Source organism: Nitrosopumilaceae archaeon, assembly GCA_035631875.1.
GTDB lineage: Archaea > Thermoproteota > Nitrososphaeria > Nitrososphaerales > Nitrosopumilaceae > TA-20.
Genome location: DASQHX010000010.1, coordinates 56,696 through 287,381, shown reverse-complemented (window position 1 = coordinate 287,381; position 230,686 = coordinate 56,696). Strand labels below are relative to the sequence as shown.

At 34.8% G+C, this 230,686-nt stretch carries 273 protein-coding genes and 2 tRNA genes (2 of these 275 cut by a window edge); 141 read left to right on the top strand and 134 right to left on the bottom strand.

All coding sequences use genetic code 11. The features are described from left to right. Positions 1 to 878, bottom strand: partial view of a sodium:solute symporter gene (locus VEU72_06635; GenBank protein HYL66814.1) — the 5' portion only. Its footprint begins 616 nt before the window's first position; only the first 878 of its 1,494 coding nucleotides appear in the window; it begins with the start codon at positions 876 to 878; its stop codon lies off the left edge, out of view. A 22-nt stretch (positions 879 to 900) separates the two neighbouring features. Between VEU72_06635 and VEU72_06630 the strand changes: the two genes are divergently transcribed. The 3 genes from VEU72_06630 (at position 901) to VEU72_06620 (ending at position 3,090) form a co-directional block, all read left to right on the top strand. Continuing rightward, entirely contained in the window at positions 901 to 1,041 is a 141-nt protein-coding gene (locus VEU72_06630) for a hypothetical protein (GenBank protein HYL66813.1), read from the top strand. A gap of 144 nt (positions 1,042 to 1,185) precedes the next feature. Continuing rightward, entirely contained in the window at positions 1,186 to 1,581 is a 396-nt protein-coding gene (locus VEU72_06625; protein ID HYL66812.1) for a hypothetical protein, read from the top strand. Positions 1,582 to 1,680: 99 nt separating this feature from the next. Continuing rightward, on the top strand, positions 1,681 to 3,090 hold the full coding sequence (locus VEU72_06620; protein ID HYL66811.1) for a hypothetical protein: 1,410 nt from the start codon (positions 1,681 to 1,683) through the stop codon (positions 3,088 to 3,090). A 14-nt stretch (positions 3,091 to 3,104) separates the two neighbouring features. On the opposite strand, the gene VEU72_06615 is transcribed toward VEU72_06620, so the two are convergent. After that, positions 3,105 to 3,512 (bottom strand): VOC family protein, encoded by a 408-nt coding sequence (locus VEU72_06615; GenBank protein HYL66810.1) that lies wholly within the window; start codon positions 3,510 to 3,512, stop codon positions 3,105 to 3,107. A 126-nt stretch (positions 3,513 to 3,638) separates the two neighbouring features. Between VEU72_06615 and VEU72_06610 the strand changes: the two genes are divergently transcribed. Together VEU72_06610 and VEU72_06605 are read left to right on the top strand one after the other, a co-directional pair. Further along, positions 3,639 to 3,872, top strand: a complete 234-nt coding sequence (locus tag VEU72_06610; GenBank protein HYL66809.1) for a hypothetical protein — start codon at positions 3,639 to 3,641, stop codon at positions 3,870 to 3,872. 169 nt (positions 3,873 to 4,041) lie between these two features. Next, entirely contained in the window at positions 4,042 to 5,139 is a 1,098-nt protein-coding gene (locus VEU72_06605) for a radical SAM protein (protein HYL66808.1), read from the top strand. Here the strand turns inward: VEU72_06605 and VEU72_06600 are convergent. Continuing rightward, complete coding sequence (locus VEU72_06600) at positions 5,136 to 5,414, bottom strand: hypothetical protein (protein ID HYL66807.1); 279 nt, start codon at positions 5,412 to 5,414, stop codon at positions 5,136 to 5,138. The genes VEU72_06605 and VEU72_06600 overlap by 4 nt on opposite strands. Positions 5,415 to 5,447: 33 nt before the next feature. Beyond that, the gene (locus tag VEU72_06595) at positions 5,448 to 6,269 is read right to left on the bottom strand and encodes an MqnA/MqnD/SBP family protein (GenBank protein ID HYL66806.1); all 822 of its coding nucleotides are present in this window, start codon (positions 6,267 to 6,269) and stop codon (positions 5,448 to 5,450) included. A 212-nt stretch (positions 6,270 to 6,481) separates the two neighbouring features. Here VEU72_06595 and VEU72_06590 point away from each other — a divergent pair, with 212 nt between their 5' ends. The 6 genes from VEU72_06590 to VEU72_06565 all read left to right on the top strand — a co-directional run bounded on the left by VEU72_06590 (position 6,482) and on the right by VEU72_06565 (position 13,171). After that, positions 6,482 to 8,674 carry an elongation factor EF-2 gene (locus VEU72_06590; GenBank protein ID HYL66805.1) on the top strand — a complete coding sequence of 731 codons (2,193 nt, stop codon included), beginning with the start codon at positions 6,482 to 6,484 and terminating at the stop codon, positions 8,672 to 8,674. 111 nt (positions 8,675 to 8,785) lie between these two features. Beyond that, positions 8,786 to 9,406, top strand: a complete 621-nt coding sequence (locus VEU72_06585; protein ID HYL66804.1) for a methyltransferase domain-containing protein — start codon at positions 8,786 to 8,788, stop codon at positions 9,404 to 9,406. A 233-nt stretch (positions 9,407 to 9,639) separates the two neighbouring features. After that, the gene (locus VEU72_06580; GenBank protein ID HYL66803.1) at positions 9,640 to 10,797 is read left to right on the top strand and encodes a hypothetical protein; all 1,158 of its coding nucleotides are present in this window, start codon (positions 9,640 to 9,642) and stop codon (positions 10,795 to 10,797) included. 159 nt (positions 10,798 to 10,956) lie between these two features. Further along, on the top strand, positions 10,957 to 12,033 hold the full coding sequence (locus tag VEU72_06575) for a hypothetical protein (GenBank protein ID HYL66802.1): 1,077 nt from the start codon (positions 10,957 to 10,959) through the stop codon (positions 12,031 to 12,033). Positions 12,034 to 12,270: 237 nt separating this feature from the next. After that, on the top strand, positions 12,271 to 12,885 hold the full coding sequence (locus VEU72_06570; GenBank protein HYL66801.1) for a matrixin family metalloprotease: 615 nt from the start codon (positions 12,271 to 12,273) through the stop codon (positions 12,883 to 12,885). Between the two features lie 91 nt (positions 12,886 to 12,976). Further along, positions 12,977 to 13,171: a hypothetical protein gene (locus VEU72_06565; protein ID HYL66800.1), complete on the top strand. Its 195-nt coding sequence runs from the start codon at positions 12,977 to 12,979 to the stop codon at positions 13,169 to 13,171. A 292-nt stretch (positions 13,172 to 13,463) separates the two neighbouring features. On the opposite strand, the gene rlmN is transcribed toward VEU72_06565, so the two are convergent. Both rlmN and VEU72_06555 read right to left on the bottom strand, forming a co-directional pair. Beyond that, positions 13,464 to 14,540, bottom strand: a complete 1,077-nt coding sequence (rlmN, locus tag VEU72_06560; protein HYL66799.1) for a 23S rRNA (adenine(2503)-C(2))-methyltransferase RlmN — start codon at positions 14,538 to 14,540, stop codon at positions 13,464 to 13,466. A 245-nt stretch (positions 14,541 to 14,785) separates the two neighbouring features. Further along, positions 14,786 to 15,343, bottom strand: coding sequence for a TATA-box-binding protein (locus tag VEU72_06555; GenBank protein ID HYL66798.1), 558 nt, complete (start codon positions 15,341 to 15,343; stop codon positions 14,786 to 14,788). Positions 15,344 to 15,524: 181 nt separating this feature from the next. Here VEU72_06555 and VEU72_06550 point away from each other — a divergent pair, with 181 nt between their 5' ends. Then, entirely contained in the window at positions 15,525 to 15,686 is a 162-nt protein-coding gene (locus tag VEU72_06550) for a hypothetical protein (protein ID HYL66797.1), read from the top strand. Between the two features lie 8 nt (positions 15,687 to 15,694). Here VEU72_06550 and VEU72_06545 read toward each other — a convergent pair whose 3' ends face one another. Then, on the bottom strand, positions 15,695 to 17,407 hold the full coding sequence (locus tag VEU72_06545) for a DEAD/DEAH box helicase (protein ID HYL66796.1): 1,713 nt from the start codon (positions 17,405 to 17,407) through the stop codon (positions 15,695 to 15,697). Between the two features lie 129 nt (positions 17,408 to 17,536). Here VEU72_06545 and VEU72_06540 point away from each other — a divergent pair, with 129 nt between their 5' ends. Together VEU72_06540 and VEU72_06535 are read left to right on the top strand one after the other, a co-directional pair. Then, a complete protein-coding gene (locus VEU72_06540) occupies positions 17,537 to 17,749 on the top strand; it encodes a hypothetical protein (protein HYL66795.1) in 213 nt (70 codons plus the stop codon). Positions 17,750 to 17,831: 82 nt separating this feature from the next. Then, positions 17,832 to 18,224: a hypothetical protein gene (locus VEU72_06535; protein HYL66794.1), complete on the top strand. Its 393-nt coding sequence runs from the start codon at positions 17,832 to 17,834 to the stop codon at positions 18,222 to 18,224. Positions 18,225 to 18,296: 72 nt separating this feature from the next. On the opposite strand, the gene VEU72_06530 is transcribed toward VEU72_06535, so the two are convergent. Further along, positions 18,297 to 19,349, bottom strand: coding sequence for a CorA family divalent cation transporter (locus tag VEU72_06530; GenBank protein ID HYL66793.1), 1,053 nt, complete (start codon positions 19,347 to 19,349; stop codon positions 18,297 to 18,299). A gap of 240 nt (positions 19,350 to 19,589) precedes the next feature. On the opposite strand from VEU72_06530, the gene VEU72_06525 reads away from it, so the two are divergent. Then, positions 19,590 to 19,871, top strand: a complete 282-nt coding sequence (locus tag VEU72_06525; GenBank protein HYL66792.1) for a DUF5615 family PIN-like protein — start codon at positions 19,590 to 19,592, stop codon at positions 19,869 to 19,871. A gap of 1 nt (position 19,872) precedes the next feature. On the opposite strand, the gene VEU72_06520 is transcribed toward VEU72_06525, so the two are convergent. From VEU72_06520 to VEU72_06505, 4 genes are all read right to left on the bottom strand, one after another. Beyond that, positions 19,873 to 20,499, bottom strand: a complete 627-nt coding sequence (locus VEU72_06520) for a DedA family protein (protein ID HYL66791.1) — start codon at positions 20,497 to 20,499, stop codon at positions 19,873 to 19,875. Positions 20,500 to 20,505: 6 nt separating this feature from the next. Next, on the bottom strand, positions 20,506 to 20,667 hold the full coding sequence (locus tag VEU72_06515) for a hypothetical protein (protein HYL66790.1): 162 nt from the start codon (positions 20,665 to 20,667) through the stop codon (positions 20,506 to 20,508). A gap of 100 nt (positions 20,668 to 20,767) precedes the next feature. Continuing rightward, positions 20,768 to 21,325 (bottom strand): hypothetical protein, encoded by a 558-nt coding sequence (locus VEU72_06510; protein ID HYL66789.1) that lies wholly within the window; start codon positions 21,323 to 21,325, stop codon positions 20,768 to 20,770. A 74-nt stretch (positions 21,326 to 21,399) separates the two neighbouring features. Next, positions 21,400 to 22,251 (bottom strand): methyltransferase domain-containing protein, encoded by an 852-nt coding sequence (locus tag VEU72_06505; protein ID HYL66788.1) that lies wholly within the window; start codon positions 22,249 to 22,251, stop codon positions 21,400 to 21,402. Positions 22,252 to 22,401: 150 nt separating this feature from the next. Here VEU72_06505 and VEU72_06500 point away from each other — a divergent pair, with 150 nt between their 5' ends. Next, the gene (locus VEU72_06500) at positions 22,402 to 22,656 is read left to right on the top strand and encodes a hypothetical protein (protein HYL66787.1); all 255 of its coding nucleotides are present in this window, start codon (positions 22,402 to 22,404) and stop codon (positions 22,654 to 22,656) included. On the opposite strand, the gene VEU72_06495 is transcribed toward VEU72_06500, so the two are convergent. Then, entirely contained in the window at positions 22,646 to 23,485 is an 840-nt protein-coding gene (locus VEU72_06495) for a hypothetical protein (protein ID HYL66786.1), read from the bottom strand. The two genes, VEU72_06500 and VEU72_06495, sit on opposite strands and share 11 nt — an antisense overlap. Positions 23,486 to 23,572: 87 nt before the next feature. Between VEU72_06495 and VEU72_06490 the strand changes: the two genes are divergently transcribed. Next, a complete protein-coding gene (locus VEU72_06490) occupies positions 23,573 to 23,998 on the top strand; it encodes a bifunctional nuclease domain-containing protein (protein ID HYL66785.1) in 426 nt (141 codons plus the stop codon). Here the strand turns inward: VEU72_06490 and VEU72_06485 are convergent. From VEU72_06485 to tatC, 3 genes are read right to left on the bottom strand one after another with little or no spacing between them, the layout of a single operon-like run. Beyond that, positions 23,995 to 25,086 (bottom strand): formate--phosphoribosylaminoimidazolecarboxamide ligase family protein, encoded by a 1,092-nt coding sequence (locus tag VEU72_06485; protein ID HYL66784.1) that lies wholly within the window; start codon positions 25,084 to 25,086, stop codon positions 23,995 to 23,997. The two genes, VEU72_06490 and VEU72_06485, sit on opposite strands and share 4 nt — an antisense overlap. Before the next feature lie 36 nt (positions 25,087 to 25,122). After that, complete coding sequence (locus VEU72_06480; protein HYL66783.1) at positions 25,123 to 25,299, bottom strand: twin-arginine translocase TatA/TatE family subunit; 177 nt, start codon at positions 25,297 to 25,299, stop codon at positions 25,123 to 25,125. Positions 25,300 to 25,319: 20 nt separating this feature from the next. Next, positions 25,320 to 26,117: a twin-arginine translocase subunit TatC gene (gene tatC, locus VEU72_06475; GenBank protein ID HYL66782.1), complete on the bottom strand. Its 798-nt coding sequence runs from the start codon at positions 26,115 to 26,117 to the stop codon at positions 25,320 to 25,322. 120 nt (positions 26,118 to 26,237) lie between these two features. Between tatC and VEU72_06470 the strand changes: the two genes are divergently transcribed. Next, positions 26,238 to 26,426 carry a hypothetical protein gene (locus tag VEU72_06470; GenBank protein ID HYL66781.1) on the top strand — a complete coding sequence of 63 codons (189 nt, stop codon included), beginning with the start codon at positions 26,238 to 26,240 and terminating at the stop codon, positions 26,424 to 26,426. Positions 26,427 to 26,436: 10 nt separating this feature from the next. Here VEU72_06470 and VEU72_06465 read toward each other — a convergent pair whose 3' ends face one another. The 5 genes from VEU72_06465 to VEU72_06445 all read right to left on the bottom strand — a co-directional run bounded on the left by VEU72_06465 (position 26,437) and on the right by VEU72_06445 (position 28,876). Beyond that, complete coding sequence (locus VEU72_06465) at positions 26,437 to 26,895, bottom strand: hypothetical protein (protein HYL66780.1); 459 nt, start codon at positions 26,893 to 26,895, stop codon at positions 26,437 to 26,439. Between the two features lie 137 nt (positions 26,896 to 27,032). After that, on the bottom strand, positions 27,033 to 27,308 hold the full coding sequence (locus tag VEU72_06460; protein ID HYL66779.1) for a winged helix-turn-helix domain-containing protein: 276 nt from the start codon (positions 27,306 to 27,308) through the stop codon (positions 27,033 to 27,035). 164 nt (positions 27,309 to 27,472) lie between these two features. Continuing rightward, positions 27,473 to 27,751 carry a winged helix-turn-helix domain-containing protein gene (locus VEU72_06455; GenBank protein HYL66778.1) on the bottom strand — a complete coding sequence of 93 codons (279 nt, stop codon included), beginning with the start codon at positions 27,749 to 27,751 and terminating at the stop codon, positions 27,473 to 27,475. Between the two features lie 90 nt (positions 27,752 to 27,841). Next, on the bottom strand, positions 27,842 to 28,147 hold the full coding sequence (locus VEU72_06450) for a winged helix-turn-helix domain-containing protein (protein HYL66777.1): 306 nt from the start codon (positions 28,145 to 28,147) through the stop codon (positions 27,842 to 27,844). A gap of 153 nt (positions 28,148 to 28,300) precedes the next feature. Further along, the gene (locus VEU72_06445) at positions 28,301 to 28,876 is read right to left on the bottom strand and encodes a hypothetical protein (GenBank protein ID HYL66776.1); all 576 of its coding nucleotides are present in this window, start codon (positions 28,874 to 28,876) and stop codon (positions 28,301 to 28,303) included. 363 nt (positions 28,877 to 29,239) lie between these two features. Between VEU72_06445 and VEU72_06440 the strand changes: the two genes are divergently transcribed. The 5 genes from VEU72_06440 to VEU72_06420 all read left to right on the top strand — a co-directional run bounded on the left by VEU72_06440 (position 29,240) and on the right by VEU72_06420 (position 33,865). Beyond that, positions 29,240 to 29,464, top strand: a complete 225-nt coding sequence (locus VEU72_06440; protein ID HYL66775.1) for a winged helix-turn-helix domain-containing protein — start codon at positions 29,240 to 29,242, stop codon at positions 29,462 to 29,464. Between the two features lie 133 nt (positions 29,465 to 29,597). Continuing rightward, positions 29,598 to 31,490: an ice-binding family protein gene (locus VEU72_06435; GenBank protein HYL66774.1), complete on the top strand. Its 1,893-nt coding sequence runs from the start codon at positions 29,598 to 29,600 to the stop codon at positions 31,488 to 31,490. 611 nt (positions 31,491 to 32,101) lie between these two features. Further along, on the top strand, positions 32,102 to 32,326 hold the full coding sequence (locus VEU72_06430) for a winged helix-turn-helix domain-containing protein (protein ID HYL66773.1): 225 nt from the start codon (positions 32,102 to 32,104) through the stop codon (positions 32,324 to 32,326). Between the two features lie 116 nt (positions 32,327 to 32,442). Next, entirely contained in the window at positions 32,443 to 33,201 is a 759-nt protein-coding gene (locus VEU72_06425) for a transporter (protein HYL66772.1), read from the top strand. 175 nt (positions 33,202 to 33,376) lie between these two features. Continuing rightward, entirely contained in the window at positions 33,377 to 33,865 is a 489-nt protein-coding gene (locus VEU72_06420) for a HEAT repeat domain-containing protein (protein ID HYL66771.1), read from the top strand. Here the strand turns inward: VEU72_06420 and VEU72_06415 are convergent. From VEU72_06415 to VEU72_06400, 4 genes are read right to left on the bottom strand one after another with little or no spacing between them, the layout of a single operon-like run. Further along, positions 33,862 to 35,940: an AAA family ATPase gene (locus tag VEU72_06415; protein HYL66770.1), complete on the bottom strand. Its 2,079-nt coding sequence runs from the start codon at positions 35,938 to 35,940 to the stop codon at positions 33,862 to 33,864. The genes VEU72_06420 and VEU72_06415 overlap by 4 nt on opposite strands. After that, positions 35,934 to 37,079 carry an exonuclease SbcCD subunit D gene (locus VEU72_06410; protein ID HYL66769.1) on the bottom strand — a complete coding sequence of 382 codons (1,146 nt, stop codon included), beginning with the start codon at positions 37,077 to 37,079 and terminating at the stop codon, positions 35,934 to 35,936. Before VEU72_06410 ends, VEU72_06415 begins: the two co-directional genes overlap by 7 nt. Further along, on the bottom strand, positions 37,079 to 38,599 hold the full coding sequence (locus tag VEU72_06405; GenBank protein HYL66768.1) for an ATP-binding protein: 1,521 nt from the start codon (positions 38,597 to 38,599) through the stop codon (positions 37,079 to 37,081). The genes VEU72_06410 and VEU72_06405 overlap by 1 nt, the downstream gene beginning before the upstream one ends. Continuing rightward, on the bottom strand, positions 38,596 to 39,435 hold the full coding sequence (locus tag VEU72_06400; GenBank protein HYL66767.1) for a DNA double-strand break repair nuclease NurA: 840 nt from the start codon (positions 39,433 to 39,435) through the stop codon (positions 38,596 to 38,598). The genes VEU72_06405 and VEU72_06400 overlap by 4 nt, the downstream gene beginning before the upstream one ends. A gap of 270 nt (positions 39,436 to 39,705) precedes the next feature. Here VEU72_06400 and VEU72_06395 point away from each other — a divergent pair, with 270 nt between their 5' ends. Continuing rightward, positions 39,706 to 41,271 (top strand): aldehyde dehydrogenase family protein, encoded by a 1,566-nt coding sequence (locus VEU72_06395; protein HYL66766.1) that lies wholly within the window; start codon positions 39,706 to 39,708, stop codon positions 41,269 to 41,271. Here the strand turns inward: VEU72_06395 and VEU72_06390 are convergent. Then, a complete protein-coding gene (locus tag VEU72_06390; GenBank protein ID HYL66765.1) occupies positions 41,253 to 42,128 on the bottom strand; it encodes a proline dehydrogenase family protein in 876 nt (291 codons plus the stop codon). The two genes, VEU72_06395 and VEU72_06390, sit on opposite strands and share 19 nt — an antisense overlap. Positions 42,129 to 42,330: 202 nt before the next feature. Here VEU72_06390 and VEU72_06385 point away from each other — a divergent pair, with 202 nt between their 5' ends. The 3 genes from VEU72_06385 to nadA all read left to right on the top strand — a co-directional run bounded on the left by VEU72_06385 (position 42,331) and on the right by nadA (position 44,708). Next, positions 42,331 to 42,738: a hypothetical protein gene (locus VEU72_06385; GenBank protein ID HYL66764.1), complete on the top strand. Its 408-nt coding sequence runs from the start codon at positions 42,331 to 42,333 to the stop codon at positions 42,736 to 42,738. A 118-nt stretch (positions 42,739 to 42,856) separates the two neighbouring features. Next, positions 42,857 to 43,675: an aspartate dehydrogenase gene (locus tag VEU72_06380; protein HYL66763.1), complete on the top strand. Its 819-nt coding sequence runs from the start codon at positions 42,857 to 42,859 to the stop codon at positions 43,673 to 43,675. Positions 43,676 to 43,769: 94 nt separating this feature from the next. Then, positions 43,770 to 44,708, top strand: a complete 939-nt coding sequence (gene nadA / locus VEU72_06375; GenBank protein ID HYL66762.1) for a quinolinate synthase NadA — start codon at positions 43,770 to 43,772, stop codon at positions 44,706 to 44,708. On the opposite strand, the gene nadC is transcribed toward nadA, so the two are convergent. The 3 genes from nadC to VEU72_06360 are packed head-to-tail and all read right to left on the bottom strand — an operon-like array spanning position 44,701 to position 46,346. Further along, complete coding sequence (nadC, locus tag VEU72_06370; GenBank protein ID HYL66761.1) at positions 44,701 to 45,528, bottom strand: carboxylating nicotinate-nucleotide diphosphorylase; 828 nt, start codon at positions 45,526 to 45,528, stop codon at positions 44,701 to 44,703. The genes nadA and nadC overlap by 8 nt on opposite strands. Before the next feature lies 1 nt (position 45,529). Further along, positions 45,530 to 45,718: a transcription elongation factor subunit Spt4 gene (spt4, locus tag VEU72_06365; GenBank protein ID HYL66760.1), complete on the bottom strand. Its 189-nt coding sequence runs from the start codon at positions 45,716 to 45,718 to the stop codon at positions 45,530 to 45,532. 7 nt (positions 45,719 to 45,725) lie between these two features. Then, positions 45,726 to 46,346, bottom strand: a complete 621-nt coding sequence (locus tag VEU72_06360; protein HYL66759.1) for a DNA-directed RNA polymerase — start codon at positions 46,344 to 46,346, stop codon at positions 45,726 to 45,728. A gap of 98 nt (positions 46,347 to 46,444) precedes the next feature. Between VEU72_06360 and VEU72_06355 the strand changes: the two genes are divergently transcribed. From VEU72_06355 to VEU72_06340, 4 genes are all read left to right on the top strand, one after another. Beyond that, positions 46,445 to 47,530 carry an Mrp/NBP35 family ATP-binding protein gene (locus tag VEU72_06355; protein ID HYL66758.1) on the top strand — a complete coding sequence of 362 codons (1,086 nt, stop codon included), beginning with the start codon at positions 46,445 to 46,447 and terminating at the stop codon, positions 47,528 to 47,530. A 19-nt stretch (positions 47,531 to 47,549) separates the two neighbouring features. Next, positions 47,550 to 48,044 carry a GTP-dependent dephospho-CoA kinase family protein gene (locus VEU72_06350; protein ID HYL66757.1) on the top strand — a complete coding sequence of 165 codons (495 nt, stop codon included), beginning with the start codon at positions 47,550 to 47,552 and terminating at the stop codon, positions 48,042 to 48,044. A 154-nt stretch (positions 48,045 to 48,198) separates the two neighbouring features. After that, positions 48,199 to 48,561 carry a hypothetical protein gene (locus VEU72_06345; protein HYL66756.1) on the top strand — a complete coding sequence of 121 codons (363 nt, stop codon included), beginning with the start codon at positions 48,199 to 48,201 and terminating at the stop codon, positions 48,559 to 48,561. A gap of 56 nt (positions 48,562 to 48,617) precedes the next feature. Continuing rightward, entirely contained in the window at positions 48,618 to 50,651 is a 2,034-nt protein-coding gene (locus VEU72_06340) for a sodium-translocating pyrophosphatase (protein ID HYL66755.1), read from the top strand. Between the two features lie 7 nt (positions 50,652 to 50,658). On the opposite strand, the gene VEU72_06335 is transcribed toward VEU72_06340, so the two are convergent. Next, a complete protein-coding gene (locus VEU72_06335; GenBank protein HYL66754.1) occupies positions 50,659 to 50,853 on the bottom strand; it encodes a hypothetical protein in 195 nt (64 codons plus the stop codon). Between the two features lie 65 nt (positions 50,854 to 50,918). Further along, entirely contained in the window at positions 50,919 to 51,176 is a 258-nt protein-coding gene (locus VEU72_06330; GenBank protein ID HYL66753.1) for a DUF2024 family protein, read from the bottom strand. A 53-nt stretch (positions 51,177 to 51,229) separates the two neighbouring features. On the opposite strand from VEU72_06330, the gene VEU72_06325 reads away from it, so the two are divergent. Then, positions 51,230 to 51,616, top strand: a complete 387-nt coding sequence (locus VEU72_06325) for a cyclophilin-like family protein (GenBank protein ID HYL66752.1) — start codon at positions 51,230 to 51,232, stop codon at positions 51,614 to 51,616. A 146-nt stretch (positions 51,617 to 51,762) separates the two neighbouring features. Here the strand turns inward: VEU72_06325 and VEU72_06320 are convergent, their stop codons facing one another. Both VEU72_06320 and VEU72_06315 read right to left on the bottom strand, forming a co-directional pair. Beyond that, entirely contained in the window at positions 51,763 to 52,170 is a 408-nt protein-coding gene (locus VEU72_06320; GenBank protein ID HYL66751.1) for a M67 family metallopeptidase, read from the bottom strand. Between the two features lie 2 nt (positions 52,171 to 52,172). Continuing rightward, positions 52,173 to 53,285 carry a plastocyanin/azurin family copper-binding protein gene (locus tag VEU72_06315; protein HYL66750.1) on the bottom strand — a complete coding sequence of 371 codons (1,113 nt, stop codon included), beginning with the start codon at positions 53,283 to 53,285 and terminating at the stop codon, positions 52,173 to 52,175. 98 nt (positions 53,286 to 53,383) lie between these two features. On the opposite strand from VEU72_06315, the gene cyoE reads away from it, so the two are divergent. Further along, complete coding sequence (cyoE, locus tag VEU72_06310) at positions 53,384 to 54,262, top strand: heme o synthase (GenBank protein HYL66749.1); 879 nt, start codon at positions 53,384 to 53,386, stop codon at positions 54,260 to 54,262. Between the two features lie 32 nt (positions 54,263 to 54,294). On the opposite strand, the gene VEU72_06305 is transcribed toward cyoE, so the two are convergent. The 5 genes from VEU72_06305 to VEU72_06285 all read right to left on the bottom strand — a co-directional run bounded on the left by VEU72_06305 (position 54,295) and on the right by VEU72_06285 (position 58,456). Beyond that, complete coding sequence (locus VEU72_06305) at positions 54,295 to 54,615, bottom strand: hypothetical protein (GenBank protein ID HYL66748.1); 321 nt, start codon at positions 54,613 to 54,615, stop codon at positions 54,295 to 54,297. Between the two features lie 3 nt (positions 54,616 to 54,618). After that, positions 54,619 to 56,790 carry a CDC48 family AAA ATPase gene (locus VEU72_06300; protein HYL66747.1) on the bottom strand — a complete coding sequence of 724 codons (2,172 nt, stop codon included), beginning with the start codon at positions 56,788 to 56,790 and terminating at the stop codon, positions 54,619 to 54,621. Between the two features lie 8 nt (positions 56,791 to 56,798). Continuing rightward, positions 56,799 to 57,080: an elongation factor 1-beta gene (locus VEU72_06295; GenBank protein HYL66746.1), complete on the bottom strand. Its 282-nt coding sequence runs from the start codon at positions 57,078 to 57,080 to the stop codon at positions 56,799 to 56,801. Between the two features lie 4 nt (positions 57,081 to 57,084). Further along, positions 57,085 to 57,213 (bottom strand): zinc finger domain-containing protein, encoded by a 129-nt coding sequence (locus tag VEU72_06290; protein ID HYL66745.1) that lies wholly within the window; start codon positions 57,211 to 57,213, stop codon positions 57,085 to 57,087. A gap of 106 nt (positions 57,214 to 57,319) precedes the next feature. Further along, complete coding sequence (locus tag VEU72_06285; GenBank protein ID HYL66744.1) at positions 57,320 to 58,456, bottom strand: NAD(P)/FAD-dependent oxidoreductase; 1,137 nt, start codon at positions 58,454 to 58,456, stop codon at positions 57,320 to 57,322. Between the two features lie 73 nt (positions 58,457 to 58,529). Between VEU72_06285 and pth2 the strand changes: the two genes are divergently transcribed. After that, positions 58,530 to 58,886, top strand: coding sequence for a peptidyl-tRNA hydrolase Pth2 (gene pth2, locus VEU72_06280; GenBank protein ID HYL66743.1), 357 nt, complete (start codon positions 58,530 to 58,532; stop codon positions 58,884 to 58,886). Between the two features lie 14 nt (positions 58,887 to 58,900). Here pth2 and VEU72_06275 read toward each other — a convergent pair whose 3' ends face one another. Further along, a complete protein-coding gene (locus VEU72_06275) occupies positions 58,901 to 59,167 on the bottom strand; it encodes a hypothetical protein (protein HYL66742.1) in 267 nt (88 codons plus the stop codon). 181 nt (positions 59,168 to 59,348) lie between these two features. On the opposite strand from VEU72_06275, the gene VEU72_06270 reads away from it, so the two are divergent. Next, positions 59,349 to 59,633: an antibiotic biosynthesis monooxygenase gene (locus tag VEU72_06270; GenBank protein ID HYL66741.1), complete on the top strand. Its 285-nt coding sequence runs from the start codon at positions 59,349 to 59,351 to the stop codon at positions 59,631 to 59,633. Positions 59,634 to 59,768: 135 nt separating this feature from the next. Here the strand turns inward: VEU72_06270 and VEU72_06265 are convergent, their stop codons facing one another. Then, on the bottom strand, positions 59,769 to 60,143 hold the full coding sequence (locus VEU72_06265) for a C2H2-type zinc finger protein (protein ID HYL66740.1): 375 nt from the start codon (positions 60,141 to 60,143) through the stop codon (positions 59,769 to 59,771). Positions 60,144 to 60,304: 161 nt separating this feature from the next. Between VEU72_06265 and VEU72_06260 the strand changes: the two genes are divergently transcribed. Continuing rightward, positions 60,305 to 60,688: a DUF6659 family protein gene (locus VEU72_06260; protein HYL66739.1), complete on the top strand. Its 384-nt coding sequence runs from the start codon at positions 60,305 to 60,307 to the stop codon at positions 60,686 to 60,688. A gap of 11 nt (positions 60,689 to 60,699) precedes the next feature. Here VEU72_06260 and VEU72_06255 read toward each other — a convergent pair whose 3' ends face one another. Continuing rightward, the gene (locus VEU72_06255; protein HYL66738.1) at positions 60,700 to 61,797 is read right to left on the bottom strand and encodes a patatin-like phospholipase family protein; all 1,098 of its coding nucleotides are present in this window, start codon (positions 61,795 to 61,797) and stop codon (positions 60,700 to 60,702) included. Between the two features lie 111 nt (positions 61,798 to 61,908). On the opposite strand from VEU72_06255, the gene VEU72_06250 reads away from it, so the two are divergent. Then, positions 61,909 to 63,297: an NAD-dependent succinate-semialdehyde dehydrogenase gene (locus VEU72_06250; GenBank protein HYL66737.1), complete on the top strand. Its 1,389-nt coding sequence runs from the start codon at positions 61,909 to 61,911 to the stop codon at positions 63,295 to 63,297. 11 nt (positions 63,298 to 63,308) lie between these two features. Further along, positions 63,309 to 63,614 (top strand): hypothetical protein, encoded by a 306-nt coding sequence (locus tag VEU72_06245; protein HYL66736.1) that lies wholly within the window; start codon positions 63,309 to 63,311, stop codon positions 63,612 to 63,614. 187 nt (positions 63,615 to 63,801) lie between these two features. On the opposite strand, the gene VEU72_06240 is transcribed toward VEU72_06245, so the two are convergent. From VEU72_06240 to VEU72_06220, 5 genes are all read right to left on the bottom strand, one after another. Next, the gene (locus VEU72_06240; GenBank protein HYL66735.1) at positions 63,802 to 64,023 is read right to left on the bottom strand and encodes a hypothetical protein; all 222 of its coding nucleotides are present in this window, start codon (positions 64,021 to 64,023) and stop codon (positions 63,802 to 63,804) included. Between the two features lie 245 nt (positions 64,024 to 64,268). Beyond that, complete coding sequence (locus VEU72_06235; GenBank protein HYL66734.1) at positions 64,269 to 64,511, bottom strand: hypothetical protein; 243 nt, start codon at positions 64,509 to 64,511, stop codon at positions 64,269 to 64,271. After that, on the bottom strand, positions 64,504 to 64,692 hold the full coding sequence (locus tag VEU72_06230) for a hypothetical protein (GenBank protein ID HYL66733.1): 189 nt from the start codon (positions 64,690 to 64,692) through the stop codon (positions 64,504 to 64,506). Before VEU72_06230 ends, VEU72_06235 begins: the two co-directional genes overlap by 8 nt. A gap of 152 nt (positions 64,693 to 64,844) precedes the next feature. Continuing rightward, entirely contained in the window at positions 64,845 to 66,017 is a 1,173-nt protein-coding gene (locus VEU72_06225; protein HYL66732.1) for a malic enzyme-like NAD(P)-binding protein, read from the bottom strand. Positions 66,018 to 66,060: 43 nt separating this feature from the next. After that, positions 66,061 to 66,216, bottom strand: a complete 156-nt coding sequence (locus VEU72_06220) for a hypothetical protein (GenBank protein HYL66731.1) — start codon at positions 66,214 to 66,216, stop codon at positions 66,061 to 66,063. A 273-nt stretch (positions 66,217 to 66,489) separates the two neighbouring features. Between VEU72_06220 and VEU72_06215 the strand changes: the two genes are divergently transcribed. From VEU72_06215 to VEU72_06190, 6 genes are all read left to right on the top strand, one after another. Further along, the gene (locus VEU72_06215; protein ID HYL66730.1) at positions 66,490 to 67,290 is read left to right on the top strand and encodes a transcriptional regulator; all 801 of its coding nucleotides are present in this window, start codon (positions 66,490 to 66,492) and stop codon (positions 67,288 to 67,290) included. A gap of 24 nt (positions 67,291 to 67,314) precedes the next feature. Beyond that, positions 67,315 to 68,205 carry a methyltransferase domain-containing protein gene (locus VEU72_06210; GenBank protein HYL66729.1) on the top strand — a complete coding sequence of 297 codons (891 nt, stop codon included), beginning with the start codon at positions 67,315 to 67,317 and terminating at the stop codon, positions 68,203 to 68,205. Positions 68,206 to 68,237: 32 nt separating this feature from the next. Beyond that, on the top strand, positions 68,238 to 69,041 hold the full coding sequence (locus VEU72_06205) for a YbhB/YbcL family Raf kinase inhibitor-like protein (protein ID HYL66728.1): 804 nt from the start codon (positions 68,238 to 68,240) through the stop codon (positions 69,039 to 69,041). 87 nt (positions 69,042 to 69,128) lie between these two features. Next, on the top strand, positions 69,129 to 69,437 hold the full coding sequence (locus VEU72_06200; protein HYL66727.1) for an Lrp/AsnC ligand binding domain-containing protein: 309 nt from the start codon (positions 69,129 to 69,131) through the stop codon (positions 69,435 to 69,437). Further along, a complete protein-coding gene (locus VEU72_06195) occupies positions 69,430 to 70,011 on the top strand; it encodes an MEDS domain-containing protein (protein HYL66726.1) in 582 nt (193 codons plus the stop codon). Before VEU72_06200 ends, VEU72_06195 begins: the two co-directional genes overlap by 8 nt. Before the next feature lie 109 nt (positions 70,012 to 70,120). Continuing rightward, positions 70,121 to 71,041: an EF-Tu/IF-2/RF-3 family GTPase gene (locus VEU72_06190; GenBank protein ID HYL66725.1), complete on the top strand. Its 921-nt coding sequence runs from the start codon at positions 70,121 to 70,123 to the stop codon at positions 71,039 to 71,041. A gap of 26 nt (positions 71,042 to 71,067) precedes the next feature. Here the strand turns inward: VEU72_06190 and VEU72_06185 are convergent, their stop codons facing one another. Then, on the bottom strand, positions 71,068 to 71,754 hold the full coding sequence (locus tag VEU72_06185; protein HYL66724.1) for an adenylate/guanylate cyclase domain-containing protein: 687 nt from the start codon (positions 71,752 to 71,754) through the stop codon (positions 71,068 to 71,070). Between the two features lie 281 nt (positions 71,755 to 72,035). Here VEU72_06185 and VEU72_06180 point away from each other — a divergent pair, with 281 nt between their 5' ends. Further along, complete coding sequence (locus VEU72_06180) at positions 72,036 to 72,845, top strand: transcriptional regulator (GenBank protein ID HYL66723.1); 810 nt, start codon at positions 72,036 to 72,038, stop codon at positions 72,843 to 72,845. A gap of 62 nt (positions 72,846 to 72,907) precedes the next feature. Here the strand turns inward: VEU72_06180 and VEU72_06175 are convergent, their stop codons facing one another. After that, positions 72,908 to 74,317 (bottom strand): adenylate/guanylate cyclase domain-containing protein, encoded by a 1,410-nt coding sequence (locus VEU72_06175; protein ID HYL66722.1) that lies wholly within the window; start codon positions 74,315 to 74,317, stop codon positions 72,908 to 72,910. 581 nt (positions 74,318 to 74,898) lie between these two features. Between VEU72_06175 and VEU72_06170 the strand changes: the two genes are divergently transcribed. The 4 genes from VEU72_06170 (at position 74,899) to VEU72_06155 (ending at position 80,320) form a co-directional block, all read left to right on the top strand. Further along, entirely contained in the window at positions 74,899 to 76,575 is a 1,677-nt protein-coding gene (locus tag VEU72_06170) for a hypothetical protein (GenBank protein ID HYL66721.1), read from the top strand. A gap of 252 nt (positions 76,576 to 76,827) precedes the next feature. Beyond that, positions 76,828 to 78,690 carry a hypothetical protein gene (locus tag VEU72_06165; protein ID HYL66720.1) on the top strand — a complete coding sequence of 621 codons (1,863 nt, stop codon included), beginning with the start codon at positions 76,828 to 76,830 and terminating at the stop codon, positions 78,688 to 78,690. Continuing rightward, complete coding sequence (locus VEU72_06160) at positions 78,683 to 79,567, top strand: PEFG-CTERM sorting domain-containing protein (protein ID HYL66719.1); 885 nt, start codon at positions 78,683 to 78,685, stop codon at positions 79,565 to 79,567. The genes VEU72_06165 and VEU72_06160 overlap by 8 nt, the downstream gene beginning before the upstream one ends. 189 nt (positions 79,568 to 79,756) lie before the next feature. Beyond that, on the top strand, positions 79,757 to 80,320 hold the full coding sequence (locus VEU72_06155; GenBank protein ID HYL66718.1) for a DUF99 family protein: 564 nt from the start codon (positions 79,757 to 79,759) through the stop codon (positions 80,318 to 80,320). A gap of 10 nt (positions 80,321 to 80,330) precedes the next feature. Here VEU72_06155 and VEU72_06150 read toward each other — a convergent pair whose 3' ends face one another. Continuing rightward, positions 80,331 to 80,759, bottom strand: a complete 429-nt coding sequence (locus VEU72_06150) for a hypothetical protein (protein HYL66717.1) — start codon at positions 80,757 to 80,759, stop codon at positions 80,331 to 80,333. A gap of 54 nt (positions 80,760 to 80,813) precedes the next feature. Here VEU72_06150 and VEU72_06145 point away from each other — a divergent pair, with 54 nt between their 5' ends. The 3 genes from VEU72_06145 to VEU72_06135 are packed head-to-tail and all read left to right on the top strand — an operon-like array spanning position 80,814 to position 83,419. Next, positions 80,814 to 81,974 carry a hypothetical protein gene (locus VEU72_06145; GenBank protein HYL66716.1) on the top strand — a complete coding sequence of 387 codons (1,161 nt, stop codon included), beginning with the start codon at positions 80,814 to 80,816 and terminating at the stop codon, positions 81,972 to 81,974. A gap of 40 nt (positions 81,975 to 82,014) precedes the next feature. After that, on the top strand, positions 82,015 to 82,959 hold the full coding sequence (artG, locus tag VEU72_06140) for a thaumarchaeosortase (GenBank protein HYL66715.1): 945 nt from the start codon (positions 82,015 to 82,017) through the stop codon (positions 82,957 to 82,959). Then, complete coding sequence (locus VEU72_06135; GenBank protein HYL66714.1) at positions 82,943 to 83,419, top strand: hypothetical protein; 477 nt, start codon at positions 82,943 to 82,945, stop codon at positions 83,417 to 83,419. Before artG ends, VEU72_06135 begins: the two co-directional genes overlap by 17 nt. Here the strand turns inward: VEU72_06135 and dinB are convergent. Next, positions 83,416 to 84,510, bottom strand: coding sequence for a DNA polymerase IV (gene dinB / locus VEU72_06130; GenBank protein ID HYL66713.1), 1,095 nt, complete (start codon positions 84,508 to 84,510; stop codon positions 83,416 to 83,418). The genes VEU72_06135 and dinB overlap by 4 nt on opposite strands. 75 nt (positions 84,511 to 84,585) lie before the next feature. Here dinB and VEU72_06125 point away from each other — a divergent pair, with 75 nt between their 5' ends. The 3 genes from VEU72_06125 to VEU72_06115 are packed head-to-tail and all read left to right on the top strand — an operon-like array spanning position 84,586 to position 85,379. After that, positions 84,586 to 84,834, top strand: coding sequence for a hypothetical protein (locus VEU72_06125; GenBank protein ID HYL66712.1), 249 nt, complete (start codon positions 84,586 to 84,588; stop codon positions 84,832 to 84,834). 25 nt (positions 84,835 to 84,859) lie between these two features. Beyond that, positions 84,860 to 85,138: a DNA-binding protein gene (locus tag VEU72_06120; protein ID HYL66711.1), complete on the top strand. Its 279-nt coding sequence runs from the start codon at positions 84,860 to 84,862 to the stop codon at positions 85,136 to 85,138. A gap of 4 nt (positions 85,139 to 85,142) precedes the next feature. After that, on the top strand, positions 85,143 to 85,379 hold the full coding sequence (locus tag VEU72_06115) for a hypothetical protein (protein ID HYL66710.1): 237 nt from the start codon (positions 85,143 to 85,145) through the stop codon (positions 85,377 to 85,379). Here VEU72_06115 and VEU72_06110 read toward each other — a convergent pair. The 3 genes from VEU72_06110 to VEU72_06100 are packed head-to-tail and all read right to left on the bottom strand — an operon-like array spanning position 85,376 to position 86,984. Beyond that, the gene (locus VEU72_06110) at positions 85,376 to 85,993 is read right to left on the bottom strand and encodes a LysE family transporter (GenBank protein ID HYL66709.1); all 618 of its coding nucleotides are present in this window, start codon (positions 85,991 to 85,993) and stop codon (positions 85,376 to 85,378) included. The two genes, VEU72_06115 and VEU72_06110, sit on opposite strands and share 4 nt — an antisense overlap. Positions 85,994 to 86,025: 32 nt before the next feature. After that, positions 86,026 to 86,274: a hypothetical protein gene (locus VEU72_06105; protein HYL66708.1), complete on the bottom strand. Its 249-nt coding sequence runs from the start codon at positions 86,272 to 86,274 to the stop codon at positions 86,026 to 86,028. Beyond that, positions 86,271 to 86,984, bottom strand: coding sequence for a PAC2 family protein (locus tag VEU72_06100; protein HYL66707.1), 714 nt, complete (start codon positions 86,982 to 86,984; stop codon positions 86,271 to 86,273). Before VEU72_06100 ends, VEU72_06105 begins: the two co-directional genes overlap by 4 nt. Positions 86,985 to 87,514: 530 nt before the next feature. Here VEU72_06100 and VEU72_06095 point away from each other — a divergent pair. Then, positions 87,515 to 87,787 (top strand): winged helix-turn-helix domain-containing protein, encoded by a 273-nt coding sequence (locus VEU72_06095; GenBank protein HYL66706.1) that lies wholly within the window; start codon positions 87,515 to 87,517, stop codon positions 87,785 to 87,787. A 13-nt stretch (positions 87,788 to 87,800) separates the two neighbouring features. Here the strand turns inward: VEU72_06095 and VEU72_06090 are convergent, their stop codons facing one another. Together VEU72_06090 and VEU72_06085 are read right to left on the bottom strand one after the other, a co-directional pair. Continuing rightward, complete coding sequence (locus VEU72_06090; protein HYL66705.1) at positions 87,801 to 88,622, bottom strand: hypothetical protein; 822 nt, start codon at positions 88,620 to 88,622, stop codon at positions 87,801 to 87,803. A 165-nt stretch (positions 88,623 to 88,787) separates the two neighbouring features. Beyond that, the gene (locus VEU72_06085) at positions 88,788 to 89,390 is read right to left on the bottom strand and encodes a tail fiber protein (GenBank protein HYL66704.1); all 603 of its coding nucleotides are present in this window, start codon (positions 89,388 to 89,390) and stop codon (positions 88,788 to 88,790) included. Positions 89,391 to 89,578: 188 nt separating this feature from the next. Between VEU72_06085 and VEU72_06080 the strand changes: the two genes are divergently transcribed. The 4 genes from VEU72_06080 (at position 89,579) to VEU72_06065 (ending at position 92,681) form a co-directional block, all read left to right on the top strand. Further along, positions 89,579 to 90,451, top strand: coding sequence for a hypothetical protein (locus VEU72_06080; protein HYL66703.1), 873 nt, complete (start codon positions 89,579 to 89,581; stop codon positions 90,449 to 90,451). A 111-nt stretch (positions 90,452 to 90,562) separates the two neighbouring features. Next, positions 90,563 to 90,808, top strand: coding sequence for an Lrp/AsnC ligand binding domain-containing protein (locus tag VEU72_06075; GenBank protein ID HYL66702.1), 246 nt, complete (start codon positions 90,563 to 90,565; stop codon positions 90,806 to 90,808). A gap of 8 nt (positions 90,809 to 90,816) precedes the next feature. Continuing rightward, complete coding sequence (locus tag VEU72_06070; GenBank protein ID HYL66701.1) at positions 90,817 to 91,977, top strand: class I tRNA ligase family protein; 1,161 nt, start codon at positions 90,817 to 90,819, stop codon at positions 91,975 to 91,977. Next, entirely contained in the window at positions 91,974 to 92,681 is a 708-nt protein-coding gene (locus tag VEU72_06065) for a GNAT family N-acetyltransferase (protein HYL66700.1), read from the top strand. Before VEU72_06070 ends, VEU72_06065 begins: the two co-directional genes overlap by 4 nt. On the opposite strand, the gene VEU72_06060 is transcribed toward VEU72_06065, so the two are convergent. Then, a complete protein-coding gene (locus VEU72_06060) occupies positions 92,674 to 93,612 on the bottom strand; it encodes a deoxyhypusine synthase (protein ID HYL66699.1) in 939 nt (312 codons plus the stop codon). The two genes, VEU72_06065 and VEU72_06060, sit on opposite strands and share 8 nt — an antisense overlap. 107 nt (positions 93,613 to 93,719) lie before the next feature. Here VEU72_06060 and VEU72_06055 point away from each other — a divergent pair, with 107 nt between their 5' ends. After that, on the top strand, positions 93,720 to 94,787 hold the full coding sequence (locus VEU72_06055; GenBank protein ID HYL66698.1) for an inositol-3-phosphate synthase: 1,068 nt from the start codon (positions 93,720 to 93,722) through the stop codon (positions 94,785 to 94,787). A 137-nt stretch (positions 94,788 to 94,924) separates the two neighbouring features. After that, positions 94,925 to 98,449: a chromosome segregation SMC family protein gene (locus tag VEU72_06050; GenBank protein HYL66697.1), complete on the top strand. Its 3,525-nt coding sequence runs from the start codon at positions 94,925 to 94,927 to the stop codon at positions 98,447 to 98,449. Here VEU72_06050 and VEU72_06045 read toward each other — a convergent pair. After that, positions 98,446 to 99,408 (bottom strand): ABC transporter ATP-binding protein, encoded by a 963-nt coding sequence (locus VEU72_06045; protein HYL66696.1) that lies wholly within the window; start codon positions 99,406 to 99,408, stop codon positions 98,446 to 98,448. The two genes, VEU72_06050 and VEU72_06045, sit on opposite strands and share 4 nt — an antisense overlap. A gap of 95 nt (positions 99,409 to 99,503) precedes the next feature. Between VEU72_06045 and VEU72_06040 the strand changes: the two genes are divergently transcribed. Next, the gene (locus tag VEU72_06040) at positions 99,504 to 100,421 is read left to right on the top strand and encodes a hypothetical protein (GenBank protein HYL66695.1); all 918 of its coding nucleotides are present in this window, start codon (positions 99,504 to 99,506) and stop codon (positions 100,419 to 100,421) included. A gap of 83 nt (positions 100,422 to 100,504) precedes the next feature. Here the strand turns inward: VEU72_06040 and VEU72_06035 are convergent, their stop codons facing one another. Next, the gene (locus VEU72_06035; GenBank protein ID HYL66694.1) at positions 100,505 to 101,440 is read right to left on the bottom strand and encodes an ABC transporter ATP-binding protein; all 936 of its coding nucleotides are present in this window, start codon (positions 101,438 to 101,440) and stop codon (positions 100,505 to 100,507) included. A gap of 85 nt (positions 101,441 to 101,525) precedes the next feature. On the opposite strand from VEU72_06035, the gene VEU72_06030 reads away from it, so the two are divergent. The 3 genes from VEU72_06030 to VEU72_06020 all read left to right on the top strand — a co-directional run bounded on the left by VEU72_06030 (position 101,526) and on the right by VEU72_06020 (position 103,708). Then, a complete protein-coding gene (locus tag VEU72_06030) occupies positions 101,526 to 102,035 on the top strand; it encodes a transcription elongation factor NusA (GenBank protein HYL66693.1) in 510 nt (169 codons plus the stop codon). 10 nt (positions 102,036 to 102,045) lie between these two features. Beyond that, positions 102,046 to 103,335: an aspartate--tRNA(Asn) ligase gene (aspS, locus tag VEU72_06025; protein ID HYL66692.1), complete on the top strand. Its 1,290-nt coding sequence runs from the start codon at positions 102,046 to 102,048 to the stop codon at positions 103,333 to 103,335. Positions 103,336 to 103,447: 112 nt separating this feature from the next. Continuing rightward, positions 103,448 to 103,708 (top strand): hypothetical protein, encoded by a 261-nt coding sequence (locus VEU72_06020; protein HYL66691.1) that lies wholly within the window; start codon positions 103,448 to 103,450, stop codon positions 103,706 to 103,708. Here VEU72_06020 and VEU72_06015 read toward each other — a convergent pair. The 5 genes from VEU72_06015 to ilvB all read right to left on the bottom strand — a co-directional run bounded on the left by VEU72_06015 (position 103,701) and on the right by ilvB (position 109,192). Then, positions 103,701 to 104,717: an isocitrate/isopropylmalate dehydrogenase family protein gene (locus VEU72_06015; GenBank protein ID HYL66690.1), complete on the bottom strand. Its 1,017-nt coding sequence runs from the start codon at positions 104,715 to 104,717 to the stop codon at positions 103,701 to 103,703. The genes VEU72_06020 and VEU72_06015 overlap by 8 nt on opposite strands. A gap of 86 nt (positions 104,718 to 104,803) precedes the next feature. Beyond that, positions 104,804 to 105,418 carry a rhomboid family intramembrane serine protease gene (locus VEU72_06010; GenBank protein HYL66689.1) on the bottom strand — a complete coding sequence of 205 codons (615 nt, stop codon included), beginning with the start codon at positions 105,416 to 105,418 and terminating at the stop codon, positions 104,804 to 104,806. Positions 105,419 to 105,496: 78 nt separating this feature from the next. Beyond that, complete coding sequence (locus VEU72_06005) at positions 105,497 to 107,014, bottom strand: 2-isopropylmalate synthase (GenBank protein HYL66688.1); 1,518 nt, start codon at positions 107,012 to 107,014, stop codon at positions 105,497 to 105,499. Further along, positions 107,004 to 107,495, bottom strand: coding sequence for an acetolactate synthase small subunit (gene ilvN / locus VEU72_06000; GenBank protein ID HYL66687.1), 492 nt, complete (start codon positions 107,493 to 107,495; stop codon positions 107,004 to 107,006). Before ilvN ends, VEU72_06005 begins: the two co-directional genes overlap by 11 nt. A gap of 8 nt (positions 107,496 to 107,503) precedes the next feature. Continuing rightward, positions 107,504 to 109,192, bottom strand: a complete 1,689-nt coding sequence (ilvB, locus tag VEU72_05995) for a biosynthetic-type acetolactate synthase large subunit (protein HYL66686.1) — start codon at positions 109,190 to 109,192, stop codon at positions 107,504 to 107,506. Positions 109,193 to 109,400: 208 nt separating this feature from the next. Here ilvB and VEU72_05990 point away from each other — a divergent pair, with 208 nt between their 5' ends. Next, on the top strand, positions 109,401 to 109,877 hold the full coding sequence (locus VEU72_05990) for a hypothetical protein (protein ID HYL66685.1): 477 nt from the start codon (positions 109,401 to 109,403) through the stop codon (positions 109,875 to 109,877). Here VEU72_05990 and lsrF read toward each other — a convergent pair. Beyond that, the gene (lsrF, locus tag VEU72_05985; protein HYL66684.1) at positions 109,874 to 110,755 is read right to left on the bottom strand and encodes a 3-hydroxy-5-phosphonooxypentane-2,4-dione thiolase; all 882 of its coding nucleotides are present in this window, start codon (positions 110,753 to 110,755) and stop codon (positions 109,874 to 109,876) included. The genes VEU72_05990 and lsrF overlap by 4 nt on opposite strands. Positions 110,756 to 110,777: 22 nt before the next feature. Further along, positions 110,778 to 111,821 carry a zinc-dependent dehydrogenase gene (locus tag VEU72_05980; GenBank protein ID HYL66683.1) on the bottom strand — a complete coding sequence of 348 codons (1,044 nt, stop codon included), beginning with the start codon at positions 111,819 to 111,821 and terminating at the stop codon, positions 110,778 to 110,780. A 150-nt stretch (positions 111,822 to 111,971) separates the two neighbouring features. Here VEU72_05980 and VEU72_05975 point away from each other — a divergent pair, with 150 nt between their 5' ends. Together VEU72_05975 and VEU72_05970 are read left to right on the top strand one after the other, a co-directional pair. Then, the gene (locus VEU72_05975) at positions 111,972 to 112,430 is read left to right on the top strand and encodes a redoxin domain-containing protein (GenBank protein ID HYL66682.1); all 459 of its coding nucleotides are present in this window, start codon (positions 111,972 to 111,974) and stop codon (positions 112,428 to 112,430) included. 52 nt (positions 112,431 to 112,482) lie between these two features. Continuing rightward, entirely contained in the window at positions 112,483 to 113,034 is a 552-nt protein-coding gene (locus tag VEU72_05970; protein HYL66681.1) for a pyruvoyl-dependent arginine decarboxylase, read from the top strand. Here the strand turns inward: VEU72_05970 and VEU72_05965 are convergent, their stop codons facing one another. The 7 genes from VEU72_05965 to VEU72_05935 all read right to left on the bottom strand — a co-directional run bounded on the left by VEU72_05965 (position 113,035) and on the right by VEU72_05935 (position 118,502). Then, positions 113,035 to 114,225 (bottom strand): hypothetical protein, encoded by a 1,191-nt coding sequence (locus VEU72_05965; protein HYL66680.1) that lies wholly within the window; start codon positions 114,223 to 114,225, stop codon positions 113,035 to 113,037. A 32-nt stretch (positions 114,226 to 114,257) separates the two neighbouring features. Beyond that, positions 114,258 to 114,413, bottom strand: a complete 156-nt coding sequence (locus VEU72_05960) for a hypothetical protein (protein HYL66679.1) — start codon at positions 114,411 to 114,413, stop codon at positions 114,258 to 114,260. A 155-nt stretch (positions 114,414 to 114,568) separates the two neighbouring features. Further along, on the bottom strand, positions 114,569 to 116,341 hold the full coding sequence (locus tag VEU72_05955; GenBank protein HYL66678.1) for a M3 family oligoendopeptidase: 1,773 nt from the start codon (positions 116,339 to 116,341) through the stop codon (positions 114,569 to 114,571). Positions 116,342 to 116,423: 82 nt separating this feature from the next. Further along, on the bottom strand, positions 116,424 to 116,870 hold the full coding sequence (locus VEU72_05950) for a hypothetical protein (GenBank protein HYL66677.1): 447 nt from the start codon (positions 116,868 to 116,870) through the stop codon (positions 116,424 to 116,426). A 270-nt stretch (positions 116,871 to 117,140) separates the two neighbouring features. Beyond that, positions 117,141 to 117,761 carry a hypothetical protein gene (locus tag VEU72_05945; GenBank protein HYL66676.1) on the bottom strand — a complete coding sequence of 207 codons (621 nt, stop codon included), beginning with the start codon at positions 117,759 to 117,761 and terminating at the stop codon, positions 117,141 to 117,143. Positions 117,762 to 117,861: 100 nt separating this feature from the next. After that, a complete protein-coding gene (locus tag VEU72_05940; GenBank protein HYL66675.1) occupies positions 117,862 to 118,074 on the bottom strand; it encodes a hypothetical protein in 213 nt (70 codons plus the stop codon). A 68-nt stretch (positions 118,075 to 118,142) separates the two neighbouring features. Next, positions 118,143 to 118,502: a hypothetical protein gene (locus VEU72_05935; GenBank protein HYL66674.1), complete on the bottom strand. Its 360-nt coding sequence runs from the start codon at positions 118,500 to 118,502 to the stop codon at positions 118,143 to 118,145. Positions 118,503 to 118,638: 136 nt separating this feature from the next. Between VEU72_05935 and VEU72_05930 the strand changes: the two genes are divergently transcribed. Beyond that, the gene (locus VEU72_05930) at positions 118,639 to 119,214 is read left to right on the top strand and encodes a CDP-alcohol phosphatidyltransferase family protein (GenBank protein ID HYL66673.1); all 576 of its coding nucleotides are present in this window, start codon (positions 118,639 to 118,641) and stop codon (positions 119,212 to 119,214) included. Here VEU72_05930 and VEU72_05925 read toward each other — a convergent pair whose 3' ends face one another. Continuing rightward, on the bottom strand, positions 119,215 to 119,502 hold the full coding sequence (locus tag VEU72_05925; protein HYL66672.1) for a 30S ribosomal protein S26e: 288 nt from the start codon (positions 119,500 to 119,502) through the stop codon (positions 119,215 to 119,217). A gap of 386 nt (positions 119,503 to 119,888) precedes the next feature. On the opposite strand from VEU72_05925, the gene VEU72_05920 reads away from it, so the two are divergent. After that, positions 119,889 to 120,764 carry a PfkB family carbohydrate kinase gene (locus VEU72_05920; GenBank protein ID HYL66671.1) on the top strand — a complete coding sequence of 292 codons (876 nt, stop codon included), beginning with the start codon at positions 119,889 to 119,891 and terminating at the stop codon, positions 120,762 to 120,764. A 65-nt stretch (positions 120,765 to 120,829) separates the two neighbouring features. On the opposite strand, the gene VEU72_05915 is transcribed toward VEU72_05920, so the two are convergent. Further along, complete coding sequence (locus VEU72_05915; GenBank protein HYL66670.1) at positions 120,830 to 121,033, bottom strand: hypothetical protein; 204 nt, start codon at positions 121,031 to 121,033, stop codon at positions 120,830 to 120,832. A 165-nt stretch (positions 121,034 to 121,198) separates the two neighbouring features. Between VEU72_05915 and VEU72_05910 the strand changes: the two genes are divergently transcribed. After that, positions 121,199 to 122,191, top strand: coding sequence for a winged helix-turn-helix transcriptional regulator (locus VEU72_05910; GenBank protein ID HYL66669.1), 993 nt, complete (start codon positions 121,199 to 121,201; stop codon positions 122,189 to 122,191). Here VEU72_05910 and pyrG read toward each other — a convergent pair whose 3' ends face one another. Genes pyrG through VEU72_05875 form a run of 7 tightly spaced genes read right to left on the bottom strand, consistent with a single transcriptional unit; the run spans position 122,192 to position 129,572 of the window. Then, positions 122,192 to 123,802 carry a CTP synthase (glutamine hydrolyzing) gene (pyrG, locus tag VEU72_05905; protein HYL66668.1) on the bottom strand — a complete coding sequence of 537 codons (1,611 nt, stop codon included), beginning with the start codon at positions 123,800 to 123,802 and terminating at the stop codon, positions 122,192 to 122,194. It abuts the gene before it with no gap. Between the two features lie 31 nt (positions 123,803 to 123,833). Then, on the bottom strand, positions 123,834 to 124,640 hold the full coding sequence (gene trpA / locus VEU72_05900) for a tryptophan synthase subunit alpha (protein ID HYL66667.1): 807 nt from the start codon (positions 124,638 to 124,640) through the stop codon (positions 123,834 to 123,836). Continuing rightward, complete coding sequence (trpB, locus tag VEU72_05895) at positions 124,621 to 125,817, bottom strand: tryptophan synthase subunit beta (GenBank protein HYL66666.1); 1,197 nt, start codon at positions 125,815 to 125,817, stop codon at positions 124,621 to 124,623. The genes trpA and trpB overlap by 20 nt, the downstream gene beginning before the upstream one ends. Before the next feature lie 2 nt (positions 125,818 to 125,819). Beyond that, a complete protein-coding gene (locus VEU72_05890) occupies positions 125,820 to 126,593 on the bottom strand; it encodes an indole-3-glycerol-phosphate synthase (GenBank protein HYL66665.1) in 774 nt (257 codons plus the stop codon). Further along, on the bottom strand, positions 126,590 to 127,636 hold the full coding sequence (trpD, locus tag VEU72_05885) for an anthranilate phosphoribosyltransferase (protein ID HYL66664.1): 1,047 nt from the start codon (positions 127,634 to 127,636) through the stop codon (positions 126,590 to 126,592). Before trpD ends, VEU72_05890 begins: the two co-directional genes overlap by 4 nt. Further along, on the bottom strand, positions 127,633 to 128,220 hold the full coding sequence (locus tag VEU72_05880) for an aminodeoxychorismate/anthranilate synthase component II (GenBank protein ID HYL66663.1): 588 nt from the start codon (positions 128,218 to 128,220) through the stop codon (positions 127,633 to 127,635). The genes trpD and VEU72_05880 overlap by 4 nt, the downstream gene beginning before the upstream one ends. Beyond that, positions 128,217 to 129,572 carry an anthranilate synthase component I family protein gene (locus tag VEU72_05875; GenBank protein ID HYL66662.1) on the bottom strand — a complete coding sequence of 452 codons (1,356 nt, stop codon included), beginning with the start codon at positions 129,570 to 129,572 and terminating at the stop codon, positions 128,217 to 128,219. Before VEU72_05875 ends, VEU72_05880 begins: the two co-directional genes overlap by 4 nt. Positions 129,573 to 129,694: 122 nt before the next feature. On the opposite strand from VEU72_05875, the gene VEU72_05870 reads away from it, so the two are divergent. Beyond that, positions 129,695 to 129,913 (top strand): hypothetical protein, encoded by a 219-nt coding sequence (locus VEU72_05870; protein ID HYL66661.1) that lies wholly within the window; start codon positions 129,695 to 129,697, stop codon positions 129,911 to 129,913. Positions 129,914 to 129,926: 13 nt separating this feature from the next. Here the strand turns inward: VEU72_05870 and ilvD are convergent, their stop codons facing one another. Then, on the bottom strand, positions 129,927 to 131,609 hold the full coding sequence (gene ilvD, locus VEU72_05865; protein ID HYL66660.1) for a dihydroxy-acid dehydratase: 1,683 nt from the start codon (positions 131,607 to 131,609) through the stop codon (positions 129,927 to 129,929). Positions 131,610 to 131,707: 98 nt separating this feature from the next. Between ilvD and VEU72_05860 the strand changes: the two genes are divergently transcribed. Next, positions 131,708 to 132,898 (top strand): fibronectin type III domain-containing protein, encoded by a 1,191-nt coding sequence (locus VEU72_05860; GenBank protein HYL66659.1) that lies wholly within the window; start codon positions 131,708 to 131,710, stop codon positions 132,896 to 132,898. Here the strand turns inward: VEU72_05860 and VEU72_05855 are convergent. After that, positions 132,895 to 133,497, bottom strand: a complete 603-nt coding sequence (locus tag VEU72_05855; GenBank protein ID HYL66658.1) for a protein-disulfide isomerase — start codon at positions 133,495 to 133,497, stop codon at positions 132,895 to 132,897. The genes VEU72_05860 and VEU72_05855 overlap by 4 nt on opposite strands. Before the next feature lie 155 nt (positions 133,498 to 133,652). Between VEU72_05855 and VEU72_05850 the strand changes: the two genes are divergently transcribed. From VEU72_05850 to VEU72_05840, 3 genes are all read left to right on the top strand, one after another. Next, positions 133,653 to 134,225, top strand: a complete 573-nt coding sequence (locus VEU72_05850) for a hypothetical protein (protein ID HYL66657.1) — start codon at positions 133,653 to 133,655, stop codon at positions 134,223 to 134,225. Between the two features lie 110 nt (positions 134,226 to 134,335). Then, entirely contained in the window at positions 134,336 to 135,148 is an 813-nt protein-coding gene (locus tag VEU72_05845; protein ID HYL66656.1) for a hypothetical protein, read from the top strand. A 78-nt stretch (positions 135,149 to 135,226) separates the two neighbouring features. Continuing rightward, on the top strand, positions 135,227 to 135,643 hold the full coding sequence (locus VEU72_05840; protein ID HYL66655.1) for an HIT family protein: 417 nt from the start codon (positions 135,227 to 135,229) through the stop codon (positions 135,641 to 135,643). Positions 135,644 to 135,712: 69 nt separating this feature from the next. Here the strand turns inward: VEU72_05840 and VEU72_05835 are convergent, their stop codons facing one another. The 6 genes from VEU72_05835 to VEU72_05810 all read right to left on the bottom strand — a co-directional run bounded on the left by VEU72_05835 (position 135,713) and on the right by VEU72_05810 (position 139,507). Next, positions 135,713 to 136,090 (bottom strand): hypothetical protein, encoded by a 378-nt coding sequence (locus tag VEU72_05835; GenBank protein ID HYL66654.1) that lies wholly within the window; start codon positions 136,088 to 136,090, stop codon positions 135,713 to 135,715. A gap of 34 nt (positions 136,091 to 136,124) precedes the next feature. Next, on the bottom strand, positions 136,125 to 136,442 hold the full coding sequence (locus VEU72_05830; GenBank protein ID HYL66653.1) for a thioredoxin family protein: 318 nt from the start codon (positions 136,440 to 136,442) through the stop codon (positions 136,125 to 136,127). Positions 136,443 to 136,520: 78 nt separating this feature from the next. Next, positions 136,521 to 137,795, bottom strand: coding sequence for a peptide chain release factor aRF-1 (prf1, locus tag VEU72_05825; GenBank protein ID HYL66652.1), 1,275 nt, complete (start codon positions 137,793 to 137,795; stop codon positions 136,521 to 136,523). A 36-nt stretch (positions 137,796 to 137,831) separates the two neighbouring features. After that, the gene (locus VEU72_05820) at positions 137,832 to 138,470 is read right to left on the bottom strand and encodes a DsbA family protein (protein HYL66651.1); all 639 of its coding nucleotides are present in this window, start codon (positions 138,468 to 138,470) and stop codon (positions 137,832 to 137,834) included. Between the two features lie 150 nt (positions 138,471 to 138,620). After that, positions 138,621 to 139,163 (bottom strand): hypothetical protein, encoded by a 543-nt coding sequence (locus VEU72_05815; GenBank protein HYL66650.1) that lies wholly within the window; start codon positions 139,161 to 139,163, stop codon positions 138,621 to 138,623. Between the two features lie 38 nt (positions 139,164 to 139,201). Then, positions 139,202 to 139,507: a winged helix-turn-helix domain-containing protein gene (locus VEU72_05810; GenBank protein ID HYL66649.1), complete on the bottom strand. Its 306-nt coding sequence runs from the start codon at positions 139,505 to 139,507 to the stop codon at positions 139,202 to 139,204. Positions 139,508 to 139,762: 255 nt separating this feature from the next. On the opposite strand from VEU72_05810, the gene VEU72_05805 reads away from it, so the two are divergent. Genes VEU72_05805 through VEU72_05795 form a run of 3 tightly spaced genes read left to right on the top strand, consistent with a single transcriptional unit; the run spans position 139,763 to position 144,029 of the window. After that, positions 139,763 to 140,578 carry an ABC transporter ATP-binding protein gene (locus tag VEU72_05805; protein ID HYL66648.1) on the top strand — a complete coding sequence of 272 codons (816 nt, stop codon included), beginning with the start codon at positions 139,763 to 139,765 and terminating at the stop codon, positions 140,576 to 140,578. Further along, positions 140,579 to 142,720 (top strand): hypothetical protein, encoded by a 2,142-nt coding sequence (locus tag VEU72_05800; protein HYL66647.1) that lies wholly within the window; start codon positions 140,579 to 140,581, stop codon positions 142,718 to 142,720. 13 nt (positions 142,721 to 142,733) lie between these two features. Continuing rightward, positions 142,734 to 144,029 carry an FtsX-like permease family protein gene (locus VEU72_05795; protein HYL66646.1) on the top strand — a complete coding sequence of 432 codons (1,296 nt, stop codon included), beginning with the start codon at positions 142,734 to 142,736 and terminating at the stop codon, positions 144,027 to 144,029. Positions 144,030 to 144,095: 66 nt separating this feature from the next. Here the strand turns inward: VEU72_05795 and VEU72_05790 are convergent, their stop codons facing one another. Together VEU72_05790 and VEU72_05785 are read right to left on the bottom strand one after the other, a co-directional pair. Beyond that, on the bottom strand, positions 144,096 to 144,818 hold the full coding sequence (locus VEU72_05790; protein ID HYL66645.1) for a CbtA family protein: 723 nt from the start codon (positions 144,816 to 144,818) through the stop codon (positions 144,096 to 144,098). 9 nt (positions 144,819 to 144,827) lie between these two features. After that, positions 144,828 to 145,046, bottom strand: coding sequence for a CbtB domain-containing protein (locus VEU72_05785; GenBank protein ID HYL66644.1), 219 nt, complete (start codon positions 145,044 to 145,046; stop codon positions 144,828 to 144,830). A 111-nt stretch (positions 145,047 to 145,157) separates the two neighbouring features. Between VEU72_05785 and VEU72_05780 the strand changes: the two genes are divergently transcribed. After that, entirely contained in the window at positions 145,158 to 145,796 is a 639-nt protein-coding gene (locus tag VEU72_05780) for a DUF4443 domain-containing protein (protein HYL66643.1), read from the top strand. Positions 145,797 to 145,810: 14 nt separating this feature from the next. On the opposite strand, the gene VEU72_05775 is transcribed toward VEU72_05780, so the two are convergent. Then, complete coding sequence (locus tag VEU72_05775; GenBank protein ID HYL66642.1) at positions 145,811 to 146,149, bottom strand: ArsR family transcriptional regulator; 339 nt, start codon at positions 146,147 to 146,149, stop codon at positions 145,811 to 145,813. A gap of 109 nt (positions 146,150 to 146,258) precedes the next feature. Between VEU72_05775 and VEU72_05770 the strand changes: the two genes are divergently transcribed. Then, positions 146,259 to 147,107: a hypothetical protein gene (locus tag VEU72_05770; GenBank protein ID HYL66641.1), complete on the top strand. Its 849-nt coding sequence runs from the start codon at positions 146,259 to 146,261 to the stop codon at positions 147,105 to 147,107. A 26-nt stretch (positions 147,108 to 147,133) separates the two neighbouring features. On the opposite strand, the gene VEU72_05765 is transcribed toward VEU72_05770, so the two are convergent. Continuing rightward, positions 147,134 to 148,159, bottom strand: coding sequence for a formate--phosphoribosylaminoimidazolecarboxamide ligase (locus VEU72_05765; GenBank protein HYL66640.1), 1,026 nt, complete (start codon positions 148,157 to 148,159; stop codon positions 147,134 to 147,136). A gap of 26 nt (positions 148,160 to 148,185) precedes the next feature. After that, positions 148,186 to 148,401 carry a hypothetical protein gene (locus tag VEU72_05760; GenBank protein HYL66639.1) on the bottom strand — a complete coding sequence of 72 codons (216 nt, stop codon included), beginning with the start codon at positions 148,399 to 148,401 and terminating at the stop codon, positions 148,186 to 148,188. A 129-nt stretch (positions 148,402 to 148,530) separates the two neighbouring features. Here VEU72_05760 and VEU72_05755 point away from each other — a divergent pair, with 129 nt between their 5' ends. The 8 genes from VEU72_05755 to VEU72_05720 all read left to right on the top strand — a co-directional run bounded on the left by VEU72_05755 (position 148,531) and on the right by VEU72_05720 (position 155,007). Continuing rightward, positions 148,531 to 149,043 (top strand): hypothetical protein, encoded by a 513-nt coding sequence (locus VEU72_05755; GenBank protein HYL66638.1) that lies wholly within the window; start codon positions 148,531 to 148,533, stop codon positions 149,041 to 149,043. A gap of 219 nt (positions 149,044 to 149,262) precedes the next feature. Continuing rightward, positions 149,263 to 150,576 carry an aspartate--tRNA(Asn) ligase gene (aspS, locus tag VEU72_05750; protein ID HYL66637.1) on the top strand — a complete coding sequence of 438 codons (1,314 nt, stop codon included), beginning with the start codon at positions 149,263 to 149,265 and terminating at the stop codon, positions 150,574 to 150,576. Positions 150,577 to 150,584: 8 nt separating this feature from the next. After that, positions 150,585 to 150,851 (top strand): hypothetical protein, encoded by a 267-nt coding sequence (locus VEU72_05745; GenBank protein ID HYL66636.1) that lies wholly within the window; start codon positions 150,585 to 150,587, stop codon positions 150,849 to 150,851. Position 150,852: 1 nt separating this feature from the next. Next, positions 150,853 to 152,298, top strand: a complete 1,446-nt coding sequence (gene gatA, locus VEU72_05740; GenBank protein ID HYL66635.1) for an Asp-tRNA(Asn)/Glu-tRNA(Gln) amidotransferase subunit GatA — start codon at positions 150,853 to 150,855, stop codon at positions 152,296 to 152,298. After that, on the top strand, positions 152,295 to 153,704 hold the full coding sequence (gene gatB / locus VEU72_05735; GenBank protein ID HYL66634.1) for an Asp-tRNA(Asn)/Glu-tRNA(Gln) amidotransferase subunit GatB: 1,410 nt from the start codon (positions 152,295 to 152,297) through the stop codon (positions 153,702 to 153,704). Before gatA ends, gatB begins: the two co-directional genes overlap by 4 nt. Positions 153,705 to 153,757: 53 nt before the next feature. Next, positions 153,758 to 154,066 (top strand): hypothetical protein, encoded by a 309-nt coding sequence (locus VEU72_05730; GenBank protein HYL66633.1) that lies wholly within the window; start codon positions 153,758 to 153,760, stop codon positions 154,064 to 154,066. 86 nt (positions 154,067 to 154,152) lie between these two features. Continuing rightward, positions 154,153 to 154,599 carry a universal stress protein gene (locus VEU72_05725; GenBank protein HYL66632.1) on the top strand — a complete coding sequence of 149 codons (447 nt, stop codon included), beginning with the start codon at positions 154,153 to 154,155 and terminating at the stop codon, positions 154,597 to 154,599. A 54-nt stretch (positions 154,600 to 154,653) separates the two neighbouring features. Then, positions 154,654 to 155,007, top strand: a complete 354-nt coding sequence (locus VEU72_05720; GenBank protein ID HYL66631.1) for a hypothetical protein — start codon at positions 154,654 to 154,656, stop codon at positions 155,005 to 155,007. 37 nt (positions 155,008 to 155,044) lie between these two features. Here VEU72_05720 and VEU72_05715 read toward each other — a convergent pair whose 3' ends face one another. Beyond that, on the bottom strand, positions 155,045 to 155,809 hold the full coding sequence (locus tag VEU72_05715; protein ID HYL66630.1) for an SDR family oxidoreductase: 765 nt from the start codon (positions 155,807 to 155,809) through the stop codon (positions 155,045 to 155,047). Between the two features lie 129 nt (positions 155,810 to 155,938). Here VEU72_05715 and VEU72_05710 point away from each other — a divergent pair, with 129 nt between their 5' ends. Next, positions 155,939 to 156,100, top strand: a complete 162-nt coding sequence (locus VEU72_05710; GenBank protein HYL66629.1) for a hypothetical protein — start codon at positions 155,939 to 155,941, stop codon at positions 156,098 to 156,100. Positions 156,101 to 156,151: 51 nt separating this feature from the next. Then, a complete protein-coding gene (locus tag VEU72_05705) occupies positions 156,152 to 156,802 on the top strand; it encodes a phosphoribosyltransferase family protein (protein HYL66628.1) in 651 nt (216 codons plus the stop codon). A 64-nt stretch (positions 156,803 to 156,866) separates the two neighbouring features. Here VEU72_05705 and VEU72_05700 read toward each other — a convergent pair whose 3' ends face one another. After that, on the bottom strand, positions 156,867 to 158,099 hold the full coding sequence (locus VEU72_05700; protein ID HYL66627.1) for a TIGR00300 family protein: 1,233 nt from the start codon (positions 158,097 to 158,099) through the stop codon (positions 156,867 to 156,869). A gap of 97 nt (positions 158,100 to 158,196) precedes the next feature. Here VEU72_05700 and VEU72_05695 point away from each other — a divergent pair, with 97 nt between their 5' ends. Then, positions 158,197 to 159,252, top strand: coding sequence for a M66 family metalloprotease (locus VEU72_05695; GenBank protein HYL66626.1), 1,056 nt, complete (start codon positions 158,197 to 158,199; stop codon positions 159,250 to 159,252). A gap of 62 nt (positions 159,253 to 159,314) precedes the next feature. On the opposite strand, the gene VEU72_05690 is transcribed toward VEU72_05695, so the two are convergent. After that, a complete protein-coding gene (locus VEU72_05690) occupies positions 159,315 to 159,662 on the bottom strand; it encodes a hypothetical protein (GenBank protein ID HYL66625.1) in 348 nt (115 codons plus the stop codon). Between the two features lie 21 nt (positions 159,663 to 159,683). Next, entirely contained in the window at positions 159,684 to 160,214 is a 531-nt protein-coding gene (locus VEU72_05685; protein ID HYL66624.1) for an HD domain-containing protein, read from the bottom strand. Positions 160,215 to 160,401: 187 nt separating this feature from the next. Between VEU72_05685 and VEU72_05680 the strand changes: the two genes are divergently transcribed. The 6 genes from VEU72_05680 (at position 160,402) to VEU72_05655 (ending at position 162,355) form a co-directional block, all read left to right on the top strand. After that, positions 160,402 to 160,941 (top strand): cob(I)yrinic acid a,c-diamide adenosyltransferase, encoded by a 540-nt coding sequence (locus tag VEU72_05680; protein HYL66623.1) that lies wholly within the window; start codon positions 160,402 to 160,404, stop codon positions 160,939 to 160,941. 40 nt (positions 160,942 to 160,981) lie between these two features. Then, positions 160,982 to 161,055 (top strand) — tRNA-Phe (locus tag VEU72_05675). An 86-nt stretch (positions 161,056 to 161,141) separates the two neighbouring features. Further along, positions 161,142 to 161,366: a hypothetical protein gene (locus tag VEU72_05670; protein HYL66622.1), complete on the top strand. Its 225-nt coding sequence runs from the start codon at positions 161,142 to 161,144 to the stop codon at positions 161,364 to 161,366. A gap of 89 nt (positions 161,367 to 161,455) precedes the next feature. Continuing rightward, positions 161,456 to 161,695 carry a hypothetical protein gene (locus VEU72_05665; protein HYL66621.1) on the top strand — a complete coding sequence of 80 codons (240 nt, stop codon included), beginning with the start codon at positions 161,456 to 161,458 and terminating at the stop codon, positions 161,693 to 161,695. Continuing rightward, the gene (locus tag VEU72_05660) at positions 161,689 to 161,907 is read left to right on the top strand and encodes an Lrp/AsnC ligand binding domain-containing protein (protein HYL66620.1); all 219 of its coding nucleotides are present in this window, start codon (positions 161,689 to 161,691) and stop codon (positions 161,905 to 161,907) included. Before VEU72_05665 ends, VEU72_05660 begins: the two co-directional genes overlap by 7 nt. Positions 161,908 to 161,944: 37 nt before the next feature. Next, the gene (locus tag VEU72_05655) at positions 161,945 to 162,355 is read left to right on the top strand and encodes a VOC family protein (GenBank protein ID HYL66619.1); all 411 of its coding nucleotides are present in this window, start codon (positions 161,945 to 161,947) and stop codon (positions 162,353 to 162,355) included. Here the strand turns inward: VEU72_05655 and VEU72_05650 are convergent. The 3 genes from VEU72_05650 to VEU72_05640 all read right to left on the bottom strand — a co-directional run bounded on the left by VEU72_05650 (position 162,352) and on the right by VEU72_05640 (position 164,239). Continuing rightward, positions 162,352 to 162,744: a hypothetical protein gene (locus tag VEU72_05650; GenBank protein HYL66618.1), complete on the bottom strand. Its 393-nt coding sequence runs from the start codon at positions 162,742 to 162,744 to the stop codon at positions 162,352 to 162,354. The genes VEU72_05655 and VEU72_05650 overlap by 4 nt on opposite strands. Before the next feature lie 37 nt (positions 162,745 to 162,781). After that, positions 162,782 to 163,141, bottom strand: coding sequence for a hypothetical protein (locus VEU72_05645; protein HYL66617.1), 360 nt, complete (start codon positions 163,139 to 163,141; stop codon positions 162,782 to 162,784). Positions 163,142 to 163,444: 303 nt separating this feature from the next. Further along, positions 163,445 to 164,239 carry an adenylate/guanylate cyclase domain-containing protein gene (locus VEU72_05640; protein ID HYL66616.1) on the bottom strand — a complete coding sequence of 265 codons (795 nt, stop codon included), beginning with the start codon at positions 164,237 to 164,239 and terminating at the stop codon, positions 163,445 to 163,447. A 313-nt stretch (positions 164,240 to 164,552) separates the two neighbouring features. On the opposite strand from VEU72_05640, the gene VEU72_05635 reads away from it, so the two are divergent. The 3 genes from VEU72_05635 (at position 164,553) to VEU72_05625 (ending at position 167,148) form a co-directional block, all read left to right on the top strand. Continuing rightward, on the top strand, positions 164,553 to 165,314 hold the full coding sequence (locus VEU72_05635) for a hypothetical protein (GenBank protein HYL66615.1): 762 nt from the start codon (positions 164,553 to 164,555) through the stop codon (positions 165,312 to 165,314). Between the two features lie 297 nt (positions 165,315 to 165,611). Next, positions 165,612 to 166,820, top strand: coding sequence for a threonine ammonia-lyase (gene ilvA / locus VEU72_05630; GenBank protein ID HYL66614.1), 1,209 nt, complete (start codon positions 165,612 to 165,614; stop codon positions 166,818 to 166,820). 4 nt (positions 166,821 to 166,824) lie between these two features. Next, entirely contained in the window at positions 166,825 to 167,148 is a 324-nt protein-coding gene (locus VEU72_05625) for a hypothetical protein (protein HYL66613.1), read from the top strand. A 96-nt stretch (positions 167,149 to 167,244) separates the two neighbouring features. On the opposite strand, the gene VEU72_05620 is transcribed toward VEU72_05625, so the two are convergent. Both VEU72_05620 and VEU72_05615 read right to left on the bottom strand, forming a co-directional pair. Continuing rightward, positions 167,245 to 168,495, bottom strand: coding sequence for an Nramp family divalent metal transporter (locus VEU72_05620; protein HYL66612.1), 1,251 nt, complete (start codon positions 168,493 to 168,495; stop codon positions 167,245 to 167,247). A 126-nt stretch (positions 168,496 to 168,621) separates the two neighbouring features. Beyond that, a complete protein-coding gene (locus VEU72_05615) occupies positions 168,622 to 169,023 on the bottom strand; it encodes a hypothetical protein (GenBank protein ID HYL66611.1) in 402 nt (133 codons plus the stop codon). A 47-nt stretch (positions 169,024 to 169,070) separates the two neighbouring features. Here VEU72_05615 and VEU72_05610 point away from each other — a divergent pair, with 47 nt between their 5' ends. The 3 genes from VEU72_05610 (at position 169,071) to VEU72_05600 (ending at position 171,693) form a co-directional block, all read left to right on the top strand. Next, positions 169,071 to 169,649, top strand: coding sequence for an NAD(P)H-dependent oxidoreductase (locus tag VEU72_05610; protein ID HYL66610.1), 579 nt, complete (start codon positions 169,071 to 169,073; stop codon positions 169,647 to 169,649). Positions 169,650 to 169,721: 72 nt separating this feature from the next. Then, positions 169,722 to 169,794, top strand: a tRNA-Val gene (locus tag VEU72_05605). Positions 169,795 to 169,845: 51 nt separating this feature from the next. Then, the gene (locus VEU72_05600) at positions 169,846 to 171,693 is read left to right on the top strand and encodes a threonine--tRNA ligase (protein ID HYL66609.1); all 1,848 of its coding nucleotides are present in this window, start codon (positions 169,846 to 169,848) and stop codon (positions 171,691 to 171,693) included. 35 nt (positions 171,694 to 171,728) lie between these two features. Here the strand turns inward: VEU72_05600 and VEU72_05595 are convergent, their stop codons facing one another. The 5 genes from VEU72_05595 to VEU72_05575 all read right to left on the bottom strand — a co-directional run bounded on the left by VEU72_05595 (position 171,729) and on the right by VEU72_05575 (position 177,663). Beyond that, positions 171,729 to 171,959, bottom strand: a complete 231-nt coding sequence (locus VEU72_05595) for a tetratricopeptide repeat protein (protein ID HYL66608.1) — start codon at positions 171,957 to 171,959, stop codon at positions 171,729 to 171,731. 34 nt (positions 171,960 to 171,993) lie between these two features. Continuing rightward, entirely contained in the window at positions 171,994 to 172,863 is an 870-nt protein-coding gene (gene speB, locus VEU72_05590) for an agmatinase (protein HYL66607.1), read from the bottom strand. A 334-nt stretch (positions 172,864 to 173,197) separates the two neighbouring features. Beyond that, positions 173,198 to 175,762, bottom strand: a complete 2,565-nt coding sequence (locus VEU72_05585; protein HYL66606.1) for a DNA-directed DNA polymerase I — start codon at positions 175,760 to 175,762, stop codon at positions 173,198 to 173,200. A 9-nt stretch (positions 175,763 to 175,771) separates the two neighbouring features. After that, positions 175,772 to 176,311: a dCMP deaminase family protein gene (locus tag VEU72_05580; GenBank protein HYL66605.1), complete on the bottom strand. Its 540-nt coding sequence runs from the start codon at positions 176,309 to 176,311 to the stop codon at positions 175,772 to 175,774. Between the two features lie 26 nt (positions 176,312 to 176,337). After that, positions 176,338 to 177,663: a hypothetical protein gene (locus VEU72_05575; GenBank protein HYL66604.1), complete on the bottom strand. Its 1,326-nt coding sequence runs from the start codon at positions 177,661 to 177,663 to the stop codon at positions 176,338 to 176,340. A gap of 200 nt (positions 177,664 to 177,863) precedes the next feature. On the opposite strand from VEU72_05575, the gene VEU72_05570 reads away from it, so the two are divergent. The 5 genes from VEU72_05570 to VEU72_05550 are packed head-to-tail and all read left to right on the top strand — an operon-like array spanning position 177,864 to position 181,031. Next, on the top strand, positions 177,864 to 179,375 hold the full coding sequence (locus VEU72_05570) for a DEAD/DEAH box helicase (protein HYL66603.1): 1,512 nt from the start codon (positions 177,864 to 177,866) through the stop codon (positions 179,373 to 179,375). Positions 179,376 to 179,429: 54 nt separating this feature from the next. Next, positions 179,430 to 180,212 (top strand): PEFG-CTERM sorting domain-containing protein, encoded by a 783-nt coding sequence (locus tag VEU72_05565; GenBank protein ID HYL66602.1) that lies wholly within the window; start codon positions 179,430 to 179,432, stop codon positions 180,210 to 180,212. A gap of 20 nt (positions 180,213 to 180,232) precedes the next feature. Further along, positions 180,233 to 180,487 carry an Lrp/AsnC ligand binding domain-containing protein gene (locus VEU72_05560; protein HYL66601.1) on the top strand — a complete coding sequence of 85 codons (255 nt, stop codon included), beginning with the start codon at positions 180,233 to 180,235 and terminating at the stop codon, positions 180,485 to 180,487. 36 nt (positions 180,488 to 180,523) lie between these two features. Next, positions 180,524 to 180,865 (top strand): hypothetical protein, encoded by a 342-nt coding sequence (locus tag VEU72_05555; GenBank protein HYL66600.1) that lies wholly within the window; start codon positions 180,524 to 180,526, stop codon positions 180,863 to 180,865. A 37-nt stretch (positions 180,866 to 180,902) separates the two neighbouring features. Further along, positions 180,903 to 181,031, top strand: coding sequence for a hypothetical protein (locus VEU72_05550; GenBank protein ID HYL66599.1), 129 nt, complete (start codon positions 180,903 to 180,905; stop codon positions 181,029 to 181,031). Positions 181,032 to 181,038: 7 nt separating this feature from the next. Here the strand turns inward: VEU72_05550 and VEU72_05545 are convergent, their stop codons facing one another. Continuing rightward, positions 181,039 to 181,698 (bottom strand): hypothetical protein, encoded by a 660-nt coding sequence (locus tag VEU72_05545; GenBank protein ID HYL66598.1) that lies wholly within the window; start codon positions 181,696 to 181,698, stop codon positions 181,039 to 181,041. 98 nt (positions 181,699 to 181,796) lie between these two features. Between VEU72_05545 and VEU72_05540 the strand changes: the two genes are divergently transcribed. Together VEU72_05540 and VEU72_05535 are read left to right on the top strand one after the other, a co-directional pair. After that, positions 181,797 to 182,051, top strand: a complete 255-nt coding sequence (locus VEU72_05540) for a hypothetical protein (protein ID HYL66597.1) — start codon at positions 181,797 to 181,799, stop codon at positions 182,049 to 182,051. 78 nt (positions 182,052 to 182,129) lie between these two features. Continuing rightward, positions 182,130 to 183,272: a 3-hydroxyacyl-CoA dehydrogenase family protein gene (locus VEU72_05535; protein HYL66596.1), complete on the top strand. Its 1,143-nt coding sequence runs from the start codon at positions 182,130 to 182,132 to the stop codon at positions 183,270 to 183,272. A 51-nt stretch (positions 183,273 to 183,323) separates the two neighbouring features. Here VEU72_05535 and VEU72_05530 read toward each other — a convergent pair whose 3' ends face one another. Both VEU72_05530 and fbp read right to left on the bottom strand, forming a co-directional pair. Continuing rightward, the gene (locus VEU72_05530) at positions 183,324 to 183,770 is read right to left on the bottom strand and encodes a TIGR00725 family protein (GenBank protein HYL66595.1); all 447 of its coding nucleotides are present in this window, start codon (positions 183,768 to 183,770) and stop codon (positions 183,324 to 183,326) included. Between the two features lie 76 nt (positions 183,771 to 183,846). Further along, positions 183,847 to 185,175: a fructose-1,6-bisphosphate aldolase/phosphatase gene (gene fbp / locus VEU72_05525; GenBank protein HYL66594.1), complete on the bottom strand. Its 1,329-nt coding sequence runs from the start codon at positions 185,173 to 185,175 to the stop codon at positions 183,847 to 183,849. Positions 185,176 to 185,320: 145 nt separating this feature from the next. Here fbp and tuf point away from each other — a divergent pair, with 145 nt between their 5' ends. Genes tuf through VEU72_05510 form a run of 3 tightly spaced genes read left to right on the top strand, consistent with a single transcriptional unit; the run spans position 185,321 to position 187,194 of the window. Then, on the top strand, positions 185,321 to 186,625 hold the full coding sequence (gene tuf, locus VEU72_05520) for a translation elongation factor EF-1 subunit alpha (GenBank protein ID HYL66593.1): 1,305 nt from the start codon (positions 185,321 to 185,323) through the stop codon (positions 186,623 to 186,625). Positions 186,626 to 186,633: 8 nt separating this feature from the next. Further along, positions 186,634 to 186,942: a 30S ribosomal protein S10 gene (gene rpsJ, locus VEU72_05515; protein ID HYL66592.1), complete on the top strand. Its 309-nt coding sequence runs from the start codon at positions 186,634 to 186,636 to the stop codon at positions 186,940 to 186,942. 42 nt (positions 186,943 to 186,984) lie between these two features. Then, entirely contained in the window at positions 186,985 to 187,194 is a 210-nt protein-coding gene (locus VEU72_05510; GenBank protein HYL66591.1) for an RNA polymerase Rbp10, read from the top strand. Here the strand turns inward: VEU72_05510 and VEU72_05505 are convergent. Continuing rightward, a complete protein-coding gene (locus tag VEU72_05505; GenBank protein HYL66590.1) occupies positions 187,191 to 187,328 on the bottom strand; it encodes a hypothetical protein in 138 nt (45 codons plus the stop codon). The genes VEU72_05510 and VEU72_05505 overlap by 4 nt on opposite strands. A 67-nt stretch (positions 187,329 to 187,395) precedes the next feature. Next, positions 187,396 to 187,806, bottom strand: a complete 411-nt coding sequence (locus VEU72_05500; GenBank protein HYL66589.1) for a hypothetical protein — start codon at positions 187,804 to 187,806, stop codon at positions 187,396 to 187,398. 121 nt (positions 187,807 to 187,927) lie between these two features. Between VEU72_05500 and VEU72_05495 the strand changes: the two genes are divergently transcribed. After that, on the top strand, positions 187,928 to 188,287 hold the full coding sequence (locus VEU72_05495; GenBank protein ID HYL66588.1) for a cupin domain-containing protein: 360 nt from the start codon (positions 187,928 to 187,930) through the stop codon (positions 188,285 to 188,287). Between the two features lie 43 nt (positions 188,288 to 188,330). On the opposite strand, the gene VEU72_05490 is transcribed toward VEU72_05495, so the two are convergent. The 3 genes from VEU72_05490 to VEU72_05480 all read right to left on the bottom strand — a co-directional run bounded on the left by VEU72_05490 (position 188,331) and on the right by VEU72_05480 (position 190,713). Then, a complete protein-coding gene (locus VEU72_05490) occupies positions 188,331 to 188,456 on the bottom strand; it encodes a hypothetical protein (GenBank protein HYL66587.1) in 126 nt (41 codons plus the stop codon). A gap of 62 nt (positions 188,457 to 188,518) precedes the next feature. Then, positions 188,519 to 189,913, bottom strand: coding sequence for a hydroxymethylglutaryl-CoA synthase (locus VEU72_05485; GenBank protein HYL66586.1), 1,395 nt, complete (start codon positions 189,911 to 189,913; stop codon positions 188,519 to 188,521). 104 nt (positions 189,914 to 190,017) lie between these two features. Beyond that, positions 190,018 to 190,713, bottom strand: coding sequence for a thioredoxin domain-containing protein (locus VEU72_05480; GenBank protein ID HYL66585.1), 696 nt, complete (start codon positions 190,711 to 190,713; stop codon positions 190,018 to 190,020). A gap of 77 nt (positions 190,714 to 190,790) precedes the next feature. Between VEU72_05480 and VEU72_05475 the strand changes: the two genes are divergently transcribed. Further along, a complete protein-coding gene (locus VEU72_05475) occupies positions 190,791 to 191,840 on the top strand; it encodes a type II glyceraldehyde-3-phosphate dehydrogenase (protein ID HYL66584.1) in 1,050 nt (349 codons plus the stop codon). A gap of 204 nt (positions 191,841 to 192,044) precedes the next feature. Continuing rightward, on the top strand, positions 192,045 to 193,295 hold the full coding sequence (locus VEU72_05470) for a hemolysin family protein (GenBank protein ID HYL66583.1): 1,251 nt from the start codon (positions 192,045 to 192,047) through the stop codon (positions 193,293 to 193,295). Here the strand turns inward: VEU72_05470 and VEU72_05465 are convergent. Both VEU72_05465 and VEU72_05460 read right to left on the bottom strand, forming a co-directional pair. After that, positions 193,292 to 194,623, bottom strand: a complete 1,332-nt coding sequence (locus tag VEU72_05465; GenBank protein HYL66582.1) for a threonine synthase — start codon at positions 194,621 to 194,623, stop codon at positions 193,292 to 193,294. The two genes, VEU72_05470 and VEU72_05465, sit on opposite strands and share 4 nt — an antisense overlap. Before the next feature lie 329 nt (positions 194,624 to 194,952). Then, entirely contained in the window at positions 194,953 to 195,309 is a 357-nt protein-coding gene (locus VEU72_05460; protein HYL66581.1) for a hypothetical protein, read from the bottom strand. Positions 195,310 to 195,389: 80 nt separating this feature from the next. Here VEU72_05460 and VEU72_05455 point away from each other — a divergent pair, with 80 nt between their 5' ends. Further along, entirely contained in the window at positions 195,390 to 196,289 is a 900-nt protein-coding gene (locus tag VEU72_05455; protein ID HYL66580.1) for a flavin reductase family protein, read from the top strand. Here VEU72_05455 and VEU72_05450 read toward each other — a convergent pair. Beyond that, the gene (locus VEU72_05450) at positions 196,286 to 196,645 is read right to left on the bottom strand and encodes a hypothetical protein (protein HYL66579.1); all 360 of its coding nucleotides are present in this window, start codon (positions 196,643 to 196,645) and stop codon (positions 196,286 to 196,288) included. The two genes, VEU72_05455 and VEU72_05450, sit on opposite strands and share 4 nt — an antisense overlap. A 42-nt stretch (positions 196,646 to 196,687) precedes the next feature. After that, positions 196,688 to 197,245, bottom strand: a complete 558-nt coding sequence (locus tag VEU72_05445) for a resolvase (protein ID HYL66578.1) — start codon at positions 197,243 to 197,245, stop codon at positions 196,688 to 196,690. A 254-nt stretch (positions 197,246 to 197,499) separates the two neighbouring features. Here VEU72_05445 and VEU72_05440 point away from each other — a divergent pair, with 254 nt between their 5' ends. Further along, positions 197,500 to 197,832, top strand: a complete 333-nt coding sequence (locus tag VEU72_05440) for a hypothetical protein (protein ID HYL66577.1) — start codon at positions 197,500 to 197,502, stop codon at positions 197,830 to 197,832. 164 nt (positions 197,833 to 197,996) lie between these two features. On the opposite strand, the gene VEU72_05435 is transcribed toward VEU72_05440, so the two are convergent. Beyond that, a complete protein-coding gene (locus VEU72_05435) occupies positions 197,997 to 198,299 on the bottom strand; it encodes a hypothetical protein (protein ID HYL66576.1) in 303 nt (100 codons plus the stop codon). A 237-nt stretch (positions 198,300 to 198,536) separates the two neighbouring features. Here VEU72_05435 and VEU72_05430 point away from each other — a divergent pair, with 237 nt between their 5' ends. Beyond that, a complete protein-coding gene (locus VEU72_05430) occupies positions 198,537 to 199,520 on the top strand; it encodes a DMT family transporter (protein HYL66575.1) in 984 nt (327 codons plus the stop codon). After that, entirely contained in the window at positions 199,513 to 200,022 is a 510-nt protein-coding gene (locus VEU72_05425; protein ID HYL66574.1) for a YkgJ family cysteine cluster protein, read from the top strand. The genes VEU72_05430 and VEU72_05425 overlap by 8 nt, the downstream gene beginning before the upstream one ends. Before the next feature lie 50 nt (positions 200,023 to 200,072). Here VEU72_05425 and VEU72_05420 read toward each other — a convergent pair whose 3' ends face one another. Beyond that, a complete protein-coding gene (locus VEU72_05420) occupies positions 200,073 to 200,570 on the bottom strand; it encodes a HEAT repeat domain-containing protein (protein HYL66573.1) in 498 nt (165 codons plus the stop codon). 98 nt (positions 200,571 to 200,668) lie between these two features. Between VEU72_05420 and VEU72_05415 the strand changes: the two genes are divergently transcribed. The 6 genes from VEU72_05415 (at position 200,669) to VEU72_05390 (ending at position 204,551) form a co-directional block, all read left to right on the top strand. Then, positions 200,669 to 201,283: a transcriptional regulator gene (locus tag VEU72_05415; protein HYL66572.1), complete on the top strand. Its 615-nt coding sequence runs from the start codon at positions 200,669 to 200,671 to the stop codon at positions 201,281 to 201,283. A 7-nt stretch (positions 201,284 to 201,290) separates the two neighbouring features. Then, positions 201,291 to 202,091 (top strand): histidine kinase, encoded by an 801-nt coding sequence (locus VEU72_05410; protein ID HYL66571.1) that lies wholly within the window; start codon positions 201,291 to 201,293, stop codon positions 202,089 to 202,091. 179 nt (positions 202,092 to 202,270) lie between these two features. Beyond that, on the top strand, positions 202,271 to 202,495 hold the full coding sequence (locus VEU72_05405; protein HYL66570.1) for a hypothetical protein: 225 nt from the start codon (positions 202,271 to 202,273) through the stop codon (positions 202,493 to 202,495). Positions 202,496 to 202,596: 101 nt separating this feature from the next. Continuing rightward, on the top strand, positions 202,597 to 203,445 hold the full coding sequence (locus tag VEU72_05400; protein HYL66569.1) for a helix-turn-helix domain-containing protein: 849 nt from the start codon (positions 202,597 to 202,599) through the stop codon (positions 203,443 to 203,445). 15 nt (positions 203,446 to 203,460) lie between these two features. Then, complete coding sequence (locus tag VEU72_05395) at positions 203,461 to 203,748, top strand: hypothetical protein (protein ID HYL66568.1); 288 nt, start codon at positions 203,461 to 203,463, stop codon at positions 203,746 to 203,748. Between the two features lie 2 nt (positions 203,749 to 203,750). Further along, positions 203,751 to 204,551 (top strand): hypothetical protein, encoded by an 801-nt coding sequence (locus VEU72_05390; GenBank protein HYL66567.1) that lies wholly within the window; start codon positions 203,751 to 203,753, stop codon positions 204,549 to 204,551. A 14-nt stretch (positions 204,552 to 204,565) separates the two neighbouring features. Here the strand turns inward: VEU72_05390 and VEU72_05385 are convergent, their stop codons facing one another. Genes VEU72_05385 through VEU72_05375 form a run of 3 tightly spaced genes read right to left on the bottom strand, consistent with a single transcriptional unit; the run spans position 204,566 to position 206,963 of the window. Next, the gene (locus tag VEU72_05385) at positions 204,566 to 204,889 is read right to left on the bottom strand and encodes a zinc ribbon domain-containing protein (GenBank protein HYL66566.1); all 324 of its coding nucleotides are present in this window, start codon (positions 204,887 to 204,889) and stop codon (positions 204,566 to 204,568) included. Beyond that, positions 204,886 to 205,986, bottom strand: coding sequence for a thiolase family protein (locus tag VEU72_05380; protein HYL66565.1), 1,101 nt, complete (start codon positions 205,984 to 205,986; stop codon positions 204,886 to 204,888). The genes VEU72_05385 and VEU72_05380 overlap by 4 nt, the downstream gene beginning before the upstream one ends. 5 nt (positions 205,987 to 205,991) lie before the next feature. After that, complete coding sequence (locus tag VEU72_05375; protein ID HYL66564.1) at positions 205,992 to 206,963, bottom strand: LLM class flavin-dependent oxidoreductase; 972 nt, start codon at positions 206,961 to 206,963, stop codon at positions 205,992 to 205,994. Between the two features lie 297 nt (positions 206,964 to 207,260). Between VEU72_05375 and VEU72_05370 the strand changes: the two genes are divergently transcribed. The 4 genes from VEU72_05370 to VEU72_05355 all read left to right on the top strand — a co-directional run bounded on the left by VEU72_05370 (position 207,261) and on the right by VEU72_05355 (position 211,134). After that, positions 207,261 to 207,653 carry a hypothetical protein gene (locus tag VEU72_05370; protein HYL66563.1) on the top strand — a complete coding sequence of 131 codons (393 nt, stop codon included), beginning with the start codon at positions 207,261 to 207,263 and terminating at the stop codon, positions 207,651 to 207,653. Between the two features lie 239 nt (positions 207,654 to 207,892). Beyond that, on the top strand, positions 207,893 to 208,369 hold the full coding sequence (locus VEU72_05365) for a hypothetical protein (protein ID HYL66562.1): 477 nt from the start codon (positions 207,893 to 207,895) through the stop codon (positions 208,367 to 208,369). Beyond that, on the top strand, positions 208,366 to 209,919 hold the full coding sequence (locus VEU72_05360) for a fibro-slime domain-containing protein (protein HYL66561.1): 1,554 nt from the start codon (positions 208,366 to 208,368) through the stop codon (positions 209,917 to 209,919). Before VEU72_05365 ends, VEU72_05360 begins: the two co-directional genes overlap by 4 nt. 15 nt (positions 209,920 to 209,934) lie before the next feature. Further along, positions 209,935 to 211,134: a hypothetical protein gene (locus tag VEU72_05355; protein ID HYL66560.1), complete on the top strand. Its 1,200-nt coding sequence runs from the start codon at positions 209,935 to 209,937 to the stop codon at positions 211,132 to 211,134. A gap of 32 nt (positions 211,135 to 211,166) precedes the next feature. On the opposite strand, the gene VEU72_05350 is transcribed toward VEU72_05355, so the two are convergent. Beyond that, on the bottom strand, positions 211,167 to 211,871 hold the full coding sequence (locus tag VEU72_05350; protein HYL66559.1) for an A24 family peptidase C-terminal domain-containing protein: 705 nt from the start codon (positions 211,869 to 211,871) through the stop codon (positions 211,167 to 211,169). 248 nt (positions 211,872 to 212,119) lie between these two features. On the opposite strand from VEU72_05350, the gene VEU72_05345 reads away from it, so the two are divergent. Continuing rightward, positions 212,120 to 212,365, top strand: coding sequence for a hypothetical protein (locus VEU72_05345; GenBank protein HYL66558.1), 246 nt, complete (start codon positions 212,120 to 212,122; stop codon positions 212,363 to 212,365). Position 212,366: 1 nt separating this feature from the next. Here the strand turns inward: VEU72_05345 and VEU72_05340 are convergent, their stop codons facing one another. From VEU72_05340 to VEU72_05310, 7 genes are all read right to left on the bottom strand, one after another. Then, positions 212,367 to 214,784, bottom strand: coding sequence for a hypothetical protein (locus tag VEU72_05340; protein ID HYL66557.1), 2,418 nt, complete (start codon positions 214,782 to 214,784; stop codon positions 212,367 to 212,369). A 61-nt stretch (positions 214,785 to 214,845) separates the two neighbouring features. Then, positions 214,846 to 216,330 carry a type II secretion system F family protein gene (locus VEU72_05335; GenBank protein ID HYL66556.1) on the bottom strand — a complete coding sequence of 495 codons (1,485 nt, stop codon included), beginning with the start codon at positions 216,328 to 216,330 and terminating at the stop codon, positions 214,846 to 214,848. A gap of 4 nt (positions 216,331 to 216,334) precedes the next feature. Continuing rightward, a complete protein-coding gene (locus tag VEU72_05330; protein HYL66555.1) occupies positions 216,335 to 217,879 on the bottom strand; it encodes a type II/IV secretion system ATPase subunit in 1,545 nt (514 codons plus the stop codon). Positions 217,880 to 217,933: 54 nt separating this feature from the next. After that, positions 217,934 to 218,605: a hypothetical protein gene (locus tag VEU72_05325; GenBank protein ID HYL66554.1), complete on the bottom strand. Its 672-nt coding sequence runs from the start codon at positions 218,603 to 218,605 to the stop codon at positions 217,934 to 217,936. 434 nt (positions 218,606 to 219,039) lie between these two features. After that, the gene (locus tag VEU72_05320; GenBank protein HYL66553.1) at positions 219,040 to 219,729 is read right to left on the bottom strand and encodes a hypothetical protein; all 690 of its coding nucleotides are present in this window, start codon (positions 219,727 to 219,729) and stop codon (positions 219,040 to 219,042) included. Positions 219,730 to 219,787: 58 nt separating this feature from the next. Continuing rightward, on the bottom strand, positions 219,788 to 221,374 hold the full coding sequence (locus tag VEU72_05315; GenBank protein ID HYL66552.1) for a vWA domain-containing protein: 1,587 nt from the start codon (positions 221,372 to 221,374) through the stop codon (positions 219,788 to 219,790). Beyond that, positions 221,371 to 222,384, bottom strand: a complete 1,014-nt coding sequence (locus VEU72_05310; GenBank protein ID HYL66551.1) for an AAA family ATPase — start codon at positions 222,382 to 222,384, stop codon at positions 221,371 to 221,373. The genes VEU72_05315 and VEU72_05310 overlap by 4 nt, the downstream gene beginning before the upstream one ends. Positions 222,385 to 222,479: 95 nt before the next feature. Here VEU72_05310 and VEU72_05305 point away from each other — a divergent pair, with 95 nt between their 5' ends. From VEU72_05305 to VEU72_05280, 6 genes are all read left to right on the top strand, one after another. Next, on the top strand, positions 222,480 to 223,010 hold the full coding sequence (locus tag VEU72_05305) for a hypothetical protein (protein ID HYL66550.1): 531 nt from the start codon (positions 222,480 to 222,482) through the stop codon (positions 223,008 to 223,010). Between the two features lie 60 nt (positions 223,011 to 223,070). Then, positions 223,071 to 223,547 carry a hypothetical protein gene (locus VEU72_05300; GenBank protein ID HYL66549.1) on the top strand — a complete coding sequence of 159 codons (477 nt, stop codon included), beginning with the start codon at positions 223,071 to 223,073 and terminating at the stop codon, positions 223,545 to 223,547. After that, positions 223,544 to 224,347, top strand: coding sequence for a hypothetical protein (locus tag VEU72_05295; GenBank protein HYL66548.1), 804 nt, complete (start codon positions 223,544 to 223,546; stop codon positions 224,345 to 224,347). Before VEU72_05300 ends, VEU72_05295 begins: the two co-directional genes overlap by 4 nt. Before the next feature lie 108 nt (positions 224,348 to 224,455). Further along, positions 224,456 to 224,947, top strand: coding sequence for a hypothetical protein (locus tag VEU72_05290; protein HYL66547.1), 492 nt, complete (start codon positions 224,456 to 224,458; stop codon positions 224,945 to 224,947). Between the two features lies 1 nt (position 224,948). Beyond that, positions 224,949 to 225,485: a hypothetical protein gene (locus VEU72_05285; protein HYL66546.1), complete on the top strand. Its 537-nt coding sequence runs from the start codon at positions 224,949 to 224,951 to the stop codon at positions 225,483 to 225,485. 162 nt (positions 225,486 to 225,647) lie between these two features. Continuing rightward, complete coding sequence (locus tag VEU72_05280; protein ID HYL66545.1) at positions 225,648 to 226,502, top strand: helix-turn-helix domain-containing protein; 855 nt, start codon at positions 225,648 to 225,650, stop codon at positions 226,500 to 226,502. Positions 226,503 to 226,537: 35 nt separating this feature from the next. Here the strand turns inward: VEU72_05280 and VEU72_05275 are convergent, their stop codons facing one another. Next, positions 226,538 to 227,275 (bottom strand): ATPase domain-containing protein, encoded by a 738-nt coding sequence (locus tag VEU72_05275; protein ID HYL66544.1) that lies wholly within the window; start codon positions 227,273 to 227,275, stop codon positions 226,538 to 226,540. A 138-nt stretch (positions 227,276 to 227,413) separates the two neighbouring features. Here VEU72_05275 and purK point away from each other — a divergent pair, with 138 nt between their 5' ends. Then, positions 227,414 to 228,586, top strand: coding sequence for a 5-(carboxyamino)imidazole ribonucleotide synthase (gene purK / locus VEU72_05270; protein ID HYL66543.1), 1,173 nt, complete (start codon positions 227,414 to 227,416; stop codon positions 228,584 to 228,586). A 72-nt stretch (positions 228,587 to 228,658) separates the two neighbouring features. Beyond that, positions 228,659 to 230,686, top strand: the 5' portion of a protein-coding gene (locus VEU72_05265) for a DUF2341 domain-containing protein (GenBank protein HYL66542.1). 900 nt of this gene lie beyond the right edge of the window; only the first 2,028 of its 2,928 coding nucleotides appear in the window; its start codon is at positions 228,659 to 228,661; its stop codon lies off the right edge, out of view.

Genomic DNA, 230,686 nt, shown 5'->3' with positions numbered 1-230,686 from the left:
ACCAATACTCCCATCAAGGCCATTATTGCAAGGCCAATTCCATATAGAGGGAGTAATCCTGTGCTGGTTCTAAGTTTTTTTGCACTTTCCGCACTCAAAACACCATTTATCGCATGTGGATAAAGATACAATGCTAACGCACTTCCAAGTACTAGTGTTGCATAAGCTGGTACAAGAGAATCAGAAAGAGTGACATAGTTTGGTTTGATTTCTTTGAAAACATTACCAAATCCGCCTATACTGATTGGTACAACTACAATGACTGCAATCACAGTAATCCAAATCAATACGTCCTTGAATATTGCAGTTAATGTTGCTCCTCGCAGACCACTAGTAAAAGTAAATGCTGCCAAAATTGCAAAAGATAACAATAATGCAATCTCTTCTACTACCTGAGAGTTACTAGTACCTGCAAGCATGACAGTGAGGACAGACTGCATTCCAACTATCTGTAATGCAATGTATGGTAATTCTGCAACAATACCAGTTATTGCTATCATAACAGCTAGTGCCAAACTGCTGAATCTATCCTTGACAAAATCAGACGCAGTGATGTATCCTTTTTCTCGTGAAAGAGACCAGAGTCTTGGCATTGTTACAAGTGCTACGGCAAAAGTCAACATGACATATGGAATTGCAAAAAAGTAAAGTGATCCTTTAGCAAAAACCCCTGAAGGAATTGCAACAAATGTGTATGCAGTGTATAGATCAGCACCAATCAAAAAGAAGACAAGTGTAGTACCAAGCTTCCTTCCAGCTAATGACCACTCGTGCACATTATTGAGATCTCCTCTTCTCCAATATTTCCCATAAAAGCCAAGTGCGATAAATACAACAAAGAGGCATACAAATGGAATTAGACTATCTAGTCCTATCACTTTGTACTCCTATTCATTAAATATGAAAAAGATAGATAAAATCCAGAACAAGCAACAAGCCAAATCATCTGAAACCAGTAAAAGAAAGGCAGCCCAAAAAGCTCAGGAACATCTCTGTTGTATAGAGGTACGTACAGATTTACCGCTGATGGTATTAGGATAAAAAGTGCAAGTACAATGTATCGCACTTTGATTTTCATACCTTTGTTGAATTAGATCGCAAAAATATAAGCATTCATCATATTGATACGATATTGAATATTCAAAAAAGCAACATTTAGAATATTAATCATAACACAAGTTTGACATGGAAGTAGATGAGAAGATTTTATCAAAATTAACTGAAGCCAATGACACAAAATACAGTTTGTATCTTGATGGTAAAGAATATCATTTAGAACAAGTCGATATGGCAAAATCATCTATCCCAGTTAGAAGACCAACTACTAGAGGTGGTGTATATTTTTCTGATACTATGGCATACAAAATCAAAGCTAGTACAAATGATCTGTCCCTTATTCCATTGATATCCAAAGTAATGTTAGGACCAAACACAGATTTTAAACCACTTGAAATCAAAACTAATCTAAATATTGATGGAAAAAAACATAACGTGATCCTCACAACTCATCTTACAAACACAATGAATAGTAGTACAAAATTAGAATTACATCTTATAGTTGACAAAACAAAATTAGAGTAGAAATAATGTAGATAAAATGTACTGGTTATCACATCATTATTTTGTTACAGGTTTTTGATTAACTGAAACTATCTTATAGGTGTAAGTTAGGACTAGAATGTGAAAAAAATCCACATACTAAGTCTGTTTGTGATTTTAACATTTCTAGTTTTATCCGTTAATTTCAGATCAGTTGAGGCTGCCTCTTCAGGATTTAGTACTCCAATAAACATAAGCCCCGATCAAGGTGACTCTATCTTGCCACAAATGGCTGTATCTGGGAATAATGTATACGTGATATGGGATGATAATTCTACAGGAAAATATGGTATACTTTTTACAAAAAGCAATGATGGTGGTACTACCTTTGGTACGCTTGTTGATATTAGTAGAGGTATTGGCACTTCTGGCTCACCACAATTTGCAGTATCAGGAAACGACGTGTATGCTGTGTGGCAAGCAAAAACTACAGGAAATTACCAAATAATATTTGCAAAAAGCACTGACGGTGGAGCTACCTTTAGCATTCCTGGTAATCTTAGCAACAGTACTGGTGATTCAAGCTATCCAAAAATTGCTATATCTGGAAATAATATCTACATCGTATGGTCATATACTGCCACAAACAAAGACTATGATGTACTTTTTACAAAAAGTACTGATGGTGGAGTCACCTTTAGCACCCCTGTTAATATCAGCAATAATTTAGGAGATTCGGGTCTGCCACAAATGGTTGTGTCTGGAAATAATGTCTATGTAACATGGGAGAATAATGGCTTGGGTAATTTTGAAGTATTTGTAGCAAAAAGCACCGACAATGGTAATACGTTTGCTATTCCAGTTAACATTAGTAATAACGCCGCCCCCTCTGGTGCACCTAAAATTGCAGCATCTGGAAACAATGTCTATGTAGTTTGGATGGATAAAACTCCTGAAAATTATGATATATTTGTAGCAAAAAGCAATGACGCAGGTTCTACTTTTGGCACGCCAGTTAATGTCAGTAATACTGCAAAAGACTCTGGCTATCCACAAATCACCATGTCTGGAAATAATGTCTATGTGGTGTGGACTGAAACAATTTTAAATAAAAACTATGATGTATTTTTTGCAAAAAGCAATGACGGCGGTTCTACCTTTGGTACTCCAATTAATATAAGTAATAATATGGGACCATCAGGATGGGCACTAGTAGATGCATCAAACAATATCTATGTTGTATGGGAAGACAGTACTACTGGAAATTATGACATATTGATAGCAAAGAGCAATGACGGCGGTTCTACATTTGGTACTCCTGTTAATGTAAGCAACACTACTGAAGATTCTGCTTTCAAACAAATGGTTGCCACCAATGATAGTGTCTATCTAGTATGGCATGATGGTACCTCAAATCAACATAATGTACTCTTTGCAAAAAGTACAACATTTGTACCAGAATTTGGTGCGCTTGCACCGTTGGTGCTAATAGTGGCACTGATCTCAATAATAATTTACACAAAAACAATGACGAGATTAAAGATAAACTAGAGACAGTGATCAGTTTATTCTCTAGTTTTAGATTCTAAAAGTTCAATCAAACCGCATTTTATATTTTTCATGTTCAAATCTACAAAAGCAATTAATCTATTATCAAATCCAATTACTGGCTTGACAAGAATGGTGGCTCCTTTTTTTTCCATACTTACTAGTTCACTATGAATGTCATTTACCTCAAAACAAAGGTGATGTATTCCTCCTCCATTTTTTGCAAAATCATAGACAGGAGAGTCTTTTTCTACAGGTTCAATCAATTCTAAAAAGGGTTCACCAATTTTTAAGAAACAAATGTTTACTTTTTGACTTTGGACTGGGATTGTAGTACTAATTGTTTCAAATTTGATATAATTTGTAATTTCTCCCATGGATTCTTTGATCTTAGGCACGACAATACCAATGTGGTGTAGTTTCATACGTGATTTTATGAAATAGGCTACAATAATCTAACGAAAATTTGCATTTTTGATTCTTTTATATTGATATGTAATATTTTGTTACACACTGCAATTCATCATCATTTTAGATCTAGGTGCTAATGAATGACTGACAAAATCTCAATTGAAGAAATGAAAAAGGTAATAGAGCGCTATGGGAGTGAGAGAAAAATTTTAAGCCAATCTAAACCCACAGATGAAAAGATCATTGAAATGTATAATTGGATTATGGAAAGGGACAAGAATAGAGATGTGGAAACAGTCAGACGGCTGCATGAATATATTGAAAAAAAGAGAAGAATGGGTGAATTCGCCAAAAATTTACAGGTCAAAAAATAACCACTGATTTAACAGTTCAGATATTCCAATAAATACAGGCGACAAATAGTTTGATTCAAAATACCTCCCTAAAGTTGATGAGTTTTACAGGATTATACAACATAGAATTTTAAAAATTATAACATACGTTTTGTTAGCTTTTATATTGATATCAAATACACAAAGAAACGTGCTGGAAAAATTAATCAAAGACTCCAAAGCTCTTGAGAAAGTAATTGCCGGTGAAGAACTTTCATACAATGACGGCTTGGAATTAATGTCGTATGATAATTTGTATATGATTGGTGCTGCTGCCGATTTAATTCGTCAACAACGTGTTGGTGATACGGTTACTTTTGCAGCTTCCTACTATCTTAATTATACAAATGTATGTGCTGCAAGCTGTCAAATGTGTGCCTTTTACAGGAAGGGAAATGAAAGTGATGCCTATACCCTGTCCACAAAAGACATTGAATCTAGAGTTGGAATAGCAAAAGAACTTGGTGCAACTGAAGTACACATTGTTGGAGGTTTTCATCCAGAACTTCCTCTTGAATATTATGAAGAGATGTTTAGAACTATTAAGAAGAGTCATCCTGAAATGAACATTAAAGCACTAACTGCTGCAGAAATTTTCTTTATTGCAAGATTAACGCATAATTCTGTCAAAGAAGTATTATTGAGATTAAAGTCAGCCGGGCTTGATTCAATGCCTGGTGGAGGAGCTGAGCTATTTCATCCTGACATTAGAAACCAGATAGTTCGCGGAAAGTGTTCTGGACAAGAATGGCTTGATACCATAGAACAGGCTCACAATCTTGGAATCAAAAGCAATGCAACAATGCTCTTTGGCCATATCGAAAAACCAGAGCACATTGTAGATCATTTGATAAAATTAAGAGATGTACAGAAAAGAACTAAAGGATTTATCACTTTGATTCCATTAAAATTTAGTTTAGAGAATACGGAGCTTGAACAAAAGGGATTGATAAATGCGGAAAGTGCTTCAACATATGACCTTAGAGTGATTGCGATTTCAAGACTTATGCTTGCAGGTGCACTTGATAATATTTCTGTATATTGGGTAGCTCTTGGAAAAAAACTTGCTCAGGTAGCGCTAACACATGGCGGAAACGATTTGGTAGGTACTGCTTTTTCTGAAGAAATCTATAAAGCTGCAGGAAAGGGAACAAACTCCTCTCTCTTGGAGCTTGCAAACATGGTAAAAGAAATTGGTAGAAAGCCAGCTCAGAGGGATACTTTCTTCAATATATTGAAAACCTTCTAGGTCTCTGCAGGCTTTTGCGTTATTGGTTTTCCTGTACTGCCCTTTTGTTTTCTCTTCAGACCAATGCTAATTAATAATAAGAAAAACCCTATTCCTGCAACAATTTGAAAGAGCATTGACAAGCTAGTGTGTGTTGCCTCATCTAGGTAAAACTGAGATATTTCAGCATCTGTCATGCCGGGTTTACCAAGTGGTATTGTAGAATTAAGATATAATGAGATTGTAATACCGACAGCAAGAATTGCAATTCCTGAAAAAAATATGCGCTTGTCCATTGTTATGATATGTGATTTAGAAACCTATAATCGTTAAGCTATGCGCAGATCAAACTCAGGAACAAATCCTTTTTCAACGCCAAACTTGAAGAGATCTCTGATTGCGCTTTCTCCCAAGATGCCCATTTCTATAGTGATATCATTTACATACATTCTAACAAATTTTTCAATAAGATCTCGTGGTTGACCCCTGCTGTATTCCATGGCATAATCTAATGCTTCGTTTACCCGCGCCATTCCGTATATGATTGATTCGCGAAAAAACTCGTCAAATTTTTTTATAATATTGCTTTCAAAGTGATTGCTCATCACATTGATACCAAGCGGTACTGGCAAACCGCCTGTAGAATCTCTCCACCACGAACCGACATCAAGAATTTTTGATAAATTTTCCTTATCATAAGTTATCTGGGTTTCATGTATTACTAGTCCAGCACCAACTTCTCCTTTTTCAACAGCGGCAGTAATATCACTAAATTTCATCTCAACATAATCAAATTTGCCAATCATTAATTGTAAAAGCAAAAATGCTGAGGTCATCTTGCCAGGAATGGCAATTCTTGTCTTTTTTAGCTCATCTATTGTCAAGTTTTTCTTTGAGATTACAATGGGGCCATATCCTTTGCCAAAGCTTCCACCGCTACGTAAAATTGTGTAATTTGGAATGTATGCGCATGCATGTACGGAAACGGCAGTAACATCAAGCTCATGCTTTAAAGCTCTTTTGTTGAGTGTTTCAATATCCTCCACAACATGATTGACCTTAAAATGCGGTGATGTTACCTTTCCTGTAAGCATTCCATAAAACATGAAAGCATCATCAGCGTCAGGAGTGTGACCTAGGGTGATTTCCATAATGATGATTTTTTGCGTCTATTATAAAAATCAAGTTGTGAAAAAGACGAGAACAATTTTAGCATTTCAAAAAGAAATCAAAAAGATATCTGTTTTGTAAAAGCAAAAAAGATCAGATATGCAAAGATCATAAATGATCTATTGATCTTGTAAAATCATCAAAAGATGTTCTAAACGTTTAATACCGGCTAGACAAGGATTTTTTTTTAAAGATGAAATTTAAGGCAACAGATCAGATTCTGAAAATAATTGGAAACAAGAAGAACATTAGAAACTTTGGAGTTATAGCTCATGTAGACCACGGAAAAACAACTATGAGTGATAGTCTTTTGGCTTCCAGTGGAATTATCAGCCCATCTGTTGCAGGTCAAGCTCTTGCGTTAGACTCTATGAAACTAGAACAAGACAGACAGATGACAATTGTTCAAGCAAATGTTACTTTACTTTATGAACAAGGAGATCAGGAATATGTAATCAACATGATTGATACTCCCGGACACATTGATTTTACTGGGCGTGTTACCCGTAGCCTTAGGGCAATTGATGGGGCAGTAGTAGTTTCAGACTCTGTTGAAGGAATCATGACTCAGACAGAGACTGTAACAAGACAAGCTCTTGAAGAAAGAGTCAGACCAGTGCTTTACATCAATAAAATAGATCGTCTCATAAAAGAACTCAGACTCCCTCCAGAAAAAATGCAAGAGTGGCTTTTAGATATTATTACAAACTTTAACAGATTAATTGACATCTATGCGGAACCAGAATACAAGGAAAAATGGAAGGTTAGTATTCAAGACGGAAGCGTTTCATTTGGTTCTGCAAAGGACAAATGGGGATTTAATGCAGACGTGATGAAGAAAAAAGGAATCTCATTCAAAGATATCTATACAGCATATTCTGAAGGTGGCGACATCAAAGCGCTTGCAGAAAAAGCACCGCTTTATGATGCAGTACTTGGAATGGTGGTAAAACATCATCCATCACCTGATGTTGCGCAAAAATACAGAATTCCAAAAATTTGGAAAGGTGATCTTGACTCTGATTTAGGTAAGGCACTTTTGAATTGTGATGACAATGGTCCTACCGTAATGATGATTGTAAACATGACAGTGGATCCTGCTGCAGGGCCTGTAGCTATTGGTAGATTATTTTCTGGTAGAATAAAAGACGGTGACAGAATACATCTTATAGATACTAAACGAGAAGGAAGAATACAATCGGTTAACTTTTTCATGGGAAACCAACGTGAAATGGTAGGAGAACTTGCTGCAGGAAATATTCCAGCACTTTTAGGATTAGAACATGCAAGAGCAGGTCAGACACTTTCAAGTGTAGCTGGAATCCATACCTTTGAAGGAATTCAATATGTTTCAGAACCTGTTGTACAAATTGCTGTGGAACCAAAACACCCAAAGGATCTTCCAAAACTTGTTGAAGCTTTACGTCGTATTACAATAGAAGACCCCAACCTTGTGGTGAAAATCAACGAGGAAAGCGGAGAAACCGTAATTGCAGGAATGGGTGTATTGCACCTTGAGATTGCAACCTCGCTTATTGCAGATGCAGGAGTCCAAGTTGTAACTTCACAACCATTGATCAATTATCGTGAAACAATTAGGACTGCAGCTGGTCCTATCATGGCAAAGTCTCCAAACAGACACAACAAGATCTTTTTGAAAGTAGAACCGCTTGACGAAAAAGTTGCTGAACTAATCAGAAATGGAACACTAAACGAGTACAAGGACACAAAGGAAGTTGCAGAAATTTTACGAAATGCTGGCTGGGAAAGGGACGAGGCAAAGCGTGTCATGCGATTTGATCCAAGAGGAAATGTCTTTGTAGATGGTACAAAAGGTGTACAATTTGTTCAGGAATCAACAGACTCTATCTTGTCTGGCTTTGAAGACACCATGAAAGAAGGCCCTCTTGCAAGAGAACAAGTCAGGGGATGTAAATTTACGTTCCATCACTTTGTACCACACGAGGACCCAGCTCATAGAGGTCTATCACAACTTGGTCCTGCTTCTAGACGTGCTTGTATGGGCTCAATGCTTTTGGCAAATCCAGTACTACTAGAACCAACACTTGGAATTGAAGTTAGAGTTCCACAGGAAATGATTGGAAACGTTGCAGGAGTAATTTCTGGTAAAAGAGGCAAGGTACTAAACATGGAACAAAAAGGAGTTGTACATATTTTGACTGGAGAAATGCCGGCATCTGAAACTTTTGATCTTTCTGAAGTAATGCGAGGACAAACTGCAGGAAAGGCAATGTGGAACACTCACTTTAAAGCTTGGACGCCAGTTCCAAACTCTGTATTGCCTACCATACTGGCAGAAATCAGAAAGAGAAAGGGACTAAGTCCAGATCCTCCAACAGCAAACGAGTTTATCGATAACGAGTAAAAAAGGAAAGCCCCCCGCTCACGCACAAAAACGGTGTACTAACTAGCGTTATGATGTAGGTGTGATTTGTTGGAGATTCTTTAAATCATAATTTTCATCATAACGTATGAAATGGGACGTGGTAATCCAAGACTTACAACTAAACGTGAACTAAATCAGATTCTAGATATTGTTAATGCAAAACCAAACGATGTCTTTTGTGATTTAGGATGTGGAGAAGGTATGCTGTGTATATGGGCATCAGAACGATTGAAGTATGCTTACGGTATTGAAAACTACAAGAAAAATTATTCTAAATCCCAAGAAAACAAACGAACAAAACTAAGGTCTAACGTACGCTTTATCTTCAAAAATTATGATGATCTTGAAAAAATTCCTGAATTGAAGAAATGTACTATATTCTTTTGTACAAATGGGTTTTTCCCAGATGAATTTCAAAGACTTGAGGAATTCTTGAAACCAAAAAAGTTTGTTTTTGTATCACAATATTTTGCTACCTACCCAATAATGTCTAAAAAATACGACAATTTCTACATTATAAGAACGCCATTCAAAGTAGCTAAAAATCAAAAAGGGTGGATTCAATATATGCTTGGAAAGAACAAAACGAGAAAAGATTTATTGAAAATAATGCGGGAATTTCCTGATTATAGTAATAAAAAAGAAGAACTAGATGAAATCATTCGCCATTTTAATTGGATTTGTGGAAGATGCTCTAAAACTAATTTATGACTCTAAGAGGAAAGTGTAATCATTACAACATAAAATTTCTCAAAGGGTATGGATTCTCAATCAATGTAAAAAATCAATAGGAATATTCGTAAAGACAATAAATATTAAGAATATGTGAATTTTTTTAATAGAATAATCTTCGCTAAAATTTTTAAACAAAATTAATGCATGCATGTTTTCTAGTATTTTCTACGCAAAGTAAGATAAACATTGAATTGTATGTTTTAATAACAATGAAGAAGCTCAAATCAATTCTAGCGACAACCGTGATTTTATTAGTATTGTTAATACCATCAACTATTGTTCCAGTAAGATCTGATCCCTTAACTGGTCCTCCTCCTATCCCAGGAAATCTTATACCACAGACTGGTACTAATACGCCAGTTATCCCTCTAGTGACACCCAACCTTGGGATAGTTTCTATATCGTCCTTACCTATTTCTCCTTATTCAATTAATCAGGTCAATTCTGGGCTAGTTGTATCAGATTCATTAACTAATGAAACTAGAACGCAACAACAGCTGCAGGCAAATCCAGGCTACTGGAGATATGGTGGTGACGCGCCATTAGAAAATGCACCATATGCAATTTCAAGGGATATGCAGGGTTTCCACATTGGTGCCCAGGCACCAGCTAATGGCACTTGGGCTGGATATTATGCCGTCACACAAGACACCAAAGCAATGTTGTTCCATTCTACAATAACCACCCCAGTTCAAACAATACCGTCAACAAATAACTGGTATGAAAATGGAATGTATGTCCAGAATGGAACTGGAAATGTAACCTATATTGATTGTAGCTCAAACACAAGTATAGTTGGGACCCAGTGGGTAGTAGCAGAAACAAAAGGCAATTCCAATACAATTACCAGTTTTACTCCATTATGGGCGTCGGCTATGACTCTGACTGAACCACGTACCAGAGATTGCACTATAATCACAAATGGTAACAACTATCTAAAAGTAATTCTTGACGGAACCCAAGTATATGAAAATAATACTCTAAATCTGGGGATGACTCATCTACCGGTCACATTCCTAGAACCACAAACCAATTATGCTGGCCAGCTGCTAAGTGGAACATTCAAGAATTTCTTTGTAACATCTGATGTAAACGTCAAAGTAACTAACAATCCTACTCTTGCAGCCAAGGTAGATCTGGTAGAACCAACATCGTCAACTACCGGTCAGGTAGTTGCGTCAGCACCTGTAGATTCATCCGGTACAGCAACTCTTAATATAGAAAATTTTGCGATGCCACTAAGCGCATACATCAAAGTGTATGATTCTAATGGAATTGAGCTTGCATCAACAAAAAGCCCCGTGAGCCTCTTTGGAGGAGATGTTTACTCAATTAATTCCATTTTACATCTGCTACCTGGTCTATAATGTCATAATCTAGTCCTTGAAATAACGAATATGCATAGGAGGAATATAATTAATTTATAATAGGATATATAAAATATTTAAATGGTGTTTTCAAATTTACAAATAGTTGGTATTTTCACATTTAACACATTATTTAATAGATCAAAGATATTCAGTCTCTTGTTATCTATTACAATCTGTCTAGCATGCCTTTCTTTTATTCCATTATCGTATCAAGATTCTGGATCAGCAAACGTAATAGTGCCCACAGTTCAAAACAAGGTTTTTCGTTTTGACGCTGACGTTGGGCATGGTAAGCATTTCATCATAGAGTTACCAATAGATAAATTACTTTTCAAACCAATTGTAAATGTTAACAAAGTTGCAGGTGTTGCAAAATCTGTTTCTATCAATTTTGTAGCAATTCCAGAGAATAGCAATTTGTATCAACAAATTGGAAACGACAATTTGAAAACAGTTTTTGTTTACCCTATATTTACACAGGCAGCATATGGAGAAAATGGATTTTATTATTATTACAATAAGACATGTGGTTCTGAGTGCCTTACCGTTCCTATTCCAGATAAAATACATGCATCATATTCATCAAGTGCCAAGGGTTCAAATGTACTACTATTGTTAAACTATCATTTTATCACTGATATTGATATTGACAAGAATCCAGACATCTTGAAAAACTATGACAGAGTAATTATGATGCATAACGAATATGTCACACAAAAAGAATATGATGCGATAATTAAACATCCTAATGTAGTTTTTTTGTATCCTAATGCACTCTATGCTAAAGTGAGTGTTGATTATGATAAAAATACTATTACCCTTCTGAGAGGACACGGATATCCAGACTTGGGCCTTCGTAACGGTTTTGATTGGAAGTATGATAACTCTAGATTCGAATATAACTTTGATTGCTCCAATTGGAATTTTTCCACTAGGGAAAATTACACATTTCTTAATTGCTATCCAGAGTACAGATTACTTCAAGATGCAGAATTACTAAGAACGTTGAAGAAGGCAGATCCTTCAAACCTGTTAGAAGACATGTCAAACTGGTTAACGTATCCGACACAGTATAATTCAACACATACATTCCTGCAAGATTTAGATATTGATGGAAAGTATATTCCGCTATGGGTTGAAAACCCTGCCTTGTGGACCATAAACGGGCAGATAAGTAGAAACGATCTTGCAGATATCATAATCTATCTTCATGATAAAAACATGTTATCATGATCTGATTTATAAAAACTTCTTATTTTTTACCAGCAAACAAGTTTAACGATAGTGAATAAAAAGGAATACCTCCAGACACAAAAATTCCAGCTATCTAATAATATCATTTATTATGATTTGTTGAAGAAAATAATTCCACTTTTAGAAATTGCGTACATACAAAATATTACATACAGGTAGATTTTAATCTAACAAACTAAAGACTTTGTGCGAATTTCGTGGATACCTGTGGCATTCATGCTATTTATTATTCCAAACATTGCCATCGCTCAAGAATCCCCTTATACATTACAGACCATTTTACCATTATCTCTTAGAAGTACAGAAATAATTCATGTAGGACTAATTTTGGATACAACCATTCCTTCTGCAAAAGTAGAAGCTGTTAAAAGTGCTATCATATCTAACGACTATTTTACTAATGATGGTCAAAGACTTTACAAAGGTTGGCAAGGAGCATTAAGCAATTTAGGAAATCAACCTGGTCTTGTAGTACCACAAAAATTTGATATAAGTGAGTCCGAGGATAAATTTGATAAGATAATCATAAGACTCACAGACAAAATAAATCCCAATGGATACAATGGATATACAATTCCGATAATCAAAACCAACGAAGATGTATTACAATCCAGCATAACCATTTATGATATAAACAATCTAGATAATAATGAGATCTCGCAAATCGTTCGTCATGAATTTGGACATGCCCTGGGCTTGGGACATTCAACTGACCCTCATGATTTGATGAATCCTGATATTAGTATGGGAAATTCTTACATCTCATCATGTGCTCTAGCTGGAATTCGAGCCGTGTACAGTGGGCATATACAAAGCCAGATCTATTGTTAGAATCCAAAACATGTCTAAAAATCAGCTAAGATTCTAAGAACGAATCAAACTAATAGGAATTGCTAAATAATTAGTCTAACCAAGAAAAATAATGAGTTTAGAAGGAATAGACAGTGAGATTGAACGTTGCACAAAGAAAATTAATGAAAAGAATGAACAACTCAAAGATCTGAATCTTAGTCAAGAAGCAAAAAGGATTTTAGAATCTGAAATTATGATTGCAAATAAAGAAAGAACAAAATTGAAAATAAGAAAAAACGATCAATTTACAACAAGACATAGATAAGAAATGGAAATCCGCATCTAAACCAGCATGTGTCTCTACTTTTTTAGTTCTGTATCTTATCAGCTTAAATCCATTAACAAAGCAACTATTGGCGACTAGCTCACTATAATGAACTCTACATATTATAATTCAGGTATGAAAAAGAGATCACACGCATCTTATGTAGCAGCAGGCAAAAAAGGTGCAAGAACTAGAAAAAGAAACGGCAACTAACCTTTCTTAAATAGAAATAGATTAGACTTTGAACATAACCTTAGCAATAGCAATTTCTTGAACAGATTTCTAACTGTTTTTAATCCTTGTTTGAATTTGTAATCTTTTCCATCGCATCTGTCCGCAACTGACCGCAAGCTGCCGAGATCTCTGATCCCTTCTCCACACGCACCGTACAATTTACACCGCCCCTGCGTAAAATTCGCTGGAATTCATGTACGCGTCGTCGTTCTGGTCGCTGAAAACCACCTGCAGTAGAATTCACGGGAATCAAATTTACATGAGCTCCGTTGCCTTTCAAGAGCAGAGCCAATTCAGCTGCAACCTCTGGTGAATCATTGATGCCATCGATAAGTGCATATTCAAAAGTAATGCGACGCCCTGTTTTTTTGAAGTAGCGCTTTGATGCTAAAAACAGTTCCTCTACAGAATGTGGTCCAGCTGTTGGCACTAACCTGCGACGCAGCTCATCATTTGGTGCATGAAGAGAAATAGCTAGTCCAATCTGGAGTTGCTCGTCGGCAAGGCGGTCTATAAACGGAATTACTCCAACTGTGGAAATAGTTATGCTTCGTTGTCCCAAGCCAAAAGCTCGTGCATGTGTTAATAGTCTGACAGCCCGTATAGTTTCGGCATAATTTGCAAGCGGTTCACCCATGCCCATGAAGACAAGATTTGTTACATGCTCATCTCGTTCGCGTAGGACATAAGCAAAGTGTAACACCTGTGCAACAATTTCTTCTGCTTGCAGGTTACGTTTAAAACCCATCTGTCCTGTTGCACAAAATACACAGCCCATGGCACAACCAACTTGAGTAGAAACGCAGACAGTAGACCTAGGATGAATTTTGGTCTTTGATGGATATTGCATAAGCACAGTCTCAATCATAGTTCCATCGCCATACTTGAGGAGCAACTTTGTTGTTTGCATGTCTTCACTTGCAACACGATGAGCTTCGCTTGCAGAGCCAATTGTATATCCTGCTGCAACTAGTGCATCTCGCAAAGCTGCGGGAATCTGACGAAGATCAGACATGCCCTTAGGCGAATCATGATACAATGCATGAAGTAACTGGTCTGCACGATAGCGGGGCTGACCCATTTCTGTAACAAGCTTGTCCATCTCTTCTGGTAACACGCGGTAAAGGTCGGTCATACAAGATTCACTGTTAATTTTATTGGAAATGATAACACTGTATTATCTTTCAATATGGGTTTAATTTTATTTTTAATTTCATAATATGTGGTTTGCATATTTTTTTCGTAGAGTAGAAATGTTCTTACCAATAATTAATCGAATCGTTTTGTTTACAATCAAAATAAGAACAAAATTAGAATTTTTACATGTGTTTTTTGTCTATAAATGTGATGATGCTTTTAGAAATCAAGAATTTTTTTTATCTAATATATCATTAATTCTTTTTCTTCAAGCATAGTGTGCAGATTGTTTACCGATCTGTAAACATCTGATTCTTTTTTTGCACCTGTACAAACAAGCTTTCCTGATGCAAAAATCAGAATAACCGTTTTTGGATCAAGCATTCTGTGTATTAGTCCGGGAAACTGCTCTGGTTCATACATACTTCGCGGCAAACTTCTTGCTGCTCTTTCCAAGTGTACTTTACCATTAAGATTTACAGAAGCTACGATGTTTTGAATTGTTATGACAGGATCATTTTTTACTTTTACTTTGCCTTTTCGAAGCTTTTGTACTACGTTTCTTACTGCACTAATTGACTGTTCTGTAGATTTTGCACCCGTGCAAACCATTTTTCCAGAACTAAAGATGAGTGTTGCAGTCTTTGGCAATTTTATTCTAAATACTAGTCCTGGGAATTGTTCAGGATGATATTCAGTATCAGGGAATTTTTTTGTGATTTCATTGAGATCAAGTCTTTGATCTACAGATGCTGAAGCCACAACATTTTCAATGCTTACCATTGGTTTAGTTTGAGGCATGTCTACTTCTTCGATATATACCCGTTATATATACTCGGAAAGTATTTGTTATACAAATGATCTAATTTTTAGATATAAACTCTGAATTTAGAATTTTCTATGATATGCCATTTATTAGAATATGTCATAAATTAAACAAAAACTACATCTGTTAGGGTATGGTAAAAAACATGTCTCAGACATGAATTATAAAAACTTTAGAGAATCTAAAAAAGATCACTTTGTCACAAAAGATGGCAGATTTACAAAGGCGGAGATCATAAAACAGCTTGAAAACTGGTTAACGCAAAGGCTAGGAGAACCAGAGGATTTCTTTGATAAAAATAAAGTAAAAGAAGACTGAAAACATCTTTACCGCTTTGAGGCTATCTTGTCATGAATTTGTGCCAGGATTAATTCTGCTTTTTCCTTGTTTTCAAACGATTCTATTTTTTCATCCATTATGGCATCTATTTCATAGCTTTTGTCCACCAAGACATTGGCCACATGATCATCAAGTGTTCCATTGCCTATCAAATAATATGCAAAAACTGTATTTTTTTGCCCAATCCTGTGAAGTCTGTCTTCTGCCTGCCTATGAATGGCAGGACTCCAATCCAGTTCTGCAAAAATAACATATCTTGCACGACTCAAATTAATTCCTACATTTCCAGCTCTAAGACCTGCAACCATTAGTTTTGTCTCACCTGCTTGGAACATGTCTATGTGTTTCTGTCTTTCCTTGTCTGTCTGACCTCCAATTATAGATGCAGGAGCATATTCTCCAAGACTCTTGTGAAGAAGCTGGTGAATTGCTCTGTGGTGGCAAAATACTATGACACTCTCTTCAATCTCCATAATGTTTTTTACAAATTCTATTACATGAGGAAGTTTTGCAATTCCAGCTGCCTGTCTTTCACTTTGTATAGCTCTCTTGTATGAAGTGAATTTGTCAAATGCAGTTTCAGCATTTTTTTGATCTTCTTCTAATTTTTTCCATATCTTGTCAAGCTCTTTTTGGTAGTAGTTAATATCGGCATCAATTACTTCCTTGTAACGCACTTTGTCCTTTAGCTCTTTTAGAACATCTGATTTTTTTCTCCTTAACATAACATGCTTTCTTAACTCTTCTCCTAAACTTTCACGTTTATTTTCAAGAACTATGGCTTTTCCTTTTTCGTTTACATAACAAAAGTACTCACAAAACTCCTTAAAGCTACCAAGTAAACCGGGTCTTAGTATGTCAACTATGGGCCAGATCTCAGAACCGCGGTTATAAATTGGAGTACCGGAAAGACCTATTCTATATTTGATAGATTTTAACGCAGTTAATTTTTTAACAGCTGAATATTTTTTTGTAGATTTTGAACGAAGATGCTGAACTTCATCACAGATGATTGTTTTCAAGTTCAGTTTTGATAAATCATCTATTCTTTTGTGTAGTAAATCATAGTTGATGATATAGAGATCAAACTTACCCAAATCTTGGGACTTGCCATTTCGTATCAATGTAGAAGTTGGTACCTGATTTTCTAGCAATCGTCCATTTTTACTCTTTTTTTTCAAGAATTTTCCAACCTCACGTTGCCAGTTATTCAAAGTGACCAGAGGCGCTATTACAAGTGCGGGAAAAGTTTGATTCTCGGTGGCAAGATACGCAAGTGTTTGAACCGTTTTTCCAAGACCCATTTCATCTGCGAGTAATGCGTTTCCTGATGATTTTAATAGAAAGTCTAGTCCCTCTTTTTGGAAATTAAGAAGCTTTCCTTTGAATTGTTTTCCTGGATTTACTTGGCGCAATTTTTCAATTTTTTTTGGCTTTTTCTTTTTTTCACGAAAATGTGCGATCTTTTTATTCCACGTTGACTTTGAAAGAATCTCTAATGGATATCTATCATTAATCCATTTTATCTTTTGTACATTTTGACTAGTATCTGGAATTATTGCTTCATTAGGGCCGTCTCCATACCATGATTGCGGTATTACTCTTGATACCATTATAACTGCACGAGAACCGGCTACTTTCCAGCTCCATTCTCTTGAAAACCTATCAAGAACATATTCTAGGGTACCAAAATTTTTCATACATTTCTCCGTAATTCTTCGTATAGTAGATGATTCTGTTTATGAATCTTGATTTTTGCCAATTTGAGAAGAGATCAGGTTTTTTTGTTGGCAAAAAGTTGATGTAGAAGCATACTGATGCTAGAGCACTTGAAATCTTCTAAATATTTGCCAAAAATAGGCACGTTTGATGGTGCTGGATTCTGGAAGAATGCATATGCACATCAACGTGGTAACTTACTTCGGTTGGTAAAGGTCCCAGATGATCAAATTAAGGTTCTGGTTGACAAGACTTATCCTGAATTGCCACCACCACTTAGGTATGAGATCGAAACAAGTGGAATAAAACAGAAAGATCTGTAGCTCTTTTTCTTTATATATTTGTCAAAATACTCAATCGATATTATAGAAACTCTTTTAATAGTCATATGTGCATCACGCTTTTATGGATAATGCCACTCGATCTTTGTCTTACGTGATTTTGTTTGCAAGTTTATCTGTGGTAACTGCTCTTGGCGTAATTGGTTTTTTGAATAATGCATATGCTGACAATGCGAATATGACTACTAATGTACAGACGAACACAACTGTTGCTGCGAATAAAAATATGACTGGAAATATGACTGGAAATATGACTGGAAATATGACTAATGTTCCACCACCAGTACAAAAAATACTATCTCCGTTGCAGCAATTCAAGTCAGGTACTCCTGCAAAAACGGTGCAATGTGATCAAGGATTTTCTTTAGTTATAAAGATAGAGGATGGTTCACCTGCCTGTGTGACATCTCAGATTGCACAAGCACTAGTTGCACGAGGTTGGGGAACAACGACTTAATACATTAATCTAAATTTGATTAATGTAAAATTTTGATAAATCCGATCCTAAATATAATTATAATTTTTTAACCTAATGGAATCTTACTAGTCTTTTTCTTAGATTTCTTAACTTGTTCATACTAAGAGTCCCCCCAAAGAAGCGTCTCACATACAGATATGCTACAACTGTCGCAAGTCCAGCTGAAATGACTATTGTACTAATTATCCAGGGGAAAAATTGCTCATGACCTGGTAAAAGACCAAAAACAGTTGCAATTGTATTAGGCACCAATTCAGCAGTTCCAGCTACTGTCCACCAAATGATAAGAATGGTTACTTTGTTTGTCACTTCGGTTTGAATTACATTAACTCCAGTAGCAACCATCTGCATGACATTTTCTGACATTTGGATCTGTCTGTCTAACCTTCCAAGAATGACTTCAAACTTGGCAAGAATAGGTTCATCATCTGAAACCATTTCAGCATCACCGTATTTCAAATTGTGAACAGTATCATATGTAGCCCAGACAGCATTAAGGAAAGTTAGAAGCGATGTCTTCATATCTGATAGTTCAAGTGGGATGTCACGAGTTACTTGTCTAGAACCGGCAAGATCAATTTCAAATTGTTCTGCCCTTTCTACTATTAAACGCAAAATAGAAAAATTTGTTTCACTTAGCTCATCAATTATTCTTGCTAAAAGTATTGTCTGTCTATCCGCCCATTGCTCCGGCTCCTTTGGAAGTTTTCTTAATAATGTTCCTGAATAGTTGTATAGTCTTGTTATCTTTCCTCCATAATCGTCATGGATTGTAACAACAAGATCTTTTTTTAAAAAGATCAAGAGAGGCGATGTTTGGGTTTTATTTGCACTAGTTATGACAAACGGAAGCATCAAACCAAGTGTATCTTCTTTGTCTTCATAGCTTGAAACATATCCTGAAAGAAGAACTGAAGGATCCATTGTAATGCCAAGGTTTTGAAGAACAGTAGGAGTATCGCTAACAATACTATCTACGACACATTCAATCCACGTTAAATGACCATGTGATATTTCTCTGATTGCTTCTTCAAGCTGAATGCTTGGTTTTTTAAAAGGAGTACCATCTGTTTGTAAACCTGCTACACTTAGAGCTTTTATCATGTGGCAATAGAAAAAATCTCACTTATATACACTTATTTGTGAACGATATGAGAGTTTTTGTAACTTTCATTTAGCTATATATCATCAATAGTATTATGATGATTTTACACGTTCAACTCAATTATAAAAATTCATTCTCTAAAACTATATTTCTGCTCTTTTTAATTTCTTTATTCTTCTAGGATTGATCATACAAACAAAGCGTACAAATAGTAATTTTCAAATCTATGGTATAAAGAAATGAAAATACTTGTAGATGCAATGTATGATGGATTTGATATCAAATTAAAAGAATTTGGTTATGAAGCATATAGTGTTAAAAAATTAATTGCAGAAGGAAAGAAATTACAAAGTGATTATTCTATTATAAAATATGCAGAAACAAATGGTATGATTGTGGTAACAGAAGATACCGAAGTTGGTAATGGCTGCAAAGAAAATGAAATTCCATATGTGTTGCTTGATAATGATAAAGTTTTGAAAATTATTCTGGAAGAACTAAAGCGATTAAAGGAACGTTAATTCAAGATGTGTCCGTAGGTTTATTTCTTCTACTTCGCAAAAAGATCACAATGGTAATTATTACACCAATTATTACAATTCCATCAAAGTAATTTGAATAGTGTAGAATATTTTTCCATTCCTGGCCAAGTTGCATTCCTATGTATGTTAAAGCTGAATTCCAAATTATAGAGCCAATCAGAGTGTATATGATGAACTTCTTGAGGTTCATCTTTGCTACTCCTGCTGGCAATGAAATGTAAGTTCGAACAGCTGGTAACATCCTGCTTATGAAAGTTGATCTATCTCCATATTTTTTGAAATATGATTCTGTAAGTTCAAGATGGCTTTTTCGAAGTAAAACATATTTTCCATATCTCAAAATAAATTCTCTTCCTAGTCTAAGACCTATGTAGTATGCAATAAGTGAACCAATTAGATTTCCTATAGAGCCTGCAATGATTACACCTGCTACATTGAACTTGCCAGAGACAACAAGATACCCAGAAAATGGCATGACAACCTCACTTGGAATTGGTATTAACGCACTTTCTGCAATCATAAGCAGAAATATACCAATATATCCAGAACCAGAAATTGTTGAAATTATAAATTCTATCAGATTATTTAATATCTCGAGGGTGACCAATTATTTTTACCACATTCCTCCACCACTGCTTGGTTCATCAAAGTTTTTTTGGGAAGGATGGCGATGAGCTTTTTTCATATGCCTTTCTAATCTCTCAGAATCGTTTAACTCCAAACCACATTCTTTACATTTTGTTTCAACAACTTCTTTTTTCTTAAAAAGACCCATCTTTAACACCTGTATTATTGAAAATATTAATTTTTATTCTTTTATGAGTGCATGCTTTTTATATAATAAACAAATTAAACTGAAAAAATCAATGGCATGACTATCTTACTTGAAGGGCATTTACCACTTTGGTGTTTTCAACATATTTGCTTTGATCCCACGCACTTATTATAAGATCAGATTTTTGCATTGATTTTACAAAAACAATGTCATAATTTAGAGTGATATAATTGCCATTGTTTGATGTGGAAATGGTTGTTTCTACAAAATACTTGTGTGGATCAACAATTTGTAGTGGTTTATCAGAATCAAATATGATGTACGTGTCGCTATCTTTGATTTCTCTTGATGCCCCATTTAGATTCATGTATAACGTAACGTGTTTTTTTTGATTAGCACCCAACTTGTCCCACATGTGTAGTTTTATGTTCACTTGTTCAAATGTGGTAACTGTAATTGTTTTAACATTGTTTATTGGCCCAGTCAAAGTATAGTTATTGCCTTGTATTGTTAAACCATTTTGAATTTTTAGATTCTCATACCCTCTAATTGTAAAGATACTCACTCCCTTTGATGTTGCCTCTGAATTTTGGTAGATATATGTTGGAATAAGAAGCATGGATATTGCCAATAACATGTAGATTGTCTTGTCATTCATAGTATTGTGGAACTATCCCGAGTCCTTATACGTTCGTGAGTATTTTATCACACTTACAAGGCATTCTATCAAATCTATTCCTGATTGATGGAGTTTGGTCTACATTTTATCAATACATAATCAATGATTCCATTTTGGGATACTTGTTTCATTTTTAATAATGATTTGTAGAGAATATTTTCAAGATATGGAGAATATTTCTTCAAAATTCTTTCTCTAAGATATTTTCTATTTTTTATATAATAATCAGCCAAGGGTTCATACACGTAATGACCAATTGATTGAATTTCGTCTATATGAAACCCCTCGTTAATTATTGTGGTTTTGACATGATCCAAACTGTAGTGTTCAGATGCCCATGTTAGTGAAAGAATCCCAAGTTTCATAAATGATGCTAGTTTTGATGGAACTTTAGTAACTGGTATTGCAATTATTAGTATGCCATTATTTTTTAGAATTTTTCTAGATTCTCTGATAAATTGACTTAGTGGCCTAAAATGCTGTGCAGACTCTAAGGCAATTACTCTATCTGCATAACTGTTAGAAATAGGCAAGGAGGTAGAAGTTGCATTTACAAATCTAATATCGTTTGTCTGTAAAAGAGCATAAGAGTTCTCTTTCATATCTGAAATATTGTTACCAATTAATTTTGTTGATAACACTAATTGTTGAAAATTGGTGTTTATGCATGTGATGTTGATATTTCCATATTGTGATTTCCAATATGTTGCGGGTGCAGAAAAACCACTTCCTACATCTATGACAATACTTGCAGAAGCCAAATCTGAAATCTCACCAATTAGTTTACACAGTTCATTTTGTGCTCCAAGTGGATCTGCTGGATTGTTTTTCCAATACCCAAAATTAAGCATATTGTTATCGGTAGCAAGTTGCATTAGCGGAGATAATGAATTGTAAAGATTCACAACATCACGCTCTCTGCGTCTGAATGCCCATAAAAAAACTTGTAGCGGATTTATTGAAATCATATTATCTAAACTAATAATTTGTATTGTCTCTAATTATTATTCTATACGTAAAAGATGTTTTTTATTGAACCATGTATAAACAATGACATGGACAGCTGTGACACAAGAACACGTGCATACAAAAATGGAAAGACTTTTGATCAGTGCAAGCAGATTGCTGAAACAGTTTCTTCACAGATTGCAAAAAAAATTAACAAAACAGGAGTTGTTTTATGGACCGAAATTTTGGAAACTGTTGATCACGATGAGCTAGTCTACAAGCTTACTCTAAAATATCTCAGGCGTGATGGTTATAACATTGGAGACTGGAAGACTCCTCAAGTTACAAAGATCACTGTTTAGAATCTATTGCACAATTACCTAAACTGGCTTTTCTGATGTTTCTTGCCATGATAAAAGGAGTGAGAAGCAATATTGGAATTGATATGGAAATAAAAATAGTTTGGAGTTGTGCCTCATAGCTTGTCAAAAATAATGTGACCCCAGTAGCCCCGGCCCCTAGACCAAAAAGCATTGTAAATGCGGTACCTGCGCATGTTGGACACCCTACAAAGAGTCCAGTTATGGCACCAAAAGTTCCAAGACTTTTTCCTTTTCTTGACATGGTAAATGTTTTTGAAGATATGGTAAAATTCAGACCTACGAGAAAAGAAACCACTATTAGCAAAACAAAATTCAAAGGAATTATCTGTAAACCAACATGTTCTGTAAAAAAGGCTAGAATCATTGGCATGTATCCTGGAAGATCACAGCATGATGCAATCTCAGCATGTGGAACTGGAAATCCATAATCGGTAGCGTTTAGTTCTGGTTTGTATAATATTATTCCAGAAGCAAATGCAAAAAAAATTCCATAGCCTATTGCACTTGCAACAAAGATTTGCTTTGCTCGTTTATTATTTATGGTATTTGCAATAATTGAAGAGATAGAGTTGTTACTATCTGCTATTTTGATCTTGTAGAATCTGTACAATCCCCAACCTATTGCGCCAAATGACATGAAAAGAATAACATATGTAGCTATGGCAAGTCTTTCTAGTGAGGGCATTGCCGCAGGTGTGACTGAGATTGCATCATTTCTTGCATAAACTAAAAACGAAACAGCTATTGCTACAAGACCTACAATTATCAAAGTGCGATAAGAGCGATGCAATATGGCCTGTTTTTCCAATATTTCGATGCGACCCTTGCTGACATTAAATTGTATCTGTTTTTTCCAAAGGATTTATCTGCAATGATTGAGTGATAGAAATTAATCGTGAAGATCAATGAGATTCAAGACTCCGATTATGTCGACACGAAAATAACGTATGTAGGGTTTGTTGATCCCTATGGCGTAGAGGGTCTACTGATTCTAAGATCAGACGACGGAAAGGAGTTTCACATGAGAGCCTTTTCGGGTGAAGTAGCTAGACACATAACCAATTTTGTTGAAGGGCAAAGGGATTCAATACCGACAATTTACAACATGATTGAAGAAATTTCTGAATTAAACGAATTGCTCTTGGTTAGAATTAAAGTCTATGAAAGTGGAAACGTATTGCGTGCAAACTTGTACTTTACTGGAAAAAATGAATTTGTTATGAGAAACTATCGTGCTTCTGACGCAATAGCGCTTGCATCATTTTATAATATCCCAATACTAGTAAGAAAAAATCTTCTAAAAGAAAAGACGGAAGCCTAGGTAATTATTTCGTCTAATCTTCCTTCTTGTTGAGCTCGTTTGAGCTCCATTGCAATTCTTCTTCCAACTCCAAATGTAGTTCCGTACTTGTATTTTGTGTATGGACTAGTTGTGGCAAGAATTGGATTTCCAGGAACTCGAAGTGACACATCATACACTACAATTTCCAAATCTCGTGTGATTACACTTTGCAATGAAAATGGACCTATGATTCCAGGTGCATATTCCTTTTTGACGGCATTGACAAATTTATCACCTGCAGCCAAAACTTTTTCCAAAAGTGATTCTCTTATGCTTGCGGGAGTGTGACCCACTTCTATATTTTGTAGTTCTATGTTTGTTTCAAGTTGTTGTCTAGCAGGAAGAGAAGTAAAATCATGTATGTTTGTCTGCAATCTTCTCTCTATGCCTAGAAAGTCAACTTCATCTGAGATTGGCGTGTAAAAGTAATTGAAATTAAAATATGTCCCTATCACATGTTCCTCAATGCTTGCACTTTTTAACGCATCCCTTGAAACAAGTCCGCGTCCAATCTTGATTTCTGCCTTGTCTTTGTATTCCGAATACGATGAAACATTAAAGAAAGCTCTCTCCAGTTTACGAGATTTCTCCTGTACCTTAACAATAACAGGTCTGTCTATGTCCTTTGGGTTTTTGAAAAGTTTGGGATGTTTTATCTTGGCTTTTTCAAGCAGATAGTATTGATTCTTTGGGTGTGAACGTTCTTCTGCTTGAAACAATGATCTATTTCCAAATATTGGTACTTTGAAATTATTTTCAACATTATGATATCCAAGATAAGCAGTAAGTGCTCTGTGTGGTACAATTACGGTGTTTGAAGCACGCAGACGATCTTGAATTTTTGGAGATAGCATCTCCTTGAATTTATTTAGAATTATGATCTCATCTGCAAGTCTGGAAAATCTTTTGTATGGAACCTCACGTCCTTTTTGGCACACAACTACAGTTTGCAAATTTTCGTCTTTTGCACCATCCATTATTTCAAGTGCAGAATGACTACCAAGTGTGCCTATGGTAAGATCAGAATATTCGTTGACAATTTTCTGAATATCTGATCTTTTTATCATATGGTAATCTCTTTTTTGTGGATAAAAAAGCGTTTTTTATTTTAAATCTTCTTTATCTTTAAAGTCCTTTAGTTCTTTTTCAGACTCTAATCTCCCCTTCTCAAACTCACCTTTTGCTTTACCAAATGTGCGAGCAAGCTCTGGGATCTTTTTTGCACCAAAAATTAATGCACCTATAACTATTACTACTATTAGGATTTGTTCATAACCCATATGTGTATTATTTGGACAGCTTAAGATTTAAGTGTTGCAATATGTTTTGCACGACGTTCGGCAAAAAACATACCTATGAGATATAGTGCCATCATTGGGCCTGAAACAAACCACATGGTGACGCCGCTCCCATCTGGAGTTATGGCTGCACCCAGAATCACTATAATTATTACAGCATATCTGATATTTTTTCTCCAGAACTTTTCGCTTACTAGTCCTGATGCCGAAACTACATACATTATCAACGGCAGTTGAAATGAAACACCAAATGATAAAAGAAATTGTAATACAAATGTAATAAAGTCAACAACATTAAGAAAAGTCAATAGCTCCGATGATTGACCATACTTGTAAAGAAATTCTAGAATATAAGGCGTGACAAAAATATATGAAAAAATGCATCCAGCAATGAAAAGACAAACAGCTGGGATTGTCATGGATCTAATTATCTTAACTTCTTTTCTGTCAAACGCTGGAGCTAAAAATCCAATAAATTCTTTTACAATTATTGGCATTCCTATTGCTATGCCAAGTACAACGGCAACATAAAATTGAGCAAAAAATGCCTGACCTGGTGCTGTTTGGATTAATTGTACTGTTGATGGTAACAATTGATGTTTCATTGCTACAGTAACTTGTGCTGCCATGTTGTCAAACGGATTTGGGTTTGGATAATACAATGTTGTTCCATTGTAAACAAAAGGTGTCAGATGAAAACCAAGTATGAAAAACGTGATTATGCCAACCGCAATGACCATTCTAAGTACACGCTTTCTAAGCTCATCCAGATGTTCGCCTATTTGTTTTAGTTCATCCATTGGATATTAGAAAATGCGCAAAACCATATTAATTCTCTTTTATCATGTCAGGCTATATGTTCAGTTTGTTACCAGTTGACAAATCTTATAATGTGTCCCTAGGAGCGAAATATGTAAGAAATGGTTAAAAAAACGCCAAAGAAAGCAAACAAGCTTCTATGGATAGCGATTCCTCTCATGATAATTGGACTAATAATTGTAATTATAGGATTGATTCAAGGATATGACACAAACTCTACATGGGTAATTGGTATAGTAATCATGTCTGGTGGTTGGATATTGTTTAAGATTACTCCTAAAAAGAATTAATTTTCTATATTTATTTTCCTGGGATAGGCAATATTTTATTTGCAGGCAGATTACTTTTTTCCTGTTCTGGTACTGAAAAGTTCTCAAGCTCTACAGTGATCTCAATACTTACTTCAAATGTTTTTTCAAGCTCTGCAGCAAGTTCAGCAATATCTTTTGGTAAGTATATTTCACGAGAACCTTTCAAAAATATACGTTCTCCTTTTTCTGCCTGTTCGCCACCAAATTTGTCCTTTAGGAATTTGGCTAACTTTTCCACTTCATCGCGCTTTATCATGTTATAATGGAATACTATTCCATGAACTGAAGTATATTCCCAAGGTGTTCCATTTCTATAACAAAATACTCCAAAGTGCGTCCCTTTATCGTCCTTTGTACATTTTATTTCCCATACTAGTACTTTTTTTGGATCGTATTGTGCTTGTCTAAACTCATCTGTGGAAAGCTTCCAATATCGTAAGCGTGTCATGTTATCAATGAATAAATATTCGATTATAATAGTGCTTTTCTGAATAGATTTCGAGACTTTATTATTATCACCACGCATAGATCTGAAATTGTCTATACTAGACAGAGCTCGCACTAGAGAATCATACCTTGAGAAGATTAGCGTATTTGTGGGACTGGTTGAGTTTGTGTTCGTGCCAATTTACTCAAATCATTCGACAGGTTCAAGAATTTCAATCCCTTTTTAGTTGATCTGTAAACCAGTGTATCTTTTTCATGTGTTATCAAACCATTTTGCTGTAAATAATACAGATATCCCGTGAGTTGACTGTAAGAGAGACTTGCCTTGTACATTATCCTTGTCTTTCCTGCACCTCTTTTTGCAGCCTCTAGCATCTCATTGAGAATTTCAGTTCTACCACGGTATAGTACCACACATAGAAGAATCTTCTTTATGATTTAAGATGCGCTGACATTGGTGTCAGTATTAGGGACAAATCTGTCTACATGTTGTAGAATTGAAAACTTAAGATTTGTAAAAGATGAAAAAGATGATCTGGATCAGTTGTTTAGAAATTCCATGCATTCAATTTCTAGGTTTAGGATTCTATGTTATAATTCTCTGAATTGGACAAGGGAACAATTTTACCCAGCACATATAAGAGATCCAAGAATTTCAATCCCTTTTCAGTTGGTCTGTAAAGCTCTGTATTGTTCTCGTATGTTAATAGATCGCTTTTTTGTAGAAATTTCACATATTCCTGTACTTGAGTATGAGAGAGATACGCATTATACATCATCTTTGTTTTTGTAGCCCCCGTTCTTGCAGATTCTAAAATCATAGCAGTAATTTCTGGTTTGCTACGGTTTTGCATCATATAAATAAATGAATATTTTATTTGATTTAAGCCGCGCTGACATTGGTGTCAATTTTAGGGACAAATCTGTCAGTATGTGGATGTCTGTTACTAGTCATTTGAAAGCGTTGATGCAAATATTCTGCCTTTCTCGGTCAAACCAACATTAATCTTGGATTTTTCAACTCTTGATTCAACAAGACCTTTTTTCTCCATCCAAACAATATGTTTTGCAAGTCTGCTATATTGTAGATTGGTATCAAGTGATAAAATGGTCTTTCCCTCAGGACCTTTTTCTGTCATGGTTTTGAATATACGCATTAAAGTTTTCATGCTAGGCTCAAAGTTAGGCTCTAATTTTATGTCTTTAATGTCTTTTGATACCATACCATACCATACCATACCATACTCTACCATACTTTGTACCACATTTGTGCGGTACAATCTAATATAAATTATTTTCACTAAAATCTAAGATCCATAACAAAAAGAAGTTGACAATGGTTTTGCACTATTCCTTATTGATAAACTCGTTCGCTTGTCTGTTAAAAATTAAAATAAAAAATTGATTCATTCTCTTAACTTTTCGAATCTTTTGTTGTATTTCTCTTGATTCTCTGTGATTAATCCGTGATTAGTTTTATCATCATATTTTGTTTGTTGGCGTTTGAGTTCCTTTAGTAATTTACTATCGATTTCTTTTCTTATTTTAGTTACTTGTAATATCGCATCTTTTTTTGCCTTGGCATCATTTGCACCTTTTACAATAAAGGCTCTATTCTGAAAACGATTGGTTGTTCTAATTCTAGTTTTTCTAGTGATTTCTTCTGCCAGATCAAAATGCCCTTGTTCGTGTTTTAGAAGCAATGTACTACCTTTCTTACTATTTTTTTTCATTACCCAAGAGAAATCAGGGATAAAAACTGCTTGGAGTTGCATATCTCTAATCTTAAATTTGAATTTGCTTCCAGTCTTAATATGCTCAATAAGTGGCTTTGATTCGAATCCTATTGCTGAGCTAGCTGATGCTTTAGCTTTAGGATCAGATCTTTTTTTGAAATCATTCCATTTTAAGATTTGAGTCTTATTCCAAATAATTACCGGAAGTTCTGGGTTTGTAGATGTGTTATTGACGAAGATTTGCATACATTTATCAACCATAGTTTACGGTCGGTAGAGCTATTAAACCACACTCACATCTTTGTCCGTTTTATGGACTAATCTGTCAACATGATAGAAAAATTGAAAACTCTAAAAATATTCATCATCTCTCATACCAACTAATAAGATGCACTCACTGCAGGAGTAAGTAACATTTCTCACTAGAATTCTTTAATCAGGATAATCAGAATCATTTTATGAAATGATATTTCTTTTTATTAATATTATTTATCGTATTTAGGATCCAGTTATATAGGATTGTCCCGTACATATGCCAGGTTGGTAATTAATTCTCAAATAATCGAGATTGTCAAGAACAAAAAAATAGAGCCTAACTTTGAGCCAAGCATGAAAGTTCTATCTCGTATCATGAAATCCATGACAGAAAACGGTTCTGAAGGCAAGACCCAGCTATCACTTGATACCAATGTAAACTATGCAAGACTTGCAAAACATATTGTTTGGATGGAGAAAAATGATCTTGTTGCATCAACAATTGAAGAAAACAAAATTAAAATTGCTTTGACCGCAAGTGGCAGAAAATTTGCGTCAATGATCTCAACTACCAAATAACAATTCAATTTATAATTACTGACAGATTTGTCAGTAATGCTGACAGAATAATACATCATACTGACAAACTAGTACATGAAACTAACAAAAATGTAAGCGCGGCTTAATAGCATTATCAACAATCAAAATCTTAATGGCAACTACAATGAAAAAAATTCTCATTCTTCCTATAGTGGTCGCCATGATTTCTGTTATATTTTTTTCTATCCAAGGTGTCACTGCAGCAGGTCCACTAGACCTAACAGGTGTCAGCAACTTTGCTCTTCTTGCTAATACATTTACCGCAGGCGCAGGAACTACTATAAACGGAGATCTTGGATATACCGTACCACCAGCAGCTCTTCCAATAGTTCATGGTACAACTTTCATAGCTACCGATCCTACTTATATTAACGCAGAAACAGTTCAAGCCAAGCTCATTGCAAACGCAAACGATCCAACACAAACTGGAGCTTGTACAACAACACTTACTCCAGCAACTGTCTTAGACACTCTCGGCGACATAACACCAGGAGTCTATTGTATTACGGGTGCTGTTTCAATAAACGATGTAGCTACTCTTAACGGTAATGGAGTTTACATTTTCAGACTGGGCGGCGCACTTAATACCGTAGCTGGCTCATCTATTCACTTACACGGAGGTGCACTAGCTGGCAATGTATTTTGGGTACCAGTAGGAGCTACAACACTTGGAGCAAACAGTCATTTCGTAGGAAATGTACTAAGTAATGCAGCTACTTCCGTAGGTACACTAGTCACTATGAATGGAAGAATCTTGTCAAACGGTGCAGTTACTACAGGAGCTTCTGCTATAATCACAGCTCCAGCAGCTATCACACCACCAGATACCACACCACCTGTAATCACTTTGATAGGTGCTAATCCTCAAATTATTGTAGTCGGAGGCGTCTATACCGAGTTGGGTGCTACTGTATCTGATCCAGACAATGTCGGACTAGTTGCAACAATAAACTCAAGTGCAGTTAATACGAGTATAGTAGGTTCATACTTGGTAACCTATAACGCAGTAGACCCTGCAGGAAATCATGCAATTCAAGTAACTAGAACTGTCAACGTAGTTGCCGTGATACCACCACCAACAATTACTCCAGGAATTATTACACTATCTGATCAAACATCATGTCAAACATTAGGCGGAGTTTGGACTGTTGCAACTACAACATGTACAGTCTCTACATTGACAATTAATTCTGGTAACACACTAGTTATTGCATCTAATGTTGTTCTTAGCAACACGGGACTTATCACAGACTTGGGTACAATCACCAACAGCGGACCTATAATCAACACTGGTACCATTACAGTTGGTCCAACTGGCATTTTAACTACAACAAATACATTTAGCAACACTGGAACCATTACATCATCTGGTACTATAACAAATAACGGTCCTGTAACAAACGGTCTAACAGGTACTATTACAAGCAGTGGACTTATCACAAACACTCTTACTGGTACAATAACAAACTTGGGCACAATCACCAACAGCGGACCTGTAACCAACTCTGGCACTATGACAAATAGTGGCACACTCACCAACGGTCCAACAGGTGTCATTACAGACAATGGCATTATAACAAATAACAATGCAGGTATAATCACCACATCTGGTGCCATCACGTTACCAACCTCTGGTAAACTAACCAATGCACTAGGAGGCACAGTTACAAACAGTCTCAATATAATCAACAGTGGTACAATCACCAACTCTGGTGCACTTGTAAGCAGCGGTCCTATTGACAACAGTGCTACAGGTGTCATAGTCAACACAGCAACAGGTCTTGTCACTAATTCTGGTATCTTGACTACCTCTGGTACTGTTACTAACAGCGGTCCTATTACTAACAGCGGTCCTATTACTAACAGCGGAATAATGACCAACTCTGCGCTAGTCATCAACAGCGCTCCGATCACCAATTCTGGTAGCATCACAGATTCATGTGGTGGCTCTATTAGCGGGATAATTGTAGGTAATCCAATAAAAAATACCTGTCCAGTTGTTTAAAAACAATACTTGAATAGTTTCTGTAATGTAGTATTCATTTAACGCAAATCATGCAGACCCAAGATCAAGAAGATAATCAAGGAATTCAGTATTAGTCATGGCAGAATTTTTTTTGCGCGCATCTTTTACAGCTTTGATAAATCTCATAAAAGTTTTCAGTTTTACGCTAATTGTTTTGTATTCTTTTCTAGGCAGGATATAGCGTTGTCCTGTTATGTATTAAGTCCTTGGTATGAATCTTGAAACATTTGTTCCTATTGATATTATTTTTGTCATTTTAGAAATAAATAAATTAATGTGTGATTGTCCCGTACAAAAACAAGGTTCTGTACCATGATGTTCTAAAACAGTAGGAATTAAGTTGAATCAACAATGAAAGAAAACAAAATTAAAATTGCTTTGACTGAAAATGGCAGAAAATTTGCGCCAATGATTTCAAAAATTACCTGATTTAGTACATAACATCGACAAACTTGTCTATGATACTAACACAAATGTTAGCGCGACCTAAATGCCATTTTAATCATTAGATAAAACTGTTGACTAGAAAAATAAAAAAAATAACCAAAATTTTAAAGAATAAAAAATTGGATACTGACTTTAAACCAAGCATGAAAACTTTGTCGCGTATCATGAAAGTCATGACAGAAAACGGCTCTAAAGGCAAGACCCAGCTATCACTTGATACCAATGTAAACTATGCAAGACTTGCAAAACATATTGTTTGGATGGAGAAAATTGGTCTTGTTGAATCAAAAATTAAAGATAACAAAATTAATGTTGTCTTGACTAAAAGTGGCCGAGAATTTGCCTCAATGATTTCAAAAATTATCTGATCTAGTACATTACACTGACAAACTTGTCCATGATACTACACATACGTACATGATACTAACACAAATGTTAGCGCGACCTATTAGCATTATCAACAATTAGACTGATAATGACAAACATGAAAAAAACACTCGTACTTCCTGTATTTGCAGTGATGATTTCTGTTCTAGGAATTTCTGCACAAAATGCAATGGCAGAAACCTTTACAGTATCTGATCTACTATCATGCCAATCTCCATCAGTAGGTGGAGTGTGGAACAACGCAACTTCCACATGTAAAATCACTACTCTTGTAATTGGTCCTGCTGACACACTAGTTATAGCATCAAATGTTGTTTTCAACATAGGAACAGTAACTAGCAGCGGCACCATCACAAATGATGGAACAATTAACATCGCAACCGGCGGCGTCATGACAACCTCTGGTATTGTTACCAATAACGGTATCATTGCTAGCAATGGCGGCACAATAACGAACAGTGGTCCATTCAATAACTTTGGCGTTATCACCTCATCTGGCACAATAACTAACGGTCCAACAGGTGTTATACAAAGTGACGGTAAAATAACTAGCAGCGGTGTAATCACATCATCTGGTACCATACTAGTAAAAGAAACTGGTATGCTAATCAACAATGGTGGCACACTTACCAATACGTTGAATCTGGTTAACCACGGCACGGTCATGACAAGTGGCACCTTTACTAATAGTGGCCCAGTTATGAACAGCGGCGTCATCACAAACCAAGGTCTGCTTACCAACAGCAATACAATTGCCAATGATGGTAGCATTTTCAACCTATGTGGTGGAAAGATAGTTAATTCAGGAACAATAGCGACACATACAGTACAAAACATCTGCGTAGCTTTAACTTAAGCACGCCTTCTTTTTTTTAAAACACAAAAAATCCTTTCTGATTTTAAAAATTAATTTTAATCAAAGATAAGCAATTATGGTTTCTAATCTATTCATTGCAAGCGATCACTTTCGTGCCTAAAATTGCTTATATCTATTCACAAAATGCTAAATATTCGCTTATAAAATTGTGTGCATGGAAGTTATTCCTAACATACGCTTAGAATTATTATCTGAAATGGAAGAAAGGTATGAAAAAAAAGACAAAGAGTATTTTATGCATCTTTTAGATCACAAAGACTTTGTCATAAGAACAAGAGCAGTATGCATTCTAGTAGATTTTGGAGGAGAGGAAATGGTTTCACATGTTGCTACTGTATTAAAAAATGATTCAAACGAGCTTGTAAGACATGAAGCAGCATTTTCGCTCGGTCAAATGTGTTATCGTAGTGGAATAAAGCCGCTTGAAGATGCAGTCAAAAATGACCCTAGTTTCTTTGTAAGACATGAAGCTGCAATTGCACTTGGTGTGATAGGTTCTCAGGAAGCAAAAGAAACACTACAAAAGGCTCTTGAAGATTCAAGCGAGCCAGTACGAGAATCTGCAGTTGTGGCTCTTTCTAATTTGCAATTTATGGAAAAATTAAGTAAAAACGAAAGATTTGCCAAGCTAACTGGCGGTTAGAACGGTATTACTTTTGTTCCTTCAGGAGTAGCTTCAAAATTGTATATTGTATCAACATTAGAGTTTTCAAATATTTCAGAATCATGCGTGATTATAATAAACTGAGATATTGCAGCTAGATTAGCTTCAAACGCATTAGAAAGAATTCCTACTAATGATTTTCTACGCTCTTCATCTAAATGTGTAGTTGGTTCATCAAGTATAATGAAATTAAGATTAGAGGAACCTAGAATGTGTGCCATTCCAAGTCGCAGAGCTAATGCTATGCTAACTTTTTCACCGCCACTTAGAGAATCAAGTTCCAAAACTGTATTTCCAGAATAACATAAAATTCCCACATCTCGTGCCTTTTCCCGCAACAAAACTCTTTGAATCTTCACGTTAAATGCGGACAAATATTCTGATGCTTTTTGCGATATCAGGTTTAATGCCCATGAACGTAAACTAGTTGCAACAGGTCCGTCCCTGTTAAAAATATGACCCCGAATTTCTTCTAATTGCAAAACATATTTTTTTACTAAAACAAGTTCTTCTAATGCTTGGAAAATTTTTTCTTGGTATACTTCTGCAGTCTCTATCTTTTGTGTTAATGCACCGATTTCTTGTTCAGTTGTACTAAGTGATTTACGTTTTTGATCAAAAGAGATTTTTAGATTTTTAAATTCAATTAGATCAAACCCATCTGTTTCTTTTTGAAGTGTTAGTATTGTTTTACATAGTGCTTCGGAATGAGGATCTATTGCTAAATGTATCAGATTTTTGGATGTATTCAACTCTGATGGGATTTTTTGAATGTTATTTTTTAACATAAATATTTCTTCTTTTAGATGTGATAATTCTTGAGGCTGTCTTATTCCATGTATTGAGAGTGTTCTTTCCGCATTGAGAGCCTTTTGCAGATTTTGCTCAAGAACGTGTTTTTTCTCACGATTTTCTTTTTCTAGTTTTGTTAACAAGTCTATTTCATTTCGTATTTTTGTAATCTCACTGCGAAGATGTTCTTCTTCAAAAAGAGGGTTGAGCGTTTCTACTTTGGAGTCGCAGACTGGACATTTCCCATCTTGTAGTTTTAGCTTACCTGCAAGTTCTTCTTGGCCATCAAGTTTGCCTATCTTTTCTACAAATTCTTGAATCTCTTTTCTTGATGATTCTAACTCTGTTTCTATTTTTATTAGTTGCGACTCAGTTTCTTTTTTAGATGATATGTGGTTAAAACATCCATCACAGTCGGAAAATTTTTTCTCTTTTTCCTGTATTTCTTTTTTTAGAGAAGCGATTGCAGTTTTTACATATTGAATGAGTTCAGACTTTCTTGTTTCTAATTCTTTTATCTTAATTTCTTTTGCAGATTCTGAATCTATCTTATTTTGTAATTGAACAAGTTCATTTTCTTGCATTTTCTTCCTTGTGATCATCTCTTCTTTTTGTGGCCTTGCTAGATTGATCTCTTTTGTAAGAAGATCAATCTTAATTTTTAGACTTTCAATATCCCTGTCATCATATTCTAATTTCTCTTTTATAGAAACACGAAAGTTTTCTATAACATATTTCATTATTTCAAATGCTGTATCAAGTTTATCAATTCCGATGATGGCATTCACTAATTCCTTGAATTTTTTTGGGTCTGCATTAATTATGGAATTAAGTTCACCTTGTTGAACAATTGATGCCACCTTAAGCTTATCAAAATCCATTCCTATCAAAGACTCGATTGTCTTTGTCATAGATTCGCCAAACTGTTTTCTTTCCCCTGCTGCAAGCGGTATGAGAGTGCCATTTTTTTTCTCAAAAAACTGGGAGGAAACTGTTCCTTTTGAATCAATTTTGCGTATTGCCTCAAACTGTCTATCTAAAATGGAGAAATTTACCTTAGCATACGCCTGATTTGCACCTCGGCGAACCAGCCCCTTGTTAGAATTTCTAGTATGCTGACCAAACAGTGCAAATGTTATTCCATCTATGATGCTTGATTTGCCTGCCCCATTCTGACCGACAAAGACTGTTACACCCTTGTTAAATCCTAGTTTTGTATTAGAATGGGAAAGAAAATTACCAAGCTCTATTTCGTTTAACATTTTTTCACACCCTTTTTGAATTGGTTAAAGTTTTCAATTACCAAATGATTTGCATCGTCAATCTGGTTTTTTGAAAGAAGTGGAAGTAGATCATTAATTGCAAAATTTGCTAGACTTTCAGAGTTCAGTATATCTTTTGCAAGTTTTAACATTTCATCATCAATTTTTGCAGGCTTGTCAATAAACACTGAACCATTATTTTCTTCTGACATTATTGTTTTCCAAAAACATCGTAGTGTAAGAGGAACTAGTTTCGCAATTTGAGATTGGACAAGGTCAGTCTCTATGTTGTTTCCATGAATTTTTATTTCAACTATTGGTTTTCTTGAAAATGATTGTATTTTTTCTGACAAGTTGTTTACTTCATTTGTCAGGTTTTCAAAACTAGTTCTAACTGAATATTGAGGTCTGGTATCAAGTCTTATCCAATTTGGTTTTGCTTCAGATGACGAGATATCTACTTCGTAAAACCCCTTCTCTGTTTCCTTGATTCCTTCACTTGAAGTAAGTTCTATGGAGCCTGGATATGCTATAGGACCTCCTAAATGATTGAATTTTTTTAATTCCCTCTCGTGAAGATGTCCCATGCCATAATAGGTAAAGTTCTTTGGAAGATCTGTAGAATTTAATTCTCCTGCAAACTTGTTGATCTCTGTAATTCCTTGATGTAATACAAGAATTTTATGACCTGTGTGATTCTTTGCTTCGGCATCAGCCATTACAAAATCTTGTTCAAAGGTATGAATCTCATTTTTTCTTCGTTTATCATATCCTAAAATCATGATGTCTTTGTATTGGAACGGTTTTCCATTTCCAATATATTTAGAAAATTCCAAATTATGATAAACAAATGGGATTGGTGTTGCACGTATCCTACTGATGTCATGATCACCAAGAATGAAAAAAGAATCAATATTATTTTGTTTTAAACGCTTTAATGCATTTGCTAAAACCAATATCGCCTTTCCACTGGGAGTGGGTACATGAAATATATCTCCTGCAAAAATTACAAAATCTACATGATCATTTATTGAAATATCAATTGCTTGATTAAATGCAGAATATACATCGTCTTCTCTTTCCTCTGAATGATATTGTACAAATCCTAAATGTGTGTCTGAGATATGAGAGAAAATCATTAGTCCATCAATAGATCTTTTTGGATTAGTCCCCTTGTTGACTCAATGCCAATTTCTTTGAACTTTATAGATTCTGACCATTCTGATACTGCATTTAAATCGGAACCCGCCGTCTTTCCTTTTACTTCATCTATGTGTACAATTGCTGGTAGATTGACCCATTGTCCTATGAGAACAGCATCACCTATGTTCAAAGACGGTAACTGAGAAAGCAGATCCTTGCTGAGTGATTCTGCAGCTGAGGCAATTTGTTGTTGATCATCATCTTGTACAATTTTCATTATGGCAAGAGAACCCATCTGGCTTAGTACATTTGGATCAATATTTCTAGGTCTTTGAGATACAATACCCAGTCCAATTCCAAACTTTCTTCCTTCTCTTGCAACTTTGGATGCCCAATATTTTGTGTCAGTGTGCTCTCCTTTTGGAATAAAAACATGTGCTTCTTCAATTATTACAAAAATAGGGGCAGAAAATTTATTATTCTTTCTTGAAGATTCCTTTCCTCTTTTTGCCCAGCATGCGTCTTTTCTATCTGTTAGCAACTCTTGCAAATAGTATGCTAGACCTGCATTTGCCTGTCTTTCACTTAGCTCCGCAACACTTAGAATGTTAACTCTTCCATCTTTTATCAAATCAACAGGATCTCCACAATCTGGATCTAAAATATCAGAAAATCTATGTTTTGCATCATCAATCTTGTCAAGAACTCTACTTGCACTATCTGCATATCCTTTTGTTGTATGTCCAAATGATGAAACGCTGTCTTCTAGTGCTGTCCAGAAATCTTTTGCCTGTTTGACCGAATCAGTAAATGCCTCGCGTAATGCTCGTTGTTGCTTGTCTGCATTTTCTCTAATCTCTATTACTTCAGCAAGCTTGTCTGCTTGTAATAATCTTGGATTTATTTTAGCTGTCATTATGTTGATTTTTGGCAGATTGAGATTTTCATAATCATTGTGATAATCAAAAATTATTAGTGTCCCTTGAAGAGTTGCTATCTGTTTTGCGATGAGCGATACTAGGTTACTTTTTCCCATACCCGTCATAGCAAGTATGCCTATGTGTCTTGAGACAATTTTGTTCAGGTTTACTTTGGCTTCAGTTTCCGAATTTCTAAGAAGTGCACCTATTCTAATCCATTCATTTTCCTTTGGGGCAAATATTATTCCCAAATCATTTTCGGTTGCATCAAGTATTGAAGATCCTGGTAATGGAGGAATTGCAGGTAAAACAGCTTGTCCTTTTTGTAACTTGTCTAAAAATCCAAGAATTCCTATTTTTACTTTATAGTTTTTATCGCGAGAATTAAGAGATGCTACCTCTTTGCTTTCTATAGCTTCGTCAAAGTTTCGTACATCTGTGAGTGCATCACTTGAAACAATTGATCTTTCTACTAATCCGAGTAGCTTTCCATTTTGTGAATCAATGATAACATATTCTCCTACTGCAAGTGGTTTAGATGACTGTGCGGTAACCTCAGTTGGCTTTGATTCTCCTATTACAACTCCTATTGTCATCCTAGCACCTCTCTTGATCCAATTTCATTTCCTAGTCCATATAGACTAACAAGTCGTGCAAGATCCGTATATGTTATCTTGCATTTGTTGTGCGCAAGCTTTAAGGCGTATGGATATCCAGAAACGCTATTTTTACATAATTTATCTAAAAGTGATTTTACTTCTGTTTCATCATGATCAGATCCAAATAATTCAATTTTTATCAACGGTGTAGACTCACTTAATCTTGCATATGTTGATGAAATAACTTTGCCTGGTCCTAATTCTTTGTCTACAAAAATTTTACTAAAACCTGCCTTCTTTGTGGCATGATTATAGTAAAAAATATCTCCTGCCAATGAACCAAGTTTTTCAAATTGTTTTCTAGCCGAAGAAGTTTTTGATATGAATACTACATTGTTTCTCTTTTTTATGGCTGCTGTAATCATGGAACTAAGGGAGGATTGTCTAGTTAGAAACTGAGAATATAATGAACCATCTAATATCACCACATCTGCTTTATCTACAGACGCTGTACAGGCATCTATTTCCATTTTACTGGCCTGTGTCTCAAGTTCAGGTGACGGTGTACCTAGACCATGATTATGAAATTCTGAAATCACAGTACTATCTGATTTTATAGCTACCGCCGTAACCACCCAAAGTTCTAATCCTTGAAATTTTGTGCTGTTGTAGCTACTATCTATTCCGGCAATTTCACAATCCTGCTTCTGTGGCATGTAATCTATCCAATTGTGCTTGGCTTCCTCTATGATCTGATCAAATTTTTCTCCTTTTAAAATAGAAAGTGTTTCCTCTCGTTTTTTTAATGCGTCAATATAGACAGTATTTAGCATAAGCACACTTTGTATACAAGCATAAAATGTTTAGCGTTTAAAACAGATTAGTGTACAAGCTAAGATGTAATCCATTTTCGCCTAAATCTTATTCGTAATTGTCTAGTACTTGTAAACAATAATTGCAAACAGGATACCCATTATCATCGTATTCAGTTTTACAGCGCTTGCATATTTTACGCATGTATAGTATTTTACAACATCCTGCTATTTTCATTTATGGCTAAAAAAATTAGGAGCTAATTTATTGCACAGGTACATAAGATTGCCGTGTTTGAAAATGAAAAAACTTGGGCTAGTGCAGTATTAAATAACTCAACTGATGAATTCAACGAGAAATTTGATCAAGCAATTGATGCAGTAAAAAAAGATTTTGGTAAAAAATACCCAATGATAATAGGAGGAAAAGAAATTTACTCTGATAATCAATTTCAAGTACGATCTCCAGCTGATACCAGGATTGTTATTGCAAATTTTCCGCTGGCAACAAAAGAAGATGCGCTTCACGCTATAGACTCAGCAAAGGATGCCTTTTCAAGATGGAGTCAAGTATCTTATCAAAAAAGAGTTGAAATCTTTAGAGAATGTGCTAAAACTTTGTCTTCTGATAAATTCCAGCTTGCTGCTATAATGACATTTGAAAACGGTAAAAATCGCCTTGAAGCTATGGGTGATGTAGATGAAGCAGTTGATTTTCTTAGATTTTATGCGGAACAACTTGAATCAAATCAAGGCTTTTCTAAGGAAACAAAGAGCGCCAATCCAAATGAAAAAACACAAAGCGTACTCAAACCATACGGTCTTTGGGGAATAATATCTCCATTTAATTTTCCATCTGCTATTGCAATCGGAATGACTACGGGCGCTCTCATTACAGGCAATTCTGCAGTTCTCAAACCATCTAGTGATACTCCACTTTCAGCATTCAAATTTGTAGAATCAATCTATCACAAGCTTCCTCCGGCAGCTCTGAATTTTGTTACTGGTGCAGGAAGTGTTGTAGGTAAAACAATACTTGAAAGCCCTCTTGTTGATGGAATTGCTTTTACTGGCTCAAAAGAAGTTGGAATGTCAGGCTTTCAATCTTTTGTCAAGAAACAACCGCGACCATTTATTTCTGAAATGGGAGGAAAGAATCCTACAATAATTACAGAATCAGCAGATCTTGAAAAAGCTTCAGAAGGAGTTTTACGTGCATCATTTGGATATGGAGGACAAAAGTGTAGTGCCTGTTCCAGAGTTTATGTGCAAAAAAATATTGCAAATCAGTTTATGGAAAAACTAGTATCAAAAACAAAATCCATCAAAATAGGTTATCCTTGGCAAAAAGATGTTTTCATGGGACCAGTCATCAATGAAGATGCAATAAACAAATTTCAAAGAGCATCGGAGATTGCAAAAAAAGATGGAAAGGTTGTATTTGGTGGTTCGGTTCTAAAAGATTTAGATTGTCAACACGGATACTTTGTAGAGCCTACGATAGTTACTGACCTTCCACAAGGACATTATCTGATAACAGAAGAATTGTTTTTACCATTTGTCTGTGTTATTCTGTTTGATAGCTTTGACGAAGGGATAAAGATGGTAAATAAAACCAATTATGGTCTTACTGCTGGGATATTTAGCAAAGATCAGAAAGAAATTGAGACATTCTTTGAAAAAATCGAAGCTGGTGTAACTTATGCAAATAGAGCTGCAAGTGCAACCACAGGTGCAATGGTTGGAGCCCAACCATTTGTAGGCTGGAAAGAATCTGGAATTTCAGGTAAAGGGGCTGGAGGGGAATACTATCTTCTTCAATTTATGAGAGAGCAGACTCAAACTCGATGTGAATGAATAAAGGAACTTCCCAACAGCAAAATGTTTCGCTTTCTTTCCTTTAGTCTTCTAATAGAATATGGAAGCCAGTTTGTTCCATATGGAATGTACTCTGATACCAAAAATCCCTTTTTTACAAGAATTGGTTTTATTTCATCTCGTATTCCCTTAAGCATTTGGAACTCAAATTTTCTCTCATGAGTTTTGTACAGTTGTATTGCCTCATCAATTAATTTAGAATCATGTGTTGCAATACCAAATTCATTGCCATTGGCAAAAAGCATTTCCATTAATTTCTTATAATTTTCATCAACCTCTTTTCTTGTCTGAAAAGCAGTTTTCTTATCTTCATGATATGCTCCTTTTACTAGACGGACTTTTGCTCCTTTTTTTAGTAGATCCGCCAAATCTTTTGATGTTCGCTTTAGATTTGCCTGAAGAGCTATACCTAATCTTTCATATTTGTCAAATAATTCATCATAGATTACAATGGTATCATCAGTATGTTCAGATGATTCCATGTCAATCCAGACAAAGGATTGTGATAACGATGCTTTTTCTATTATTTTGCTAAAGTTTTCAGTGCACTCGTTTTTATTTTTTGATAATCCTATCTGGGTGGGTTTGATCGATATACCACCTTCTACTTTGGATTTATGTAAATTAGCAACAAGAACAAGATATTCTGATACGGTGTTCTCGATTTGATTTTTCGAAGTCATATGTTCTCCAAGTTTGTTGATTATTGCATTCATACCGTGCTTGTTTGCAAGGCGTGCTGATTCCAATGCTTGCTCCATGGTATCACCAGCTATCCACTGTTTAGCTATTCTGAAGAGAAATCTCTCCATTAATCCTGATTCTGCTTGTTTCAATTCATTGACCTTCCTTTCACTATATCTAATTAATTTCATAATATTTCTAATTTAGGTTTGTTAATTGAGAAATTTCCCTAACGCGTCTAGAATGGAATCATATGGTATATGGGTCTTACAGGATTTAATCCTCTTATATTATATCTTTCAAGAACTTTGTTGCCTAATACATTATAACCAGTTTTAGAATCTTGTTTTGAATATGAGTAAAACCGTACAATCGGATAGAGCAAAAATTATTCCACTTGTTTATGTTACAGCTGCTACTACTGTTGTTGCAGGAATAATTCACATACTGCTAACGCCTCATTCCCTTTCTGATGAAATAGGGCAGGGAATACTATTTCTTGTAGGTGGAATATTGCAAGTATTCTGGGCGTTACCTGTAATCAAGGGATGGAATAAGACATGGCAATATGTCGGAATTGGGGGAACTGCTGTCTTGGTAGTATTGTGGTTTTCTACACATGTCAACGGTCTGACTCATGGTAGAGGGCTTGGCGGAATGACACTTCTTTTAGAGGTTGCTCAAGTAGTATTCATAGGATTGTGCATAGTGTTACTCAAGATAAGACCAGTAATACAAAAAGATAATACAGTTCCATCATAGATTCAAATTCCAAGAAACGCATAAAGTAAATTCAATTTATGTATTAATCTCGTTTATGCAGGATTATTTTTCCTATTACTAATAGCTTTAACAAGGGTTCATTATAAGATTGATTATCTTGAAAAGAATCGGACTTTTGGGATGTGGTGCAATTGGTACTGAAATTGCCTTGGCAATTGATTCAGGAAAGATTCCAGCCAAACTAACCCATGTTTTTGATTTTTCTAAAGATGCCTCAAAATTACTAGTAACAAAACTAAAGGACAAACCTGAGATCACTGAAAATGTAGGTTTACTTGCTGCTGCACCAACTGATATCATTGTAGAAGCGGCATCCCAAGATGCAGTTAGGGATAATGCACTAAGTATACTACAAAACAGAAAAGATTTGATGATCATGAGCGTTGGTGCACTTTTGGACGAGTCCATTTTAGATATTATAGTTGAAGGTTGTAAGGATTTCAAAAGATCAATCTATCTTCCATCTGGAGCAATTTTGGGTCTAGATGGTATACGCTCTGTAAAAGATGAATTAGAATCAATTACATTAGTTACGACAAAAAGTCCAAGATCATTAAAAGGAGCAAAATTCTTTGAAACTTCGAAACTTGATATTGAAAATATTAAAGAATCTACAACAATTTTTGAAGGTACAGCACAAGAAGCGGTTCGACTCTTTCCTGCCAATATTAACGTGGCAGCTCTTCTTAGCTTGACTGGACTTGGAAGTTTAAACACAAAAGTAAGAATAATTGCAGACCCAAATACTGACAAAAACACTCATGAGATAGTAGCTCAAGGCAAATTTGGCAAGTTCTCAATCAAGGTGGAAAATATGCCCAGTACTAGTAACCCAAAAACAAGTAGGCTTGCAATTTTGTCTGCAATAGAATGCCTAAGAGCGGTATGTCAAGATGATATTAGAATTGGAACATAAATGGCAAATATTGCCATCATATCACAACATGCCCTCAAATATGTCATAGACCTTATCCTTTAAATGATAAAAATCTCCAATTTATTTTGGTCAAATGAATTTAAAATCAGAAATCTTGAAGCTTAAAAAAGAAAAAGATGTTCTTATTTTAGCTCATAACTATCAACTCCCTGAAGTACAGGATATTGCAGATTACGTAGGGGATTCTTTAGGATTATCAAGACAAGCTGCAAAAGCAACACAAAAAACAATTTTATTTTGTGGTGTACACTTTATGGCAGAAACCGCTGCTATAACTTGTCCAGACAAAAAAGTACTCATACCCGATCTGGCTGCTGGTTGTTCATTATCTGATACAATAACTGCAGATCAATTGCGAAAATGGAAAAACGAACATCCAGGGGCAATAACGGTAGGTTATGTGAATACAACTGCCGAAGTAAAATCTGAGCTTGATTATTGCTGTACATCATCTAACGCAGTAAATGTTGTGAAATCAATTCCGGAAAATAAAGAAGTTCTATTTTTGCCAGATATGTTCCTAGGATCATATGTTGCAAAGATGACAAATAGAAATAACATGTTTATCTGGGCAGGAGAATGTCACGTTCATGCAGGTATAAGATCACAGGATGTACAAGAAAAACTAAATCAGTATGCCAATGCTGAATTTCTAATACACCCAGAATGTAGCTGCACTTCATCAGTTATGTATGATGTTGCATCAGGAGACTATGGAAACAGACAGGTTCAAATTCTGTCTACTGAAGGAATGATGAACCACGCAAAGGATTCTTCTTCGAAGAAGTTTGTTGTTGCAACAGAGACAGGAATATTATACAGAATGAGAAAACAAAATCCAGATAAAGAATTCATTCCTATATCAGAAAATGCCGTATGTAAATACATGAAGATGATAACTCTTGACAAGGTATATGCTTCCATAAAAGAAGAAAAATATGAAGTTAAGGTTCCAAAAAATATTGCTCAAAAAGCACAACTTGCAATTGAAAGAATGCTTGCAATCAGTTAACTTCTAAACTCAAATCTAATCCTGGTGCAGAACTAGTAATTTTTCCAACTGATATCATATCAACACCTGTTTTTGCATATGATTGAATGTTAGTAGAATCAATACCTCCTGAAGCTTCAATTCGTATTTTGTCTCTTAGGTGTAATTTTTTTAGAATGTTGATAATTTTTGAAATTTCATTTGGTGAGCGGTTATCTAACATTATTATGGATGCTCCCGCTTTTGCAGCAAGAATTGCATCATTTAGGCCTTCAACTTCAACTTCAACTATTTTGTATTTTTTACGTGCCTTTTGAACCAACTCCCAAACAGAATCAGAAACTGCAAGATGATTATCCTTTATCATAATCATCTGATCAAGTGACATCCTATGTCTATTGCCTCCACCAATTTCTACTGCGTCCTTATCAAACAAACGTAATCCAGGTGCTGTTTTTCTTGTGGAATAAAGTTTTACTTTTGGATTTGTCTTTTTTATTTTGTTTACAAGATGATTGGTTTGAGTTGCAATTCCACTCATTCTGGATAATAGGTTAAGCGCGGTTCTCTCACATGATAATATGGTGTGAGCAAAACCTGATATAATTATTATTTTCTGGTTTGGTTTAATTTTTGAACCATCTTTTTTTAGAATTTTTACTTTACATCCTCTTGAGACAAAGAAGTATTTTACATATTGTACTCCAGCTACTACTCCTTCTTGTCTTGAAATTATACTTGCAGTGATTTTTTTTCTTGGTAAAAGATTACTTGTAATGTCTCCTTTTCCAATATCTTCATCTAAAAAATTATCAAGCGCTTTTCTTGCACGTATGTGCAATCTAGGTTACCTTTAGAGCATACTTGCCCATCACTGTTATTCCCAAAGTTTTTGCAACTACCGATGTAGCTGGATCAACTATAAGAATAGAACCGCGCCAATCTGGCGTCAGGTCTGCTGATTTGCAATTAGGGCATACTTTACCTACTGTTACAAATTTACATTTTCTACATGCCATTTCTTTTACCATATTAATTTCACTTTGCTTCTACAACTTTCTTGGCTTTTTCTGCCGGTGGAGTTTTAGCTTTTTCAGTTTGAGCTGCTGGAGATTTTGCTTTCTTTATCTCTTCTTCTATCCACTCGTCTGCACCAAGGAAAGGCTGTCTGCATGTAATACCTATTTTCATAGCTGCAGTTTTTCCAAGAGAAACTGCAGTTATTCTTGCACGAAGGGTAGTACCAATTCTCATTGTTCTTCCACTTTGATTAGCAAGTATCAAACCAGATTTTACATCGCTTTTTAGATAATCATCCATAATTTGTGAAAGATGTAGCAACGCGTCAGTTGCACCAATTCTTACAAATGCGCCAAAGTCTGTAATCTCAACAATCTCTCCTCTAACAATTTCTTGAAGTTTCGGATAGAATGTCAAAGCTGTAAATTCAACTTTGTGATATGTACCACCATCGCCAGAAACAATCTTTCCCATTTTTTCAACTTTGGTATCTAAAATCATAATTACATAACCAAGTTCAGGATTTATCATACTCTCGTATTTTTCCCTAAGTATGGTAGTTGCTGCTTTTTTGAGAGATTCCCCAAACAATTTAGGCGGAATTCTAACTACGTCAGTAAGTGTAGATATAGAAAACATCTAAGAAATTTAATAAAATTTCAATTTATGAATCTTTGGATGATAAAATTGAGCATTTTTGCCTATGTTTAAATATCGTATTTGGACTTTTTCAATTTATGGTATCAGTAGACGATGTACTTAGAACCCTAAGCACGGTAATTGATCCTGATCTAAAAAAAGACATTGTTTCTATGGGCATGATTAAAGATCTAGAAATCAACACCAACGATCTAAAATTTACTCTTGAACTTACAACTCCAGCATGTCCATTTAATGATCAAATAGAAGAGGATGTTAGAAAAGCAGTAAGTACACTAGGAAATTTAAAACTTGATCTGAAGGTAACTGCCAAAGTAATGGAAGGCCGTGCACTAAGCATGGATGAAATGATGCCAACTGTAAAAAACATCATTGGTGTAGCAAGTGGTAAAGGCGGAGTAGGTAAGACAACGGTTTCAGTTAACCTCGCACTAGCATTGGCACAGTCTGGTGCAAAAGTTGGATTGCTTGATGCAGACATTTACGGACCTAGCGTTCCATTGATGCTTGGAATGGGAAAAGCTGTAATGGAAGTTGAAAACAACAAGCTACAACCAGCTGAATCCAATGGACTCAAAGTAGTTTCGTTTGGATTTTTTGCTGAACAAGATCATCAAGCAGCAATTTACAGAGGACCTATAATTTCAGGAATTGTCAAGCAGTTCCTTGTTGATACTAATTGGAGTGATTTGGATTATCTTATAGTTGATCTTCCTCCAGGTACTGGAGATATCCCACTAACACTGGCTCAAACTATTCCAATTACTGGAATACTTGTGGTTACAACACCGCAAGATGTTGCAAGTAATGTTGCTGTAAAGGCATTTGGCATGTTTCAAAAACTAAACGTTCCAATTATTGGTATTATAGAAAACATGAGTTATTTCAAATGCCCAGATTGTAAAAAAGATCATTACGTTTTTGGAAGGGGAGGGGCAAGAAAAATCAGTGAAAAATATGGTATTCCATTCCTAGGTGAGATTCCACTTAATCCTGGAATCATGGAAGGTTCTGATTCAGGCAGGCCAGTGCTAGTGACAGATCCAAAATCTGCACACGCATCTGCATTTACTAATGTTGCAAAAAATGTTGCAGCAAGATGCAGTATATTGGCATCCCAGTTAAATGAGGAAATAAAAGCCGAAGTAGCTACACAAAAATAGTTTAAAACAAAGATATCTTGTGCATCTTCCAGAAAACCTACGAGACAAACTAAAAAAACCATTAGGAGTCTTGCTTAAAGATTCTGATATAACTAAAGAGAGTATTTTGAAAAATATTCCGCTGGGATCATTTGTAATTTCAGTTGGCGATGCAACAACTGAAAAATTAATCAAGTATGAAATAGTGCCATCGTTGCAAATTGTAGATGGTGTAGAAAAGAGAGTTAAAAGAGAAATGCCATCTGGAAATATAAAAACTACTTTGAATTGTAACAATCCTCCTGCAGAAATTACAATCGAAAGTGTAAAGACAATAAAAAAAGCATTCCAGTCTACAAAACCGGTAAGGATTACTGTTAATGGCGAAGAAGACTTGTTGGTTTTACCTGTAGTGGTGTATGCACCTGAAAACTCGATAGTTTTGTATGGCCAGCCAAATGAAGGACTTGTAATTGTACCAGTAAATGTAGAGATGAGAAATAAAGCTCAATCTATCATGAATTCTATGAGATAGAGGGGAATGATGACACGGTGGCTGTATGATAAATGATTAAGCTACACAAGTTCTGACCCTGATAACTATTTTCGTGGTAAAATAGAAAAAATAAACTAGTTCAAACAGAACAATTGACAACTGAAATTAAACATTCACTAAAACACTACATGTCATGAAGATTGATTCTAATCTGAGATTTAAAATTCTAGAAAAGACTGGAATTTATGCAAACAGGTTTGGAATACAAGAACCAAGAGTACTTTTTACTACTAAAGAGGTACTTGAGGTGCCAAAAGAAATGACTGAAGGAAGACGAACCTCTGCGTACAAATATTATGGCGTTTCCTATATGCAACACAACATGATTTTTGTAAATGTTAGAAAAATGCCAGATGAAAAAACTCTAGAAAATACAATTGTACATGAATTGATCCACATGCGGTTCCCATATCTTAGCCACGGTAAAAGATTCAACAAACTAGTAAGACAAGGACTTGCAGGTAAAACGTTTGCACCATACAAGAAAAGAAAATAGATATTTTGCGTTCTAATATGGTTTATATTTACCGCAAATAGGCAAAAATCTAGTAAATGACGCTCAAAGAAATGATTCCTGTTGGTGCGTCAGTTATCGCTTTTATCATTGCCACAATCCTGGCAGCGTGGGTATCTAAACAAAAACCTGGAACACAGCAGATGCTAGATATTTCAAATGCAGTAGGGGTAGGTGCAATGGCATTTTTGAGAAGAGAGTTTAGAATTGTTATTCCTATAGCTATAGGTCTTGCAGTCTTGATTGGTGCTGCAATTGGATCTACTAACGGTATTGCTTTTGCAGTTGGTGCTGGACTTTCTGCTATTGCGGGATTGATCGCACTTAAAATCACAGTAAAAGCAGCGGTTAGAGCTGCAAACGCATCTGGAAAAGGACTTGGGCATACCTTTGCACTTGCATTTAGAGGCGGAGCAACAGTAGGTCTTGCTGTACCTGCTATGGCTCTTTTGGGCATGAGTTTACTCTATTTTGCATTTCCTAATCCTATCACAATTGCAGGAGTTGGTATAGGCGCTAGTTTGATTGCCTTGTTTATCAGAGTTGGTGGTGGCATTTTCACAAAGGCTGCAGATATGGGCGCAGATCTGGTAGGAAAAGTAGAAGCAAATATTCCAGAAGATGACCCACGAAACCCAGCAACGATTGCTGATAACGTAGGAGACAATGTAGGAGACGCAGCTGGAATGGGTTCTGATATCTATGAATCATATATTGTAACTATGCTTGCATCGTTACTGATTGCAGGATTGATTGGAACTCCACAAAACTTGTTTTATCCAATGTTAATTGGTGCTTCAGGATTATTTGCATCTATAATTGGTATTGCAACTATAACACCTAGAAAAATGACAGATGTAAACAAACCACTTGCCAATGCATTTTATGTTTCTGCTGCAATAGCTATTGCACTTAATTTTGTTTTTACATATCTTTTCCTTGGTCATACACAGATTGCCTATGCACTGTTTGGTAGTACAGTGATAGGAGTTATTCTAGTTCCAGTAATACAGAGAATTACCGACTACTTTACAAGCTACAGATTCAAACCTGTACAAGAAATTGCTGCTTCTGCAAAATGGGGATATGCATCGCTTACACTAATGGGAATAATACAAGGAATGCGCTCAACAGGTCCCTTTATGATTGCCATTGTTGTTGCTCTAGCTACATCATATGTACTGGCATCATCTGCAGCACCAGATCCTACACAATCTACACTTTATGGGATCTTTGGTACTTCACTTACAGCTATGGCAATGCTAAGCCTTGCAGGAATTGTATTGAGTATTGACGCATTTGGTCCTATCAGTGATAACGCCGGTGGAATTGTAGAAATGACAAGTATGGGAGAAGAAAACCGCAAAGTCACAGACGAAATTGATGCAGTAGGAAATACTACAAAGGCAGTGACTAAAGGTTTTGCAATTGCAAGTGCAGGTCTGGCGGCACTGGCTATGATTCAAGCATTTCAATATGAGGCAGGAAAAGTATTTCATCATGTTTTTGATTACAGTCTTTCAAATCCAGCAGTTGTTATTGGATTGCTTGTAGGTGGTCTACTACCATTCTTTATTACAAGTCAGCTTATTTCTGCGGTAGCAAGGGCCGCCTCTAAGATGGTAGAAGAAGTAAGACGACAATTCAAAGAAACTCCGGACATTCTGACAGGCAAAACAAAACCTGATTATGCAAAATGTGTAGATGTTGCAACAGTAGCTTCACTACGTGAGCTTTGGAAATCTGCAACAATAACAATTGCAGCTCCAATAATACTTGGTATTGTTTTGGGACCCTCTGCAGTGGTTGGACTTTTAATGGGTGCAGTAATTACAGGAATTTTCTTGGCCTTCCATTTGGCAAATACTGGTGGTGCGTGGGATAATGCCAAAAAGTATATGGAAATTAACAAACAAAAAGGAACCGAAGAACACAAGATCGCAATAGTTGGTGATATAATTGGAGACCCTTACAAGGATACTGCAGGACCTGCACTAAACACTGTCATTAAATTGTTAAACACTGTGGCGATAGTTTTCGTATCTGCGTTTGTTGGTATTTTTATTCTGTAGATTAATCTTATTTTTTGTCATCAACAACAAGTGTCATGTCAAGCTCATCTATTTGGGCCTCGATTGATTTTCTCATGGCATTGTTGTGATCCGGACAGAATTTGAAGAATCCATCCAATGTCTCAAAGCAACCACATATCCATTGAGTTCGTATCTCTCCTTCTACGGTTAATCTATTGTACGTGACTTTAGGTTTGTCCATGTTTCTCACTTATGTGACTGTTCTAAAAAGACTTTGTCAGAAAAAGTTAAAAAATTAAAAAAGAATTATGGGCAGCCTTCCATCTTTTGGATGAAATATCCATTTTTACGGATTTGTTCTGCTATTGGTTCTGGAGCTCCTTGAGTGTGGCAAAATTGGCATTCTTCTGTTGAAACAGCTGCATCTGACTCTCCAACTGATTTTAGCCATTGCTTTGCATACTCTATGGCCTTTTTGTGGTCTTTGACATCTGTAATAACATCAAAGTGCATGGTGTGGCCGTCCTTGGCCTCTACATATGTATCGTATACGTGAATGTCCATATTTTGACAATTCTGAGAAGGGATATTTAATCTAAATCACACAAGATCGGCTGTTGATCCATAAGGTTACACTGAATATTCCGAAAATAAAGACCATAGATTTAGAAATAGATGACGAACTAGCCCCAGAAACAGTATCTTCTTTTCTTAAATGTCTGCCACTTGATGTGGAAATACAGTCTTGGGGAGAGGAACTCTACACTAATGAAACTCCTATTGTGGTAGGTGCAGAGAATGCAAAACCCTTGGTAGATTTAATGGATGTAGCATATTGGCCCTCAGGAAAAGCAATATGTCTTTTTTTTGGGCCCACCACCATAGGCAAAAAAGACGAGATCAAACCATATTCACCTGTAAATGTAATAGGAAAAATCAAGAATACTGATAAGAAATTTCTAAAAAATGTATCTGATGGTATGATGGTAACTTTTAGACTCTAAACTATTAGGTATCCTTTTACGCAACCTGATCGTATATACTAGTGATTGTGGGGCTTTAAAACTCAACTCAAATGCAAAGAATGCGATGCTACATTTTTCGATAAAGAACACTTGGAAAGGCACAAAAAAATCATTCACAAATAATTCTACTTTATTTCTAATGGTATGGATACAATTTCTGATTCAAAAATATATGCCTTGAACTCCTTATTTTTGTTGGAGAATATGACCCATGGAACCGGATTTATTGCCATGTATCTCTTGTCTGTTAAAGATGGATATGCCATAGAGTCTGGATGAGAATGGAAAATTCCAATTACTTCTAGTTTTCTTTTTTCTGCTTCATTGTAAGCTTCTAGTAATTCATCATTAGATATTGAAAAGTTGACTGGTGAATTTTCTACATTTTTTGTCAAAAAAACATCTTTTACATCAAAGGTTTCATTTTCAATTTTGCCAAATAAAATTGCGCATGATTCATTTGGAATATTTTTTTTTGCATGATTGGTAAGAAGTTCTATATGATTTTGTAAAAGCTCCAAGCTTTTTTGCAAGTTTATCCTGCTGTAACTTTTCCCATCATCCAAGGATGTATTGTGCAGTAATATTCTGTTGTACCTGCAGAACTAAATTTGTATTGAAATGTGTTGCCAGCTTTTATTAATCCAGAGTCAAATGTTCCTGATGGACCTGCACTTGGGGTTCCACTTGTTACAGTGTGTGATGCTGAATCTTTGTTTGTCCAAACTACTGTGGTACCAACCTTTGCTGAAATCTGCGCTGGATCAAAATATTTCTGTCCAGCACTTTGTGTTGATGCACCGGTAGAAATTGTTACATTTGCAATAATTGGTTTTTGTGATGCAGTGATCGTTATCTTGCCAGTCATAAAGGGATGTATGGTGCACATGTAATCATATTCCGTTCCATTTAATTTTGAGGTATCAAGTTGATACGTTCCTCCTCCCTTTGTTATTAAACTTGAATCAAATGTTGCACCTGCATCAGATGCACTTGTTACTGTATGTGGAACATTGTCATTATTTGTCCATTCAATTATGTTTCCTTTTTCCGCTGTAACGATATCAGGTTTATAGTTAGGATTGCCTTTGATTGATGCATTCACAAGTATCTCTACTGGTACTATGGGTACGTTTGAAGCGGGCGCAGCATTTGTTACTGTCTCAGTTTGTACCGTGGTTGGTTGTAATGAAAATTGAGCTCCAGGCCCTATGAATCCTAATGCGCTGTATGAAACAATTCCTACTCCCATGGCCAATAAAAATATCACAGATATTGGTTTAAGGTATTGTGACATCCTCATTGCAGTAAATGCTATGACAACTGTAGGTATGATTATGATAAGTAAAACTCCGACAAATCTTGGTAATGATGTAACATTGGTATTCTGACTTAGGGCAAATGCGCCAACGGAACCAGATATGCCAAAAATAACCAAAGTTGTCGCTTTAGCACGATTGCTTGTTGATACTCCGCCACTTAGGATTCCAGCTGATAAAAATACCAGCCCAATGAACATCGTAAGTCCTGAAAGCGCCTGCATTCCAGTAAGGAATGTGTTTGCGATCCCAAGATAAGACAAGAAAACTCCGGCAAGGCCTATGGCAGTGAGGCCCATGCCAGGCATCATTAGGTCCCAGTCACTCATTTGTGGTACTTCAAATTAGTGAGATAATTAATCCTTTTGAGTATCTATTGACAAACTTCGAAGAAATTAAATTCCCAGCAAAACCGCTAACAGAGACATTGGGATTAAAAGAAGTACTGGAAATATCTAAACCTCGTATCATTATTCTCCTTGTAATTACGGCAATAACATCAATGTATGCTGCTAGTAAATTGATAGGGCCTACACTAAACTATTGGGGTCTTTTGTATATTATTATAGCTGGATCGCTTTCTTCTGCTGGCTCTAGTGCCCTAAATCACTATTATGATAAAGACATTGATCCCTTGATGAAACGAACTAGCACAAGACCGATTCCTTCTGGAAGAATGTCTGCAAAAAATGTCTTGCTGTATGGATTGATAGTTAGTTCAATTTCAGTAATCTTTGCATGGTTTACTCTAAACCCTCTTTCTACATTTTTCATCGCACTTGGAATATTTTTCTATGTGATTGTTTATACTGTATGGCTTAAGAGAAGAAATTCTTCAAATATTGTCATCGGTGGATTTGCGGGAAGTGCAGCATCTATGGCAGGTTGGTCTGCCGCAACTGGTTCTATGGATATGCTAGGAGCTCTTGTGGGAGTTTTGGTATTTGTCTGGACACCGTCCCACTTTTGGTGTCTTGCAATGAAAATAAAAGATGATTATGCCGAAGCCAAGGTTCCAATGCTTCCTGTTTTAATTGGAATGCAAAGAACATCAAAGTATATTTTGGTAAATACTGCCATCTTGTTACCATACTCTCTAGCACTAGTTGCATTTGGACTAGGCTATGTGTATCTTGTAATAGCTGCAATATCTGGTGGTCTGATGCTAGTGTATCATTACAAACTTACGAAAACACCAACTTCAGAGTTTGCTTGGAAAGCATACAAGGTTACTGCACCTTATCTTACAATAATATTTGTTGGAATAGCACTGGATGCAGCATTTCACTTTCCAGTTTTTAAATAAAATAATTTATTTTAAAATTTAGTAAAATTATTTCATACTTCTTCTGGGATCTCTTGTTCTTGGTCAACACCGGGAAATCCAGCTTCATAATCACGTTCTAACTTTTCTCTACTTTGTTGCTCTACTTCATCTACCTCGTTTTCTTTCTCTACTATTTCTATTCGACGTTGTTCTTTTGTGAGCCAACTTACCTTGACTAGTCCATAAATTTCCAAACTGAGTAATGTCTTATTGAATTCATCCTCTGGAATTGAAATTCCTCCCTTGATTAACAACTTTGAAAGTTCCGAATCTGTTAAGGATCCAGATTCCTTTATCATTTCATATAATTTATTTTTGAATGGTATTGTCATATTCTAACCGTAAAATGTTTTATCGATTGGTTTTGGTATGGCGTATGATATATTCTCTTTTATTGAACCATACCATTCATCTACACTTTTTGTTATGGAAGGTTTGACAAGCTTTAATGCTGACGCAAAATCTGTGCTCCCTATCTTAGCAGAATCATTTTGCATTGCATGTACTGCAGCTTCTCTACATATTGCAACAAGGTCTGCACCACTATAATTCTTTGTTGCTACAGCAATTTCTTTCAAATCTACGTCTCCAGAAAGAGGCATGGTACGTGTTAGTATTTTGATTATCTCTAATCTACCTTTTTCATCTGGAGCTGGTATGAACAAGATCAAATCTAATCTTCCAGGTCTTAAAAGCGAGGTATCTATCAAATCAGGTCTGTTTGAAATGCCAAGCACAATAACTCTGGATGCTCCACCATCTTCCATCTCTGTTAAAAGCTGACTCAAAAGCCTCTCTCCGACACCGCCATCTTCCATAGATTTCGCTCTAGCAAAAGAATCAAGCTCATCAAAAATTACAATACATGGAGATGATGCTTTTGCTTTTCTGAATATCTCTCTAATTGCTTTTTCAGATTCTCCTACCCATTTTGATAAAATTTCTGGACCTCTCACGAGGATCATGTTAGCTCCACCTTCAGTTGCAAGTGATCTTGCTAGAAGCGTTTTTCCACATCCTGGTGGGCCATAAAGTAATGCGCCCTTTGGAGGTTTGATTCCCATTTTTTGGAATTTTGTTGGTTCTTTTATTGCCATAATCAAGTTGTCATGTAATGTTCTTTTTGCATCATCTAATCCGCCTACATCTTTCCACCAAATCTTTGGACTTTCTACATAGAATTCCCTCATGGCAGTAGGCACAATTTCATGCATTGCATCGTAAAAGTCTTGCAAACGAATTCTCATTGATTGTAAAATTTCGGCAGAAATTTTTTCTGTCTCCATATCTATCTCTGGTAAATAATTTCTAAGTGCTTTCATTGCAGCTTCTCTACATAATGATTTGATATCTGCTCCAGTGTAGCCGTGTAGTTCTGCTGAAAGTATTTTCAAATCTACATCTTCATCAAGCGGCATTCCTCTAGTGTGAATGTGAAGTATCTCTAATCTTCCATCTACATTTGGTACGGAAATTTCAATCTCTCTATCGAATCTTCCAGGTCTTCTTAGTGCTGGATCTACACTCTCTGGTCTATTTGTTGCACCAAGTACAATGACATTTCCTCTATCTGTAAGTCCGTCCATTAAAGCTAAAAGCTGTGCAACCACTCTTTTTTCTACATCGCCATATGCTTCTTCTCTTTTTGGAGCAATAGCATCAATTTCATCAATAAATATTACACTTGGAGAATTTTCTTTTGCTTCTTTGAATATGTCACGGAGTCGTGCTTCTGTTTCTCCATAATACTTGTTCATTATTTCAGGTCCGTTTATGGAGAAAAAATTTGCCTCTGATTCACTAGCAAGTACTTTGGCAATCAAAGTCTTTCCACATCCTGGTGGACCGTATAACAAAATTCCGCTATGTGGTTCTATTCCAAATGTTTGGAACACTTCGGGATGTCGTAATGGCAGTTCAACAATTTCTCTCATCCTTTTTGTCTGTGTCTTTAATCCTCCTATCTCTTCATATGTTACTCGTAATTTCTTATCAATTGATGTCTCAGTTAGAATTGTAAGAATTGTGGCACGCTCTATCTTAACAACTGTCTTTGGTGATATTTTATGAATCTTAAAATCCATCGAGTTACCAAGAATCATTACAGAAATTTCATCACCTTCAGAAAGTGGTAGACCTTTGAGTCTGTTTTTTACAAAATCAGTAAATTCCTTGTCAACTGTAACATTTCCATTTACTGGCATGAGCACCACGCTTTTTGCAGGTTTTGCTACAATCTTTTTCACATTAACAAGATCATTAATTCCAATACCTACATTCTTTCTTGTTTGACCGTCAATTCTAATCATGTCTGGAGCTTTGTTATCGTCATCAGTTGGCCACACTATTGCACAACTTGATCTTTTACCAACAATTTCTACCATGTCGCCAGGTTCTACCCGTAAATATTCCATAGCTTCCGGTTCTATACGAGCTCGTCTTTTTCCTACATCTCTTTGTTTTGCTTCGCCAACACGCATTTGAAGTGGTTCGTCTTTACGTACCAAAAAAACACCTACTTTACATCTACAGATGCCCTACTTGCTCCAAGGACTTCAAACTCTCCTACTCCTTCTATTGCCCTGACCGTGTTTTCAAGTGAGTCCATCTGCCCATCCTTATCTTCTAATGAAAATTCTGCGCTAATAAAGTAGAGACCAAAAGCTAATGGCTCTTTTGTGTATTTTGAAAGCTGTATTCCATCTTTCAATGTAGATGCGATGTTTTTTGCAACTCCATCTAGATCTGTTTCTGTACCTGTTGGAAGAATTTTTGCTCGAAGTAAAAGACGTGCCATTTTTCTATGGTCCATCAAAGTTGCAGGATTTGCATTTATAGGTTTTAGCAGATTCTCTACAGCTCTCACATCTCCAAACTAGTATTGTACCACAGCTAGGGCAGTTGAATTTGACACATTTATCATTAGGCATGATAGGTCTATGACATGAGCTGCATACTGGTAATGCAATAGATGATGACATGTTGACAGCTCATAAAAAACCGAATTTATACCTTGCTTATCATTTGCATTTCTTCTCATGTTAAAAGTCTTCTAAACTCGCTTCCTAAAATTGCCTGTACTGCCTTAACTGAACCTTTTACACCCAATAGCTTTGCAAGTGAGATCGTATGAAAATCAAAGGATCCTTCTTTTGATATTTCTTCTACAATCTCTGGTGTTATGGACTCAAACATTTTGTTAATTGATTTGTTGTCTAGTCTTTCAAGAAGACCTCGTGCAAGAAGCATATGTTCAAACTCTTGACCAAATTTATCAGTCCATGTTTTTTGATATTCAAGAAGATCAGATGATTTTCCAGACTCTAAAAATTTAGAAATGGATCTTCCAGCAAATATACCTCCAAGACCGCATGAATAAATACCTCCTGCAGTGGTAGGCTTTGATTGGCCAGCGGCATCCCCAATGGTTATAATATTTTTTGACACAAAATTCTGTATAGGTCCTTTTATCCAAATTGGAGCATAGATCTTTCTTATCGTTGAATGTTTTCCTTTCTCTTTGAGAAAACTCTCAAGAGCGACAGCAGCATTGATGCCTTTTCCTGCCACTCCTACCTTGGCTTCATCTCTTCTGGTAGGAATAATCCATGCAAAAAAACCAGGGAATTTTTCTTGATCAAAATATACTTCGATTCTGTCCTTTTCAATCCAATCTGCATACACTTCATACTGTGCAGATTGCAATATTCCTGTTCTGTCTTTTTGAATAAGTGAAGAGACTCCTCGCGCATCAACCACAATTTTACATTTTAATGAGCCCTCTGAAGTTTTGATTCCATCGTCAAAAATCTCTCTTAACGATGATCTAACACGGATTTCTGCACCATTGGTTTGTGCTTGATGTGCAATTTGTTTGTCAAATTCACGTCTATCTAAAACTATGACTTTTTGAGATCTTGCATCCAATGAAAAACTCTTTTTTGCAGGTGAAAAAACTGTGGCTGATCTTATCTTGTTATCAAGAGTTGCTCTCATGGGTACTACTCCAAGCTCATCTATTCCCATTATGCTGACTAGACCCCCACAATGCTCAGGTGTTCCAATCTCTGAATCCTCCTCTATGACTAAAACGCTATGACCTCGACTTGCTATTTCTCTTGCACAAAGAAGACCAGATACACTGCCACCTGCAACTATGACATCATAATCCATGCTTTTTTAATTTGATTCAATTATTTAATTCAATTCAAAAGTTTAACATACTCTAATTGGTTTTAAAAATGGCATGGGTTTGGTTAAACAAGTCGTTGTAGTAAGAAAGGATCTTAACATGGGTACTGGAAAAATAGCTGCTCAGGTTGGACATGCGTGTGTTTTAGGCGCAGAACATGTTAGGAAATCTCATCCTGAGTGGTACAAGGAATGGGAACTATCAGGTCAAGAAAAAGTTGTTGTTAAAGTGACCAGCCTTGATGAATTGGAGAAAGTAAAAAGACATGCAATATCTCTTGATCTTCCTTGGTCAGAAGTAACAGATGCAGGTCATACTCAAATTGCTCCTGGAACAGTTACATGTATCTCCATAGGTCCAGCTCCCGAGGATAAAGTTGATAAAGTTACAAAAGATCTAAAACTGCTCTAGAAAATCTTTCAAAACTAGGGCGTAAATGGTTTTTCCCGATCTCTAACTTTTCCATCAAATGATGCCGTAATGTTATCCCCCACTTTTGCATTACATGGGCCAATTTTTACATCAAATCCGTCATGTGTTTCAGCAGTACAGCCTGTTTGATCTATTAATACGACTTTCACTGTCTCTGTAACCTTGTTTGGGATTAAATTCCAGAAGGGAAAAACTGCTACTGCCATGACTATGATGGCAGCTGCTATGGAACCAGCAATAATCTGTTTCTCATTTTTCATGATTAGTATGGTTTACACGTCTAGTAATTAGTGTTATTCTAATTCAGATAAAGTTGTTTTATGTTGATTATATTTATGAAATGAGTTTGTTAGAACCTCTATTTTACAATTGATTAGTGAGTATTTTTCAAAATTGATAATCAGAGAAATATTATTAAATCAAACAATATTGAAAAATTTTATGTTTGTTGTGATTGCAGAAATCCAGCTAAAAAAAGGCTTGGAGTCAGAATTTAAAAATTGGGTTGGAGACTCAAACAAAATATTGTCAAACTTTGATGGATTCATTGGCAGGCGGCTTTTAGAATCACATAATGGTAAGCATTTGATGTTAGTTGAATTTGAAAGTAAGGAAAAATTTGAAAAAATGCATCAAACTACAGAACATGCTAAAATCCAATCAAAAAGTCATTCATATATGAATGGTTTTCCACAACCAAAGTTTTATAATGTAATTTCTCAATGATTTAGAATCTCATAAAGAACAACTGCACTGTTGTGTTCCGTGTTTTTTGCAGAATATGTGAGCATAAGTGTTTGTTTTTCTTTTACTAGTTAATCTATCTACTAATCCTAAAACCATCTTTTTCTTCAAATATGGTTATACTAGGTAATGGATTTTTTCATGGTTTTTGTAGACTGTTTCATATCTTGTTATGTATCCACAATGTGTACATGAGAAAAATTGATCCGTAGGTTGATTGTTTACAGATTCTAAAACTTTTCCATTTATTGATACAATGGAAATTATATTATTCATATTTATGACTGCAAAGTTTTCTTCCTCACCGATAGAATTTAAAAAATTTTTTATTGATTTTACTACTAGGCTTTCATCAATTTTTTCTTGATCATCTATTGGCGCTAACATAAATTCATGAGATTTAAGTGCCGGAATGGCTTCTATCTGATCAGACACATAAACTGCAAGTGCTGATTTTATGGCTTCTACTTCCCTGCAGTTTACAGTAATCATACCCGTAAATTAAAAGCGTATTATTTTAGTTTAACAACCTATGAAACAACAATTTTTTTTCTTAAATATGCTAATTTGGAAATATCATAATGAAATAATATAAAAAACTAATTGAAAATAGTAGGAGCGTTTTTATGTTATAATAACGAGTTATTGGTGGTATGAGTACACAAAAAGAAAAAACAGATGAATATTGGTTATTTGCTCAAAAATGTAACAATCTTTTACAAGATGACGAAATCAGATTCGCAGGTTGCATAAATTCGATGGGCCGGCTTGTTGCAGGTGGTTTTAAAGAAGGAATAACACCACTTGAGGATGAAGCAGAGAGACAAAAAATGTACATGGAATTGGCATTACGAGTATCTATGAGGAAAGATTTTGATTATAGTCTTGGCGCTGTCAAATATTCTGCATCCCGCAGACAAAAAGCAGTAATGATAAGTTTTCCAATAAACTCAAACGTCTTGTTAGTTTCTGCAGAGCCAACTGTGGATATCGACAAGTTTGCAAATAAGATTATGAAGATAATCGGATTACAATAATCCTGGTTTTTCTATAATTTAGCTGACAAAACTTTTTCTGCGTCTTTTGCGCCATCACTTATTAGTTGTTTAATAGTGGCAAGCGAAAAGTCCGCATTCTCAAAGAGAAAGTGAGAATCCTCTTCTTCCTGTCGCTTTATGCGAATTATCTCTCTTATTATTGTACCACGTTGACATGCTAATTTGTCATATTCAGATTCTATTTCTTCAAACTCTTTTTTTGCTTTTTCATTAAGATTAGAAGATTCTATAAAATCGTGCATATTTTTTATCAAAGAAAGATATCTTGAAATGATTTTTGACATTCTGATTGCTTGCTCTGTCTTGTCTGAATCCATGATGTCTCTTGCTCTATGCCATGATTCCATCATATTTTTTGGTAGGTTTTCTTTGATATGTGGAAATAGATCAACCACATACACCTTTTTATCATTTATTGGTGATGCGTTAATTACTTCGGCTAATGGGGTATTGCTCAACAAAGATCCATCCCATAGATATCTACCACTTATTTTTGTCCATGCAATACCATAAAAAGGATAACCACAACCTGCGACAATATGAGTCTCATTAATTTTGTCATACTTGCTATCAAATATGGAGGGTTTTCCATTTTGTACATCTGTGGATGTAATGATGAGTCTGGGGCTAGATGAATTTTTCAATTTCTCAAAATCAACACGATCTTTTATTGATTTTTTTAATGGCTCTACATCATAAAGATAGGGGCTATTACCATACAGAAAATTGAATAGATTTGGTATAAACCATATGGGCTGAAATGCATTAGGAGTTCCCCACATGGAGACAAACATTGATGATAATTGTGCTCGTTTATTTTGTGGTAAAAACGACGGCGTGGCAGTTTCTGCTAGATTCAGCCAAAAATTTTCAAGGTTTTTTATAGGCTCATCATTCTTAGACCCAGCTATTATAGCAGCGTTAATTCCGCCCATGGATGTTCCTGCAACTATATCGAACTTTATTCCATGTTTGTCTAATGTTTTGTAAACTCCGCATTCATAAGCACCAAGAGAGCCGCCGCCTTGTAATACAAGCACTGTCTCAAAATCCAAGTTTTTATCATCACGTGTTGATAACTTTTGCATCGGTATTGATACTAATGAAAAATATTTAAAGTATTGAATCTGCGTTAATTTTTTGTATTAGATTGAAAATCATTGTAACATTCTAATACAATAATGGGTATTGGTTTTGTTATGACAGTAAAAACAATCAATCCTACCACTGAAGAAGTTATTGCTGAATATGAAATCATAAGTAAAGACAAGATCAATGAATCTGTGAAAAAATCAAGAGCTGCGTTTAACGAATGGAAGAAAGACATTAAAAAAAGATCTGCGTTTGTACATACTTTAGCTGATGAATTAAGAAAAAATAAAACTGAACTTGCTTGTGTTGCAACCAGAGAAATGGGAAAGCCAATCAAGGAGGCACTTTCTGAAGTAGAAAAATGTGCATGGGCCATGGAATTTTATGGTGACAATGGAGATATTTTCTTAAATCCTGAGATTGTTAATACCGATGCAAGAAAGAGCTTTTTGTCATTTGAACCAATTGGAATAATAGGAAGTATAATGCCATGGAACTTTCCTTATTGGCAAGCACTAAGATTTGCTGCACCTTCTTTGATGGCAGGAAATACTATCGTTCTCAAACCAGCTAGTGCAACAATGCAATGTGGAATTGAAATTGAACATTTGTTCAAAAAAGCGGGATTTCCTGACGGTGTGTTTCAAACTTTAGTTGGTGACTCTAGTATTGTAGAACCGATGATTGATTCAGACATCAACGCAGTAACATTTACGGGAAGTACCTCGATAGGAGCAAAGGTAGCTCAGAGAGCAACATCGCAGCTAAAAAAATGTGTTTTAGAACTAGGTGGCAGTGATCCCTTCATAGTTTGTGATGATGCTGATGTGGAAAAAGCCGCAAATGGAGCTGTCAAAGGTCGTTTTATTAATTGTGGTCAGAGCTGTATTGCATCAAAACGATTCTTGGTAACAAAAAACATTTCAAAAGAATTTATTGAAAAATTTGTTCAAAATACAGAAAAACTCCGTGTTGGCGATCCCACTTTGGATGATACCGATATTGGTCCGCTGGTAAACATTGAGGGCCTAAATAAGATAGATGAACTGGTGACAGATGCTGTCAAAAACGGTGCAGAAGTGTTAAGTGGTGGAAAACGAATAAAAAACAAGGGCTATTTCTACAGCCCCACTATTATTGCCAAGATTTCGCCAAAAATGCGCATGGCACAAGAGGAAACTTTTGGCCCCGTGGCGCCAATTACTGTTGTTAATAGTGAAATGGAGGCAATAAAAATTGCAAATGATTCCCAGTTTGGCCTTGGAGCAAGTATGTGGACACAGGATCTGGTAAAAGCAGAAAAATTGTCAAAAATGGTAGAATCTGGGATGGTGACAGTTAACAATGTTTTGATTTCAGATCCCAGGATTCCTTTTGGCGGTGTAAAACACAGCGGCTTTGGCAGAGAATTATCAAGATATGGTATGTTGGAATTTGTCAACATAAAATCAATAAGATTCTATGATCAATTGGTTCATCATCATCACGTAGAATAGGGATTCTATCTATGACCAATAAAATCATACTAAATATTGACAAGGCAATTTATAACGAAGGAGAATATGTTAAGATAAAATTAGATTATGAAACACTTAATCCAAAACAGACACTACACTTTGTTGTCTTTGATCCATCCGAAAAAGAAATATTTAGTGCAGATCAATACATTAATTCACAAAAAGGATCCTACTCTACTGTTTTAAAGTTCGATACAAAACAGTGGAAAACTTCTGGCAGATACAAGGTTGCTGCATGGGACCAAGAAGGAACAAGAAAGGAAATTTTCTTTCAATTCAAGGGAAAGACTCCATAAATAACTTATGCAAGCAAAATAGAACCGTTCTAGGTTTTTGTTTGAGTCTATTCAAATACATTATAATTTCATTAAAAATCATAATATTTAGAAGACTTCCATCTGAACAAGCTAGAATTAAGCTGGACTTGGGAAATAATAAAATTGGGAATCTGATAAAACTTGCTTCAAAATTAAAATAATATGGTCATGATTTATCACGTTTCTTTATTTTTTCAACATGTTCTTTTAGAAGTTTAACCATCTCATCTTCTCTATACTTGTGCTTTTTTTGTTTAATAAGATTATACAGCACCAAAATATCTTGGTTAGTTGGATGTGATCTCTCAAACATTTCTTGCTTAATTCCGTATCTTTCGATGACTTTCCACATTTCCTTCAATGATGGATCTTTCCGCGTGTGAGACATGACAACTATAGGAAATAATCGTACAATCTAAATTATTGCCCCCTAAACTCCATTTAATAGGATTATTTCAAACTAATTAAGTTTAGTTCCTGGATAGAGAAGAGTAATGCGTGAAATGGATCATAAAGAATCTGCTCAGAAAACAATTGCTGCGTCTCGGTTCATTATAACTTCAGAGATCCAGATTATTAGTTGTGAGTAACATCTGAGACTAACAGAACTGTTGTTATTAAGACTACAAAATACTAGTGAACCATTGTTGGTCCAATCGATTCAATCATTCCTTTAATCTGTTCTGGTGTTGCATTCATTATCTCATTTTTGGCATATTTCCTATTCAGTTTCTTTTTGGTAAAAACAATACTCATTCCTTTTGGCATACATGATAAAATCATGGAGTTTAGGTAACCATCTAATTCATCTTGAGTACAAAATACAGTAATGAAATTTGAGGAAACAAAAATTTCATCAAATAATTTGTCATCCATGGCTGTTTACCTTACTTTGATATTTCATTATTGTTAGTCCTATTATTACCAAACTTGTTGTAACTACAATCCCGATAGTGGGAAATGAAATCAGTATTGGCATCATACTTGCTCTTCTTTCTACGAATTTGCTAGCAAAATTCAAAAACACGGACTTTGTGCCCATAAACATCATTGCCATACCCCGACTACTTTGGCTAATCTATAAAGACTTGCGACACATTGTTCAGTAACATGGTTAACTAAGCCACATTTAGTTTGTCATTGTTTTCTATTTTTTAGGCTTTTGAGAACGCTTCGGTTTTTTCGAAGCATAATATTCAGCATTTTTAGTCATTTTTTATAGAATTTTTTTAATGCCAAAGTTATGTTTTTTTGAAGTATTTTGTCTCCAACATCAGGTATAATGTGAGTGTAGTGTAATTCTTTCTTGATAACCGTGTTTGCTATAGCCCTTGCAGTTGCCAAAAGCATGCCAAGGCTTATCTTTTGTATTTTTTGATCCAAGATTGCCCTCATCAAGTATGGGAATACTAGTGCGTTGTTTACTCTATTATGAAACCTGTAGCTTCCTGTAGCAATAATTTTTACACCGGCTTTTTTTGCAATCAAAGGATCAACCTCAGGTTCTGGATTTGTAAGGGCAAAAACTATTGGATCTCGATTCATAGTTTTGATCATACTAGATGTCAGCATATTTTTGACTCCTGATACACCAATGAATACATCTGCATTTTTTATGATTTCTATAAATGCCCCCTTTTCTTTTTTGAAATTAGTCGAACATGCAATAATTTTTTTGTATTTGTTCATGTTTTTAGCTCTTCCTTTGTATATTGCACCAACTGAATCTACCACAATGATGTTTTTGCAACCAGCAAATTTGAGTAGACTTGCAATACCAAAACCTGCAGAACCAGCTCCAGCTATTACTATTTTGATTGAGGAAATTTGTTTTTTGACTAGTTTTAATGAGTTAAACAATGCAGCCAAGGCGACAACTGACGTTCCGTGTCGGTCGTCATGAAATACTGGAATGGCAATTTTTCTTTCAAGCTCTTCTGCAATTTCCATGACTTTGGGAGATTCTATATCTTCAAGGTTTATTGCACCAAAAGCTGGCTCTATTGCTTGAATTGTTTTAATGATTTGATCTTTTTTAGTTGTGTTAAGACATAACGGAAAAGCAGTAATGCCGCCAAACTGTCTATACAGTACAGCCTTTCCCTCCATTACTGGAAGTGCTGCATAAGGACCAATGTTTCCTAATCCTAGAATTCTTGTTCCGTCAGTTACTATGGCAACATTGTTTCGTTTTGATGTGAGGATATATTTCTGGTCTGGATGATGGAAAATTACCTCGCTTACAGCTGCAACTCCTGGAGTGTAAATCAACTGTATTTCTTTTAGATTTAATTTATGAGTTTTATTTCCAAGTAAAATTCTGCCTTTTAGTTTCTTGTGTAATGCTATGGCTTTTCTTGCAGTGACTTTTGGTGATAACATGCTTGATGGTAGGATTTGATGATTAAAAAATAATGTGCAATCCCTAAGAAAGTAGGATTGCACCTATGATTCCAGCACCAGTTATTGCACCTAGACCATAAAAGAGCAGGTCAAACGCGACCACTTTCTTGAAAGGTGCACGTACTTCCTTGTGCCATGTGCTAGATTTTGTTCGTGTTAGTTCTGATTTTGATTCCATGCTTATACTAAACAAAGGATGTTGATAGTCTCTAATCAGCTAATTGTATGAATAATAAGCTAAGTTGTTGAGCTTAGGTAATCTACAAAATATGCATTACTATAGAGTATGGAAAAAACAGAATGTCTTGGGTGTGGCTCGCCAGAAGCCCTAGTCGTCTTTGAGGCAAAATATCGAGGGTTCAGAGGTACTTGCCAAAAATGTGGTGCAAATTGGCCAGAATCTTAAATTTATGCACGTAAGATTTAGATTCATACTTTGTAAAATCTGCATATGGAAAATAATTATGAAAATGCAGCAGAAGATTTTTTAGAACTAGCAAGCGAACAAAGATTAAACATAATCTTTAACCTTCTTTTGAAAAAAACAAAGATCTCCAACATGGCAAAGGAATTGGGTGCAACAGTTCAAGAAGTCCATAGAAATTTTGAACGACTATCTGATGCAGGCTTGATAAAGAAGGACAAGGATGGATATTATGATCTCACTACTTACGGTAAAACTATCTGTACTCAAGTGCCTTCGTTACTTTTCTTGTCCAAAAATAGAAAATATTTTGAAAATCATGATTTTGGAGATATTCCAATGAAGTTCATTCAGAGAATTGGGGCATTATCTGAAGGTCAACATGTGAAGGGCTTTGTCAAAGTACTGGAACAATGGAAATCCATATACAAAAATGCTGATGATTACATTTATCAAATTTTTACTGAGGTGCCTCTTGATCTAATCGAACCGCTTCTTAACAAAGTAAAACACGGTATAAAACTAAATTATATTTTCTCAGAATTTGTTATCATACCAAAGGGAAGAAAAGAACTTTTGGCTAAACTTGGCATGAAAAGCCTCTTAGAGAAAGGTTTGGTTGAAAGAAAAATGAAAAAAAATGTTAGTGTGGTAATTGTTTTAAATGAAAAAGAAGCATGTGTTGTCTTTCCTACACTTGATGAGGACGCAGATATGCGAGAAATGTTCTACAGCAAAGATCAGCTTTTTCATGAATGGTGCTTAGATTATTTTAGATACTGTTGGTATGGCTCAGGTGTTTTTCAAGAGGGAAAACTCAAAGAATAGGAACCATGTTATCTTTTATCTAAAATGCATCAATTCAGCCTGAAATATCTACGATGTGTAAATTGTTATGGTATGCTAGATATAGAAATACTTGAACAATCGTATGAAATTGAAGAAGGTTTTCTTATTTGTAACAATTGTAACAACACATATCCAATAATTTCAAAAATTCCAATCCTGTATTCTAATTTCACATCGTATTTTTCTAATCGTACTCAATTGGGAGGATACCTGATGACTAGAGCAAAAAATGAAAAGATAAAATCATTTGTAAAAAATTCACTTGGAAAAATAAAGAATTCTAATTCAGATGTAACTCCTATAGAAAAACGATGGGTAGCTACATACAAAAATAGCATCAAGTCTAAATTTTACTCGCATATAAAAAATTCACTTGATAAATTTTCCAAAACTGACCTTGCATTAGAGCACGGTTGTTCAATAGGATATGTTACAAAATATCTGGCAAAAAAACATGATATTGTATTTGGAATAGATCAATCTTTTTTTGCCATATTAGAAGCAAAACAAAATAATTTTAAAAACCTTGATTTTTTTGTAGCCAACTCATTAAATCATCCTTTTGGTAAAAATAAATTTGGTTTAATTGTTGGACTAAATCTATTAGAACTTGTTGAACCGCAAGATCTGCTAAATGTTTTATCTAAACAAGCAAGTGATGTTATTTTGATTTCTGATCCATATGACTTTGAGAGAGGAACAAATTCTGTAAAACATACAGTTGATTCTAAATCTCTTAGATCTGAATTAGAAAAAAGAGGATTTGTCATTATTCAAAATACAAAAAAACCAAAGTTTCTGCCTTGGAAATTAAATATTAATTCACGTTTGGACCTTCACTATAAAGTAGATTTGATTATAGCAAAAAATAATAAAAAAAGACCACGTGGATAGAATTTATCTAAAACCATTTGCTAGTTTACTTTATGGGATATGGAAGAATTTTTGGGCTTGTAATGTTGTTTACGATACTTACTGTATCGTTATTTTTAACCAAATCTCTTGCTGAAGAAATACAGATTCCACCGTGGATAAAAAACAACGCCAAGTGGTGGTCAGAAGGACAAATTGGGAACAATGATTTTGTTAACGGAATTCAATATTTGATACAAGCTGGAATGATGAAAGTTCCACAAACTCAATCAGGATATGGTTCTTCCCAGCAAATTCCAAGTTGGATTAAAAACAATGCTGGTTTGTGGGCAAATGGTACCATAACTGATAATGATTTTGTTAAAGGCATTCAGTATTTGATACAGGAAAATATCATACAAATTAAAACAGATCAAGTCATGGTTTTATCAAGTTCAGCATTTGAAAATAACGGAACCATTCCATCAGTTTACACCTGTGATGGGCCTGGTATCTCTCCGTCATTAGAAATAACTAATGTGCCAAAAAATGCACAAAGTCTTGCATTGATAGTGGAAGATCCAGATGCACCTAGGGGAACCGTGACCCACTGGATTGTTTGGAATATTTCTCCACAAAAATCTCAATTTACTAAAGGCGAAAAAATAGATTTTCCACAAGGAATCACGGTTTTTGGTACTACTGGTTATGGTGGACCATGTCCTCCATCTGGAACTCATAGATATTTTTTCAAATTATATGCACTAGATACTATGCTTGATCTTGTAGATGGTTCCACAAAAGATATGCTCGTACAAGCAATGAACGGCCACATTTTGGAACAAGCTACTTTAATGGGAAAATATTCTCGAACTTAGCTTATATTACAACAACTAAGCTCGATATGCAATTATTCTATAATTTATCAAGTTGTAGTAATATTGTATCATCACGAACCTATCATCATGCTTAGAAATCCTGAAGAATTAGAGTATGAATCTCAGCAGGCATATGTGATGATTAACTGTGAGGATGGTGCACAGGAATACGTGATGGAGGAGCTAAAATCAATTAAATGCATCAAAGAGATATCAACCACGATTGGTTCATATGATATTGTTACAAAAATTGCGGTTCCATCAGTGGAGGCCTTGCGAGAAACTATTGAATTTAAGATTAGAAGAATCCAAAAAGTTCGTACAACTACAACAATAATCTGTGAGCAATCAAAATCATTTCCAAATTCAATAGAAGGAGAGATGTGTCATGTCTGACCTAACTCCAATACCTTTCAAATATGTCGACTCACTTGAGCCTAAGCAACACATTGCATTATTCTATGAAGAGTCCGAATATGCAAGATTGATAGAGTTTCGATTTATAAAACATGGGTTAGAAATTGGCGAGCATTGTGTATATGCAACAGAAGAAGACTCTGGCTCTATAGTGCTTAAGATGCTAAACTATGGAATACTGTTGAGATACTTTCAGAGTAGACAATTGAAGGTTTATCAAATTCATCGTACTTGTGGCGGCCGTGATGAAATAATGAAAAGCTGTAAAAGAGACGTTGATATGATTTTGTCCGATCTAATTCCGCCCTTTAGGATAGTCTCAAGAATAGTGCAAGATGTCAGTACTACTGATGGAATGTCAGTTGAATTGGAGCTTGAATGTACCACACATGACAAGTTTGAAGATTTTGGAGGCTCTCTGATATGTCCATATGACCTATCCGGAATAGAATCTAGCAAACGGAAACAATGGATGGAAGAGCTTAGGACAAACCATCATGCAGTAATTTATGCCCCAAGATTTGGAGAGGGCGGAGTTTTTTGTGCTTTATGATCCTCTGGATTCGCTGAAATAACTTAAATTATTTTTTGTTATATTTCTCAAATATCTACTTGCACAAGATTTTTTACATGTTACTTTATGATGAACTTTTACTAGCACAATGAAGTCAATTAACTATACATTACTTGGTGATGAATCAATTGCAAAAGATTTTGGCAAAAAGGGAACATCTACTGATATTACAATATATGATAGAAAAGAATCTGACGTTGTAAAAACTTGGACTATTCCTACTGGTTTTCCAGAAAAAATACAGCCACTTTTTCAGGCCATCAATATGGGCGAATATGTAATTTTTTATGTGACAAATCTTGATAAATTCACAGGAGAACAAATTGTTGCACTAGACGTTCTTAAAAAAACCCATGGTTTGTTATGTCACTCGTATGGAGTTGATAGAAACAAACTCCTTATGATGATCAAGGGTACTGTGGTAGAACAATACAAACTAGTTGAACTTGATGATCTAAAGAAAGAAGCAGATGCCTTGCAACCTGTAACAAAAGACGGCAAGACCAAAATTTCAATAGACCATTGCTTTGATGTCAAGGGAGTTGGAACTGTAATCTTGGGAAAAGTAACTCAAGGAAAGACAAAAACATACGATAACCTAAAACTCTTGCCTAAAGGCTCTGATGTTGTAATAAAATCTATACAAATGCATGATGACCCAGTAGATGAAGCAATTTCTCCGGCACGTGTTGGCCTTTCTGTAAAAGGAATTACTTCAGACGATGTTCAGAGGGGGGATTTATTATGTATACCTGACTCAGCTCAAATATCTCAAGAGATAACTATAGATTATTTGCAAAACAAATTTTTCAAAGGAGAACTAGGTGAGAACCAGATGTTTCTTATAAATATAGGATTACAAATTAGACCTGCAAAGATCACTTCACTAAAACCTATGAAATTATCATTAGGCAAACCTGCAGTATTTGAAAAGGGTGATGTCTGTGTTATTCTAAAACCGGAATCACAAACCATTCGTATTGTGGGTAGCGGAACCATTATTCAATAAAATTACGTTTTTTCTATTGTTTACAGTTAAAACCATTTTTTAGTTTTACTACGCACAATAGAGTAGATAGGATAATCAAGTTTCAATCCTGAAGAATATCCTGTTACTAAATTAAAATTATATCTCTCTAAATTTTTTATGATTTGATGCAAATCTCCACCTACAACAATACTGTTAGGCATTGCCTTTGAATTCATCTTTGCACAAAGGTTTACAGTTGAACCAAAAATATCTTCATTTAATGAATTTGATGACTTTGCTATCATTACATTTCCATAATCTATACTTACTCTGTAATCTACAGTAGGAAGGCTTTCTTCATGCATTTTTTGATTGATTATATCATGTGATTCTATCATTGCCATACTACATTCCAAAGTATCTGTGAAAGCCGACTTGCTTATTCCATCTGAAGTTTTTGGGAAATAATACAAAAGACTATCACCTATGTTTTTGATTACGATTCCGCCAAACTCTTTCACAATTACTGACATTGCATTAAGAAAAATACTGTAATATCTACACAATTTTCCATTAACCAGTTTTGATGTCGTATTTGTAGAATTAACTGCATCTACTATTCCAACACAACAACTTTTGTAGTTTCCTGCAAATGTAACTTCGTCATAAAGTGTATCTCTTAAGAGTCTGTATAGGTGTGAATTTGTACTGTTTAGATGTTCTTCTATTTGTGAGTTAGATAAATTATTCATAACTGTTTAATGATAAAATAAGATGATAAGATCAATTTAGCTAATGTTGTAAATGCTTAGCTTTTCTATAAAGCGTGACTAATATCAGCAGCAATCTATAGAATTACACATGAATCGATTTGAGTATGTTGAGTGTTTGGGATGCGGATGCAATAAAGCACTCGTAATTTTTGTACGACAATATAAGGGCTTACGAGGTACGTGCCCAAGTTGCGGTTCAAACTGGCCTGAGTCATAAATGCAAGTAAGATTTAGATTGTAATAGTGTAAAATGCTAGCGTATGAATTACGATTATGAAAAATTCGCAGACGATTTTTTAGAGTTGGCAAGTCAACAACGTCTTGGTATATTATTGAGACTTTCAGATAAAAAATCCAAAGTCTCTATAATTGCCAAAGAACTCGGTGCAACAGTTCCTGAAGTATATAGAAACTTTGAGCGTCTTGTAAAATCTAACCTAATTGTTAAAGAATCTGACGGTTACTATAGCATTACAACATATGGTAAAATTATATGTAATCAAATTCCATCATTAGCATTTTTGTCACAAAACAAGAAATACTTTAAGGATCATGGTTTTGGAGATCTTCCACAAAAATTCCTTCAAAGAGCTGGTGCGCTTGTAGATGGTCAATATGTCAAAGGATTTGTTAAAGTATTAGAGCAATGGAAGAACATTTATAAAAATTCTGATGAATATGTGTGCAATATTTTATTTGAGGTTCCGTATGACTCTGATTTGTTAGAACTTTTAGTAAAGAAGGTCAATAAAGGAGTAAAAGTGAACTCTATATTTTCAGAATCAGCTATAATTCCTAAAGATAGAAAACAACTCATAGAAAAGCTTGGTTTTAAAAAACTTATAGAACAAGGCCTTATTGAAAGAAAGATGAAAGAAAATGTACAAGTTGTTGTGGTTTTAAATGAAAAAGAAGCATGTGTGATGTTTCCTAAAGTTGATGGTGAAGTCGATGTGAGTGAAATGTTTTACAGCGATAATGTTTTTTTTCATGAATGGTGTTTTGATTATTTCAAATACTGTTGGAGTGATTCTAAAGTTTTTCAAGAAAGTAAATTAAAACATGAATAAAAAATGTTTTTATTAAATTTTCATCTGTCTAACAATATTTCATAAATTTTACATGCTACAAATCACCATTCAAACTGATATCCCTCATATGCACGCACGTTAGAAGTCTGCCACCTTATCTCAGTTCTATCTCTAAGATATTTGATTTCTGGAGGTGAGGCATATGTTTTATATCTCGTTGCTGGATCCACTCTAAGAACACGCGGTGCGATCTCTATACTCTTGGGAATGATAAACTCGTATTTGAATTTCTTACAATCAGTCGATAATGTGTAAAAGAATTTTCTTTCAGGCTCTTCCCAATCATATTCTAATTTTAATACACTTTTTTGATTGGGTTTTATAGGTTTGTTTAGCTTGACAATGAATTCTTTACGCTCTGGTCGATTTACATTAAGACTTGTAATTTTGATTTTTTTATTATTTTCATCTTTTATAACTACATTCAAATCGGCAAAATCTCTTGGAGTGTCTCCCTCAAGATAATATGATACTTGATCAGTTGGTTCATTTGTAATGTTAATTACATTCCAAAGCCAAGTATGGTGACACATCATGGTTTTTGGATCTGTTATATCCAGTCTTAATTCAACTTTGGGAAACAAGAATTTTGTGGGATTTGGATCTGTCGCAGTTACAGCGGCTATTGGATTGAGTGGTGGAAGCCTATTTCCAAAACCTTCACCATATACATTGAATATTGTAAGTTTTTCCCCATGTTTTATTTTGTATTCTCCAACATGGTGCATAATTGATTTATTTTTAGACGTTAATTTTCTGATATCTGCCGCAATTCTTCCAGAAGTCAATATTTGCATAGGTCTAGCCAAATCCATGACTCTTCTTGCCATAATTATTCCAGGTCCCCAAAAGTTTTCTTTTCCTGTCAGATCCTTTATGAGATAAACTGGACCTGTATCAATTCCTATCCTTATTTTTAATTTGTTTTTACTTTTTTTGGATTGATTATATTTGGATAGTGATTTGTGTAGTTCAATTGCAAGGTGAAGTGGTTTTTCAGGCGCATCATTAAATCCTATGACCATTCCATCTCCAGTTATATTCATGACATCTGATTCAAGGTTCCTTCTGATGAACGTGTCCGTCTTTCCTATCAATTCATTTAGTACCCATACATTTCGTGCTTGATCTTTAGTTAGGATGGTTGGATCAGAGCTTCCCACTATATCAGTAAAGAACCAATGAAATGTTTTTACCAAGACTGGAATATTCACTGTAGGATCAAAATCACTATGTTTTAGAACTCGCAATAAATGGGAAATAAAACCTTCTGGACAATCTTGCAGAATTTGAAAACTATTCATGGTAGTTTTTAAGGACATTTTTAACTTATGTCGTTTGATCTCCTGAATCAACCATTCCTTATCCTTATGAGTTTCATCAAGTAATCCTAAAACCTCTGCAACATTTGTCATTTTTTGGAGTTTTTTATTATTGTCTTTGTGTTTCAATGTTACAGGTTTCATAATCTCTAAAAAAGCATGAACTTGTTTAATAAGTTAAATGAATAATTATTGGCACACAAATATCTTTATGACATTCATTAGATAATTGACTATATCAATTTATGACTAAATACAAATGGATGTAATTCTAACAACATCTAAGTTAACATGGAAATGGATCACCTATGCCAACGGTGTTTTCCACCACCATATTATTATCCAATTCATATGTTATCATAGTTTACCTAGTTTATTGTGTTGACTACATATCTTAGCTAAGAATTTGTTGTATCAGCTAAGCATACACTATTAATGAATTATGAATATTCATCATGTGGTAAAAAAAGAGATTTACAATAGTCTTGATAGTTTTAAAATTGACAATTTTTCATTAAATGTTACAATTAATGATTCCTTTTGGAGGTAAATGAATAAAATTGAATAAAATATTCATAAATGATAAACATCAAATACCTGATTCCAAAACCGGAAATGGGTTTGTTCATAGTCTATTTTCTAGACTCTGTAAAGGGGAGATTACAATAATTATTAATACAAAAACTTCATTATTAATTAAAAAGAAATTCTTGCCCTCTGTAACTGTTCTTCTAACAATCTGTGCAGTATTAATTTTTACAAGTTTTACCCAATTTGCAGAAGGTGCAACACTTAATTTTCCTCTTCCAGGCTGTCCGGTTCACATTACTCCTGGTGATGCTCAAGCCGGTGCACCTTATCAATTTTTTTATGATGATTCATCGAATCCAGTGTTTACTACTAATAATAAAACTGACACAGTTACAATTAATGTAAATTCCACTTCAAATCCTGCTGGCGTACCGTTAGTACTTACGGAAACAGGACCTAATGATGGAACCTTTACAAATACTAATTTCGTATTTACAGAAGGGGGAGATAATATATTTCCTCTAGAACGAGTCGTAACTATTACACTTGCAGAGTCAGCAGGTACAGATCCTCTTAATGTAAGAGTGAGATCCGATTCTGATACTACCGGTTTACTTGTACCGTTTCATCTATCTGGTACTAATGCAACTACCAAATTTTTCAGTGCCAATGTGCTTTTTACTGCTGGTCCTTCATCAGGAAATTCTATACATGCACAATCAGGAGATATTGTGACTGCAATTGATCCGTTATCTGGGTATGCTTCGAGTGGATTGATTAGTACCAGTGATCCTACTATAGGTGCCTTACAAGTAAAATTTAATGATATTGTAACAATTTCATTAAATGGTGTCTCTTGTACTGCTATTGTTGATGATGAACTTGGAGTTCCAGGCGGAGGAGGTGGAGGCCTAGTTGTTAGACCGGGTTTTGTATTAGATGCATTAGCGGCATTATCTGCAATAGGAGGAAGTCCATTCATAGTGACGCCGCCCTCATTTGGTGGCGGGTTCTTTCATTATTCGGATGGTCTTACAATTGTCAAGCCCGATGAAAAACATGTTTTTGATATTTCAAAATACAATCAAAATATAGAAGATCAAGTACTATCTGCTGGACAACCAGTAAACATGACTTTCAAAATGTTTGATCCTTATAATATCAATGCAATAATTCATTCTGGACTCTATTTTATTACAAAGAGTAGTGACATGATTACTCCAAACAGTATTGCATCAATAGTTTATGATAAAGGTTCAAAATTAGAAATAAATGATCCTACAAATATGTTATCTAAGGCTACAATAATTCCTTCAACAGATGGAAAGTTTCAATATTTCACATTCCACTTTGTACCCACCAGATCTTATGAAAAAATGTCTTTTCTTGATAGATCATGGAATGATCACCGATATTCTACTGATGTGAGATTTCACGATGCAGGTATCTCTCAACCAAAAACAGACGTTATGCCAGCGGGAATAACAAAGTATGATAATTTTAAAGATCTTATTTCACTGATTGAAAAAGATGGATTTAAGAAACCACATATTATGGCGCATATTCATAATGCGGCTGACGTGTTTTCATCGGATGAGGGCGGCTATGTTTACTGGTTGCATGATTCCATTACACATGCTGTTACCTTGGTAATTTCTGATAATGAAAAAAACACACTGTATTCTTTTACTGAATCATTAATTCCAAATGAAATTCAACCAAAAGGAGATTATGGTTTTATGAAATTTACCACAAAACAATTGTATAGATTGGTGGATTCTGATGAAGAACAAAAAGTAATGGAACAAGAGGAAATCAAAGCAATACAAAACACCTCAATATATGAACATCACTAAAATTCATACTAGTATGTTTTACATGTTTTGGTGTGTATATGACAGCCACAATCTAATGTGGATTTAATAATACATTAATTATAATTTTATATGCAATATGTTGAATTATTATAAAAAATAATTCAAATTATATCAGAATTACAATATTCTAAAAATAAAAAACAAAATGGTTATTAATATTACAAATAATGATGAATGGGGTAGAATTGGGTTGGTAATGATCATAATATTATTAAATGGAGTTAGATGTGTTTGAGAAAATTTTCTAAAATGTTTCTAAACGGTTCAATTACAAGTATTGGCATAATTTTAGTATTGTTTGTTTCTACTGGTTTTGGTCATGCATTTGCTGATTGCCCGAATAATTCCTGTCAAATTGTCTTTGATGACTCTTCTACTGGATATGTCATAGGTCATGGTGCAAAAATTAATGTCACAGATACTTCACCTGGATCTAATCCGCAAATAATCGTACAATTATTTGATCAAAATAATAATCCTATTGGGACGCCACTGACATTAAACATGATGACTGCCAACGGTAATGATGTATACTTGGGTTCGCCATCAACTGGTTTGCCAACTTACTTAATGTTAAATGGGAATTCTAATAGCAATACGAGTGATCCCCCAAACTTTTACGTACAAACACCAGGTTATTTCACAGTGTCATATACTGATAAGGTAGGTAATAAAATTACATCTCTTCCACAGCAAATTGTTGCTGCTGATCCACCAAGCACCCCGTATTGGCCCCCTTATCCAACGCCATCTAATTATCCACAACCTTACAAAACAGTAATAATTTCATGTACTGATTCACATGGAAGAGCGGGCTCTAGCGGTGATTATATTTGTGATACTTGGAAAACAGCAACAGGATTGCAAATTCCATTTACTTATCTTGGAGTTACAGCAAATTTCAAATGGCAATGTGATCCTAATGATCCAAACGGACCATTTGAAATTCCTCCTAAAGACTATCCATGTCCTAGTACACAACACAAGGATGTCTATGTAGAGGTAGATTGGATGCAAAACCACGCTCCTAGCAGAACTGCGTTACAGGATGTGATAAATGCATACAAGAATGCTCCTGTGACAAATCTTGACGGCACTACTGGAATATATCTACATATTTTTCTAAGTGCTGAAACTCCACACAAAACCCTCATCTCAGGTCCTTTGAATGGTGCTGATACTAGCGATTTTACTCAAATAAAAAACATGTATTTTGGGTCTGCAAGTGAAAGAAATAGGGATATTACTCATCCTGCCACAACTGCAGCTGCACTTTATTGTGGAATATCTAGTCCAACTCAAACAAAAGCAGATCAATGTGTAAAAAATGTTCTTACTGCGAAAAGGCAGGTATTTCATTATGCTCTATTTGGACATGATCAGGCTGCAGCTCCGCAATCATCAGGAATATCAGAAGTAGTAACAACTTCGCCATATGGTGCATCTAATGACTTGTTTGTAAGCCTGGGAGAATTTTCATATCACGTGGGAAGCATAGACCAACAAGAAGGAACCTTTATGCACGAACTTGGGCATAACTTGGGTCTTGGACATGGCGGATCCTATAGTGTAGCCAGTGATCCAACCGTAAATTGCAAACCAAATTATCTTAGTGTGATGAGTTGGTCAAGACAATTTTCAGACCTGTTTGTTTCTGTGGGTGGAAGACCGTTAACTTATTCTAGCGAAGGTGAAAACTCTCCAAGTAATCCAACTACATCTTTTAATATTGATGAAAATAATAATCCGATTCTTGAAAATCCAGTAACAGCATTACACGCCCAATGGACTGTATATGGTTTATCCAATGGTGCATTTTCTCCACCAATAAATGCGCTTCTCCCAGATTGGGATAATGATCAACTTATTGAAGGACAGCAATCAGATGTTGAAACTTCGGTATCTAATCCTACACCAATCAATAGTTTCACATTTCAAAATGCTACAATAGCTTCTACAGCTCCATCAATTACAGTAACTTGTTCTGATACTAGTCTAAAGGTACTTCACGATTGGGATGATTGGCACGCCTTGAAATTTGATATGACTGTTACAAGCAGCTTTTCTGATGGAGCAGGTGGAAAACGTGGATAACAAAATAAAATATCTGACATTAACCTCTGCTGTAATCGTATCACTGATAATGATATCTATTATGATGATGCCAAATAGCAATGCACAAACCACGTATTATGCAAATCAAACTATTAACCCCTCCGCCATGAAATTGCACTACTATCCATCAATATCTGGTATCATAAGTGGACAAACTTACACAATACATGTAGTACAACCAGTAACCCCCTATGTGCCAGCAAATCTGTATAATGATTGGGCCACATTTTCTACTGTATTTAAGGAACATACCGGAGCTGGCGCTGTCAATCAATACCATTGTATGGCACCAGATCTAACTGGTCAAAATCAAGGATATGTAGATGATAATTCTCAGGCAGGTTTTGTAAATAGAACATATCTTTACCAAAATCAAGATTTTAGCACACACTGTGATATTACAACTACTCAAGAAAAATCATTTCAAGCTAATAACATCCTACAATTAGATAACACCATTCACCAACTACCTCCACAGTTTTTTAGAATATATCCCACCGGATCAACTGCACAGGAGCTCTTGCATCAAAAACTAATGTTTGTTACCGATTTAATTTATCAAAATAAATACGATATGGCATTGACTCAGTTAGCTGATTTAAAAGCTACAATACATGGAGACAATCCAAACATGGCATCACCCATAATTGATACCGATGCTCAAAAAATTCTTCTTCCAAGAGTAGATGATTTGATGCTGCAAACGATTTTGGTCAGTTCTCCTGGCTCTCAATTGCCATCTGTGACAACTTCAAGTGTTCCAGAATATGGACCGATAGCAGTACTGGTGCTTGCAATAGCAATTATTTCTATAATTGGGTTCTCTACAAAGACTAATCTGAAATTTACAATCTAATTAATAACTTTAATTAGATTGTAAATCAAATGCACATATTTAGAAAAGATATTATGATATCAGAGCGTTAAATAAAATAATTAATGGCAGTTATTGATCCTGTAGCATTTATCTCATGGTCGGTAATTTCAGCTATTTTTATTGTAATAGTAAGCATAGTTCATAAAAAATATTCAAATCGTAAAAAAAATGAATCATCTTCACATTGAAAAAAAAGGCTTACGTGGACTTGCTATAGCAGAAAGTTTTCAAGAAAAAGACAAACTATCTAAACTTGCAGGTGTTGTTATGAGACGAGATTTTATCATTGACGGTTTTGTTTTTGGTCAAACCACTATAGAAGGAAATGATGCAACCGATTCTATATTACAAATGTACAAAAAATTACACAGAGACGATGTAAGTTTTCTTATGATTTCAGGATTAATTATTTCAATGTATAACATAGTAGATATTAAAAAAATCTGGAATGAAATAAAAATTCCAGTAATTGGTGTTACGTATGAAAATTCAAAGGGAATAGAAGATGCAATAAAATTTCACTTCCCAGATTCTTATAAATCAAAAATTAAAGAATATCATAATCTTGGTGAGAGAACCAAATTTATGCTTCATACTGGGCATGATTTGTATGTCAGAATTGAAGGTTGTACCATACACGAAACTAAAAATCTGTTAGATGCATTTACTCTTCAAGGTTCTATACCAGAACCACTTAGAGTCGCTCAATTACTTGCAAGAACAAAGATGTAGATTTTATAAATTATTTTCTTTCTTCCAACTTTACTACCCATTTGCTTTCTGTTAATCTAGAAGATGAAAACTCTATGCGACCTATCACCCTGTCGCCTTTTCGAACCATACCGTACTCGTTTTTCTCAAGTTTTAAAATGAACTGTTTTGATTTGTAGCCTCCTTCTATCACTCTGATCTTGAATCTCTTACTTGCTTTTATTACTAAATCTCTTGCTGCTTTAGGATCACCTATCCATGAATACATCTCAAATACACCAAAGTTTTTTGTGGTAATTTCATAATTGTATAGTCTTGCTTCAAACTTCCAATCCATTTTTTTTGCTTCATCATTCATCCATTTTACTGCTTGATCACCATATCCTTTCTCAATTCCAAATGATTCCGCATCAGTCACTTCTCTATCTTTTTCAAGTATGGTACATGAATCTAACTGCAAGCTAGTACCAATTGATTGTACAATATTATTAGATAGAATATACTCTGATACCTCATGAAACGTACTGCTACAGACATTCGTAAAGCAATTGAGACAAACTGGAATGAGTACCTGTCAAAATATGGTAATCTCTTTTCTTCTGATTTTATAAGCGGTTCAAGCCCACCCTCTGTCTTTGTAGGAACATATGGTTATCCAAAAGTGTCAGTAGGTCCCATGCTTCCGCCAACACATGGTGATACCATGATTTTAGATTCTCCAGAACAATGGATTGGCAAAAGCCTAGAGGAGATTGTAAACTATCGACTCAGTTTGGTTAGAGGGATACAAAATATACCAGTAACAAATCCTAGCGGAAAATACATTGAAAACCTTCAAGAAGTTGCAATGGCATCAAGACCGATTGATTCTGATATTCAATTTTTAAAAAATACCACTCCAGTTACATCAATTGATGGTGAAAATCCTCCATTTGGACCAATAGGGGAAATAAAAACAGCAAAATTTTCAAATTCCAGTTCAGACAAACAGATACAGAAAATCTATTACGACAAAGACTTACTTGCACAAGACTCTGTTTTGGAGCTTTACAACAAGGGCATTGAGATATCAAGAATTCAAAAATGTTTTAGCATAGGAATGTTTGGCAAAAATAGAAAGCTAGTTCCTACTAGATGGAGCATAACAGCTACTGATGATATCATATCAAAATCCTTGATATCAGAAATAATGCAGTTTGGTATAATTGACAGCTGCCAAATGTTTTTCTTTAACCACATTGGAAACTTTTTTTCTGTAATTATTTTTCCAAGTAGATGGATGTTTGAGATGCAAGAAGCATGGTATGATCAGCAGGGAAATATTGGATTTGGCTCTGACTTTGAGGATGGGAGGGGATTGGATCATTATCCAGCTACTGCAGGAGCACATTTTGCCTCAAGACTAGGTGTTGCAGAATATCTTTTTAAAAACAAAGTACAGGCAGCAGCTCTCGTACTAAGGGAGATAAGGCCAGAATATGCTGTTCCAGTAGGGGTTTGGCAAGTACGCGAGGGAATAAGAATGGCATTAAAACAAAAACCAGTTCTAGTTTCAAGTTTTGAAGAAGGTCTTGATCTTGCCTGTAAAAGTTTGAGCATTGATAAGAAAGAATGGATTGCAAAAAGCAACTTGCAAAAGGCAAGAAAACAAAAATCAATCTCAGACTTTTTCTAGTTACTAGAGTTTTTATTTACCACAAATTTCTACTTTATTAATGCAGAATAAAAGTGTCATTTATGCAATCTTGATACTTGCTAGTCCAACAATACTTGCTCTAGCTGCATTTCCTGACTCTTTTAGTCTAAGTTGGAATCAAGGTAGGGGAGGATTTCTTTTTGCAATGGCCTTTATTGCTGCAGAGCTCATTGGTCTAAAACTAGTCATCCCAAAAAAAAGACTGTTTGCTATAATTCCACTAGCTGCAATTGTGATCATATATCTAGTAAGTCTAGAATTTGGTCTGCGTGATTATCTAATTTCTGTCGCACCGCACTTTAATGTTCTACTAAAAGATTCATGGACTTGGATGTGGGATTTTATCGTAATGGCAATTTTCTTTGTTGCATCCATGACGATATTGTTTGGAAAAAGATGGATACGAATATCACCAGCAGGGCCAATATACACAGCTGGCACGGCAATAATTTTGTCACTTGACGCATTCTTTCCGTATGATACACTTGGGCCACTACAATATGTTGTGCCTTATCTAGTAAAATTTGATGTTTTCTTGATAAATTCATTTCATCTAGGTGTTGCAAGTGCACATGCAAATATCATGCTCCTAGTTGGAGAGCATGGCCCATTTGCCCTTCAAGTATTCTGGCCTTCAGCAGGCGTACATAGCATCATAATCTATTCTCTTGTGATGATGGCATTTTTACTCAAAATGAACATTCCAAGAAATAGAAAAGCCATGTACTTTGTACTTGGCGTTATAGGCACGATTGGAGTAAACGTGATTAGAATATTTTCATTATCGCTTTTTGTACTAAAAGTATCTACTAATGTAAATGAATTTGAATCATTTCATGGTATTGCAGGTGAAATAATGTTTCTACCATGGTTGTTCATATTCTTAATGATAGTGACATCTGTGGAAACAAAGCGTATAAAAAAACTTGAGATAGCTAAACAAGAACATGATAAAAATCAATAGAAACATAACTCCTGGGGATTATTTGCTTGCTGAAATTTTTGATGGATTGCAAGAGGTTGATATTCTTATGCAAGTTTTCAAAACCAAAGAAGAGCTTGATGATGTTTTTTTAAAAACCAAAGTAATTGTTGAAGAAAGTGATCATTACATGTACGTAAAAAATGATGATGCATCAATTGTAATTGGATTTAGGCATTTGCAAAACTCTGATTCAAAAATACTCTATCTTGATATTGTTCATGAGCTTGTGCATGTAATGCAGCAAAGACAAGGTCTTGATCTGTATGACAAATCATATGCATATGTTGATAGGCCAACTGAGATTGAGGCATATGAGATAGCAGTTCTGGAAGCAAAAAATCTTGGAATGAATGATAAAGAGATTTTGGATTATCTTCTTGTAGAATGGATTACTCCAGAAGAACACAAAAGATTGGCAACACATGTGGGTTTATTTTAGAAATACCTTGTTATGTTGTCTTGACCAGATATTTTTGAAAGATCAGATACTCTAACTCCAACTCTTCGTACCAAAATCTGTTGGTCTTCTAGGGCTTCTCTTAAAAGTAACATGACAGTTTTTTTGAGTTCATCAAGATTTGAAGTGGGATTTCTTAGAGTCTTTGATTTAGTTTTGTTAGATAGGTCTGACTGGGCAAACTGTATTCCAACTGATTTGAAAATTATATTATCTGAGATAATTGTAGAATGAATCTCATCACAAAGTTTCTCTAAATTTTTTGCCAGAAACTCATATTCTTTTGAATCCTGTTTTAGTGTGATTATTCTGCTATATTGTGTTGCTTCTTGCCTTGGAGAAACAGGTTCATTATCAATGCCTCTTGCTGCATTGTAAATATATGCGCCAATTTTTCTGCCAAACTTACTATTAAGAGAAAACACATCTAGATTTTTTAGTTGAGAAATTGTTTCTAGACCCATATCTGTAAAGACACTCTCTGTTTTTTTCCCTATTCCTGGAATTGTTCTAATTGGAAGGGGATCTAGGAAACTTTCAATCTTTTCTGGGGAAACTATAGTTAATCCATCTGGTTTTTTAAAATTTGAGGCAATTTTTGCTACAAGCTTGTTTGATGATATTCCAACAGTACAGGAAAGCTTTGATGACTTTCTAACTGCATTTTTTAATTGCTGTGCAAAATGTGATGCCTTGTCAAAATCTCCCTCTGTTCTTGATGATACATCAAGGTATGCTTCATCTCTTCCTACATATTCAAAAATATCAGCAAATTCTTTTATTGTATCCATTGCCATTTGTGAGATCTCTGCATAGTATTCAAAATCAGTAGGCAGAAAAACAGCATTGTGTACTGATTCTAATTTTTTCTTGGCAAATTTTATCGGCATGCCAGATTTTACTCCATAGTTTCTTGCAATGTAATTGGCAGTTGCTATTGCGCCGCTATCTCCGCCACGATCTGAAAATACACAAACTGCTACTGGTTTTGTTTTTAGATCTGGATTTCGTAATTCTTCACACTGTGCAAAAAAATAATCAAAATCTATGTGAAATATAATGCGTTTTTCCATATTATTTTGAGCAGAAAATTGCTTATTATATTATCGAAACCAACCATCTAAATATCTTCAAGAGATAGACTTTTCATGGATTACCCCATTATCGCAGAATCAGAGGGTGTTAAAATCAAACCTGAATTAATGGAAATTGAAAAACTGTATTATTGTATATTTCAGGACAAAGTGTTGCTTTTTTTTAAAGATCAAGGTGAATTACTAAATTGTTATGAAATTGAAGAAAAAGAAATTGTTGAGACTGTAAAAAACTCATCTTCTACTGAAGATGTTGAAAATATTCTTCAGAAATTTATAGATAAAGAGAATCTTAACCATTAAATAAAACACTACGTGAGATGCGTCTGTGAGCCGTATTCCAAACATAATATTCATTGGAAAAAAGTCAATTCCGACTTATGTTAATGCCACACTCACACAACTATCTGTAGAGCCAGTTGTAACTATCAAAGCTCGTGGAAAGAGCATAGTAACAGCTGTAGATGTGTCACAAATGATAGTAAAAAGACTAAACGCGGTAGGCTACAAGGTTAGTGGCGTAAGGATATTTTCAGAAAGGATGACATCACTAGACGGTAAAGAACGAAACGTATCCACAATTGAAATCGACGTTGCTCGCCCCTAAAAACATGGTAAGTACTTTTGTAAAACGTGCAACAATTATTGGATTGGCAGGAATTGCAGCAATCATAATTCTATATGTTGTATATGATTCCAATACCTGTCCTATAAAACAAATTAATGTTTTAAATGACATAAAAAAATATGACACAACAAAGAACCCGGATCTTTGTGCTGACATTAACAACAGAATAATTCAACTAAACCAATGTGGGATAGAAATGGAAATTCTTGATTGCGGTTAATGTATTGCTTGTAAAAGAAAAACAATCCCAAAGTATACTAAAACACCGCTAATTGCAATCATGAAAATGCTATATTTTTTGTTAGAAATTATCTTCTTGCCTTTTGATGATAGAAAAGCAACTGAACAAATCCATGCATAATCCATCCATATATGAAATGCAAACATGATGCCAATTCCTAAAAATGAATAAAGAATTATTGCATCCGTGATTAGTTTGAACCCAATGCTAAACCACCAAATGAGAAAAAATGGATTTAGCCCACTGAGAATTATCCCAGCAAGAAATGGACCGTGTTTTCCTTCAAAAATAGCGGATGGTTTTTTGATGATTGACTTTATTTGAATTCCTGCAAAAACAAAAAGACTTAACGCACCAAATATTGATGTAATTTCTCTAAACTGTGGTATTGTAGTAAGTGATATGGCACCAATTCCAAGCAAAACTACAAGTGGTAACTCAACAACAGTGTGACCGTATGCCATTTTTAGTCCTGTTTTAATTCCGCCCTTTAGGCCGTATGCAACATTGGCTGCAAAAAGGGGTCCTGGTGACATTACGCCTGATAGTGAAATCGTGATTACTATGATGGCAAATTCTACAAGTGTTACCATTTCAAATTAGAGATTGATTTTTGATTCAAGTATTAATAGGAGAATATCTTAGACGCTTGATCTGCCTTTTCATTTAAAAAATTAAGAACCTCTTTTACACTATTATGGTAAAAAAATTCCTCATTGCCTTGGGAGGATATGTTTACGCAGTATCGTTTTGCTGATCTATTAATGAAAATAATGTTTGATCTGTTTTCTATTCTAATTCCCTCATCAAGATCAAGGGTTTGAAGAAGTTTTTCAAGTTGATTTTTTGATATCTCTCTTTCTTGGTATGTCATCCGTACATTGATTCCCTTATAGGCGCTGCTTCTTCTTCAGTTTGTTTGAGATTTTGTTCTATTATTTCAGCTTCATGTAAAAGTGTGGGCAAATCACAAGATGTTCCTGGAACTAGTTTCGATAGTGCCGTACAGATTACGGCGCCAGATCTAAAGTCAGGTCCTGGATCCTGACCTTTAACTAGAAGCACAATCACATTTGTTTTTGACAATACTCCTTCATTTAATAAAATTCCAGGAATTCCAGGAATTGTACCATTTTGTAAAATTGGTATATCTGCATCATTTAGTTTCTTTTTAGCTTCTGTAGTACTGGCTATCCCCATGATATCTGGACCATCGCTTCCAGCTTTGATTGCAGAACTACTTAGGATTAAAGAGCACTTGTGCTGATTTGCCCAATTTAGCATTGCTCTTGCCAGTTCTCTGTGTAGAGATTCGTGTGGTGTTAGATATGATAAGAAAACTGCTACCTTTAGTGTGTTATTTACAAATATTCGTGCAGGAAAATTAGGTGTCCCATCTTTGATTATGCTTATTGGCATAAAAAGTTCTGAATCTATTACACCTGCTAATTCAAAATCGATAGTACTTGTCAAAGATTCTGTTGCAATAGCATTTGCTAATCCCGCATATGGGAAACCATCTATCAGATACCCTCCTTCTATACTGATTGGTTTTATTTCTCTAATTGTGATCTCAGAGGCCAATATCTTGACTATCTTCTAACATCCTTTTAAATCAAGATATATTTTATCTTGGTTTTTCTATATTGAATATAGTTTTTTGTGCCTATGAAATTAAAACAGGAGTTTATTGACAATGAGTACAAATAACTCCTTAATGTAATGATAAATTTCTGCCAATTATTATCAATAGTTTATAGATAACAGTTCAATTTCTAGTCAGATTATTTTGCCTAGATAATATTTATGATACTTGTCTATTGTGCGGTATGTGGTAGAAAAATGGCTGGTTTGCCCAGAGTGCATGACTAAAAATAAAGATGCATTATTTATAATCTGCCGAGAATGTGGTAGTAAGTATGTTCAGATAGATTATCTTACGATAAATGACATATCAAAGTATATGGAAGATCTCAAGTGTACCAACAAGGGCTTTCTCAAATACAATTAATCACCAGACAAATTTTTACAGATTAAAAAACACGCTCAAACTTTACAGAACCATAGAACAGTGTTCCAAACTGTTTTTATTATAAAATGGTCTAATATGAATAATGAAGTATCGTAATAGATACGAAATTATCGCAAGTATTTTAGAATCTGCAAAACAAGGAATAACAAAAACGAAAATAATGTACGATGCATTTCTCTCTTATGCTCAAATGGTAGGTTATCTGAAATATTTGCAAGAACATACTCTGTTGATATTTGAAGAGGAAACACAACTTTATAAAACGACAAAAAAAGGATTAGGATTTTTGAAGCTCTCATATGAATTGAGTCAAGTGATGCATTTCCCTGGTTCGTCGACAGAATTTCCCAAGTAAAATTATAATGTATCTAGCTAACCAGATATTGTATTGCTTTCATAAACTCATCATCTGAGACCTGCCCATTTGCCCATAATCCTGCAGTATTCTTAACCCATTGAGAATTCTGTTGTGATGATGTGTTGTTTGTGCTATGAGGAATCTGGATTATACCTTGAGATAGGAGATACTGGATTCCTTTTACAAAATCATCATAAGTTATGGAACCATCTGACAACCATTTCGCATTATTTTTAATCCAATGTGGGATGAAAAATCCTTGATTGGATAAAGTAACCCCACGTGCATCAATAAACTCGAATGAATTAATTGTGTCGTTTATTGCCTTGTAATCTTTCTTGTAGCTGTCAACAAGATTAATCGAATCAATTTGCCACACGTTTTTTCCAACAACAATGTCTGTTACAATGCTTATCTTTTCAGTTTGAGGTTTTTTAGGATATATTTCTGTCCAAGATTCAGTTATCTGGTATGCCTCTTTTCCGCCAAAATTAATTTTATTCGCACTTTTAATTTGATAATTTGAGCATTGGTATCCTTCCACATCAAAGGTTGCTGAACTACAGGTATTTCTTAATTCCTCAGTTAATCTATCTAGGAATTGTTGTCCCTTGTAATTTATTGAGATGGTATCGTTATAAATTAAAGTTACAGAAATGAAATGATTCCATAAATAAACTCCGTCTCTAAAAGAACCCAAAATTGAGCCGCCAGAATCAATTCCTGGATCTGCTGGAAATTTTACAATGGTATCATCAAAATACCAATTATTTGGAAATTCAATAGAGTATCCATAATGCAAATCTTGGTGAATTAATCCCTCTGCGGACATGGGTCTAGATATGGAACCTAGAAAAATTATTAACAAAGACAAGAAAAGAATTTTTTTTCTAGTAAAAGAACGCACATAAAATGACATGACATTATTCAATAAAAGATTTCTTGAATATACTGTTAGATGGTAATTTTTAATTCAGAAGCTTTGCAAAAAATATGGTTAATTTCTAGATGGGAATATTCCATTCAAGGCAATGATGCAATTTACTCCAAGGTATGGGTCTCTTACGTTGAAGGGTTGATTTCCTCCAATAATGCCACTTGAGGCAGCATTCATTGGAACCATATTGTTTGTCAGGGTGCTGTACATCTGGGGCCATGCTCTTGCAAGAACATGTCCTGTAGGATCATTTGTATTTGCTTGTGCAGTAGAAGCATACAATGTAGGACTGTGTGCAGGCAGTTGAGACACTGTAAGTGTGTGCGTTTCTTCTCCTCCCGTCTGTCCCAAGTTTATAGGTGACAGTCCATTACCTTGGCCGAAACCTACTGGGACTCGTCCTTGCATATCGGGAAGTGCAAATGTTGTTATTCCATTTCCTCCATAAGTCGTTCCTAAGAGGGAAAATAGTGCAGTGTTTTGAGATATGGCTAGCAATTGTCCATTACAAAACGCATATCCTTGTGGTGCAAAGTTAAAGCCCACAAAACACATCTCGCCAACAAAAGGTGTGGAACCACAGGCAAAGGCCTGGTTTGGTGGAGGAATTAGAAAGACAAGTGCAATTGCAGATATTATAAGAATAGAAGTTATTTTCTTCATGGGTTTGTCAGAGCAACTCTTGTATTTTAATTTTTATTTGATGATAACAATCTTGAAACTTTATTTTAAAAAATAAAAAATTAACATCTTTCCATTTTTGGTAAGATCATGTTTATGTATAACAAAATATCTATTTGATCGGGTTTGGGTTCAATGAATTATAATCCATCATATGAGAGGATACTAACTTGAAGTACGCTAAGATATTCTTTGGACTTGTACTTGCAATAATATTTTTCACATTAACTCCTACTCAGAGCGCACATGCCACCACTGGTATACTTTATGGAGCAGATATTTCAGGAAACCTGTTTGCAATCAATGTATCAACTGGAGCTGGAACTTTAATTGGGACAATTCCAGGGGGAAGTACAGAGATAACGTGTAAATCTGATGGTTCTCAATGTTTTAACCAACAACCGCCTCTGGCTTTTCTAATTCAACAATTTGATCCCTCCAACGGCAATCCTATTGGACCACCTGTGTTTGATGGAGCATCCTTCACTGGTCTAAGGTATGTTGGAAGTACCCTTTATGGCACCTATGAACTAGCTTCAACTGGACCATCTACATTTGCTACACTTGATCCGGTAGCTGGTACACATACCAACATTGGTCTTACTGGCGTGGGACCAATAACAGGACTTGCATATGATACTGTCAACAATATTATGTACGGAGTTTCTGGTAGTCCATCAAGCCCATCAAATTTGTACACAATTAATCTTGGAACTGGTCACGCAACCCTTGTCTTTAACACAAATATTCCTAAACTTGGCAGTCTTTCTTTTGGTCCTGATGGTAAACTCTATGCAGGCTCTGGTGTAAATGGAGCTCCTGGCGGTGAACTTTATCGAATCGATCCAATAGCAAAAACTATAACAGATGTTGGACCAACTAGCTTTAATTCAGTAAACGGCTTGACATCAATTGGGAGTACAACACCACCATCAATTCCCGACTTTCCATTTTCATTTAACTTGGTAATCATCTTTGTTGCAGTAGCAGCAGTCTATATGGGTATCAGACAAAAGATGACAACAAACTTTAAGCATTTTTAGCTACAGGAGATAATTCTTAAAATAAAAATTTGGAAAGGAGACAAACAGAAATGAATCTGTTAAAAATATAGTTTTATAATGCTTTTATTTGGTTAAAATATACCCTTTTTCGTGGAAACATTATACATACTCCTAAACTGTGATCTTGGTTCAGAAGTAGATATCATAAATGAGTTAATGAAAATTCCAGAAGTAAAAGAAGTACGAGGCACATATGGCGTTTACGACATATTTGTCAAGCTACAAGGTGATTCAGGTGCAACTTTGGAAAATATCATAACTCACAAGATTCGAAGAATAACAAAAATTCGTTCCACTGTAACCTTGACTCCAATTCTTACACAAGGTGGACGATAGGTCCAAAAATGCTCAAGTTATTCAATTCCTTTTCTTTAGAGAAAGAAGATTTTGAGCCATTTGATAAACCCGATGTAAAAATATTCATTTGTGGTCCTACACTTTATGATTATACTCATCTAGGACATGCGCGAATCTTTCTTACATATGACTTACTTTGTAGATACCTACAAGCAAAAGGTTTCAAGACAGACGTTCTTGTAAACATGACTGACATAAATCAAAGCGTCTTTAACAAAGCCATATCTCAATCTGCAGATTATAGGACTTTAACACGATTTTATTCTGACCAATTTGTAAAAGACCTAAAGTTGCTAAACATAGTTACCATTACGAGACTTGCACATGTTTCAGATTATGTAGAAAACATAACCAAACATATTTCATTTTTTATGAAAAACAAGAATGCATATTCTGCAAACGGAAATATCTATTTTGACACAAAAACCATATCCGATTATGGAATAATTTCCAAACAATCAAGACAACAACTAAACTTACATAGGATGGATATTGGGCCAAATAAAAAAAACCAAGAGGATATACTACTTTGGAATTGCTCAGAAGATTTTGGATTCTCATGGACAGGAGATTTTGGAGATGGAGTTCCATGGTGGCACATCCAAGACACTACTGTTGCCTTTGAAAATTTTGGCACGCACTATGATATACATGGAGGTGCCAAAGAACTTGCATATCCTCATCACGAGGCACATTTTGCACAATACAAAGCACTGACTGGTATGGAAAATCCGGTAAAACTCTGGATGCATGTTGGTCTTGTGTTATCCAACGGTGAAAAGATGTCAAAGTCACTTGGGAATATGGTTCTTTCTCGTGAACTAGTTGAGAAATACGGCCAGAATTTATTGCGTATCTACATTTTTTCCACACATTATAGGGATGAGATCAATTACAATGAAAACGATCTCTGCAACAAAAAACCATTACTTGAAAAAATTTACAACACTAAAAACAAAACTTCTGACAGTACTTCACAAGTTATTTCTGATTTAATAAATGAATTTTTTGTTTCTTTTGAAGATGATTTTGATTCTACACGTGCACTTGGTATAGTAGATAAAATCTGTACGCTAGTTTTGCAAGATGAGAGCATAAATCTACAAGATTTCGAAAAAATCACAGGTGTGTTGGGTTTGTCTGTATGATTGATAAAATAGAGTCAAATGATCTTGGATTTACGGCAATCTGGAGTAAAACAACCCAACTAGAGTGTGGCACATTGTTTATGAATGCAAATCTTCCTGGTGATTTATTCTTTGACAAGCTTACAAACATAACCTGTTTGAGTGAAAAAATGATTGATGAAACAATCAGTATTTTTCAAAAAAACCATATGCGCGCCTTTATTTATGCGTTAAATAATCCTAGTCTTGAAGAATTTCTTCTAAGCAAGAATTTTAAATTTTATGATACACAGCATGTTTTAAAAAAACGAATTATTTTAGGGAACGAAACTTCTCACGTACATCACATAGAAAAAAAAGACTCACTTCTATGGTCTGAGGTTTTTTGTAAATCTTATGACTGTTATGAATGGATTGATGAAGTAAATAACATTGTAAAAGATTCTTTCTCACAGGTAGAATATCTAGTAGATGCGGAACATAATGCATCATGTGTGGCGTTATATGAAAAAAACTCCATCTTGGGATTGTATTGTTTGGGAACTTTGCCTGAAAAAAGAAAAAAAGGCCTTGCTAAATTATTAATTAATCATGCATTAAATAAAGTAAAAATAAAAAACTTGGATTTTCTTATGCTTGAAACATATCAAAAAGATGAACTTTTAGGGTTTTATTCTAAATTAGGTTTTGAGAAAGTATACGAAAAAAAAATCTACACTATTTGAGCTTTGAAAGTAATGCAGAATAAAGAAATGGCAATATGGTTGTAGCTTCTGCATTAATTGTAGTCTGCATTGCTTTTTGTGTGACTTTGCCCCACGATATTGCTTCTCTTACTAGTGCACCACTTGAGCTTCCGTCAAATTCATGTGCAGTCGTAATGTAGACTGCATAATCTAAACCGTCTCTGTATTGGTTCCACCACAAGGTATGATGCTTTGATATGCCTCCTCCAATCATAAACGCGCCAGATTTTTCTGCCTTGAAAATTAGTCCAGACAAAAAATCTCCATCTGCAGCTACATTAAGCTTAAAGTCACTGTGTTTTTGAGTAAAAAGCCAAATTTGACTGCCTACTGCACCATCAATTATTCCAGGAACTACTACTGGTATGTTATTTTTGTATGCCCAATACAAGAATGATCCCTCTCCTAGATTTTCTCCTATCATTTTTGTTATGTCTGATGTAGACATTTCCTTCTTACCATCTTTGTATGCTTTTTCTAAAAACGCCTGCATCTTTTCCTCAATTATTGGACCATAGCTTTCCATTGGAACTAGCACATTTCCTAATCTGTGAATGTGTTGATCTGCAAGTTCATTGTCATCAAGTGTAAATGAACCTTCTAAATAATTTGAAAAATATCTGGCAATATCATGATCTAAAGCACCGCATGTAGTAATCACTACATCAAACATTTTATTTTTTATCATATCTGTAATTATTCCACGAAGGCCAGTTGATGTTATAGCTGCAACAAACGAGAGAAACTTCAGACATTTTTTATCTGAAATCATTGCACACAAAATATTCAATCCCTCTACTAAATTTCTTGATTCAAATCCTCCTGACTTTGACATTTCATCAAAAATATTTTGTACAGTGGCATCTTTTTTTATTGAAATGTCCTTGACTGGTCTACCTGGTTTTATCACAACTGTCGAATCAGAATTGGGTTATAAAATCTTCTGCACGTAGAATCATTACATAATAAACACAAGTAATTAATATGATAGAATAATTTGCGTAGATACGAGACAATTTGGGGAAAAAGATTCGTATAGCAATTGCAGGTGTTGGAAATTGTGCCTCTGCTCTAATACAAGGCGCACATTATTATTCTAAAAATCCTCAAGATACCATAGGTCTTACTGCATATGATATTGCAGGTTATGAGCCTGGTGATATTGAAGTTGTTGCAGCGTTTGATGTTGCTGACACCAAAGTAGGAAAGGATGTATCTGAAGCAATCTATGCTAGACCAAACAACACCATTTCAGTGGCTGAAGTTCCCCGTATGAATATTCCAGTACAGAAAGGTCCTACAATGGATGGAATTGGGCGACACCTAAGCCAGATTGTTACAGTCTCAAAAGAGCCAGACGTTGATGTCAAAAAAGTCTTGCGTGATACAGGGGCTGAAATGCTTGTCAATTATTTGCCTGTGGGAAGCACACAAGCTGTAAGATATTATGCTACTCAGGCACTAGAATCTGGAATTGGTTTTCTAAACGCAATTCCAGTGTTTATTGCATCTGAACCAAAATGGCAGCAAGCATTTGCAGAAAAAAAACTACCATTGGCAGGTGATGACGTTATGAGCCAACTAGGGGCTACAGTAGTTCATAAGACACTAGTAAAACTTTTCGTAGATAGAGGAGTGCTAATTGATGGAACGTATCAGCTTAACATTGGAGGAGACATGGATTTTTACAATATGCTTGATGAGGAAAGACTTGAAGATAAGAGAATAAGCAAAACAAGCGCTGTAAAAGCGATGGCTGATTACGATATTCCGATGAGAATAGGTCCTAGTGATTATGTTGATTTTATTGATAATGAAAAAATTTGTTACATAAATATAGAAGGAAAGTATTTTGGAAAAATTCCAATCAAACTTGATTTGAAACTCAAAGTCATCGATGCATACAACAGCGCTGGCATAATGATTGATGCGATTAGGGGACTAAAAATTGCTCTTGATCGAAAACTTACAGGTCCTATGACTAGCATCTCATCTTATTGCTTTAAACATCCTCCAATACAGATGCCATACACAGAGGCAAAAACTGCATTTAGAGAGTTTGTTGAAGGAAAGCGAGACAGATAACTAGAAAATTCTTATATCATTGAAAACGAAATTTTTTACTGCATAAACCAATATTTTTTCATGCGATAATAGTTGTTAGCATAGTCAAGGAAACTTGTCAATATTCTGTTATTTCACATATCTGAGCACCGAGAACATTGGTACATATTCGTAAGCTAGAGATCTTTGGCTTCAAATCATTTGGCTATAAGAATACGATAATTAACCTTGAACCTGGCCTTGTGGCAATTTCTGGGGCTAACGGCTCTGGCAAGAGCAACATACTGGACGCTATATCCTTTGCACTAGGTGAGAATGCTCCAAAGATAATGAGAGTTGACAAATTACGTTCGTTACTTCATGATGTTGATGGAAGTCGTCATGGTGCAAAAATAGCACGTGTGAGTTGTCACTTTGATAATACTGACAGGAAGATCCCAGTTGATTCAAACACTGTCACTATAACAAGAGAGATGGACGAGGCAGGAGAGAATATTTACTATCTTAATCAAAAAAAGATGCAACGAAATCATGTTCTTGACATATTGGAAGTTGCAAACGCAGGTATTCACAAATTGAACATAGTTCAACAGGGAACGATTACCAGAATTTCAGAATTTAATGCTGAAGAACGACGTAAGATAATTGAGGATATTATTGGTTTAGCATATTTTGATGAAAAAAAGACTGAAGCGTTAAAACAATTAGATGAAGCAGACAGACGATTAGAAATTGCACTTGCTAGAATGGATGAGATAAAAAAACGCATAGATGAACTTGAAGAAGAAAGGAATCATCAACTAAGATATGATCTTTTGGAACGGGAACTCAAAAGGTTTCACGCTATCCAAGCTTCTAATAAATTAAAAGATATTGAATCTCAAAAAATCTCTAAAGAAAGAAACTTGAATGCAATTCAATCTGAAACAAAAAAACTAGATGAACAGCGCAGTCAACTAAAAGATGAAATTAAGAAGCTAGAAGAAGAAAAACAAAAATTCATGGAAGAAGTAAATGCCTACAATGTTGCCAAGGCCGCAATAGATTCAGAACTCAGTACAGCTATGCATCAATCAGAGGCAGCAAACAGTAAGATTGTGACTAACACCAGACGATTAGGCCAAATAGATTTACGTCTTCCTGAAATTGAATCAGAATTAAGTACTTTGCATGAAAAAAGATCCCAGCTTGAAGTACAGATTCAACAACTAAAAGAATCAATAAACTCAATTAATGATACCAAAAAAACTGCAAACACAGATCTTTCATCTGTTGACTCTGAAATTAGTCATGTATTAAAGCAACAATCACAAGCAGCAACAAACAAACTCAAAGTAGATGAAAGAATAAAAAATATTAAAAATTCTCTTCATGATGCAAAACTTTCACTTTCAAAAACAGAACAAGAAAGAAATGATGTTGTAAATAAAATACAACAAAACTCAACAACAATAAAATCATTATTAGTACAAAAGGAAAATCTATTAAATCTTGAACAGAAATTAAAAATAATTCGAGCTGGACATGAAGCAACCATAAAAGAATTAAAATCAAGGCTGGCAAACATGTCTGAAAGAAAAGCAAAAATTGAAAAAGATGTTGAGGATACGACATTAATTTTAGAAAAAGCAAGTAAAGCAACTGCACAATATGAAGCAAAAATTAGAGTTGTCAAAGAAGTCATGCATGAGGATTATTCTATTGCAAAACTCAAAGAAGATTCTAAAAGATTGGGAATACAAGGTCTTGTTTATGAGATGCTTTCATGGGACAAACAATTTGAAAGACCAATACTTGCAGTAGGTTCTGATTGGTTAAAGGCGCTTGTTGTAAACGACTTTCCTACCTTACTTGGTCTTGCTGAATTTGCACAAGAAAAGAAGCTCCCAAAAATACGTATTATACCACTAGATGCTATTCCAAATTCGAAAATCTCGTTACCGCAAGAACAAGGTATAGTTGGTGTGTTATCTGATTACATACAATGTGACGAAAAACTTGTAGCTTTGAAGAATTTTATTTTTGGAAATATTATTCTAGTAAATTCAGACGAATCAGCATACGTTCTATCTAAAAAAGGATTTAGAGCAGTAACTGTTGACGGGCAATTCTTTGAAGCAGATGCAAATGCCATCGTAGTTGATATTCACTCGAAAATTTCTAATCTTACCAAAATCATTCTTCTAAGTACCTCCGTTGATGGTTTAGTTCAATCATTAGATCTTTTAAAAAAATTTATTCAAGACAAAAAAACTCAGCTTAAAAAAATTGAAAGGATAACAAAAAGCCTAGATAATAGGTATAATGCTTCTGATACAGGACTGGCAAACGTTGATCTTAGCTTTACTGATGCTAAAGCGAAACTAAAATCAATCTCTTCATCCGAAGAACACCTCACATCAAGAATTTCACAGCTTAAAAGACATGAAGAAAATCTGAAAACAAACGCGGCAAAACTTGAATCTTATATTGCTTCTTTAGAAGAACGAGTTTTGATGACACAAGAAAACTATGCTGAGGAAGAGCAGGCACAAATTGCATCTACGCTTACGGCATTAAATGAAAAAAAATCTACCCTTCTAGGCACTCTGAATTCCATATCTGCCCAATTCAGAGAACAAACATCTCAGATTACCATATTAACAAACGAGGAAACTGGATTTAAATCAAATACCAGATTACTTTCTCAGGAACAATCTACACTTAATCATGAAAAATATGATCTTGAAGTAGAGTCACGGTCACTGGTAAAAGAAAAGGAAAAAGTGGATCTCGTACTGGTATCGCTAAGGGAGAAAGAACAACAGCTAATATCAACTGCTGGAACATCAGTTTCTGCACTCAAAGAATATGATGCAAAGCTAAAGGATTTGTATGATGGTGAAAAGGCAGTTACAAAGGAAATTAACAATTTTGAAAGACAATCCGACTCTCTTTCACGCGATATCGGAGATCTTACTGAAAATGAAGTTAAGATACGTGATACTCTTTCCTCGTTTGGATACCACGAAATCTTGGAAACCTTTGACGTTGATCAAATATTTGCAGCACTAGAATCAGAAAGAAAAGCACTAAGTGGTTCTCTTAATACTAAAGCTCCAGAAACATACCTTGAAATTTCGGATGGATATCGTTCAATGTCCACTCGTAAAAATGAACTTGAAGAGGAAAGAAACTCTATTGTCAAATTCATTGAAGAAGTTGATAAAAATAAGAGACAAACATTTTTGGAATCATATGACAAAGTAGACAAAGATATTAGAGAAGTTTTTAATAAAATGACAGGAGGAAACGCCTGGCTTGAAATACAAAATGAAGACGATATATTTGCTTCTGGATTGTCATTTCTAGTACAGTTCCCCAATAAACAAAAAAGAGAATCTACATCAATCAGTGGTGGTGAAAAAACACTTGCAGCAATAACATTCCTTTTAGCATTACAGACACTAAAGCCATCGCCATTTTATCTACTTGATGAAGTGGATGCTCATCTTGATGCACTAAATACAGAACGACTTTCAAAAATACTTGAAGAACGTGCTAAAGGAAGCCAGATGATTATGGTTTCATTAAAGGATTCCACTGTGCAAAAAGCAAGTCTAATTTATGGTGTGTTCTCAAAGAATGCCGCTTCACAAGTAGTTTCGCACAAGATTTCAAACACGCAACAAGTTGCCAATTAATTTATTTTTACAAAACATGCTGCAAATCTATCTTTCTCTACTTGATCAAGCGGAGGCTCATCTTTGCATTTTTCAATGACATAAGGACATCTTGAACGAAATCGACAACCTTCATAGACGTCAATATCTACAGGTTCATTGATTCTAATTTTTTTATCTTGGTAAAGATTGTCTGGATTGGGCTCTGATATGGCATCTGTGAGTGCCTGCGTGTATGGGTGTTTTGGATGAAAAAGCACCTCATTAATTGGCCCTGATTCTACAATTTTCCCAAGATACATGATGGCAATTCTTTGACCTAGATAACGCGCTGTGGATAAATCATGTGTGATGTAAATATATGAAATTCCATGTTTTTCCTGAATCTCTCTCATCAACTCTAGAATTTCAGCTCTTACGGAAACATCTAACATTGATACTGGCTCGTCTGCAATGATTACCTCTGGCTTTGTAACTAGGGCTCTCGCAAGAACTATTCTTTGTCTTTGACCGCCAGAAAGCATATGTGGATATTTTTCATAAATTATCTCAGCAGGTTCAAGTCTGACTTCATGGAGTACATCTAATACAATTTTCTTTCTTTCTGATGTGGTTCCTATTTTATGAATTTGTAGTGGCTCCATAATGATCTCAGAAACCTTCATCCTGGGGTTTATAGCTGCATAAGGATCCTGATATATTATTTGACACTGCTTTCTTAGCTTGTCCAGGTTTCTACTTTCTCTAGTAACCTCTACACCATCAAAAAAGATTGTACCAGAATCTGGTTCTATTGCTCTAAGGATTAGTCTAGAGATGGTAGTTTTACCTGATCCTGATTCTCCTGCTAAAACGAGGACTTCGCCTTTTTTTAAAGAAAAGGATATTCCATCAACAGCCTTAACTATTTTTGAGGAAGAAAAAATTCCTTTATTTGTAAAGTACTTGGTTAGATTTTGTACTGAAAGAATCTCTTCCAATATGATATTAAGAAATTCGAATTATATCAAGCGATCATTATCGTCAAAATCTCATTATCGCAAGGTTTTAAAACCCATGAAATATGATAGAAATCGTGCAAAAAAAGATACTAGCCGGTTTAATGATTATTGTAATGTTTGGATTTAGCGGTCAATACCTTGTCAATTTGGCATCTGCTGATGATAGCCAAAGTACCATTCAACAGAATGCAGCTATTGGAGCTGCAAGGGCACTACAGAAATATTCTGATACTCATGTATTGCCATTAGATCAAAGTACTAACTATGCTGGTTCAACAAGTACTACAACTGATGAAACTGTGTTAGTTGATAGAAATGTAAACATTGCAAACGGTCAAATATATTCACAAGCAAAGGGTATGACAATCTTTAGCGAGATTCATGTTTTAGGCTTAGACAAATTTTCTACAGGTTATGCAGGTCTAACAAGCACTTCTACTGATGAGACGGTACACATGGATAGAAATACTCAGATTGCACTGTCAATGGCACAAATGGATAAAAACAATTACAAAATAGCGCTAGCATTAGCAAGTCTAAGTCCACACTATGTTGGTATAGATCAAGTTTCAACAACTGATGAGAATGCACGAAACAGAAATGTGTTGATACAACAAGGGATAGCAACACTGGAACAACAAAATACTGATTTGGCAGCTCAATTGGCAAGTTTGACTACAAACTATGCTAGCTTAACAAGTGTTTCAACTGATGAGAATGGAAGAGATAGACAAGCATATATTGAAAAAACTTTGGCAGATTCTGAAGCAAGAGCAATAGCACTACTTGATGAAATGAATGTAGCATCTGGTTCACATTATGTTGGTATAGATCAAGTTTCAACAACTGATGAGAATGCACGAGACAGAAATGTGTTGATTGCACAAGGCATGGATGTAATAAATCAAAAAATAGCTGGTTGCTATGATGCTGCACATCCATCAACATGTAATATCGGTACAGGCGCAAATTACACACAATACGCACCGTAGTGATTTTTTAAAATTATTAAATAATATTAACAATTGAATACTGCGTTTTGTTATGAGTTGCTAGAACAAATATTCCCATAAAATTATTCATAGAGCCAACACAAAACATACCCAGAGTCTGTTTTAATTTTAGGTGGTTCCTTTTTACATTTTTCCATTGCGTGTGGACATCTTTCATAAAATCTACATCCTTCCGAAGAATTTATCAAACTAGGAGGATTTCCACGGATGAATTTTGGCTTTTTATTTTCTTTCAGTGATGGTATGGATTCAAGTAGGCCTTGTGTGTATGGATGTCTTGGATTTTTGTAAATTTCCGATGAATTGCCAAACTCTACCATCTTGCCGCCATACATTACCCCAATTTTTTCAGCAATTTCAGATATTATTGCCAAGTCATGTGTGATTAACATAATGCTCATTCCATTTTTTTTCAGTTTTTTGAGTAGATTGATAATCTGTGCTTGTACGAGCACATCTAAGGCAGTTGTTGGTTCATCAGCAATTACAAATTTTGGATTTAAAAGAAGCGCCATTGCAATGACAATCCTTTGTTTCATGCCTCCACTAAGCTCGTGAGGAAATTTTTTTAATATAGAATTATTGAGGCCAACAGAGATTAGGGTTTCAGAAGATTTCACATTAAAGTCACCTGGATATTTATGCTGCTTTAAAATTTCATGTAATTGTTGTTCTATTGTGAACACGGGATCTAACGAATTCATGGCTCCCTGAAATATCATGGCAATTTCTTTCCACCGATATTTTTTTGTAAATTCTGATTCTGGTATTTTAATTATGGATTTGCCTTCAAATAATATGTCCCCTAAAACCACTCTGCCACCTTGAAGTGATCTCATTATGGAAAGTCCAAGGGTACTCTTTCCACATGCACTTTCGCCAGCAATTCCAATAGATTCACCATTTTCTAAAAAAAAACTTACGTCATCTACTGCATGAATAATCCCTGTATGTGTTTTGTATTGTGTTTTAAGACCAGTTACAGAAATGTAATGCATCGATCATTTTAGATCAATGATCTAAATGTGGGTTTTGGAAGAAGGGGTTATATTCTAGTTTTAGTAAGTTAAAAAACCGATTTACTTGAGAACGCCAATTTGTACTTTTGATGCCATGAATGGTATTCTTTGTCCGCAATGTGAGTCAAAACTAGATTCGGGGAAATTAACTAAAACAGATGTGGAAGCAGCAATCAAACTGGTACATCTTTCACAAAAAATACCTCAAATTGAAAAATTTACTCTTAATTCATGTCAGGAATCAACTGGCAACTATGTTTTGTATTTAAGCAGTTCCGATATTATGATGGTAAGACAAAGCAGAGAGCTTTATAGATTACTACAAGGCGAATTTCCAGGAAAGATATGGCTCGTAGAAGAAAGTGCATCTGATAAGAAATTCATTGAAGATCTATTCTTTCCAATCAAAATATTAGCTATTAACCGTGTTTGGGTTCCAGGCGGTATTCAAAAAACAAAAGTGATTGTATCTGGAAAAAGAACACCTAGATTTCCAATTGATACAGATAAGGTAGTCTCCATATCAAAAGACCTACGTGGAATAGAACTTGCAGTAGAGTTCGAGAGAAAATAAGAGTAATCTCATGGATTTCAAAAGAACTCATTACATTGGTCACCTTGAACCTTCTATGATAGGAACAAAGGTTATGGTTGGTGGTTGGATAGAGGACATACGAGAGCTTGGTAAACTTACATTCTTGACTCTGCGTGATGTTACAGGTGTTGCACAAATTGTTCTTGTAGGAAATGAATCACTAGAGCAAGCCAAGGAATTGAATAAACAAAGTGTAGTTAGGATAACTGGTACTGTTCAACAATCAAAAGCCAGAGATTTCCCATTTGAAATTAAATCTGAAAAAGTTGACATCTTGACACTAGCTGTACATCCATTGCCAATAGATCCTATTGGAAGGCTAGAAAGTAATATTGATAACCGGTTAAACGCAAGAGCACTTGATCTTCGTAATCAAAAAACTGCATCTATTTTTAAATTAAGACATCATACACTTGTCTCAATTAGAAAAACACTTACAGAAAATCATTTCATTGAAGTAAATACTCCAAAAATAATTGGCAGTGCGAGTGAAGGAGGAGCAAATCTTTTCTCATTAAAATATTTTGAAAAACAAGCATATCTTGCTCAGAGCCCACAACTTTACAAGGAACAACTTACAATAGGTCTAGAACGCGTTTTTGAAATTGCATCTTATTATAGAGCTGAAAAATCACATACAGTAAGACACCTTACAGAATTTACAAGTGTAGATATTGAAGCTGCATTTATGGATTATTTTGATGTGATGGATATTTTAGAGCGAGTTGTAACTAATGTATTTGATTATACAGAAAAGAACTGTACCATAGAACAAAAGATACTTGGCATTGAAATCAAAAAGCCTTCTACTCCATTTGAACGCCTAACATACAAAAAAGCAATTGAAGAATTATCAAATGATGGAATAAAACTTGAAATTGGAGATGATTTACAGGATTCGCATCTACGTACATTAGGAGAAAGACATCCAGGCTTTTACTTTTTAATTGATTGGCCCATGAAACTAAAACCCTTTTACATACATGAAAAAGACGATGATCCCACCCTGTCTCGTTCATTTGACCTCCAGTACGGATATCTTGAACTCTCTTCAGGCGGTACAAGATTACATGATCCAAAAAAATTAAAATCAAGGCTTGAGGAACAAGGGCTTAATCCTCACCAATTTGCAGATCATCTGAGAGCATTTGACTGGGGCATGCCGCCTCATTCAGGTTGGGGTCTAGGCCTTGATAGATTGATGTCTGTTCTTACAAAAATAGATAATGTTAGAGAAGTTGTCTTGTATCCGCGTGATCCAGAAAGACTTTCTCCATAAAAAGATAAATCTTATTCTGGTGAAAATATCCGTGCAACAGTGTGATTTCTGTGGCTCTGAATTTGGAGACCGTAGATGCTACTTTTGTGAAAAACGTTGTTGTACATCGTGTATGACAGATGATAGGACAAGATGTAAACGTTGTTACATAACAAAAAGAAAACTTGGTTGGAAGATTTTCAAAAGAAACAAAATCCTTCTTGGATTTATAGCATTTGTATGGGCATATACTGTATTTCCAATACCGCTAATTCCTGGTATTGATCCAACGTTTTATTGGGTTTCGTTTGGTGTCGCCGTTCTGATTATGATTCCAGTATGTCTTGCAATGTTTTTTTGGTCACTAGAGCCGCCAAAATCAGATCTTAAGTAATGTTTGAAATTACATGCCTAGCAAATTCACTAGTTGTAATATTGCCACCAATATCCTTTGTCTTTAATCCTTTTTGTACTACACCATATACCGCTGATTCTATTTTTTTTGCTACCGTGAAACATTTCTGATCATTGTTTTTCATTCCGAGCCATTCAAACATCATTTTTGCAGAAAGAATGAATGAAGATGGATTTGCAGCTTGTTTTCCAGCAATATCAAATGCAGCTCCGTGAACAGGCTCAAATAATGCAAAATTATCTCCTATGTTTGCTGCAGGCGCCATACCTAAACCTCCAACCACCTGAGCTGCCTCATCAGATAAAATATCGCCAAACAAATTGGTAGTAACAATTACATCAAACGTTTCTGGCTGCCTAATGAGATTCATGGCACATGCATCTACATACATCTGCTCAAAGTGTATATCCTGAAAGCCTTTCGCTATTTCACTACAAGATCTGGCAAAAAGACCATCTGTTTTTCTCATGACATTGGACTTGTGAACGCATGTGACCTTTCTTTTTTGGTTTCGCTGATCTGCCATTAAAAATGCGTATTTTGCTATACGTTTTGACGCATCTTCTGAAATTGTACGTAAAGCTACTACTGTATTTCCAATATCAAACTCCATGCCCGTGTAAAGGTCCTCTGTATTTTCCCTAACTATGACCAAGTCTATGTTGTCCTTTAGCGCTGGCATGTTAGGGTATGACTTTGCAGGTCTGATGTTTGCATAGAGGTTTAACATTCTTCTTAATACTATGATTACATCTGCGGCACTTTCACCTACTGGAGCCTTCAAGCATGCGTTTGATTTTTTAACAGATTCTAAAGTTGATTCAGGTAACGCTTTTCCTGTTTTTTTTAATGCATTATCACCAGCTTCAAGTTTTTCTATTTTTATTTTTAAATCAAGTTTGTCATTTACTGTTTCTAAAACTTTGATCACAGACTCCGAAATCTCCGGTCCTATACCATCTCCTGTTATGAGAGCAATTTGATACATCAGGTATGACTGTCCTTGCTTGTTAAATAAAATTATGCTTTCTTTTTGTTCAGACTAAAATTCTATGTTGATGATAAAACATAAAATTATTGTGAATAGCTCCAGTATCCCTTTCTTTTTTTACGCTCTATCTCAATTAGTAATTTTGTCAATAGCAATCCAGCTATGAACCCGCCAACATGTGCCATGAACGCTATTGATATTGACGCAAACGAGCCGACAAATGCAAATAGGATCTGTATGGCAAGCCAGTAATATCCTCTGATGTCGCCAAGTGCAGCTGTAATTCCCATTATGCCTGAAATTGCTCCAGACGCTCCAATCAAAACACTTGAACCATTTCCCAAAATGAATGATGCAATAATTCCATGCAGCAATGCGCCTGAGACTCCTGCTGATAAATAAATCAAGAGATATCTGGGTATGCCAATTGATCTTTCTGCAAAGCCTCCCAAATATGCAAGTGCCAAAAGGTTGAATGCAATATGGGCAATATTTGCATGAATGAACATTGAGGAAAATAATCTGATTATGTCATCTGATAAAGGGTGATTGTAGCGAAATAAATTATCGGGAACAAATCCATAGTGGGAAATGATTTGATCTTGCGAATTTGATAAAGTACCATATGCAAAAATCACACCATTTACAATAATCAATAATAATGTGATGGGAGAGGGACTAGATAGTTTAAGAAACATGTTTCTTCAATTATTTGGCAGATAATAAATTGTATAAAACTTAAAATTTCTAAGTGTATTTTTTAAGCCTGATTGCATCTATTTTCCTAAATTTTTCTGCTTGAGAATTTTCTTGAGCATTATTCTGTTTATGCCATCAATCATGGCTTGTACGCTAGTAATTACAATGTCTTCTCCTATTGATTTTGCTGATGCAAGATTACCATATGCATCTTCTACCTTTATTGTTACTTCACAAAGTGCATCAGAGCCACCAGCTATGGAATCTAACTTGTAATCTTTAATTCGTACTTTGGCTATCTCGCCAGTTATTTTTTGAATTGCGTTTATTGATGCGTCTACAGGACCTACACCATAATCAGTTCCGATAAAGTCTTTTCCTTCTATGTTTAATTTGACAAATGCATATGGCATGTTGCCCATACCAGTTGAGACAGAAAATCCTGTAAGATGTACTAGTCTCTTTAGACCTTGTGTTTGCATGACTTCTCCTGTTATTGAAAGCAATTCTACATCAGTGACATGTTTTCCTTGATCTCCAAGTTTTTTTACTCTCTCAAGAATTTCATGAGCTTGTTCCCTTGTTGGTTGAATCCCATATTCTTCAAGCATTGCGGAAACTCCATGAGCACCTGCATGTTTTCCTACTTGGAACCATCTTGTTCTGCCTACAAGTTCTGGACTAATTGGCTCATAGGTCAATGGATTACTCAAAACGCCATGGGTATGTATTCCAGATTCGTGTCCAAAGGCGTTTTCACCAACGATAGCTTTGTTTGGTTGTACGTGAATTCCTACTATGCTGGAGACATACCTTGAGGTCTCATAGAGAAGTTTTGTGTTAATGTTTGTCTCATATTTTTTATCAAATTGTAAGCATTGAAGTGACATTACCAACTCTTCAAGAGATGCATTGCCTGCTCTTTCCCCTATTCCATTTATTGTGACATGTGCACATTGAGCACCTACTTGTATTGAAGAAATTGCATTTGCAACTGCAAGACCAAAATCATTGTGGCAATGTACACTAATTGGTAGATGTGTTGCTTCAATCGCATCTTTAGTTATCTCTGCAATATATCCTGGAGTGGAATATCCCACCGTGTCTGGTATGTCTATTCTATCTGCACCTGCATTTGCAACTTCTTTGAAAACTTTTTTAAGAAAGTCTCTATCAGTTCTTGTTGCATCCTCAGCAGAGAACTCTACCTGCAAACCAAGAGATTTTCCATATTCTACAGCTTCTATTGCTTTTGCCAATGCTTGATCTCGTGATAGTTTTAGTTTGTACTTGAGATGTATGTCTGATGTTGCGATAAATGTGTGGATGTATTTGAGACCTGCTGTAACTGCTGCATCTATGTCTTTTTTATCTGTCCTTGCTAAACCACATATTTCTGCACGAAAATTTGCATTACATATCAACTTGATACCTTGCATTTCTCCATCGGAAATTACTGGAAATCCAGCTTCTATAGCATCAACACCAAGTGCATCTAGCTTTTCTGCAATACCTAGTTTCTGTTCTGGTGTTAGAGCTACTCCAGGTGTTTGTTCACCATCTCTTAGTGTTGTATCAAAAATTCTAATCTTCATTGACACCACCTCTTGAAAGTGCACATATTCCAGTTCTTGCGATTTCTAAAATTCCATACCCTCGCACTAGATCCTCAAATGCATTAATTCTGTCTGGTGTAGCAGTTATCTCTATTATGATTGAGGTCTTTCTCACATCATGAACTTGGCATTTGAAAGCATTTGCAAGATTCATTATTTCCATGCTGTCTGACGGCTTACTTACTTTGATCTTCATGAGTACTAGTTCTCTATATACACTCATCTTCTCTTCTAAGCGTTTTACCTCAACAGTATCGATCAATTTGTCAAGCTGTTTTATTATTTGATTGAGTTGTTTTTCATCAGCAGACGTAGTGATCGTCATTCTGGAGAATTCTGGATTTTCAGTTATACCTACTGAAATGCTATCTATGTTGTAATTTCTTGATCTGAAAAGATTTGTCACTTTAAACAAGACTCCTGGTTTATTCTCTACTAGTACGGAAATTATGGACCACATGGGAATCCCTATGATGGTAGGATCATGTCCTTGAGTGGCGTACCAGGTGCTACAAATGGTAAAACATCTTCTTGTGGATCTATTGGTATGTCAATTACAGTTGCAACATCACTTTTGAGTGCGGTTTGAACAGCTTTGCCAACTTCATCAATCGACTCGGCTCTTATGCCTTGAGCTCCATATGCTTCTGCTAATTTAACATAGTCTGGGCAGTTTTTAAGATCAATTCCGATCATCCTTCGATCGTAAAATGTTCTCTGCCATTGTGCTACCATTCCAAGTGAAAAGTTATTCATCAACAAAACAATTACAGGCAAATTATCCAAAACTGATACGGCAAGTGAATTTTCTGTCATGTTAAAACTACCTTCTCCCGCAATATCTAATACTGGAACACTTGGTTTTGCTGCCTTTGCTCCAATTGCAGCTGGAAATCCCCAACCCATAGTGCCAAGACCTGTTGAACTAAAGAAAGTACCAGGTTGGATGACATCGAAAAATAATGAAGCCCACATCTGATGTTGACCTACTTCTGTAGTTACAATTGATTGATGAGGTAACACTTCTCTTAACTTGCGTAAAATTTTAGCTGCACCAAGTGGATGTGGATGAAGCTTCAAATTTTCTCTATAATAATCCCTAGTTTCATTTACTCGTTTTAACCAAGGATTGTCGTCACCACGCTTGATTGCTTTTTGAACTAGCATCTTTACCATTATTCTCAATGACGCCTTGATGTCTCCTACTACGGCAACAGTTGTTGTTTGATTTTTGCCAATCTCTGCTGGATCTACATCCATATGTATGATTTTTAATCTTTTTTCAAATTCTTCAAATGTTCCGACCGATCTATCTGAAAATCTAGAACCTGCAGCAAGAACACAGTCTGCCTCAACCATCATTTTGTTTGCTTCTGCATGTCCATGCATTCCTATTGGACCAAGTGATAATGGATGATTTTCTGGAAATGATCCTTTTCCTTTAAAAGTAGTTACTACAGGTATCATGAGAAGTTCTGCTATTGATTGTAATTCTGCAAAAGCACTAGAAATTATTACTCCACCACCTGCAAGAATTATTGGCCTTTCTGCTGAGAGAAGCATGTCTATTGCACGTTCAATTTCTCTGATGTCTGGATCTACCCAAGGATGATATCCTCTGACTTTGACCTCGTTTGGAAAATGCATTTCGGCTTCATTTTGCTGTACATCTTTTGGAATATCTATTAAGACAGGACCTGGTCTTCCTGTTGATGAAATGTAAAATGCTTTTTTTACCACTGTTGGAATTTCAGCTGCGTCCATTGGTTGAAAAGCATATTTGACGATTGGGTTTGTAATACCAATAATATCGCTTTCTTGAAATGCATCTTTACCTATCATCTTTGATGGAACTTGTCCAGTGATGGCAATCATTGGAGCAGAATCAGCTTGGGCTGTTGCAATTCCAGTTACAATGTTTGTTGCACCAGGACCTGAGGTTGCAAAACAGACTCCAGGTCTCCTGCTTACTCTCCCAAATCCGTCTGCCATATGTGATGCAGATTGTTCATGTCTTACCAATATGTGGCGAATGTTGCTTTTGTATAACTCGTCATAGATTGGCAAGTTTGCACCTCCGGGTAGCCCGAAGGCTAGCTCCACACCCTCCTTCTCAAGGGCAACCATTAATGATCTAGCACCTGACATTTTTTCCATAAATTTTTCACCAGAAACTAAGCTGTGTTCTTACAGCATAAGGTCGACTAGCAATAGAATACTAGAAATGCTCGCCGATCCTCCTAACTTCATTTCAGTCTATAGAATTTCAACAAGAATAATTTATAAATATTGCTAGAAAAATCGACTAAATTTGTTAAAAACTACCTAGATACATGATAATTATTTCATTATACTTTACTATCACATGACAAAAAATAATGAATTTTGTGTGCTTTTCAAAAAACTTAAACACGAAGCTCCTCAAGCAAAGTTGATTTTGTCTGACAGAGAAGAAATACTGGAAATAATAAAGATTTTTTTTGATGCTGGAAAAACAAAAAATCTTGCACCGTTAGCTGCTATACAACTAAATGATACACGATTTTCGAGCTATAGTGATGTACCTCCATTTGACCTCAAAGATTATGCAACAACAATTGCCTTACAAGAATTAAGGTTTGTTAGCATATCTGATTATGAATATGAAATAATAAATCCCAAGATAGATCTTTTTGAAAACAGTGTAGTCGTTACGTTTCAATTAAGACAAACAGGGATGATAGTCGATAACTATAGTTTCAGAGGACAACACATTTCTATGTTAAGTAGAGCAACGTTTGTTTTGATAAAATCAACTAAGTGGAAAATAGTACATGTGCATCTTTCTAAAATATCAGACTAGTTTGATTTGGTCTTTTTTGATTTTGTCGATTTTGTTTTAGTTTTAGGTTGATCGGTAATTGTTTCAGATGCGGGTTTTGGGTTTTTTTCAATTTCTTTATTTTTGGTAAATATTTCGTGTGCTTCTTTGACAGTAACACGTTGATGTACCAGTGCACGAACTGCCTTTATCATTGGAACTGGATAGTCTGACTGCCAGATGTTTCTTCCCATGTCTACTCCAACAGCACCTGCATGCAGTGCATCATAAGTTAATTGTAATGCATCAAGCTCAGAATCTAGCTTTGGTCCACCTGCTATTATTACAGGTACGGGGCAACTGTTTACTACTTTTTCAAAGTTTTCACAATAATATGTTTTAACAATATGTGCACCAAACTCCGCTGCAATTCTACATGATAATGCAAGATATCTGGCATCGCGTTTTTCAAGTTCTTTTCCAACTGCGGTAACTGCAAGAACAGGTATGCCGTACTCTTCGCCCTCGTCTACAAGCTTTCCTAGATTTATAAGTGATTCATGTTCGTATGGTGCCCCTACAAATATTGATAATGCAAGCGCAGTTGCGTTAAGCCTTATTGCCTCCTTTACGGAAGTGGTTATCTTTTCATTTGAGAGGTCTTTTCCTATGATGCTAGAACCTCCTGAAACTCTAAGGACTATGGGAATAGAATACTTCTCATCAACCGAAGTTCTCAAAATACCTCGTGTCAACATGAGAGAATCTGCATAAGGTAACAACGGCTGGATTGTTTTACGTGGAACTTCAAGGCGCTCTGTTGGACCTAAGAAATAACCATGATCTACTGCTAGCATAACTCCACGACCACTATGTGGTCTGATTATGCGTGCTAGCCTATTTTTTAATCCCCAATCCATATCTTAATGTTCCAAAAAAACCTTAGTTAAGCGTTTCTGAATTTGTTATAATTATTTTCATAGCATCATTTCCTTGATGTGCGTATTCTAACGCTTTTTTTGATTCTGTAAGATCAAATCTATGTGTTATCAGCTTTTTGACTTGTACGCTGTTATCCTGAATTAATCTGAAAGCTATCACGGTATCAGTTTCTGACGCAGCATAGCTTGGAATTATTGTTATTTCCTTAGAGTATACTTTGCTGACATCGAGTTGAAGCTTAGCATCTTTGGTTGGAACACCAAACAAAACTATTGTTCCTCCTTTTCTTACAAACTCTATGGCTTGAGTTATTGCACTAAGACTACCTGTCGCAACAATTGCTATGTCAACCCCTCTATCCTGTGTCTTTGAAAGGATTTTTTCATGGGCCATGGAATCTGTTGATTTTATAGATTCAGTTATTTGAAATTTTTTTGCAAAATCCAATCTGAAATCATTCACATCAAAACAAAAAATTTCATTTAATCCATAAAATTTGCTTAACATTACATGCATCATTCCAGTAGGACCTGCACCAAAAATTGCAACTGAATCTCCTTTTTTTATTTTAATTTTATTCCATGCTCTTATACAACATGCAAGTGGTTCTATCATTGCAGCTTCCTCAAAACTCATGATATCTGGTATTTTTATGACTCCGCCATGAGATACATTCCATTCTGGTACAACAAATTCCTCCGCAAGCCCACATGGAAGAAGATTTGTTTCAGAATATTTCTGACACATGGTTTCATTCCCATGTAAACAAAAATGACACGAATAACAAGGTACATGGTGATGAACGAATACTTTGTCCCCTTTTTTGAAATCTTTGACATTTTCTCCTACCTGTACAATTATTCCTGATGGTTCATGTCCTAGTCTCATTGAGGGTTGACTGTACTGTCCATAGATTTTCTCTAAATCTGAGCCACAGACACCACACGCATGCATCCTAACTGATATTTCACCTCTTTTTACGTCTGGTTTTTCTATGGTTCTTATCTCTACATCTGCTGGACCTTTTACGTACGCTGCTTTCATATTATATTTCTAAAACGCCATGTCTTAATTTTTGTTTGTACTGATTAACTTTCAAAAAGCTTTTCCATATTTTAGATCATTCAATTATAGAATTTTGTATTTCCATAAATGTTCCAAAATAGTATTAAACCAGATAGGAAAATGATATTTATGCACGAAGGAGAGGTAGCACCAGACTTTGAACTACAGGCTAATGATGGCAGTGTGACAAAACTTAGTTATTTTAAGGGCAAAAAAAATACAGTTTTGTGTTTTTATCCTAAAAACCATTTGTTTGCATGTCCATCAAAAAAAGTCTTCAAAATGGCTCAAACTATAGTCTCAGCATATCCTGAGATTGTGGCTATGGATGCTGTATTGTTTGCTATATCTGTGGATACAATTGAGGATCAAAAGAAATTTGTCGAAGAATATAAGATTCCATATTTACATTTAAGTGATCCTAAAAAAGAAACTTGTAAAACTTATGCTGGCCTCAATCTGGCTGGTTTGGCCAAACGTTCTACCTTTGTCATAGACAAAGAAGGAAAAATTGTAAAAATTTTCCGAGAGATTAAGGTTGAATCTCATGGTAAAGAGATTATTGCGTCACTGAAATCCTTGAAATAATTTTCAATATTTCATCCATAAATATTTAAAGATCAGTAAATAGAAATGGATAGTGCTAGATCTAGTTGCAAAAAAATTATTTCTTACCAGAGGTAAGGGTGTTCACCAAGATAAACTAACAAGTTTTGAATATGCACTACGAGATGCTGGCATTTCTGGTACTAACCTAGTTTTGATATCTAGTATTTTCCCACCAGGTGCAAAGTTGATCTCTCGCGCAGAGGGGCTAAAACTGATCCGCCCAGGCAGCGTTCAATTTGTAATTTATTCTAGACAACAAAGTAACGAGCCGCATAGGTTGATGGCTGCCTCTGTTGGAATTGCTGAACCTGCTGATAAAGCCAAATATGGTTATTTATCAGAATATGAATCGTTTGGAGAAACAGAAAAGGAAGCTGGAGACTATGCTGAGGATATTGCAGCACAAATGCTTGCCTCCTCACTTGGAGTAAAATTTGATCTTGAAAAAAGCTGGGACGAAAAAAGAAAACAATGGAAAATTTCAGGAGAAATTTACAAAACAAGAAATATTACACAAAGTGCTATTGGAGATCCAAAAGGACGTTGGACTACAGTTTTTGCGGCAGCAGTCTTAATTCTCTAGTTACCGCTTTCTAAGAAATATGTAAATTGCAACGCCTGCAGCTGCAACAATTCCAATTAAAACGTATGGTGAATAATCTATGTTCGTGGGTTTGACAGGTGTTGGAGTAGGTGTGGTTGAGTTAACTGGGTTTTCAATTCCAGTAGTTCCATTTCCTATGGTTAATGTTAGATCATTTTTACTGGCAGATGTAGTTGTTCCAAAAAGATAGACTGCTGTTATCTGGTTGCCAGAACTTGGATCAAATAACCATCCTGCTTTTGTAAGATCTGATGGAAGTTTTTGTCCATTTCTCACTTGAGTTGGAACAAGATTTCCTCCGTGATCTGTAATTGCTTCTGGCTGATTTGATAATATAGTGATTTGAAGAATTGAGTTTAGAGGGAAAAACCCTGAGTTAAAATAACTTGATCTATCTAGCTTGTCGACTCCAAAAAGATCCAGAGGACTAATTGTAGTTATAGTACTTTTAATTGGAAAACGTTCTGATACTTGAAGTTGATAAATTGATACATCTGTTCTTGGTATTATGGCAAAAGTTACAGATGAATTAGAATTACTTACCATTTTTTTTGCTGCATCCAAAAACCCTCCGGCATCTTTTATTTGTGGAGGTAGTAATATGGAAGTAAAACCATCGAACAAATAATCTGATTTAGAACTTGACATTGTGTATACTATAGAAATTGTCCTATTCCCTGAAACTGCACCAGATGTACCCAACGCATTACTATATTCTCCTTTTGGATTTATGTAGACATTGTTAAACTCAGAATTTAAGTGAAATGCACTGTTAATGTCACCTATCAAACCATCTCCTATTATCTTAGATTGTGTCTGAATTTTTGTAATGTTGTATGATTGTATAAGTGATTGATCATTTATAGTCACCAAAACACACGAATCATATTTTGGAACTCCTTCAACACAGGTCTGTGCATTTGTTATTGTAACAGAGGTAACATTAGCGGTATTGCGTATTTTTTGATCAAGTCCGGTAGGGACACGCATTTCTAATGGACTGGTAGATTCAAGTCCTATGAATGCAGTTGTTTGATTTTGAAATTTTTGATCAACTAGAACTTGGGCTACCTCATGAAATGATGCAAGTTGAGGTTGTTGTGCATATGCACTAAAAACATTGAAAAGTAAAATTGAAAAAACAAGAGAAAAAATAATTATGTATTTCAATAAATGGACTTTTTTAGATCGAACTATTAAGTCTACTCTTGCAATTTTTCAATTTTGATTGCAAATCGTTGAAATGGTTCTTCTGAATAATGATCCTTGCATACAAGAATGGTTTCCTTTGGGTCAGGCCCACAGTCATAAGTAATCAAATATACTGGATCTTTATTGCAACATCTTGGATATTTCACTTGGCCTTTGTACGTGAAATAAAATAAAATAGTTTTAGTTAAGCGATCAGGATTCCAATGGTTTAAATGGTAATTTGTGCTCATTCTTGTTGACATCGGTTCAAACCGCAGGGGAACATGCCTAGCAGCTGGGGGCGCTTGGCTGCTAGGCGATTTTAATTATCTAGTTTTGAGAGTCTGTTAACTTGATTTTTGATATACTCAAAACCGTCTTGCCAGAATTTTTCGGATGAAATATCTATGTCATATTCTTTTAACAGAATTTCTGGTTTCTTTGATCCTCCTGCAGAAAGAATTTTGATATACGTAGGTGCAAAGGATTTGCCCTCATTTTTGTATCTCTGGAAAAACGATAATGCCAACAGATTTCCAAATGAATACGCATAGCAGTAAAACGGAGAGTGATAAAAGTGTGGAATACAACTCCACTCTACACCAAAATCACCTGTCATGTTAATTGAATTGGCAAATTGTTCTTTGAGGGTTTTCATATATTCATTTGAAATGTCTTCTACAGTTGCACCTTCACCGATTTTTTTATGTGCTGCAATTTCAAATAATGTAAAAAAGGCCTGTCTTGATATGGTTGAATAAAGATCATCTATATGTTCTGTTAATATTGATTTTTTCTCTTCATTAGAAACTTTGTTTAGAATCTCATCAAACAACAACATCTCTGAAAATGTTGATGCGGTTTCTGCTAATGGTAACGGTGCTTCTGCAACAAAAATTGATTTGTCTGATGCTGCAATGCTGTGTATGGCATGGCCCAATTCATGAGCCAATGTAAACACATCATTTGATTTGCCTTTGAAATTTACAAGAACATACGGTGTTATCTTTGGTGATATGGTGCTACAAAATGCGCCGCTTCTTTTTCCAGGTCTGATAGAAGAATCAACATGGTTTTGTATAAAGACTTTTTTTGCATATTCTGATAATGTTGGGCTAAAACCATTTAGTGTCTGTAAAACCATCTTGACTGCCTGATCATACTTGTATGACTTTTGTTTTACCTTTAATGTTGGAGCATAGATGTCATAACGTCGAAGTTTTTTCATTCCAAGCATTCTTGCTTTTAGTGTAAAGAATTTTTGAAATACTGATGCATTATACTTGCAAACAGAAAGAAGAGAATTAACTGTCTTGTCATCTGTGTCATTAGCGATATTTCTGACCGATATTGGGGATGCGTATCCTCTAATCTCAATGCTCTCATCTTTCCAATTTTGTACCAGATTTTGATATATTTCACCAAGAACTCCTTTTTGTCTATCGTATTGAGACAAGAGTGCTTTGTAGGCAACTTCTCTTGTTTTGGATTTAGGGTTTCTAACAAGTACACCAAGTTCTTCTCTGTTGTATTTTTTCAACTTTCCATCGATTTTTACTACATACTGGAATGCATTTGTGATCTTATCATAAAGTTTTACTAGTGCAGTGCTACCGGTAACATCTAATGTATTGATTATTTTTTCTTCAGATTCTGAAAGCGAATATTTGGCCAACAATCTTTTAAATCTTAAAAATTCTGATAATTCGCCTGATGATTTTATTAGTCTGTTTGCATTTTTTTCATCCAATTGTTTTTTCCACCATTGATCAAAATATAATGTACGATTTTCAATCTGAGAACCAAGCTTTGTCATTCTAGTTAATAATGATGTGGCTTCATCTGATTGAGTATCTGCAGAATATTCTAAAGAAGCATATCCGCTAACTTTGCTAAACTTTTCAGATATCTCCTCAAGGGAACTGAGGATATGTGCAAATTTTTGAGTAGAAATGTTTGGTTTAAGATACTTTTTCATTTTTTCAAAATTTCTTACTTTGGTTTCAATTTCTTCAAGCTGTTTTCTAAACGCAGTACTTTTTGGATCGGTTACAAGATCAGTCAAATTCCAAGGTCCTTGTTTAAATAAAGTCATTTTATATCGAAAGGTTTGTTGGCATTAAAATACCATGTGACAATTTTGTAATTGATATATAAAAAACATGAAGATAGAGAAATTATTTCGCTGATGTATCATGGGAGATGATCTTTGGCTGGCTTATTGTTGCTTTGCTGCTTATCTGAGATACTTGGTTGTTAAGCCAATCCCAAAAGTTTTTTTCAAATTTATGTGCTCGATAAACCTCAGCCGCTGCAACAGCTGCCGCACCTCCCAACGAAACCATGCTTGCAAGAAGTGCAGGAATTGCAATATCTCTGCCCCATGCTCCTGTTCGAAGAGTTAATTCATAGTTGTTATTTGCACCAGTTACTAGTACCTCCACATCTCTGATGCTGCCAGTTACAGTAGCAAGCTTCCCACCTTTATGTGCCTTAATACTCCAATAATTCTCAAACTTGTCCTCATGAATTATCTGAAGGCCCAATTCTTGGAAGTGTTGTTTAGTGGCGTTTATTAGATTGTCTACATCAACATTGCTTAGGTTGACTCTTTCCTCTTTCATTATCTCATTGTTATATTTTTAACATATTTAACGTTAGTTTAACAAAGTTACTGGACACATATTTTGTTATAATTAAAATATGATATTGAAAAGTACGAAAGCTACGCGGATTTTATATAGAAAAAACTGATTTAATGAAAGTATGAGTATGATAGCATGGAAATGTTATAGGTGTAATTTAACCTTCAAACAGGAAACTCATGCAATTATACATAAAGATATTTCAAAACACTCGCCGCGACAAATTGAGTTAGTTACAGCCTAAAAATCTCACTGGCTATTGGGTTCGAACATCAATTTTTCTTTCATGATTGCATCCTGACTTAGTGCCCATCCTCTTTTGACAAGTTCATTTGCAGTCGATGGGCTTACACAAGCTGGCAAGTTATTGGTTGTTTTTAATACTAGTTGAAAATCTGTCTTACAGCTCACGTCAAGAGCACCAATTCCAACATTCATTTGTTTTAATGGAGGTGCATGTAGCATTTTTATCATAACACATGTATCAACACCAGATAAACACATTTTGCTATCTGACACCATTCTGGTACCATTCATGTCGTAGATAGACGATATTCCTGTTGTCATTTGAATTTGTGATGATGACATATTTTGAAGCGTATTATTTTTATTGGTTGTATTCTGAGATATTGAATATCCAGATCCATCTCCTACTATAACAGTAGTATTTTGAATTTTTGTGTTATCTAATAGTGGTGGATAGACCTCGCCTGGTGCACAAACATGATTACCACATATTTTTTGACAGGGATTTGACGTGGTGCAGGGTTGATCATTTGTTGAACCTTGTAATGCTGAGGCTGACATTATACCGCTAGCTAGAAAACTTGTAGTCAAAGTTAAGACTAGTAATAATTGAATTAGTTTCATATGATGAAATGCTGTCAATACTTTAGATAAACCTTGGCCTATGACCAAAAACTGGATAAATATTACAAAGATTTTTCAAAGTATATTTTAATAAAAAAGACTAGAATCTGTCATATCTAGCTCTTTCCACATCCCTATCTTCTTTCGTTGCTTTTTTCCATTCCTTGTAATGTTCTTTACACAAAACTGTTTTTTTTGAATTGCCAGAAATACTAAGGCCGGTTCCTTCTACTTTGGTTGTAGTCAATGAGCGAATTCCGTCCTTATCGCAACCAATAACATTGCACTTGGCACCTTTTGCAATAATGCCCATGCATCATCTTGTATTCAATATTATATATACTTGCAAAAATTAGGGTTTTAGTTTTATATTTAGAAAGATTACATTCTGTTAGATGTTTCTACGCTTTTCTTATATGCATCAATAAATTCTTGAGCAAACTTATTTGCATTTCTTTCTGAGCCACGATGGACTCCAAGCTTTGATCGTATGTGGTGATAATATTCGTGTAAAACCACAAAAGGATTGAAGAAGATATCAGAATTTAGTGCGTAGATTTTTCTTTCTTTTGGAATATAAAGAGCATAAACCGTTCTTCTTTTCCCTTTTATGGTTCCAACAACTATCTGTGGAGGAGTAACATGATACAATTCACTTAGTTTTTCTAGTGCCTTCTCAGTTTGTTTTTCAAGAATCATTCTAACGATTTGCACTTTTGTTATATCGTCTAACTCAACCATCGTTTGATCTACCTAGTAATTCTAACAACCTCACCTTTAACTCTCATGTGGTAATATGGTGAGAAAACTCCATCTATGCTGATTGAGATTGATTTGTTTATAATAGTATAAATTATTGACAAATTGTTGATATCCAATGCTTAACAATTTCAGGGAATGTCTAAAACCTACTCTGCAAAAAATTGGAACAATATTTGCATCAACAGGTCTGTCTGCAAATTTTTGGACTGCAGTAGGTCTTGTATTTGCATTTGCGTCAGCTGTAATCTATGCTCTACATTTTGAATATTCTTTTATAATTGGGGGAATCTTGCTTTTGGTTTCAGGATTTTTTGATATTGTTGATGGACAGGTTGCGCGAGTTACACAAAAGACCTCAAAAAAAGGCGCCTTTTTGGACTCTGTATTTGACAAGATTGCTGAAGTAGCAATATTTCTTGGAATATTGATAGGTGGATATGGTGTTGATGGATATGTAGTTCTTTTAGCAATTACACTATCGCTTCTTGTAAGTTATACAAGAGCAAGAGCTGAATCGCTTGGAGTACAGCTACAAGGAATAGGAATTGGGGAAAGAGCAGAACGACTGTTAGTAATTGCTATTGTTGGAATGGCGGGATTCCTAAATTATGCCGTAATAATTGTGGCAATTATAGCAGGAATAACTTTTATTCAAAGAATAATTGCAACGGCTAGACACATTAAAGATTGACTATCGTAGTCTGCCGGTATTTCTTCTAGAGTCTGCAGATCTAATCTTTAGTATGCCAAAATGAATTGCGCATGAAATACAATACCATTTCAATACTGTTGGAGATGCAATGTATGCTCCCTGAGCTCTTAGCTCTTTTGCAAGTGTGTGTTCAACTAGATTCAATCTAGATGTGACCTTTTTTGCCTTGTCTCGTGGAACGGTAGCACCACAATTTGTACACTGGATACGTCCAGAGGATCCCTTTCCTCCCTTTTGTCGTCCACGACTAGCTCGCTTTAATGGCATGCCTATACTCTAATTTGCCTCTTTATAATGATATTTGACCTAACGTGTTTTATACAAAATACCGAGATCTATACTGTCTAAAATCTAAGGATGGAAAACATGAGTGGATTCAAGAAAACCGATTTTTGTATAAATGTACAAAATGTTTTACTGTGCAAGAAAAATTAGATTAAATTCAAGAATAAAAATTATAGTATAAACCAGTGCTTGAAATTTAACAAATTTAAGTTAGTATGCCTTATAATGAATTATGCATGGCCTATGCCATTTTGTTTATTATCCAATGTTGAATTGATTGTAGAAAAAGGACAGATATTGTGTATGGTATGTTTAGGTAATAAAGGATCGAAAAAAGACTAAATGGGTACTACTTATCCAAGAAACAGATGAAGATTGGAATATTTTCGCATTGTACTATTGATGAAATCTCTAGAGCAAGTACTATAGTTGAGACTGCCGGTGGACCAGCTTGTTATTGTGGATTGACTGCTAGGGCCCTAAAATTTGATGTAGATCTTCACACAAAAATAGGATCTGATTTTGGATTTCATGAATACTTGGAAAAAAATAAAATCACTATTCCACAAAATGCCCTTTCACAAAATCCTACTACAAGATTTTTACTAGAGATTTCTGGGACTAATAGGAATCTGTATTTGAAAACAAAATGTGATGAAATAGAATATGAAAAATCAGATGTAGATGGTTGTATAGTTAGTCCTGTATTTGATGAGATATCTGAAGAAACACTTGATAAAATAAAAGAAAATTCTGAATTTACATTACTTGATCCACAGGGTTTTCTACGAAGAGTAGATGAAAAAAATAAGATATTTCTTGAACGAACTAGTCTTGATCTCTCAAGAATATCTGCAATCAAAGTAGATCCTGAAGAGGCCTTTTCACTTACAGGTTTGACGGAAACTAGCGCAATGTTGGCACTACAAAAAAAAGGAGCAAAATATATCCTGTATACAAACAAGCGTGAAATTACACTGCTTGCACATGATAGGTTATACTATTTGACTATTCCAAATATCGAAATTGGCGATACTACAGGAGTAGGTGATATTTTTTGTGCAACTTTTGCATGCACTTTTCTAAAAGAAAAAGATGTTTTATGGGCAATTTGTTTTGCTGTAGGATCTGCACAAGCAGCACTTGAGACAAAAGAAACAGGGCTTTCCAAGATTCCGTATCAAGGTGATATTGAAAAAAATGCTGCATACATGTACAATCAAGTAAAATTCAAGCACATCTAGGCTTTTATTGCACAAAAAAATTCTACTATTTCAACAACTCATTTTGAAGATAAATATGGAATTCTTTATTCGGTTTGTAGTTCTTCTTTAATGATTTTAGATGGAGATATCTCATTTTTCTGATTAACTGTATCATTTTTTGATCTTGTATATTTTGTGATGGCCCAACTACCTGCTGACACTAGCATGAATATTGCAATGAATATGAGCATAATTCCAACAATTCCAGCCGGTGTAATATTTTCTAAAGCAGTAACTATGTCAACCATTTTATAGTTTTTACCTATTTCAATTATATAAGAAAGATCTGCCAAATTTGGCAATCAATGAACAAATAGGGATTCACTCTTTATTGATAAATCTCGCTTGTTTTTACATTGTATCTAAAACCGTACTAATGATAGTTTATTATTGTACAAAACTCAATTCACATCATGCGAGTAGCAATATTTAGTCAAGATCAAGAAAGAACAGTAAAATCCGTAAAACTATCACTTGAAAGTCATGGCATAGAATCATTTCTACTTGGCAACAAACAACTTTCCAAAGATGTTGATTATGTGGTAGTTACTGGCGGTGACAGAGGAGTTAGGAATTATTTTCATCAAGACTTGAATACTACTGTTCCAGTGCTTGGTATAAATGAATTTGAATCAAGCGGGTATCTTGCACAGCTTGATTTAAAGGAATTTCCTACATTTCTAAATAGATTGAAAAAAACAGATTTTACAATAGAACATGTTACACGTCTTGGTGTAAAAATTGATGGCAAAAGTGTTTACCCTGTACTAAACGATGTTGCAATATTTTCATCAAAGAGCGCGACGTTGGTTGAACACGTATTACGAATAAATGGTGAGGAAGTCTGGCATGACAGCAGCGACGGTGTTATTATAACAACACCCATTGGCTCATCTGCGTATTCAATGTCTGCAGGCGGACCAGCAATATTCCAAGATTCCAAAGTTTTTGGAATTGTTTCAGTAAACTCATTAGATATTACAAGAAGGCCACTAATAGTGTCTGATGAAAGTTCCATTGAGATTGACGACATTTCATCTAGCCTTAGATGTGAAATAGTTATGGATGGAAAGGATCGCTTCAAAGTAGATCAAATGGTTGCATGTACAAAATTTCCAATACCTGCAAATATAATACGAATGAAGAAGGATTCTACTACTGTATCTGCATTAACAAGGAAAGTAAAGCTTGCAGACGATCTTCTAAACATGCCACCTAGCTCAAAACTCTTGTTAAAGACATTAGAGTATGAGGGTTCATTAACCCAAAAAGAATTATCCGCCAAAACACTTCTCCCAGATAGAACAGTAAGACTTGCTTTGCGTCATCTGCTTGACAAAGGATATGTCAAAAGAAGGGTTTCTTTACGAGATACACGACAAAGAATCTACGAAATTCCGAAGTAATTATGCCTGAGCCGCAGCATTTACAAAAGCTTCAAACGATGCCTCTGGAAATCCAGGTCTACTGTTAAATTCCGGGTGGAATTGTACACCTAGGTAGAATCTATGTGTAGGAATTTCAAGTATCTCCATTCGTTTTTTATTATCACTATATCCTGAAAAGGTCATTCCTTTATTGGTAAATGCATCAAGATATTTTTGATTGAATTCGTATCTATGTCTATGTCTTTTGAGAATTGTATTTGATTTGTAAAGTTTGAACGCTAGAGTATTGTCATCTACTTTGATTTCGTTTGATCCAAGTCTTAGTGAACCACCCTTGTTTTCAATTGTTTTTTGTTCTGGCAAAAGATCAATCACTGGGTTTTCAGTATTTGGAGAAATCTCAGTAGAGTTTGCATTATCTAATCCGCAAACATAACGACCAAAAGCTACTGCTGCAAGTTGGAATCCAAAACAGATTCCAAGATATGGTATGTTTTTCTCTCTTGCATAGTTTGCAGTCTTTATGATTCCCTCAGAACCTCTATCACCAAAACCTCCGGGTACTAGTATGCCTTGGTATGATGAGAGCTTGTCAATATTTCCATTTAATTCTTCAGAATCAATCCAGTCTATCATAACATTTTTTCCAATTTTTGCACCCGCATGTTTGAGTGCTTGATTTACACTAACATAGCTATCTGCAAGTTTTACATATTTTCCAACCATTGCTATCTTTACAGATTGATTTATTAATGCAAAAGAATTTACAATTGAATTCCACCTGTCCCAGTTTGCCGAAGTATTTACCAAACCAACTTTGCCGAATTTCTTAAAAATAATATCGATAATTCCTTGATCATACAGCATCTGTGGTATTGTCAAAATTGAATCTGCGTCATGACATGAAAATACATCTTTAACAGATACGTTTGAAAAAAGTGATATCTTTTTCTTTGCTGCTGTTTCAAGTGGATATGAGCATCTTACTGCCAACAAATCTGGTTGGATGCCAATTCTGCGGAGTTCTTGTACGCTATGCTGAGTAGGTTTTGTCTTTTGTTCCCCTACTACATCAAGTGATGGTGCAAGTGTAACATGTACAAAAATGACATTTTCTGGGCCATCCTCTAATCTTATTTGTCTTAATGCTTCAAGAAAAGGAAGACTCTCAATATCTCCTACTGTTCCGCCACACTCTACTACTAGTACGTTCAAATCTTCGCTTTTTGCAATATTTCTAATTCTTTCTTTTATAGCATCAGTTACATGTGGTATGATCTGGACACATGCTCCTAGATACTCTCCACGTCTTTCAGATTCTATTACTCTTGAATAAATTTGAGCTGTAGTTATGTTGTGAGATTTTGGGATGTTCTGGTTGAGAAACCTTTCATAGTTTCCAATATCCATATCGCACTCTCCACCATCTTCGGTTACAAAGACTTCGCCATGTGCAATAGGATTCATGGTTCCAGCATCATAGTTCAGATAGGGATCAATTTTTACACACGAAACTTTTTGATTTGATAACTGCAGTAACTTTGCGATCGAAGATGAGACTACACCCTTTCCGAGGCCAGACATAACTCCTCCTGTTACAAAAATATATTTTACAGATTCTGCCTGCATATCTATGAATAACAAATGCTCTTTTTATTCCTTATTGTAAAATTGTTGCTACTTTGAGACCTCGTGTAAATTTGGAAATCTCTGATTCGATCTTTTTTGGAGGCACTTTTTCAATCAATCTTAAAAATGCGCTTCCGACTATTACTGCATCTGCCCCCTTTTGAATAAAGAATTTGACTTGTTGAGGGGTGTTTACACCAAAACCTACTCCGATTGGAATCTTTCCGTTAACTAGTTTTTTTGTGTTTTTGATTGCGTCTATTGTATATTGTTGAATTTTTTGTTGCTTGCCAGTTATTCCAAATATTGAAACAAGATACAAAAATCCAGATGATGCTAAAACAATTTTTTTAATTCTTTTAGGCGATGTATTTGGTGATATTAGAAAAATAGAGTCAGCCTTGTTTTTACGTATGGCCGTTAGGTAATCTCTGGCTTCTTCTATTGCCATGTCAGGCAGTATGAATCCGTCAATTCCTGCCTTTTTTGCAAGTGCAATAAATCTGTCATAACCTTGTTTGTAGAGTAGATTTGTGTATGTCATCAATACTAGAGGTAGTTCTGTCTCTTTTCTTATTTTTTTGGTCAGATTGAGAAACTTTGAAAGATTGATTCCTTTTTGTAATGCGATATAGCTTGCATTTTGAATCACAGGTCCGTCTGCAAGAGGATCTGAAAAAGGTAATCCAATCTCGATTATATCAGCTCCTCCTTTTACTAACCCTCGTATCGCAGATAGTGTATCATTCTCACTAGGATATCCAGCTACTACATATGCGATCAATGCTTTTTGATTTTTGGACTTTAGTTCCAAAAATTTATTTTTTATTTTTGACATTTTGATTCAGATAATTTTCTACTACTTCAACATCTTTATCTCCGCGTCCGGATAAAGTAATAACAATAGAATCGCTTTTGGAAAATTTTCTTGCAATTTTTATAGCGTACGCAACAGCATGTGATGACTCTAACGCAGGTATGATTCCTTCATATTTTGCAAGCATCAAAAATGCATCAATTGCGTTCTGATCACTAACACTATCATATTTTACACGCTTGTTATCTTTCAAGTAAGAGTGCTCTGGGCCAACACCAGGATAATCTAATCCTGCTGCAACACTATGTGTGTCAAGAATCTGGCCTTCCTTGTCTTGTAAAAGATATGTTAGCATTCCATGTAGTACTCCTTTTGATCCTGCCATTAGTGTTGCAGAATGATGGTATGTGTCAATTCCTTCTCCACCTGCCTCAATGCCAAACATTTCGGTATCTGAATCTATCAATGGATAAAATGTACCAATGGCATTAGAGCCTCCGCCAACGCACGCAATTATCGCATCTGGAGTTTTCTTTTCAATTGCCTTCATCTGTGATTTGATCTCATCTCCAATCACTGATTGAAAGTCCCTCACCATGACTGGATATGGGTGTGGGCCAACAGCTGAACCAAGAAGATAGTAGGTGGTCTCTACATTTGTAATCCAATCCCTGATTGCTTCGTTTATTGCGTCTTTAAGTGTCTGGGTTCCCTCCATTACAGGATGAACCAAAGAGCCAAGAAGTTTCATCCTAAATACATTTAGCTTTTGGCGTTGAGTATCCTTATATCCCATGTATACTTCAGATGGCAAACTAAGTGATGCGCAAGCCATTGCAGTTGCAACTCCATGTTGTCCCGCTCCTGTTTCTGCAATGATTCTTTTCTTCTTCATTTTTTTTGCAAGAAGCGCCTGACCCAATGTGTTGTTTATTTTATGGGCTCCGCCATGTAAGAGATCTTCTCTTTTTAGATATATTTTTGCACCCCCTATTTTTTCAGTCAAATTTTTTGCAAAATATAACGGGGTGGGTCTTCCTGCATATTCACGTAAATAATAGGATAGTTCTTTTTTGAATTCTTTGTCATTTTTAAATTTCAGATAAGCCTCTTCTAATTCCTCTACTGCTGGAACTAGCGTCTCTGGAATGTATCTTCCTCCAAATTCACCAAACTTTCCTCCTTTTGGGTATTTTATTTTCATATTGATAACACCAACTTTTCTACATATCCCTTGATATCTTTACTCTTCATTATGCTACTTCCAACTAGAAATGCGTCTGCACCACATTTATGAAGGAATTTGATATCTTTTGGAGATTCTATACCGCTCTCAGAAAGAATTATTCTCTTTTCTTTTCGATCTTTGAGTATCTCTTTTGTAGTATTTAGATCAATTTCTAATGTATCTAAATTACGATTGTTTATTCCAAGTACATCTGCATCCGTTTTTACTGAACTGATAAATTCATTTTTTGTGTGTACCTCTAAAAATACTGTTAGGTTTTTCTTATGTGCATAAGCAATAAATTCATTAATATCTTTGGCAAATTTTTTGTCAAAAATTGATTGTATGAGCAATATGCAATCAGCACCTATTTTTTCAGCTGCATCTAACTGTGTTTTATCAATTATGATATCTTTCATTAAAAGTGGTATGCTAATTTGCTTGCGAATTTTTTGAAAATACTCTGGCGAACCATTAAAAAGATGAGGTTGTGTTAGTATAGAAAGACCAACCGCACCGCCTTGCGCCATCAATCTTGCTATGTCTACTGGGTCTGAGATGTTACGAATGTTTCCAAGTGATGGAGAAGAAAATTTTACTTCTGTAATTAGCGAGGCATGTTTGTTTTTTCTAATTTCTTCTAGTATGCTGCTTTTTGATCGTGGGAGGTTCTCTGTTATATTATAGACTCCATCGTCTATTGCTTTTTGCGAATTATTTGCAAGCTTTTGTAGCATATCCTTCATGATTTTTCAAATTCCTCAACTTTTTCTATATTGCCACAAAAACGAATAAAATTTCTAAATGCATCATATGCTTTACCACTTTTTATAGAATCTAATGCCATTGGTATTGCATCATGAAAATCATCTGCTATGTCTGAAATTATCAAACCCGCTGCTGCATTAAGTGCTGTTACCTCGATCATTGATTTATTTGCAGTTCCTCTTAAGACCGAAATAAATGACTTTATGGCATCATCCTTTGATGAAATCTGAATGTCTCCTAAAGATCCTTTTGTTAATCCGAAATCTATAGGGTTTAGAACTCTAATACTGATTTTGCCATTTTTGAGATGACATATTTGGTTTTTTGATGTAGTGGATAGCTCATCAAGACCGTCATGAGATAATACCGTCATCACATTTTCTGCATTACGTGACTTTAACAATAATACTATTCTTTCAAGATAGTCTGCAGAAAATACTCCCACTAATTGGTTCTTTACTCTTGCTGGATTACTTAATGGTCCAAGTAAATTAAACGCGGTTCTTGACCCAAGAATTTTTCTTGCCTCTGCAATGTTTTTCATTGCTGGATGAAATTTCTGTGCAAACATAAATCCTATTCCACATTTTTCTATAATTTCAGTCACTCTTTCTTGTGACATACTTAGATCATATCCAAAATATTCAAAAATATCTGCGCTACCATAAATTCCAGAAACTGATCTGTTTCCGTGCTTTGCCACTGTTCCACCTACACCATTTATTACAAATGCAGCTGTTGTGGAGACATTGAATGTTTTCATCTTATCACCGCCTGTACCACATACGTCAATTATTCTACCGGATCTTTTTGGGTTGATATGAATAGCATATTGTTGCATTTTGTCTAGCATTGCCAAAAGTTCTTCATCAGATTCTCCTTTGTCAGTTAAATTTCTTAAAAAATTGGCTCCTTCTTGCGGAGGAATTTGTCCTTTGAATAACTCATCCATAACACTACTCATTTCATCATAACCAAGATCCTGATACAATGAAAGTTTGTTTGTTAATTCTGAAATCATTTTTTTATCAACTTTATGAAATTGGCTAGAATTTTTTTCCCTTCTCCAGTCATTACTGATTCTGGATGAAACTGTACGCCCTCTATGATGTATTTTTTATGACTTACTGCCATTATTTCCTTATCATCTTGTGCAACTGCAGTTACTTTGAGTACATCTGGAATCACAGTCTTGTCCCCTACTAGCGAATGGTATCTTGTAGCTTTGAATGGATTTTGGACTCCTTCAAATAATGGAGATTTGTAATGCTCCACCGGACTTGTCTTTCCATGTCTTACATTACCAGCGTTTACAACTTTTCCGCCAAATGCATGGATGATTCCTTGATGACCTAAACAGACTCCAAGAATTGGTGTTGTTGGACCTAGTTCTGTTATTACTTTACTACTTATCCCAAAGTATTTCTCATCTTCTGGCGTTCCTGGTCCCGGTGATATCACTATTGCATCATAATTTTGTTTTTTAATCTCATCAAGTGTTATTTTGTCATTTCTGATTACATCTGATGTAACATCAAGCTCTCCAAGAATCTGTGCAATATTGTAAACAAATGAATCGTAGTTGTCAATTATTAAAAATTTCATTTTGATGCCTCCTTTAGCGCACTAAGCATTGCATTTGCTTTGTGTTGAGTTTCTAACCATTCATTATCAGCTTTAGAGTCTGAAACTATGCCAGCTCCTGTTTGAATAAATCCGTTTTTTCCTTCAAAAAATATGGTTCTGATTGCAATGGCAAAATCACAACAACCATTAAAAGAAAAATATCCAACTGCTCCTGCATATGGCCCACGTTCATCAGGCTCTAACTCGTCAATTATCTCCATTGCACGAATTTTTGGTGCACCAGAAACAGTACCTGCAGGAAATACTGCTTTCATTGCATCAAAAGCATCGTATTTTTGATCTAAGATTCCAACAACATGAGTAACTATGTGTTGTACATGACTGAATTTTTTGACAGCCATGAGCTCTTTTACATGTACAGAACCATATTTACAAACACGTCCTATGTCATTTCGACCAAGATCTACAAGCATTGTGTGTTCAGCTAGCTCTTTCTCATCGTTTAGCATTTCCACTTTTAGTATCTCGTTTTTTTTCTCATTATCTGTTATTGGTCTAGTGCCTGCAATAGGAAATGTCTCAACAACTTTTCCAGTTACCCTAAGTAGCATTTCCGGGCTAGAGCCAATAATGGTTCTGCTACCCATTTTCATATGATAAAGATAAGGTGATGGATTTATCTGTCTGAGCGATTTGTATACTCTGAGTAAATCCCCCTCTGCAGAAAATTTGAATTTTCTAGAAAGTACTACTTGAAAGATGTCTCCATCATGTATGTATTTTTTTGCCTTGTCTACCATATTTTCAAATTGTTGTTTGTTTAGGTTTTCTGAAATTTCTGACGACGAAAACTTTTCAAATTCTGTCTCGGAAAATCTTACACTGTCAATTCTATTTTTATCATAATAAAAATAATATGATTTTTTTTCCTTATTGTCATACAAGATTCCATCCATGTAAATTCCAAATTCCATTAGTGGCATGTCTTCTTTTTTATGTGAGTCTGGAATCTTTTCCCATAATCTTATGGCATCATAATTTATTATTCCAACTGCTCCTCCAAGATAGCGATATTTTTGATCAGGAATTTCATGAAGCAGTTTTTTTATTTCCGATAGAGGATCGTTTGTTAGAATTGTTCTTGTATTTGCATTTTTGTCACGTAATACTATTCTGTCTGCATATCCTTTGATTACAATTGAAGGATCAAATCCCATAATCGAGGTTTCTGCTAATTCCTCAGGACCAGTTAATGATTCAAACAAAAAAGAATGATGATAATTTCTTGAAATTTTATTATATAGTTCGAATTGGGAGCCAGTAAACTCTAGGGGTACTATACTAAGCTTCGAATGTCCAAATGTGGCCACCCATATAGAAAGTCCTGTTCTAACTCTATTTAAAATTAAGCAACTAGTTTGGAAGCATTAGAATCTCAGAAACTTACGGTATAGTACGGTACCTTTATATCAGATCTTGACGTATGGTATGCATGTCGCAGATATTGGCTACAAGTCAAAATAGAAACGAAATTTTGTTATTCCAAGATCTATATTTTGTTAAAAAAACAACTCCTCTCAAAACAGTTGTCAAAAATGCAGTTTGTAGTATTTGCGAGAAAGGGCTAGAAGATGGAGTGTCAATAACCGCAAAAACAATTAGAGAAAAAACTAGACTTTTTTGTCAGTATCATCTTCCAGTAGATTTCTAAATTTTTAGAAAAATTAGTTTTGTCCTAGTGGACTAGTAATTGCGCCTTCGGAGGCAGAACCTACAAGTGATGCATATTTCGCTAATGCACCAGTTTCATAATTTGGCTTTCTAGGCTTCCACTCTTTACGTCTTTGTGCAAGTTCACTTTCAGATACTGACATATCCAAAGTATTTTTTTCAATATTGATTATGATTTCATCACCTTCTTTTACTAGAGCGATGTTTCCACCAACAGCAGCTTCTGGAGAAACATGGCCTATCATAAGACCTCTTGTCGCACCTGAGAATCTTCCGTCTGTTACTAAGCAAACTTTTTCTCCAAGTTTTTGTCCTACCAGTGCAGCAGTAACTCCTAGCATTTCTCTCATACCGGGTCCTCCTTTAGGACCCTCATATCTTATTATTACAACATCGTTTTCTTTTATTTCTCTTTTTGAAATGGCATCAAATGCATCTTCTTCTCTATCAAAAACTTTGGCGTTACCTCGAAATTCTGTCGCGTGTACTCCAGCTACTTTTACAACTGCACCATCTGGTGCAAGTGAACCTCTGAGAATTTCCAGTGTTCCAGTTCTATGAATTGGGGATTCAATTGGTTTGAGTACATTTTGATTAGCATCAAATGAAAGTGCAATTGAATCTAGATTCTGCTTGAGAGTTTTACCAGTAGCAGTCATTACGTTTTCATTTAAGAGATTTTTCTTAGCCAAACTCTTCATTAAAATTGGAATTCCTCCAATCTTGTCTAAATCTAACATTACATAAAATCCTCCAGGTCTCATGTCTGCAATATGAGGCGTCTTTTTTCTAACTCTCTCAAAATCTTCTAGTGTAAGCCGTACTCCAATCTCACGAGATAAAGCTAAAAGATGAAGAATTGCATTAGTAGAGCCACCTATTGCATTTGCAACCGTAATTGCATTTTCAAATGCCTCAAATGTAAAAATATCTTTTGGTCTTATCCCATTTTCTAAAAGATTTAGAACTGCCCTGCCGCTATCGTATACTATTTTTTCTCTTCGTGGATCTTCAGCTGGAGGAGATGCACTACCTGGTAATGCAATTCCAATTGCTTCGCTAATTGACGCCATGGTATTTGCAGTATACATACCGCCACAGGAGCCTGCATTTGGACATGCTACGTTTTCAAGATTTTTCAAAGCTTCAAGAGTTAATTGACCTGCCTCATAGGAACCAACTGCCTCGTAAACATCCTGTACTGTGACTTGCTTTCCTTCATAAATTCCTGGCATGATGGTACCACCATATACAAAAACTGATGGAAGATTCAATCTTGCCATTCCCATCATAGTGCCTGGTAAACTTTTATCGCAGCCTGCTATTCCAACTAATCCGTCGTATTGATGAGCTCTTACCATTATCTCAATTGAATCTGCAATTATTTCTCTGCTGACTAGAGATGCTTTCATACCTTCATGACCCATTGCAATGCCATCACTTACTGCAATTGTTGCAAATTCTCTTGGAGTACCTCCAGAATCACTTACTCCCTCCTTTGCTTTTTGGGCTAATCTTCCAAGGTGTATGTTACATGGTGTGGCCTCATTTCCAGTGTGAGATACACCAATGAATGGTTTTCCAAGATCCTCATCATTTAATCCCATTGCTTTGTACATTGCTCTGTGAGGGGCTCTTGATGGTCCTACTACAACATTTCTACTAGATATTTCCATTTTGATACATTTGGAAGAAAACTGGCATAATTTTAGCTTTACATTGAAAAGTATCAATTCTACGCGTTTTTAATAATTATGTAAGTAAAAAACAGTCTATGAAAATTAGTTTGGTGAATCTACTCTCGATTTTATTTGTAATTCCATTGGTTTCATCAGTAATTTTACCTGCATATGCAGAAGTAACATCGTTTCAAACCAATGCTGGATTTTACAAAGGAGGAAACCAGATTGTTTTTTCTGGCAAAACTGCACCAGGTGATTCACAAAATGTGTATATTGTGATTTATGGTCCTGACAACTTTGCACTTTTAGCGTCTGGAACTACAGATAATGCTAACAATTTTCAAATCATGGTTGATACTAGCACTCCAAATAATCAAAAAAACTTTTCAGTTAAGGGAATTTACAATGCTACTGCATTCGTTATGAATAAAGCAACTGGTAAAACTATAACTTTTATATTTTCACCTGATGGCTCATCAATAACACCATCTTCGCCAGTTAGTCTGACCGCAACTTCTTTCTCATCAACAGAAATTGATCTTTCTTGGTTGACACCTACGATGAATGGAGGTTCGCCGATAACAGGATATAAAATTGAAAGAAATGATGGAAACGGGTTTAGTGCAATTCAAAATACTTTGACATTGACATATCAAGATGCTGGATTGACTCCAAGTAAACAATATTCCTATAGGGTATCTGCAATAAACTCTGCAGGTACAAGTAATCCATCTAACGTAGCGTATGCCACAACCATGTCTACGTCAACACCAACTACACCAAGTTCATCTGGAACCTCAACACAAAATAATACTGGAACTACACAAACCACTGATGCTCAAGCAATTTATGAAGAAATTCAAAAAAGAATTGAAAATGCAAAACGACTACAATTAACGCAAGCAAAATCTGAGAAAATCTCACTGAACGAAAATGTGAATCTTGGAGATTCTATAGGTAATACTTCATCTAATACGGGAACAACATCAGAAAATAACCCATTATCAGTTAATTTTAATAATATGTTGTATCCTCTGATTGCTTTAGCTGGTGTGGGGGTGATCGTGGCAGTTCTTTATGCAAAGAAAAATAAACTATGGTTTAATTCTGATTTCAAACCAATGAATAAGAAGAATGTTGATGATCCTAAAAAATCTGTAGAAAAATATAATGATTTTGTAGAAGAAGATTATTCATTTATGATTTTAAAAAATAGACTTGCCAAAGGAGAAATATCAATTGAAGAGTTCAACAGACTAAAAGATGCGCTTAAAGAACCCTAGGTAATTAAGTTGAAGGAATCAACTCTTGCTAGTTGATCATTTATCTGAGATTGAGTATCATTACCATACGAAATTAAAATTCTGTCATTGTTTTTAAATACATAATTAAGTATGCTTGGCACTTGTTGGTGATTGACGTAGAATTTTAGAGTATAGGTGTTATCACTGCAAAACTGCCTCTTATCTGGAAAGATGAAACATTTGTCAGTTAACCCTATGTGAAGTGACTTAAACAAATAACCCATAGTCACATTTGCAGCTAGCATGTGAACAGTCTCACCATTGTCCTTCTGAAATGATATGTATGGGCTTTTTATCTGATAAGCTGGAGTAGAATAATCAAACATCTGACCGTAAATCATTGTTAATAATCCTGCGTGAATGTGAATTCCTCCAAGAGGACCTGCTCCAGGCGGAACTCCAGTTGGAGTTACAGTGGTAGATAGCACATAGAAATTATAACTTGAAATTGCAAGTACAGCTATAATGCCTCCAAAAACACCAAGAGCTATTAGTTTGTACTTCATCTTTTGTTTCTGATGTTTTTCAACGTAGCTCTCTCGTTCCTTTACTCGCTCTTCACGATCTTTTTTGCCCATAAATTGATCAAAGTCAAATTTTTGCCCTAAATAACAGTATCTAGTAACAACCATTAGTCTATATCTTCACTAATTCCGGTAAAACCACGACCCAAAATTTAAACATGAAAATTTCGATGGAATTAATAAGTTGAAAAATAGAATACGGTTAGACAATGGGCAAAAACAAGGATGAAGGTTTTGATAAAAAACATAATGATGAAAGACGACCAAAAAAATTCAAAAATAAGATAATTGCAATAGCCATAATTGCATCTATTGTGGCAATATTGGCAGTTGCAATACCAAAATTAGATAACACTAGGGCAGGTAATTCAGTCCTTATAGATGGAATTGAATGCGATACTACTGAATACGTTACTTTTCATGTACATGCTCACCTTGATATTTTTGTTGATGGTCATCCATTAACAGTTCCGGCATTTATTGGAATTGAAAACAATAATAGCTGTCTGTATTGGTTACATACCCATACTCCAGATGGTGTAATACACATAGAGTCTCCACAAGAAAGAGGATTTACACTAGGCCAATTCTTTGACATTTGGCAATCGACTAGTATAGGAATGCCGCCAACTGATAGATCTCCTATAATCTATGTAAATGGACAAGCTGTGACTACTAGCTTGAAAGATACATCGTTACACGCTCATGATGAAATTGCACTAGTGTATGGTAATCCACCAACTAACATACCTGCATTTTATCAATTTCCTGAAGGTGAATAGAATCATCTTGTTAATTGATCTGCAGTGTAAATGGTTTTAGTAATAATCTTTGATACAATGTTAATTTATAACACATAACGAATTTTTGTTGTAAGGTACAGATTATAAAAATGGAAACAAGATTAGAAAAACTTCAATTACAAAAATATCTGTTAATTTCTTTAGTTGCTACTGGTTTTGGATTTATAATTGCTGAATCAATTGGAAAAGAAACAGCTGATTTATTTACAAATCTTATTTTTATACCAATACCTGCCTCCGTGGTGATTCTATCTGGGATTTTAACAAAAAGAAATAGCATGACTGGCAGTCATGGAAAAGCATGGCTTATTTTTACTATATTTGCTGCAATGTGGTTTGTAGCAGAACAAATATGGTTAGTTAATGAGCTAGTGTACAAGGAAAAACCATTTCCATCTAGTGCAGATTTTTTCTATTTGTTAGCATATCCGTTTTATTTTATATTTTCAATTCTATACATATACCCATTCAAAAATGCAATATCGAAAAAAATGATAGTAATTACATCAATAATTGCTGTTACGATTCTAATTCCAAATCTATACATGACATTTGACAACAATTCTGGAGAATCTGAATTTGCAATTATTCTGGGATCAATTTATCCAATAGCAGATGCAATTGTATTGATTCCGTCTATGATTGGTACGGCATTATTTTTTAAAGGAAAAGTAAACTTTTTGTGGTCGCTATTGTTAATTGGAATGATATTTGAAGTTGTTGCTGATACTGCCTTTCAATATTTCTCGTTAGACAATTCGTATTATACTGGACATCCAGTAGATATTTTATTTTTATGGTCTTATCTCTTGTTTTCATTTGGATTGTATGATCATATCAAGATCTTCAAAAAATCACATGATAAAAAAAATATTTATGATAATAAAGAAGGCCTCAGATGAATTGATTTCAAATCCTTTTGACTAACAGGTGCATCATTTTGGCATTAATTTAAATAAAATACTAAAACGTAGTATTCTATGAATTGTCTTTTTTGTGACATTGTTGAAGGAAAAGTAAAGGCTCATTTTGTTTATGAGGATAAAACTCACGTTGCTATAATGGATAAATACCCGATACAAAGAGGCCATACACTTGTCATACCTAGAGATCATCATGAAAGAATTACTGATATGAACACAGAGGATGTTTCTTCATTATTCTCAAAAATTCCTGTTATTGCACATGCCATATTGAAAGTTACTAGTGCAGATGGATTTAACATAGCGCAAAATAATGGAAAAGCAGCAAATCAGATAATTCCGCATGTTCATGTTCACATAGTGCCTAGGTATTCTAGTACTGGCACAGCATGGACAAAAAGAATGATTTCAAATGATGATGATCTGGAAAACCTGGCTGCAAAAATAAGAAAACATGCAGAATTAATTCAATAATCGTTTCATTTAAATTTCTAAAATGATATTATGTGAAGATTCTGATCTTGTATTGAAATTAAATCCTGATTAAATTATTATGTCGTGTATTATTTTATGTCCAATTTTATCATTCTGAGTTTTGCTTACACCATATGTTGTTTTTATTAGGTTTTTTACCAATTCAATATCATTTTCAAATAACTTTTCATATGGATCTTCACCCACAAATCTTGCAAAAGAACCCTCTGCCTCTTGGGTTGGAAGATTCACATCATCATAAATAATAAAATATTCTGCAGATATTTTTGCAGTATTTTTATCATTCTTATACTGTGATTTTTGAATATGTGCGGGTAATTTTCCTTCAATATCTGTCAGTATAATCAAAGGATCATATCTTCCGCCTATGTAATAGGCAGAATCTGTTGTTGTAAAATCAAATCTAATCTTGCACTTTGCTTGCATGCATACTGATCATACACGTTCCATAAAAATGGTCTTAAAGTTCCTTTATTATGGATTCCATGTCTGATCTTGTCAAACCGACATGTTTTTTGGCATCTCTTCTGGCAACGGGTTTTCCATCTTGAAAAACAATCATAGTGGGCACGGCCTGTATGTTGAATCTGTCCCAAAGTGGATTCTCATCCTCATTTACTAACGCTGCTTTTTTCTGTGCCTTGTCTGAATCAATTTCTTCAAAAGTTGGTTTAAAATTTGTACAATAAGGACACCAGTCAGCATAAAAGAGAACTAGTGTTTTTTCTCTACTGTTTAAAATCTTAGAATCAAACTCTTCAGGTAATACATGTTCCATAGAATATGTTGATTTTATAAAATATTTAGAGCTACCGAAATTAATTTTTTATTATAAAATACGATTCTACATATCCTGTTATTGATTTGGATTATATCTTAAAAATGCCCCGACTTTTCCAATACTGGATAACATTGCACCATATTCTGTTGAACCTGATATTACCTCTATTTTTGCACCCGTTTCGCCAGCAACTATTGACAGATAGTCTACGATATCATGTTCAGCAGATTCAGAATCCATGCTCTTACAATTAGGACATGGTGAGCTTAAAAGTTCCTGTGTTCTTTGTATGAGTTTGGGTCGTTCCAAAATCTCTGTTTGTATATTTTGGCATCTTCTACATGTGACATCAAGTTTTCGTAGATTGGTATCATCAGTGATAAGCACCATGTTTACGACATTTCTTTTTAAAAGATCAATGATATCCTTCAATCCATATACTGCAAGCCCTCTTCTAAAATTAATTTCTTGGAAGAGTTTTTCAACAAGTTTTTTCTCTTCTACCATTCTATAGTCTGATAATACTTCTTGTGCTCTGGCAAATGCTTCACGAACTCCTTCTGATCCTGCATATGATGCATCAAGGGTTGCTATAATGTTGTTTTGTAAACGATATTCCAAATATCCTTCTCTTATGAAAGTCTCTTTTGTGGGACCTGGTCCTGATATTATCAGTCCCTTTATTGGATAAATATCAATAAAATATTCTTTTGTGGTATCTGCAACTCGGTTATAATATGAGTTGAGCTCCATTTCCCGTAATCTTTCAAATCTTCTAGCTGACTGACCTCCCTGTCTGTGTTTGCCTGCTACTCCTGACGATGTTTCTGATAATACCTCAAGCTTTTCACCGTGTAACAAACCCCATCCAGCATCTTTTGCATCGATTGCTAAGAATCCAATCATGTTATCATCTTTTAACATGTCTTTTAGTAAATCAACATGAAAATGATCATCACATCTGTAAAGAAACGTCTGCAGCTCCTTTGGCGGCTCTATTTCGTAAAGCTTGATTACTTCACTACCTATTGGACCTCCTCCTTCTGCAGGAAGTGCACCACAAAAAACAACAAGACCATTATCAGGAGGTTTTTTGTATAGCTTTAATCTTTGTATTACACGTGAAAGTGCATCAACAACATGAGTTCTTGTAAGATCAGATTTGATATTATCTGCAGTTCCTTGTTCTTCACGTAATCCGTTTATCACTTCATGTAATGCTTTCTTTGGCGGTACGTATAATGAAATAAGTTCTGTTCCACGACCAGATTTATCTGAAAGTTCCTCTAGTGTTTTTCGTAACTTGTACATTTTTACAGAATCTTGTTTTTGAATTGTGGGTTTGACCATTAAATGACCTTTTGAGATTATGAATATTAAGTTTGGTTAGAATGAATCTAAAACTTGTTTAAAGAAAGAAAATGGCTGTGCACCTTCAATTTTAGTTCCATTCTTACTATTAAAAATCAAAAATGACGGGGTTGCATTGATTCCTATATTCTCACCAAATTTTTGATTATCCAAAACTTTTTGTTCATATTTTTTATCGTCAAGACACTTATCAAACTGAGTTGTATCTATTCCTACAGTGTTGGCAAATTGATCTAACGAGTTTCTATTTACCCAGCCTGTTTTTTCTCCTGCCCAATTTTTGTATAACTCATCATGATATTCCCAATACTTGCCTTGATCATTTGCACAATACGATGCTTCTGCTGCAAGAATAGAATCTGGACCATTAAGAGGAAAGTCACGAAATATGAAATTGACCTTTCCAGTATCAACATATTCTTTGATGAGTGAATCTTCACTATTTTTATAAAATGCATGACAATAAGTGCACTGATAGTCTCCCCATTCTACTATGGTAATTGGAGCATTTGGATTTCCCAATATAGGTGAACCGTTTTGCATTAGTGTTTGTGGAGTTACTTTGGTATCTTGGGTTTGATGTGGATAAAGCATGTAAGATAAAGCAGCAATTGTAATAATCGCAGGTATAGCAACCATGTAGTATCTATTCATAACTGTGTTGCATTTTGAATTGAATATTAAGATTGTCACAGCCTTTATTTTTCTAAATTTATGACGCCGCGATATTTTTAAAACTGAGTAAATCTTTATCAGATTCTATCTAGTTGACATGACTGCACTATTCTCATCTGATAATTATGACTAGTCTTCTCCAAGCTCTTTATCGATTTTGTCATTTAATGACTTGTATTTTATGAATCTCTTATTCCATTTGGAAAAGAAACGATACTCCTTTATTGCAATAAACAACAATATTCCTGCAAATATGATGGAAATTATAATAAAGATACTAATTCCTAAAAATATGGTTCCTGTACCATGTGGGTGTTGTTGCATTTGTTGAATAGGGATATCTTTTATGACTGTTCCATTTTGTGAAACTAATTGAAGATGTGCGCCGTTCATTGGCATATTGGCCGTATATCCTCCCATCATTCCTTCCAAATGCCTGATGTTGTAAGTGGGATGTCCTAGTAATACTCCACCTAATCCTAAAGCAATGGGTGCAAAAAGAAGTGCAGATGCAATAAATATTAAAAACAAACGTCTAGAACTATTTGTATGAGCAAGAAGTTCATCTAGAACTTTAAATAAATTTTCTCCCTTTGATTTATCATTATTTCCGCTGTTACCCTTTTTTTCTTTGATTTCTTTATCATCTGGATTTGTTTCTGATTCTGACATTTTGATATCACTTGGAAATATCCCAATAAAACGCTTCGCTAACTTTGTTCTTCATCTTTTTTCTCCTTTCGTGGAAACATATTCTCATAAGGTTCTAAAACTAGCTTACAAAATTCTCTTCCTTTTTGAGTTACAGCATATTTGATCATTTTTTTACTTCCCCAGGGTTCTTCTGTTTTTTTTATGAATCCTTTTTTTTCTAAACTGTCAAGTATGTCTTTATGTTTCATCAGATTCAAACCACAATAGCTTAAAAGTGATGTTTGATTCATCTCACCATGTTCTGTCAATTTTAATATTATATCCTTTCTTATGTAGACTCTATCTCTATATTCATGTGACAAGGATACCGTCCTATCACTAGTTAATACAAGTATTAAATTTATGTGAAATTTTTCTATCTAATTATATTTGAGTTTCTATATGTGTGAAATATGTTATAGCTATTTACATAATCTGTGTAAACAATATGTAAATAAGAAAAAACCCACATAAGCTCAGTGACGAAAAGAATTTGATTGTCTTTCAGTAACCTTGTTAGTGAACAAGGTTCGACAATCGTTTTATTATGAATAACTATATGTTACGTAGGAGATTTTTTGAACACTAGTGTAAAGTTAATGGATCATGAAATAAACAACCCAATTTCTGATCTTAAAATTCATAATGACTTTACAGTAGGATCTCCTACACAATTTACTGAATCTACAAGATCTACAAATGATGATTCCATATCTTTGAAAATTGAAAATCTTTCAAAGATATATGATTCTGGAGCAGCAGGAAAAGTAGTTGCACTACGAAAAATTAACTTTACAATAAAAAAAGGCGAGTTTGTATCAATTGTAGGTCCATCTGGAAGCGGAAAATCTACACTACTTAATCTAATTGGAGCCTTGGACAGACCTACGATTGGCAAGGTCTACATAGGCGGAATTGACATCTTTTCTCTAAAAGACACCGAAATCGCAACAATACGAAATAACATGATTGGCTTTATTTTCCAATCCTTTAATTTGATTAACAGAACTACAGTACAAAAAAATGTAGAGCTACCTGCAATAATATCAGGAATGTCACGTACAGACAGAAACAGAAGATCTATGAAAATTCTACAGGCGCTAGGAATAGCAGACAAGGCAAAACACAAACCATCAAACCTTAGTGGAGGACAGCAGCAAAGAGTAGCAATAGCTAGATCCTTGGTAAACGATCCAACAATAATTCTTGCAGATGAACCCACAGGAAACCTTGACACAAAAACAGGGGATGATATTTTTCACTTGCTAAAGACATTATCAAACAAATTTAAAAGAACAATAATCATGGTAACACACAATCCAGAACTTGCAGAGTCTACAGATAGATCCATCTTTCTAAGAGATGGAAAGGTGGAAAGAGACACCATAAATTAAATGTCATCAATAAAATCTGTTTTTGGTAAATTACAAAGATCTCTTGTATTAAAAACATCAGTCTTGTCTCTGCTTTTGATAATGTCTCTCTCACTTTCGAATTCATTTGATGCATACGCTGACACACCGTCATGTAGTAGCTCAATTGTTAACATACAGGATTCCAGCTACAGGGGTCCAGTATATTTGGATTCATTTTGGACAGATCAAAGCGCATCATCTACGACCAGTGGTACTCCATTAAAAAAAGAGATAGGCCCAGGAGAAGGCCCATCTACACTTGCTGTTGTTATGGTCAACCGAAGTCCTGTTAGTATTATTGATGTGACAGGAGTACTTAATCTCCCATCTGGATATTCACCTACTGGAACAAGCGGAGATCCTTCAGCTCAAAACATATTCAAAGCTACACTACGAGCTGGAGCAAATAATCCAGCTCTTGCTAGTTATGATAATACTGTAACTAACGGTTCTACATTTACTCTTTTTTTTGATATTAATGTGTCAGATAAGGTCAAGGTCGGTCTATACCCAACACCGCTTGTGGTTAATTATTATGATTCAGGTTCCTTTACGTTGTGTAATTCTGCGCTGATTACTGTACCTTTCATGCTTCCAGGCAAAGTTGTCTTGGATGCAGTTCCAATTACTACAAGCATTCCTCCAAATCAACCAAGTGATGTAAGTATAGCTATAGAAAACAAAGGCAGCTCAGATGCTACTGGAGTGGTTGTTTCTCTAATAGGATTAGGTCAAGGAAAAACAACAGGAAGTTCAAGTGGCAGTTCCGCGTTAACATTACAGTCATCAACGACTCAATTGGTAAACCTTGGTGCAAATACATTCAACATTGGTACTATTCCTGCCTACGGAAAAAGCATTATCACTACATCAATTTATCCAAGTAGTTCTGCAAGTGGTAGTACTCAAGATGTACAACTTCAACTTGCATATGGAAATGCATATGGCTATAAACTGTCATCAACCATTTCAACTGGACTAGTAATATCTCCAGACGTTACTACGTCTACATTGAACATATCGCCAGACAACAAAAATGGTTCACCACTTTTAACTGCAGGAAAGTTGGAAAATCTGAACTTTACAGTTACAAACACTGGCAGAACTATACTTTCAAACCTGATCATCTCTTTAACACCTCCATCTGCAGCTCCACAACAAGCCACACCGAGTTCTATCAGTGTAGTTGGAGATTCTCAATGGACAGTGCCAATTATGAATCCTGGCGATTCTGAAAGATTCTCTACTCAAGTCTTTGCATCCACTAATGTAATTGATACCCCTGCATCATTTACAGTTGCTGCAAGCTACATCTCAAATGGTGTGGCAAAAACCAGCAGTCTGAATCTTGGTGCATATGTAGTTGGTGACATCAACATACAAGTAAATGGCATTTCTGTAAGTAATGTGGGAAGTACCCAAACCCTTACTGGAACTCTCTTAAATCAAGGAAGTACAACAGGATTGTTTACTAGAGTTCAATTACTCCATCCTGAATTACTTGAAAGTCCAATTCAAAATAATACGTATGGACGAAATGCTCAATCAATTGATACTACACAGGGAGGCAATTCTGGAGGAGGATTAGGACAACTCTTTGGAGGCAGTGGTTCCGAACAACCTTCTGGAGGTGGTTCAGGACAATATTCTGGAGGTGGTTCAGGACAACATATTAGAGGTGGATCCTTATCTTCCGCACAAGCAATACTTGCTGATTCTACACCACAATACATTGGAGATCTCTCTTCTGACTCTCCAACACCATTTAGTATTCCGCTTTCAGGAACAATAATGCCTGGTATTCATCAAGTCTCATTCAAAGTTGTATATGCTGACGATTTGAAACATGTTCATGAGTTGACTCTCAATGGAACTGTCAATGCACAACAACCGACTTCATTTGCTAATGCAAGACAAGGTTCAGGATTTAATACATTATTTGGAATTCGTGGTGGAATGATGATGTTTATTTATCTTCCAGTCACCGGGGCATCAGCAGTAGTAGCAACAGTTTTTATCATGAAAAAACGTAATTCTTCAAAGAATAAGATTCAAAAAAATAATAAAAAAGATGTTGATATTGAAGCGTTACTTGATGATTCCATTTCTGATAAAAAGTAAAAGGAACTAGTTTATGCAACCAACAGAAATTTTTTCATTATCCTTTGGTGCACTAAGCGATAGAAAGGTTCGTACTGTTCTTACTGTACTTATGGTATTGGTTGGAAGCAGTCTCATGATTGGTCTAAACGGGCTTAGTGCTGGACAAAGCGCATTTGTCAATCAACAATTAAACAATTTGGCAACAAATGTACTTTTTGTAACTTCAGGTCAGAGAACGTTTAATGTAGATACAACAGCAACATCTATCATACTCAACAATGTGGCGGTAACCAAGATTAAATCCCTTCCTGCTGTTGATGATGTTGTACCAGAATACACTGGTTCTGTTACACTAAACACTCAAGGACGTATCATTCGAGCTTCTGTCATTGCAATTGATCCTCAAAAATTGACAACCATTGTACCAAATGTGCAATATGTAGATGGTTCTGTAGTAAAGGAAACCGATAGTTCTGCAATGCTTGTTGGTGATAGTATTGCAAATCCGCCTGGTGCTACAAGTACATTGATCACTGTAGGTCAAACTGTTAAAGTAACATATTCTTATCCTGATGCCAATGGAAAATCACAACAACAATCTAGAAGCTTTATAGTATCAGGAGTTTTGCAGTCTACTGGATATAATCAAATAGACAGAGCGGTTATCATAAACGAACCTACTGGTAATCAAATATTTCACAAATCAGGCAAGTATGATGTTTTAAATGTTGCAGCACAAACATCTGATAGTGTAGATACTGTACAACAGGAAATTACCGGTCTATACGGAAGTACAATTGGAGTTATCACTCCAAAAGCCATAATGGCTACAAGATTAAATCTGACAAACGGAAACAGTGCCTTTATTCTAAGTGTTGGAATGATTGCATTAGTTGTTGGTGCAGTTGGAATTGTTACAACACTTTACAATTCTGTAACAGAAAGGATCCGTGAGATTGGTACTATGAAAGCAATAGGTGCACAAGGTAAGGATATTCTTGCATTGTTTTTAGTGGAGGCTGTTTTGATTGGAATCTTGGGTGCAACAATTGGATTAATTGTTGGAATAGGTGCAGGCTATGCATTAAGTTCTATATCAGTTAGTTTACCTACTGGGGGTGGAGGCGGAGGTGGTGGTGCATTTGCTGGTGGTGTACGTGCAGCCGCTAGCGCAGTTGCAAGTTCGCCACACGTATCTCCGATATTTCTTCCAGTTGACATGATCAAAGTTTGGATATTGTCAGTAATTCTAAGTATTGCTGCGGGATTGTTTCCTGCATGGAAGGCGTCAAGACTATCTCCGATGGTAGCATTAAGAAGAGAATAAAATCCTTTCATCTTAATATGACATCACAAAATTTTTCAATGTAAAATTATGGGCTTGAGGTGTATGTTAGGTTCTTGTTGTAACTATATCTGGATGAAATTTTTGCCAAAGTAAACCAAGTATTAATGCATTGACAATCCAATACAATGTCATTGTACCCAGAGATGCTATTCTGAAACCATTTATCAGATCCAATGGTGCTGTAATCTTGTCTGGGTTTTGGGGCATTAGTAAGAAAACCATGATCATGTATACAGCATATCCTATAAGTATGAGGAATTTTTTATTTTGTAATCTGTTGTATAATTTTGCAAAACCAAGCGCACCAAGACCAGATAATGCTATGAATGCAATATAGATTGAACTTCTAAACATTATTGTATTTGGATCGCCAACTGTTGGAGGATTAGCTGGATATTTCAAAAATGGAATAAAAAATAATGTAAACCACATTATTCCTGCAAGAATTAGTGCTTTTTTGACATTATGTTTACTTGGGATTTTATTTCTTGAATATGCAAACACTATGCCAAATAGTGCACCTGTAGAAAGTCCTAATATTCCGCCTGATAGAACACCGCCTTCTTTTTGCCATGTTCTGTATTTGCTAAATTCATCCCAAAACTGTGGAGTATCTTTTACTTGCCCTTCTAAAAATTTATTTTGATTTTCTATTCCTATTGCGGTATCAAGATATGGTTCTACTATTGCAAGATTGACAAGACCATGAACAAGCCCTGCAGAAAAACCCGAAATTAGAACTATGGCAAGAAAAATCGAGGTTTTCATTAAAAACCACTAGTGACATGGAAAACCTGATGCGTGTCTCATGTCATGTGAGAACTCGTGAAGATACATATCGCCGTATGCTTTTGGACCTTCAATCATACTAAACAGCTGACCTTGATCGAATCCCATACTAAAAAAGCCAACTCCGAACAATACCAAAAGAATTCCTATGGCTAATTTTGGAACTCCATGACTTGATTTTGTTAGTTGTTGCAAAATGTTTGTCATTTTCTATTTTAGAAATTGAATTGTATTTAAGCGATTGGATGGTTTATCCAACTCTTGCTTTTCTAAAATTAATTTAAATACAATTAGCGATCTAAACAGGACTGAAAACAAATGCATCAGGTACTACGACTGCTCTCCAAAGTAGCAGAAAGATACGCTCCCAGTAGATTGCTAAGTTTTGATTCAGTTCATGTGTTAAAAACAATGCAGTTAATGGAAAATAAGAAAAAAATAAGCCGATCATTATTAATGCGTGAATTAGGTCTTGGAGAGGGCTCTGTAAAGACGCTTGTAAAACATATGAAAATGTCAGGCTTGGTAGAAAACTCTAATGCCGGAATGTGGCCCACAAATAAAGGAAAAACAGTGTATGAGAAATTACATGATGTAATTCCAAATGAGATGGACGTTTTCAAATGTTCAATTGCGTTAGGAAAATTCAACTATGCGGTATTGGTAAAGGATATTGCCTATAATGTTGGAAGTGGCATCGAACAACGAGATGCCGCTATCAAATTGGGCGCAGTAGGTGCGACCACACTGATATTTAAAAATGGTAGACTTCTAATGCCAGATACACAAGAAGATTTGTTAAGAAATAACCCAAAAATACATTCGTTAATCATAAAGAAATTAGTTCCTAATGACAACGATGTGATAATAATAGGAAGTTCTGATAACAAAAGAACTGCTGAACTGGCTGCTAAAAGTGCGGCATTACATACAATTGCAAATCATGAAAAACACTAAAGTTATTCAAACTATCATCTTTGATCATTTGGAGTTAGAATAATTGTGGGTTCTGGTTTTTTTATGCTTACGTCTGCTCTACTTATTCTGCTTTTGTAAATTTTAAATTTCTTGCCATTGTCTGATAATATCCATTTGTCAACTTTAACAAGAGCAATATCTTCAAGATCTGAAATCTTTTTGTAAACTGAACTAAGAGGAATTCTATGTGTTTCGGATAATTCCATTGCTGTTTTTCCTTGTTTGATTATGGAAAACAAAATTACTCTTGATTGCGCATCAGCTAGAGCTTCAATGATTTTTTGATTTACATCATATTTTTTTAATTGCGAAAGTGAATGTCTTTTTCTCAATGATTTTTCAATTAGGACAGCCTAACTATTTAAGTGACATGTAACTCATTCTAAGATTTTAGAATGAGTTTCTCGTTTAAATAAAGTTAGCTTGTCCTAACTAAGATGTATGATAGATTACTGGCAGCTCTTACTTTTGGGCGCCATAGCCGGGTTCACAATATTTCTTGGTCTTCCAGTTGCTAGATTACAAAATCTTAGTTCAAAAAAGAAGGGATTTCTTAATGCTCTTGCGTTAGGAATTTTAGTATTTTTAATAATTGACGTCTTTAGTCATGCATATGAGACTGCATCAAATGCAGCAACTAACGCATTTTCTGGAAAAGGAGGTACAGGAGACGCAATAGTTGATCTTGCTGCAATGTTTGGTGGAATTGCTATTGGTCTTATTGGATTAGTATACTATGAAACAAAGATAATGACAAAAAAATTCCCACAAATTTTATCTCTTGAAAATATCAAGAGCGGCGATGACCATCTCCACAAAGTATTCCACGATGCAAGTGCATACAAGCTTGCCATGATGATTGCAATTGGAATTGGCTCTCATAACTTTAGCGAAGGATTGGCTATTGGTCAATCATATATTGCAGGACAGATAGGACTTGCAATAATTCTGATAATAGGATTTGGTGCTCATAATACTACTGAAGGATTTGGAATTGCAGGTCCACTTACAGGCCTTCTAACAAAGCCATCTGCCAAATTTCTTGCAAAGGTAGGCCTAATTGGTGGTGGACCGACATTTATCGGTACAATACTTGGTAGTTTGTGGAACTCTAATATTGCATACATATTGTTCTTATCCATTGCAGGCGGTGCACTCATTTACGTTTCTATGTTAATGTACAATACGGGAAGAAAACATACAACAAACGATGTTCTGATGGTTGGCATTTTTATCGGTCTGTGTATTGGGTTTGTTACAGATCTTGTGGTCACACTTGGTGGTTCATAAATATTTTCCAATTAAAAACAAAAGTTTTAGGTTGTTATTTTTGCAAGCTGATTGTCACTTTTAGCCTTCTTGATTTCGCGAGCTATCCTTTTTCCCATGCTCATAGGTTCATCATAAAGAAATGTCGAATACGGTGACCCGTCTACATACAGATTGGTACCTGCAACTATTCGTGCAGAAAACTCGAATGTGGTAAATTTTCCATTATCATCATAAACTCCTTCTAAACAAAACGGACCATTCATTCCAGGGGCAACTAGTCTTTTTGCCGTATCTACAAACCGGTCTCCCATTGAATAGACTTCGTCAAGAAGTGATTCTCTTAAGACTATTGGACTGTTTCCAATCACATTAAAAGATGGAATCAAATCAATATCCATTTGCTGTGGTGCTGGAATTCTTCCAAGTCCATCGATATCCGATTCATATCTTCTATCTACTCCAAAAAATTCCAATTCTCCAGTCAATGGTGAATAAAAATATTGAAGATACGCGGATACTCCAAATGCATATTCTTGGAGATATAGATCACTGTCTCCTTTGATAATGCCTTGAGCAATTAACTTGTCACGTTTTTTGTTATAGTCTTTTTCACTTGTAGTCAAAAAATACCCTTTGCCTCCAGCGGCTCCATGTCTTTTTGCTATCACTAGCGTACTGATGTCTTTTGGACTAGGGATTGTCTTGGGAACATTGAGATTTGACTCCACCATTAGTTTTTCTTTCATTTTTCTATCTGATTCCCATCTGAGTATCCATTTGTTGCCAAAAACTGGAATTTTAATTGATTCTATTTGTGATGAATTCATTTGAGAAATAAGGGTGCCATGTGGGATTATTATTGCATCATCATCTTTTAGCTGTGAAGAGCATTTTAGTTCTGATAATTCTAAAAATGTATCAACTAGGATTAGTTTGTCTATGAACTTAAATCTACGATAAAGTTTTTCACGTTTTTTTTCACATACAAGTATGGTCTTAAATCCCTCATCTTTTGCTCCTTTTAAGACCTGTAATGCACAATGAGAACCAAGTGTAGCTATGGATGTCATCTGTAATTTTCCTTATAGGCGGTTCTTTATGAAAGTTCCATGTGAGAATTTGAAATAAAAGAAAACACATCATCAATTAACTCCATTGATAAATCAGATCTTGAACTTTCAGGAATGGTTTTAAGAATAAAATCTATGACTGATTGGTTTTGAGGAAGTGTATCATCCTGTAATTTTTGTGAATACAAGGTAATGGCGTTTGATATTGAAATGATCAATTTTTCCCTATTAGTAAGTGCCAATAATATGCATAATTCTGTTTAATTTATAGAGGTTTTGAAGACGATTTAAAATTAGAATAGACATGTAAACCAGACCTGCTATCACAAAGTCCATATATTATTAATTTTGATATTCAAGATGGTTCAAACATGGAAAAATTAGTGTATGGTAATCACACAAAATTAGTTACTATAAAAGATAAATCCATAATTTCCTTAATTCTTCATTCTTATGCTGATGAAGACAAGAAAAAAATTCTAAATATAACTGCAAACAAGCCACGTATAATTTTAGATATCATAAGTGCATCAAAATTACCACAAACATCTTCTTATAGAAAAATTAATTCGCTTATAAAAAATGGCTTGTTAATTGCAGACGGTGAAGTTACAAGAAGATATGGAAAAATAGTAACAAAATATGTGTCTTTATTTGAGAATCTGGAAATTAACATTATAAAAAATGATATTAGTGTCAAAGTAAAATTTAGTGAAGATGCATGTCAAGCTGTTTTTCGCATGATGCGTAAAAAAATTATAAACTTTAAAAAAGAAAATATCTCAAATTCAAAAAGTTATAATGCAGTTGGAACAGAATCTATCATAATATCCTCTAATTCCATGATTCCATTTCTTATAAAAAACAGAATTATCAAAGTTTGAAACCAGGTTTTTGTCACAAAAAATATTGACAACTCTTTTTTAATCTGCATCAAGATATATCAGCATACCCGACACAGGTATGTGGTTTAACTTGTGGGATAAACTCTCAACAAGAACCACTTTTTATCCCCTTTAATGCTTGCATCTAATTGAGAATTACATGAATGTGGTATTCAAAACATAAATTAACACTAAGTAGAACAGATTTGATGAAAAGGTTTGACAGACAATAATCTTGGAATTTGGCGTAGAACGATTTATTCAAACGAAATTAATCCCTCCATGGAAGGAAAAGAAGTAATTGTGATGGGTTGGGTATCTAGTGTGAGAGACCACGGAAATCTCATTTTTATGATGATTACTGACAAAAATGGGGATATTCAAATTACTGCTAAGAAAGGTGATTCTAGAGAAGAATTACGGCAAGAAATTGTAAAGCTAAAAGAACAGTCAAGTATTGCCATAAAAGGAACAATCAAACCCTCAAACAAGGCTCCACATGGCGCAGAGATTAGTCCTCTTGAAATGAAAGTTTTTTCTCAAGCAGAAAAGATTGCACCTTTTACATCACAAGCAAAAACTGTTGCCAACATTGATACTCGTTTAGAAATACGTGCAGTAGATCTCCGAAGAAGTATTTTACAACATGTTTTCAAGGCACGAAGTCTAGTTTTAAAATCCATCCGTGATTATCTGTATGAAAAAGAGTTTGTAGAAGTAAATACACCAAAAATGATTGCTACAGCTACCGAAGGAGGTGCTGCACTATTTCCAATATTTTACTATAACAAAGAAGCATTTCTTGCCCAAAGCCCACAACTTTACAAAGAACAGTTGACAATGAGCTTTGAGAAAGTTTTTGAAATTGCTCCTATTTTTAGAGCTGAACCTTCTAGAACAAACAGACATCTCTCTGAGGCTATTTCAATAGATCTAGAAGAAGCATTTGCAGATTACAACGATATTATGAGACACATTGAAAATATAGTAAAACGAGTCGTACTGGTAATACAAGATTATAATGAAAAATTAAATTCTGATGTTAAATTTCAAACTCCTGAAATTTCTGATTCTATCCCACAGTATACATATTCTGAGCTAATTGAAAAGATGCAAAAAGCTGGAATAACTACTGAGTGGGGAGACGATCTGTATGCATCTAATCTGAAAAAACTCAACATTACAGGATTTTATTTTATAAAGGATTGGCCATTGGGTCCAAAGCCATTTTATGTGAAAGCAAAAGCAGATGACCATAAACTATCTGAATCATTTGATTTCATGTATGGTGACTTGGAGCTCTCATCTGGTAGTACCAGAATCGAAAAAAGATCTGATCTTGAGGAAAGAATGAAAAACAAAGGGTTCAAGCTTGACCCATTTGATTATCATCTTAGAGTATTTGATTATGGTGTTCCGCCTCATGCAGGATGTGGAATTGGTCTTGAAAGATTGATGATGGCACTAACAGGGACAGAAAATATTAGAGATGTAACATTTTATCCAAGAGACGTGGATAGACTCACACCGTAGGGAAAATAATGGTAGATAAAAAAGAAATAGAACACCTTAGTGATTTAATAAAAATAGAGATTAGAGATCCACAAAAATATATTTTACAAGTAGAACAGATTTTGAATTATTTTGAACGCTTGGATAAAGTGGAGATTACTACAGAGGATTTACTTAGACAAGAATTAACACTTGATGATCTACGTGAAGATAAATTTGTGCCATATGGAGAGAATCTTATTGAAAAATTAAAAAAGACTAGAGAAAATTTTGTTAGGGCTCCAAAGATGGTTTAAGATGACACTTGCAATTTCTATAGCTCAATATATACAAAAATTACGAGATGGCGAATCCTCTTCTGAGGAGTTTGTTGCAAAAACACTAGAGAGAATAAACAAGGTAGAAAAAAACCTTCATGCGTTTATATCAATAAATGAAAATGCAATAGAACAAGCAAAACAGATAGATAAAAAAATCAGAGCAAAAGAAAAAGTTGGCTTATGTTTTGGCATGCCGATTTCAATTAAAGATAATATTTGTACAAAAGGTATGAAAACAACATGCGCGTCAAAAATGCTTGAAGACTTTGTTGCACCATATGACGCTACCGTTGTTTCAAAATTAAAATCAAAAGATGCAATAATTATTGGTAAGGCAAATTTGGATGAATTTGCTATGGGCTCTACAACAGAATATAGCTATTTTGGCCCTAGCCGAAATCCATGGAATACAGATTATGTGCCAGGAGGCTCATCAGGTGGAAGCGGTGTTTCTGTTAGTGCATTTGAGTGTATTGCATCACTTGGGTCTGATACTGGTGGTTCTGTGAGAAGCCCGGCTAGTTTTTGTTCTGTGGTTGGCCTAAAACCGACATATGGACTAATTAGCAGATATGGTTTGGTATCATTTGCAAACAGTATTGAGCAGATAGGTCCACTTGCGCGAACTGTCAAAGATGTTGCATTTATTTTGAATATTATTGCAGGGCGTGACTCTCATGATAATACTACAATTGAAAATGGAACGCCTGATTATACTGAGGATATTGATGTAGGTGTATCAGGTAAAAAAATTGGAATAATTTCAGAGATGGTTGGCGAGGGAGTAGACAAAGATGTCCAATCAGCTACAAAACACGCCGTATCTACATTTGAAAAACTTGGTGCAGAATGTATTCCAATCTCGCTTGATTCAGCACAACATTCTGTTGCTGCATATTACACTTTGGCATCTGCAGAAGCAAGCAGTAACCTTGCACGATTTGATAATCTGCGGTACGGTTTTGATTTTAGTGTAGAAGGATACGAGTATAACTCATACATTTCCAAAGTACGAAGCAATCTTGGACCTGAAGTCACAAGAAGGATGCTGCTTGGAACATTTGTGCTTTCAGCTGGGTATTACGGAAAATATTATCAAAAAGCACAAAAAGTTAGAAGCCTAATTAAATCACAACTTACTGACTCCTTTAAAAAAGTAGATCTTCTTTTAGCTCCCACAATGCCAATTCTGCCATTTAAGATTGGCGAAAAAATTGATGATCCGTTGAAGATTTACTTGCTTGATATTAATACAATAATTGCAAATCTTTCTGGAATCCCCGCTATTTCTGTTCCATTTGCAATGTCAAATGGATTGCCTATAGGAATTCAACTCTTTGCAAATTCTCTTCAAGAGAAGCAGCTATTACAATCAGCTTATGCATTACAGAAAACAACAAACCTTCCTGAGGTGCCAATTTGACAAAGATAGGATTAGAGATTCATTGTCAGCTTACAAAACTTGAAAGTAAGCTATTCTGTTCTTGCAAGGCAGACTATAGGAGTTTTGAGCCAAACTCCAACATTTGTCCAGTATGTATGGGGCTGCCAGGCTCATTGCCTATTTTGAATAAAAAAGCTGTTGAAAAAGCAGCCTTGCTGTCTATCGCACTAGGATGCAAAATACCTCCAAAGATTGGATTTTTCAGAAAAAATTATTTCTATCCTGATCTTCCAAAAAATTTCCAGATTACCCAGTATAACGCATATGGTCCAACAAGTATTGGTTATGATGGAATGATTGTAATCGAGGACAGGGAAATTAAAATCAGAAGAATACAGCTAGAAGAGGATCCTGGCAGACTGGTATATAGTGGAAGCTCAGAGAAAACACAGATTACTTTGGTTGACTACAACAGGGCAGGAACTCCACTTGTTGAAATGGTAACTGAACCTGATTTTGAAAATCCCAAACAAGTTAGAATCTTTTTAAACATTCTAGCTGATTTGGTAGAAAATCTAGGTGTAGCAGATCCGTCTCTAGAGGGCGCCTTTAGAGTTGATGGCAACATTTCAATTGAAAAAGGAGAAAGGGTGGAAATTAAAAACGTAGGCTCATTTCGTGATATAGAAAAGGCACTTCACTTTGAGATAACAAGACAGCAAAGCTTGGCAGAAAGAGGAATACCAATTCCTGCAGAAACAAGACATTGGGACGAAGCAAGAAAAATTACTGTATCATCTAGATTAAAAGAAGAAGAGCAAGATTACCGTTATTTTCCAGAAGAAGATATTCCAAGAATAATAATTGAAAAATCACTACTTGACAACTTGAAAAAAACAATGCCAGAAAGCATCATGTCCAAAAAAGTGAGATACATAAACAAATATGGAATCCCAGCTCAAGTTGCCGAAGTCCTATCTTCTGACAAATTTTATTCTGATTTATTTGAACAATCTCATACAGAAAAAAATGCTAAAGAAATTGCAAATCTCATAACTACAGATCTCAAAGGCTTTGCTGATACTAAAGAACAACGAGAACAACTCAAACTCACTCCAAAACATCTATCTGATTTGGCTGATTCCATATTGAACAACAAAATTACAAGAGTTTCTGGAAAAACTGCTTTACAGGAAATATTAAAGACAGGGAAACCTGTTTCAGAAATAATTTCTAGCCTTGACTTGGGCAATGTTGATGACGAGTCATCACTAGTAAAAGCAATAGACGAAGTTTTTACTGAAGAACAAAAAGCTGTATCTGAAGCAAAACAAAACCCTGATACAATTAACTACCTTGTAGGCAAAGTGATGAGAAAGACAAAAGGTAAGGCCAATCCCTCACTTACTCTTGATATGATCAAGAAAAAACTAGATTCACAATAACGCATTTTTTAATAGATGGATGGAAATTTATTCATCTTTGTTGAGAATTAATCGTGGAAAAGGACAGCGGTATCTGTAAAGGTGTTTGTAAAGAGTATAAGATTAGAAAACCAAGGGATGGGACAAGTCGTTATTTGTCAGGTCAAGTACGATGTCAGATTTGTGGAGTCTTTATCACAAGGCAAGGATGTCATGACAGAGAAGAAAACCCAGTAACCGCTGACACGGTAGATCTGTACTGTAATTGTTGTAACTGCATGGTAAGATCAAAACCAAGAAATAAACCTGGAATGAAATCTATTAAAAAAACACCGCAAGAAGAATACGATGAACTAACGAAAATCAACCAAAATACAAACTAGAACATTTATTTCTTCATTGGTTTATTTTTAAGCGGAACCTTATAAAATCAGCATTAAGAAGAGATGATTAATGGTAATGTTATAGAATGATGATTCAAAATATTCTGGTTCCATACGAGGGATCACCAATGTCAAAAAAAGCGCTAGAGTTGGGAAAAGAAATTGCGCGAAATTTTAACGCAACACTGAATATTTTAATGGTCGTTCCACTCTATTATCCTATTAATGATTCAATATACGTGGGTGCGATGGCTACTAATTATCAAAAAATTGTAAAAGAGCTAACAACTCAAGGAGAAAAAGATCTTAGTAAGGTGACAGCAAAATGCCGTGAAGAGGGCTCAAAGGCATCTTACAAAATAGTTCATGATGATGTTTCTAACGCAATTTTAAAACAAGCCAAGAAAAATAAAACTGATCTTATAATAATGGGTAGCAGACGCATGAAAGGTCTTGCAGCAATCAAAAGAATTGGCAGCACCGCAAGATATGTTTCTGAACATGCTACATGTCCAGTTACCGTAATTCATTAGATAAATTATGAAAATAATAAGATCCTTAAAATAAAACCAAATGATATAATTTGTATGCAAGGTTCAAGCGCTTTAGATAATTATGATTTAAAAAAAGCACACAAAGCACTCAAAATGCTCCTTATTGATCGAAGTAATGAGTTTCGTACACTTGCTCAGGGCATAGGATATCCAACCAACACTAAAGATTGGGAATTAATAGTCTTGAATTTTTGTCTTGATTTTGTAGAATGCTTCAATATTTGGTCTGATGAGGCGACACCAGATCACAATCAAATCCACAAATGCATGACACAGATGCGACAGCTAGCTAGAGGGAAATCAAACATGACTGAAGTTACACATCTTGAGAATACGGCATACCTGATAGCAGAAGATTTTAAATCAATTTACAAAAGAATGGAATAAAATTCAAGTAACAAAAAACAATCACTCTTTATTTTAATTATCCTTCAGAGGCGGATTTTCCACCATCTACATTTAAGATCATACCAGTAATCCAACTTGCTTCATCTGATGCCAAGTAGACAGCAGCATTTGCAACATCCACAGGTTCTCCTATCCTGTTTAATGGTTGTTTGTCCTCTAAAACTTTTCTTGCATCAGGATAATCCACATAAGGTTTTATCATTCCGGCATTGATGATTCCAGGATTTATACAGTTACAACGAATGTTTTTTCTTGCATATTCTATAGCTATGCCTTTTGTAAACATGTTAATTGCAGCCTTGGTTGTACAATATACCGTCAAGTGTACCTTTGGTATTGCACGTTCACTTGATATTGAACCAATGTTAATGATTGATCCACTTTTATTTTCTAGCATTTTAATTAAGACTGATTTTGTAATTCTAAAAGTTCCGTAGATGTTTGTGTTTATCAAAGCTGACCAATCAGATTCGGGCATTTCATGAAAATGTATTGGGTCGTTGATAAGACCTGCACTGTTTACAAGTATGTCTATTTTTCTATAATGATCAGAAATTTGTTTTACTGTCTGTAACACCTGCGCCTCATTTGTAAGATCACATGGAATTCCGACTGTTTTTGTGTCATAGTTTTTTATTGTTTTTCGCGCTTTCTCAAGTTTGTCAAAATTTCTGCCTAATAAAACAACATTTGCACCCTCCTCGACAAATCTTTTTGAAATTTCTAATCCTATGTCACTTGAGGCACCACTAACTATTGCAACTTTGTCTTTTAATCTCATAATGTGATTAAGAAATAATCATATATGAATATTAAACCTCTCTCATCATCTTGACGATCCATGATTCCATTCAATTGTCATATACAATCTAGTACACCTGCTTATTAAGAAAAATATAGTATATTTTTCATGGAACAAAGGTTAACATGTGCAAATCATTCCAACGAAGAAATAATTCTTGATCAAATAGGATGGAATAGTTTCAACTGTCCAATATGTGGTAGTGATTACTCTCTTGGAAGAAAAGTAATAGTGTTGGATCTCAAATCCATGAAACAACATCGTCACTGATTATTTTGTTTTGCAAGATTTTAATCATATGATAATATACAATAAAAAATAATGGATAAGATTTTTAAAGATAGAACAGACGCTGCAAAGAGACTTTGCGAGAAGCTATTGTGGTTAAAAGATGAAAATCCTATAATCCTTGCTATACCTAGAGGTGGAGTAATCATCGCTGATGTGATCTCTTCTATTTTAAATTGTAAATTAGATGTTATAGTTTCAAGAAAAGTTGGTGCACCAGACAATCAAGAGCTTGCAATAGGCGCAGTTATGCATGACGGAAGTTATTTTCCAAACATCAAAATTATTAATGCGCTAAACATTCCAGAAAGTTTTGTTGAAGAAGAGATTACAAAGCAAAGAAAGGAAATTGAACGCAGATTGATGAAATTTAGAGAAAGCAGAGAATATGATTTAGCTGAAAAGACTATTGTTCTAGTTGATGACGGAATTGCTACAGGGGCAACCATGTCAGTAGCTGCTCATTGGATAAAAAAACAAAAACCAAAAAAACTCATAATTGCAATACCTATCGGACCTCCTGAAACAATATCTGAACTAAATCAATTAGCAGACATAGTAGTTTTACAATCTCCGTATATTTTTAATGCAGTGGGTGAATTCTACGAAATGTTTGATCAAGTAAGTGATGAAGAGGTGCAGGAAATTATGAAAAAACACGGTTACAAACTCAAATCAATATAACATGTTCATATTGTAATTTCCTACTATTGTCTATGGTAAAACAAATTTGTAAGATTAGATAACACTAATTCTTGATCAATTTTTGAATCTCTTGTGTTACAAGAGGCAAAAATGCACCAACATCAGAGACTATGCCAAGAGCTTGCCATGTTCCTCGGTCCATCAATTTGGTTACTGTTGGCTGATTAATGTCAACTACGATTACTTTTACCTCGGCAGGCAACATGTTCCCAGTTGCAATAGAATGAAGCATAGTTGATATCATTATTACCACTTTTGCATCCTTTAGGATCTCCTTGTATTTTTTCTGTGCAACTGTCATGTCTGTTATAACATCAGGAAGCGGTCCATCATCTCGCAACGAGCCTGCCAAGACAAACGGAATTTTTCTTTTAACACATTCGTACATTATTCCTTTTGTTAGTGTCTTATTTGCAACCATTTTTGGTATGGTGCCTGCTTTGAAAACTGAATTTATTGCCTGCATATGATTTCGATGCCCTCTTACTGCCAAAGTACCATTTTGAACATTCATCCCAAGTGAAGTTCCTAGTGTGGAATATTCTATATCATGAACTGCAAGTGCATTTCCAGCAAGTACTGCATCAATAAACCCTAATCTTATTAGTGTTGCAATTGAATCAGACGCGCCAGTGTGTACAATTGCAGGACCGCCCACTAGAACAATTTTACCTTTCTCTTTTTTTGTCTTGTAGATATCATGGGCAACTTTTCTTGCAATGTGTTGTGTTGGACGCTCACTTGAGCTACTGCTTCCCATGAACTGGAAAAGATTGACTCCCTCTCTTGGTCTTTCAGGAGGCGTGATCCTTATTCCTCTTTCCCCCACAATTATCATGTCTCCTTTTTTAATTTCACGAATGGGAGAACACCAAGCTCGGTTTCCCTTAACTACAATACATTTGTCCATCATCATGTTTTCTACCTTTATCATCTGGTCTTTGTAGAAAATATCAGTACGATTGTTTGTTGTACTGTAAAAATCATCAGGCATCACCATGTCTTTCGGTGCAGGTTGTAACTTGATCTCCTGCTGTATCTTTGAAGTGGCGCCTGCACGGTATACTGATTCTAAAATTTCATCAAGATGTTTCTGTGATTTGCCCTGTACGAGAAGCTTTGCGTAGCTTTCGTCTTTTTTTCTCTTTCCTACTCTAAATTCCTGTACTTGGAACTCTCCACCCAAATCCATTATTACATCAAATATTTTTGTAAGTATCATTGAATCTATGAGATGGCCTTTGACCTCTATCTCATGTTCAAATTTCTTTGTCATTCTTATGATTCAGTAAATGTACTAATTTAATGTTTAATGAATTTAAAATGGATTCAACTCATCTTGTTTTTAAATAATGCAACATGTTTCAATAATCATGAGAACATTAACTATTACAGCAATATTCATCATATTGCTATTATCTGTCTATGCCTATCATCAATCGTTTGCACTGGTAGAAGGTTTTCAACGAACAAATTTCAAGCTAGCCCATAGTCCAACCATATGTGCAGTAGAACCACCGCCGGATCCAAATTTTCCTTTAATTGGAAATCGTATGCTTACTCAAACTGAATATGCGACAATTGATTGGTCTACAAAATTAAATACTTCACAAGGGACGCCTGCAAGCCATACTCCAATATGGAAAATTACCCTTGTCAAAGTTTTTCTCTGGCAACAAAAAACATTTGATTATTCAAATTGTGATATAATAATTAATTATAAAGAAAAACCAGATGATACTGCTTTACAAACTGAGATAGGAGGAATCACTCAATATGATTATGAACATCATAAGGCTAGTATTCAAGTTTATTATTTACAAGTTAACATAAATGCAATTCAAAATGAAACCCGTGATGCAAACGTTATCTACACAACTACAAATTGGGTGCCATATTATACTGGCTATGCATTAGGTGACGCTCAACTTGGAATGATAATACGCCATGAAATGGGCCACGCGTTAGGACTGGGTCATTTTCTTTCAGATAATCCAAATGACTTGTCACAATGGATACATGGGTATACAAGTATTCCATCAATTATGGTTCCAGTTGTTATTGCAATTGGGAATTCACATTTTGATATAACGCCTTATGACACATACGAAATCAAATTAATCTATGGCAATAATGGATTTGGTGAAATACCTGTACCGCAACCTGCATTAATCCCAGATTGGATTAAAACTAATGCTGGAGGGTGGGCTAACGGCTATGTCTCAGATGATGATTTTATCAAAGGACTGCAATATCTTGTCAAACAAAAAATCATAAACACTACTTTAACAAACCCATATTCACAAGCTTCAAAAATTCCATCATGGATAAAAAATGATGCTGGGTGGTGGAAAAACAACCAGATATCTGATGATGAATTTGTAAAAGGGATTCAATATATTATCCAACACGGAATAATCAAAATCTAAATTTTATTTAATTTGATTAGATTATTATTAATTTAGCATGTCATTTATTTTTTAATTTTATATCATACTGGCAGTGATACTTGACCTTTGAATTCTTGAAGACTATCTGCCTGCAACATCTTCACTATTGCATCTTTGCGTTCAGTATCCAGTCCTCTTGCAATGGCTTTTGAAATACCATTTTTATCACATAATACAACCATGTATCCACTTACATCTGTTAATACATACCCTCCACCATCATTTAGAACAGCATACAGGTTTTCCTCACCTACTGGTTCCCAGACATTTGTCTTGTTGTCCTTTAATGCAAGAGCAGGCATTGCTGTACCATTTGCATATTTGTTTAGGTGCATTCTTGCTTCCTTGACACGCTTCTCACCAATCTTGAGGGCTACAAAATACTGCATACAATTTGTATTGATGTTTTGTTATTTATAGGATATCTCGCCTAAAATTTCTAGAATTTCTTTACTCTTTATGTCCTTTTTTGCAGATTCGAAAAATAATGCAAGTTTATCTTTTGGATGTCCTTCTGCATTATATTTTAAAGATTGTATTGCCATTTCTAGACGATCAATCTCATGCATCAATATGGATTCTTTTGAAGTTCCATCCTGAAACTCGTTCCATATTTTTTCATATCCGATTGAAATTTCTGACGGTAGTTTTGCAAGGATTTCTTTCATTGTTTGATCTTCAATTTCTTTTTTATCGTTCTTAGAAATTTCTTCTGGTGTAAAATCTCCAGTAATGGATTCTGAAAGATCATGTAGTAATGCCATCTTTAACATTTTTTCAGTATTCAATTTTTTTAAATCAGAAAAAACCATTGCCATAACAGCTGCACTAAATGAATGATCTGCTACTGATTCAGGATGAGTAATACCAACTTTATCCTTCCATCCCTTACGAGGGATTTTTTTTAGTTCTGATATAATATAAAAAAAATCAAATAACATTAAGATTCCTTTTTATTGTCATGTGATGAATTTTTTGATTTTGCTACTTGTTTGTCATTGGATTTGTTCTTGCAAATTAAATGTAATTTATAGTGAATATGTAGATAATTTAACATGTTCTAACCGAACTATTTGTACTATTAAATAATTCGAACAAGATAAAAGCGCCTAAACTACCAATAAATCAATGGTAAAAATATATACAAAAACTGGCGACGATGGTTCTACTGGTCTCATAGGAGGTAATCGTATACGAAAATCAAGTCCAAGGATAATTGCATATGGTACAGTGGATGAATTAAACTCCTCACTTGGAATTGCACTCTCATTAAAATTAGATGCTGACATTACATCTTTACTGACAAAGATTCAAAATGACTTGTTTGTAGTTGGCGCAGATCTCGCAAACCCTGATTTAAAAAATATCTCAAATAGAGTTACAGATGAGATGGTTGAATTCCTTGAATATCATATAGATGAACTAGAAAAGGAATTGAGTCCAATTTCTTATTTCATATTGCCTGGAGGAGACCAAATAGCATCACAAGTACACATGGCTCGTGCAATATCGCGTAGAGCAGAAACTAGCATTGTGTATTTGGCAGAAATTGAAGAAATAAACAAGACATGTAAGATTTACATAAACAGATTAGCAGATTTGCTTTTTGTTATAGCACGTGTCATCAATAAAAGAAAAATGATCAATGACATTGCCTGGAAAAAATAAAGACACACTTTAATTCCCCCGAAATTGGATATTTCGATGTGCCGCCGTAGCTCAGCCCGGGAGAGCACTCGGCTGAAGACCGAGCTGTCGCGCGTTCAAGTCCCGCCGGCGGCACTGAATTTTATTAATTAGATCATGTGATCGACGAACAATCTTGAGACAAGTTTAATAATATGGTCTCCAATTTTGGTTAATCGTCATTGGCAAAAGATAAGAAAAAAGAAACAAAGAAAAAGAGCTCTAGTGAAAAAAAGAAAAAAGCAACAGCAAAAGCTAAGCCAAAACTAAAACAGGATTTGGTTTCTAGTGATGATGCGGGAATTATCGTGGTAGAAGATGATACAAATATGGATAAAGAAGCTGAACTTGAGGCACGAAAAGCGTATCTTGAAGAGGCCCGTTCTCAAGAAGCTTCAGAAGATTAATCTGCATCTATTAATTTCAACTGATTTATTGTATGAATTATATTTTTTAAAAGATCATACTTATCCATACGTAAATAATATTACTAATAATGCGCGCACTTTGTCTAATTACTGTTAAACCAGGCAAGGTAGACAATGTACTACTAACACTTCGAAAAATTCGAAAGGTGGTACGAGAAATAATGGTTGTAACAGGCAGAGCTGATATTGTTGTAGTTCTTCAAGGAACAATGGATGACATTAACAATGTTGTAATTGATTTTAAGAAGATTAGAGAAATTGTTACTACTGAAACTTTAATTGAGGTGGAGGTAAACCTGGGATGGTAAAAGCAGTAGTACTGGTAAAGTCTCCAAAAAAACTTATTGCCGCAAGATTACGAATGGTAAAATCAGTATATGATTCGTTTCCAGTAAGTGGTCAATTTGACGCAGTAGCTTTAATCGAAGTTAAATCATTGTCACAGATAAAAGATGTTACCTCTGAAATCCAAAATATCAAAGGTGTGGAAAGAACTGAAACAATGATTCAAGTAGTATAGCATAAGGGTTTTTAACAAAGTATATTCAAACTTCATTATGAACATAAAGCACCTTGGTAGTGTAATAATTGCTGTGTCAAACTTGGAAAAATCTGTAAAATTTTATAATGAAATAATAGGTATGCCAATTAAAAACAAAAGAGAAAACTGGGTAGAACTTGGAAAGCAAGGTGCTACGGTTATTTTACATCCTGCTACAACTAAGATAAACACGGGCACGTCTATTGAGAATGGCATTGTAATTGGTCTTGTAGTTGGTGACATTAAATCAGCAATACAAGAACTCAAATCACAAAACGTTACAATATACAGAGACATTGAATCTCACAAGCCAGGTACAAACGCAATAGTTTTGGATCCTGATAAATATATGATATCTTTGTTTGAACCTGCGCCTCCAGACAGTGTAAAACAAGCACGAGGATTCCACGGGTTTGCCCCACTCTAAATTAATTTTTTGATTTTATTAATTATTTTATCTAAAGAACTTAGGCTCGCATTTTTATCCACCGAAATATAATAAATTCCTTCATTTCTTTGGAATGCAATCAAAGTAACTTTGTCATGTTTGAAAATTGCACAATCCATACTACCTATTGCATTGTCATTTGAGCGTCTCATTGTTAATAGTGTTGAAATTAGAAAGAATTCGTTTCTAGCTGGTTCTGATTTTAAATATATTTTGGTACCAGGTCTTATTATTCCAGTCATAGTTCTTCCATATTCATTGATTAGTCCTACATATCTTACCGATTTTGATGATAGAAGAATTTTTTGGCATTTTTTTCTATAACCTGAAATATCTTCTTGCCATTTCTCAACTGGGGTCTTCACCATGCTCAATATGACGTTCTAGGCTTTATAAAGGTGGATTTTATTTTTGCTTTTGTTTTTCCAAGTCTTTTTTTAATACGGCGTTTTCTTTTTTTAGTTGCTCGTTTTCAACTTGAAGTGCATTTACGGAATTTACTCCTTTATGCATGGGGTGAGATGGGCCAAACTGGTTTGGAGCTAAATCAAAAAGTCCTGCTGCATATTGTTGGAACATTGTGTAAAAATCTGACAATCTTTCCATCATTACTGAATTGTCTCTAACTATGCTATCTTTTAGCTTGCCAGTCATAGATATCCCACGAGGATGATTTGCCATTGGTGGCATACGTGGAAATGCAAATGGACTGTTTACCATATTTTGGTATTGGTTGTAAAACTCTAACATTTTTTTTGTATCCATATTCCACATATGTTAGAGGTTTTTTGCCCCCTTATTTCACCTTTACGTGTTACAAATTAGGCATCATACATAAAACAGATTGTCAACCGATGGTCATTTTTTATCAAGATCAGCTGATCGCTGATCCTTATAGAAGCCACAGATCTCATTTGATAAAATGACAAAAACAATATCTATGAGCTGTATAAAATGTAAAAAAAATATACTTTCAACTGATTTATACAAAATTGTAATGTATGTTGTAGGTGAAAAGTTTACCGATCATCATTACGAGCACATTGAGTGTCCTGATAAATTTACTGTTTAATCAATTAAAGCATAAACACGATAAAGTCTTCCAGTTTCTCTGTCATGATAGTTCCACTGGTCTCCATGCCACTCGACTTCTTTGAATGATTGTTTTAATGATGGATGTAATTTATCATAAACATCTTCCCCAATTAGAATTTGATTTGGTCTGGCAAGAGCTGTTATCTTTGCGGCAATGCTCATTGCAGGACCAAGTATGTCTACATGCGATCTAGTTTGATCAGAGCCGTATCTGACTATGGTGTTTTCTCCAAAGTCCATGCCAATCTTTGCACGAATCTCTGGATAGTCATATTCGCTAAGAATTGGATTTATTCCTCTTTCTATTACGTCAATCATGGTTCTTGCACAGTTCACAGCGCTGTCAGCTATCAAAAGTGGGCTATCTTCTGTCACAAAATATCCTATTACTGCATCACCTACATATTTTAGAACATAACCATCATGATGTTTGATAACATATCTCATTTCTTGAGAAAATGAACTTATGATAATTGCCAGTTTCTCTGCAGGTAACTGGAGTGTCATCTCTGTAGATCCAACAATGTCTACAAAGATCACAATCATATGTAGTTTCATATCTACATGTGATCGCAAAAATTGGTCAGACTCGTCTATTGAATAATCATATTCATAGCCTTTCTTTAGTGAACTCCATACTCTTTTTTGAGTCTGCTTGATTAACGATTCCGTATCTAGGGCGTCAGATCTACCTGCACCTAACATCATGTCTACTATGTTATTAGTAGATATTGGCTCTGATTTTTCTTCAACTGGACCCTCACTCAAGATTTGCTCTCTCTTTTATTCAAGGGGAAAATTCACTCCACAAACTGGACATTTACCACGATGACCTTTGTATTTAATATCGAAATATTGGACAATCTCTACATTACAGTTCCAGCAAATTATCTTCTTAAAAGACGTCTTAGGCATGGTTGATATGTAAATTTTATACTATTTGATATAAAAAGAAATGGAATTTCTTCATATCAAATTTAAGTGAGATTGAGAAGGAAAAACTGTGCAAATTCCTGCTAAATCTCAAGATGAGTTTATAAAATTAATGACTGAAAAAAGTCAGAAAATAAGGTCATTATTTTTGGAACATGTAGTGAATCTAACAAAAAATGTGGATGTGAAAGTTATGCTAGGAGATGGCACTGTCTCTGAACAACATACATTTGATCCTGTATTGATTAGGCGTTTTTATGGCGAGTTATTAAAAAAACTGTCAGATTGGAGGTCTCAGGATATATCTACTTCCAATGAAAAAGATTTACGGCGCATCTTTATTAGATTTGAAGCAAGAGAGGGAAACTATCTTCTTTCAGGATACATGTCTCTACAATATCATGCATTGTTATTTTACAAACTAAACCATAGAGTAATTGACGTGCAAAAGGAACTTGCAGACATAACTGACAAGATAAATGAATTGGAAATCAATCTTGCTCCAAAAGGTGATCAAATAATTCAGGAAAAATTAAAAGAACTAGGTTATGAAACAGTAGATCAGCAAAAACTCTTTGAAATTTTATTCCAAAATGATAACCTTGCCAAAGAAATGATTGAGCAGGTATATTCCAATACGGATGAAAATTTTGCACAACTAACAAAGAGACGTTCAGATTTGTTCAATGAGCTTGATAACATGCTAATTGAGATTTATCATACGGTTCCAGTGATGATTGATGAGATGAAGATGATAGGGGCAGAAGAGGGATGTCTATGCCAATTTGATCTTGAGCATTTAAAGAATGAAACCAAAGAAGGAAGTTTTGATCCAGCAAGAATTTCATCTAATCTAAAAGAAAAATTATTGGAAAGAATGGACAAAGTTTTTGATGCAATGAAAAATTAAAAATTGTTTATATTCTAGTTCTTTTTTATAATTTTATAATTTAGTCAAGGGGCCTATGGAACTGGATGCAAGGCATCATCATATGGGGAGTTGATGCCACGCTACCCCTTGACACAGATCTGTGATCTATCCAAAATAGTATTTAGCCTTTTCCAGATCGATGTAAATTTTATTCAAACAAGACCTCTTTGTGTATTTTTTATGTTAATTTTTCATTAAAATCAAAAATACATGCGCCCTTTAGCGAACAACGTTTGGCAAGAAACCAAATATACAGTAAGAGATCTGTTGAATTTGATGAATCTTACTTTTGATGAAATACTAAAATCGCAAAAAATCCAGAGTAGCGTAATACGCAAAACTCCGATGGAAATGTCTGCTACATTTAGCCAGATTACGGGATCTAAGGTTTATCTCAAATCAGAATGCCTACAAAAGACTGGTTCATTTAAGGTAAGAGGTGCATATGCAAAAATTGCTACTTTGTCAAAAGACGAAAAGAGAAAAGGAGTAATTGCAGCATCTGCAGGAAATCATGCACAAGGAGTTGCATTTGCATCTGCGTTGGAAAAAATTCCATGTACCATAGTGATGCCCATCACTGCATCTCCTGCCAAAGTTGCTGCAACAAGATCATATGGTGCAAACGTTGTACTATCTGGAACCATATACGATGAATCATGGTCCAAAGCATTAGAATTGTCACAAAAAACAGGTGCCCAAATAATCCATGCATTTGATGATGAAAAAGTAATAGCAGCACAGGGAGTTATTGGATTGGAAATTTTGCAATCATTACCAGACGTTGACGAGATTTATCTACCAATAGGCGGTGGAGGATTAGCTGCAGGTGTATTAAAAGCAGTCAAGACAAAAAAACCCAAAGTCAAAGTAATTGGTGTACAATCTACTGCATTTCCTGCAATGAAAAAATCTGTTGATTCAGGAAAACTAGAATCAGTAAAAGGACAAATGACAATAGCAGATGGAATTTCTGTGAAGAAACCTGGCGAGTTTACATTTAAGATAATAAATGAACTAATTGATGACATAGTTCTTGTAGATGATTCTCAGATAGTCAAGGCCATGTTTCTTTTGATGGAGAGAACAAAGATGGTAGTGGAACCTGCAGGTGCAGTAAGTCTTGCTTATTTGCTTGACAAAAAGCCTGCCAGAGGAAAGAAGGTTGTACCAATACTTTCAGGTGGAAATGTTGACATGTATTTGCTAGGGCAGATTGTAGCCAAGGGTCTTACAGAAATGGGAAGAATGGTGAAAATATTTATCGTATTGACAGACAAACCAGGTGCACTCAAAGAGGTAGTTGATGTTATCTCTGCACTAAGCGTGAATATAGTTGAAGTAGTGCATGATAGACTGAGCACAAGTATTCCAGCAGGCACTGCAGGTGTAACTTTAAGTTTGGAGACTGAAAATGAAAAACACGCCGAGAAATTAATAATCTATCTGAAGGAAAGGAATATCCAATTTAAGATAATGACCTAAAATTTTGATTGAGTTAACTGAACAAGCTGAAATAAAATTAGATTTAGGACAAAATAAGATTGAAAGCCTTATCAAGCTAGCATCATCAAAAGGGGCAGTTCAAATGAAACCCAAATATAAAATCTATATCATCATATCAATTCTTTGGGAATTAATTATCATATCAGGAAATAATTTGTTTTACATATACCATCCTGATGATTTCCCTTACGGTCTAATCAATCTAAACATTGGTGCTATTATTTATGGTACTACACCTTTGGGAATAACACTTGCATTTTATTTCAGGGGTAGGCATAAACAAAAGAGTAAAGTTACAGATATCTAGAATTTTTACAAACCCCGAAAATGAACACCAATAATTTTAATATTTCAAACCCCACATACTGAACAGAAGTATAATTCAAAATCTTTATTGCTTAAATCATAAACTTAACAACAAATAGGAGTTAAATCCTACGATTATTCCTACAAAAACTGATGCAATTATGGTTGTAATTTTTCTGTTCACAAACTCACCCATTAATTTCTTGTTCATTGTAAGTATGACAACTGGTATTACTGCAATTGGTATCATCAGACTCAGAATGAATTGACTGTACACTAGTATGTGCAAAGGATCAAAGCCAAGCAGTATAGCAGTAGTGGTTGGAATTACATTTACAAATCTTGTAATTATTCTTCGCAGCCACATGTTGACTTTTTTTCCCAAAAACCCCTCCATTATTATTTGACCTGCTATTGTTCCTGCAGCAGATGATGCAATACCTGATGAAAGCAAAGTAATCACAAAAACTACTCCAGCAGATACTCCTAACAAAGGCACAAGTGTTTTGTAAGCTTCCGAGATTGATTGAATTTGAGAATTGTTAGGATAGAATGCAACAGCTGCCATTAGTAAGATTGCCGCATTTACCAAGGCAGCTATGGTGAGCAAAAATATGGTCTCGGCAAGATGTAGTCTTCGCATCTTTCTTCTCTCCCCAAGTATCTTGCCGCTTGCTTTTTCTTTTGTAAGAAAAGAATGTAAAAAGACGACATGTGGCATTACTGTGGCGCCAATTATGCCAACTGCAACAAACAATGCATTAGAATTTACAAAGTGAGGAGAAAATGAACCAGAAAGTATTCCATGAATAGTTGGTGGTGCTACTAACAGCTCATAGACATAGCCAAAGCTTATGATTGAAACAAAAAGTAAAAAGAGCTGTTCAAGTAGACGAAATCTTCTTGATGTAAGTGCTAATATGATGATAACATCTGCAGCTCCAAAGATTGCAGCATAGATCATTGGCACACCAAACAATAAATTCAATGCAATGACTGTTCCAAGATATTCTGCAAGGTCTGTTGCGGCAGCTGCAACTTCTGCACTTAACCAATATGGGATGATGAATAACTTTCTACCTAATTTTTCCCGCAAAATTTCTGCCATACTTTTTTCTGTAGCAATTCCTAATTTTCCAGATAAATACTGGACTAGCATCGCTATAGCACTTGAAAGCCATACAACCCAGAGTAACGAATAGCCAAAAGCAGCGCCACCTTGTAGATCCGTTCCATAATTTCCAGGATCCATATATGCTATGCTTACTATTAATGCAGGACCAGAATACGCAATGAATTTTCTAAAAATACTCCTAAAATGAGATATTTTTGAATTGGATGAGCGCATTGTAATAATTGCATTATGGCCCAATCCTCATATAACATTTAGCTTAGGCTACATAATTTAGCTTAATCTAAATTGATTGGGTGGATCTAAATATGGGTGTTATTTTTTCCAAATAATCTCATGTGATCATTCTGCCCAGATCTTGATCGTACCATTTTTGTACTTTTTATAAAGATTTAATTTGTACAACTTTTTTTCCAGTTCTTTTTTAAGAGACTTTGGTACTGCAACATGAAGCGGAATCTCCTTGCCGTTCATCTCTAGACTAGTAAATGCCCTAAACTGGGGAACAAAATTTTCGTCATCTTTGATCTTAATTTTTGCCTCACCCAGGTGCCTCAGAATTCCTTTCATTCCTTCTATATCTGGTTTGTACCCATCTCTTTCTTTTGGAGCAGGTAATTTTCTATATTTTTCATCAAAATATTCTGGGGTTCCATCAATATCCAAATGTGTAATGGTTATTCCAAAGTCTTCCATAGATTTTGCTAATGAATTTAGTAATCTTTGATGAGCTTCCAAAGCCATCTATTTTATATCAGACTAGGAACAATATAAGTCAAAATTGATTTAATTTGACAAAACCAAAAATCCTTGCATTTGCAGGAAGCACTAGAACTGATTCATATAATAAAAAACTAGTCAAAATAGCTTCTACTGGTGCAACAGAAGGAGGTGCAGATGTCACAGTAATTGATCTTAGAGATTTTCCAATGCCAATTTATGATGGAGATTTGGAGCAAAAAGATGGGCTTCCTTCTAATGCACGTAAGCTCAAGGATTTGATGTTAACACACCAAGGATTTCTTATTTCTTCACCAGAGTATAACAGCTCCATCTCTGCAGTTTTTAAAAATACAATTGATTGGGCATCGCGTCAATCAGAAAGTGAAATTCCTTTAGCTTGTTTTAAAAATAAGGTTGCGGGAATAATGAGCGCTTCTCCAGGAATGCTTGGCGGTCTTAGAGGGCTAGTCCATGTGAGGTCTATACTTGGAAACATTGGAGTCATAGTACTACCAGACCAAATAGCAATAGCAAAAGCTCACGAGGCTTTCAATGAGGATGGCACATTAAAAGACAAAAAACAAGAAGACCAAGTCAAAAAAATTGGTTATAATGTGGCCAAAATATTGTTAAAACTAAATGACTAAATTAAAATAAAAAATTAAAGGACAAATTGACTATTTTCAACAACTAAATAATACTCGTTCCTAGATTATCTCGGATCGGTGGTCTAGCTGGTAGGATACCGCACTCACACTGCGGTGGTCAGGGGTTCAAATCCCTTCCGATCCATTTTTAATATTTTCATAACATTTAAGTCGATAACAAAAAAAGAAACAAAACATGCGCATACTACAACTTCATTGCGATAGTATTGAATTTACACCTGTAAAAAAGGAGATAAAGTCAGCTGAGGAGATTGAACCTTCTTCCAAAAAAATAGACGAGGTTGTAGTGGCATTTGTAGCAATTGAAGACGGAGATAATTCCATTGTTGCAAAAAAAGCAATCTCAGAAATCACAGAATCAATGAAAAAAGTAGGATGCAAAAAATTATTATTATATCCGTATGCACATCTTAGCTCAAAGCTTGCATCCCCAAGTACTGCATTATCAATATTAAAAGAAATGGAATCACTTGTCACGGATCTTGAAGTGTCAAGAGCTCCTTTTGGGTGGACCAAGTCTTACAAAATTCAAGTCAAAGGTCATCCTTTGGCAGAAAACTCTAAAACAATTACTGTAGATGATAAAGATTCTACTTCAGACGCTGTCAAGGCAGAATCAAAAATCCAATCGTATTGGCATATCATGACAACTGATGGAAAGATGCATAAAGTTGAGGAATTTAATTTTGCAAAACATCCCGGTCTTGAAGTTTTAGCAAAATATGAAGCTGCAAAGAAAAGATCTGTTGACGAACCTCCTCCACATGTCAGATTGATGAAAAAAATGGCCATAGCTGACTATGAACCAGCATCAGATTCTGGAAACATGAGATTTTTCCCAAATGGCAGACTGATAAAATCTCTCCTAGAGCGATATGTCACAGACAAGGTAATGGAGTATGGAGGATTGGAAGTTGAGACACCTATCATGTATGACTCTCACCATCCTAGCATGGAGAGCTATTTTCACAGATTTCCAGCACGACAGTATAACATCAATTCTGAGGGAAAGCAACTCTTTTTACGATTTGCAGCTTGTTTTGGCCAATTTTTAATGGCAAAAGACTTTCAGCTATCATACAAAAACATGCCGCTAAAACTATACGAATTGACAAGATATAGCTTCAGAAAAGAACAATCAGGAGAACTAGTAGGTCTGAGAAGATTACGTGCATTTACAATGCCTGATTGCCATGCCATGTGCAAAGATATGGAACAAGCCAAAGAAGAATTTAGAAAAAGATTTGATCTATCAAGGGAAGTCATCAAAGGTATAGGCATGGAAGAAGCTGATCTTGAAATGGCAATCAGATTTACTGAAGAATTTTACAATGAAAATAAATCTTTAATTGAGGAGCTTGTAAAAAAGATTGGAAAACCAGTACTAGTTGAGATGTGGAAGGAGCGATTCTTCTATTTTGTACTAAAATGGGAATTTAATTATGTAGACAGTATGGGAAAAGCATCTGCACTATCTACAGATCAAATCGATGTTGAAAACGGTAAACGCTACAACATTGAATTTATAGATGAAAACAACAAACCACTAAATCCAATCATACTACATAACTCTCCAAGCGGTGCCATTGAAAGAGTAATTTATGCACTACTTGAAAAGGCAGCAAAAGATATCAGTGAAGGAAAAAAACCGCAATTTCCTTTATGGCTTGCACCAACACAAGTTAGACTTATTCCTGTAAAACCAGAATTTCTCAATTATTGTGAAAAACTGGCAGAAAAAATATCAACAAACGATATACGGGTAGATATTGATGACAGAAACGAAAGCGTTGGAAAAAGCATTCGTGATGCGGAAACAGAATGGATACGATACATCATTGTTATTGGTGAAAAAGAGGTAAATGCTGAAAAAATAGGTATCAGAGATAGGAAGTCTGCTGACGCAAAGATTCTTTTGGTTGACGAATTGATAAAATCAATAAAAGAAGAAACTCTGGGAAAACCATTTATGCGATTAAACATGAACAAGCATCTTTCAAAACGACCGCAAATTATGGTATAAATGTAAAAAATTATTTTATAACTTTTCCAATAAAATCATGATGCATCCAAGTCTCTTGGGGTGATCTCAAGAGCTTTGTTAAAAGATTCTATTGCTTCATCATATCTACCAAGACTACGAAGTGCAACGCCTTTCTTGTTCCAAATGTCAGGATCATTTGGATTGGATGATAATATTTTTTCAAAACAATCAAGAGCTTCTTCATATTTGCCGTCTTCCAAAAAACCCATGCCCTTTTTCATAATCTCGTGTTCATCTAATTTCATGTTTGATATTAGTGAGTCTTGCTTATCTTGTTTCTTAATGTGAAATATTCATGGCAATGACTTCGGACATTAGCTTTGCAGCAAGTGACGCAGTTGCACCATTATCATATGGCGGGCAAAGTTCCACTATGTCCATACATGGTATGTTTTTCTCTTCTAAGGAATATATCATGTCAAAGAGTTCTCTTGAGGTGATGCCCAATGCTTCTGGGTTTCCAACACCTGGTGCAAATGCAGGGTCTAATACATCCAAATCTACACTGAGGTAAATTTTGTCAAACGTAGAGACTGCATCTTTTACTAGCTTTGGACCTTTTCCCTCACGAATATCTTTATCCGTGATGGTTCTCACTTTATGCTCTTCTTTGAATGCAAGCTCTTCTTTTACAAAGGATCTTGCACCAACATGAATAATGTTTTCAGCTCCACGTGTTTCAATTATTCTTCTAAGGTATGCTGCATGACTGAGTTTGATATCTGCAAATTCATCACGTAAATCATAATGTGCATCAAAGACAATGTAGCCCGTCTCTTTTGGAAAACTCATGTATGTTCCATAAGTAATTGAATGCTCTCCACCTAAGATGATTAACTGTTTTTCTCTTTTGGCAAGTTCAGCAGTTATCTTTCCTACCATGTCTATAACTTCTGCTGCAACAACTGTATGTCTTGTATTTCCCAAGTCTTCAATATTGACGCTTTCCAAATCAACATTAAATCTAGTGGAAAATATCTCTATATTGTTTAGTGCAAGTCTTATCGCATCTGGTCCAAATCTGGTTCCTGGTCTAAAGGAGTGTGTTGAATCAAATGGAACTCCATATACTATTGCAGAAACATCGCCTTCTTCATTTGGACTAGTTATCAGAGGATTTCTATTCATGTAAAGATCAAGGTAACTCATTTTACTAGATGGGCTGTCAATATTACATCATATAATAGTATACTACAGAAATGTTTTTTAAAATTAATATTAAGACAAACTAAATCTAGTTTGCAATAGCATTGCCTGGCATTCTGCATTTTGGATGTATTTGGATTTCTCCTGTTTTCCTACAGCGTAGGCATTTGAATTGGATGCATTCTTTACAGTCGGGGCAAGATTGAAATTCTTGCAATATTTCTCCGCATGACCTACATGAATCTTTTCGCATATTTATAAAAATTGCAAGATCCTCTTATAAATTGTATGAATATTAGAATAACCTAATTACACTCAATAGTTTAAAACAATACACTTAGTTCCAAAAGAACTGGTCTAATCCTGTCTGCTTTGGTGCCCCAATGAGGGTGGCAAAATCAAGGTCCATGGACGAGAGAATTTGATCAAAAGTACTTTCCATAAATTCCATGTATTTTGCAGAGTCAATTTCATCTGGTCTTGCTAGTTCAACGGGCTTGACACCTGGCTTGTTAATTATTTTCACATATGATATGATGTCGCCTTTTTTTATCTCTCTAATCTGCTCCAAAAGTTTGGCTGCACGGATGTGCTGTGGAATGGTCTTCACATATTCTGACGGTGCTTTGCTTATCATTACATTAAATGCAAGCTCAGCTAGTGGAATTTGTTTTGCTTTTAATTTTTTTGCATAACCTGCTATCATCTCGCTGATTTTTTCTTTTGATTCAGTAAACTCTTGTGTTGTTTTTACTTTGGACAAAATTTCTAAAATTTCATAAAACAGAGTTCGAATAAATGGAGGTGTGTGAGATTTTTTCCCAGTAAGTCCTTTGACATCAACTTTGCCATCATTTTGTACTCCTAGATAGTTTTTCTTTCTTGTACTTAATACCACATACCTGTATTCTTTGTCAAGATCCAAGTCAACACCAAATTGTTCTTTTGCCCAGCTTACAACAGTTTGAATCTGATCTTTTGTAGGATCTTTTAGGAATAATGAATCAGTATCACCGTATAATACTTCGATGCCAACTGATTTGCATTTTTCAATTGTTTCTAAAATTGTATATCTGCCAACGGCGGTGGTTGCCTCTGCTACTGGCAAACAATAAAGAGGAAATATCTCTGCGCCCATTACACCATAGCTTGCATTGAGTATGACTTTGAGTGCTTGACTTACTACCGTATACAATTGTTTTTGATTTTCATCAAGTGATGGATTTTTTGCAAGGCTTTTGTAATAATTTACTCGCAAATCCCGCAAAGAGCCAATTAAAACTGCAGTAAGGCCATTTTTACGTGTACACACCCAATGATTTGTCCCAGGAATGGTGTTTTTCTTGCATTCATCATGAACACATCTTACTGTCTCATATGAGAGATTGCGTACCTTGATTATACTAGGATACAGGCTTGCAAAGTCCATTACGGATACATCAAAATGAATTCCAGCGGTTGGTTCCACAACTAGACCTCCGCGGTATTTCTTGTCTTTTATTATTGCTTCTGTAGATACAGATGGAGATTTTTGATCAAGCTCCTGCCTTTGTGGAATCAAAAAATTATGTTTTCTGTGTTCAAAATAAAACAAGCTACGAATCCATTGTGATACTCCCATTCTTGAAATATCATCGATTGGCATTCTCGCAATTCTAGTTATGACAACTAGCAAATCCATTAGCAGGTCGTTGTTAAAGCTTGTCAGATTTTGTGTTAGCTTTGCATCATTGTAACAATAATTTGCAAGCTCGTATAATGAAAGATCATCAAGCTCCCCATCATAATCAATTTTTGATTCATTTAGCAATCCTTCTGAAACACTATTTAGTGAAAAATCATTGTACTTGTGACTAAATGCATAAATCTGAAATGAACGGTTTGAAAACGTCCTGTACAAATCAAGATGCACTCCATGCTTTAGAGTTGCAGAGTCCCTCATCATTATTAGTGGAATTTCTTTAGAATCTATCCCAAGTCTTTCAGCCCGATTGTAAATATATGGCATATCAAAATCGTCACCGTTGTAGGTAATTACAAATGGATAGTCTGTTAAAATCTTGAAAGTGTCTCGTATCATTTCTTTTTCTTTGTCTTCATCATAAAACGAAACTTTGATGTCAGAGGAAAGTTCGCTTTTTCCAGGTTGTTTGTCTTTCTTTTGTAATACAAAGACTTGTTTTAGACCGTCGCTTCCAGAAAATCCGACTGCTGTGATTTTTTTATCAGCTATTTTTGCGTCAGGAATTCTTCCTGTCTCGGATTCTACCTCTATGTCAAAACTAACTCTTCTAATTTTTGGGATTGGTTGGTTTAGCAAATTTGCCCAATCTGATATGTGATCTTGAAACTCTTTAGAATCAATAATTCCCATGTTTGTGACTTTGTCATACAATAACCCTTTTAGCGCAAGTTGAACTTCATCTGGAATTTTATAGCTGTATTCTTCTAACTTGCCATTTGTAATGGTATAATATTTGCCAACAATTAGAGAATAATCATAAAGATAATTCTCGTAATATTTTATGTCAGATTCCCAAGTTTCAATTATGTTTCTGATGCTCTTATCTGTCTGAGTACCTCCTATGGCAAGCGGATCTGTAACTATGATTTTTGTTACATTGATCGTTCTATCTTTGAGAAGATCTATTTTTTCAATTTTTTTTAATTCCAATACATCTTTTCTATCTGATAAAAATTTCAGCTCTTCAGGATCTAGTTTGGAATAACAGTATGGTTTATGACCAGTATTGTCTGTCCACAAGAGAATTTTCTTTGAATTAGGTTCATAGAATTTTAGAATCACGGATTTTTTTTGGCCGTCATATGTCGCAGAAACAAGTAATGCCGGCGGCATTGTTGTTGTTACTTCATCTACCGCACCAATGATATTTTGTTGCATATGTTATACCTAATTTGTTGGGATAAGATTCATTTCCGTATCCTCAAGCAGAATGTTTATCCAATATTGCATTTTTTTCTTATCTAAAGTATCTATTTGAATTCCTGCTTCTTTTAAAAGATTAAAATCAGTTTCTGGATATGAACCAAGGCAAACAATGCGTTGGATTCCAATTGTAATTGCCATTTTACTGCATTCAAGACATGTTGCAAAAGTAGTATAAAGTGTGGTATCTTTTGTGCCAGAACCAACTCCTAGTATGGCACAATTCATTATGGCGTTTGCCTCTGCGTGATTGCAAATGCATCTGTCAAGACCCTCTCCTGACTGTAGTTTTCCCTCACTGCGTAAGATGCATCGCTTACAGCCTCCCTCATAGCAATTTGTTACACCTGGTGGGGTCCCATTATATCCAGTTGCTATCTGCCTGTGATCACGTACTATTACAGCTCCTACCTGTCTTGTTATACAGTTTGAGCGAAGCTTTGCTAATTCTGCCTGCAGCATAAAATATTCATCCCACGTTGGACGCTCAAAGGGTTTGTTCATATTGATTTTATGTTTTAACTAGTACATTATTGTTTAGCTTCTTTGAATTTGATAATCTTTCCTAGTGTTATGGTATCTAAGTTTGATCTGATTTTACCTTCTTTAATTTTGGAAAACCATTCTTTAACTTTGGCAAATTTATTTTTTTCACCAATTATGTTTGATGCCAAGACAGAGTTACTTGCCCACCATGAAATTGCGGATTGTACTACATATTGTAAATCCGAATCTGTGATTATTGGCCAATGTTGACTGACCATGGTTTCAAGAGGCAGATCCTGAAGGCCGAGCCTTTTTTTTATCATGTATAAAATTTCTGTAAATCTGGCAGGATCTTCAAATGCAGATATTGAAATTCGGATTTCAATACCGTCCTGAATGCTTTTGTCATTATCTACAAAAGTTAGTTTTACTGAACCTTTTTTTCCTGAGATAGTAAAATGTTCATTCTCGCTTTCAATTTTACCACCAATTTCTGTGATTATGTCCAACATAGCTTGAAGGCGTTCTTTTTCTAAATTTTCAATTATTATTGGTGTCACCGAAGTTTTTTCAAATAATGCGGTCATAGTATCAGTAGATTTTATCAAGTCTATCTTAATGCATCCTAGAATTGTTTTTACAATTTCATAATCAGCATATTCAAAAATTAACATTTCTGGAATTCTTTTGTCAGTAGTTCCCAATCTTCTTAAAATATTGAAAATTTCATCAGGAATGTTGATTAATTGTTTATTTTCAATAAATCCACGTTCATTTGTACTATCTGTTTTCCAGTATGCCGCGGTAGGTTCTGTAATGGTAGCCATGATGTTGTACGCACCACGTTTTTCCATGGGAGCAAGTACTGGTAAATCATTATTTAAATACGCACGAAAATAACTCGTTCCTTCAAAACTGGAATGTTTTAAAATATTGCCAAGATTAACTTTGGCAAAAAACTTTGTGTTTTTTTGTTTGACTTTGATCATGTCCCAAACCCTTGATTTGGGATTAAACTCCTCCCATGATTCTGGACTTGGAAGCTCAAACTCTTCAAGTGCTCCCAATCTTCTTGAGTCAGGCTTGTATAATTTTGTCAGGACCTTTACGTGATCATTTAACGTGTGCATGGTAATGCTGATTCCCCATAATGAATCAAGAAACTCTGCTCGTTTTGACGAATCAACAACACATGTCCAACGTCTGTCTATTAATCGCGGTCTTATTTCTAATCTAGTTAGAATTTTATCTAGTCTTGTTTGCTGTGTGAAATGTAATGGACTGATTTTTGTAAATGTATTTTTGTAGGTTTCACAGAGATTGGTCTTTCCTCGCTGAAAACAAAGATCACAGAATTCAAGAGGTTCCAAATTTACATTCCTCGACAAGTTTCATAATAAATGCACATCATACAGCTAATTTCAATATTGTGAGGTCTATTATGTGATGTTACATATTATGTTCAGTCAGTACTTTTGTGATCGTTATAACCTCGTATTCATATACATAGAATATTACAAAGATGAAATTGAAAGAAACTTTTTACTTGTCTAAAAGAAGATGAATTTAATTGGATTCACAGTATTTTGAACACAAGTTAATCAAGCCTGAATCGATAGAATATAGAGAATACCAGGTAAACCTTGCAAATCAGGCAATAAAAGAAAACTGTCTGGTAGTTCTTCCTACTGGATTGGGAAAAACAACGGTAGCATTACAGGTTATTGCCGAGTTTTTATCAAGGAGAACAGGAGGCATATTATTTCTTGCTCCGACCAGAGTTCTAGCACACCAACATTACGAATTTTTAAAAAAAAATCTTCTCATAGATGATATTGCACTAATAACAGGCGAAGATCTCGTTACAAAAAGAAAAAAATTATGGGTAAACAGCGTAATCTGCGCTACTCCGGAGATTACAAAAAATGATCTTGACAGACAAATTGTATCACCGGATCAATTTAACTTGTTAATCTTTGATGAAGCACATCGGACTATAGGTGACTATGCATATTCTGGAATTGCAGAAAGATTCCAAACTTCTGATGTGCGAATTTTAGGTATGACGGCCACACTACCAAGCGAAAAAGATAAAGCAACTGAAATTCTTAATATTTTAAAAATTACAAGCATAGCACAAAGAAATGAAGAAAGTCCTGATGTAATACCATATGTTCAACAAACTAATACTCAATGGATTACAGTTGATCTTCCATCAGAGATGAAAGAGATTCAATTGTGTATCAAAGCTGCACTTGAATCACGATATCAAGATTTACGAAGAGCTGGTCTGAACCTCTCTGATAGTAAATCATTATCCCAACTCTTACGTGCAAGAGAATTTGTAATACGACAAAATAGGAAGGCTGCAAAACCGCTTTTTACAGCAATAAGGATAATTCATGCACTAAATGTTCTGGAATCTCATGGCATTACATCGTTTTTGAGATTTTGTGAGCGTACACAAGAGAAAAAAGGAATTGGAATAAAAGATCTTTTTGAAAATGATTTGAATTTTGCCAAAGCTATACGACTTGCAAAACTTGCTAAATCAAAAGGAATTGAACATTCCAAAATAATAAAATTAAAAGAAATCATAGAGTCACTTCAAGGTAAGGCACTTGTTTTTACTAGTTACAGAGATTCAGTGGATGTGATACATCAAAAACTAATTGAAATGGGAATTGCTGCAGGGTTTTTAATTGGCAAAGCAGGTGAAACAGGACTTAAACAAAAAAAACAGATTGAGACAGTACAAAAATTTCGGGATGGTGAATACAAAGTACTAGTTGCTACTCGTGTTGGTGAAGAAGGATTAGATATTTCAGAGGTAAACCTTGTTGTTTTTTTTGATAATGTGCCAAGTTCAATCCGATACATACAAAGAAAGGGTCGTACAGGTAGAAAAGACACTGGTCGTCTGGTTGTTCTTATTGCAAAAGATACTGTTGATGAGACATATTATTGGATTGGAAAAAGAAAAGTGACGGCAGCTAAAAACATGGGGGATAAAATGTCAAAGGTTTTAGAAAAACAACAATCTGGGGTATCTAAAAAAACAGGGCTAGATGCATATCTATAGCGTCAACACTTGTAAACCTACAATTAAATACAATAAAAATTCACCAAAATCTTCATGCGACTAGCCATCACACTTTTGATGATAACAGTTCTTGCTATTTTTATTGTAAATAATGTAAATGCACAAGTAGGATCAACTGGAATAATTGCAACTACAAACAAACCTGTTTACCAACTAGGTGACAAAGTCATCATTTCAGGTTCTGTAGCAAAAGTTGTTGATAATAATCCTGCAACAATTATAGTTCGAAATCCCATTGGTAATGTTTATGAAGTGGGTCAGGTTACTTTATCCAATAATCTGTTTACTCATGATTTCGTGATAGGGGAGGATGCTACTCCTGGCACTTATGATGTTGAAATAAAATATGGTGATCAGAGCGGAAAAACATCATTTGCAGTTCAGGTAAGCCAAATGCAACTAATTCCAGTTGGTGATTACGCCATCAAAGTTAGAGGCAATAATACTAATTTGATTAAATATAGTGATGTTTCAATTTCAACTGTAGATAATTCCGTTACTGTTAACGTTAATGCAAGTGCAATATCTAGCGGTTCTGTAATGCAGGAATTCCAGATTCCAAAGATAATCATAGATGCACCTGGTTCTTTGTTAGTTGCAAAAATTGATGGTTTAATTTCACAGTGTACACAAATAGAGACACCATCTGACAGAATAATGGATTGCATGATACCTGTAGATGCAACACAACTACAAATATTTGGCACTACAGTGATTCCAGAATTTGGTCCAGTTGCAATGCTGATTTTAACTATTAGTGTTCTAGGTATTGTTTTTCTATCAACTAAAACAAAAATCAAGAAGCCTTTTTATTAGTAAATTTTCTTTTGTATCACATGCTGGCATACATTTTAGCAACATGTGTTCCTGGACGTGAAAAAGATGTTATAGAAATAATCAAGGCACTACCTGAAGTAGTAGAAGTAAATGGCGTTATGGGAAAATACGATGTTTTTGTTAAAATATATGCAGATAATGTATCAAAAATAGATTCTGCAATATCAAAAGTTCGGAACACGCCACATATCACCAGTACACTCACCATGCCTGCAATTTATGGACAGGGTGGAACCGTTGACGAAGAAAAGTAAGCAAAATTATTTAGAAAGATCTGTCATTATATGGTAGTGAAAGTTATAGACGTTGCTAGTCCTGAAAGAATAAACAAAATCCCTGATAAAACAATCGTCATTTTATCTTCTGGAAATTTTATCGAACAAGGCTACATGGTAAAAAACATTCACTTGAATCTTTACATACAAAATAAAGATGAAAAACTTGGTCCCTATTCGCTTATTACTGCATACATTGAGACTGATAAAGGTGAAATCGAAATTACCTATGATGAAGGGTATAGAGGAAATAATGCGATAGAAGAAACAGCTAGTTTTCTTACAACACATATTGGCATCTCAAGCCTTATTTTGCGTTCAATTATGCAACTAAAAAATGCACAACAAAACTCATAATATTAGTAATCGTATCTTCTAAACGATAAAACAGATTATGAAATTTGAACGTAAACCAATACAACCAAATCCAACTTGTGCAATGTGTGGAAAACCAATTAAAGAGCATGCGCCAGATGAAATTAAAATTTGTATGGAAAAAAGACGTAATTCTAAAAAACCATAATTACAGTTTACAAATCTAATTCGCTTTTTTCCTGTAATTTTTCCGTTAGCTCAAGATATGCATAGGGATCTAATTGTTTTGCAAAGCATTTGTCGATATTTATTAAATAAACTGAATGTAATCTGGCATTTAAGATATCATCAAGATCAATAGGTGGGCTCTTGTAAAATCTATCGCAAAGATTTTTTATTTTTTGTATTTCTGCAGGAGTTCTTTTGATCGGTGGTTTTAAGAATAATTTTGGGATTGGCAAAATTCCAACAACTGGTGTTGCTAACGCAAATTTAGAACAATATTTACTGTATCTTGATATTTTGCTTGCAATTCTGGCAACATAGTAATCTATGGTATCTAAAGCATGGTCAGGAGGTGTGAACCCTGTCTCAATTTCCATAATGAATGTTCCATCTCCCTTGTTTGCAAATACATCGCAAACTAGTATATCAGAAAGGTGTTGTTCAATATCTACTGTATATCCTTCAGCGATAAGATTTGAAGCACATATTATTTCAAGTACAGAATGGTTTATTTTTACAAGATTTTGAGTATATAATTCAATTAGTCTTTCGCGAACAAAATTTATTTTTGATTTTATCTCGGGAGATTTTCCTGCAGATAGTCGCTGTGCAATTGTATAAACATCGTCTGTGAATTTTTCTACGTCCAAAATCTGATTATCTTTGTTTTTGGGTTTTAAGAAGATAGCTATGCTCAACTGATTAGATTTTAGCAACCTTTTTTATTGTACACATGGATTCTAACTAAATGGAAAATCTTTCGTTAAATGATCGACTAATTTTACTTCAATATGCCATAAACAAGTATGAAATTGAAAACATTTTGATTGGAAAACTCGAAAATATTTTGCCACTCAAAGACATAGAGAGAGGCATTGATACACTGATTGGAACTCAGAAGGTTCGCAGGATAGGACCTGATGTTTTGCAAAACAACGTTAGTCATACAGGAGAACTTCCAGATTTGCCTGCTCATTTAAAATCAATCATAGATGGTTTATAGTTGATCTCTTGATATGTGATATAATTAAAATCTCAGAGACCGAATAACTTAGAAAGGGATCTAATAATTCATTTTTTAATGGAAATAAAAAATATCACAATATTAGGTTCTGGTATTATGGGGCATGGCATTGCCCAAGTTTCCGCCATGTCAGGATATAATGTCATCCTTAGAGACGTAGAAAAACAATTTTTGGATAAAGCAATGGAGAAAATAAAATGGAGTCTTGATAAGCTTGTATCAAAACAAAAACTATCACAACAAGACGCAGATAAGATATTTTCAAGAATCATACCAGAAGTTGATCTTGCAAAAGCACTACAAAATTGCGACTTGATGATTGAGGCAGTTCCAGAAATAATGGAACTAAAGAAAAAAGTCTACACTGAGGTAGATAAGGTAGCAGATAAAAAAACAGTATTTGCATCAAATACTAGTACTCTACCAATTACAGAAATAGCAAATACAACTACAAGACCAGAAAGATTCATCGGAATTCATTTTTTTAATCCTCCTCAACTTATGAAACTAGTTGAAGTAATCCCAGGACAAAAAACTTCAAAAGAATTGGTTGAATTAACAATCAATTTTGTGAAATCAGTTTCAAAAGAACCGGTTTTATGCAAAAAAGATGTTGCGGGATTTATTGTAAACAGGATATTTATCCCACTAGTACACGAAGCAGCATGGGCCATGGATAGAAGTCATGCATCCATGACAGAAATTGATTCTGCAGTGAAATTCAAGCTTGGTTTTCCTATGGGAATTTTTGAGCTTGCTGATTTCACAGGCTTGGATGTGATTCACAAAGCAACAATTGAGATGTATCTGAGAGACAAAAAAGTAATAAATCCACATCCTAAAATTCAAGAACTCTTTGATAATAAAAAACTAGGACAAAAAACTGGTTCCGGATTTTATGAATATTCTGGAGACAAGTATGAGCGTATTCCCTTGTCAGAAGAGTTGGCAAAAAGATTCGATCCAATTGAACTTGTTGCAAACATGCTAAACAATGCAGCGTGGCTTGTCACAAATCAAGCAAGCGATATACCGGAAATTGAAAAAGCATTACAACTTGGGATGGGACTTAAAAGACCACTTTTTGAAACTGGAAAAGAACTTGGCATCTCAAACATAGTTGCCACGTTAAATGAACAAGCTAAAAAATACGGCCAATTTTATGAACCAGATCCCCTACTTGTATCTATGAAGCATTAATTTTTTCTAAAATATATTTTACAGCTTCTTTTGGAGAATTTACCCCAACTATCATACATTTTTTCTATGATCAAGGTATTGGTCTGCAAATCTATCTGCTATTCCGCCGCTATTTTTTATCGCGGCAATAGGTTTTTTGTACATGTATGCTGCACATGTTTCAGAAAGTGTGCCTGAACCACCTCCTACAATGATGACTCCGTCCCCAGCTAGTGCATTAAGAAAATCTCTGGCTAAGCCAATTCCAGTTGGAATAATAATGTCACAATATTCGTTTGCAAAAGATGGATCGTTTTGTGGTATTATTCCTACAGTAAGTCCCCCTCCATCTTTTGCACCATGGCATGCTGCATGCATTACGCCGCCTAGACCTCCTGTGATAAGAACAGCTCCTGATTTGGCAATTTCTAGACCTGTCTCATATGCGATTTTTTCAGTTTCAGGAGTAGACCCATTTTCATTATGTCCTATTACCAAAATCTGAATCTTTCTAGTCAACAAAATATCTATCACATAGTATAATAAAATTCTAATTTTGATAAAATGAACAGTAAATTATTTACAAACTGAATTATTATTTTGTCTGTTTTTCAGTTTTTGGTTTTTCTGTTGGTTTTGATTTTGGAGGTTCTTTTGTTTGAGCAGGTTTTGGTTGATCTGGTTTATGCTGTGGTTTGTGCTGCGGATGAGTTGGCTTGTGTTGCAGTGGTTTTAATTGATTTGGTTTATTTTGTTGTGGATGGGTTTGCTTTGGGTGTTGTGGTTGATTTGTTTTTTGAAATTGTTTTGAAGCATTACCTGATGGTATTGGTCTCATTCTGCTCCAAAGTATACTCATTCTAGCTCTGTATCCTTCAGCATATTCTAATTCTGAAGGAACCAGTGTAGCAGGATGGACAAAGCCCTGACTTCGCATTGCTATTGCTCGTTTTACCGCGATAGTTCTGATGTAATCCCAATCTGCTGTTCCAAATCCGTCAATAGGTCCTACTAGTTTGCCGTTGTGCATGCTAAAAACAAGACTGCTGACAATTGGTATTGCATAATTGATGCTTGCTGATGAATTTAGTTTAACTGGCATTAATGGCATGTGATGACTGCCTCTGGTATTGCCAGCTACATAGTGAGGATTACTAAATGCGGCACCTGCTTCTTCAGTTGCAGGAAAGTCTTTTTGCGTTCTTACAATACAAATAGGATCATCTTTTCCAACATATTTTCCTGCAATGTTGTGTAGCCTATCTGTTGATGCTGAAAGAATAGGAAGGTTATCTTTAGTATGTACTGCTGATACCACGTATCTTCCAGGATACATTAAAGCTGCCTCAAGTGTAGGTTTGTCTTCCCACATGTTCAACTGGGCAGTCTTTCCTTTTTCAACATCCATAACAGTTATCCTAACACCTCTTGCAAGATTTTGGTTTACGATTAAACCTGTGTTACTTAGAGTATCTACAAACATTCTATAAAATGGATAATTAAATGCGCCAGGCTCTGTCTTATCTGCAGCATAAATTGTAAAAGCCTCATTTGGTCTTTCCTCAAATTGCATTTCTGCAACGCCCGGTCCCATGCCTTTTACATTTCCAGAAAAAGAATCTTTTAGAAGATCTTGACCTGCGCCATACAGTCCTTCATTTTTTGCAACTTGGGTTGCAGCCTCAAATGCTTTCCAAGCTAATTGATGAATCTCTCTATTGTCAACTCCTTTTGTATGAGTCATAACAATGTGTATGTCATCACCACAATATCCGATGTAATGATCAATTAAGAGTCCTTTTCCATCATTTCTTACTTGGGGTTTTACGATATTTTTTACTGCATTTAGTAATCCATCACTTGGTCTTGTATGTCCACCTATTCCACCAACATCAGCTTTGATTACTGTAACAGTGATTTTCAATAATCCTAGTCAGAAATCACTTTGATTTATAGTATGTGAAAAATAATAATTCAAAAAGGTACGATCAGTAAATTATTCAAAATTTATTGAAAAGAAACCGAAAAAATCGAAATGGTAATAAAGCCCATGCCTAGAAGGGTTCGTTATGAGTGCAAGTAAAAAACCACACTTGAACATGATAGTTACAGGTCACATTGATAACGGCAAGTCAACAACCATGGGACATATGTTAATGGACCTTGGTCTAATTGATGAGCGAACCATTGCTTCACATGCTGCAGAATCTGAAAAGACTGGAAAGGGTGATACCTTCAAGTATGCATGGGTCATGGACAATATCAAGGACGAAAGAGAGAGAGGTATTACAATCGATTTAGCTTTTCAAAAATTTGAAACCCCAAAATACTTCTTTACATTAATTGATGCGCCTGGACATAGAGACTTTATTAAAAACATGATTACTGGTGCTTCTGAAGCAGATTGTGCTATTCTAGTACTGTCAGCAAAGGAAGGTGAAACCGATACTGCAATTGCCCCAGGAGGCCAAGCAAGAGAACACGCTTTCCTTTTGAGAACTCTAGGTGTGGGTCAATTAATTGTAGCAATTAACAAGATGGATGATAGTAATTATTCTGAACAAGCATTCAAAGTAGCAAAAGAAAAGGCAGAAAAATTGATCAAGTCTGTAGGCTATAAATTAGAAAATGTTCCAGTTGTACCAGTATCAGGATGGAAGGGAGATAACCTTGTAAAAAAATCAGATAACATGAAATGGTGGACAGGAAAGACTCTTCTTGAAACCTTTGATGATTTCAAATTACCAGAAAAACCAATTGGCAAATCATTAAGAATTCCAATCCAAGACGTTTATACCATTACCGGTGTAGGTACAGTTCCAGTAGGTCGTGTTGAAACTGGTGTTGCTAAAGCAGGTATGAAGATTATCGTCATGCCATCAGGAGCACTAGGAGAAATTAAAACAATTGAAACTCATCACACTCAAATGGAATCTGCAGAAGCAGGTGACAACATTGGTTTTAACCTCCGAGGTATTGAAAAGAAAGATATCAAAAGAGGAGATGTAATTGGAACCCCAGATAGTCCACCAAATGTTGCAAAAGAATTCAGAGCTCAAATCATTGTAATTCATCATCCAACAGCACTTGCGCCTGGATATACACCAGTTATGCATGCACATACAGCTCAAGTTGCAGCAACTATCGTTGCATTTGAATCAAAAATTAATCCACAAACAGGTGCAGAAGAAGAAAAAGATCCAAAGTTTCTAAAAGCAGGTGATTCTGCAATAGTGAGAATCAGACCAGTCAGGCCAATACCAATTGAAACCTTCCAAGACTTTCCTGAATTAGGAAGGTTTGCACTCAGAGATATGGGTGCAACAATTGCAGCTGGCGTTGTAAAAGAAATTACTGAAAAATTCACCAAATAGTGGTCTGATTGACACAACTGGCCCGAATCAAATTAACAAGCACCAGTTTGCCCAGACTTGATGGCGTGTGTACTGAAATCAAAGGAATTGGTGAAAAAACAGGTGTCAAAGTAAAAGGACCAACACCATTGCCAGTAAAAAGATTAAACGTTGTAACCCGTAAATCTCCATGCGGCCAAGGCACCAATACTTATGAGAAATGGGAAATGCGGATACATAGACGTGTAATAGATCTTACAGCTGATGACAGAGCAATTAGACAATTAATGAGGATAAAAATTCCAAATGATGTCTACATTGAACTCACACTAAAATAATTCTGTTAAACCTTAAAATTACAGATAATTTGATAAAAATGTATGGCAACTGAAGAAACTCCAATTGTTGAAGAAGCAGAATCAAAACCACAACAACAAGCAAGTTTTAGTGTAGTTTATTCATGCTTAAGATGCGGTACACAAGTTAGCCAATCTGAATTAAGCAGGTTGCCTGAAATAAAATGTATTTGTGGATTTCGTGTTTTTAACAAACTACGTCCACCGATTGTAAAAACAGTAAAAGCTCTCTAGACATCTCTTTTTCCACTGTAAGAATGATTTCTTTGTAGATGTGTTCTCATCTGCTCCATACTTGTAAATGATTGACGACATTCCTTACATTCATACGGAATATCTTTTCCATGAACTACTTGTTCATGTTGCATTAACTCTTCAGATTGTTTGAATTTTTTTTGACATTTTTCACATTTGAATTTTTTAAAAAGATGCATCTTAACCTAGCTTTGCCTTTTGAGTATCCCAGCATTCCCTACATAATTGACCTTGCAGTGGCCATTGTCGTTTTGGATTGTATCGTATGACTCCCAGTTTTTTGCCACAATTGCCACAAAATGTCTTTGATTTATTGTATTCTGTATCTTTTTTATCAAAACAAGTTTTACAGAGTAATCCTTTCATCTCCCATGAATATTTTGGTTCCCATAAATCTGGGATATTTTTTTCTATACCGCATATAACACATTTTTGTTTAACGCTAAGATCATAATATTTTTGCATTTGACCAATGTAACAATCTCCGCATAATGGTCCTTCCACATCCCATTCTCTTTTTGGTTTGTGTTTATGTGTAATACTTTGTTTACAAACAGCACAAAAGGAAGGCTTACGATTTAAGATTCCCATAAATTTGTTATGAGAATCGGTTAAAAAAACATTAGGAATAAAATTTCAATATTAATGCAAAAATGTATTTAATCATCTGATAAACCTATATCTGGTTAATTTTACAATTTAGAATAAATTTATGATAATAAAAAATCAGAAAAACTCTGAAAAAATTACTGGAAATGAAGGTGCGATAATTTATGACCTACTTAATCCTCAACACGTAGTAAATAGAATTCGATATAGTTTAGCATATGTTAATTTACCTCACGGAAAATCTACACTGTCTCACATAATGAAAACATCAGAAGTGTATTACATATTGGAAGGAAGAGGCATGTTACACATCGATGACGAGTCAAATAGTGTAGAAGCAGGAGATGCAATTTTTGTCTCACCAGGCTCAAAACAACATATTGAAAATGTTGGTTCTGAGGATTTGAAATTTTTGTGCATAGTATATCCCGCATGGAAAAAGGATAATGAAACAATATTGTAATTTTATGTTTTAATATAAAATGAAAAAAGAAGATATTGTAGTTTTAAACTTCACTTAATACTTCTTCAATAAGTTGACTTGTGTCTAGCATTCCTCTTCGTTTTGCAATCTCTTCGATCTTTTTGTACTGATCAGTTGTAAAACAAATTGGCATTGAACGTTCTTGCATAGATGATTTTTGTATGTTTGATTTTATATCCTTTTTGGTTATTTTCAGGATTCTACTTTGTATTATTCTTTGTATACGTATTTACGCTGTCCTTTTATTTCTGGGCTACTTTCTACATCGACTAAGACAAATTCTTTTTTACTATCCAAAAGATTTTCGTTTGGTCCACGTTTGTTTTCATGAATTTCCTCATATTCCTCTAATGAAAGCTTTATTCTATTTCCCATCTCTGATTCCAAATTCATATCTTTTACAATTTCTTTATACGTTGGCAAAATCACTCCACTAAACACCATAGCACTACTTCCACTACCGTATGAGCCAAATCCGACTCGCTTTCCTTCAAGATCTGTGCCTTTTTGGAATTCGAACTCTAAACAACTTCTAAATCCAAGATAAAGTGATGCAGTGTAAAGATTACCAATCATCTGTGATGCAATAAGTGAACTAGCAAGTTTTTGTTCATATACGTCTTGGAATTCTTCTGTTTTGGCAAATTTTTTAGTAAACTCGTGATCTTTTGCCATAAATTCAGAATCTGCCAATACTGATTCAATAGTGCCTCGCGGATCTTTTGGAATTGGTTCTTCCATGCCCATTTTTTCAATTATTTTTTTCCAGCGCGGTAGTTTTCTCCATTCATGTCTTATGAGATATGATAACGCTTTCTTTCCCATGTTACTATATGGCAAATGCATGTTAAGAAAGTCAATATAATCCAAAATAGTCTCTCCATCTTTTAGTTTCATTAATCCTGTTGATAGCGCCTTTTCTTTGTATGACATCAAGGCTTTCTTTACCTGGATCATATAAAGCAGATTCGAATACTGTCCATGTACTATTGGTGTTTCCTTTCCAAATGGTCTATAGAAATCGTATTCATTTTTAATTGATGTGGATGTAACTTTAGGATCAAATTGCATGATTCTAGGATTATCATTAACAAGCATGGCAATTGCTCCTGCACCCTGTGTGTATTCACCGCTTGAACCAAGGTCGTATTTTGCTATATCGGAAACAACAACAATTGCAGATTTTCCTCCAGATTCTCCTGCTCTTATCCAATTAGAATTATCATACAACGCATAAGAACCGCTTACACATGCAAATTTGCATTCTATTCCGCCACAATGGCCAAAAGAATCATCACCATAGATTTGTTCAAGCATGCCAATAACGTATGAATTCATTGCCTTTGATTCATCTAATGATGATTCTGTGGCAACATACAGCCTACCGACATCCTTTGGAGCCAGCTTGCCTCTCTCCATTATTCTTAAACAAGCATTTGCCGCCATGCATGCAGGGTCCTGGTTTGTGTCCACCATGGCCATTTTAGATATGCCTAGCCCGCGCTGGAGCTTGTCTGGGTCCATTCCTCGTGCTTTTGCAAAATCTCTTGCATCTACAAACAGTCTTGGAATATAGAGAGCAATATCATCAATTCCTACGGTCAATAGCTACACCTTCGACCTTACAAATATAAGGATTTTGAGGGTTAAATTTGATCCTCTAAATCATAATTTTTATTCACTTTTGTAGATCAGATGCAAAAATTGTACTATATTTTGAGTTTTGACTTGAAAATATCATCAAATGCAGCATATGGCTGAGCACCAACAATTTTAGTTATAGAATTATCAGGCCCTATGATGAAAAAATCAGGGGTACCTGTTAATCCTAGTGTATGTGCATCTGATACGCTACCTTGTACTACGGAAATATATCTGGCGTCAGTCATACAGGCATTAAAGTCAGATGCTGTAATATTGACTTGGGTAGCAAATGCCAGTAGGTTTTTTGAAGAGGCCCACCCTGTATTTTCCCCCGCCCAATTATTGTACAACATATCATGATATTCCCAGAACTTTCCTTTCTCCTGAGCACAATGTGCAGCATGAGCAGCATTTATTGAATCCTGACCAATTATTGTCAAATCTTTGAAAACAAGTTTTACTTTGCCTGTATTTACATAATTTTTCACAATATCTGGTTCTGTAGTATGATAGAATTGATTACAGTAAAAACATTGGTAATCCCCAAACTCCACCATTGTAATAGGTGCATCTTTTGATCCAAGTATAGGTGACGTATTGTCTGAGAGTAGGCTCATCTGAAATTTTCCGTTATCATTACTTTGAGTTTTTGTTGTATCCGCAGAATTGACAAATCCTGATCCCATTATTATAAATATGACAAATACTGTTATGCCTGTAATAGCTATACCTACTCCAACAGATGGGCCATGAATCTTCAATAATCTAAGAAAGTTTTTTGCGATATTTAGTTCTTGTTAGGGTTATCTAAATAAGTGGGCACCATAGTAAAAAAATTATGAAAAAGGTTTTTGTTAACGGTTATGGTTCCATAGGAAGTAGAATTACTCAATTTATTGCGGGAGATTCAGATGTTGAGTTAATAGGGATTGGAAAATACTCGCCAGACGATAAAGTTAGAGACGCCATTTCAAGAGGATTTGGAGTTTATGTTCCAAAAAATAAACTAGAACAATTTAAAAATTTTAAGATATCTGGTACAATCGAAGATGCGTTAGAAAAATGTGATTTGATAATAGACGCAGCTCCTGGTGGAAATGGTTATATCAATAAAAAAAATCTATATGAACCAAAAAATGTTAGAGCTATTTTCCAAGGTGGGGAAAAAATTACAGGCGAGAATGCAGTTGCTGATGTGATATTTAATTCTAGAGCAAATTATGTTGAGGCATTTGATAAAAAATACGTTATGCAAGGAAGTTGTAACGTTACAGGGATGGGAAGAATATTACAACCTCTCAAAGAAAAATATGGAAAGAAAATAAAAAGATTTGATGCAACACTCATACGTAGATGGGCAGATTTGGAAGATTCTACAACCGAAGTAAAAGATTCGATTGAATGGACACGTAAACCACATCATAATGATGATGTGAAAAGCTACATGGGTAAAGATACTCCATTGTTTATACGTGCATTCAAAGTGCCAACACGACAGATGCATGTACATTCTATGGATGTTAGATTTAACGAAACAGCTCCATCATCATCTGAAATTTTAGATCTTTTCAAAAATGAATATGGTGTTGCTATTTTGTATACTGCTAAAGGGACAAAAAATATTAGAGATTTTGCTGAAACCACAAAATTCAGTTTCAAAGACACTAATATGATCCACATACATGCAGATATGTTAGAAGTTCAAGATGATATTATAAAAATCACTTATTCTGATGATCAAACAGGAATAGTGGTACCTGAAAACCATCTTTTGATGCAAGCAATGTTATTCAAACGAAATAAAAATGACGCATTCAAACATACTGAAGAGCTGTTTCACATGGAAGAAAAGAAAAAGATCCTCGAAGAACATTTTTCAATGAAATGAGAAAAATTGATCATTGGCGAACTTGCCGCATCAGTTTTTGACATTCACTATATTGTAGCGATTTACGTGAACTTATAAAAGAGTCGAGAACTAGTATAATACATACAACAATTTGTCTACAAATATTATGATATATTCGTATTTTAGAAAATATGATTCTAACTTGATTGCAACATCGTATGCACTAGATGGTAATAACTCATCATGAATCAAAATTTAATTTTAGATATAGTTTTTCTCGCAATCCTTGTTTGTTTTTCAGGATTCTTTAGTGGTTCTGAAGTTGCATTAGTAGGAGTCAGTAAAGCAAAGGTCAATCAGCTTGTAAAAGAAAAAACAAAAGGTTCCTCATCATTATATAAATTAAAATCGAATCCCAGCAGAATGCTTGCAGCAATAAACTTGGGAAATGCTTTAACTAATGTGGGTTCTTCTGCATTGGCAACTCAGATATCTTTAGGTTTGTTTGGCAGTAATGGTCTAGCCATAGCGATTGGAATTATGACGTTTATACTCCTTGTCTTTGGAGAAATAACCCCAAAATCATACTGTTTTGCAAACGCTACAAAAATTTCACTTAAAGTCAGCGGTATAATTTTGGTTTTCAGCTATGTATTTTATCCATTTGTTATTCTTTTTGAAAAAATCACAAGAGGGATGCTACAGATTGCAGGAAGCTCACACCACCCTCCACCTATAACAGAACAAGAGATTTACAGTGTTATAGAACAAGGTCTTGAGGACAAGGTATTGAAAAAACATGAAAAAGAACTTGTACATGGAGCGTTAAAGTTTGATGATACTGTAATCCATTCAGTGATGACTCCTAGAACAAAAATGTTCATGTTGCCATCAGCGATGTTGTTATTTGATGCTCTTCCTGTGATTAGCAAAAGTGGATTCTCTAGAATTCCAGTATACAAGGAAACCACTGATCAAATTGTTGGCATATTACATGTTAGAGATTTATTAAAACATCTTGAAAAGGAAGATAAAATGATAAACCTTGAATCTATTTCAAGAAAGCCAATTTTTGTATCTCAAGAACAAAAAACTAGTAAATTATTGAGAGAAATGCAAGGAAAACAAACTCACATGGCCATAGTGGTAGACGAATTTGGAGGCGTTGAAGGATGTGTAACATTAGAAGATCTCTTAGAAGAAATCGTAGGAGAGATAATGGATGAAACCGACAAGATTGAATTGAATTTTAAAATCCTAGACAAAAATACTATGCTTGCAAGTGGCGATGTTGAAATTGATATTGTAAACGAGATATTAAAATCTGATATACCTCAAGGTGATGATTATTCTACACTTAGTGGTCTTTTGCATGATAAACTAAAGGACATCCCCAAAGTAGGAGATAAAATTGAGATTGATTCAATTAAAATGATTGTAGAAGAAGTAGTAAATAATCAAGCAAATAGGATCAAGATAGAAAAGGAAACTTAAGTTCGTGGCGGATTTGCAAACCTGTTTTGAGGGTTCTTGTGATAATCTACAGAAATACTGGCATCTTTCTGCCGGCCTGTTAGTATTCCAACTACAACATCGTCTTTTTTAATAATTTCTTCACCTATTAATTTTTTAACACCTGCCGGAACCGCACCTGACGCCATTTCACAATCAAATCCATTCAAACCAACTAATGCCATTCCATCCATCATTTCTTGATCTGAGACTTGAGTTACAGTACCGTTTGTATATTCAAGCGCTCGCAAACCTTTGAGAATGTTAGCTGGTTTTGCAATTTGAATTGCAGTAGCTTTTGTTTTTGGCCTTATTCCATTTTTATCCATGTATGTGTAATATCTTTTAATTATCTCAACATCTGGTTTTCCTTTATTCCAACGCAGATTTGCATCCTCGAATTTTCCATTATAAAGTGCATATAATGTATTTGCACCTTCAGAATTAATTACTGCAATTCGTGGAATTTTTTTTATCCAGCCCCACTCATAGAGTTCCATGAGACTTTTGCCACAGCTTGATGTGTTTCCTAGAGCACCTCCTGGATATACAATCCAGTCAGGAGGATTCCAATCTAGTTGTTCTAATGCTCTAAATACGATGGTTTTTTGCCCTTCTATTCGAAACGGGTTGACGGAATTTACTGTATATCCTCCAACCTCGCTTGCCTTTTTTAGCGAGGCAGAAAGTGCATCATCAAAATTTCCTTTTATCTCAATCACTTGAGCTCCGAATTGAAATGCTTGGCTTAGCTTTCCAGGTGCTACCTCTCCTGCCGGAATATATACATCACATTCAATATTCTCATTTGCTGCATACATTGCAGCAGATGCAGAGGTGTTACCTGTAGAGGCACAGATAATTTTGTTTATGTTAACAAGTTTGGCATGGGTAACTGCAGTAGACATCCCGTTATCTTTGAACGATCCACTGGGATTGTATCCCTCTGGTTGAAGCAGTAGATTTTGGAGTCCAACATAATCCGAAACCTTTGACATGTGGTATGGTTTTGATAATCTTCCTTCAGCGCCATCCAACGAAACAAGGTATTTTGAATATTCTTCAAAATTTTCAGTATCTATTTGACAAAAGTTTAACAGTTCTCTGAATCGCCAAACACCACTTTCATTAAAAATATCATTGGCATGATTTCTTCTCTTATAAAATACCTCTTTAAGTGAAGTAGGTGGTGTGTCTTTGTATTTTATATCTAATAAGTGACCACGATCACATTCTATTCTAATATTAGAAATAGGATACTCTAAACCGCATGTAGGCTCAATACATTTTTGCAAAGCTCCGGATTGCAATATGGAAACTGTAGATAGTACTTATTTAAATCTAGAGCAAGGCATTTTGTCATCTTTATGGCATTTATTAATTTCTAAATAAATCACAACAAAATGATTGTTTTATTACTAACATAACAGAATAGTGTAAAAAGAAAATAAAGTTACTTTTTAGGTCCTGATCTTGTATGAAAATTAAGACAACATTTGCATTCTTTTATGATGCATTCACTTTCAGAAACATGTCCACAAATACCACATTCACAATGCGTTTGCATAATTAATTAATGGTTTTTAGATGATATAACCCATACGGGGAACATTTTCCTGATTTATAACTCAACAAATTATTACTTTTTTGATTTTCTGGTAGTTTTAGGTACATGTTTTGCTGCTTTTTTTGCAGATCTAGCTGTATCTTCAGCATGTTTTGTTTTTGCTTCATCTGTCTCTTTCGCTTTTTCATCTACTGCCTTCATTATGGACTGTATCATGCCATCTAAATCACTGTCAGATACTGGCGGTTCCACCGCGGTAGCAATCTGATTTATTGTGTTTGATATTGCAGAGCTTACTTCCTCAAAGCTTTCTGGATCTTCATAGGCTGCATTGTATAATGCCTTTAGGCGCCTTACATCCATTAATAATTGATCAGTCATGGTTAAACGGAATTTTTTTCCATTAACCGTTATTTCTTGACTTATCATGTCTGCACTCTTCAATCCTACTTTCATAAAGGTTTCTGTAAACAAACAACTAATAACAGAACAACTGTGAATTAATAAAATTGAACAGAAGAATAACAGAAAAGGCACAACGATATTTTACAACAGGAATTAGTCTGATTACTTCTTTTGGTCCCTATGGACAAAATATCATGGCTGCAGAATGGACAATGCAGATTTCATACAAGCCAATGCTCATGGCAGTCTTTATCCATGAAAATTCTGCAACCTTTAAAAATATTAAAAAAACAAAGGAATTCGGAATAAATGTTTCCTCTGAGGGGCAAACTATGGCAGTAAACATTGCAGGTGGTTACTCTAGAAAAGAAATTGATAAATTGAAAGTCAAAGAGGCTTTTGAATTCTTACCTTCAAGAAAAATAAAATCTCCAATGATTGCAGGTTGTATAATTAATGTTGAATGTAAATTAGTTACAATGAAAAAATTAGGTGATCATACCATGGTTGTAGGCAAAGCTGTCGCAATTTCATATGATAAAACAAAAAAACCACTGATATATCATTCTGGCAGGTATTTTCAAATTGGTTCGCTAATAGAGCCTTTCAGGAAAGTAATAACTGTAGATGATGATGTTTTTGATTGGTTTTTTAGTATGTCAAAAGGCAAATTTGTGTTAAAATGTGTTGGCCTCATAATAAAATCTAACAATAAAGTTCTTGTTTTGAAACAAGCTAAAAACACATCATATTTAACAATTCCATTTATTGTGCCTAAAAGAGGAACAGAGTATTTGACAGTGCTTGATTCTTACCTACGAAAATTAGGTTTGAGTACAACAATAAACAATATTCCAATATTAAAAAGATTGATTTTAAAAAATAAAAAGAAGATTCAAAGAATTAATTTTGTTTTGTTTGAAGGTAGATTAAAACCAAGTATTAAAAATCATATTTGGAAGTCCTCAAGATTAAATCCATTATTGCATGTGTTATCTGATTAGATTACGATGTAATCTAGTGCCACTGCATCGCTAAGTAAAGGTGAATGTCTTGTGTTAAGTATGTAACCATTTTTCACATCTGTTGTTTGTATCCATCTGTTTGTTGAACTATAGTGTCTTTTTTCTTTCATTTCTTTTTCAATTGCGTTTAGATCAAATTCACCTTCTTCAATCTGTTGAGTTTGAATGTGTTTTATAGTGATGAGAATTTTTTTTACTTTAACTCTTACTCCAAACCTCCATACATGATCTGGTGTGTCGTCTTCTACTTCTAGTAGTTTAAGCTTAATCTCCTTATTGCCAAATGCATCATGACTTATTAGACTTCTTTCATCAACAAAGTTCTCAAAGCTCATTATCTTAAATGAAGTAAATAGTCATTAAAGAAGTATTCGATACTATTGGTATATCAAATGTTTTGATTTAAATGGCATTTGATAGTTTTCAAGTTCAAGCTTCTGCCTTTTTCCATTTATGAGTGCATATGTTTTTCCATCATATGTGCAAACACAATCTGTTATAGGATTTAATTCATCCCATACTTTGTAAAACTCTCTAAGTTGCCGACGTTCGTATTTTCCAGTTCCTATTCTTTTTTTGGAAAGAAACTTGAATGCAAGAATCATTTTTCTTGTTTTATAAAGCTCAAATGTATTAATCCATTTTAAGCATCGTATGATTTGATCATATGGAACAGGAAGTGTCGTTCCAGTTCCAGATTTTGCTTCTATGGTAAAAATGGTGTTTTCACCAGTACTTACTGCCAAGATATCTGGTAATGCCACACTTGGCGAACCAAGTCTAAATGCCTTCCAACCATGAGTCGCATTGAATCGTTTTACCAACGTATCTTCCCAATTATATCCACGTTGTCGCCTTGTTCTAGCAATTTTTTTATTAATACTGCTTTGAAGTTGACTGTCAGCATTTATTTTTTCAGACTCTGATTTTGACATGTGATTTACATTGTTTATTATAATTGATTTTTTTATAGAATTTTTTCTTTTTAATGACACCATTATACAGTCAATTCTTGCCATATAGAATTACTGGTAATTATGTAATACTTGGGCATAAAAGCTGGTTTTAAGCTAAATTTAGTCTACTAGAGGTGTACATTTTGTTTTGAGTGGCGCATAATTTGATGTGTGTTTTAAAAAATTTGACCAGTGCTTAGGATTAATATGTCACCTTAAAATCACTTCAAAATATGTCACAAGGAGAGTCTATAACCTATCTAAAATACAAAACCTATGAAGACCTTTTAAAGGTAATACTTTATTCCTCGCAATCCGTCTTGGGAGCCATTCCACTACTCTATCATATCGAATACAATAATCAAGATATCTTATTTCTTCAAACAGCAGGCGTAGGCGCTAGTACAGTTCACTATATGGCCACAAAAGAGAAACCAAATAAAAAATTCATAGAGTTAAAGAGATTATCTGGAGAATTTAGCTTTGTCGATAAAATTGGTAATGACGGTATGTCATTATACGTTCCAATTTTAGAACTAGAAAAATCCACACTAAAATTTCCATAAATTAGATTATTTTACAGTTTAAAATTGCATCAACTATATTAATGCAAATTAGTTTATCATTCTCTCATAAACCATATGTAGTTTATGACAATGACAATCACATGGAATGGTTAAACACTCTTGATGTTTACTATCTTTACATTCTAAAGCTATGAACAAAACCGTTACTCCTTTGATAAAACCTTAAAGTGAATATGAAAAAGCAGATAACTTCCTAAGATCATCAACCCAATCCATACTGCTACTAAGATAGATGATGTATTGCCGTCTAAATTTAATGTGGAATTGTTACCATCAGTTGAATGATTTGTCAAATCATTATTATTTGATATCATATTATTTCCAATAAACCCGATGTTCGTATTAGAATAGAGAAAAAAATATGCAAAAATCGATATTACTGCCGTGATACTTATGATAAGGCCAATTACACCAATATGACTACGTCTTGAAATGGTTTTACTCAATTTAAAATCAAAAGGATTTGTTTTTGATATAACAAGCTGTAAGTGTTAGAAAATCACATACACCTTTCCAAGATTCCGGTGTGTTTAATCCGCAGTTTTAGGTCGTATGTCTTGTAGATATTTTTTGTTTCTTATCGATGTAAAATCCTCAAAAACCATGAAGAAATGACATTTTTTGACACATTACGTGAATGGGATTTGGTTTAAGAATATTAACCTCTAGCGTGATTTCCAAATATGGGAATAAGGTATGATATAAGAAAAGTCAAACTTTCATCTCCTAGCACGCTAGGATATTTGGTTGTAATTATCGCAGCAACATTAGAGGCATTACGCCAGATTCTTTCAAAAGCGTTGTTGGTACCAAATGACCAGATAACTACTGAATTAAACCCTATTACGGTATCTTTCTTTATTTTTATCATCAACGGATTGTTTTTTTCCCCATTTACTAGAAAAAATGGTTCAATTAAAAAAATTAGAAAAAAAGATTTACTTTTCTTAACATTAATTGGAATAGCTGAAAGTTCCGCATTAATTACATATTTTTTTGGACTACGTGACTCTACTGCATTAAATGCATCAGTTCTTAATAATGGTGAAATAATGTTTTCAATTTTGATAGCTATTATAATTTTCCGTGAAAAACTTCAAAAAATGGAACGAATTCCCTTTGCAATGATAATAATTGGAATGGTAGTTTTACCAATTGGCTATGATTTCTACAGCAATGGAATATCTATGACAAAAATAGTTTTCGGAGATGTCTTACTTCTCTTAGCAGGATTATTTTGGGCACTCGATATTAACATATCACATCATATTAGTAGTAGGTTGGGTTCACAAAGAATAACTCAGTTGGCTTCATTTTTAGCTGGATTATTTGCTTTGTGTTTGATTCTAGGCTTTCAGATTCCATTTAAAATTGATATTACACACATGCCAGCTATTGCAATTATAGGTATAGTTAGCATAGGTATGTCTACAGCTCTTTTCATTACAGGATTAAAACTGATAGGAGCCGTAAGAACAATTCTCATTTATTCTATAAATTCAGCTTTTGGAGTTGTTTTTTCAGGAGTATTTTTACATGAAAGCATAACTATGGCTAGCATTATTTCTGTAAGTTTAGCATTTCTCGGCATTTACTTGCTAAGAAATAGATTGAATAGCGGTGGACAAAAATTGACTGTAGGAGATAATGAAATAAAACATGATTAGTTTTACTAAACTATGTAGCAGTTGCCAACACCAGGGATGTTGTACAAATTCTTCAGTACCATTAGTATTTTCACATGATTTAAGTGGATTAAAATCCATTGGAAAATCTGGAAGTGAGTATCTTCAGGAAGTCACAATTAAAAATAAAAAAGTACTAGCTGTTAAGAAAAAAAATAATTCAAATGTTTGTGTTTTTTGGGACGAATCCAAAAAAATGTGTTCAGTTTATGAAAATAGACCATTTGATTGTAGAGCATACCCGTTTGACATACGGCTGATCGATGAAAAATACCATTGGATAGTATATTCATGTAATCCTAATAGTGACTGGAAATGGAGTGAAAATTATTTACAAGCTTTAGAAAAGGATATGGAGTTAAATGGAGTTTATGATGATATGGAAACTTTTGCTAATAATACAGAATTAATTCTACCACAAGAATCACAAAAAACACCATTTATCATATTGCGTGAAGTAAAAAATCATAAATCTAAATTTTAACATGTTTTTCTATTTTTGGTCTTTGATGATTGATTAAATTTATTATTGACTTAGATTACTTTAGATGGTACATATTTTTCTTTTATGCTCTGTAACCTTTCCAATCTTTTCATAACAAAAGCTGCAGTTTCACGTACATCAGGGTTTGAATCTTTGAGGCTGTTTGCGATCATGTCCTTAGAATCGAACGCACGCATTAATCCTAAAGACTCAATCGCTTCATGCTTTGCAATTGTGCTCTTGTCATTTAAGGCAGTTTGAACCAAATCTGGGATCTTATTTCTCATATTTCTAGCAGCAATCTGATAACATGCTTCGTGTTTTACAACCCCGTTGTTATCATTTTTTAATACCCACCCCATTAGATCTGCCACTTCGTCAAATAATGGAGTGCCAGGGTTCATTTCTGCAATTTCGCCTGCTAGCCATACTGCATCCCAACGAAGAGATTCGTCAATTTCATTTTTTATAATCGTAGTGCATTTATCGAGCCTTACTCTGAATGGTAGGTGTCTAAGTTTACCCTCATCAAGAATAATATGGATCATTTCCATATTTGGAAATATCGTAAGCAGTAATAAGTATTGTCATAATATAATGAGACATACACCTTGATTTTAACTCCTCTATCGTTATCATGTACGTAATGTCAGGATTAGATAGTCTAATTGCAAGATCGCTGGATTCTACTATTAAAGAGAATCTTGGCAAAAAAACATTACAAAAAGTTGAAGATCGTCTCTTTGAAAAATATGGCATAAATCTTACACAGGCAATAGGAGATTTTACTAAATTAGATACCGTATTAAGAGAATTTTTTGGAGAAGGAGCTGAAGGGTTAGAGAGGCAATTTTTAGAGAATGTTGTTACATTAGAACAATCAAAGACACAAGACATCAATTGGGTTGCAATAGAAGATCCATCCCTTGCCAAATTGATCCTAGAGTCATTCGGAGATGAAGATAAGAAAAACATTTTGAATGTTGTTTTAGGGGAATCAAGAATTATTTCTGAAATTCTTGAAATTGCAAAAATACCGCAAACATCGGGTTATAGAAAAGTAAATGCACTAATTGACAATGGTTTACTGGCAGTTAATGGTTATGTTACTACCCATGATGGGAAAAAGGTAAGCAAATACAAATCTATATTTGAAAATGTGACAATCAATATAGAAAAAAACAAGGTAGTTGTCAAGGTTTTGCTTGCAAAAGAGTCAATAGAAAAAAGCTCTGTAATTCAAGTAGTACAATGCAGGTAACTCTTCAATGTTGCATTGGAGAAAGAATTCTGAAAAACCCGGTATAGTACCAGAAAAGATTAGCAGTCCAATTGATCCAAAGTTATTATTAGTAATTTTTGGAATAGTGGGTGCATTTCAAATATATCTATATGCAGCTTTTCCAAATCCAGACGATGCTGCACATCTAATTGACGTCATTTCTGTCATTAATCCATTAATTTCTTCAATTGCTGCATTTTTTGTAGTAAAAAGATATTGGGGGTCACGTGTATTTGGAAAATCATATCTTGTTTTAACTATAGGATTTGCCATGAATTTTATTGGAGAAGCTGTTTATGGCATGTATGATGTATTAGGTTATGATACAACTTTTACAGCTGCAGATCTATTCTTCTACGCATTTTATCCGTTAATTATGGCACATTTAATATTAAATATAAGATTTTTCAAGCCAAAAATTGGTACCCTCACCAAATCATGGGTAATTGCTATCCCAATTGTCATTACATTAGTTTATTCCATAATTTCATTTCAAAAACAAGGTGAGGCTAATTTTGGTTTCTATAGTGGATTGATTTATGTAATCTTGGGTTCTTCGATTTTGTCTGGCACCATGCTAGGAGCTAGAGTGTTCCGACAAGGTGTTTTAGGGGTTTCTTGGCTTGTTTTGTTAATAGGTGTAATACTCTTGACTTTTGGTGATGTGTGGTATTCTTATCTTGATACGTTTAATCAATACACACTAACACATCCGGTCAATTTATTTTGGTATAGTGGATACATGATAATTACTTATGCATTATACAAACATCAAAAAACAATTTAACATTTAAAATTATTTTTATATTTTTAATAATATAATTAGTTATAAATATAATATAAAATTTTAATCTAAAATACAACATGTTATTTTTTTTTATTACAGAATGCTGTATATGTAGTAAACATATTTCCAATTTTGGCAGAACAACCTTTTATCTAAAGTACTCTAAATAAAAAATAACAATGTTAAGAATAACTACACAAAAACAATGCGAGGTTTCTCAAAGAAATGATCTAATAAGAGGATTTTCACTAGAAAACTCCAACTTAGAGCCAACATTCATCATAAAAACAATGATGAAAATAATAAGAACAAAATCTAAAGACAGTATGGATGTAGAGACTCAGGTACAATTTTCAAAGATTACAGATGCGGTAATACGAATGGCAGAAGAAGTTAGAGAATAAATAATTAAAACAAAGCACGTTTTATCCTATTTTTCTTGTATGTAATTAACTAATACATGCAGATCTCTAAAGAGGATCTACTAGATTAGTCTGTTATTCATATGACAAGCGAGACTAATTCATTATTAGATTCCACGTTAGAGTCAAAATCATACGATTATGAAATGTTGCTAGAAAAACTTAAGAATGAACTATCTAAATTCGGTCTAACTTCTAATCAATCCAAGGTTTTTTTGTTTTTAGAAAAATATGGTCCAAGTACTGCAACACAGGTAAGCAAAACCCTAAAGGTGCCAAGAACTGAGACATATCATCTTCTTACCCATCTTCAAAACAAAGGCATAGTATCTGCAACATTTCAACACCCGATTAAGTTTTCAGCGTTAGCACTTGATAAAGCAATGGGAGTATTGATTAATACTGAAAAAGAACGAGTCAAAACACTAGAAAATCAAGAAAAAGGTTTGGTAGATCTTTGGAATACGATACCAAATTTCAAAATTGATCAAAATGATTCGAAGGAAGGAAAATTCCAAATGCTTCAAGGAGTAAATCAAATGACTGGAAAAATAAATGAAATGATATCAAAAACAAAAAATGAACTTCTAATTTTAGGATCAGAAAAGGATTTCATGAAGTTTTATCATTCTGGTTTTCTAGAACTCATAACCGATTCAAAAATTGAAGCGAAGTTAATTACATCATCATCTAAAAAAACGACATATATTTTTGATCAAAAATTAATAACTAAAGTAAAGAAAACTCCAAGTAAGATCAAAGAAAATCTTTGTTTTATTATAAAAGATGACAATGAATTGCTCTTATTCATGAAAAATGTGAGCGAATCTCCACAAAATGTAATAGCAATGTGGACTGATTCAACTTCAATGATTTACACAATGCAGTTATTATTTGGTTACATATGGTCAAATTCTAGACATCTTCAATAATGAAGTGTTAATACTATGAATATTGATCAAAACCAATTAAGAAAAGCCATGGTTAGTCTTGCTGTTGAAAAGGTGTTACGTGGAATTGGTCAGCCAATTTATGAGAAAGTCATAAAACAATTATCAAAAGACTACAATTGCTATTTACCAGAATGCTATGAGCATCCAGAATATTTAAACAAAGTTTTGAAAAAAATCTTTGGTAATGCACATATTACAATTGTGGATGCAATAAAAAATGAACTAAATGAATACATAACAGAAAAACCAATCGAAGTCTTTGTTACTGCAATAAGTGAGTAAATTTGCAAAATAATTTAGAGAAATTACAAGAATACAAGTCATTATTTACATGCCTTTTGATAACAGGTCTTGGAATAATGCTGGCAACATTTTTTGGAAAAAATGTAGTTAAGGTAGTAACTGATTTTACTTACATTCCGCTAACAGGGGTCTTTGTTTTTTTATCAATAATCATGTCATCACGATTCAGAAAATCAGGTAATCATGGTAAGGCGTGGTTATTATTCACAGGAACTGCCATTTCATGGTTTATTGCAGAGACCACATGGTCAATTTATGAACTCGTGTTTCATACAAACCCATTTCCATCATCTGCAGATGTATTTTATATTGCAGGATATCCATTTTTATTTTTATTTTCAATATATTATCTAAAACCATTCAAAAAATTAATTTCAAGAAAAATGATACTTTTGACTTCACTAATTGCAGTATCCATTCTAATTCCAAATTTGTATATGACAATTGATAATAATTCTAATGAAAATAAGTTTGCAATTATATTGGGCGCAACATATCCTATTGCAGATTCTATAATAATCATACCTGCAATGATTGGAATTTTTTTATTTTTTAGAGGAGAAGTAAATTTTCTATGGACTTTATTGTTGATTGGAATTATATTTGAAGTGATTGCTGATACAGGATTTCAATATTTTACACTTAATAATTCGTATTATACTGGTCATCCTGTAGATATTTTATTCATGTGGTCATATATCATGTTTTCATTTGGTATCTATAATCACATTCAGATATTCAAGAAGGATAATAAAATTAAAGAATTTGATAAAATGGTTTGACAATTAACTTGTAATTAATTTAATTGGAAAAAGAATTTTTCCTTATCAGTATAATCACATTTTACAAGATCAATATCATGGCCTACTGACGGAATTTTTAACCCGGTTTTTAACTCCCCCATCACTCTGATTGTATTTTCAAATTCAGCTATACAAAAAAAGATGTTATCTTTCTTTGAGAATTCTATTATCTTACACTTTTTAGATACTTGTCTCCATTTTACCTTACTAAAACAAACATTACAAAAATCACTTGGAGGCCAGACAAGTTTGTTGCATTTTGGACATTCGCTACAGACAAATTTGCCGTTTTTTAGTTCATTTTTAAATTGATTCATGATTCAAAAACAAGAACTGTTGAAGAAGTGGCAGCTGCAGACATGTTTTGAACTAGACCTACTTTGGCTCCTTCAACTTGACGTTTTCCTGCTTTGTTTTGAAGCTGTTGACTAATTTCTACAACTTGTGCTATTCCAGTAGCTCCTAAAGGATGACCGGAACCTAGCAATCCTCCTCGGGGATTAATTTTCTTATTTTGAGTATCATACATGGTTCTAACAAATTGATTTCCTTTTCCTTTTTCTACAAAACCCAAGTCTTCGACTTCCATAATTTCACATATGCTAAATGCATCATGAACCTCAGCAACATCAATGTCTTTAGGCTCTTTTTTTGACATCACATATGCAGTATTAGCGGCGTATTTTGTGGATTGCAGTTTAGTAAGATCCTCGTTTTTTGTAAATCCTGCAGAGATTGTTTTTTGACCCATTCCAGCCAGCCAAACAGGACAATCCGTAAATTTTTTTATTGATTCTTCTGATACAAGTAGAATTGCGGCAGAGCCGTTACATGGAAAAGAACAATCTAAAATACGAACATCGTCAGTAATATTTTTTGATTGCATTACATCATCAACAGAATATTCTTTATCAAAATAGGCATGCGGGTTTTCTAACGCATTTTTGTGATTTTTAGCAGAGACTATAGCAAGGTCTTCCATGGTAGTACCATATTTTCTCATATGAGATCTTGTAAACATAGATGACCAGTATACAGGATGTTTGTATTGACCACGTGATGCGTCCCATTCTAAAACTAGCCCTGGATTATCAAATTTTTCTGCACCAACTACCAACGCAACATCTGCTAAACCTGAAGCAATGTATGAATATGCTGAAATCACACTATTCGCACCAGAATTGCATAAACTCTCAATAGAGTGCGATATTTTTGGGGAAATTCCAGCAAGCTCAGACATGATATTTGCTAAATACTTGCTATTATCATTAGTTGATGTAAGAACAACATCAACATCATTTTGAGTTAAATTTTGAGATGTATCAAAAAGCGATTTTATCGATGATAGCATTAGTGATTCAATTGAAACATCATCTTTGTTGAATTTTGTGAGGCCAAACCCTCCAATTCCCACTCTTCTCAATTTTTGTTACCTGATAGCGTGGAAACGAGCAGTTTAAAGGATTTCGTGACTTCGCCTACTGGATTAAACTGTATTATTGGTAACGAAACACCAGTTTTTACAAATCTATCTAGTTTTTTCTTACACTCTTCAGGGATGCCACAAATTGTCAGTGAATCAAGCATGTTAGTAGAGACTAGTTTGTAGTTTGTACGAAATCCTGATTTTTTATATTCATCATATATTTCTTGAATTTCTTTTGCAAATCCATTTTTTGCTAAAAATTCTCTATAAATTTTTCCTACAGATATGTAAAATGCAAGTGTTTTTTTTGCACGATTTATAGCTTTTTCACTATCTTCAGATATACATGTGATAAATTGACTTGATACCTCGATTTTTTTCTTTGATTGCATTTTTTGTATGGTGTTTTGAAGCTCTAAAATCGGCCGTAAGTAGAATATCACGCCATCAGCTATCTCCCATGTCAATTCAACCATTTTCTGGTTTACAGCAGCCAAATAAATCGGAATTTCTTTTCTTGTTGGTTTTATTAATAATGTAAAATTTTTTAGATGAAATAATTTTCCATCATAATTTATTTTATTTCCTGACATTATCAATCTTATTATTTCTACATATTCACGCATTCTCTGAACAGGTTGATTAAACTCAAGACCGTGCCATTCTTGTATGATGGATTCACTACTCGTACCCAATCCAAGTATTAGCCTGCCATTTGAGAGGGTATCAATGGTAGCTGCACCCATAGCAATAAGGGATGGAGTTCTGGAATAGATGTTGATTATAGATGAGCCAATTTTTGAATTTTTGATAATTTGTGATACCGTTGAAAGCATAGACAATCCTTCCATGCCCCATGTCTCAGGAATCCATACCGAATCAGGATTATATCTGGATAAAATTTTGGAACACTCGAGTACTTCATTTATAGACAGTACAGAACCTAAGCTATAAGCAATTCTCATAATGTATCATTTTTTATTATAAAATTCTCATAGTTTAATGATTTCATTTTTTTACACATTCTATTATTTGAATATTATTTAATTGAACTAGTCGTTTTGGTATTTGCCCAGTCATAGGTTTTAGTCTTTTTCCCATGTCACAGGATAAAATAAGAATTTGCATAGAATAGATGATGATCTTTTTACAATTAAAACATTTGTAAGATTGATTTTTGAAGTCAATCAAAATTAGAATATAATAATATCTTAACATAAAAATTTCATAGGTTTATTAATTGTAAATGGAGTAGCAAAACTATGGCACTAAAGGCAGCAATAATTATGTCTGTTATATCAATTGTAATGCTTGCAATCTATGGGGCAGATTCAATCATGGCAATAAACGAAAATCTCGGTGTTCAAAATACAGCTTTCCTAAACATTGATGTTAAAACAAGAGGTGCAATATTTGGAATAATACCAGCAGCTATGCTTGTAATATCATTTTTCATTACAAGAAAGGAATCATCTCGTGGTTTGGGAAGTTTGATCATTATTGGAGGGGTATTAATGATACTAGGAGTAGCCATAATCTTTGCATTACAAGGAAACGCTATTCCGTCAGAAGGAAAGAGAGAATTTGGGGCAGTTGTTGGTATTGGAATAATTATTGCGATTTTGGGTGGTATCAAGATTAAAAAATCCCGATAGCAGGTTATCTATAAATGACAACATGTACCAAATGTGGTCAAGATCCAAAAAAAACATACAATTGTGAACATACGAACGAACAAGAATGCTGTGTTGAGTGCTATACGGAACTGCATTATTACCTTACTGAACAAAGACCCTAAAAACAACAATATCTGCCTTATTCCCAAAAATGGGAGTCTGCATGTATGTAAAAATGACATGCAATTGTACAATAGAGAATCTATGTACATTCTCATATGAAAAGAGTGCGGAAAAGGTCTAGACGAGGACTAGCTACTATAGTTACAACTGTTATAATGCTTACAACTGTCGCTGTCATGGGTAGCGGAGTTGTCGCATGGGGACATTCAAACATTTTTGGTAATGAAGGAACTATGGCAAGATCTTTTTCTAACAATGTAAATCAAATTAATGAAAATTTAATAATAGAAAAAATCTGGTTTTGTCAAATTCAAAGTAACTGTCCAGGTAAATCTGTTCCAGCAGTTAACATCACTTTGAATAATCAGGGTAGTGTTGGCCTAAATGTTACACAAATACAGTTTAGTACATCAACCAAAACCATTCAATTTCATTATGGCAATCAGACAATTTTACCACAAAGAACAGGATCAATACTAGTTCCATATGCATATAGTAGTAATGTGCTTACTAACATTCAGGTCACTACAGTAAGAGGTACAACAATTTCAACACAGGCACTACCGCCATGAATAATGGAAATGAGTTAAATATTGTAAAAACAATTTTTGAGAAACCAGTACCACGTATCAAAGATAAGGCACATTATAGTAGCAGAAGAGGGATTTCAAGTATTGTTACTACAGTAATTATGCTTTCAGCTGTTTCTGTCATGGGCACAACATCTGTTTACTGGTCTCAGAGTAATCTTCACACTAGAGAACAAGCTACAGGTTCTTTTTATTCTAATATAATAAATCAAGTTAAAGAATCCCTTGTACTGGAACATTTTTGGTACAATACTCCTAATCAAAACCTTAACCTTGTACTGAAAAATAACGGTCAAGATGGCCTTCATGTTACTCAGATCGAAATCGACGGTCCAACTCACCAAATTACACATATTGCTAATGGAGGAATTGTTCCAGATGGGATATACACAGGAGTAGTTCACTATTACTGGTTAGGGGATCCTCTTGATGTTTATGTGACAACAGATCGAGGTTCAATATTTCATTTCCATTTGATATCTCCAGCTGACGGTGTGTTAATTATCAATAAGGTTTCAAAATTAGGTAACGGTAATTTTAGTTTCAATGGAGATTTAGGAAAATTTAATGTAAATACAACAGGTTGGAGCACTGGAGCAAATCTAGATAAAAATGGAAATCTCATCATGCAGGGTGTAATTCGTGATTTTAATGGATCAAACGATAAAGGGGATAGTCTACAAGGAAGAGACCCAGATTTCGAAATGGATTGTTCTAAACCACCAAACTGTCCTTTTGGAAATTATACTGGATATACTTGGCCAAATGGAACTTTTAACGGCATAGTTCTACCCGATCTTGGTGCCGATCACACGCCTGTGTATAACAATCATACCAGATCTCTCTTCAACTATGGAATGACCAGATTTAATCAATGGTATCATGATACTCCTGGCGTAAACAAATGGGAAAATTTTAACCTCACACTTGGTAGAGTACTTCCATTACAACCTGCTATTTGGAAATATACTAACTATAGTTTCTATCCTATAGACAACCAATTATTTTGCCAAGGTATCGGAACAAGTTGTAGCGGTAAAGATGGATCTGGAAAATACCATAATTATGGTTTTACATTTATGGTTCATTCCACATTCACATATCAAGGTGGAGAAATTTTTAACTTCACTGGTGATGACGATGTGTTTGTTTTCATTAATCACAAACTTGCTATTGATTTAGGTGGAGTACACGCTGCAGAAAATAAAGTATTAAACTTGGACCAACAGAAAGCCCTACTTGGTATTACACTTGGTGGTACCTATGATTTTGATTTTTTTTATGCAGAACGTCATACTGTAAGTTCTGATATGGCAATAACTACTTCTATTCAACTTGGTCAAAATGGTGTTGGAACTACAAGCGCGTTTTTTGTAGATCCAGGCAAATATACTGTCAACGAATTGATACCTCCAGGATGGACACTAATTGGTAGACAGTGCAATAATGGATATACTCTTCCAAATTCCACTGAGATTACAATTACAGTACCAAGAGGAATAACTACTTGCACCTTTACCAATACAAAATAAGGATCCGATCAAAAAATGAAACATCATAACACAATATTTGGAAAAGAGATGAGAGATAGAAAAGGAATAAGTACTGTAATAGGAAGCGTATTTTTTATTATAATCTTCACCTCAATTGCATCTTATGTAATTTATAGTATGAATCAGATAGATCAATTTGGAGTAGCCGTTATTGGTAAAGGCCAAGACAACATAAACAGAAATAACGAAGCTTTTGAAATCACAGGTGTTACTAAAGACAATAACAAATTCAACATTACAATACAAAATACGGGTCAACTTCCTGTAAACATTACTAGATTATGGATTCAAAATAAAACAGATCCTACATGGCCTACCACAAAATTTACTATAAACCAAATTGTAGCGCCAGGGCAAACTCTTACCAAGATAGGCGAGAACCTCCAACTTACTGCGAAACCTTCTCAGGCATATGATATATCCCTAGTAACAGAAAGAGGAAACACCAAAGAGTTTTTGGTAAATTCTGCAAGTCAAAAACCTCTTTATCTCCAGCTTTTTGTTTTACCTGATAAGATTTCAACGGGGTTTGATACAACAATACTTTTTGCGGTTACAAATAATATGTCAAATAATGGAATATTAACAAACCTTGCACCAAATCTTAGTATTGCAACTCCTATTGGTGCTACTACAACAATGATTTCAGGCCCAGAACCATCAACATATCCAATATTACAAAAAGGAGACACTGCATATTTCAAATGGGTTTATAATATTTCAGGAAATAGTGGACAAGGAATCAACTTTACTGCATCACTTCAAAATGGCTATCTTGGAAATTCTGTCTCAAGAAACGCTACCATCACCCAGATTCAAGGGCTTCCGATCATAAAAACAATTATGGGAGGAGGATTAAATGGCACAATATCCAGCACATCATTAAATTATTTGAGATTTTTTGGAGATAGCAAACCAAGTTCAACTTATAATCTAAAAAGCATTATTATGCCAATTAATGGTACATTCAAAGACTTGTACGTGAATAAAGGAACTGGTACAGGTACTGCTACTTTGACGCTATACAAGAATGGGGTATCATCTGGAGTCACTTGTACTACTGGAACATCATGTCCTGATAAAACACATTCAGTAAGTGTTATTGCTGGAGATACAGTTGCCATGGCGATACAATTTTCAAATCTCCTACCAAATGGAGATGTTACGTTTACAGTCGAATTTGATCCTACTTAGAAAAGAGATTATAATTGACACTGAATTAATAATTAAATCACTTTGACATTATGTATTACATTAAAAATAATATCTCCAGATAATAGTTGAAATACAAATCCGGCAGTTATGTATAATATGTATGGTATACCTGGAGTCACCCAAGTATCTGAGGTGGAACAAAATTGGGCATTTTCTGCATGATGGAATGAAAAATCAAGCTTTCTGAGATTACCTTCTTTCTTTTCGATTGGAAAGCTATATTTTGGATTTTTAGCGCGATATCCAAGAAAGATAGCCAGTATCTTTTTTAGTCTGGTTTCTTCAAACCCATCAAAAATATTTTTGTGTAAAGAAATAGATACAATATTACGAATAACGTTTGCAAATATCGGTGTAATTGAAAATATAGCAGCGTTTGTCAAGGTGGTAAAAGGAGTAACAATACCATGAGACAAAATTGCCTGAGGCGCTAATGCTGCCAAGACTATCAATCCTAGTGCATCTGCCCCTCCAAAAAGGCCAGTTCTCCATATGATTATGACAACAGGGGCAATAATTAAGGAAAATCCACTTGTTTTCAGAGAATCAAGAGGACTTGGTGAAAATATGATTAATAAAATAGCAACAGCCCCAAAGGCAATCCATAAAATGTCATGAATTTCTCGCTTCCAGATATCCAATACAGAAGCAATTCCAAGCATGACAAGTGCTGAAAAGATCTGTAGATTATGAATATCAAAAACTAATTCTGCCATGCTATTGCCTTATGTTTCTTAGATAAATTATGAGATCTCAAAAATAATTACCGTACTACCTGAAATATTTGAAGCTTTGTTGGATGATACAGTGTGTAATATTTTGTTAAGACTGTAGTTATTAAATAAATATTAGATCAGAAAAAATTTGCTTGATTTCTAAACGTTATTTTTTAAATTTGATTAAATTTCATTATTTCCAAAACTGGAAGACCAATCTTATATTCTAAAAAGTAATTAGTAAAAATATGAAACTATTTGCATCGTTACACAATCCCAAAACTCGTAAATATGGAATATATTATTCTGTAGTTTTATCTAGCATATCTGCAATTTTGATCTTAGAAGGAATGAATCTAGTTCATCTTACTATCGCGGAACACTTTAGTACATACTTTGAGGGATTTTTTTCTTTGTATATGATTAGTCGACATGATATAGGACAATCATTTTTACAAAACTTGAATCACTTGGGATTATTTGTAAGAAAGTAATCTATTTTTCACGTAACTGAGTTATTCTATCCTTTATTCCGGAAATTTTTTCCATGATGCTGATTTTTTCTGTAATGCCATCAAGCATGTTCTTCTTTTTGAGAATTATAATGCCCCCTGCTGCAGCAGCTGCTACTGGGATGAGAATAAACATCGGGTTAATTCCAAACAGGCTAAATGAAGTGGAGTTTGGTGTTGTATTGGACCCTATCGTAGAACCTAATGGCTGATTTACATTTATAGTTTTACTGGCAGGTGTTGCACCAAACACTGCTCCTGATACTGTAGCCACAAGGTTTATCGTTTTAGGATCTTGTGCAAGTAATGAGATCTTTGCGTTACCATCTTTATCTGTTAAAGAATCCTTGTTCTGGATTGCAGCCCCAGTTACACTCCAATCTACCTTCATTCCATTCAATGGAACTCCCTGATACATTGCATTAACTGTAGCAACAAAAACTGTATTTGGGTCTACATAATCGTTTGAAGCAATACTTACTTGAGGAGTTAAACTGGTAAAACTAATATCATATTTTGTTAATGGGAGTTCGTTTGATAAAATAGCAAGTTCTGTAGTACCGGCATTATTGGCATCTACATCAAATAATGAATAATACTCACCTTTTTTAACGGTCACGCTCTCTGGCACATTTATTGATGGATTGGATGAAACAAGTTTAAGATTCATGTCGTGATCAGCAAAAACTGGCAATTGTTGTGAATTAAGAAGTTGTATAGAGAAGGTATTATTTAGATTTGATAATAATTTTGAAGGATAATCTACAAAAACGGAGGAAGGTTTTGAAGAAAGATTATTGACTTTTATTTTACTCTGATAATCTCCTGCCATAAGCGAAACTGTGGTTGTTCCCTCCTTTAATGATTGAGTATTTAGTGATATGATTGATTGATCCGCTAACAATGGTTTAGATTCAATTTGTACATAGTCGTTTGGAGTAATGAAAGTGTTCAAATCTTTTGGGAAAGTTGTAAGAGCATTACTGCTATCTAACATGTATACTGCAGTGGGATAATTATCATGTGAAAACACGTAAGGAATGAGCGATTCTGCAACAAGCGTATAAGTTTTCTGCGTTGGAACTGTTATTGTTGGACTGAGTGTCTGAACAGTTTGTGTTAGTACATTTAATGTGACTGCGTTTGGTGTGTTTCCTACATTACCAAATACAAGGGCTGCATCTTCTCCTTTATTCATTTGTACCTTATCTATTGAAAGTGAAGTCTGGTCTGACGAATCCACCGTTGTTAGAAAATCGTTACTGGCTATAACAGGATTACCATTATTGTCCTCCAAATGTAAAACTCCGACTAATTCTTTTTGTCCGGTAGCTAAGATTGGCAAAAGATCTATTTTTGCAGATTTAGTATCATAAAGTTGACCAGGTTTTGGTGTCACAGATATTGATGCCGGAACTGTGTAATCTTTCGCTGAAATACTGATGCTAAATGTATCACTAGTACCAGAATTGACAACTAGTTTTGAATATCCCCAATAGGAACCCTTCTTAATCACAAGAGGTTCATCTGAAGACATTAATGGAGTTTGTGTACTAGTATTTACAATCGCGTTTTGAGAAGTATCAGTAATTTGTACAGAAATAGGTATGTCACTTGTTGCACGTGCTGGATTTCCTGCAGAATCGTGGAGTTGAACTATTACATAAGCATTAGAATTATAATAATCATTAATGTTATTAGGATAAACAAATAGCTGAATTGATTGTTGATTTGTGTTACTAGTAACAGTTATTGTACTACTTACAGTTTGCAGTGATGGCGCTGATGCCAATATCTGTGCACTACCGCCTTTTTTTACTTCAAATTGAGTAATTACAAAATAATCACCTTTTTTTATTACAACTGTATTATTTTTTAAATTTAAAATATCACTATTTGATGTTGACAGTGTTACTGGAGTATCTTCAGCTGCTCTTGTTGGGAAATTAGCATCATTAACAAGTTCTACGGAGACATATCCTTCTTGTGGACCTGTAGCGGAGAACGTATTAGGTGTTGTTTTAATTAAAAGTTTTGTTGGGACATCATTATTACTATACACAGTAATAGCAAATTCTTTTGGTGAAAACCCTGGTGCTGCAAGTGCAATGTTTGCAGTTCCCGCATTTCCTGTTTTTATCTTTACATCTGTTACAAAATTATTTTCATCTTGTTCTATTCCAGATATTTGTATTATAGAGGAATCTGATGATGTGGCCACTAATTTTTCTATGTTTTTTGGAGCAGCATCAGAATTGTCATATACCTGTAAAACTCCTTCACTGTTTTGTAATATTTTATTTGGAATGAGTCTGTAGCTTAATTCACTTGGAGTTTGTCCATACGCACCAGTAGAAAATACAATAATTCCCATTAAAACCAAGGTCAAGGCTACTTTCAAATCAATATTTTGTATCTAAAAATGCGATATAAGCGACGGTATGACTCTTTAAATGACATACTTAGATCGGAGTTGAACTTTTCATGATCGAGCTGATATTGATAATATGTATTTGTATCATATCTACTGACACCATTGTAATTATGACAAGAATTATAGAAAAAAGAAATCCGCCTGAAAATGCACCTTTTGTAATTTTACCAATAAACAAGCCGGCAAGCCAAGCCTGTACAATAACTGCCATACAAATAAGATCAAAGAAAGATTTTGTTTGCTCAATATATTCACTGCTTAACTGCGCACTGCCTGGTCGTGATTGTTGATTAATTGATGCAAACGAGTCTATAGTTAATAGGGTAGTAAATCCAGTTATAGTAATTAACATAAAACCTACCATGATGTATGGTTTGAGCATTTCGCGCTTGTTTTTTTCAATGTCATAGATTTTTTCACTAGTGTCAGCTAGTGAATCAAGGGTGGTTACATTTCCTCCACCAGAAGTAATTATCTCAAATAATATTCTAAAACTAACAAGTACTTGGAAATTCTTTACTTCACTATAAAGTGAATCAAAGATATTATTCATGGGTATACCCCATTCTAATTTATTTGATATTGTGTTTGCTATAACGTTAAACGTTCTGTAATCTTTTCTCTTGCAGGCACGTATGATGCATTTTTCTGGGCCTAGTCCTGACTTTCTTGCTTCTGTTATATCACGCAAAATTTGCGGTGTGGCTGTTTCAGCATCCAGATTTTTTGTATATATTTTTTGGAAACGTAAAGCAGGCCATAGTGATGCGGCCACTAGTCCTATGCCAACAACATATGCATTAGCATGAAAACTAGACAGAATATTACTGAAAACCAGAATTATGGAAATCAGCATTGCTGGCAAGCCAAATCTAAGTATCTTTTTTACCGGAAGTTCGCTAATGTTGGAATAATTAAACCTCTGTGCAACTTTGAGGAACACTAGTGACATTATTGGCGGAAATATCAATATCTGATAAGGTGGACTGAAATTAGCTGCTGTACTAGCTCCGGGAGTTATTGATAACGGATTTGAACCTACAGCTGCCACTAGAATGAATACAGCCAATATTACTATCTGCATGGTAAGGTAAGCATGTACAATTCCACTTATCTTTTCTATTGATCCTTTTTCTTTGGCCTCAAGCATTTCAAAGGAGCTTGACATCTTGCTTTTCAGATAATTTATTACATTTCCACCACTCTGAATTGCAGACACATAGCCTGCGAGAAAATCTCCAAGTAATCTAGATGAGGTTTTTTCTTTTGCTTGGCTCAATACAGTAAGTGGATCTAGCCCAAGCATATCGATTCGTTTAATAATTTTTATTGATTCGTGTCGTACTGCAGGTAAAAGATTAAGATCTTTTATCTTGTGTAGAATTGAGTATGGTCCTAATCCGCTTGTTGCAAGCAACGTTACTATTGTAATAAAATACGGTAATTCTTTTTCTATTTTCTTGGCTTGTTTTTTCTCATGGTCTGCTCGTCCGAGTTTTTGTAAAGACAGCATATTACTAATTTGTCTCTTCTATTTTTTTCATTATTGATTCAGGATCCCGATAATATTTTCCGACTAATTCTGAAACATCTTTATAATTTCTAATATCATTTTCAACCATCCATTTCAAAATTGTAATTCTTTTCTGATGTTCTTCTAAAATTTGTTGTAAATCCCTTCCTGTTGCATCTGCCATTCTCTGGAATAATATGCTAGACGAAAGATTTTCTGTAAAGTAATCTGATTTTGGATTCCAAGAAAATGCAGTAAATGGTGGTACGTTGTTAGCAATTTCAGATATCATCGTTGTTCTTCTACTACTTTGCCCTGTAGTTTTTTCTTTGATTCTTTTAATCACTACTGCACAATTCATCAATGAAATATACGCAGGTGGAATATCCATCGGTTTTTGCTCTAATCTTTTTATTGCAGAATCCAGGCTGTCTGCGTGCATAGTACACAGACCACCATGTCCTGTAGCCATAGCCTGAAACATAACGTACGCTTCAGAACCTCTAATTTCTCCAACTACAATATAATCAGGCCTGTGTCTTACTCCTGCTTTTATTAGATCATATAATCCAATTTCACCTTCTCCTCCCAAGCCAAAACCTGATCTTGACACTAGTGTAAACCAGTTTTCATGGTTGATATTTATTTCAGATACATCTTCAACTGAAAAAATTTTGTATTCTGGATCAACAAGACCTAGTATGGCGTTAAGAATTGTTGTTTTACCACTTCCAGTTGGTCCTATTACTATAAATGACATCTTTTCTTGTATCAACATCCAAAGATAAGCTGCTATTGACAGATTTATTGTTCCATATTTGATAAGATCTATTACAGTATATGGATCATCTCTAAACTTTCTTATTGTAAAGCTTGTTCCTTTAGGTGTAACTTCTTTTTGATATAACACGGAAATTCTATGATTTCCCTGCAATGCTAAATCAGTAATTGGAAAAGCTGCACTAACGTGCTTGCCAGCTCTAAAAACTATTCTTGAAATAAATGAATTTAGTTTTTCTTCAGAGTTGAATTGAATGTTCGTTGGTATGCTATCATACTTTCTGTGCCAAATGTAAATTGGGTTGTTGCTACCACTACAACTAACATCTTCAATGTTTACATCACGCATTATTGGTTCAATAATGCTAAATCCGCTAACGTCCCTTCTTAAATAATATTTTACCTTCTCAAGACTTGCACTAGAGATATTAAGAAACATTTTTGCATTTTCTTTCATCACCATGTTTAGTTGATCTTCAAAATTAGGAGCACCTTTTGACTCGTCTGTGGACTCTAAACTTTCCTCTATAAGATGATATAGTCTTTGAAAGATTATTTCTTCCTCAGAGTTTAGCTTTAGCTCATCGACAAAATACAGATAGTCTGATTTTTCATTGTTGTAAAGAATAAGTGCATAGCTAAAAGGTGGATTTAATTCGTATCTGTCAATTACTTTATAACCACTTGGAACTTGGTTTTGATTTTCATCAACAAGATTATTTGATAAGAAACTTGTCAATTCCTCTGTTTTTGTCTTTCTTTCTTTCATATTTTATTCCCTACAAAAATGAAAAAAGAAGGTTTTGGGCATTTTAGGCGCCCTCTAGGAGTTAGCTACCGTTATTGATGCTGGTCCACCGACGTTACCTGCTAAGATGCTAGCAGTTACTTGAGAACCAGAATCTACTGGACCAATTACGCTGCCAGGCACGTTGAAGTAGACGATCATTTGAGCACCAGGTGTTAATGCAATAGGACCTGAAGCTTGTTTCAGACAAAGCATCGTGGTCGAATATGGCTGGCCTGTTGCATCAGGAGTGCCCTGTTCGTTGATTGTGATTTCATTGGGGATACCGGCTGTCAGAACCTGAGTCGGACAAGTGGCTGTTTGGCCAAACGCAAATGCATTTTGGCGCATCATTCCAGACACTGAGGTACCTGTTGAGATGAACTGAGCTTGGAAGTTGGCTGATGTATGAGAACTATTGGTATCAACATACCAGCTGCTGAATGGTATTATAACACCACGTACCTGTATTGTATTGACAGATACAAGTACGTCTCCACTGTTTCTAATAGCTGCTGCACCCCATGCTACGGTATTAGCTGGACATCCATTAGCTGCTGCACCAGTACATGTGGCATTTACCCACATCTTGACACCTTGGGTTGCGATGGCCTGAGTCTGTCCTCCTGTCTGGAAAAGGCTTGTACCATATAATACAACTCCTGTTCCCAAAACTACGGAAGCAACTAAGATAATCAGTGTTGTCATTACTACGCTGATTGCTTTTCTATTCTTTGTTCTGATTGGGAACATATCTTATTACATAGTTGAAGGAGCTGCTCTATTATCTGATCTAGTATGTATTTTTGACTTACATATCAAGGGAAACCACGTGTGTGTGGAAAGGATGATTTTGAGTGACAAGCCACCTGACCAAAAAGTACGGTAATAATACCTATGATTTGTAACTACCCAAAAAAACAAATTCTTTGAGATTTTTCTCCCTCCGAAAAGATACGGTATTTAATAATTCAGATGTTGCATAAGAAAAAATCCTTTCCTCTATCAAACAAGAGTAGAAATCGATTGATAAAATCTTCAAAAATCTGTACTGGTATTGTTAAAATTGCAGACAATTTGTTCATTTAGACAGACTATTTATTTGATAAAAATAATAAAAAAAGGAGTTTGGAATTTGAATTCTAACTGCTTCCTAGTCTGATTGTTTGCGCAACTGGCGCAGTTCCTGCTAGAACACTAACTGTAGATGTGACACCTACATCAGTTGTACCATACAGTCCATTAGGATCCTTGAAGTAGATAATCGCTATATTACCAGGTAACAATGAAACTGGTCCACTTTGCTGCAGAAGGCATAACTGTACTCTGGAATAGGGTGCAGGTATTACATCAGATGTGCCGTTTTCACTGATAGTAATTTCGTTTGGCAGACCATTGGTGGTGACAACAGCTGGACAAGTAGCGACTTGATATGCAGTGAGAGGATTAGATTGCATATTTCCTAGACTATTAATCCCTGTTGTTATGAGCTGAGATTGAAAGTTAGCAGCTGTCTGTGTCTGATTTATGTCAGAATACATGTTAGTGTATGGAACGGCTACACCTCGTAGTGTGATTGAATTGATTGACACAAGCTTGTCTCCTGTATTTTTTACAGCAAAAGCTCCCCATGAATAACCTTGAGTAAAGTTGGATGCTACCCATCCCTTTAGTCCTTGTACTTGAATTGCTTGCTGCGATCCTCCGCTTTGGAAAAGGCTTGTACTATAAACTACCACACCTGTTCCTAATACTATAGAGGCGACCAAGATAATTATGGTGGTCAGTACAGCGCTGATTGCTTTTCTATTCTTTGTTCTGATTGGGAACATATCTTATTACATAGTTGAAGGAGCTGCTCTATTATCTGATCTAGTATGTATTTTTGACTTACATATCAAGAGAAACAGCCCTATACGCAGCAATAAAGTTAGATACAAGTTGTTTTAAATCAGAGCCTTTTACAGAATTCCTGAAATTACGAGCCATTTTCTTTGATAATCCCACTGCTATAAGTGATGTACTTGACATTTCTATCACTTTTACAACCTTGGCAAAACGCTTCTCAATTTGGTCATATCCCGATGGATGTCCATCAGTAAGAATGAAGATATGTTTTTTCTCTCTTGCGTCTGATGCAAGAATTCTGCTAGAAAACTCTAAAGCATCTGGAAGCAGAGATAGTCCGCCTCCCTTCAAAGATCCTATTCTTGCCTTTACTTCATTATTGTATTTCTCATTAAAATCTTTAAGAATTGTAATATTGTTATCAAAGCTGTACATGCCCCAAGCATCTGGTTTTCCAGTAAGTTCGGTGGCAGCCTCTGCAATACATATTGCAAATTCTTTAATTTTATCAAATTTTAGTTTCATGCTTGCACTAGTATCTACTAAAATTAACCAAGCTTCTTCAGCTCGTCTAAATGTATCTCTATCATAAATATCCATACTAGTATTTTCTGATGCAATTGCTTGTATTGCAAATTGCATGTTTACTATGCCAAGTTCATCAGATTTTGGATCGTCTTCTACATTAACTATCATACGCACTTGTTGACGGATTTTTCTTAGCATGGGAAGAATTTTTATTCTTATTTCCTCAAATTTATGCAAATCACCAGGCGGAATAATAACTGAGTCAAAACTCAATCCCTTTAATCCTTTTTTAAATCTTCTAAGCAATTTGGATTTCTGTTTTTCATTTTCCTCCCATAGTTCATTTAATAATATTATATTTTTCTCAAATAATCCATCTACTTTAAATTCAACACCCTTTTTTTCAAATTTTATGAATTGTTTATCGTTATGATGTTCTACATATGGAAAAACATTTTGTGAAATTAGACCTCTTGAAGCATATAATGCATCGGCATAGGACAGTGTATTTTCTTCATTGGTTTGGTTTACTCCCGTTGAAAGAATCTCTTGTCTCATTTTTTCAATTCTTTCTTCATCACCAATACAATATAGTTTTGAGTTTTTTTTCTCATCAGAATTATTTTTTTGTATAATGATTTTTTGATCGTTACGTGTAGAAATTAGACTAGTGTTAATATTCACTATATTCTTCCAAATTTCAGGATAATTATCAGATAAGTGTTTCTCTACTGCAATATCCTCAATAAAATCAATTACCTTCCAACAAACATCTGCTGTCTTTTTTTTACACCATTGTGCATAAACATGGTACCTTGAAACAGCTGCGTGCGCTGCTAGGTGATAGATCGAGGCCAAAAACAGCCCCCAGAGAGCGGCCTTCCCTTTATCCGAATTCTCAAAAACCATACCTTCAAAAACAAAATTCCCATCCTGAATTTTTGGTAACGGCATAGTTAGTTCAAGCTGTGGTCTAAAGTTAATCAAGGGGTAATTTGCTTCATATGAGAACAAAAAACTAACGTTTTCAGGGGTTTGGTTTGCCACTTTATAAAAAATATCATAAACGACATCAAAAAATGTCTCTCGCTTTTCGATCATGTGATTTCAGCAAACTTACAAACTAGCTTTCTAACTATTTGTTGAATCTCAGGTTCATCACTTGTCATTGCAATTATTGTTTCTTGTCCGGCATCTAATATGGATGCACCATCAGCCACTATTTTTGCCCAGTTGATCAGGTCACCAATAGATGGACCATAAGGAAGTTCGCCAGATTTATACTGTCTTCTTAGTTCAGCTCCTACCTTTACAATCTTTTCTGCAATTTGTCTTTGCACACCAGTTATCTTTACAATAAGACCTATTTCTTTTTCATCTATTTTAGTTCCAACGCTCATATAATCAAAGTTTAACCAGACACTCATTCTTCGTCTCATTGCAGCGTTAATAGGTTTAGTTCCTGCAAATTCTGACGATACAGGGTTCATACTAATTATAAGAAATGCATCTTTATGGCGTTGTATTATTTCGTTATCTTTTTCAGTTAATACCATGTGTCCTCTTTGATCAAGTATAGGATTAAGCTTGGTTGCAACATCTTGTTTCATCATGTTAGCTTCATCTAGGTATAATATTCCGCCATTTCTGCACCAGGAGGTAATAAGTCCGTCTATCCAATTTTCTTTTCCAAGTCCAATATATCTTCCAAAAAGATCAAACACAGATGTTTGTAAACCACAGTTAATTTCCCATAATGGAAGACCTGCAAGTTCAGCTACAAGATAGACTATGTGAGTTTTTCCAGTACCGCTTGGTCCAATCAGTGCAACCTGCCTAAAAAAGGCAAGTGCTCTACCTATTCTTTCAACATATTTTTCGCCGTTATCAAGATATGCCGGAGTGTCTTTTGGTATGAGCTCTGATATTTCTGGATTAAATGTAAATTTAGTCGAATCAAGATATTTTTTTATATCATAATTTTTGGAAAGAGCATGCGTATCACGTTTTAATTGTGAAATTTTAAGATTTAAAGTAAATTTTTCATCGCTAATTTTAGCAGTACTAAACTCTTTGGTTCTACTATTTAATTGGTTTCCAACTCCACTCATGAATTGATTATCATTCAGGCGTACTTAATTCTATGATGTGTATTATTAAACTACAGACAGTATGTTAAGTGAGATGAATTTTTATTTAAATTAATATGAACCCGAAAATAGAGTTAACCTCCTTAGTCATTTCCAAATTAAGAAATGACCAAAATTCATTTGTCAAATATGACATAGAAGCAGCACTTGATGAATTAGAAAATACAGAAACTGATGTCAAATTAAAATACAAATTTGTTCTTCTTTCAAATCCAACAAATACAAAAATCAGTGTAGAGGGAATTGCTATAATTTTTACTAATCAATCAGAATTACCAAAATATCTTGGTCTTGATGAAAAAAAAATTCCACATATCGTAAATATCATATACCAAGAAATTTTTCCACTTTTTTACATAATTTCAAAAAGCATGCAAATACCATGTCCAGCTTACAAACTATCAGAGGTTTCAGCAATTAACAAAGAAGGTACAGAGCCCGTGATTGAACAAACCAGTGATAATTCAGTAGAACTAGCTCAGGAACAAAACAATGTAAATGAGCCAAAAACCACAGCTGAAATACAGGAAGAGTTAGAAAAACTGACAGAACAAGAAACATTACAAGAACCTGTTATAAAGAGTTGAATGTAAGTTCAACTTTAACACATACATACCGATAATATCCGTTTTACTCCTTTTTGTAACATGACAATGAGACATCTCAAGTCTAGAAGAGGAATAAGCTCAGCAATTGTGGGTGCAATGTTGCTTACTGGTACAACAATATTAGGGGTCACACTTGTTGCATGGTCTCATAGTAGTGTTATAACAACTGAATCTAATCTAGCTTCTTCTGCTTCAAGCAAAAGTAATACACTTAGTGAGTATCTATCCATAGAAAATGTTTGGTTTAGGCATCATATTCCAGTCAGCGGATTATCAGGTATTAACATCACTCTGCGTAATGTTGGAAGCATCGGAGTAAATGTCACACAAATAAAATTCAATAATACGTGTATCCCTTCGACGAATTGTTATACAGTTCCTAAGGCATTAGGAACAATACTTCCAGGTAATTTCACATGGGTGCAACCACAAATCAATTGGCATAATGGATCCTCTATCAACATGTCTGTAATTACCCAACGCGGTTCAATAGTTACAACCAGAGTGACACCATGAAATCAAGAAGAGGCTTAAGTAGTGTAGTAGGTATGGTTTTTGCAATAATTGCAATTGTAACTACTGTTGGATATGTAACATTTAGTCTAAATGTTTTAGATAGCTTTAACCAATCAGTTTTAGCAAAAAATCAAATGATGATTGATACAGGTAAAGAAAAATTTGACATATACAGTGTCCAAATTACTAACGGAAGGTTCAATGTTGCTATTTCAAACAGTGGAAGTCTTCCAATAAACATAACAAGAATGTGGGTACAAAATACAACTACAAATGTTGTTGATTGGACTAATAGCTATAATTGTCATAATTGTATTGTCTCTCCAGGCTCAATTCTAAAAAACATAGGCCTGAGCATGCCCGTAGGGGCAAACCCACTTTATTCATATAATTTGAAATTAATAACAAGTAGAGGAAATTCAATGCAATTTTCAATGGGTTCTCCTGGAGTAAAACCTCTTTGGTTACAACTTGAAGCAGTTCCAAGTTCAGTACGTACTGGTAATAATGCAACATTCCTTTTTGTGATTGTAAATAATATGACAAGTAGCAATCTGTTAACAAATCTGCAACCAAATTTTTCATGCAGGGCATTTGGTGTAGACTCTTACACAGCAAAATCTGGACCCTTGCCACCTTCATATCCTTATTTGCAAAGTGGGGGTACGGCTTTTTTTAAATACGTATACGCTATAACCAATTCGTCAACCAATGTAGCCAATCATGTAACATGTACCGCTAACCTACAAAATGGAGTTTTCGGAAATAATGGTACTGATACTGTTTGGTCAGTGAAATAGTTCTCATAATATTAAAAACTACAATGATATGGTATAGATCTGAAAAACAGGTTGTAATTTTATCTTACATACACATCTTATTTATATAAAAATGGGCATTTTTCTTTAATGTCATCTGACAGCAATGTGCAAGACGATAGTCTAGCAGAAGCAGTAAAGACAATGGAGGACTTGGTTAATGAAGCAGTTCAGGTTTACGAATTAGACAAGGAGAAAACTAACGTAATTGACGACCTGTACAATTCATTAAAAGTAATCACTAATTTTCTGGGATTTTCAATTGATTTAAACCCTGCACTCCTAAATCTTGCTCCAGAAACAAGAGCTTTGCTTACTCCAACACTTGACATTTTTATAACAAAGCCTAATTTTAAATGTGAACAAAAACGGTTTGACCAGCTTACTTTGGATGAGACTGCAAATGTATTGCGGTATGCCATCCCTACAATAATTAATATGGCAAAGTCAGATAGGATGCATAAGGACAAAAAAATTGCAACTCTGCGTGCTGCAACAAAAAAATTACAGCGCTTGCCATATTCAAATATGGAAAGTGTTGTTACTGATACTTCTATACACATAGGAGAAGTGGAAAGATAACATGCAAACAGGACAAATAATGCGTTTTAGAACAATAGAAGAACTCCAAACGTCATTACAACAATACCTTGATGAGCTCAAGAAACAATCAGAAGAATATTCAAAATTAATCGGGGAAAAAATCAGAGGAGATCAATCAACAAATCCTGAGGATCTTGCAGATTTAAAAACAAAATTAGAAGGTCCAACAGATCCAAAAAAGAAAAAACCAGTAAAGAAAAAGAACAATAAAGCAAATTGGCTTGATTATGGAGCTATTTCAGTTTATGATGGACTTGGACTAAAAGGTGAACTTGAACTTTACTTCAAAGCTGTAGAAGAGCTAAAAACAGAGATAGAAAAAATTCAAAAAGCAAAAGAATCAGTAGACAGTCTTGTCACAAAAGGATTGAAAAAAGAAATTGGTTGTGTTACTCTCATGAACCACGAACTGCCATTTGAGATTAATTTTGTAAAATTAGGTAAACTAGGGTCCAAATTCTCATATAAAGCGATCTTTCATGTAATGTCGGAGGAAGAAAATGAAATCAAAATATAACATAAATATTCCAGTATTAATCAATAATTTACAATATATTGGTAAATTATTTATGATATGTATATACACAAGATCAGATAAGCGGATCGCCAGATCAAAACAAATAGACTTGCCTACAATATATTCTAGTGAAATTACAATAGGGATTCTAGGAAGATAAAAATGAAAGACGAAGAACTACAAATATCCATTTTCGATTCCACGTCAGACTCGACAATGTATGAACACCGATTATCGCTTGATAAATTAAAAGATGAATTGTCAAAGTTTGGATTGACTTCTAACCAGTCCAAAGTTTACATCTTTTTAGGAAAATATGGCTCTAAAACTGCACCTGAAGTATGCAAGTCATTGAAATTGCCACGAACCGAAACATATCATCTTTTGACCAGTCTACAAAACAAGGGAGTTGTATCAGCTACATTCCAACATCCAATCAGATTTTCTGCAGTACCACTAGATAAAGCAATTTGGGTACTAGTTAATGCAGAAAAAGAGCGCGTAAACACATTAGAGAAACAAGAAGGAAACATTACAGATCTTTGGAATACCATTCCAGAATTTGCTGCAACAAATGTGATTAAAGTGGACAAGTTCCAAATGCTGCAAGGGATAAACCAAATTCACAGCAAAATAAAAGAAATGGCTGGAAGTACAAAGAAAAACTTTTTTGTATTAGGTTCAGAAAAAGATTACTTGAAATTCTATCATTCAGACTTTTTTGAATTAGTAGATAATTCAGAAATTGATCTTAAATTGCTAACTGCCCCTTCAGAAAAAATCATGTATGTTTTTGATGAAATTAATAGAGACAAAGTTAAAAAAATGTCAGAGGAAATTCAGGATAATTTGTGCTTTATCACTAAAGACAACGAAGAAATATTATTCTTTATAAAAAACGCTAGTCAGGTTAGTCAACAAATGACTGCAATATGGACAGATGCAGCTTCAATGGTTTATTCAATGAATATGTTATTTAGCCAGGTTTGGGCTAAATCTAAAAACATCCATCTCTAAATCTTAAACAGTAATCTAAAACAATATAGTCAAATCTACGGATTTAATCTAGGATGCAAAACCTGTAGGCCGTTTTCATTTATTTTTATGGGGAAGACTTGTTCACTGTGACGAATTCCACGCATTTTTATTACTTGTACGGAACGCTCCATCGTATCTTCCTTTCTGATATGGTGAAGCAGAACAACACCAGATGCAACGTACCACTCTATTGGGATTTTTGGAGTCTGGATATTTTCTGAGATCAGGATTGAAGTACAGTTTTGGTCTTCTAGAGCATGAATCAACCCCTGTAGTCCTTGTCTTGCATAAAATGGATTTGTATACTGCATGGCAAGAACTGTGAGGGAGTCAATGACGACACGCTTTGCTTGCACTCTTTTGATGCTACTGAGAATTAATTGTGTCAAGTGCATGTAAGGAAGTGTTTCTCCCCGATATAGTGATTCATCTAACGCAATGAAACCCTCATCCATCTTGAAGGGTCTAGCGTCAATCATTAGCATCTTTCCTTCATCTACCATATTCTGGATATCCCATCCATACATTTTAAAATCATTTTTTATTTCGTTTGGACCTTCAGAAAGAGTGACAAACACACCAGGTTCATCAAAATCTTTAGCGCCAGAATATAGAAATTGCATTCCAAATGTTGTCTTTCCACTTCCTGGGGATCCAGATAAAACAAGAGTTCTTCCCTCCCTAAATCCACCTGAGATAATAGAATCAAGACCTGGAATTCCAGTTCGTACTTTGACATGAGATGCATCCATTATAATAAAAAAATTCCATAAAATCGTATTTAAAGCCTAGTGAGATTTATGAAATAACATTTCCCACAATTGGGAAAAACTATACAATACAATCGTATAAGAATAGAATTGTTGTCTACAGGTAACTATTTTTAAAACATGAAAGGAGTCATTTTGATGGCCAAAGTTCTAGGAATAATAGGTGGCGGTCAGCTTGGCATGATGCTAACCGAAGCTGCAAAAAAAATGCCTGGGCACGTTTCTGATGTCATAGTTTTAGATCCTACAAAGAATTGTCCGGCATCAAAAGTTGGAGCAAAGCAAATTGTAGCAGACTTTAAAAATAAAAATGCAATTGTAGAGTTATCATTACAATCTGATATCATAACATATGAAATAGAATCAGGAGATAGTGAAGTATTAGAGTCATTAAATAATGATATAACAATAAACCCGTCACCTTCTACGCTAAAAATAATTCAAGACAAATACTTGCAAAAAAAATTCATGCGTGAAAATGGACTTCCTGTATCTGATTTCACCATAATAGAGTCTTTACCAGAACTTGAAGAAAAAATAACATTGTTTGAATATCCTGCAATACTCAAGGCAAGAAAAGATGCATATGATGGCAGAGGAAATTTTAGAATAGAAAATCCCAGTCAAATAATTCCTGCATATGAACAATTCAAAGATAGATCAATGATGCTTGAAAAAATAGTCAATTTTCAAATGGAGGTATCAGTCATAGCTGCACGAAGCACAAAAGGCGAAATTGCCACATATCCACTTGTAGAAAACATTCATGAAAATAACATTCTCAAAATGACAATTGCACCAGCCAGAGTAAGTAAAAAAATTTCAGAAGAAGCTGAAAAAATTGCCAGAAAAACAATGGAGGTACTTCATGGTGCAGGAGTTTTTGGAATAGAGATGTTTGTAACTCTAGATGACAAAGTACTCATAAATGAGATAGCTCCACGAGTACACAACTCTGGTCACCATACACTGCAATCTAGTGTGACATCACAGTTTGAACAACATCTCAGAGCAATACTTGGACTTGAACTTGGAAAAACAGATTTGTTGCACTATACAGTAATGTGCAATATTTTGGGACCAAAGGACTTTCAAGGTAGATACGAACCAATCACACTCAAACCAGAAGATGGAGTATACCTAAAGATGTATCAAAAAGATGAAGTAAAACCTCAAAGAAAGATGGGGCACTTTAATTTGGTGGATGAGAAAAATACAAAAGACATTGATTCATTAATCAAAAAAGCCGGAGAGGTAAGAAATCTCATAAAATTCCATAAACAAAATCAATAAAGTCCATTTATCAAGTCTGTTCTATTTTACTACATACTGTCAATAATAACCAGTTTAATGTGAATTTGAAGTATGATGATACATGCAGGTCATAGACTAGGTCTAGGTACAATTATGACTGCAATGATAATGCTTACCGTTGTAGCCATCTTGGGCACAATAGGCCTTGTTTTAAGTACGCAGAATTTTACTTTATTCAAAACCATTTTAGTTGAAACATTTACAAATACAGCCGCAATAAGTAAAAATCAAGAATCACTATCAATAGAGAATTCTGTTTATCATTCCTCTACACAACAATTTAATTTTACTTTAACAAATACAGGTCAGGTACCAATTAATGTTACAAAAATAGAAATTGATAGTCCGACTTTAAATGTAACTGGTGCACTCTCCAATTCAATAACAAATGCTGAGAGTTTAACTACCATACCTGTCTATCATATACCTAGTAATTCAAAAATTAATTCAATGTCTACCCAAAGTGCTAGTTCAATAATTCTTCCTCAACGATCTTTCACAACTGGAATTCCTTACACGTGTTTTACCGATCCAGTTACAATTTCAATAACTACTGCACGAGGCACTGTAATTAAAACTCAAGTCGCACCAAATGTTGGTTGGTATGACAATCACTGGCAATTTCGTAAAAGAATAACTTTGAACTATACGCAAATAGCTGGTAATCCCACCCCAATTCTATTAGATAATGTGAAAAACACCACAGGATCAGGATCATCATCATATACTCTTCCTAATTTTGTTGTTGGTTCAGGTTCAAATAGACTATTACTAGTTGGTATTGAATCTAATACTGGAACTGTGCAATCATTAACTTATTCTGGAATATCTCTAACAAGAGCAAACGGAACAACCAATACTGTCGATTCTGAAATTTGGTATTTGGTAAATCCTCCAACAGGTAGTGCAAATATTGCAGTGACAATGACAGGTACGGCAAATGTGGAACTTGGCGCATATTCATTTTTTGGAGTTGATCAGACATACCCAATTTCTTTTAGTGCTTATAGAACCGGTTCTGGAAATAGTGGTTTGGTGAAGGCAAATACAACAAGTATTAACAGTTGGGTAATAGATTCTATTGCGGTACCAACTGGTAATACTCTTATACAAAATATTGGGCAAACCCTTGAATGGAACAAACCAATTTCTGGTACTACATTCACTGGAGGAAGTAGTTATAATATGACTTATTTGCCAACAACAAAAACGATGACGTGGAACTGGGGTGGCAGTAGTCAAAATTATGCATCAGTTGCAGTAGAGATAAAATCTAGTGCTTTCTACAACTTTCCTCTTTTAATAAATGAAACAACAGATACTGATCTGAAAAATTATGCCAAGAGCAATAGATATGACGTTTTATTTACGGCATGTGATGGAAAAACAAAATTAGACCATGAAATTGAAAACTATACCACAACTACAGGTTCATTAACAGCGTGGGTTCAAGTCCCAAATATTTACAATTCACCTAACAATGTTATTTACATGTATTATAACAATACTGCTGCAACAAATCAACAAAATATTACAAGTACATGGGATCCAACTTATGCAGGTGTTTGGCATTTTGCAAATACCCCATCGTCTGTCGGTACTCCTCCATCCTTAGAACTTATGCAATTTAATTTTACAAATTCAACTGCACAATCATATCAAAACATAAAGAATTTTCCTGTCGGAAGTCATACAGATAGACTGTTATTAGTTACAGCATCTGCTGATCACCCTACAACCTTTAATTCCATCACTTACGGTAATCAAGCGCTAACACAACTACAAGCACACGTACTTGGTAACGTAGATACCGAGTTTTGGTATTTACTAAATCCTCCTACTGGAACTGCCGATATTCATGGGACTACTACTGGCGGTAATAATTACATGTCATTAGTAGCATATTCCATATATGGAGTAGATCAAACCACTCCAGTGGCTCCTCTTGAACCTGCAGTTACTGGTACAAGCCAAACTGTTTCAATTAGCGTGACTAACCTTTGGCCAAATAGCTTACTTATGGATCAAGCAGCAGTAGGATATGGCGCCCAGTGCGGTACTAGTTGTGGTTTCAATCAT

Coding starts and splice junctions, on each gene's coding strand:
- VEU72_05565 (HYL66602.1), top strand. CDS start 179,430: ATGCGACTAGCCATCACACTTTTGATGATAACAGTTCTTGCTATTTTT.
- VEU72_06255 (HYL66738.1), bottom strand. CDS start 61,797: ATGCAAAAGTTATCAACACGTGATGATAAAAACTTGGATTTTGAGACA.
- VEU72_06455 (HYL66778.1), bottom strand. CDS start 27,751: ATGATGCAAAACCGTAGCAAACCAGAAATTACTGCTATGATTTTAGAA.
- VEU72_05955 (HYL66678.1), bottom strand. CDS start 116,341: ATGACTTTATTTAAACAAGGACCTTGGAATTTGACTGATCTTGTAACC.
- VEU72_06275 (HYL66742.1), bottom strand. CDS start 59,167: ATGAAAAATGAGAAACAGATTATTGCTGGTTCCATAGCAGCTGCCATC.
- VEU72_06550 (HYL66797.1), top strand. CDS start 15,525: ATGAATTATAAAAACTTTAGAGAATCTAAAAAAGATCACTTTGTCACA.
- VEU72_05830 (HYL66653.1), bottom strand. CDS start 136,442: ATGGAACATGTATTACCTGAAGAGTTTGATTCTAAGATTTTAAACAGT.
- VEU72_05395 (HYL66568.1), top strand. CDS start 203,461: ATGAATATTGATCAAAACCAATTAAGAAAAGCCATGGTTAGTCTTGCT.
- VEU72_06480 (HYL66783.1), bottom strand. CDS start 25,299: ATGGGTTATGAACAAATCCTAATAGTAGTAATAGTTATAGGTGCATTA.
- VEU72_05310 (HYL66551.1), bottom strand. CDS start 222,384: ATGAGTGGAGTTGGAAACCAATTAAATAGTAGAACCAAAGAGTTTAGT.
- VEU72_06430 (HYL66773.1), top strand. CDS start 32,102: ATGAAAACTTTGTCGCGTATCATGAAAGTCATGACAGAAAACGGCTCT.
- VEU72_06590 (HYL66805.1), top strand. CDS start 6,482: ATGAAATTTAAGGCAACAGATCAGATTCTGAAAATAATTGGAAACAAG.
- VEU72_05820 (HYL66651.1), bottom strand. CDS start 138,470: ATGAATAGATACTACATGGTTGCTATACCTGCGATTATTACAATTGCT.
- VEU72_06090 (HYL66705.1), bottom strand. CDS start 88,622: ATGTCCGCAGAGGGATTAATTCACCAAGATTTGCATTATGGATACTCT.
- VEU72_06125 (HYL66712.1), top strand. CDS start 84,586: ATGGATTACCCCATTATCGCAGAATCAGAGGGTGTTAAAATCAAACCT.
- VEU72_05410 (HYL66571.1), top strand. CDS start 201,291: ATGTTGCATTGGAGAAAGAATTCTGAAAAACCCGGTATAGTACCAGAA.
- trpA (HYL66667.1), bottom strand. CDS start 124,640: ATGTCAAAAATAAAAAATAAATTTTTGGAACTAAAGTCCAAAAATCAA.
- VEU72_06205 (HYL66728.1), top strand. CDS start 68,238: ATGGGATATGGAAGAATTTTTGGGCTTGTAATGTTGTTTACGATACTT.
- VEU72_06250 (HYL66737.1), top strand. CDS start 61,909: ATGACAGTAAAAACAATCAATCCTACCACTGAAGAAGTTATTGCTGAA.
- VEU72_06095 (HYL66706.1), top strand. CDS start 87,515: ATGAAGTATCGTAATAGATACGAAATTATCGCAAGTATTTTAGAATCT.
- VEU72_06425 (HYL66772.1), top strand. CDS start 32,443: ATGAAAAAAACACTCGTACTTCCTGTATTTGCAGTGATGATTTCTGTT.
- VEU72_05440 (HYL66577.1), top strand. CDS start 197,500: ATGTCACAAGGAGAGTCTATAACCTATCTAAAATACAAAACCTATGAA.
- VEU72_05975 (HYL66682.1), top strand. CDS start 111,972: ATGCACGAAGGAGAGGTAGCACCAGACTTTGAACTACAGGCTAATGAT.
- VEU72_05365 (HYL66562.1), top strand. CDS start 207,893: ATGAAAAGAGTGCGGAAAAGGTCTAGACGAGGACTAGCTACTATAGTT.
- VEU72_06270 (HYL66741.1), top strand. CDS start 59,349: ATGTTTGTTGTGATTGCAGAAATCCAGCTAAAAAAAGGCTTGGAGTCA.
- VEU72_06435 (HYL66774.1), top strand. CDS start 29,598: ATGGCAACTACAATGAAAAAAATTCTCATTCTTCCTATAGTGGTCGCC.
- VEU72_06290 (HYL66745.1), bottom strand. CDS start 57,213: ATGCCTAATGATAAATGTGTCAAATTCAACTGCCCTAGCTGTGGTACA.
- VEU72_06360 (HYL66759.1), bottom strand. CDS start 46,346: ATGTTTTCTATATCTACACTTACTGACGTAGTTAGAATTCCGCCTAAA.
- VEU72_05450 (HYL66579.1), bottom strand. CDS start 196,645: ATGAGCTTTGAGAACTTTGTTGATGAAAGAAGTCTAATAAGTCATGAT.
- VEU72_06145 (HYL66716.1), top strand. CDS start 80,814: ATGAAACGTACTGCTACAGACATTCGTAAAGCAATTGAGACAAACTGG.
- VEU72_05355 (HYL66560.1), top strand. CDS start 209,935: ATGAAACATCATAACACAATATTTGGAAAAGAGATGAGAGATAGAAAA.
- VEU72_06565 (HYL66800.1), top strand. CDS start 12,977: ATGAGTTTAGAAGGAATAGACAGTGAGATTGAACGTTGCACAAAGAAA.
- VEU72_06215 (HYL66730.1), top strand. CDS start 66,490: ATGGAAAATAATTATGAAAATGCAGCAGAAGATTTTTTAGAACTAGCA.
- trpD (HYL66664.1), bottom strand. CDS start 127,636: ATGATTTCAGAATTAACAAACAAACTTTCATTGTATCAGGATCTTGGT.
- VEU72_05850 (HYL66657.1), top strand. CDS start 133,653: ATGGGCAAAAACAAGGATGAAGGTTTTGATAAAAAACATAATGATGAA.
- VEU72_05845 (HYL66656.1), top strand. CDS start 134,336: ATGGAAACAAGATTAGAAAAACTTCAATTACAAAAATATCTGTTAATT.
- VEU72_05915 (HYL66670.1), bottom strand. CDS start 121,033: ATGGTTGACATAGTTACTGCTTTAGAAAATATTACACCGGCTGGAATT.
- VEU72_05780 (HYL66643.1), top strand. CDS start 145,158: ATGCATCAGGTACTACGACTGCTCTCCAAAGTAGCAGAAAGATACGCT.
- VEU72_05700 (HYL66627.1), bottom strand. CDS start 158,099: ATGACAAAGAAATTTGAACATGAGATAGAGGTCAAAGGCCATCTCATA.
- VEU72_06525 (HYL66792.1), top strand. CDS start 19,590: ATGAAAATACTTGTAGATGCAATGTATGATGGATTTGATATCAAATTA.
- VEU72_06570 (HYL66801.1), top strand. CDS start 12,271: ATGCTATTTATTATTCCAAACATTGCCATCGCTCAAGAATCCCCTTAT.
- VEU72_06245 (HYL66736.1), top strand. CDS start 63,309: ATGACCAATAAAATCATACTAAATATTGACAAGGCAATTTATAACGAA.
- VEU72_05375 (HYL66564.1), bottom strand. CDS start 206,963: ATGAGAATTGCTTATAGCTTAGGTTCTGTACTGTCTATAAATGAAGTA.
- VEU72_05695 (HYL66626.1), top strand. CDS start 158,197: ATGAGAACATTAACTATTACAGCAATATTCATCATATTGCTATTATCT.
- VEU72_06135 (HYL66714.1), top strand. CDS start 82,943: ATGATAAAAATCAATAGAAACATAACTCCTGGGGATTATTTGCTTGCT.
- VEU72_05415 (HYL66572.1), top strand. CDS start 200,669: ATGTCAGGATTAGATAGTCTAATTGCAAGATCGCTGGATTCTACTATT.
- VEU72_05930 (HYL66673.1), top strand. CDS start 118,639: ATGCTTAACAATTTCAGGGAATGTCTAAAACCTACTCTGCAAAAAATT.
- VEU72_05800 (HYL66647.1), top strand. CDS start 140,579: ATGTCATCAATAAAATCTGTTTTTGGTAAATTACAAAGATCTCTTGTA.
- VEU72_06545 (HYL66796.1), bottom strand. CDS start 17,407: ATGAAAAATTTTGGTACCCTAGAATATGTTCTTGATAGGTTTTCAAGA.
- VEU72_06500 (HYL66787.1), top strand. CDS start 22,402: ATGGACAGCTGTGACACAAGAACACGTGCATACAAAAATGGAAAGACT.
- VEU72_05790 (HYL66645.1), bottom strand. CDS start 144,818: ATGAAAACCTCGATTTTTCTTGCCATAGTTCTAATTTCGGGTTTTTCT.
- VEU72_06415 (HYL66770.1), bottom strand. CDS start 35,940: ATGTTAAACGAAATAGAGCTTGGTAATTTTCTTTCCCATTCTAATACA.
- VEU72_05940 (HYL66675.1), bottom strand. CDS start 118,074: ATGGGCATTATTGCAAAAGGTGCCAAGTGCAATGTTATTGGTTGCGAT.
- VEU72_06465 (HYL66780.1), bottom strand. CDS start 26,895: ATGACACGCTTACGATATTGGAAGCTTTCCACAGATGAGTTTAGACAA.
- VEU72_06610 (HYL66809.1), top strand. CDS start 3,639: ATGACTGACAAAATCTCAATTGAAGAAATGAAAAAGGTAATAGAGCGC.
- VEU72_05405 (HYL66570.1), top strand. CDS start 202,271: ATGTTAAGAATAACTACACAAAAACAATGCGAGGTTTCTCAAAGAAAT.
- purK (HYL66543.1), top strand. CDS start 227,414: ATGAAAGGAGTCATTTTGATGGCCAAAGTTCTAGGAATAATAGGTGGC.
- VEU72_05680 (HYL66623.1), top strand. CDS start 160,402: ATGGTAAAAATATATACAAAAACTGGCGACGATGGTTCTACTGGTCTC.
- VEU72_05655 (HYL66619.1), top strand. CDS start 161,945: ATGAACATAAAGCACCTTGGTAGTGTAATAATTGCTGTGTCAAACTTG.
- VEU72_05420 (HYL66573.1), bottom strand. CDS start 200,570: ATGATCCATATTATTCTTGATGAGGGTAAACTTAGACACCTACCATTC.
- VEU72_06535 (HYL66794.1), top strand. CDS start 17,832: ATGGATAATGCCACTCGATCTTTGTCTTACGTGATTTTGTTTGCAAGT.
- VEU72_05475 (HYL66584.1), top strand. CDS start 190,791: ATGAAAAAGGTTTTTGTTAACGGTTATGGTTCCATAGGAAGTAGAATT.
- VEU72_06295 (HYL66746.1), bottom strand. CDS start 57,080: ATGGCACGTCTTTTACTTCGAGCAAAAATTCTTCCAACAGGTACAGAA.
- VEU72_05300 (HYL66549.1), top strand. CDS start 223,071: ATGACAATGAGACATCTCAAGTCTAGAAGAGGAATAAGCTCAGCAATT.
- VEU72_06085 (HYL66704.1), bottom strand. CDS start 89,390: ATGAAGAAAATAACTTCTATTCTTATAATATCTGCAATTGCACTTGTC.
- VEU72_06385 (HYL66764.1), top strand. CDS start 42,331: ATGAGTAAAACCGTACAATCGGATAGAGCAAAAATTATTCCACTTGTT.
- VEU72_05470 (HYL66583.1), top strand. CDS start 192,045: ATGAATCAAAATTTAATTTTAGATATAGTTTTTCTCGCAATCCTTGTT.
- VEU72_05795 (HYL66646.1), top strand. CDS start 142,734: ATGCAACCAACAGAAATTTTTTCATTATCCTTTGGTGCACTAAGCGAT.
- VEU72_05835 (HYL66654.1), bottom strand. CDS start 136,090: ATGCAAGCAAAGTGCAAGATTAGATTTGATTTTACAACAACAGATTCT.
- VEU72_06555 (HYL66798.1), bottom strand. CDS start 15,343: ATGCCTCAAACTAAACCAATGGTAAGCATTGAAAATGTTGTGGCTTCA.
- VEU72_05560 (HYL66601.1), top strand. CDS start 180,233: ATGCTGGCATACATTTTAGCAACATGTGTTCCTGGACGTGAAAAAGAT.
- VEU72_06110 (HYL66709.1), bottom strand. CDS start 85,993: ATGGTAACACTTGTAGAATTTGCCATCATAGTAATCACGATTTCACTA.
- tuf (HYL66593.1), top strand. CDS start 185,321: ATGAGTGCAAGTAAAAAACCACACTTGAACATGATAGTTACAGGTCAC.
- VEU72_05505 (HYL66590.1), bottom strand. CDS start 187,328: ATGCAACATGAACAAGTAGTTCATGGAAAAGATATTCCGTATGAATGT.
- VEU72_05275 (HYL66544.1), bottom strand. CDS start 227,275: ATGGATGCATCTCATGTCAAAGTACGAACTGGAATTCCAGGTCTTGAT.
- VEU72_05285 (HYL66546.1), top strand. CDS start 224,949: ATGCAAACAGGACAAATAATGCGTTTTAGAACAATAGAAGAACTCCAA.
- pyrG (HYL66668.1), bottom strand. CDS start 123,802: ATGCAGGCAGAATCTGTAAAATATATTTTTGTAACAGGAGGAGTTATG.
- lsrF (HYL66684.1), bottom strand. CDS start 110,755: ATGGATTGGGGATTAAAAAATAGGCTAGCACGCATAATCAGACCACAT.
- VEU72_05690 (HYL66625.1), bottom strand. CDS start 159,662: ATGCAGTATTTTGTAGCCCTCAAGATTGGTGAGAAGCGTGTCAAGGAA.
- VEU72_06515 (HYL66790.1), bottom strand. CDS start 20,667: ATGGGTCTTTTTAAGAAAAAAGAAGTTGTTGAAACAAAATGTAAAGAA.
- VEU72_05345 (HYL66558.1), top strand. CDS start 212,120: ATGAAACTATTTGCATCGTTACACAATCCCAAAACTCGTAAATATGGA.
- VEU72_05350 (HYL66559.1), bottom strand. CDS start 211,871: ATGGCAGAATTAGTTTTTGATATTCATAATCTACAGATCTTTTCAGCA.
- VEU72_05445 (HYL66578.1), bottom strand. CDS start 197,245: ATGTCAAAATCAGAGTCTGAAAAAATAAATGCTGACAGTCAACTTCAA.
- VEU72_05490 (HYL66587.1), bottom strand. CDS start 188,456: ATGCAAGAACGTTCAATGCCAATTTGTTTTACAACTGATCAGTACAAA.
- VEU72_05890 (HYL66665.1), bottom strand. CDS start 126,593: ATGAAGGATATGCTACAAAAGCTTGCAAATAATTCGCAAAAAGCAATA.
- VEU72_05840 (HYL66655.1), top strand. CDS start 135,227: ATGAATTGTCTTTTTTGTGACATTGTTGAAGGAAAAGTAAAGGCTCAT.
- VEU72_06105 (HYL66708.1), bottom strand. CDS start 86,274: ATGACATACCAAGAAAGAGAGATATCAAAAAATCAACTTGAAAAACTT.
- VEU72_05615 (HYL66611.1), bottom strand. CDS start 169,023: ATGGCTTTGGAAGCTCATCAAAGATTACTAAATTCATTAGCAAAATCT.
- VEU72_05385 (HYL66566.1), bottom strand. CDS start 204,889: ATGAATCAATTTAAAAATGAACTAAAAAACGGCAAATTTGTCTGTAGC.
- VEU72_05360 (HYL66561.1), top strand. CDS start 208,366: ATGAATAATGGAAATGAGTTAAATATTGTAAAAACAATTTTTGAGAAA.
- VEU72_05745 (HYL66636.1), top strand. CDS start 150,585: ATGGTAGATAAAAAAGAAATAGAACACCTTAGTGATTTAATAAAAATA.
- VEU72_05770 (HYL66641.1), top strand. CDS start 146,259: ATGATAGATTACTGGCAGCTCTTACTTTTGGGCGCCATAGCCGGGTTC.
- VEU72_05305 (HYL66550.1), top strand. CDS start 222,480: ATGAACCCGAAAATAGAGTTAACCTCCTTAGTCATTTCCAAATTAAGA.
- VEU72_05500 (HYL66589.1), bottom strand. CDS start 187,806: ATGGGAATCTTAAATCGTAAGCCTTCCTTTTGTGCTGTTTGTAAACAA.
- VEU72_05430 (HYL66575.1), top strand. CDS start 198,537: ATGGGAATAAGGTATGATATAAGAAAAGTCAAACTTTCATCTCCTAGC.
- VEU72_05855 (HYL66658.1), bottom strand. CDS start 133,497: ATGGGCAAAAAAGATCGTGAAGAGCGAGTAAAGGAACGAGAGAGCTAC.
- VEU72_05585 (HYL66606.1), bottom strand. CDS start 175,762: ATGCAACAAAATATCATTGGTGCGGTAGATGAAGTAACAACAACAATG.
- VEU72_05645 (HYL66617.1), bottom strand. CDS start 163,141: ATGGATACAAAAAAAATGTTAGAGTTTTACAACCAATACCAAAATATG.
- VEU72_05620 (HYL66612.1), bottom strand. CDS start 168,495: ATGCGCTCATCCAATTCAAAAATATCTCATTTTAGGAGTATTTTTAGA.
- VEU72_05785 (HYL66644.1), bottom strand. CDS start 145,046: ATGACAAACATTTTGCAACAACTAACAAAATCAAGTCATGGAGTTCCA.
- VEU72_06210 (HYL66729.1), top strand. CDS start 67,315: ATGCATCAATTCAGCCTGAAATATCTACGATGTGTAAATTGTTATGGT.
- VEU72_06180 (HYL66723.1), top strand. CDS start 72,036: ATGAATTACGATTATGAAAAATTCGCAGACGATTTTTTAGAGTTGGCA.
- ilvB (HYL66686.1), bottom strand. CDS start 109,192: ATGGAAAAAATGTCAGGTGCTAGATCATTAATGGTTGCCCTTGAGAAG.
- VEU72_06470 (HYL66781.1), top strand. CDS start 26,238: ATGGTTAAAAAAACGCCAAAGAAAGCAAACAAGCTTCTATGGATAGCG.
- artG (HYL66715.1), top strand. CDS start 82,015: ATGCAGAATAAAAGTGTCATTTATGCAATCTTGATACTTGCTAGTCCA.
- VEU72_06235 (HYL66734.1), bottom strand. CDS start 64,511: ATGGATGACAAATTATTTGATGAAATTTTTGTTTCCTCAAATTTCATT.
- VEU72_06115 (HYL66710.1), top strand. CDS start 85,143: ATGGTAAGTACTTTTGTAAAACGTGCAACAATTATTGGATTGGCAGGA.
- VEU72_06335 (HYL66754.1), bottom strand. CDS start 50,853: ATGGACAAACCTAAAGTCACGTACAATAGATTAACCGTAGAAGGAGAG.
- VEU72_06440 (HYL66775.1), top strand. CDS start 29,240: ATGAAAGTTCTATCTCGTATCATGAAATCCATGACAGAAAACGGTTCT.
- VEU72_05650 (HYL66618.1), bottom strand. CDS start 162,744: ATGGTGAAGACCCCAGTTGAGAAATGGCAAGAAGATATTTCAGGTTAT.
- ilvA (HYL66614.1), top strand. CDS start 165,612: ATGAATCTTACTTTTGATGAAATACTAAAATCGCAAAAAATCCAGAGT.
- ilvD (HYL66660.1), bottom strand. CDS start 131,609: ATGGAAATATCTAGTAGAAATGTTGTAGTAGGACCATCAAGAGCCCCT.
- VEU72_06585 (HYL66804.1), top strand. CDS start 8,786: ATGGGACGTGGTAATCCAAGACTTACAACTAAACGTGAACTAAATCAG.
- VEU72_05945 (HYL66676.1), bottom strand. CDS start 117,761: ATGAAACTAATTCAATTATTACTAGTCTTAACTTTGACTACAAGTTTT.
- VEU72_05460 (HYL66581.1), bottom strand. CDS start 195,309: ATGATAAGTCAAGAAATAACGGTTAATGGAAAAAAATTCCGTTTAACC.
- VEU72_05715 (HYL66630.1), bottom strand. CDS start 155,809: ATGAGATTAAAAGACAAAGTTGCAATAGTTAGTGGTGCCTCAAGTGAC.
- VEU72_05320 (HYL66553.1), bottom strand. CDS start 219,729: ATGTTCCCAATCAGAACAAAGAATAGAAAAGCAATCAGCGCTGTACTG.
- VEU72_05330 (HYL66555.1), bottom strand. CDS start 217,879: ATGAAAGAAAGAAAGACAAAAACAGAGGAATTGACAAGTTTCTTATCA.
- VEU72_06225 (HYL66732.1), bottom strand. CDS start 66,017: ATGTTATCACCAAAAGTCACTGCAAGAAAAGCCATAGCATTACACAAG.
- VEU72_05725 (HYL66632.1), top strand. CDS start 154,153: ATGATGATTCAAAATATTCTGGTTCCATACGAGGGATCACCAATGTCA.
- VEU72_06035 (HYL66694.1), bottom strand. CDS start 101,440: ATGCATTACATTTCTGTAACTGGTCTTAAAACACAATACAAAACACAT.
- VEU72_05540 (HYL66597.1), top strand. CDS start 181,797: ATGGAAAATCTTTCGTTAAATGATCGACTAATTTTACTTCAATATGCC.
- VEU72_06020 (HYL66691.1), top strand. CDS start 103,448: ATGACAGATGATAGGACAAGATGTAAACGTTGTTACATAACAAAAAGA.
- VEU72_06615 (HYL66810.1), bottom strand. CDS start 3,512: ATGAAACTACACCACATTGGTATTGTCGTGCCTAAGATCAAAGAATCC.
- VEU72_06450 (HYL66777.1), bottom strand. CDS start 28,147: ATGGTAGAGTATGGTATGGTATGGTATGGTATGGTATCAAAAGACATT.
- VEU72_06405 (HYL66768.1), bottom strand. CDS start 38,599: ATGACAATAGGAGTTGTAATAGGAGAATCAAAGCCAACTGAGGTTACC.
- VEU72_05580 (HYL66605.1), bottom strand. CDS start 176,311: ATGAACAAACCCTTTGAGCGTCCAACGTGGGATGAATATTTTATGCTG.
- VEU72_05400 (HYL66569.1), top strand. CDS start 202,597: ATGACAAGCGAGACTAATTCATTATTAGATTCCACGTTAGAGTCAAAA.
- VEU72_06185 (HYL66724.1), bottom strand. CDS start 71,754: ATGAATAATTTATCTAACTCACAAATAGAAGAACATCTAAACAGTACA.
- VEU72_05510 (HYL66591.1), top strand. CDS start 186,985: ATGGCAACTGAAGAAACTCCAATTGTTGAAGAAGCAGAATCAAAACCA.
- VEU72_05910 (HYL66669.1), top strand. CDS start 121,199: ATGCGAGTAGCAATATTTAGTCAAGATCAAGAAAGAACAGTAAAATCC.
- VEU72_05950 (HYL66677.1), bottom strand. CDS start 116,870: ATGAAAGAGGAAAGAGTCAACCTAAGCAATGTTGATGTAGACAATCTA.
- VEU72_06005 (HYL66688.1), bottom strand. CDS start 107,014: ATGAAGATTAGAATTTTTGATACAACACTAAGAGATGGTGAACAAACA.
- VEU72_06510 (HYL66789.1), bottom strand. CDS start 21,325: ATGAATGACAAGACAATCTACATGTTATTGGCAATATCCATGCTTCTT.
- pth2 (HYL66743.1), top strand. CDS start 58,530: ATGGGTTTGGTTAAACAAGTCGTTGTAGTAAGAAAGGATCTTAACATG.
- VEU72_05595 (HYL66608.1), bottom strand. CDS start 171,959: ATGAAATTAGATGAACACGAGATTATGAAAAAGGGCATGGGTTTTTTG.
- rlmN (HYL66799.1), bottom strand. CDS start 14,540: ATGACCGACCTTTACCGCGTGTTACCAGAAGAGATGGACAAGCTTGTT.
- VEU72_06595 (HYL66806.1), bottom strand. CDS start 6,269: ATGGAAATCACCCTAGGTCACACTCCTGACGCTGATGATGCTTTCATG.
- VEU72_06265 (HYL66740.1), bottom strand. CDS start 60,143: ATGATTACTGTAAACTGCAGGGAAGTAGAAGCCATAAAATCAGCACTT.
- VEU72_06625 (HYL66812.1), top strand. CDS start 1,186: ATGGAAGTAGATGAGAAGATTTTATCAAAATTAACTGAAGCCAATGAC.
- VEU72_06155 (HYL66718.1), top strand. CDS start 79,757: ATGAATCATCTTCACATTGAAAAAAAAGGCTTACGTGGACTTGCTATA.
- VEU72_05325 (HYL66554.1), bottom strand. CDS start 218,605: ATGACAACACTGATTATCTTAGTTGCTTCCGTAGTTTTGGGAACAGGA.
- VEU72_06400 (HYL66767.1), bottom strand. CDS start 39,435: ATGCTAAATACTGTCTATATTGACGCATTAAAAAAACGAGAGGAAACA.
- spt4 (HYL66760.1), bottom strand. CDS start 45,718: ATGGTAAAAGAAATGGCATGTAGAAAATGTAAATTTGTAACAGTAGGT.
- speB (HYL66607.1), bottom strand. CDS start 172,863: ATGAGTTACCTTGATCTTTACATGAATAGAAATCCTCTGATAACTAGT.
- VEU72_06220 (HYL66731.1), bottom strand. CDS start 66,216: ATGGAATCAAAATCAGAACTAACACGAACAAAATCTAGCACATGGCAC.
- VEU72_05755 (HYL66638.1), top strand. CDS start 148,531: ATGGAAAAATTAGTGTATGGTAATCACACAAAATTAGTTACTATAAAA.
- VEU72_06445 (HYL66776.1), bottom strand. CDS start 28,876: ATGCAAATCTTCGTCAATAACACATCTACAAACCCAGAACTTCCGGTA.
- VEU72_05860 (HYL66659.1), top strand. CDS start 131,708: ATGAAAATTAGTTTGGTGAATCTACTCTCGATTTTATTTGTAATTCCA.
- VEU72_06010 (HYL66689.1), bottom strand. CDS start 105,418: ATGTTTCTTAAACTATCTAGTCCCTCTCCCATCACATTATTATTGATT.
- VEU72_06530 (HYL66793.1), bottom strand. CDS start 19,349: ATGATAAAAGCTCTAAGTGTAGCAGGTTTACAAACAGATGGTACTCCT.
- VEU72_05535 (HYL66596.1), top strand. CDS start 182,130: ATGGAAATAAAAAATATCACAATATTAGGTTCTGGTATTATGGGGCAT.
- VEU72_06410 (HYL66769.1), bottom strand. CDS start 37,079: ATGATTTTCTCTCATATCTCAGACACACATTTAGGATTTGTACAATAT.
- VEU72_06285 (HYL66744.1), bottom strand. CDS start 58,456: ATGGATTATGATGTCATAGTTGCAGGTGGCAGTGTATCTGGTCTTCTT.
- VEU72_06340 (HYL66755.1), top strand. CDS start 48,618: ATGACGCTCAAAGAAATGATTCCTGTTGGTGCGTCAGTTATCGCTTTT.
- VEU72_05370 (HYL66563.1), top strand. CDS start 207,261: ATGGCACTAAAGGCAGCAATAATTATGTCTGTTATATCAATTGTAATG.
- VEU72_06330 (HYL66753.1), bottom strand. CDS start 51,176: ATGGACATTCACGTATACGATACATATGTAGAGGCCAAGGACGGCCAC.
- VEU72_06315 (HYL66750.1), bottom strand. CDS start 53,285: ATGAGTGACTGGGACCTAATGATGCCTGGCATGGGCCTCACTGCCATA.
- VEU72_05815 (HYL66650.1), bottom strand. CDS start 139,163: ATGTCAGAATCAGAAACAAATCCAGATGATAAAGAAATCAAAGAAAAA.
- VEU72_06200 (HYL66727.1), top strand. CDS start 69,129: ATGCTTAGAAATCCTGAAGAATTAGAGTATGAATCTCAGCAGGCATAT.
- VEU72_05720 (HYL66631.1), top strand. CDS start 154,654: ATGCAAGGTTCAAGCGCTTTAGATAATTATGATTTAAAAAAAGCACAC.
- VEU72_06420 (HYL66771.1), top strand. CDS start 33,377: ATGGAAGTTATTCCTAACATACGCTTAGAATTATTATCTGAAATGGAA.
- dinB (HYL66713.1), bottom strand. CDS start 84,510: ATGGAAAAACGCATTATATTTCACATAGATTTTGATTATTTTTTTGCA.
- tatC (HYL66782.1), bottom strand. CDS start 26,117: ATGGATGAACTAAAACAAATAGGCGAACATCTGGATGAGCTTAGAAAG.
- ilvN (HYL66687.1), bottom strand. CDS start 107,495: ATGTGGTCCATAATTTCCGTACTAGTAGAGAATAAACCAGGAGTCTTG.
- VEU72_06355 (HYL66758.1), top strand. CDS start 46,445: ATGGTATCAGTAGACGATGTACTTAGAACCCTAAGCACGGTAATTGAT.
- VEU72_05660 (HYL66620.1), top strand. CDS start 161,689: ATGGTAAAAGCAGTAGTACTGGTAAAGTCTCCAAAAAAACTTATTGCC.
- prf1 (HYL66652.1), bottom strand. CDS start 137,795: ATGGTCAAACCCACAATTCAAAAACAAGATTCTGTAAAAATGTACAAG.
- nadA (HYL66762.1), top strand. CDS start 43,770: ATGAATTTAAAATCAGAAATCTTGAAGCTTAAAAAAGAAAAAGATGTT.
- VEU72_06070 (HYL66701.1), top strand. CDS start 90,817: ATGCTCAAGTTATTCAATTCCTTTTCTTTAGAGAAAGAAGATTTTGAG.
- VEU72_05550 (HYL66599.1), top strand. CDS start 180,903: ATGAAATTTGAACGTAAACCAATACAACCAAATCCAACTTGTGCAATG.
- VEU72_05705 (HYL66628.1), top strand. CDS start 156,152: ATGGATAAGATTTTTAAAGATAGAACAGACGCTGCAAAGAGACTTTGC.
- VEU72_06240 (HYL66735.1), bottom strand. CDS start 64,023: ATGTCTCACACGCGGAAAGATCCATCATTGAAGGAAATGTGGAAAGTC.
- VEU72_05870 (HYL66661.1), top strand. CDS start 129,695: ATGTCGCAGATATTGGCTACAAGTCAAAATAGAAACGAAATTTTGTTA.
- VEU72_05335 (HYL66556.1), bottom strand. CDS start 216,330: ATGCTGTCTTTACAAAAACTCGGACGAGCAGACCATGAGAAAAAACAA.
- VEU72_05315 (HYL66552.1), bottom strand. CDS start 221,374: ATGATCGAAAAGCGAGAGACATTTTTTGATGTCGTTTATGATATTTTT.
- VEU72_05980 (HYL66683.1), bottom strand. CDS start 111,821: ATGAAAGCAGCGTACGTAAAAGGTCCAGCAGATGTAGAGATAAGAACC.
- VEU72_05290 (HYL66547.1), top strand. CDS start 224,456: ATGTCATCTGACAGCAATGTGCAAGACGATAGTCTAGCAGAAGCAGTA.
- VEU72_06485 (HYL66784.1), bottom strand. CDS start 25,086: ATGATAAAAAGATCAGATATTCAGAAAATTGTCAACGAATATTCTGAT.
- VEU72_06015 (HYL66690.1), bottom strand. CDS start 104,717: ATGTATCAAATTGCTCTCATAACAGGAGATGGTATAGGACCGGAGATT.
- VEU72_05600 (HYL66609.1), top strand. CDS start 169,846: ATGCGCATACTACAACTTCATTGCGATAGTATTGAATTTACACCTGTA.
- VEU72_05920 (HYL66671.1), top strand. CDS start 119,889: ATGAAGATTGGAATATTTTCGCATTGTACTATTGATGAAATCTCTAGA.
- VEU72_06260 (HYL66739.1), top strand. CDS start 60,305: ATGAGTACACAAAAAGAAAAAACAGATGAATATTGGTTATTTGCTCAA.
- VEU72_06345 (HYL66756.1), top strand. CDS start 48,199: ATGAAGATTGATTCTAATCTGAGATTTAAAATTCTAGAAAAGACTGGA.
- VEU72_05685 (HYL66624.1), bottom strand. CDS start 160,214: ATGTTATTTGATTTTTTTTATATTATATCAGAACTAAAAAAAATCCCT.
- VEU72_05925 (HYL66672.1), bottom strand. CDS start 119,502: ATGCCATTAAAGCGAGCTAGTCGTGGACGACAAAAGGGAGGAAAGGGA.
- VEU72_06230 (HYL66733.1), bottom strand. CDS start 64,692: ATGGCAATGATGTTTATGGGCACAAAGTCCGTGTTTTTGAATTTTGCT.
- VEU72_06305 (HYL66748.1), bottom strand. CDS start 54,615: ATGACAATACCATTCAAAAATAAATTATATGAAATGATAAAGGAATCT.
- VEU72_05990 (HYL66685.1), top strand. CDS start 109,401: ATGACAAAAAATAATGAATTTTGTGTGCTTTTCAAAAAACTTAAACAC.
- VEU72_05495 (HYL66588.1), top strand. CDS start 187,928: ATGATAATAAAAAATCAGAAAAACTCTGAAAAAATTACTGGAAATGAA.
- VEU72_06580 (HYL66803.1), top strand. CDS start 9,640: ATGAAGAAGCTCAAATCAATTCTAGCGACAACCGTGATTTTATTAGTA.
- VEU72_05295 (HYL66548.1), top strand. CDS start 223,544: ATGAAATCAAGAAGAGGCTTAAGTAGTGTAGTAGGTATGGTTTTTGCA.
- gatA (HYL66635.1), top strand. CDS start 150,853: ATGACACTTGCAATTTCTATAGCTCAATATATACAAAAATTACGAGAT.
- VEU72_06195 (HYL66726.1), top strand. CDS start 69,430: ATGTCTGACCTAACTCCAATACCTTTCAAATATGTCGACTCACTTGAG.
- aspS (HYL66692.1), top strand. CDS start 102,046: ATGGATTTCAAAAGAACTCATTACATTGGTCACCTTGAACCTTCTATG.
- VEU72_05425 (HYL66574.1), top strand. CDS start 199,513: ATGATTAGTTTTACTAAACTATGTAGCAGTTGCCAACACCAGGGATGT.
- VEU72_06190 (HYL66725.1), top strand. CDS start 70,121: ATGAAGTCAATTAACTATACATTACTTGGTGATGAATCAATTGCAAAA.
- VEU72_06600 (HYL66807.1), bottom strand. CDS start 5,414: ATGGACAAGCGCATATTTTTTTCAGGAATTGCAATTCTTGCTGTCGGT.
- VEU72_06630 (HYL66813.1), top strand. CDS start 901: ATGAAAAAGATAGATAAAATCCAGAACAAGCAACAAGCCAAATCATCT.
- VEU72_06065 (HYL66700.1), top strand. CDS start 91,974: ATGATTGATAAAATAGAGTCAAATGATCTTGGATTTACGGCAATCTGG.
- VEU72_05280 (HYL66545.1), top strand. CDS start 225,648: ATGAAAGACGAAGAACTACAAATATCCATTTTCGATTCCACGTCAGAC.
- VEU72_05880 (HYL66663.1), bottom strand. CDS start 128,220: ATGAAATTTTTAATAATTGACAACTACGATTCATTTGTTTACAATATT.
- VEU72_05710 (HYL66629.1), top strand. CDS start 155,939: ATGGAACAAAGGTTAACATGTGCAAATCATTCCAACGAAGAAATAATT.
- VEU72_05935 (HYL66674.1), bottom strand. CDS start 118,502: ATGGTTGAGTTAGACGATATAACAAAAGTGCAAATCGTTAGAATGATT.
- VEU72_05765 (HYL66640.1), bottom strand. CDS start 148,159: ATGACATCCATAGCTACACTTGGTTCTCATTGTGCATTACAGGTCTTA.
- VEU72_05665 (HYL66621.1), top strand. CDS start 161,456: ATGCGCGCACTTTGTCTAATTACTGTTAAACCAGGCAAGGTAGACAAT.